General features: G+C 37.8%; 181 protein-coding genes, 7 tRNA genes, 4 riboswitches and 2 other annotated features (1 of these 194 cut by a window edge). Of the genes, 60 read left to right on the top strand and 128 right to left on the bottom strand.

Annotated features, from left to right (window positions below; translation table 11 throughout):
• Positions 1 to 460, top strand: the end of a protein-coding gene (locus H8Z77_RS00940; RefSeq protein WP_186995875.1) for an AraC family transcriptional regulator. The gene continues 572 nt to the left of window position 1, outside the view; only the last 460 of its 1032 coding nucleotides appear in the window; the start codon falls outside the window, past its left edge; it ends in the stop codon at positions 458 to 460.
• A gap of 320 nt (positions 461 to 780) precedes the next feature.
• Here H8Z77_RS00940 and H8Z77_RS00935 read toward each other — a convergent pair whose 3' ends face one another.
• The 5 genes from H8Z77_RS00935 to H8Z77_RS00915 form a co-directional block, all read right to left on the bottom strand.
• Positions 781 to 4698: a glycosyl hydrolase gene (locus H8Z77_RS00935; protein ID WP_186995874.1), complete on the bottom strand. Its 3918-nt coding sequence runs from the start codon at positions 4696 to 4698 to the stop codon at positions 781 to 783.
• Positions 4699 to 4984: 286 nt separating this feature from the next.
• Positions 4985 to 6058, bottom strand: a complete 1074-nt coding sequence (locus tag H8Z77_RS00930) for an AraC family transcriptional regulator (protein WP_186995873.1) — start codon at positions 6056 to 6058, stop codon at positions 4985 to 4987.
• 296 nt (positions 6059 to 6354) lie between these two features.
• A tRNA-Met gene (locus H8Z77_RS00925) sits at positions 6355 to 6431 on the bottom strand.
• Between the two features lie 139 nt (positions 6432 to 6570).
• Positions 6571 to 6873 carry a hypothetical protein gene (locus H8Z77_RS00920; protein ID WP_186995872.1) on the bottom strand — a complete coding sequence of 101 codons (303 nt, stop codon included), beginning with the start codon at positions 6871 to 6873 and terminating at the stop codon, positions 6571 to 6573.
• A gap of 116 nt (positions 6874 to 6989) precedes the next feature.
• Positions 6990 to 7709: a 16S rRNA (uracil(1498)-N(3))-methyltransferase gene (locus H8Z77_RS00915; RefSeq protein ID WP_069988214.1), complete on the bottom strand. Its 720-nt coding sequence runs from the start codon at positions 7707 to 7709 to the stop codon at positions 6990 to 6992.
• Positions 7710 to 7854: 145 nt separating this feature from the next.
• Here H8Z77_RS00915 and H8Z77_RS00910 point away from each other — a divergent pair, with 145 nt between their 5' ends.
• The 4 genes from H8Z77_RS00910 (at position 7855) to galE (ending at position 11296) form a co-directional block, all read left to right on the top strand.
• Positions 7855 to 8484, top strand: a complete 630-nt coding sequence (locus H8Z77_RS00910; protein WP_069988213.1) for a potassium channel family protein — start codon at positions 7855 to 7857, stop codon at positions 8482 to 8484.
• 12 nt (positions 8485 to 8496) lie between these two features.
• Positions 8497 to 9156 carry an NAD-binding protein gene (locus H8Z77_RS00905; protein ID WP_069988212.1) on the top strand — a complete coding sequence of 220 codons (660 nt, stop codon included), beginning with the start codon at positions 8497 to 8499 and terminating at the stop codon, positions 9154 to 9156.
• Positions 9157 to 9220: 64 nt separating this feature from the next.
• Positions 9221 to 10042 carry an alpha/beta hydrolase gene (locus H8Z77_RS00900; protein ID WP_186995871.1) on the top strand — a complete coding sequence of 274 codons (822 nt, stop codon included), beginning with the start codon at positions 9221 to 9223 and terminating at the stop codon, positions 10040 to 10042.
• A 240-nt stretch (positions 10043 to 10282) separates the two neighbouring features.
• Positions 10283 to 11296, top strand: a complete 1014-nt coding sequence (galE, locus tag H8Z77_RS00895) for a UDP-glucose 4-epimerase GalE (protein WP_186995870.1) — start codon at positions 10283 to 10285, stop codon at positions 11294 to 11296.
• A 90-nt stretch (positions 11297 to 11386) separates the two neighbouring features.
• Here the strand turns inward: galE and H8Z77_RS00890 are convergent, their stop codons facing one another.
• From H8Z77_RS00890 to H8Z77_RS00805, 18 genes are all read right to left on the bottom strand, one after another.
• On the bottom strand, positions 11387 to 12070 hold the full coding sequence (locus H8Z77_RS00890) for a YfjL-like protein (protein WP_186995869.1): 684 nt from the start codon (positions 12068 to 12070) through the stop codon (positions 11387 to 11389).
• Positions 12067 to 12603, bottom strand: coding sequence for a zf-HC2 domain-containing protein (locus tag H8Z77_RS00885; RefSeq protein WP_186995868.1), 537 nt, complete (start codon positions 12601 to 12603; stop codon positions 12067 to 12069). Before H8Z77_RS00885 ends, H8Z77_RS00890 begins: the two co-directional genes overlap by 4 nt.
• On the bottom strand, positions 12590 to 13066 hold the full coding sequence (locus tag H8Z77_RS00880) for an RNA polymerase sigma factor (RefSeq protein ID WP_186995867.1): 477 nt from the start codon (positions 13064 to 13066) through the stop codon (positions 12590 to 12592). Before H8Z77_RS00880 ends, H8Z77_RS00885 begins: the two co-directional genes overlap by 14 nt.
• 1061 nt (positions 13067 to 14127) lie before the next feature.
• Positions 14128 to 19839, bottom strand: coding sequence for a family 78 glycoside hydrolase catalytic domain (locus H8Z77_RS00875; RefSeq protein ID WP_186995866.1), 5712 nt, complete (start codon positions 19837 to 19839; stop codon positions 14128 to 14130).
• Between the two features lie 279 nt (positions 19840 to 20118).
• Positions 20119 to 20661, bottom strand: coding sequence for a SpoIIIAH-like family protein (locus tag H8Z77_RS00870; RefSeq protein ID WP_069988205.1), 543 nt, complete (start codon positions 20659 to 20661; stop codon positions 20119 to 20121).
• A gap of 12 nt (positions 20662 to 20673) precedes the next feature.
• Positions 20674 to 21255, bottom strand: coding sequence for a SpoIIIAG-related protein (locus H8Z77_RS00865; RefSeq protein ID WP_186995865.1), 582 nt, complete (start codon positions 21253 to 21255; stop codon positions 20674 to 20676).
• A 15-nt stretch (positions 21256 to 21270) separates the two neighbouring features.
• Entirely contained in the window at positions 21271 to 21735 is a 465-nt protein-coding gene (locus H8Z77_RS00860) for a stage III sporulation protein AF (protein ID WP_186995864.1), read from the bottom strand.
• On the bottom strand, positions 21732 to 22874 hold the full coding sequence (locus H8Z77_RS00855; protein WP_186995863.1) for a stage III sporulation protein AE: 1143 nt from the start codon (positions 22872 to 22874) through the stop codon (positions 21732 to 21734). The genes H8Z77_RS00860 and H8Z77_RS00855 overlap by 4 nt, the downstream gene beginning before the upstream one ends.
• 27 nt (positions 22875 to 22901) lie before the next feature.
• A complete protein-coding gene (locus H8Z77_RS00850) occupies positions 22902 to 23294 on the bottom strand; it encodes a SpoIIIAC/SpoIIIAD family protein (protein WP_069988201.1) in 393 nt (130 codons plus the stop codon).
• 9 nt (positions 23295 to 23303) lie between these two features.
• The gene (gene spoIIIAC, locus H8Z77_RS00845; protein ID WP_069988200.1) at positions 23304 to 23501 is read right to left on the bottom strand and encodes a stage III sporulation protein AC; all 198 of its coding nucleotides are present in this window, start codon (positions 23499 to 23501) and stop codon (positions 23304 to 23306) included.
• A 12-nt stretch (positions 23502 to 23513) separates the two neighbouring features.
• Positions 23514 to 24017 carry a stage III sporulation protein AB gene (locus H8Z77_RS00840; protein ID WP_186995862.1) on the bottom strand — a complete coding sequence of 168 codons (504 nt, stop codon included), beginning with the start codon at positions 24015 to 24017 and terminating at the stop codon, positions 23514 to 23516.
• Positions 23965 to 24894 (bottom strand): ATPase, T2SS/T4P/T4SS family, encoded by a 930-nt coding sequence (locus tag H8Z77_RS00835; protein WP_186995861.1) that lies wholly within the window; start codon positions 24892 to 24894, stop codon positions 23965 to 23967. The genes H8Z77_RS00840 and H8Z77_RS00835 overlap by 53 nt, the downstream gene beginning before the upstream one ends.
• Before the next feature lie 181 nt (positions 24895 to 25075).
• On the bottom strand, positions 25076 to 25414 hold the full coding sequence (locus H8Z77_RS00830) for an ASCH domain-containing protein (RefSeq protein WP_186995860.1): 339 nt from the start codon (positions 25412 to 25414) through the stop codon (positions 25076 to 25078).
• A gap of 68 nt (positions 25415 to 25482) precedes the next feature.
• On the bottom strand, positions 25483 to 26496 hold the full coding sequence (locus H8Z77_RS00825; RefSeq protein ID WP_186995859.1) for a rod shape-determining protein: 1014 nt from the start codon (positions 26494 to 26496) through the stop codon (positions 25483 to 25485).
• A 63-nt stretch (positions 26497 to 26559) separates the two neighbouring features.
• Entirely contained in the window at positions 26560 to 27219 is a 660-nt protein-coding gene (locus tag H8Z77_RS00820; RefSeq protein WP_069988195.1) for a ComF family protein, read from the bottom strand.
• Positions 27216 to 29432, bottom strand: a complete 2217-nt coding sequence (gene recD2 / locus H8Z77_RS00815; protein ID WP_069988194.1) for an SF1B family DNA helicase RecD2 — start codon at positions 29430 to 29432, stop codon at positions 27216 to 27218. The genes H8Z77_RS00820 and recD2 overlap by 4 nt, the downstream gene beginning before the upstream one ends.
• A gap of 61 nt (positions 29433 to 29493) precedes the next feature.
• Complete coding sequence (locus H8Z77_RS00810) at positions 29494 to 29856, bottom strand: hypothetical protein (protein ID WP_186995858.1); 363 nt, start codon at positions 29854 to 29856, stop codon at positions 29494 to 29496.
• Positions 29857 to 29914: 58 nt separating this feature from the next.
• Positions 29915 to 31282 (bottom strand): MATE family efflux transporter, encoded by a 1368-nt coding sequence (locus H8Z77_RS00805; protein ID WP_186995857.1) that lies wholly within the window; start codon positions 31280 to 31282, stop codon positions 29915 to 29917.
• Between the two features lie 118 nt (positions 31283 to 31400).
• On the opposite strand from H8Z77_RS00805, the gene H8Z77_RS00800 reads away from it, so the two are divergent.
• Entirely contained in the window at positions 31401 to 32303 is a 903-nt protein-coding gene (locus H8Z77_RS00800; protein WP_186995856.1) for a LysR family transcriptional regulator, read from the top strand.
• Positions 32304 to 32485: 182 nt separating this feature from the next.
• On the opposite strand, the gene metK is transcribed toward H8Z77_RS00800, so the two are convergent.
• The 4 genes from metK to H8Z77_RS00780 all read right to left on the bottom strand — a co-directional run bounded on the left by metK (position 32486) and on the right by H8Z77_RS00780 (position 40651).
• Complete coding sequence (metK, locus tag H8Z77_RS00795) at positions 32486 to 33676, bottom strand: methionine adenosyltransferase (protein WP_069988190.1); 1191 nt, start codon at positions 33674 to 33676, stop codon at positions 32486 to 32488.
• Between the two features lie 110 nt (positions 33677 to 33786).
• Positions 33787 to 33883, bottom strand: a riboswitch (SAM riboswitch).
• Positions 33884 to 34034: 151 nt separating this feature from the next.
• The gene (locus H8Z77_RS00790) at positions 34035 to 34253 is read right to left on the bottom strand and encodes a hypothetical protein (protein ID WP_069988189.1); all 219 of its coding nucleotides are present in this window, start codon (positions 34251 to 34253) and stop codon (positions 34035 to 34037) included.
• Positions 34254 to 34615: 362 nt separating this feature from the next.
• Positions 34616 to 35320 (bottom strand): ECF transporter S component, encoded by a 705-nt coding sequence (locus tag H8Z77_RS00785; protein WP_069988188.1) that lies wholly within the window; start codon positions 35318 to 35320, stop codon positions 34616 to 34618.
• 132 nt (positions 35321 to 35452) lie between these two features.
• Positions 35453 to 35572, bottom strand: a riboswitch (FMN riboswitch).
• A 399-nt stretch (positions 35573 to 35971) separates the two neighbouring features.
• Entirely contained in the window at positions 35972 to 40651 is a 4680-nt protein-coding gene (locus H8Z77_RS00780; protein ID WP_186995855.1) for a family 78 glycoside hydrolase catalytic domain, read from the bottom strand.
• Positions 40652 to 41414: 763 nt separating this feature from the next.
• Between H8Z77_RS00780 and H8Z77_RS00775 the strand changes: the two genes are divergently transcribed.
• The gene (locus H8Z77_RS00775; RefSeq protein WP_186995854.1) at positions 41415 to 41744 is read left to right on the top strand and encodes a hypothetical protein; all 330 of its coding nucleotides are present in this window, start codon (positions 41415 to 41417) and stop codon (positions 41742 to 41744) included.
• 161 nt (positions 41745 to 41905) lie between these two features.
• Here H8Z77_RS00775 and H8Z77_RS00770 read toward each other — a convergent pair whose 3' ends face one another.
• From H8Z77_RS00770 to asnB, 7 genes are all read right to left on the bottom strand, one after another.
• Positions 41906 to 42139 carry a KH domain-containing protein gene (locus H8Z77_RS00770; RefSeq protein ID WP_069988184.1) on the bottom strand — a complete coding sequence of 78 codons (234 nt, stop codon included), beginning with the start codon at positions 42137 to 42139 and terminating at the stop codon, positions 41906 to 41908.
• Positions 42140 to 42233: 94 nt separating this feature from the next.
• Positions 42234 to 42476: a 30S ribosomal protein S16 gene (rpsP, locus tag H8Z77_RS00765; RefSeq protein ID WP_069988183.1), complete on the bottom strand. Its 243-nt coding sequence runs from the start codon at positions 42474 to 42476 to the stop codon at positions 42234 to 42236.
• A gap of 86 nt (positions 42477 to 42562) precedes the next feature.
• Positions 42563 to 43906, bottom strand: coding sequence for a signal recognition particle protein (ffh, locus tag H8Z77_RS00760; protein WP_069988182.1), 1344 nt, complete (start codon positions 43904 to 43906; stop codon positions 42563 to 42565).
• A 15-nt stretch (positions 43907 to 43921) separates the two neighbouring features.
• Positions 43922 to 44293 (bottom strand): putative DNA-binding protein, encoded by a 372-nt coding sequence (locus H8Z77_RS00755; RefSeq protein ID WP_186995853.1) that lies wholly within the window; start codon positions 44291 to 44293, stop codon positions 43922 to 43924.
• A 391-nt stretch (positions 44294 to 44684) separates the two neighbouring features.
• Complete coding sequence (locus H8Z77_RS00750) at positions 44685 to 44972, bottom strand: GNAT family N-acetyltransferase (protein WP_069988180.1); 288 nt, start codon at positions 44970 to 44972, stop codon at positions 44685 to 44687.
• 64 nt (positions 44973 to 45036) lie between these two features.
• Positions 45037 to 45606: a tRNA 5-(aminomethyl)-2-thiouridylate-methyltransferase MnmM gene (gene mnmM / locus H8Z77_RS00745; protein ID WP_186995852.1), complete on the bottom strand. Its 570-nt coding sequence runs from the start codon at positions 45604 to 45606 to the stop codon at positions 45037 to 45039.
• Between the two features lie 79 nt (positions 45607 to 45685).
• Positions 45686 to 47518 (bottom strand): asparagine synthase (glutamine-hydrolyzing), encoded by a 1833-nt coding sequence (gene asnB, locus H8Z77_RS00740; protein WP_186995851.1) that lies wholly within the window; start codon positions 47516 to 47518, stop codon positions 45686 to 45688.
• Between the two features lie 282 nt (positions 47519 to 47800).
• On the opposite strand from asnB, the gene H8Z77_RS00735 reads away from it, so the two are divergent.
• From H8Z77_RS00735 to H8Z77_RS00725, 3 genes are all read left to right on the top strand, one after another.
• Complete coding sequence (locus H8Z77_RS00735; protein WP_069988177.1) at positions 47801 to 48511, top strand: ABC transporter ATP-binding protein; 711 nt, start codon at positions 47801 to 47803, stop codon at positions 48509 to 48511.
• Positions 48508 to 50082 carry a putative ABC exporter domain-containing protein gene (locus tag H8Z77_RS00730; RefSeq protein WP_186995850.1) on the top strand — a complete coding sequence of 525 codons (1575 nt, stop codon included), beginning with the start codon at positions 48508 to 48510 and terminating at the stop codon, positions 50080 to 50082. The genes H8Z77_RS00735 and H8Z77_RS00730 overlap by 4 nt, the downstream gene beginning before the upstream one ends.
• 63 nt (positions 50083 to 50145) lie before the next feature.
• Positions 50146 to 50310, top strand: a complete 165-nt coding sequence (locus H8Z77_RS00725) for a DUF3006 domain-containing protein (protein ID WP_141720191.1) — start codon at positions 50146 to 50148, stop codon at positions 50308 to 50310.
• Positions 50311 to 50783: 473 nt separating this feature from the next.
• On the opposite strand, the gene H8Z77_RS00720 is transcribed toward H8Z77_RS00725, so the two are convergent.
• The 5 genes from H8Z77_RS00720 to H8Z77_RS00700 all read right to left on the bottom strand — a co-directional run bounded on the left by H8Z77_RS00720 (position 50784) and on the right by H8Z77_RS00700 (position 55210).
• Positions 50784 to 51167, bottom strand: coding sequence for a RidA family protein (locus tag H8Z77_RS00720; protein WP_186995849.1), 384 nt, complete (start codon positions 51165 to 51167; stop codon positions 50784 to 50786).
• 39 nt (positions 51168 to 51206) lie between these two features.
• Positions 51207 to 51857, bottom strand: a complete 651-nt coding sequence (trhA, locus tag H8Z77_RS00715; protein ID WP_069988174.1) for a PAQR family membrane homeostasis protein TrhA — start codon at positions 51855 to 51857, stop codon at positions 51207 to 51209.
• A 115-nt stretch (positions 51858 to 51972) separates the two neighbouring features.
• Positions 51973 to 52128: a DUF6019 family protein gene (locus tag H8Z77_RS00710; RefSeq protein ID WP_159427359.1), complete on the bottom strand. Its 156-nt coding sequence runs from the start codon at positions 52126 to 52128 to the stop codon at positions 51973 to 51975.
• 17 nt (positions 52129 to 52145) lie between these two features.
• Positions 52146 to 53627, bottom strand: coding sequence for a glycerol kinase GlpK (glpK, locus tag H8Z77_RS00705; RefSeq protein WP_207725986.1), 1482 nt, complete (start codon positions 53625 to 53627; stop codon positions 52146 to 52148).
• A 329-nt stretch (positions 53628 to 53956) separates the two neighbouring features.
• Positions 53957 to 55210 carry a chloride channel protein gene (locus H8Z77_RS00700; protein WP_186995847.1) on the bottom strand — a complete coding sequence of 418 codons (1254 nt, stop codon included), beginning with the start codon at positions 55208 to 55210 and terminating at the stop codon, positions 53957 to 53959.
• A gap of 174 nt (positions 55211 to 55384) precedes the next feature.
• Here H8Z77_RS00700 and H8Z77_RS00695 point away from each other — a divergent pair, with 174 nt between their 5' ends.
• Entirely contained in the window at positions 55385 to 56899 is a 1515-nt protein-coding gene (locus H8Z77_RS00695) for a DUF3794 domain-containing protein (RefSeq protein ID WP_186995846.1), read from the top strand.
• A 13-nt stretch (positions 56900 to 56912) separates the two neighbouring features.
• Positions 56913 to 58391: a stage IV sporulation protein A gene (spoIVA, locus tag H8Z77_RS00690; protein ID WP_186995845.1), complete on the top strand. Its 1479-nt coding sequence runs from the start codon at positions 56913 to 56915 to the stop codon at positions 58389 to 58391.
• 109 nt (positions 58392 to 58500) lie between these two features.
• Here spoIVA and H8Z77_RS00685 read toward each other — a convergent pair whose 3' ends face one another.
• On the bottom strand, positions 58501 to 59304 hold the full coding sequence (locus H8Z77_RS00685; RefSeq protein ID WP_186995844.1) for a MerR family transcriptional regulator: 804 nt from the start codon (positions 59302 to 59304) through the stop codon (positions 58501 to 58503).
• A gap of 298 nt (positions 59305 to 59602) precedes the next feature.
• On the opposite strand from H8Z77_RS00685, the gene H8Z77_RS00680 reads away from it, so the two are divergent.
• Positions 59603 to 60367, top strand: coding sequence for a MerR family transcriptional regulator (locus tag H8Z77_RS00680; protein ID WP_186995843.1), 765 nt, complete (start codon positions 59603 to 59605; stop codon positions 60365 to 60367).
• 306 nt (positions 60368 to 60673) lie between these two features.
• Here the strand turns inward: H8Z77_RS00680 and H8Z77_RS00675 are convergent, their stop codons facing one another.
• From H8Z77_RS00675 to H8Z77_RS00635, 9 genes are all read right to left on the bottom strand, one after another.
• Positions 60674 to 61387, bottom strand: coding sequence for an alpha/beta hydrolase (locus H8Z77_RS00675; protein WP_186995842.1), 714 nt, complete (start codon positions 61385 to 61387; stop codon positions 60674 to 60676).
• Positions 61388 to 61417: 30 nt separating this feature from the next.
• Positions 61418 to 62098, bottom strand: a complete 681-nt coding sequence (gene sfsA / locus H8Z77_RS00670; RefSeq protein ID WP_186995841.1) for a DNA/RNA nuclease SfsA — start codon at positions 62096 to 62098, stop codon at positions 61418 to 61420.
• 44 nt (positions 62099 to 62142) lie between these two features.
• The gene (locus H8Z77_RS00665; RefSeq protein WP_186995840.1) at positions 62143 to 62850 is read right to left on the bottom strand and encodes a hypothetical protein; all 708 of its coding nucleotides are present in this window, start codon (positions 62848 to 62850) and stop codon (positions 62143 to 62145) included.
• 11 nt (positions 62851 to 62861) lie between these two features.
• A complete protein-coding gene (locus H8Z77_RS00660) occupies positions 62862 to 63293 on the bottom strand; it encodes a EutP/PduV family microcompartment system protein (RefSeq protein WP_069989462.1) in 432 nt (143 codons plus the stop codon).
• Positions 63294 to 63298: 5 nt separating this feature from the next.
• Entirely contained in the window at positions 63299 to 63649 is a 351-nt protein-coding gene (locus H8Z77_RS00655) for a BMC domain-containing protein (protein WP_069988164.1), read from the bottom strand.
• A 105-nt stretch (positions 63650 to 63754) separates the two neighbouring features.
• On the bottom strand, positions 63755 to 64036 hold the full coding sequence (locus tag H8Z77_RS00650) for a DUF6506 family protein (RefSeq protein ID WP_186995839.1): 282 nt from the start codon (positions 64034 to 64036) through the stop codon (positions 63755 to 63757).
• A 151-nt stretch (positions 64037 to 64187) separates the two neighbouring features.
• Positions 64188 to 65741, bottom strand: coding sequence for an ABC-F family ATP-binding cassette domain-containing protein (locus H8Z77_RS00645; RefSeq protein WP_186995838.1), 1554 nt, complete (start codon positions 65739 to 65741; stop codon positions 64188 to 64190).
• Between the two features lie 455 nt (positions 65742 to 66196).
• A complete protein-coding gene (locus tag H8Z77_RS00640) occupies positions 66197 to 67459 on the bottom strand; it encodes an L-rhamnose isomerase (protein WP_069988161.1) in 1263 nt (420 codons plus the stop codon).
• 108 nt (positions 67460 to 67567) lie between these two features.
• Complete coding sequence (locus tag H8Z77_RS00635; RefSeq protein WP_069988160.1) at positions 67568 to 68554, bottom strand: AraC family transcriptional regulator; 987 nt, start codon at positions 68552 to 68554, stop codon at positions 67568 to 67570.
• 214 nt (positions 68555 to 68768) lie between these two features.
• Between H8Z77_RS00635 and H8Z77_RS00630 the strand changes: the two genes are divergently transcribed.
• Positions 68769 to 69188 (top strand): acyl-CoA thioesterase, encoded by a 420-nt coding sequence (locus H8Z77_RS00630; RefSeq protein WP_186995837.1) that lies wholly within the window; start codon positions 68769 to 68771, stop codon positions 69186 to 69188.
• 307 nt (positions 69189 to 69495) lie between these two features.
• Here H8Z77_RS00630 and rplS read toward each other — a convergent pair whose 3' ends face one another.
• The 7 genes from rplS to H8Z77_RS00595 form a co-directional block, all read right to left on the bottom strand.
• Positions 69496 to 69837, bottom strand: a complete 342-nt coding sequence (gene rplS, locus H8Z77_RS00625) for a 50S ribosomal protein L19 (RefSeq protein WP_069988158.1) — start codon at positions 69835 to 69837, stop codon at positions 69496 to 69498.
• A gap of 166 nt (positions 69838 to 70003) precedes the next feature.
• The gene (locus tag H8Z77_RS00620; protein WP_186995836.1) at positions 70004 to 71272 is read right to left on the bottom strand and encodes a methionine gamma-lyase family protein; all 1269 of its coding nucleotides are present in this window, start codon (positions 71270 to 71272) and stop codon (positions 70004 to 70006) included.
• Between the two features lie 19 nt (positions 71273 to 71291).
• Positions 71292 to 72020, bottom strand: a complete 729-nt coding sequence (locus H8Z77_RS00615; protein WP_186995835.1) for a GNAT family N-acetyltransferase — start codon at positions 72018 to 72020, stop codon at positions 71292 to 71294.
• Positions 72017 to 73036, bottom strand: coding sequence for a M42 family metallopeptidase (locus H8Z77_RS00610; protein ID WP_186995834.1), 1020 nt, complete (start codon positions 73034 to 73036; stop codon positions 72017 to 72019). Before H8Z77_RS00610 ends, H8Z77_RS00615 begins: the two co-directional genes overlap by 4 nt.
• 5 nt (positions 73037 to 73041) lie before the next feature.
• Entirely contained in the window at positions 73042 to 74067 is a 1026-nt protein-coding gene (locus H8Z77_RS00605) for a M20/M25/M40 family metallo-hydrolase (RefSeq protein WP_186995833.1), read from the bottom strand.
• A gap of 15 nt (positions 74068 to 74082) precedes the next feature.
• Positions 74083 to 75477 carry a UDP-N-acetylmuramoyl-L-alanine--D-glutamate ligase gene (gene murD / locus H8Z77_RS00600; protein WP_186995832.1) on the bottom strand — a complete coding sequence of 465 codons (1395 nt, stop codon included), beginning with the start codon at positions 75475 to 75477 and terminating at the stop codon, positions 74083 to 74085.
• A 428-nt stretch (positions 75478 to 75905) separates the two neighbouring features.
• A complete protein-coding gene (locus H8Z77_RS00595; protein WP_186995831.1) occupies positions 75906 to 76886 on the bottom strand; it encodes a DUF3089 domain-containing protein in 981 nt (326 codons plus the stop codon).
• Between the two features lie 356 nt (positions 76887 to 77242).
• On the opposite strand from H8Z77_RS00595, the gene asnA reads away from it, so the two are divergent.
• Positions 77243 to 78253 (top strand): aspartate--ammonia ligase, encoded by a 1011-nt coding sequence (gene asnA / locus H8Z77_RS00590; protein WP_270740047.1) that lies wholly within the window; start codon positions 77243 to 77245, stop codon positions 78251 to 78253.
• Between the two features lie 21 nt (positions 78254 to 78274).
• Positions 78275 to 80356 (top strand): glutamine synthetase III family protein, encoded by a 2082-nt coding sequence (locus tag H8Z77_RS00585; protein WP_069988151.1) that lies wholly within the window; start codon positions 78275 to 78277, stop codon positions 80354 to 80356.
• A 287-nt stretch (positions 80357 to 80643) separates the two neighbouring features.
• On the opposite strand, the gene H8Z77_RS11660 is transcribed toward H8Z77_RS00585, so the two are convergent.
• From H8Z77_RS11660 to H8Z77_RS00545, 8 genes are all read right to left on the bottom strand, one after another.
• Entirely contained in the window at positions 80644 to 81477 is an 834-nt protein-coding gene (locus H8Z77_RS11660) for a GIY-YIG nuclease family protein (protein WP_069988150.1), read from the bottom strand.
• Positions 81478 to 81757: 280 nt separating this feature from the next.
• Positions 81758 to 81833 (bottom strand) — tRNA-Gly (locus H8Z77_RS00575).
• A gap of 81 nt (positions 81834 to 81914) precedes the next feature.
• Positions 81915 to 81990, bottom strand: a tRNA-Gly gene (locus tag H8Z77_RS00570).
• A 32-nt stretch (positions 81991 to 82022) separates the two neighbouring features.
• Positions 82023 to 82098, bottom strand: a tRNA-Phe gene (locus H8Z77_RS00565).
• Between the two features lie 42 nt (positions 82099 to 82140).
• Positions 82141 to 82217 (bottom strand) — tRNA-Asp (locus H8Z77_RS00560).
• A gap of 3 nt (positions 82218 to 82220) precedes the next feature.
• Positions 82221 to 82296: transfer RNA gene (locus H8Z77_RS00555), tRNA-Val, on the bottom strand.
• A 150-nt stretch (positions 82297 to 82446) separates the two neighbouring features.
• Positions 82447 to 83160: an RNA polymerase sporulation sigma factor SigE gene (gene sigE / locus H8Z77_RS00550; protein ID WP_069988149.1), complete on the bottom strand. Its 714-nt coding sequence runs from the start codon at positions 83158 to 83160 to the stop codon at positions 82447 to 82449.
• Between the two features lie 13 nt (positions 83161 to 83173).
• Positions 83174 to 84025 carry a sigma-E processing peptidase SpoIIGA gene (locus tag H8Z77_RS00545; RefSeq protein WP_186995829.1) on the bottom strand — a complete coding sequence of 284 codons (852 nt, stop codon included), beginning with the start codon at positions 84023 to 84025 and terminating at the stop codon, positions 83174 to 83176.
• 140 nt (positions 84026 to 84165) lie between these two features.
• Positions 84166 to 84413, top strand: a binding site (T-box leader).
• A 78-nt stretch (positions 84414 to 84491) separates the two neighbouring features.
• Between H8Z77_RS00545 and tyrS the strand changes: the two genes are divergently transcribed.
• The 5 genes from tyrS to H8Z77_RS00520 all read left to right on the top strand — a co-directional run bounded on the left by tyrS (position 84492) and on the right by H8Z77_RS00520 (position 90050).
• Complete coding sequence (gene tyrS, locus H8Z77_RS00540) at positions 84492 to 85718, top strand: tyrosine--tRNA ligase (protein ID WP_069988147.1); 1227 nt, start codon at positions 84492 to 84494, stop codon at positions 85716 to 85718.
• Between the two features lie 132 nt (positions 85719 to 85850).
• Positions 85851 to 86849, top strand: coding sequence for a leucine-rich repeat domain-containing protein (locus tag H8Z77_RS00535; protein WP_069988146.1), 999 nt, complete (start codon positions 85851 to 85853; stop codon positions 86847 to 86849).
• A 30-nt stretch (positions 86850 to 86879) separates the two neighbouring features.
• Complete coding sequence (locus H8Z77_RS00530) at positions 86880 to 88193, top strand: vWA domain-containing protein (protein ID WP_186995828.1); 1314 nt, start codon at positions 86880 to 86882, stop codon at positions 88191 to 88193.
• Positions 88183 to 89706 (top strand): ATP-binding protein, encoded by a 1524-nt coding sequence (locus H8Z77_RS00525; protein WP_186995827.1) that lies wholly within the window; start codon positions 88183 to 88185, stop codon positions 89704 to 89706. Before H8Z77_RS00530 ends, H8Z77_RS00525 begins: the two co-directional genes overlap by 11 nt.
• An 11-nt stretch (positions 89707 to 89717) precedes the next feature.
• The gene (locus H8Z77_RS00520; RefSeq protein WP_186995826.1) at positions 89718 to 90050 is read left to right on the top strand and encodes a DUF3784 domain-containing protein; all 333 of its coding nucleotides are present in this window, start codon (positions 89718 to 89720) and stop codon (positions 90048 to 90050) included.
• A 223-nt stretch (positions 90051 to 90273) separates the two neighbouring features.
• On the opposite strand, the gene H8Z77_RS00515 is transcribed toward H8Z77_RS00520, so the two are convergent.
• From H8Z77_RS00515 to H8Z77_RS00505, 3 genes are all read right to left on the bottom strand, one after another.
• Positions 90274 to 90942, bottom strand: a complete 669-nt coding sequence (locus tag H8Z77_RS00515; RefSeq protein ID WP_186995825.1) for a nucleotidyltransferase domain-containing protein — start codon at positions 90940 to 90942, stop codon at positions 90274 to 90276.
• Positions 90943 to 91174: 232 nt separating this feature from the next.
• Complete coding sequence (locus H8Z77_RS00510) at positions 91175 to 91531, bottom strand: arsenate reductase family protein (RefSeq protein ID WP_186995824.1); 357 nt, start codon at positions 91529 to 91531, stop codon at positions 91175 to 91177.
• A 20-nt stretch (positions 91532 to 91551) separates the two neighbouring features.
• The gene (locus tag H8Z77_RS00505) at positions 91552 to 92259 is read right to left on the bottom strand and encodes an NAD-dependent protein deacylase (RefSeq protein WP_186995823.1); all 708 of its coding nucleotides are present in this window, start codon (positions 92257 to 92259) and stop codon (positions 91552 to 91554) included.
• Positions 92260 to 92480: 221 nt separating this feature from the next.
• On the opposite strand from H8Z77_RS00505, the gene H8Z77_RS00500 reads away from it, so the two are divergent.
• Together H8Z77_RS00500 and H8Z77_RS00495 are read left to right on the top strand one after the other, a co-directional pair.
• Positions 92481 to 93161 carry a TIGR00266 family protein gene (locus tag H8Z77_RS00500; RefSeq protein ID WP_069988139.1) on the top strand — a complete coding sequence of 227 codons (681 nt, stop codon included), beginning with the start codon at positions 92481 to 92483 and terminating at the stop codon, positions 93159 to 93161.
• A 119-nt stretch (positions 93162 to 93280) separates the two neighbouring features.
• Positions 93281 to 94393, top strand: coding sequence for an SLC13 family permease (locus H8Z77_RS00495; protein ID WP_069988138.1), 1113 nt, complete (start codon positions 93281 to 93283; stop codon positions 94391 to 94393).
• A gap of 136 nt (positions 94394 to 94529) precedes the next feature.
• Here H8Z77_RS00495 and H8Z77_RS00490 read toward each other — a convergent pair whose 3' ends face one another.
• On the bottom strand, positions 94530 to 94775 hold the full coding sequence (locus H8Z77_RS00490) for an AbrB/MazE/SpoVT family DNA-binding domain-containing protein (protein ID WP_069988137.1): 246 nt from the start codon (positions 94773 to 94775) through the stop codon (positions 94530 to 94532).
• A 186-nt stretch (positions 94776 to 94961) separates the two neighbouring features.
• On the opposite strand from H8Z77_RS00490, the gene H8Z77_RS00485 reads away from it, so the two are divergent.
• The 3 genes from H8Z77_RS00485 to H8Z77_RS00475 all read left to right on the top strand — a co-directional run bounded on the left by H8Z77_RS00485 (position 94962) and on the right by H8Z77_RS00475 (position 96965).
• Positions 94962 to 95546 carry a nucleoside recognition domain-containing protein gene (locus H8Z77_RS00485; RefSeq protein ID WP_366471690.1) on the top strand — a complete coding sequence of 195 codons (585 nt, stop codon included), beginning with the start codon at positions 94962 to 94964 and terminating at the stop codon, positions 95544 to 95546.
• The gene (locus tag H8Z77_RS00480) at positions 95536 to 96060 is read left to right on the top strand and encodes a spore maturation protein (protein ID WP_186995822.1); all 525 of its coding nucleotides are present in this window, start codon (positions 95536 to 95538) and stop codon (positions 96058 to 96060) included. The genes H8Z77_RS00485 and H8Z77_RS00480 overlap by 11 nt, the downstream gene beginning before the upstream one ends.
• A 263-nt stretch (positions 96061 to 96323) precedes the next feature.
• Positions 96324 to 96965 (top strand): lactate utilization protein, encoded by a 642-nt coding sequence (locus tag H8Z77_RS00475; RefSeq protein ID WP_186995821.1) that lies wholly within the window; start codon positions 96324 to 96326, stop codon positions 96963 to 96965.
• Between the two features lie 261 nt (positions 96966 to 97226).
• Here H8Z77_RS00475 and H8Z77_RS00470 read toward each other — a convergent pair whose 3' ends face one another.
• The 5 genes from H8Z77_RS00470 to H8Z77_RS00450 form a co-directional block, all read right to left on the bottom strand.
• The gene (locus H8Z77_RS00470; RefSeq protein ID WP_186995820.1) at positions 97227 to 97613 is read right to left on the bottom strand and encodes a MerR family transcriptional regulator; all 387 of its coding nucleotides are present in this window, start codon (positions 97611 to 97613) and stop codon (positions 97227 to 97229) included.
• 158 nt (positions 97614 to 97771) lie between these two features.
• Positions 97772 to 100045, bottom strand: a complete 2274-nt coding sequence (locus H8Z77_RS00465; RefSeq protein WP_186995819.1) for a sensor histidine kinase — start codon at positions 100043 to 100045, stop codon at positions 97772 to 97774.
• A 9-nt stretch (positions 100046 to 100054) separates the two neighbouring features.
• A complete protein-coding gene (locus H8Z77_RS00460; RefSeq protein WP_069988132.1) occupies positions 100055 to 100756 on the bottom strand; it encodes a response regulator transcription factor in 702 nt (233 codons plus the stop codon).
• Between the two features lie 666 nt (positions 100757 to 101422).
• On the bottom strand, positions 101423 to 106795 hold the full coding sequence (locus H8Z77_RS00455; RefSeq protein WP_186995818.1) for a family 78 glycoside hydrolase catalytic domain: 5373 nt from the start codon (positions 106793 to 106795) through the stop codon (positions 101423 to 101425).
• Between the two features lie 471 nt (positions 106796 to 107266).
• On the bottom strand, positions 107267 to 108130 hold the full coding sequence (locus tag H8Z77_RS00450) for a pyridoxamine kinase (RefSeq protein ID WP_186995817.1): 864 nt from the start codon (positions 108128 to 108130) through the stop codon (positions 107267 to 107269).
• Positions 108131 to 108349: 219 nt separating this feature from the next.
• Between H8Z77_RS00450 and H8Z77_RS00445 the strand changes: the two genes are divergently transcribed.
• Both H8Z77_RS00445 and H8Z77_RS00440 read left to right on the top strand, forming a co-directional pair.
• The gene (locus tag H8Z77_RS00445; RefSeq protein ID WP_186995816.1) at positions 108350 to 108601 is read left to right on the top strand and encodes a hypothetical protein; all 252 of its coding nucleotides are present in this window, start codon (positions 108350 to 108352) and stop codon (positions 108599 to 108601) included.
• 247 nt (positions 108602 to 108848) lie between these two features.
• A complete protein-coding gene (locus H8Z77_RS00440) occupies positions 108849 to 109907 on the top strand; it encodes a lysylphosphatidylglycerol synthase transmembrane domain-containing protein (RefSeq protein WP_186995815.1) in 1059 nt (352 codons plus the stop codon).
• 207 nt (positions 109908 to 110114) lie between these two features.
• Here H8Z77_RS00440 and hpf read toward each other — a convergent pair whose 3' ends face one another.
• The 5 genes from hpf to H8Z77_RS00415 all read right to left on the bottom strand — a co-directional run bounded on the left by hpf (position 110115) and on the right by H8Z77_RS00415 (position 114245).
• Complete coding sequence (gene hpf, locus H8Z77_RS00435; RefSeq protein ID WP_069988127.1) at positions 110115 to 110660, bottom strand: ribosome hibernation-promoting factor, HPF/YfiA family; 546 nt, start codon at positions 110658 to 110660, stop codon at positions 110115 to 110117.
• A 345-nt stretch (positions 110661 to 111005) separates the two neighbouring features.
• A complete protein-coding gene (locus H8Z77_RS00430) occupies positions 111006 to 111197 on the bottom strand; it encodes a FeoB-associated Cys-rich membrane protein (RefSeq protein WP_207725985.1) in 192 nt (63 codons plus the stop codon).
• A 36-nt stretch (positions 111198 to 111233) separates the two neighbouring features.
• Entirely contained in the window at positions 111234 to 113699 is a 2466-nt protein-coding gene (feoB, locus tag H8Z77_RS00425; RefSeq protein WP_186995814.1) for a ferrous iron transport protein B, read from the bottom strand.
• Positions 113700 to 113785: 86 nt separating this feature from the next.
• Complete coding sequence (locus H8Z77_RS00420) at positions 113786 to 114007, bottom strand: FeoA family protein (protein WP_069988125.1); 222 nt, start codon at positions 114005 to 114007, stop codon at positions 113786 to 113788.
• 25 nt (positions 114008 to 114032) lie between these two features.
• Positions 114033 to 114245: a FeoA family protein gene (locus H8Z77_RS00415; protein WP_069988124.1), complete on the bottom strand. Its 213-nt coding sequence runs from the start codon at positions 114243 to 114245 to the stop codon at positions 114033 to 114035.
• A 201-nt stretch (positions 114246 to 114446) separates the two neighbouring features.
• On the opposite strand from H8Z77_RS00415, the gene H8Z77_RS00410 reads away from it, so the two are divergent.
• From H8Z77_RS00410 to H8Z77_RS00385, 6 genes are all read left to right on the top strand, one after another.
• Positions 114447 to 114836: a metal-dependent transcriptional regulator gene (locus H8Z77_RS00410; RefSeq protein WP_069988123.1), complete on the top strand. Its 390-nt coding sequence runs from the start codon at positions 114447 to 114449 to the stop codon at positions 114834 to 114836.
• 338 nt (positions 114837 to 115174) lie between these two features.
• Positions 115175 to 115351 carry a hypothetical protein gene (locus tag H8Z77_RS00405; protein ID WP_159427358.1) on the top strand — a complete coding sequence of 59 codons (177 nt, stop codon included), beginning with the start codon at positions 115175 to 115177 and terminating at the stop codon, positions 115349 to 115351.
• 349 nt (positions 115352 to 115700) lie between these two features.
• Entirely contained in the window at positions 115701 to 116732 is a 1032-nt protein-coding gene (gene argC / locus H8Z77_RS00400; protein ID WP_186997070.1) for an N-acetyl-gamma-glutamyl-phosphate reductase, read from the top strand.
• Positions 116733 to 116747: 15 nt separating this feature from the next.
• Entirely contained in the window at positions 116748 to 117983 is a 1236-nt protein-coding gene (argJ, locus tag H8Z77_RS00395; RefSeq protein ID WP_186995813.1) for a bifunctional ornithine acetyltransferase/N-acetylglutamate synthase, read from the top strand.
• Between the two features lie 3 nt (positions 117984 to 117986).
• Complete coding sequence (gene argB, locus H8Z77_RS00390; protein WP_069988121.1) at positions 117987 to 118859, top strand: acetylglutamate kinase; 873 nt, start codon at positions 117987 to 117989, stop codon at positions 118857 to 118859.
• A gap of 16 nt (positions 118860 to 118875) precedes the next feature.
• Positions 118876 to 120051, top strand: coding sequence for an aspartate aminotransferase family protein (locus H8Z77_RS00385; protein ID WP_186995812.1), 1176 nt, complete (start codon positions 118876 to 118878; stop codon positions 120049 to 120051).
• A 127-nt stretch (positions 120052 to 120178) separates the two neighbouring features.
• On the opposite strand, the gene H8Z77_RS00380 is transcribed toward H8Z77_RS00385, so the two are convergent.
• Positions 120179 to 121123, bottom strand: coding sequence for a polysaccharide deacetylase family protein (locus H8Z77_RS00380; RefSeq protein ID WP_186995811.1), 945 nt, complete (start codon positions 121121 to 121123; stop codon positions 120179 to 120181).
• 243 nt (positions 121124 to 121366) lie between these two features.
• Between H8Z77_RS00380 and araB the strand changes: the two genes are divergently transcribed.
• The 4 genes from araB to H8Z77_RS00360 all read left to right on the top strand — a co-directional run bounded on the left by araB (position 121367) and on the right by H8Z77_RS00360 (position 125568).
• Positions 121367 to 123031 (top strand): ribulokinase, encoded by a 1665-nt coding sequence (gene araB, locus H8Z77_RS00375; protein ID WP_186995810.1) that lies wholly within the window; start codon positions 121367 to 121369, stop codon positions 123029 to 123031.
• Positions 123032 to 123297: 266 nt separating this feature from the next.
• Positions 123298 to 124599: a phenylacetate--CoA ligase family protein gene (locus H8Z77_RS00370; protein WP_069988118.1), complete on the top strand. Its 1302-nt coding sequence runs from the start codon at positions 123298 to 123300 to the stop codon at positions 124597 to 124599.
• Positions 124600 to 124622: 23 nt separating this feature from the next.
• Positions 124623 to 125057 carry an ACT domain-containing protein gene (locus H8Z77_RS00365; protein WP_069988117.1) on the top strand — a complete coding sequence of 145 codons (435 nt, stop codon included), beginning with the start codon at positions 124623 to 124625 and terminating at the stop codon, positions 125055 to 125057.
• Positions 125058 to 125331: 274 nt separating this feature from the next.
• Positions 125332 to 125568 (top strand): hypothetical protein, encoded by a 237-nt coding sequence (locus tag H8Z77_RS00360; protein WP_069988116.1) that lies wholly within the window; start codon positions 125332 to 125334, stop codon positions 125566 to 125568.
• A 57-nt stretch (positions 125569 to 125625) separates the two neighbouring features.
• On the opposite strand, the gene H8Z77_RS00355 is transcribed toward H8Z77_RS00360, so the two are convergent.
• The 5 genes from H8Z77_RS00355 to H8Z77_RS00335 all read right to left on the bottom strand — a co-directional run bounded on the left by H8Z77_RS00355 (position 125626) and on the right by H8Z77_RS00335 (position 134945).
• Positions 125626 to 126096 carry a low molecular weight protein-tyrosine-phosphatase gene (locus H8Z77_RS00355; RefSeq protein ID WP_186995809.1) on the bottom strand — a complete coding sequence of 157 codons (471 nt, stop codon included), beginning with the start codon at positions 126094 to 126096 and terminating at the stop codon, positions 125626 to 125628.
• Positions 126097 to 126333: 237 nt separating this feature from the next.
• Positions 126334 to 127539 carry a cation:proton antiporter gene (locus tag H8Z77_RS00350; RefSeq protein ID WP_186995808.1) on the bottom strand — a complete coding sequence of 402 codons (1206 nt, stop codon included), beginning with the start codon at positions 127537 to 127539 and terminating at the stop codon, positions 126334 to 126336.
• A 49-nt stretch (positions 127540 to 127588) separates the two neighbouring features.
• Positions 127589 to 127660: riboswitch (Fluoride riboswitch) on the bottom strand.
• Between the two features lie 112 nt (positions 127661 to 127772).
• The gene (gene bcp / locus H8Z77_RS00345) at positions 127773 to 128237 is read right to left on the bottom strand and encodes a thioredoxin-dependent thiol peroxidase (protein ID WP_069988113.1); all 465 of its coding nucleotides are present in this window, start codon (positions 128235 to 128237) and stop codon (positions 127773 to 127775) included.
• A gap of 11 nt (positions 128238 to 128248) precedes the next feature.
• Complete coding sequence (yaaA, locus tag H8Z77_RS00340; RefSeq protein ID WP_186995807.1) at positions 128249 to 128989, bottom strand: peroxide stress protein YaaA; 741 nt, start codon at positions 128987 to 128989, stop codon at positions 128249 to 128251.
• Positions 128990 to 129299: 310 nt separating this feature from the next.
• Positions 129300 to 134945, bottom strand: a complete 5646-nt coding sequence (locus H8Z77_RS00335; RefSeq protein ID WP_186995806.1) for a family 78 glycoside hydrolase catalytic domain — start codon at positions 134943 to 134945, stop codon at positions 129300 to 129302.
• A gap of 336 nt (positions 134946 to 135281) precedes the next feature.
• Here H8Z77_RS00335 and H8Z77_RS00330 point away from each other — a divergent pair, with 336 nt between their 5' ends.
• A complete protein-coding gene (locus H8Z77_RS00330) occupies positions 135282 to 140495 on the top strand; it encodes a discoidin domain-containing protein (protein ID WP_186995805.1) in 5214 nt (1737 codons plus the stop codon).
• Positions 140496 to 141066: 571 nt separating this feature from the next.
• On the opposite strand, the gene H8Z77_RS00325 is transcribed toward H8Z77_RS00330, so the two are convergent.
• The 5 genes from H8Z77_RS00325 to murC form a co-directional block, all read right to left on the bottom strand.
• Positions 141067 to 141142, bottom strand: a tRNA-Thr gene (locus H8Z77_RS00325).
• A gap of 57 nt (positions 141143 to 141199) precedes the next feature.
• Positions 141200 to 141973 (bottom strand): TIGR03915 family putative DNA repair protein, encoded by a 774-nt coding sequence (locus tag H8Z77_RS00320; RefSeq protein WP_186995804.1) that lies wholly within the window; start codon positions 141971 to 141973, stop codon positions 141200 to 141202.
• Positions 141952 to 143271: a putative DNA modification/repair radical SAM protein gene (locus tag H8Z77_RS00315; RefSeq protein WP_186995803.1), complete on the bottom strand. Its 1320-nt coding sequence runs from the start codon at positions 143269 to 143271 to the stop codon at positions 141952 to 141954. The genes H8Z77_RS00320 and H8Z77_RS00315 overlap by 22 nt, the downstream gene beginning before the upstream one ends.
• A gap of 355 nt (positions 143272 to 143626) precedes the next feature.
• Positions 143627 to 144490, bottom strand: coding sequence for an NAD(P)/FAD-dependent oxidoreductase (locus H8Z77_RS00310; RefSeq protein ID WP_186995802.1), 864 nt, complete (start codon positions 144488 to 144490; stop codon positions 143627 to 143629).
• A 127-nt stretch (positions 144491 to 144617) separates the two neighbouring features.
• Positions 144618 to 145994, bottom strand: a complete 1377-nt coding sequence (gene murC, locus H8Z77_RS00305; protein WP_186995801.1) for a UDP-N-acetylmuramate--L-alanine ligase — start codon at positions 145992 to 145994, stop codon at positions 144618 to 144620.
• 242 nt (positions 145995 to 146236) lie between these two features.
• Here murC and H8Z77_RS00300 point away from each other — a divergent pair, with 242 nt between their 5' ends.
• Positions 146237 to 146530, top strand: coding sequence for a SpoVG family protein (locus H8Z77_RS00300; RefSeq protein WP_069988106.1), 294 nt, complete (start codon positions 146237 to 146239; stop codon positions 146528 to 146530).
• A 423-nt stretch (positions 146531 to 146953) separates the two neighbouring features.
• Here the strand turns inward: H8Z77_RS00300 and nrdG are convergent, their stop codons facing one another.
• From nrdG to H8Z77_RS00270, 6 genes are all read right to left on the bottom strand, one after another.
• Positions 146954 to 147433 (bottom strand): anaerobic ribonucleoside-triphosphate reductase activating protein, encoded by a 480-nt coding sequence (nrdG, locus tag H8Z77_RS00295; protein ID WP_338061271.1) that lies wholly within the window; start codon positions 147431 to 147433, stop codon positions 146954 to 146956.
• Between the two features lie 38 nt (positions 147434 to 147471).
• Positions 147472 to 149601, bottom strand: a complete 2130-nt coding sequence (nrdD, locus tag H8Z77_RS00290; RefSeq protein ID WP_186995800.1) for an anaerobic ribonucleoside-triphosphate reductase — start codon at positions 149599 to 149601, stop codon at positions 147472 to 147474.
• Positions 149602 to 149769: 168 nt separating this feature from the next.
• Positions 149770 to 149947, bottom strand: a riboswitch (cobalamin riboswitch).
• 422 nt (positions 149948 to 150369) lie between these two features.
• A complete protein-coding gene (locus H8Z77_RS00285) occupies positions 150370 to 155448 on the bottom strand; it encodes a family 78 glycoside hydrolase catalytic domain (protein WP_186995799.1) in 5079 nt (1692 codons plus the stop codon).
• Between the two features lie 496 nt (positions 155449 to 155944).
• The gene (locus H8Z77_RS00280; RefSeq protein ID WP_186995798.1) at positions 155945 to 156787 is read right to left on the bottom strand and encodes a hypothetical protein; all 843 of its coding nucleotides are present in this window, start codon (positions 156785 to 156787) and stop codon (positions 155945 to 155947) included.
• Positions 156788 to 157412: 625 nt separating this feature from the next.
• Positions 157413 to 157952, bottom strand: coding sequence for a stage V sporulation T C-terminal domain-containing protein (locus H8Z77_RS00275; RefSeq protein ID WP_069988096.1), 540 nt, complete (start codon positions 157950 to 157952; stop codon positions 157413 to 157415).
• 219 nt (positions 157953 to 158171) lie between these two features.
• On the bottom strand, positions 158172 to 161963 hold the full coding sequence (locus tag H8Z77_RS00270; RefSeq protein WP_186995797.1) for a glycosyl hydrolase: 3792 nt from the start codon (positions 161961 to 161963) through the stop codon (positions 158172 to 158174).
• A 269-nt stretch (positions 161964 to 162232) separates the two neighbouring features.
• Here H8Z77_RS00270 and H8Z77_RS00265 point away from each other — a divergent pair, with 269 nt between their 5' ends.
• The 3 genes from H8Z77_RS00265 to H8Z77_RS00255 all read left to right on the top strand — a co-directional run bounded on the left by H8Z77_RS00265 (position 162233) and on the right by H8Z77_RS00255 (position 166172).
• Positions 162233 to 163240 (top strand): AraC family transcriptional regulator, encoded by a 1008-nt coding sequence (locus H8Z77_RS00265; RefSeq protein ID WP_069988098.1) that lies wholly within the window; start codon positions 162233 to 162235, stop codon positions 163238 to 163240.
• A gap of 259 nt (positions 163241 to 163499) precedes the next feature.
• Positions 163500 to 165488, top strand: coding sequence for a fructose-1,6-bisphosphatase (locus tag H8Z77_RS00260; protein ID WP_186995796.1), 1989 nt, complete (start codon positions 163500 to 163502; stop codon positions 165486 to 165488).
• 39 nt (positions 165489 to 165527) lie between these two features.
• Complete coding sequence (locus tag H8Z77_RS00255) at positions 165528 to 166172, top strand: DUF3267 domain-containing protein (RefSeq protein ID WP_069988100.1); 645 nt, start codon at positions 165528 to 165530, stop codon at positions 166170 to 166172.
• A gap of 243 nt (positions 166173 to 166415) precedes the next feature.
• On the opposite strand, the gene H8Z77_RS00250 is transcribed toward H8Z77_RS00255, so the two are convergent.
• The 10 genes from H8Z77_RS00250 to nifJ all read right to left on the bottom strand — a co-directional run bounded on the left by H8Z77_RS00250 (position 166416) and on the right by nifJ (position 181928).
• Positions 166416 to 167084, bottom strand: a complete 669-nt coding sequence (locus H8Z77_RS00250) for a DUF3592 domain-containing protein (RefSeq protein ID WP_186995795.1) — start codon at positions 167082 to 167084, stop codon at positions 166416 to 166418.
• Between the two features lie 42 nt (positions 167085 to 167126).
• The gene (locus H8Z77_RS00245) at positions 167127 to 167885 is read right to left on the bottom strand and encodes an exodeoxyribonuclease III (protein WP_186995794.1); all 759 of its coding nucleotides are present in this window, start codon (positions 167883 to 167885) and stop codon (positions 167127 to 167129) included.
• 4 nt (positions 167886 to 167889) lie between these two features.
• Complete coding sequence (locus tag H8Z77_RS00240) at positions 167890 to 169485, bottom strand: NAD(P)/FAD-dependent oxidoreductase (RefSeq protein ID WP_186995793.1); 1596 nt, start codon at positions 169483 to 169485, stop codon at positions 167890 to 167892.
• A 16-nt stretch (positions 169486 to 169501) separates the two neighbouring features.
• Positions 169502 to 170761: a CdaR family protein gene (locus H8Z77_RS00235; RefSeq protein ID WP_069988092.1), complete on the bottom strand. Its 1260-nt coding sequence runs from the start codon at positions 170759 to 170761 to the stop codon at positions 169502 to 169504.
• The gene (cdaA, locus tag H8Z77_RS00230) at positions 170758 to 171654 is read right to left on the bottom strand and encodes a diadenylate cyclase CdaA (protein WP_069988091.1); all 897 of its coding nucleotides are present in this window, start codon (positions 171652 to 171654) and stop codon (positions 170758 to 170760) included. Before cdaA ends, H8Z77_RS00235 begins: the two co-directional genes overlap by 4 nt.
• A 267-nt stretch (positions 171655 to 171921) precedes the next feature.
• Positions 171922 to 173061 carry an aminotransferase class V-fold PLP-dependent enzyme gene (locus H8Z77_RS00225; protein WP_186995792.1) on the bottom strand — a complete coding sequence of 380 codons (1140 nt, stop codon included), beginning with the start codon at positions 173059 to 173061 and terminating at the stop codon, positions 171922 to 171924.
• A gap of 99 nt (positions 173062 to 173160) precedes the next feature.
• Positions 173161 to 173367 (bottom strand): putative Se/S carrier protein, encoded by a 207-nt coding sequence (locus H8Z77_RS00220; protein ID WP_069988089.1) that lies wholly within the window; start codon positions 173365 to 173367, stop codon positions 173161 to 173163.
• 720 nt (positions 173368 to 174087) lie between these two features.
• Entirely contained in the window at positions 174088 to 175815 is a 1728-nt protein-coding gene (locus H8Z77_RS00215) for a C69 family dipeptidase (protein WP_186995791.1), read from the bottom strand.
• A 396-nt stretch (positions 175816 to 176211) separates the two neighbouring features.
• Entirely contained in the window at positions 176212 to 177981 is a 1770-nt protein-coding gene (locus tag H8Z77_RS00210; RefSeq protein ID WP_069988087.1) for a phosphoenolpyruvate carboxykinase (GTP), read from the bottom strand.
• A gap of 413 nt (positions 177982 to 178394) precedes the next feature.
• Positions 178395 to 181928 carry a pyruvate:ferredoxin (flavodoxin) oxidoreductase gene (gene nifJ / locus H8Z77_RS00205; protein WP_069988086.1) on the bottom strand — a complete coding sequence of 1178 codons (3534 nt, stop codon included), beginning with the start codon at positions 181926 to 181928 and terminating at the stop codon, positions 178395 to 178397.
• A gap of 451 nt (positions 181929 to 182379) precedes the next feature.
• Here nifJ and H8Z77_RS00200 point away from each other — a divergent pair, with 451 nt between their 5' ends.
• Positions 182380 to 183261, top strand: a complete 882-nt coding sequence (locus H8Z77_RS00200; RefSeq protein ID WP_069988085.1) for a hemolysin family protein — start codon at positions 182380 to 182382, stop codon at positions 183259 to 183261.
• A gap of 588 nt (positions 183262 to 183849) precedes the next feature.
• Here the strand turns inward: H8Z77_RS00200 and ppk1 are convergent.
• The 6 genes from ppk1 to H8Z77_RS00170 form a co-directional block, all read right to left on the bottom strand.
• Positions 183850 to 185976, bottom strand: coding sequence for a polyphosphate kinase 1 (gene ppk1 / locus H8Z77_RS00195; RefSeq protein ID WP_186995790.1), 2127 nt, complete (start codon positions 185974 to 185976; stop codon positions 183850 to 183852).
• Positions 185969 to 186886 (bottom strand): Ppx/GppA phosphatase family protein, encoded by a 918-nt coding sequence (locus tag H8Z77_RS00190; protein WP_186995789.1) that lies wholly within the window; start codon positions 186884 to 186886, stop codon positions 185969 to 185971. Before H8Z77_RS00190 ends, ppk1 begins: the two co-directional genes overlap by 8 nt.
• A 183-nt stretch (positions 186887 to 187069) precedes the next feature.
• A complete protein-coding gene (gene argS, locus H8Z77_RS00185) occupies positions 187070 to 188764 on the bottom strand; it encodes an arginine--tRNA ligase (RefSeq protein WP_186995788.1) in 1695 nt (564 codons plus the stop codon).
• A 21-nt stretch (positions 188765 to 188785) separates the two neighbouring features.
• A complete protein-coding gene (locus tag H8Z77_RS00180; protein ID WP_069988081.1) occupies positions 188786 to 189211 on the bottom strand; it encodes a YwiB family protein in 426 nt (141 codons plus the stop codon).
• Between the two features lie 25 nt (positions 189212 to 189236).
• Entirely contained in the window at positions 189237 to 190043 is an 807-nt protein-coding gene (gene murI / locus H8Z77_RS00175; protein ID WP_069988080.1) for a glutamate racemase, read from the bottom strand.
• 40 nt (positions 190044 to 190083) lie between these two features.
• Positions 190084 to 191148 (bottom strand): D-alanine--D-alanine ligase family protein, encoded by a 1065-nt coding sequence (locus H8Z77_RS00170; protein WP_186995787.1) that lies wholly within the window; start codon positions 191146 to 191148, stop codon positions 190084 to 190086.
• A gap of 564 nt (positions 191149 to 191712) precedes the next feature.
• On the opposite strand from H8Z77_RS00170, the gene rpmG reads away from it, so the two are divergent.
• From rpmG to H8Z77_RS00095, 15 genes are all read left to right on the top strand, one after another.
• A complete protein-coding gene (gene rpmG, locus H8Z77_RS00165) occupies positions 191713 to 191862 on the top strand; it encodes a 50S ribosomal protein L33 (RefSeq protein WP_069988078.1) in 150 nt (49 codons plus the stop codon).
• A gap of 18 nt (positions 191863 to 191880) precedes the next feature.
• On the top strand, positions 191881 to 192105 hold the full coding sequence (gene secE / locus H8Z77_RS00160) for a preprotein translocase subunit SecE (RefSeq protein WP_069988077.1): 225 nt from the start codon (positions 191881 to 191883) through the stop codon (positions 192103 to 192105).
• Positions 192106 to 192249: 144 nt separating this feature from the next.
• Complete coding sequence (gene nusG, locus H8Z77_RS00155; protein WP_069988076.1) at positions 192250 to 192774, top strand: transcription termination/antitermination protein NusG; 525 nt, start codon at positions 192250 to 192252, stop codon at positions 192772 to 192774.
• Between the two features lie 227 nt (positions 192775 to 193001).
• Positions 193002 to 193427: a 50S ribosomal protein L11 gene (gene rplK / locus H8Z77_RS00150; protein ID WP_069989450.1), complete on the top strand. Its 426-nt coding sequence runs from the start codon at positions 193002 to 193004 to the stop codon at positions 193425 to 193427.
• A 60-nt stretch (positions 193428 to 193487) separates the two neighbouring features.
• Positions 193488 to 194183 carry a 50S ribosomal protein L1 gene (rplA, locus tag H8Z77_RS00145; protein WP_069988075.1) on the top strand — a complete coding sequence of 232 codons (696 nt, stop codon included), beginning with the start codon at positions 193488 to 193490 and terminating at the stop codon, positions 194181 to 194183.
• 57 nt (positions 194184 to 194240) lie between these two features.
• Positions 194241 to 194386, top strand: a sequence feature (ribosomal protein L10 leader region).
• A gap of 23 nt (positions 194387 to 194409) precedes the next feature.
• A complete protein-coding gene (gene rplJ / locus H8Z77_RS00140; protein WP_333724067.1) occupies positions 194410 to 194925 on the top strand; it encodes a 50S ribosomal protein L10 in 516 nt (171 codons plus the stop codon).
• Between the two features lie 71 nt (positions 194926 to 194996).
• Entirely contained in the window at positions 194997 to 195365 is a 369-nt protein-coding gene (gene rplL, locus H8Z77_RS00135; RefSeq protein ID WP_069988073.1) for a 50S ribosomal protein L7/L12, read from the top strand.
• A 489-nt stretch (positions 195366 to 195854) separates the two neighbouring features.
• Entirely contained in the window at positions 195855 to 197168 is a 1314-nt protein-coding gene (locus tag H8Z77_RS00130; protein WP_186995786.1) for an aminotransferase class I/II-fold pyridoxal phosphate-dependent enzyme, read from the top strand.
• Between the two features lie 50 nt (positions 197169 to 197218).
• Positions 197219 to 197542, top strand: coding sequence for a cyclic-di-AMP receptor (locus tag H8Z77_RS00125; RefSeq protein WP_069988071.1), 324 nt, complete (start codon positions 197219 to 197221; stop codon positions 197540 to 197542).
• Positions 197543 to 197545: 3 nt separating this feature from the next.
• Positions 197546 to 198508 carry a DNA polymerase III subunit gene (locus tag H8Z77_RS00120; RefSeq protein WP_186995785.1) on the top strand — a complete coding sequence of 321 codons (963 nt, stop codon included), beginning with the start codon at positions 197546 to 197548 and terminating at the stop codon, positions 198506 to 198508.
• A gap of 22 nt (positions 198509 to 198530) precedes the next feature.
• A complete protein-coding gene (locus H8Z77_RS00115) occupies positions 198531 to 199400 on the top strand; it encodes a PSP1 domain-containing protein (RefSeq protein ID WP_069988069.1) in 870 nt (289 codons plus the stop codon).
• Positions 199401 to 199564: 164 nt separating this feature from the next.
• On the top strand, positions 199565 to 199735 hold the full coding sequence (gene fdxA / locus H8Z77_RS00110) for a 4Fe-4S ferredoxin (RefSeq protein WP_069988068.1): 171 nt from the start codon (positions 199565 to 199567) through the stop codon (positions 199733 to 199735).
• Between the two features lie 198 nt (positions 199736 to 199933).
• Positions 199934 to 200566, top strand: a complete 633-nt coding sequence (locus tag H8Z77_RS00105; protein ID WP_069988067.1) for a cytidylate kinase-like family protein — start codon at positions 199934 to 199936, stop codon at positions 200564 to 200566.
• 416 nt (positions 200567 to 200982) lie between these two features.
• Positions 200983 to 202401, top strand: coding sequence for an arabinose isomerase (locus H8Z77_RS00100; RefSeq protein WP_069988066.1), 1419 nt, complete (start codon positions 200983 to 200985; stop codon positions 202399 to 202401).
• Positions 202402 to 202792: 391 nt separating this feature from the next.
• The gene (locus tag H8Z77_RS00095) at positions 202793 to 207901 is read left to right on the top strand and encodes a family 78 glycoside hydrolase catalytic domain (protein ID WP_186995784.1); all 5109 of its coding nucleotides are present in this window, start codon (positions 202793 to 202795) and stop codon (positions 207899 to 207901) included.
• 403 nt (positions 207902 to 208304) lie between these two features.
• Here the strand turns inward: H8Z77_RS00095 and H8Z77_RS00090 are convergent, their stop codons facing one another.
• From H8Z77_RS00090 to H8Z77_RS00020, 15 genes are all read right to left on the bottom strand, one after another.
• Complete coding sequence (locus tag H8Z77_RS00090) at positions 208305 to 208856, bottom strand: 2-oxoacid:ferredoxin oxidoreductase subunit gamma family protein (RefSeq protein ID WP_069988064.1); 552 nt, start codon at positions 208854 to 208856, stop codon at positions 208305 to 208307.
• Positions 208853 to 209614, bottom strand: a complete 762-nt coding sequence (locus H8Z77_RS00085; protein WP_186995783.1) for a thiamine pyrophosphate-dependent enzyme — start codon at positions 209612 to 209614, stop codon at positions 208853 to 208855. The genes H8Z77_RS00090 and H8Z77_RS00085 overlap by 4 nt, the downstream gene beginning before the upstream one ends.
• A 2-nt stretch (positions 209615 to 209616) precedes the next feature.
• The gene (locus H8Z77_RS00080; RefSeq protein WP_186995782.1) at positions 209617 to 210672 is read right to left on the bottom strand and encodes a 3-methyl-2-oxobutanoate dehydrogenase subunit VorB; all 1056 of its coding nucleotides are present in this window, start codon (positions 210670 to 210672) and stop codon (positions 209617 to 209619) included.
• A 9-nt stretch (positions 210673 to 210681) separates the two neighbouring features.
• Positions 210682 to 210906: a 4Fe-4S dicluster domain-containing protein gene (locus H8Z77_RS00075; protein ID WP_069988061.1), complete on the bottom strand. Its 225-nt coding sequence runs from the start codon at positions 210904 to 210906 to the stop codon at positions 210682 to 210684.
• A 167-nt stretch (positions 210907 to 211073) separates the two neighbouring features.
• Positions 211074 to 211709, bottom strand: coding sequence for a nucleotide-binding protein (locus H8Z77_RS00070; protein ID WP_069988060.1), 636 nt, complete (start codon positions 211707 to 211709; stop codon positions 211074 to 211076).
• Positions 211710 to 212190: 481 nt separating this feature from the next.
• Positions 212191 to 213390: a S41 family peptidase gene (locus H8Z77_RS00065; protein WP_186995781.1), complete on the bottom strand. Its 1200-nt coding sequence runs from the start codon at positions 213388 to 213390 to the stop codon at positions 212191 to 212193.
• Positions 213391 to 213462: 72 nt separating this feature from the next.
• Entirely contained in the window at positions 213463 to 214734 is a 1272-nt protein-coding gene (locus H8Z77_RS00060) for a murein hydrolase activator EnvC family protein (RefSeq protein ID WP_186995780.1), read from the bottom strand.
• A gap of 109 nt (positions 214735 to 214843) precedes the next feature.
• On the bottom strand, positions 214844 to 216163 hold the full coding sequence (locus tag H8Z77_RS00055) for a murein hydrolase activator EnvC family protein (protein WP_069988057.1): 1320 nt from the start codon (positions 216161 to 216163) through the stop codon (positions 214844 to 214846).
• A 21-nt stretch (positions 216164 to 216184) separates the two neighbouring features.
• Positions 216185 to 217087: a permease-like cell division protein FtsX gene (gene ftsX, locus H8Z77_RS00050; protein WP_069988056.1), complete on the bottom strand. Its 903-nt coding sequence runs from the start codon at positions 217085 to 217087 to the stop codon at positions 216185 to 216187.
• Positions 217084 to 217764: a cell division ATP-binding protein FtsE gene (gene ftsE / locus H8Z77_RS00045; RefSeq protein ID WP_069988055.1), complete on the bottom strand. Its 681-nt coding sequence runs from the start codon at positions 217762 to 217764 to the stop codon at positions 217084 to 217086. Before ftsE ends, ftsX begins: the two co-directional genes overlap by 4 nt.
• A 164-nt stretch (positions 217765 to 217928) precedes the next feature.
• Positions 217929 to 219014, bottom strand: a complete 1086-nt coding sequence (locus tag H8Z77_RS00040; RefSeq protein WP_069988054.1) for a PucR family transcriptional regulator — start codon at positions 219012 to 219014, stop codon at positions 217929 to 217931.
• A gap of 611 nt (positions 219015 to 219625) precedes the next feature.
• Positions 219626 to 220345: a pseudouridine synthase gene (locus tag H8Z77_RS00035; RefSeq protein ID WP_186997069.1), complete on the bottom strand. Its 720-nt coding sequence runs from the start codon at positions 220343 to 220345 to the stop codon at positions 219626 to 219628.
• Between the two features lie 56 nt (positions 220346 to 220401).
• On the bottom strand, positions 220402 to 220866 hold the full coding sequence (locus tag H8Z77_RS00030; RefSeq protein WP_186995779.1) for a DUF4830 domain-containing protein: 465 nt from the start codon (positions 220864 to 220866) through the stop codon (positions 220402 to 220404).
• Positions 220867 to 221048: 182 nt separating this feature from the next.
• Positions 221049 to 223085 carry an elongation factor G gene (locus H8Z77_RS00025; RefSeq protein ID WP_069988051.1) on the bottom strand — a complete coding sequence of 679 codons (2037 nt, stop codon included), beginning with the start codon at positions 223083 to 223085 and terminating at the stop codon, positions 221049 to 221051.
• 442 nt (positions 223086 to 223527) lie between these two features.
• Positions 223528 to 224421 (bottom strand): LysR family transcriptional regulator, encoded by an 894-nt coding sequence (locus tag H8Z77_RS00020; RefSeq protein ID WP_069988049.1) that lies wholly within the window; start codon positions 224419 to 224421, stop codon positions 223528 to 223530.
• Positions 224422 to 224570: 149 nt separating this feature from the next.
• Between H8Z77_RS00020 and H8Z77_RS00015 the strand changes: the two genes are divergently transcribed.
• Positions 224571 to 225578, top strand: coding sequence for a YeiH family protein (locus H8Z77_RS00015; RefSeq protein ID WP_186995778.1), 1008 nt, complete (start codon positions 224571 to 224573; stop codon positions 225576 to 225578).
• A gap of 409 nt (positions 225579 to 225987) precedes the next feature.
• Here the strand turns inward: H8Z77_RS00015 and H8Z77_RS00010 are convergent, their stop codons facing one another.
• Positions 225988 to 227316, bottom strand: coding sequence for an LCP family protein (locus H8Z77_RS00010; protein WP_069988044.1), 1329 nt, complete (start codon positions 227314 to 227316; stop codon positions 225988 to 225990).
• A gap of 406 nt (positions 227317 to 227722) precedes the next feature.
• The coding region (locus H8Z77_RS00005) for a CotH kinase family protein (protein ID WP_186995777.1) at positions 227723 to 230686 on the bottom strand (2964 nt) is incomplete at its 5' end.

The following is a 230686-nucleotide window of genomic DNA, read 5'->3' as shown; positions in this document are numbered from 1 at the left end:
TTTACAACAAATGATATTAGAGTATTACCAAGGACAGCAGTATTCCCAACAGGTTTTATATGCAAAATTAATTGAGCTATGGTCATTATTCGCACGGCAGCAAACAGAAAAATTCGCACAGAATGAACATAACATACCAGAAGATGTCACAAAAATTTTGTCCTATCTATGTACTCATTATGCTACTACTAACTTATCAGAAACCGCAAAACAGTTTGGCTATTCCTCCAACTATTTATCCCAATACCTCCAACGGTATACAGGTTATTGCTATAGCGATTTGATTTACAATTTAAAAATGCAGAATGCAACCAGTTATTTAATTCATTCCAATTTTTCTTTGGAGGAGATATCAGAACGGCTTGGATATAGTGATGTAAATTATTTCCGAAAAATTTTTAAAAAGAAGTTTGGAATTTCTCCACGGGCGTATCGGAACCAGCATAAATCAAATGCTTGAAAATACCCACTACAGCCAAATCTACCAGTTCGATTGGTGGCTTACACAGCCCTCGACTTTTATGCACATATAAGGGATACTGAATTATATTATTATATTACACACACTGCCACCCGTAAGCGAATAAAATTAGTATTATTTTATTTCGCTATTTTTCTGCACAGCCTTTTCTTTTTTAACTCATATAAAACTCACTGATATAATTGTCGCACGATTCTTTTTCTTCCTCGGTAAAACTAGAGGATTTTTAATACCAAAATGTACTATTAAAATAACCCCAACTTCAATAGTTGGGGTTATTTTTTATAAAGGAAAAATCACTATTTTCTTTTATAAGTGAGTAATAATGCTGCACCTGCTAATGCCAATGCCATTACTCCTGCGATTGGAGTAAAGTCACCGGTTCTTGCTGCGTTCGCTTTAGTTGTAGTGATTTCCTGTCCTGCTTGTGTACCATCCGCGTTGTTATCTGCTGGTGTTTCGGTAGTTGGCCTTTCTACTGCTACTAACCCTTTCATTGCTTCTTGTACACTTGATACTGCTGCATCTACTTGTTCTTGAGTAGCGTTTTCATCCGCTATTACTTCTTTTGCTTTTTCTACTACTGATTGTAATACCGCATAACTTTCTTCTGTATATGCATTTGCGTCCACTTTTTCTGCTTCTTGTACTACTTCTTCTAAAATGGATTTGTCTGCTTTAAACCTTAGGTTCAGCATTGCATTTAACAGGTTATCTGCTACTTCGTTGATTTCCACCTGCATAGCGTCTCCATCTTGATAGATTTTTTGTGCTGCTTCCAATGCTGCAGTAAATTCCGCTTGACCGGCTTCTATATATTTGCTCAGATCGATTTCTTCCGCCGCTGCGATTAAGCTTGCTAACTCTGTTTTATCACCAGCTACAAAACCTAATTTGTGAATTTCATTCAGCAATATTTTCCATGCTTCATCAATTACTTCTTGACTTGCATTTTTATCTGCTGCTACTGTTTTAGCGTTTTCTAGTGCTTCATCAAAAGATTTTTGCACCGATTCAATAGCATCATCATATTCCCCGCTTTCTTTTGCAGCATCTGCATATGCAATGACAGAGTTTAAGATCGATTTATTTGTTTCCACTGTATTTACTTCTGTTTGGATATATGGTGTCAAGGTAACTTCTCCAATAATGCCAAACGCATAAGTTTGACTATCCGTTGTACCAAACTTATAGTTTGCCAAACTGGAGTTTACTTCTACTTTAATGGTGTTGGTTCCAGATACTAGATATGGACCTATATCTGCCTGGTTGGAAAATTGATTAATCCACACTTTTGCACCATTTACATAAAGTTTCATTCCATCAGAAACCTGGGTAAATTTTAGGATAGCACCCTGACCTTCTTTCCAGCCTTTTTCCAGTTCAAATGAAGTATTGTATTCCCCTATTCCTCCAGAACGTGCTAAATCTTCTGAAATTTCGTACCAAGGTACTAACTCTGTTAATGTATATGGACCTTTATCAATAATTTGGGTTTTTAAATAATCGTCTGGTTCTACCCAATCTTCTTCCTCTAATAGTGGAGCCCATTCGTGGAGAGTCATTTCCCAATGATTTAAGTTGATTGGATTTTCTGCCGCATCCACTATAACATTTATTGCGTTACCATCCGATAGTGTTACTGTATAATTTCCTGCCAATGTTGTATGCATCACAAGATTTCCATCCTGGTCATAACTTAGGCTATCCGCATCTGTTTGGATAGCAGATTGTTCTGGCTGTTTGCTACTCCAACCTGGTTTTGCAATGGCAATAAACTTAGTATCTCCAGGTTCCAGCTCTATTTCCATAGTTACTTGATCATCTTGTTTTGTATATTCCGCTATTGGTGTGATTTCTCCACTCCATGGATCAAGCAAATAAGGGAAGCCTTCTCCTTGAAATGTTATGGTCTGTTGTGTTGCTTCTGTTAAACTATTGTTATAAATATAATACAGTTCTGCTTCTTCTGTAGTTCGATGGTAGAATAAATTGCTAGATGGTTCTTCTGGAGCTGCATCAGGAAGAATATTAAAATCTTCCAATGCTGATATTAGCTCTGTACGGTCGGATACCGTTTTTACATTGGTCATAGTTTGCAATGTTTCCATGATTGCCTGTAACTCTTGATTCGCGGATTCCAATGCATCAATGGCTCCAACCTCTTCATCAGAACCTGGATAAGAATCCGTTCTAGTTGGCGCTTTCCCTACAATAAAAATAGGTAAACCTGATTTTGCATATTCTAAAATTTGTCTTGCGGTATCCAAAGGCATGTCAGAGGCCTGTTTTTCACCACTTATCTGATTCATCCTTTGGTCTAACACCAAAGCTTTATAGGATGGTCCTTCCGAAGAAGTATCCAAAGTACCATCATCATTTAAACTATATGGAGCCAAAACAGTTTGCCCTTCGTTTATTCCAACAGTGGCATTTGGAAGTTCCAACAAAGCAGGGGTGATATAATCATAAGAATATCCTGCATATTCTAAATCTGTAACCTCTGGCTCAACACCAGTATAATTATCCCGATAGTATAACCTGTACATAGCCAAGTCAATATCCCCTTGCCCTTGCTGTAATACCATTTGGGCACGTGACATATAATCTGTCATTTCTTTAACAACTTCCCATAATGGTGTTTTATCATCCCATTCATTGGAATATCCCATACCACACATGGTTCCATAACCTGGCCATGATTTTTTTTCTGGGTAATATAGTCCATCAAGATCATAAACTTTACCAGAAAAACCATGTAATATGTTCTTATTTACCCCTGTTACAAATAATCTGTTTATATAGTGGAATAAACCTGGATCGTTTTGGGTATAGGGATCATTATTATTTTTTTGATCAGAACCAGTCCATGTCTGCCTCCATGAAGTAGTGTTTGTTTCAGCAGATTCAGACGAATAGATCTGATCTCCTTTCATATGTGCTACACCACTTTGTAAGCGGTAAGCATCAATTGTATCTTTATGTCCCCAAGCTTCTGTTTCAGTAATATCAGATGCCAAAGAACTTTCTGTAATTTCAAACTGTGCATTATATGAGCCCTGATAGCGTAAGGTCATATTATGGGAATGAGCCCAATCTCGAAAGACAGATACATGATTTTCTGTATATAACTCTGTCATAGTTTTGTAAACATCTAGTCGGATTTGATAACCAACCCCTTCAAATTCATAATTTGAAGTTTCGTCAATATCAGCAGCCCCACGCCAATAACTAGGCATAGAAATAGTAGGCAAATATGGAGTTAAATCATATCCTCTACGTTCTTTAAATTCAGAAAGCATGTCTGTTGTCCACAACAGATTATCGCCTAATTCTAAAGAATCGCCAAAGATACTACCACCATTTTCTTCATACATATTTGTTAGTTCTGGGTCATCGTTCATAGCATCTTCCCAATTTTTAATGACTGCTTTTGTTGCTTCTATATCCATATGATTAATTACAACTTCTTCAAATCCAGAGCCAACAGTTTTACCTGTTGATTGTTGGTACATATAGAATATGCTCCAATTTCCCTCTGTTGGAGCTGTCCATTTTACTGCTCCAGTTTCAGTATCTACGATAGCACCACTAGAAATATCCATTAAATTAACTGCAGAAGCAGGGTCATAATTTCCAGTATCTAGTTTTTTTGCTGCTGTTATAGCTGTCAATTTAAATGTACGGTTTTGATCAAATCCTTCATCTGGAAATTGAAATTGATTGGATTGATAAACCATATTGGATGAATTTATATTAAAATCCACATCTTTAAAGTACAGTGCCTGTTCTGCTCTTTCATCATTGATATCTATAATATCTGGTGTTGCAATTGGCCAAAGTTGCCCAAGAGTGAAATCAACTTGAATGCCACAATCTTTTGCTTCTTCTAATATCCATTTTATATACTCGTTCCATTCTGGTGTATTAATTTTTACTTTAGGATCCAGAGAAACCAATTCAACTCCGCCAATACCACTATCTGCCATAAGGCGAACCAAACGACGGACTTCTTCTTCTGGCATTCTGCCTGGATTAATCCACCAACGACTATACGCTTTGGCATCGTTGTCTGGATTTTTAAATTCTTGTTCAAATTGGGTAAGATTTTGTTCTGGATTATTTTCTATTGCCAAAACAGTTGTGCTAGATAGCATTGTTGTAGCACATATGGCGCCTGCCAACAATAAAGATAATATCCTTTTTTTCATACTCATGTTTCTTCCTCCTAAATGGTTTAAATTAAAATTGTTGATAAAATGGTTCTGTTCTAGTTATAAAAACAAAACACCCAAAGCTATAAGGAATATCTTATAGCTTTGGGTGTATGGATTCTTGATTAAAATAAAAAACGCCAGTTTTCATAACATCACAGAATCGTCCCATTGTACTATAAATACAATAGGAATATTTTCTTGACCTCCTTTCAGAGATCAATACAATTACTGGCATATTTATTATAATCTTTTTTTATTCAAATTGTAATACCTTTATTCCACAAACTTAACCATCTATTTTTGTGCTTTTTGACATTTTATTTTGATACCGTTTCCGGTATTCTACTGGAGATATTCTATATTTTTGCTTAAAAGCCCGTTCAAAACTGGAGCGCTCTGAATACCCCACAATTTCCGCTATCTCCTGTATAGTCTTTATACTATCCTGTAAATAGCTGCATGCCTGATGGAAACGGAAATGCTGTACTATTTCTTTAAAAGATGTGTTACTATACCTTTGGAAATACCGTGCCATAGAACGAGTTGTATAACCAAAATGTGCAGACAATTCTTCTAATGTAATACTCTCATAATGCTCATTAATATAGGAAATCACATCAGAAAGTTTTAGCCTATTTGAATCTGTATCTCCTAGCATATCAAAATGGCTCCGATATTGTTTTGTCATTTCTCCTAGAAGTAGAACCAATAATGCTTTCATCATACTGTGGCTCATAGGTTCATCACGATAAAAAACTTCTATCATGGACTGAATAATTTTTTCACAATGATAATTTGGATCAGGATGTAATACAATTTGACCTGCACGGTTGTTGATGGTATAAATCGACTGAATAAAAAAGTCAGTAATCATATCATTTTCCGCAAGCATATCCAAAAAGGAACGTTGAAATAGATCTTGTCGTATTAATATATTAAATACAGTGTCTTCTGGCTGAAATCTTTGCAACCTGTGGATTGCCTGTAGATTATAAAGACAAATATCCCCTGAATATAACATTTGTTCTTTTCCGGATATTAAACTCATACATTTTCCAGAATATACATATACAATTTCAAAAAAATCGTGGTTATGGAGCTTTGTTCCAAATTTTTGTTTATCTTTTAATTTTGATGATAAATAATAGTCAGTAGAAATATCAATCTCTATATTTGGTGGAACATTCCCTGTTTTCCAATGAAAAGTATAGTATTGTTGTTTTGTAACAGGATCAATGTTAATTGAAAGCATTTCTGGAGAGGGAACATAATTTTTCCGATGAATTTTATGTGTAATAATCTCTCTATTCTCCATTTTTAAAATAGAGGAAAGGTATTCATTTGGACGATGGATTCCCACTATATCCCCCCTAACTAGTTTTAGATAAATTTATTATATATAAAATCATAATTTTTATCAACCAAATGTCTTTTTTTGTCGTATTTTTTAATTTAATCTGTCTTTCTGTGCAATATCCATTTTACTAAAATATCAGTATAATAAATGTATGAAATTAAGAAGATCGATACGATGCTGGCGCTTGTTCGATAACCCCTAATTTATTCTTTTGGTATCCCTATCCATATGGACAGGGATACACTTTTTTGTTACACAAAAAAGCTACATTTCAATTTCTTGAAATGTAGCTTTTAATTTGGTTGCGGGAGCAGGATTTGAACCTACGACCTTCGGGTTATGAGCCCGACGAGCTACCGAACTGCTCCATCCCGCGATATATAAAAGCACTTTAAAACTTCTTTCTGAATCAGAGTGCTTTTATATTATACTATACTTTCTCAAAAAAAGCAAGCATTTTTTTGAGAAAATAAAAAATTTTTTAATAAAAAAATTTTCAACCTGTTTTATGGTGATTATTCTTTCTCTTCTTCAGGCTCTGTTAAAGATTCTACATCAAAACCATCTGTTATAGTAGTATCTTCTTCTGGTTCTTCTGTAGATTGTTCATTTTCAGTTTCATCTTGGTTTTCTGATGTTTCTGCTAAATCCACTTCGTCTCCACCAGTGTAGTCTTCATCGCCTAAATAATTTTCATCGTAATCTAAATCTTCACTAATTTTTTTACTGCCACGTTTCACAAATTTTGCAATTGCCCAAGCACCAGCTGCCAATGCAGCAAATACAGCAACGATTGAAACAATAATCTTTTTTTTCATCTAAATCGTCCTCCTTTATATCCATTATATCAGGAATCAACTTATTTTCTTACGATTTTATAATTCTATTATATACGCAATTAAACAGAATTACAACAACATAAATGTTACAAATGTTAAATATTTTCGGTTTGGTACATAATAATAGATAATGCACATAATGGAGCTGTCTCACAACGTAAAATTCGTTTTCCCATAGATCCTATCTGAATCCCTTTTTGTTTTGCCAATTCTACTTCAGATGGTTCAAATCCACCTTCGCTTCCAATCCAAACAGAGATTTTTTTCATAGAATTTGAAATAATTTCTGGCAATCGTTTTCCTCCACATTCGTAGAATAAAATCCCTTGCTCTTTTGCTGAAAATCCATCTATTGATTGCTGAAATGTCATCAAATCTTTTACCTGTGGGATAATCCCTCTCCCGCTTTGTTTTGCTGCTTCCAAGGCAATCTTATTGTACCGAATACATTTTTTTGCCATTGACTTTTGATCCGGTCTCGATATACATCGAGATGTTAGTACCGGAACAATCTCTGTTACTCCAAGTTCCACTGATTTTTGAATAATTTGCTCAAATTTATCTCCCTTTGGCAAAGCTTGATATAATGTTACCTGAATATCTGGTTCTGTTTGGCTTGGCTGTTTCTCTACAATAGAAACTACTACTTCTTCCCCAACCGATTCTATTTTACAATGGTAGTCAAACCCCTTTGTATCACAAAGGGTTATCATCTCGCCTGGCTGCATACGCAAAGAACGAGAAATATGGTGGGCACTTTCTCCAGTAATGGTTGTAAACTGGTCATTTAATTCTGGAATAAAAAATCTGGGCACCGTTATCCCTCCTCTTCATTTACTTTTATTATAACATACACAAAAACAAAATCAATAATAGAATGATTTCTCACTCTTTTGTTATTGACAAATAGTTGGCAACATATTACTATTAAATTATATACCTTTTGGAAAGGATCTTTTTATGAATATTCTAATTATCGGTTGTGGTAGGTTAGGCAGTCGGCTTGCCAGCGTACTAGATGCGGAAGGTCATTATATTGCTATTATCGACAATGACAAAGACCGTTTTGACATGTTGGATGATGAGTTTACTGGCCTTACAGTAGAAGGAACACCAATTGATATTGATGTAATGAAATCTGCCGGGATTGAGGGCTGCGACTATGTAGTATGTGTGACAGAACAAGATAATACGAATATCATGGCCGCACAAATCGCTCATGAAATATTTAAATTAGATAATATTATCTGCCGTGTATTAGACCCTGTAAAAGCACATGCGTTTGAAAGTTTAGGAATCCCTACAATTTGCCCTACTTCATTGGCATTTGAATCCATTTGTTCAGGGCTATTTGGTAACAAATCAAATAGTAAGCTCGTCCATTATGGAGGTACTTCCATTGAATTCAACACGATTCCTTATCAAAGGCATATGAAGGGAAAATTGCTATCAGAACTCAACAAAAAGTCAGAAGAGCATCGCTTATTTGCGGTGATTGATAGCCATAATATTATTACACTTTATTCCCCATCAGCAGACCGGGTTGTAACAGAAACTGACCGCTTGATTTTTGCTCATGTAGTACTGTAGGAGGATACCATCATGAATATTTTAATTATAGGTGGAGGTAATGTTGGATATTATTTAGCCAAATCCTTATTACATGCAGGTACACATGAAATTAAAATTATTGAAAAAGAGAGATGTAAATGCGCCTATGTAGCTGATCGTCTTGATATTTCTGTTTTTCGAGGAGATGGGACAGACATCCGTACTTTAAAAAAAGCAGAAGCACATAAGGCGGATATTATGGTAGCAATTACAGGGAGAGATGAAGATAATTTTATTGCCGCACAACTGGCTCGTAATTACTTTCATGTAAAAACAACCATTGTAAAAGCAAATAATCCTAAAAATATTGATATTATGAAAACGATTGGGGCTGACATCGTAGTATCTAGTATTAATATTATTACAAATTTGATTGAACGGGAAGTAGACGCTGTAAGTATGCGGTTTATTACCCGTATGAACATGGGCAATTCTTCTATTTGTGAATTTATTGTAAAAGATACCGATTCAATCAACGGACAACCACTTAGTGAGATCCATTTCCCACCAAATACATTGGTAATAACGATCCTACGTAAAGGAAAAAGTATTATTCCTCAAGGGGATACATTGCTCATTGAAGGGGATGATGTCATGATTATGACGGATGATAAAAACAAAAAAGAACTGCAACGTATGTTCAGCAAATAAAAATTCAGCCAAAGCCGTTTTGATAAAATTGCTTTGGCTGAAATTATAAATAAGGAGACAAAACATGATTTATCAGGAATATTTTATCAACACCAACTGCCCAGTAATTGGACTGGAACAGCCAGTTTTACAAGCTTATTTATTAAATCCTCCAATCGCACAAGGAAAATTAAGACCAGCCGTGATTATCTGTCCTGGTGGTGGATATAGCAGACGTTCGGTACGAGAAGGGGAACCTGTTGCAATGCGTTTTTTATCACAAGGAATTAACGCATTTGTATTACAATATAGCATTGTTCCCAACCGTTTTCCAACCGCATTAACCCAGTTAGCGGAATCCATACGTTTTATCCGTTCTCATGCGGAAGAATGGTCGATTGACACCAATCAGATTTTTCTAAATGGTTTTTCTGCTGGAGGGCATTTAGCAGCTTGTCTGGGAACTATGTGGAACCAGGAATGGTTACAGAAAATAATGGGTTCTTCTCCATCAGAATATCAGCCAAATGGAATGATCTTATGCTACCCTGTTATTACAACTGGACCCTTTACCCATCAGGAATCTTGCGAACATCTTATGGGAAGCCAGCCAGATGAAACATTATTGCAGCATCTTTCTTTGGAAAATCAGGTTTCTTCCAATACACCTCCTACCTTTTTGTGGCATACCCAACAAGATACCAGTGTTCCAGTAGAAAACTCACTGCTGTTCAGTATCGCTTTGCGCCAGCATAAAATTCCATTTGAACTACATATCTATGAACGTGGTATCCATGGTTTGGCTTTAGCGGATGAGGTTACAATGAGGACACCAGAGCAATGGGAACCAAACTGCCAGGATTGGATTGATAAAGCTATTAGCTGGTTAAAACGTCAGATTATTTGATTGATGTTGAGAGTATCTTTTTTATTTAATAGATCGTTCCCTTTCATTACGAATTATTATATTATAGTTCAAAAAACACTAAACGCTATATAATATTTTTATATTATAAATGATATATCAACCTGTTTTATAGACGATATTCCGATACACCACAATAAAAATTGGATTTAGTGGAATAGTAATAGATAGCTAAAAATGAGGTTTATAAAACATGAATAACAGATAATAGGAGTAACGATTATGTCAACAATTTTAGTAACAGGTGCAACCGGATTTATTGGAAGCCATACCTGTGTTGAATTAATCCAGTCCGGATACCATGTAGTTGGAACAGATAACTTTTGTAATTCAAAACCAGCTGTTTTAGACCGAATTCAAACGATTACTGAAAAGAAGATGGATTTTATAAAAGCTGACTTATGCCATCCAGAAGAATTAGACCAGATCTTCCAGCAATACCAAATTGATGCAGTAATCCATTTTGCCGGCTTAAAAGCAGTTGGTGAATCGGTAGAAAAACCATTGGAATATTATTCAAATAATATTACTGGTACTTTATACCTTTTGGAATGTATGCGAAAATACCACTGTTACCGTATTGTATTTTCTTCTTCCGCGACTGTATATGGTATGAACAACCCCGTTCCATATCAGGAAAATATGCCAACTTCTGCAACAAATCCATATGGGTACACGAAAGTGATGATTGAACAAATATTACGTGATCTTTGTGTATCCGATCCAAAATGGAGCATAGTTCTATTGCGTTACTTTAATCCGATTGGGGCACATCATAGCGGTTTGCTTGGTGAAGACCCAAATGGTATTCCAAACAACCTAATGCCATATATTTGTCAGGTTGCAATTGGAAAACTAGAATATTTAAGAGTTTTTGGCGATGATTACGATACTCCAGATGGCACTGGTGTACGGGACTATATTCATGTAGTGGATTTGGCGAAAGGACATTTAGATGCTGTAAAATATGCACTAGAACATAATGGAGCTCAAGAAATTAACTTAGGAACAGGAAAAGGTACCAGTGTATTAGAACTTTTCCACTCATTTGAGAAAGCCTGTGGAAAAAAACTGCCTTACCAAATTATCGAACGGCGGGCAGGAGATATTGCTACCTGTTATGCAGATACTTCTAAAGCCAAAGAGTTGTTGGGATGGTCAGCCAAAAAAACAATTGAAGATATGTGCCAGGATAGTTGGAATTTTATCTGTAAAAATCCAAATGGAATTGAATAAATAATTGGTTGAGAATACCTCCCATAATATATGGGAGGTATTTTTTCATCTGCTTCTTCAGCCATCAAAAGCAGAACATAACAGTTGCGTTTATTTTTTGATTGTGACAATTTTGGTATGTGATACCATTTCTTCTTCCGTTGCTTCAAAACTAGTTAATTCTGTCTGGTAACAACTGTTTCCATCTTCAGGAAGATAAGAATACAGTTTCGCATTTTCTATTGGTATCCCTAAAATCTGAAGTTTTTGTATCAGAGGAATTGCAGTTGCGATATAATCTTCTTTGGAAGAAAATTCTTGATTCAATTCTATTTGAATGGTAACAGGTATATTTGGGTCATAGGAAGAGTCCAACTGATATTGGAAGGGAGGTAGTTCTAATAACGTATTTATGGTAATATCTTCCTGTGTTAATTGCATTTGTGTATTGAGGAAAGTATAAATCATACTAGAAACCTCTTCTTCCATACGGGATTGAATATCAAACTGATAATAGTCTCCAATCTCTCCAGTTGGATAATATACAATACTGGAATGGTTCCTGGAATCGTCCGCTTCTGTAACAGATGCATAAAAAGTATTGGTCTTTGATGTATAAGATAATTCCCCCATCACAATTTCTTTTCCGTAATGTTTTTCAATATAAGTTTGAATTTCTCTTTTTGCTTGAAAATATCGGATTGGATTTCCCTTAGCCATCAGATAACAACCGGTGGAACTGATGACCCATATAACAGAAATTACTAATAATACAATGCGTTTTGTTTTTTTCATTCTAATCCCTTCTTTCTCCACAACTGGATTTGTTTCGCCAGCATGATCCCGCTTCCTGTACAAAAAAAGAAAAATGGCAGCCCTATTAAGCCCAATATCAAGTGAGTTTGCACCATACTTACCATTAAAAACTCAAGAGCTCCAAAAATTAAAATTGCTTTGTAACGATGGAACAATAGTGTTAGTAGAAATGGTATAAGAATTAAGCAAGGAACAAATCCAATCCATCCTTGATAAAGCAAGGAAAGATAGTCTGCTACTAACATAGAAAGAATCACAGTAAAATACCAGGTACTATTTTGGGATTTTTGGATTTTCTTCAATAGAACTAACGCAGATTTTTCTTTGGAATTTGTATTGGAGAGCAAATCAGTCTGATGAAACAATTCCTGTTGGTTTTTCTCTTGAACCGCACGGCATTGAGGGCATCTTTGCAGATGCTCATCTATTTCTTTTTTGGTTTGTCCAGAAACCAAGCCTTCCTGATACAATGGAAGTAAATCTTGTATCATGTTACAATTAATCTGCTTCATTTTGCAATACCTCCATTAATTTTTGTTTCGTCCGAAAAAATGAAACCCTACAATAATTCTCTGTTTTACCAATGATGATAGAAATCTCAGCGAAAGTTAGTTCATTAAATAGCCGCAAAACCGCAATTTCCTTTTGTAATTCAGATAATTTCGATAATTCCTGAAGGATTATCCAACTAAGTTCATGCTCGGATGGATCAATATCTCCTGGTTCAACAGTAAGCTCATATAGTCCAAGTTCCATTGGATTTTTCCTTAAATAAGAAAAATATTCATGCCTTGCAATACCAATAAGCCAAGTTTTAATGGTAGACCTTCGTTGAAAAGAAGAAAGGGATTGCAGAGCGGATAAAAAAGTGGATTGAAGAATATCTTCTGTTTGATGCTGATTTTTTGTTAATGAAAAAATATAACGGTATAAATCATCATGATACAAATCATATAATTCTTTTATTTCTTCCACAATTTTTCCTCCCTTCTTCTCCAATCTATTATGTATCCATTGTTTTTATCGATAATTTTCTTTTTCCTATTATATAAGTGTTTTTAAATCAACATTTCGTTACAAAATACAACCATTATTTCAAAATTAATAACTTATAAGGCATCTTTATTATACCATATTTCTGTTTTCAAACCATTTTTTGTTAAATAATGGTATTATAGAGTAAACACAATTGACTTACCAAACATGAAAGAGACCTTATGCTCAAATAAGCAGAAATCTAAATTAATAGAACTAATAATCTCTTTCTCTAATTTTTCAGTTATTTTTCTTATCTGTCCTACAAAATCAATCAATACGTCACTCTAGTTTTTTCAACTATAGATGTATTTCTTTTTCCACAGCTGCTTAATTACAAACTATATTCTTCAATGAAACCAAACATTTTTCAATTTAAATCACTAATAAATGGATGGTTTGCTCAGAGACCTGGAAAAAGTATTAAAAAATACCATGGCATCATACATTCTGCTATTCGTAAACAATTTCCATCAGATATCGGCAGCCGTATGAGATTAACTGATGACTGCTATTCTATATACTTTTATCCTACAAAAGCCATCTATTAGAAAGTTATTCCCTTAAAACTTCTCTTTCTATCTCTGGTAAAACCAGGTATTTTATTTTGCTTAGACAGGCAGTCAAAATCACTAGTAAACTAGTGGTTTACTCAGACCTCAGAGAGGGCTGAAAGAAATATCGAAGAACTACTATCGCATCGCTTGCTCCTCTACTGATAAACCAGTATGGTTTTTCTTTCCATACCCTTTTCTGGAAAGAAAACTGTATGCAAAAATTCCTGAATTGCTTTTCTAAAATCTTCTACTCCATTCTCAAGTATAAAGCATTTTTCATCTATTAGAGTTTCTCATTTTGCCAAGTTTTTTATTCACCTCTGGTTCTACTAATTTTTTTAAACTATGGGCAGCAATCATAACAAAACGGGAGACACAATTGTGTCTCCCGTTTATTCAATTACTTCTCATTTAGAAGCAATTTAGCGTAATCAGTTATTGAACTTATTTACGTCTTTTTTTAGCAACAATAATACCAGCACCTGCTAACATTGTAGCTGCTAACGCAAATACAATAGAGCTATCACCAGTTTTAACTGGTTGATTTGTAGTCGTGGTAGATCCTGTTTGAGTAGAAGAACCTGTGCTATTATTTACAGCAGAGTTATCTTTTACTTCCAAGTTATTGATTGCTTGTGCCAATTTTTCAACTTGAGCATCTACAGCTGGCTGATCATCCTTGCTTAAGTTTTCATTGCCTAACATTGCTTTGGATTCACCTAAAACTGCTTTCAATGCTGCAACGCTAGCATCTGTATATTGGCTTAAGTCCATACCTTCTACTTGTTGTACCAATCCTTCTAAGATAGAAGTATCAGCTTTAAATCTCAGCTGTAACATACCACCTAACAGTTCATCTACTGCTGCATTAACTTCTTCCTGAGTAGCGTCTACATTGTCATAAACACCTTGTGCTTTTTCCAAAATTGGTGCAAATACTTCCCATGTTGCTGGGGTGTAATTTTCCTCTTTGAATTCTGCACATTCATCTAACAATGCTTTTAACTGGCTCTTATCTGCTAGTTTTTCCAACGCATCAAATGCTGCTTTCAGGTCGTTATATGCTTTGTCAATTTCATTCTGCATTGCATCTCTATCTGCCAATACAGTTTCTGCATTCTTTAATGCTGTTTTGAAATTGTCTTTTGCTGCTCCATCTTTATATTGGCTCAGGTCAGTATCCTTTACTTCATCATACAGATTTTGCAGTGCTGTCTTATCCCCTGCCTGGAAGCCCAGTTTATGGATTTCATCCATTAAGGTCATCCATGCATTGGTTACTTCTTTGTCTGTCGCCGCTGGATTATCATAAACAGTTTGTGCATCTGCTAATGCTTTATCAAAGCTTTCTTTTACAGATGGAATAGCATTTGTGTATTCCTCTGTACCTTTTAATTCTGTTGCTTTTGCAATTACTTTTTCCAGGATTGTTTTATCAACATCACCTGGTGTTGGTTCTTCTGTGGAAGAAGATTTAAAGTTAAAGGTACCGGAAACAACTTCAAATACAGCTTTACCATCTGTGGTTTCGATGTATTTGATACCATCGGTTGCTTCATCCAAATCGGCAACATCTTTACCGTTTACTGTAACAGTCTGACCTTCTGTAGTTGGCAAGTATACAGTAGCGGTAGTATTTGCTGGTACTGTTGCAGTGTAGTTAAATTCGTCTTCAGACCAGTTCCATTCTGCACTGATTGTACCATATGTAGAATCATAAGAACCTTTTACAGATGTAATTCTCTGTTCATTTGCAGGAATTTCAGAATCTTCACGAGTATCTGGTTGTGGTTGTAAAATGATGTGTTTGAAGCCTGGATCATCAATGTCCGCTTCAATACCCAGCATATCACTATACATCCATTCTAATACCGCACCATAAGAATAATGGTTAAAGGAGTTCATACTAACATCGCCAAAACCGTTTTCTTTGGTATAAGAGTTCCATCTTTCCCAAATAGTTGTTGCACCCTGGTCTACAGAATAGAGCCAAGAAGGATCTTCTCTCTGTAACAACAGAGTATAAGCCATATTGGTTTCACCAACATCACTTAAAGTCTGGTTTAATGCACCAGTACCTACGAAACCAGTACCCAATTTATTGCCATTGTCTTTAATTTTCTGAACTAAAGTATCAACAGCAGCTTGTTTTTGTTCTTCTGTTTCAAACATGTCGGATTTCAAAGCCATCAGATAACATGTTTGAGTAGAGTTTTCAGTTTTTAATGTTCCATCAGCATTCAAGAATGTTGCCTGGAAGTAATCTTTAATTTCTTCATATCTTTGACGGTAAGAAGCAGCTTCATCTGTTTTGCCGATAGCATCACACATTTCTGCCATCATCAAAGTATCGTTTGCATAGTATGCACATGCGATTACATTTCTTACTGGACCTTCATTGGATTCATATGCCAACCAGTCACCATAACCTGTGCCAGCACCAATGTATCCTCTTGCTTCCAGCCACTGCATGTATTCTGTCATAGAATCATACATTTTTTCAATCATCAAAGTATCGCCGTACATTTTGTACATAGTATAAGGTACAATAATACCAGCGTCGCCCCAAGCAGCGTTACCAGCTCCTACTGCTGCAGAACGTGGAATGGTATCTGTATAAGCGCCACCTTGTTGGCTATCCTGAGCATCATAAGCCCATTTATGGAAGAAACCTGCAACGTTTGCATTGTAAGAAGCTGCTCCAACAAAGATCTGAGTATCGCCGGACCAACCAAGTTTTTCATCACGTTGTGGACAGTCTGTTGGAACGCTGAGATAGTTACTTCTCTGTCCCCAAAGAACATTACTGATTAATTGGTTAACAGAAGCATCAGAAGTTTCCAAAGTACCTGTTTCAGGAATTGCAGAACCTACTACTTCTGCTACAAAGCTATTAATTGTAATATCTTGTGTTGCTGTAACGGATACATAGCGGAATCCGTAGAAAGTAAAGGTAGAACGGTAACTTTCATTTGTATCACCTTTTGCAATGTAAGTACCAGTTGCTTTTGCAGAACGGTAGTTTGCTGTATATAAACCGCCTTCTGGGCCATCATTACCTCTGGATTTTTCACCACTGTCATTCAGCATTTCAGCAAAATGCATCACAACTTCGGTTCCTTGAGGAGCTGTAATATTGATATTTGGCCAACCTACCATATTTTGACCTAAATCAAAAATAGCGGTCTGACCTTTTTTCAGTTCAATTTTATCATTTGCAGCGTAATCGTCTTTTACAACGTTAATTTTGCCATAATCACTGCCATTATCTACTGTACCTTCATATACAGTTGTTTTTGCAGAGGTGCGTTCTAATTCTTTCCGAACCTGAATTGTTTGTCCGGTTTGAGCAGAAATAATACCTCTAAAGTCTGTGCTGTAGCTTGGTTTCTGCCAGGATTCGTCTTCTACATAATCGCTGGTGGAAATTTCAGCTGGACTTGGATAATTTGCGTCATAAGTTTCGCCATCCCAGATATCAGCTTCACGGATTACACCGTTTTTGCTTGTTTTCCAGGAACTATCTGTGTTAATTACTTCTTGGGAACCATCGCTATAAGTGATAATGGTTTTTGCCATAAACGCCATATCTTTATAGCCATAAGTACCATAGGAAACCCTACCAGTCCACCAGCCACTACCCATTGTTGCCAAAATAACATTGGAACCATGTTGTTTTACTAAATCAGTAATATCATGGCTATAGTACAGAATACGTTCATTGTAGTCGGTCCAGCCTGGTTTCATTTCATCATACATTTTTTCGCCGTCAGCATTGGTATAACCAACACGTTCGCCGTTTACATATAAATCATATACACCTAAAGAAGATGCATAAACTTTTGCGCTAACTACTTCTTTTTCAGCAGCAGTGTCAAAAGATTTACGGAACATTGGCATACCCAGTTTAGACAAATCTTTTGTCATCAGTACGCCAGCGTTTTCTGCTACAACAAATTGGCCATCTACAATCTGGCTGCTGCTAGCCTGTCCAGCGGAACCGCCAAATGGGTTAATGCCATCGTCGAAGTTATAATCGTATTTTACGGTTTCAGTTCCTTCGGCATCATAGGAAACCACTTTCAGGTTATCTGCTTTAAATGTTTCTCCTTTTGCACCGGATCTGAATCCAACACAACCGTCAACCATTGTACCTGGTTTTCCGGTTAAATCAAATGTATTTACTTTTACATCGTTAATGTAAGTAACTACTGCATCATTTGTAACATCCAATTTCACATGGATTTGTTTATTTTGAATTTCGGTTGCGAAATCAAAATATTGGCTGATATCTACTTCATAACCATTGTAGTTTGGTGTACCATTTGCCCAAATATGTGGACGCAGGTATAATTGACCATCATGGTCAACACCATTTAACTGCCACATATAGAAGTTATTACTATCAGTACCAGAAAATACCAAGCCAGCAGCATCACCAGTAATAGTTAAATCCGCTTCATAGGTAAAGTGAACTGGTTCAGCTGGTTCTGGTTCTACAGGTTCTGTCCCTGTCAATGTACCAGTTAAGAAAGCGTTGGTAGCGCCAGCTACATTCAAGGTTCCATCTTTAACAGTACCATTATCAAAGATATTTTCTTCTGTGCTAAAGTCTGTCAAAACTTGAGGCTGTCCATCAATTTTTACACAAACATTATCATAGGTAACATCATCATCTGCATCACTTGTAAAACCGATTTTTCCGTCAAAAGAGAAATCTTCCAAGCGGTCATGGTATTTTGCTTCTACACCATCTACATAAATCCAAACCTGTTTACCATAGTTTGCAATAACAGTTACATGATGTTGTTTTCCAATAAAATCATCCTGAGCTACATTGGTAATTTTACCACCATCAAAACCATAAGCAGCAGCACTTCCATCTTTAAAGTTTTGTACAACTGCTGGTTCATTATTGTAATTAACACCATTTAAGGTTCCAGTGTAAGATGGATTTATTTGAGAATAATAATAAACGCTGCCTGCCGCATTAGAACCATACATAATGCCAGCTTTACCAGAATTAATGGTAAAATCTACATCAAAACGGTAATAGTTTTCTGTATCTTTTTCAAAGAAAACTTTGTCGGATTGCACATTGTCATCTTCACATTTAACGTGCAGCTGACCGTCTACTACTTCACCACCGTCAAACTGTGTATCAGAAGCCAAACTAAAGTCTTGGTAAAACAAAATTGTTCCATCTTTAGCAGTTGCCTTTAAATCGTCAATCCAAGCTTCTTCCACAAAGCCCTGAGCAGGATTAGTAGCTTGACGGAAGCCCAATTTACCATAAGATAAATTAGCATCTCCAGTGTTCATTTTATTTACTTCTTGTCCATCTAAATAAGTAGTAACTGTTTTATTTTCAGTATCTACTACTAATTTAAAGTTGTAGGTTTGACCATTTACTAAATCCTGATCTAATTTGTAACCATTAAAATTGCCAACATTTTCAGGATTAAACAGTGCGCCGCCGCCATTCCAAACATGAGGTCTGATATAAGAGCCTTCCACACCGTTTTCCATATTATTATTCAACTGCCACATATAGAAATGTGTTTTGTCTGTTCCAGCAAACACAAATCCTACTGCGTCGTTGAATTTAAAGTTGGATTCAATGGTGTACACGCTTGTATCCGCAACTTGTTCTGGAGCGTCTGGATCAGGGTCGCCAGCTTTTGGCATACGGATCCAATGTACATCATCAAAAGCATTTTCTTCTAATAATCCCATTTCAAATGTTGCTGCGTCAGAAACAACAGATTTATCATCTTTGTCCCAAACAGTAACATGCCAATGGTAAGTAGAAGAAGATTGCAAAGCCTCACCAGCATAAGCGATATCAATCGAAACATCGCTTGAAACTTTGCCGGTGTCCCAAACAGTTTTTTCAGCTTTGTCGTTTACTGTATTCCATTTTTCAACAACAATCTGGTAAGCTGTTTGTTTTTGACCTACAACAGAGGACTGCATATTCCAAGAAAAATATGGGGTCTTGTTGTCGATACCAATTGGATTGGTAACGTTGTCTACCATCAGATTTTGTATTGTTGTATCTGGTTCTGCTGCGCTTACTGCCAAAGAAGGTACCATCATGGTTACCAGTAAAGCCAACGCAACAATCCATGCAACAACACGGTTTCTTTTTCTCATGGCCATTTCTCCTTATAAAAATAAATTTAGCAAACATCATGTGAACTATTACAAAAAGAAATAAATTCCTTTTCATAATCTTACACATAATGCTTCGCCATATACCATATTTTAGTCGTTAATATAATAAAAGTCAATTGTTAAAGTTGTTTTTCCACGATTAGTACAGATATAACAAAAAAATATTGGTTAAAACTAATAATAGATTATTTTATTTATATAAAATGTAAAAATAGCCTTAATCTTCCGATCAAATTTAAGAAAGATTAAGGCTCTTTTTTATTGTACTGGTGTAACTGTAATATTGGAAACATCTACATTGGTCTCAGATAAAATAATATCTTTGATTTGCGCCGCTTGTTCCGCAGTCATATCGGTTATTTTTACTACTACATTCGCTTTTTCATTATCTACATAAGCGATGCAGTCTTCAAATCCCTTCGCTTTTACTAAATTTTCTATCGTAGTCTCACTTTCCATTAACTTCGCAATACTTAGTGCTTCATTAGTAGCAGTTGCTTTTTCCTCACTGGACAAATCATCTTTTTCCAATAATTTTTTTAAATTTTCGGAAGCTTCATCTCTGGTTTTTTGTTTTTCTAAGCGTGCCTTCTCAAAATAATTGCTATCTGATGTTTTGGCATCTACCAGTTCCGCTTCCCCATAATTTGTTTGTGAAGTATTTCCATTTAATACATCTGTTACGGTAAGTGATTGGTCGCTATTAGCAAACTGCCAGTTTAAATAGACCGCAATCCCTAATATTAAAACCAGCGATGCCAGAACAATCTGTTTTTTCCCAATAATTGCATGTAATTTCATGATTTTTCCCCCTTAAGATATTGTTGCTGATTGTATCACCGAAACCCGTGTGGAGCTAATATTCAGTGCAGTTGTTACAGCATTTGTAAGATTCTCAACTACTTTGATATCCCCTCCGCCTTCACATACTACCACAACTCCTTTCACTGTAGGTTCTAACTCGGTTACGACCAGTGCCTGTTTCCCATCTTTTCCATCTATCACAGTTACATCTTGTTCTAATGTATTTTTATCGGTTGATTTTTTGTTTGCCCCTTCGTCAAAATCCTGAGTATTGTCGTTGGATTTTTTCTGGGAGTTCGCATATACATATTCAATGCCATTTTCCAGCGTTACCATTACCTTTGCTTTTCCAACCCCATTAATCCCCTCCGCCAACTCTGTTAATTTGGTTTCCAAATTAGAAGTATATTCTTCTGAGGTAATTGTCTCCTGAGTGGAAGTTGCCGAAGAATTATTTGTTTTATGTGGGATTACACTGGAAAGGAATATCAATAAAATTCCAATAATTCCAATAATAAATATTATTTTTGAAGTTTTTTTCCCCTGAAGCAAACGGTCAACCATTTGTTTCAAATTTATTTTTTGTTCCATCGAAAGAATCTCCCATTAGTCAGTATAAATAATCTGTGGAACCACACCAAGCTGATTTTGTATCAATTGTTCCATCTCCATCCGCTTCGATTGTAATGAACTGTCTGCCCAAACGGAAACCTCTACTGACGGTATTTCCTCTGTCCTATTTATACTTATTTTTATCTGGTCAATTTTAGTACCATTTTCCTCAAAAAGTTGTTTACAGTTTTGTTCTAGCATGATTTCTGCTTGCCGGTCCACATGTTGATCAATGAGCTGATTTAATTCCTCATTTTCTTCTGGCTGTTCCGAAATTACTGAAAAATTAAACTCAGGGGGGCTTGTAATAATTGGAGAAATCAAGCTGGTTAGTAAAAAAAGGTTAATGGAAAAGGTAGCTACCTTTTTCATACCGGAATTCGGAGCCAGCATAGAAAAAAGTGCCGCACCTGCCAGTGTAATACAAATTGTCATTGCCCATTCCTGTAATCCATTCATGAGGTAACACCTCCATTCCCCATCACCACCATTAAAGCGGTACACACAATGGTTAATACAGAAAAACTGATTAACAATGCAAGGACAATGCTCAACGTATCATAAACTGCCTGAAAAATCCCCTCTAAATTTTTTAATTGTAATACCTGCCCTGCTGCTGAGGAAACCTTTACCGCTGCCATATAAAATAAAACGGTTAAAATAGGGGGCAAAAAAGTTAAAATACAAGCAATTACTCCAAAAGACCCTACAGAGGATTTTACCAGCCCCAAGCAACCTTTCACGGAAATCAAAGCGTCACTTAAAGCGCTCCCTACAACAGGAACAAAGCTGCTCACCATAAATTTAGCTGTCTTCGCTGTTACACCATCCGCCGCAGAAGATACCATTGCCTGAGCGGAAAAGATTGCTGTAAATATAGTAAGGAGCAATGTAATCCCCCAAATCACTAGCTTTTTGACTGAGCTAGTTAATTTGGTAAAATACGTATGCCCGCTTAAGGATGACATGACTGACAGCGCCAAAAAAATTCCTAAAAACGGTACCACAATATAGGATACTGCTGCAGAAATAAATTGAATTGCACTGAATAATGCGGTATGGTATCCCAAGCCAGAAATTGGCGCGCCAGCCGCAGTAACAATACCGGTAAACACAGGGATAAAACAAAGCAGGAAATTACTTGCTCCCTTAATGGTTTCTACCCCATACTGGATACAGTTTGCCATTGGTACCATCAATACTCCAGAAATAGCCAAAATAGACACCATAGTGAACACCTGAGAAACCGAGCTTTCCACAGTACTTTGCATGGTTTGCAAAAGGGCACACAACAACATAATCCCAAAGCATAATGCCAGAAGATGAAGTGGCTTTGTCACTGTGTCTACAACGGTATCCCATAAATTTTTAAAAAAATCTCCAATATTAAAATTAAAAAGGTTTTCGGAAGACGGAGAATCAATTCCATTTTCTTCTAGTTGTTCTTCTACCCCTTCGGGAAGGTGATCCATCAATTCCTGTGTTTGCGCCGCATCATACTGCTCCTGTAATAGTTCCTCTGTTTCCGCCGATGCTGGAACGGTCAAAATAAAACAGCACATCACTACCATTATCATAATTTGAATGATCTTTTTCATTTTTTGTCCTTATCCTTACTGATTCCGTTATGACCCCAATTGAATCAATCCAACAGAAAGCTGTACTAAATTTGTAAATAACGGCATTGCAATTACGATAACCGAAACTTTTCCTGCAAGCTCTACTTTGGAAGCAATCGAACTATAGCCACTATCACGGCAGGTATCGGCAGCCAATTGGGTCACATAGCAAATTCCCAACGATTTTAATACTACGGATAAATACCCGCTATCAAACTCAACCCCCGCAACCAGTTTTCCTATGGTATCCAAAACTGGTGTTAAATTCACTAGGATAATCCCAAAAATTAAAATGCCACATAATAAAGCAGCCATCATAGAAATCTCCGGGTTCCATTGTTTTAATAATACGCAAATACAGGTTGTTACCAACGCAATCCCCACTACTGAAAAAAGCATAAGCTTCTCCTAATATAATCCAAATAGGGATTTTACCGTATCAAACAGGTTGCTTACTTCATTAATAATCATCATCAACACTACAATTAGTCCCGCTAATGTTGTCATCATCCCTTGTTCTTCCCTTCCCGAGCGGATGAGCACCTGGTTTAATACAGCCACAATAATCCCAATTGCCGCAATTTTAAAGATTAAATCCACATCCATGATTTTCCCCCGTTACACAACCAAAATCGCAACCGCAATTCCCGTTAAAATTCCTAGTGAACGGTATAATTTCCCTTTAGAATGGGCAAATTCTTCAGATTGCTGTAAATAATGTTGTAAATTTTGGCTGATTAATTCTAACGAACTCAATTGCCCTTCTACATCGGAAGCACCAAGTATTCTCCCCAATGAAGCTATTTGTTCCAAATCCTGCTGTTGAAAATGCTGGTTCGATTGTTCTAACGCTGTTTTCCAAGCAGATGGAAATGGTTCCCCTTGATCCATCTTTTGGTCACATTCTTTTAAAAAGGGAAGCTGTTGAAATTGGGAAGATTTGCCGAATTCATGGATCATCTGCTGAATTTCTTTTCCAGAATATCGGATTTCCGCTTTCATACATTCCACCAGTTCTACTGATTGCGCTAAAGCAATCCTTCGGTAAGAAAGTAGCTTTGCAAAATAATTACCAATTAGCGCTGGGCAGATTGCAATCAATAACACTCCGATAAGATGCATTAAATTCACCTGCTTTCACAATTGCATGAATATTACATGGAGATTGTTTCCCTTCTAACAAAACAATCTGGTCAAACGCATTTAAAGATAACATGTCCATGATATGTTTTCTCTTAGATAACTCCTCTAAGCTTCCTGCATGGGCGGTTGCAATAACAGATACCCCTGCATTCAAACAGGCCTCCACCGCAACTGCGTCCTGTTGGTCCCCAATTTCGTCACATACGATAATTTCTGGGCCCATTGTACGGATAGCATTCATCATACCATCTGATTTTTTCCATCCATCTAATATATCCGCATACCCCAAATCATTTTGTGGCACCCCATTGGAACAAGCAGCAATTTCTCCCCGGCTATCCACAACAACTACTTTTTTTGTTTTAGATACTTGGCGTACTAAATCTTTTAATAGTGTAGTTTTTCCACTGCCTGGAGCTCCCACTATTATGCTCCGTTCAGGTTGTCCATGTAATTGTTTTATGAATTGGTCCGCTACTCCAAAGACTTGGCGGGCAATCCTTAAATTAATGGAACTGATATTGCGGATGTTCACTACTTCTCCCTTAGCGTACACAGCTGTCCCACACAATCCTGCCCGGTGTCCTCCTCGGATAGTCAAATATCCTTGCCGTATTTCCTCCTCATGGCTATGTACAGAATATCCACACAAAGCGCGGAAACATTCAAACAACTCTCCTTGCCAAATGGTATGCTTTAAAAAATAATCACCTTCCGATGTCACCAAACAGATTGGTCTTCCAGAACGCAGGCGAATTTCCCGGATGGAATCCCTTAAACGTTCTGGCGTTTCCCGTAGGATGACCGAAGCAGTCTCCCTGCTTAAACCGTCTAAAGCCTGTTGAAATTCTTGCATTTTTTACCTCCTTTACCTGTTTGTCCTATTTGTATGCTGGTTGTCCATCAAATAGAACTAAAAATCTGATATACATGTAGTTGTAGTATTTTTTCGGTACACTCCTATAAACGATATCTGTAATTTTCACAACAAAAAAGCTTGTACAACCTATTGTTGTACAAGCTAACTGACATTAAATTCAAAGGGGTTGAATTCGTATTCCCAAAACTCCCTGCTTTTCTTGTTCTTCTGTATAAATCTCCCTAATTTCTCTTAACATCTGTTCTAGTGTTTGACCTTCACATCCAAACTCAACAGGATTAAATTTTTGGTATAATTCCTGAAATGTATTACATAAATACAATTCCGTTACCTTTACTGTAATGGATTCTTTTTGATCTGGAAGCTTTAAAAACTGAATTTCGTCCCCTGGTTTTAATTGTTTCCTTTTTTCATCATAACACCGTACTTCAATTGTTTTTCTTCCCTGTACAATGGTGTCAAATGGTTCAGAAAATAGTTTCATTTGATATCGCATTAAAATTTCCTCCATCGCTCTATTAAAACAAAAAACGGACAGGTACTCCCCATCCGTTTTTATTATGATTAATGCTTATGGGTAACCGCTGTTACAAAGCCATCCTGGAACTCATCCATCATTTTAAATGCCATAGTAGTCCCTTTTGCCACACACTCTAAAGGTTCTTCCGCTAAACTTGTGTGAATTCCCGTTTCCGCTTCTAATAGCTCGGACATATTTGCCATCAAAGCACCACCGCCTGCCAAAATGATGCCATTGGTATGCACATCCCCAATGAGTTCAGGAGGGGTTTGTTCTAGTACATCTTTTACAGCTTGGACAATTCTATCCAAATTATCATGAATTGCCTCATAAATTTCTTCTTGTGTTACAGTCACCATTTGTGGAAGGCCATTATAGGCATTCCTTCCTTTTACAGTAGCAGAAATACCTGGTTGTGGATCGAGTGCAGTACCAATTTCTATTTTGATCTGTTCCGCCATCCTCTGCCCAATATGAAGTTTATGCTTCATTAAAATATACTTGATAATGCCTTCATCCATATTGGAACCACCTGTTTTGATGGATTCACTTTTTACAATACCATTTAAAGAGATTACAGCAGCATCCGTAGTCCCACCACCAATATCCACAATCATCCATCCATTTGGTTGGGAGATGTCAATCCCTGCCCCTAATGCAGCGGCAATTGGTTCATCAATTAAATGCACCTGGCGGGCACCTGCCGCAACAGCAGCATCCACTACTGCACGGCGTTCTACATCCGTAATTAAAGAGTGGACACTGATGACAACACGAGGCTTCATCAACATAGCGTTGCTTACTTTTTTTAAAAATTCCTGAATCATAATTTCGTTTAAACGGTAATCCGAAATGACTCCATTCACAATAGGATGGGTTGCAATAATATTTTCTGGTGTCCTACCAATCATATCAAAGGCATATCTGCCCACTGCCTTAAGTTCATCCGTATCCATATTCACAGCTACTACAGCTGGCTCGTCCAATACAATTTTTCCATTAATCGCAATAATAACCGAAGAAGTCCCTAAGTCAATACCAATATCACAAGTTGCCATTTAATTTCTCTCCTCTGAGCAGTATACTACTTATTATTATAACAAATACCAGCATTTTTTCAACTATTCTTCCAATAAGTTCATGATATTGTAATTTTTCGGTGGAGTGGCAGCAAATACTGCTGAAAAAACAGAGCTTGCGCCACTTTGGTATAATACTTTGGCGCACTCCGCTAAAGTAGAACCTGTTGTAATGATATCATCTACCAATAAAATATGTTTTCCTTGTACCATCTGCTGATCTGCCTGAAAACAGTTCAACAAATTACGCCGCCTTTGTTCATAGGGAAGATCATGCTGTTTTTGAGTTTGTTTTACTTTTATCAAAGCTTTTGACAAATAGGGTATTTTTAATTGGCGTGATATCCCTTTCGCCAATAAGTGAGATAAGTTCACATCATTATGATTCCCACGATAGGAAGGAATAGCCAGGATACCATCAAAATTTTTATTTGTAAATTTCAACTTTTGTACGATACATTCTATAAACTGGCGTTTATGGTAGAGTTGGTCGTGGAATTTGCAATCCAATACCGCTTTTCGAATTGGACCAACATACCAGTAAACAGCAGTATATTGCTGAATCCATTTACAATCCATTATCTCATACTGGAATTGCAATATCTTTTGTTTTTCACCGCATTGTATACAGCATGTCCCTTCTGGAATCACCTTGTCACATAGGATACATCTACGGGGATAAATCCATTCCATCCAGCTCATTCTTGTTCACCAAATACTTTCTGTTGTAAAAAATACTTTAACCCTGTATAACGGTAATTAATTTTTACCTGATTAGTCATATTAGCGACACTGCGGGAGGACCCAACCAAAATCAACATCTCTTTCGCTCTGGTAATCCCGGTATATAACAGGTTGCGATTATAAAACTCGCTTTGTCCACCCATAATTGGCATAATAACTGCACGGAATTCATTCCCCTGGCTTTTGTGGATGGTAATGGCATACGCCAGTTCCAATTCCCTTGCCATTTCAAAGGTATAGGTTGCCAATCGTCCATCAAAATCAATGGTCAACGTACCTGTTCCACGCTGTATCTTCACAATTCGTCCAATGTCACCATTAAAGATGCCTTGCCCTTCTTCTCCATCTTTTTTCCATCGAATATCATAATTGTTTCGGACTTGCATCACCTTGTCATATTCCCGGAAGGTATACAATCCAAACGAAAACTCCTGTTTTCCTTTTTCCGCTGGATTAATCCTGCTTTGTATCAGCTTATTTAACTCCACAGTACCAATGATTGTTTTTCTGGAAGGGCAGATGACCTGGATGTCATCAAACGGGGAATACTGATAGCTTTTTGGCAGCCGTACCGCACATAAATCCCCAATGGTTTTCGCTGTTGTTTCCAAATTAGGACGCCCCAAAAAGAAAAAATCATTATCTGTATGTTCTAACTCCGGAAGTTCCCCATGGACAATGGCATGGGCGTTGGTAATAATCAAGCTTTGGGCAGACTGGCGGAAAATATCCTTTAATTCCACAACAGGAATACAATCGCTAGAAATCAAATCCTTTAGCACATTGCCGGCAGAAACAGAGGGAAGCTGGTTTCCATCCCCAGTTAAAATGACCTTACATCCCCGTTTTGCTGCCTTGAGCAAGGAACAAAACAATAGGCTATCCACCATGGACATCTCATCCACAATAATAGCGTCATATTTTAAAGGGTTATGTTCATGATGGACAAACTCCTGCTGTTCCCCCCGCTGCATCTGAACTCCCAACATACGGTGGATTGTAGTTGCGTTTTGTCCTGTCACCTCGGAAAGCCGTTTGGCTGCCCTCCCTGTAGGGGCACAAATTCCCACATGATATCCCTGCTGCTCCAAAATGGAAATAACCGCGTTTAAAATCGTCGTTTTTCCTGTACCAGGACCACCAGTTAAAATAAAAATATCATTGGCAATTGCTTCCCGTATTGCTTTCCGCTGTAAAGGGGCATATTGTAACCCACAAGCCTCTTCTTCCAAGTCAATCACCGCTTCCAGAGATTCCACATCTTCTGGTTCCTTTTCCAGCATTTCATAGATGCGGGTAGCAATATATTGTTCTGCCAAATAAAATACCGGCAAAAACACAAATGTTTTACCCCGTTCCATAGTAAAATACCGGTGCAGCTCAATCTGCTGATCCAAAGTGTCTTCTATTTCGTATCGGTCCAATCCCAACAGATTGGCACAAACACCAATCAAACTTTCCTTGGGTACACAAGTGTGCCCATTTTCCCTGGCATTGTGGCGGAGTACATAATCTATCCCTGATTTAATCCTGTTAGCGTCATTTTGTGGAATAGATAATTGTTGCGCGATCTGGTCTACTGACCCAAAAGGCAGCCCAATTTCCTCCAGACAGAGGTTATAAGGGTTATTTTGCAGTACTTCAATGGCCATAGGTCCCCATTTGCTCCATACCCGCACACTCTCAGAAGGTTTCATGCCAAACCGCTCCAAAAACAGCATTACCTTCCGTACGCCAAAAAGTTGTTCAAACTCGCCGGATAATTCCTTTGCTTTTTTTGGAGAAATTCCCTTTACTTCCGTCAATCGTTCTGGTGTCGCCTCAATAATCTGAAGGGTATCTTCCCCAAACTGGTCTACGATCCTTTGGGCAATAGCAGGACCAATCCCTTTGATAGCTCCGGAACCCAAAAACTTTTTAATTGCCCGTACAGTAGTAGGTAACTTCCGTTCAAATAGTTGAACTTTAAATTGCAAACCAAAATTAGGGTGAGTTGTATACCATCCGGTCAACAGAAGCTCTTCCCCCTGTTCCACCGATGCCAACTCACCCACCACTGTGATTAATTCGGTATCTGTACTAGCTTCCAACACACAAAAACCAGTATCCTCATTTTTAAAAATAATCTCTTCTACACATACATGCAGTTGAATAACCTGCGGTTGATCCATATATGCCTTCCACTCTTCTACATAAAATTACAATGTTCTTTCCTTATCTAGTATACTGAATCTACTTCACAAATGCAAGCTGTTCAAACATTTCTGGTATCTCCCGTTGAAATTCGTCCTGGGTATATAGCTGCGCATGGTTCATATCCTGGCAGATCATCTGGCAAATTTGTTCTGTTTCTACATCCATTCCCATATTTAACAGGATAATCTGGCTATTCTTGCTGTTTTTGTTCCAACGTGCCTGATTGATTACATTCCGTACCACTAGTTCGACATTGTCAATTTTTCCGCTTAGTGGAAGGATCCAAACCATATTTAATTTTTGCTTTCCAAACACAATTTTTTGCTCAATCCATCCAAAAATTTCTACCAGCCCAATGACTGCTGCAATTAAAATAACTGTATATAATATGTAACTCATCACCGACTCCTCCTTTTTCCTATACTATGATAGCAAGAAAGATTTGGTGAACATATTGTTAGTTTCGTTCCTTTTTGTGGTTCAGTTCTGGCATAATGGTAATGAGCATAGTGATAAAGCAAGCACATCCTCCAACTAAATTAGAGATGGGTTCCGCCCAAAAGACACCGTCAACTCCCCATCTGTTTATCATTGGCAAGAAAATAGTAAGTGGAACGACAATAATAGCCTTGCGAAATAATGAAAAAAAAGTCGCTTTTTTTGCTTTTCCCAATGCTACAAAGACACACTGTCCCGCAAACTGCAACGCCATAAAACAAAAACCAAAAAAATAAATATGTAATGCGGGAACCCCTTCAGACAACAGTTCCCCGCTACCATCGAAAATACGAATAAACGGCTCCGGCCATAGCCGTAATACACCCCATGCTACCAACGTATAGGCGACACAAACACCAGTTACAAAGAAAATCGCTTTTTTCACCCTATGATATGTGGATTCCCCATAATTGTAGCTCATTACTGGAGAAGCTCCATTGGTAAGCCCCATCACTGGCATGGTGAAGATTTCACGGATGGAATTCAATACCGTCATTACCCCTACATAAATATCCCCACCATAATTCTGTAAGGTAGCATTGCATACAATTTGTACTAAGCTATTAGTAAACGCCATAATAAAACCGGAAACACCCAATCCCATAATGGAACAAATCCGTTTCCATTTTAACTTCATTGCCTGTTTTTTTAGGTGCAGTTCAGCCTTTTTCCCAGTTAAAAATTTGAGTACCCACAGTGCGGAACACATCTGAGAAATAACAGTAGCAATAGCTGCTCCACGTACTCCCATATGGAACACAAAAATAAACAATGGGTCCAAGATAATATTTAACACTGCACCAATCAGTACTGTAAGCATCCCCATATTTCCAAATCCTTGACTATTAATAAACGGGTTCATCCCTAAAGAAATCATTACAAAAATAGTTCCTAACAGATAAATCTGGATATAGGATTCCGCATAAGGGAAAGTGGTGTCGCTGGCACCAAACGCATACAAAATTGGCTTATAAAATAGCAGTCCGATGATCATCAGGGCAATCCCTGTGCCAACCAGCATGACAAAGGTATTCCCCATAATATATTCCGCTTCTTTTGTATTTCCTTTTCCTCGTTCCATCGCGCATAAGGGACCACCGCCATTGCCAAATAAATAGGTGAATGCGGTAATTAACGTAATGATTGGAAAGCAGAGCCCTACCCCTGTTAAAGCAATACTTCCAATCCCTTCAATCCTTCCAATATACATACGGTCCACAATGTTATATAGTAAATTTAAAAATTGCGCTACTGTCATCGGAACCGCAACTTCCAAAATATTTTTATATACACTTCCTTTGGAAAAATCCGTTTGATGGGTATGCATTCTGTTTCCTCCAAACCGCTCATTTTCTATATATTTTATTATACTACACTCTTTCTATATTTTATAATATATGTTATCATATAGAATAATAGATTTTAACCTATAGAAAGGAATAAAAATGAAATTACTACAATTATATTATTTTAATTGTGTGGCAGAATCCCAGTGTATATCAAAAACCGCAAAGGCATTACACATTGCACAGCCCTCTTTGACCCAAACCATCAAGCGATTGGAACGGGAAATTGGTGCTCCATTATTTGACCATGTGGGCAGGCAGATTGTATTAAATACATATGGAAAAATCCTATATGATCGGACAAGAACCATCTTCGCATCTTTAAATCAGGCAAAATCGGAAATTTTATACCAAACAAACCAGAAAAAACGAACTATTACTCTATCTGTCCACTGCGCATCTCCAATTCTGCCTGGACTGGTCCAGTCTTTTAAAATGAAATATCCTGATATTCTGCTTCGGGTTTATCAATCCAGTGATTTGGAACACGATAAAAAAGATGTGGATTTAAAAATATCCGCTTACACTTCTATAGAAAATCTTTCTCCGGAATCTTCTACCTTGTTGTTAGAGGAAAATCTAGTAATTGCCAAACCCTTCAATTATATTCCTAATGATCCAGCCAAATTCGATACCTCTGTTTTATCCCTCAAAAACTTTTGTAACGAATCGTTTATTAGTTTGACAGAAAAATCCAATTTATATGAAATCCTACAGTCCTGCTGTCAGCAATATGGATTTACTCCCAATATTTCTTTATTCTGTGATAATCCTCAAGTATTCCGTGAAATGTTGAAATTAGGTATGGGAGTATCCCTCATACCCGAACAGAGCTGGGCGGAAATTATTAAAACCTTACCTGATTTATTGACGATTATTCCAATCCATTCCCCAGCCAGCAAACGTTATATCTACCTAACATGGGAAAAAGAAAAATACCAATCCGAAGCGGTATTGGCCATGAAACAGCATATTATTGACTATTTTTCCAAACTCATATAAAGATCAGTCCAGCCCTATTGATTACATCAAAAAAGGAGGTATTTAATATACCTCCTTTTTTACAATTGCTTTCCTGCAAAATTTCTTGAAAAGAACCATGCCAAATAAAACAATTAATGTAATATTCTATTGCAGTTTACCGGCAACCATCAAGCGAAGCTTGCACATACCACCGACCATAATTAAATGGATTGGATTGCTGCCTTTAAGGCATCAATACGGTCTGTTTTCTCCCAAGCAACTCCTAAGTCTTCACGGCCAATGTGTCCATAAGCAGCTAGCTGGCGGTAAATTGGTTTTCTCAAATCCAAATCTCGAATGATAGCAGCTGGACGAAGGTCAAACACCTTTGTTACAGCCTGAGAAAGTTGTTCATTGGTGTATTCACTAGTTCCAAAAGTATCCACCATTATTGAGACAGGATGGGCTACCCCAATGGCATAAGCAAGTTCTACTTCGCATTTACGAGCCAAACCTGCTGCTACAATATTTTTCGCAACATATCTTGCGGCATAAGCAGCACTGCGGTCTACCTTAGTTGGGTCTTTTCCAGAAAAGGCACCGCCTCCATGGCGCGCATACCCACCATATGTATCCACAATAATCTTTCTACCAGTTAATCCACTATCCCCTTGTGGTCCACCAATTACAAAACGACCTGTTGGATTGATAAAATACTTGGTATTTTCGTCCAATAAGCTAGGATCAATCACTGGCTTTACTACATATTCCACTAAATCTGTCCGGATTTGCTCCAAAGTTACATCATCGCTGTGCTGAGTAGAAATAACAATAGTGTCAATCCTTACAGGACGATCGTCTTCATATTCTACAGTAACTTGGGTCTTTCCATCAGGACGTAGGTAGTTTAAGGTACCGTTTTTCCGGACTTCCGTCAAACGTTTTGCTAGTTTATGTGCATAGGCAATTGGCATTGGCATCAATTCAGGAGTTTCATCACAAGCAAAACCAAACATCATTCCCTGGTCTCCAGCACCAGTTGCATTTTCTTCATCTTGAACAGACTGTCCACGGTTTTCTAACGCAAAATCCACTCCCATAGCAATATCAGCGGATTGCTCATCTATGCTGGATAATACAGCGCAGGTTTGTCCATCAAAACCATATTTCGCTCGGTCATAGCCAATATCCAACACTACTTCCCTTGCAATTTTCGGAAAATCCACATAACAATTAGTAGAAATTTCTCCCATTAACATTACCATACCAGTGGTACAAACAGTTTCGCAAGCAACTCTAGCATTTGGATCTTTGGCAATAATCGCATCTAACACAGCATCCGAAATCTGGTCACAAATTTTATCTGGATGTCCTTCTGTAACAGACTCAGAAGTAAATAAAAATTTTGCCATTTTAATTCCTCCTCGTACAAAAACTATAAAATATTACAAATATGATACAAATAAATACAATAAAAAAATACCCAGTTATAAAACCGGGCATAATTATTGGCAACATTAAAAACTTATCTCTCGGAAAAAACCGCAGGAATTGGCACCTTACTGAAAAGGTTGCCGTGGCTTCATAGGTCCCGGTACCTCCACCACTCTTGATAAGTTTACATGATTATATCAAGTTAAGAACATTTTTTATTATACACGAATCTTTTTATTTGTCAATACAAAACTATAGATTTGCCATAAATAGGAATGGTCCTTTGTTGAGGGGGAACAAAGGACCATTTCATGTTATTCTTTTTTCAATTCACTATTAAACAATCTGGTTTACTTGACGTTCTACCCAATCGGATTCTGTTACAACATATACATCCTGGCTAAAATCAAGAGCAAACAACCCGATAAAAGATTTTGCGTCTACTTTTACAGAACCATCTAAAGAATGTAAGAAAACAGGTTCTTCTACTTCACAAGCAATTTGTTGTAATTTTTGGATGTCACTAATTGAATGAAAATGTTTTTTGATCATCATAATCGATCATTCCTTTCTATTTCCTCACAAAATTTGTATGCGATTGACTCTTTCTAATTCTTCTGGTATTCAGAAGGCATCCTCTTTTTGAATGCACCTTTATTATAATACTTCAGCTCAACTATTTCAATAGTTTTTTCCAAAAAAACTATGCAAGATTACCATTTTTAGCAGTATTTTGAAATTCGCCTTAGTTCCTATTCCGTTATTGGTTAGTATGACTATTTTTATTCACATTGGCTCTTTTAGCTTGTATACTCCAAGATTCAATTTGTATGATTGCATAAATAAATGAAAATAATTTTATACAAATCAACTAATTAATTATTTGAATGTTTTTACAAATAAACAAGCTCATTTTCTTATATAACATGATTCATTACCAATAAAATTAATGCGACTGTTGCTAGCACAAAAACAGATATAATAATAGACCATATCTGTTTCGAATGATTAGAAGATGTTTTAGACATACTAGCCGATTCCCCTACAAGTCCAGTTTTTCTCAATGCAGTGACAATTGGTTTATATAAAATCATAGTAAAGGCCGCATTGATTGCTCCCTTAATTAAATTAAATGGGAGAAAAGCAGGCATTAACATCTGCACAACTGTTTCTCTTGGAACCCCCATATAAAGTGGAGTAATCAAATAGTTCCACAACAACATTAAAATTGTCATTGATGCAACGCCGCAGATTAATCCTGCCACTGCACCTTTCATAGTATGGTTCTTCCGGTAAATCAAGCCAGCAATTGTAGCAAAACCAACAGTAGAAACGATATTCATTATCATACCAATTGGGCCTGTGGTGCTAATGGTCACCATTTCAATAAAAGACACAACAACAGACATCAATATGGATTCCAATGGACCAAATAAGAATGCTCCTATTGTAATAATAACATCCTTTGGCTCATACTTTAAAAATTCTACCCCAGGTACAATTGGAATATTTACCACAAGCACTAAAATAAACGCCATAGCGCTAAATACGGCTAACAGTACCAATTTACGTACATTTAACTTACTGCTTGAATGATTTTGAATGGATGATTTGGTTGACATAATAATATTACCTCCTTTATATCAGAGGTCTGCTCAGCACCTGTTGAACATTGCAAAACAAAAAACGCCTATGGATACATTCGTTCCATAGGCGCTACGATCTGTTTTATTCCTATTATTTTACAACAGGCAATATCGTTTCTTTCATCCGGACTATAACCGTTGGTTTTGGAATTACACCAAATCAACCTTATCAAAAGGCTCGCGGACTTTACCGCCAGTGGAGAATTTCACTCCGCCCTGAAACAGACTTCCTGCTTTTGAGTATAATACAAAAACAGCTATCTGTCAAGAGAAACAGTGACTGATATCTGATAATTGTTCAATCTTAAACAATAGATATTATAGTACTTAATCAAATTTTTGATTTATCACTATCGGCTTATACAGTAGATTATACTAGCTCTATAAGAGACTGTTGCTGATAATCAGTCCAAGATTTGTTTGTATTATTTGCCCTGTAATCCATAAACAGATGATTTTCATTCTAAATAGAATCTGCCTAGTTAGCGACTTGCTTTACTTGATAAGAAAAAATTATTTATGCTGATTTTCTATCAGAAGAGTTAGTGATTTCTATAACTAATAAGATTCCATAAAAAACTAGGGGAACCAAATGGTTTCCCTAGTTTTTAATTTAAAATATGAAGTTTACTTTTTCTTGCGGAAAATTAGCAATGCTGCGCTAGATAAGCCAAGTGCAGCTAAACTTACAATTGGAGCAAAATCCCCTGTTTTCGCTGCGTTTGATTTGGTTGTGGTACTTTCCTGCCCTGTTTGGACAGCGTTATTATCAGTAGATGGTGTTTCTGTTGCCGTCTCTTCTATTGCTACTAAACCATCCATTGCACTCTGTACATTGGCTACTGCTGTATCTACTTCTTCCTGGGTTGCGTTTTCATTTTCCAGTACTGCTTTTGCTTCATTTACTGCTGCTGTCAGTACTGCGTAGCTTTCTGCTGTGTAGCTGCTTGCATCTACTTTTCCTGCTTCCGCTACCACTTCTTCCAGAATGGTTTTATCCGCTTTGTATCTCAGGTTCAGTATTGCGTTTAGCAGATTATCTGCTGCTTCATTGATTTCTGACTGCATTGCATCACCATTTTGGTAAACTGCTTGTGCTGTTTCCAATGCTGCGGTGAAATCCGCTTTACCTGCTTCTATATAACGGTCTAGTTCAGCATTAATTCCGTTTGCTGCTTCGATTAAGCTTGCTAGTTCTGCTTTATCCCCTGCGATAAATCCTAATTTATGGATTTCGTTCAACAAGGTCTGCCATGCAACATCCACTTCTTTCTGTGTTGCTACCGCATTGTCTGCCACTGCTTTCGCATTTTCCAATGCTTTATCAAAGGATTTTTGTACCGATTCAATGGCGTTATCATATTCTTCACTAGCTTTGGCGTTTTCTGCATACTTAATGACCGTTTTTAAAATTGATTTGTTAGTTGTTTGTTCGGATACAGGAACATTGTATACCTCAATTTCTGTAAACTGCAAACGATATGGTGTTGGGTTATCTGGAATACTTTCACCAGCCGCATATTCTCCCAATTTGGTGACATGAATCCGGATATATTGGGCAGTCGTAGAATCAAATTGCCAGGTAACTGGCTGTTGCATTGGATCAGGTTGATTTTGGACGGAAACGACAGTCTGAAAATTGGTTCCATCATTACTAACCTGAATTTCATAATCCGTTGGGAAATTGGCTGTTTTTCCTTCCCAGGAACCAACACTCAAACGAGGATATAAAACAACTTGATTTACCTGTTGTTGCTGCCCAAGATTAAGGGTAATATCAATTGGATTTTCTAATACTTGGCTATGATAAGCATCTGTCGTGTATCCAATTCTTCCAGCATCATCTTTTGCTTTATAACCATCGGTTAAGTATTCAGTCCCCCACATACCTGGTGACTGGACAGATTCTGAAGCGGAAACAGATTGATTGAGGGCCAGGTTTACTTTTTTGTTTGCCATCATTTGGTCGTAAGCTGTTTGGAGATCGGTGATTGTTTTCGTAATTTCCGTTTCATCTTGGCTTTGGGTATCGCATAATTCCTGTGCATGTGCTAAAACCTGTTTAAATTGTTCCGCATAAATTTCGTCAATACAATTGCTGGTATCCGCTAATTCCATTTGATAGACCAGCAGTTGCAGTTGTTGCAATGGAGTAAATGTATCGTCAGCATCCTGATGTGGAGCGATTCTTACCGCATCGGCAATCACATATTCATCTGCATCATTTGTGATAACGATAGAAATGGTATCTCCTGCTTTTGCGGTGTATGTTCCTAATAGATTCCACTGTCCTCCGTTAATTTCTTGATTCTTTCGGATAGTTTCAGTTACATTTCCACAATGAATGGTATATGGAGTGTTAGTGGCTCTGTTGGAATGGACACCCCACCAAGCAAATACATCGTATTCGCCATCCTCTTCAATGGTAGTGGTGTAGGTTGCGGAAGCAGTTGGTTCACCAGAAACCCAACCAATATAATGGAATCCATCTCCATACCGGTCATTGTGGTTGGAAGCTGTTTCGTGAACCCATTCGTTTGTATAAGTTGCCTGATCATCATCAATGACAATTCCTGTTTCTTCTTCCTCTCCAATATCAGGAGTATGAAGTGGTTCTCCAGTAACCTGAAAGGAATAGGTACCACTGCCTGCTGTAAATATAATATAACCATCCTGCTTTTCTGCCTGTTGCAATCCATCTACTCCGGAAATAAAATGGTTATTTTCAAATACAGAAACACCGGATTCGCTTACCACAAGCTGATCCATATCATTATCTGGCACATAAATTTTAGCTGTTACATTAGCTGGAATAGTAACTTCCATAGTAAACTGATTTTCGCTGACAACATTCCAGTTAGTAGTGATTGTTCCCTTTATAGTTGGAATAGAAGTTCTTGCCCATTCCAGTCCTCCAGTAACAGGTTTGATGTCCACAGTTTCAAATCCTCCACTACTTGGATGAATTCCACCTACATATCTAGGTAGAATGTAAGAAGGATAGGCTGTCCAAGCATGGTTACCCATATTATCAATACTCAGTTCTCCAAAAGATTCCCAGTTTGTGTTATTAGTGGAAAGCATGGTATCATAACGTGCAAAATCCTGGGTGGCGATTTTGCCTAAACCTGCGGTATACAAACCATTATATAAAGCATCGCCGCCATATCCGCCAACATCATAGTTGTTTTTTTGTTTTGCCAGCCAGGTGACAACACGGTCATAAAATGCTTCTGGTACAACGCCGCTTCTCAACGCCCATGCGGTTCCTAGTGGATGGGTTTGTCCGCTTCCAGAACTGGTCTTGTATTTTTCACCGTTTACCAATAGATTGCGGTTGATTGCTTGTTTTAATTCTTCTGCTTGTTTCGCATAATGGTCTGCATCAGAATCGTTTCCAATTGTTTTTGCGATATTGGAAGCAATATTAAAATTCATATACAATTGGCTATTGGTTGCAATATTATCCCCGCCGTTCTCCAAACTTCCTCCAGCGTAGTCAGAAGCCCGCCAGCCTGGAGGATTATACAGACCAGTCCCAGTGGATTTATATTGTTCCATATAATCCATAAACTGGATTAAATTTGAATAATAGTCTTGTAGCAAGTTTACATTGCCACTAAACAGATACTGTTCCCATAGCATCATTGGCCAATACATTGACCATTCCGCCATTTCGGAATAATAATCTCTAGCTGGGCTACAGGTTAAAAAGTTACCACTGTCCAATTGTTCACCAGCATAATCCTTAATGATTTTATCCATTACCATGGTGTTTGCATGATTGTAGAGATAACCAATTCCAATGTTCCAGGAGTCCGCAGTCCAAGGGCTTTGTTCACGGTTGGCGTCTACGCTGATAATCCCTTGTTGGATATTCTGCCTACCAGAGCGTTCACACATTTCGAATACTGCATTTAAACGTTCATTCGAGGTTTGAAAACTGCCCTGTAAATCAACATCGGAATATGCTACAATCCCTTTTACATCGTCAGCGGTAAGTGTCCCTTGATATCCGGAAATTTCTAGTAACCGGAAACTGGTGTGCCGCACATAGGGTGTTTTGAAAGTTTCTTCACCGCCGGAGCAGACATAGGTGTCATACCCAGCGTCTCCCCAGCCTTGTTCCACTTCCCAATACTGTATTTTTACCTGAGAACCAGCCGTATTGTTATGGAGTTTCAATTCTGGCCATCCAGTCAAACATTTGCCAAAATCGACTAGCCATTTATCTCCCTGTTGGGTGATTGAAACAGGTTCCATCCACTCTTTTTCTTTTTCTTCGCTTACCAATTGGGCATAAAGCTGGTAGTTGCTCCGGTCCACTACCGTTGCGTTTTGCCAGGATTGGTCATCAAATCCGACTGTATTCCAACCATCCATCTCTTTCTGGGAATCATAATAGATAGAAGCACGATTGTTTACTCCGCCATAATGTCCAAAATAAACAGGATCTTCCTCTTTGTATGGAGTAGTTGGGGATACCTTCCAGGTATCATCTGTTTTGATGATATCGGTAGAACCATCTTCATAAGTAATATGGGCTTCCAGGATATAAGCCGGTGAAGCGTTTACTCCAGAGTCAGACCAGGCACCATGCCAATGGGCTAAAGAGGCAAATACATTTTCCCCTTCCTGCAATTGTCCTGTAATATCATATGCACAATATTGGCCATATGTATATGGGTCGCTTCTAGCGGGACCTACCCCAACAAAGTTTCCATTTACATAGAGTTGGTAATCGTTATGTGCAGAAGTATAAACAACCGCTTGTTTGATTGGCTGGTTAACCTGGAATGATTTACGGAAATAAGCAAAGTTGTTTTGATTTTCGGTGCCATCCCAAATATAATCTGCCTGCCACTCTGTTGTATTTAAACCAATCCGGAAAGAAGAGGGACTACTGTATTCACTGACATTATTAAAATTATCCCATGTGCGAACTTTCCAATCATATTCTGTGTCAGAAGCCAGTGCTGGTCCATTGTAAGAAACATAGGAAGACTGGTTGGAGTTCACTTTTCCACTATCCCAAACCTGTTTTCCAGAAAGATTTTCTGTCACAATAATCTGGTAGGCTGTTTGATAGCAACCCCTCTTATTACTCTGCATTTCCCAAGAGAATAAAGGGGAGCCGGGATCAATTGCTTCTGGAGAATCCACTCCGTTCGTCAATAACTCCTGAACTACAAGAGGGCTTTGATGCTCCTCAGCATAGCTAAATACTATGTTTGTGCTGCCCAATAAGCAGGCAGCTAATAACCCAGCCGCAAGCCGTTTGGCTAAAATAAAATTTTTCTTTCTCATTTTTTCCTCCTAAACTTTATGGTTGATATTAGTGAATTAAAATAAAAGCGAGCACCTCCTTTTATTAGATAAATTAAACAAAAAATATAAACGAATATTAATTTTATTATAATTATATAAAAATAAATTGTCAATTAGGATTGAGCAAAATTTATAACTCATTATATAGGTTTGGAATTTGTATCCTCCTATCTGAAATCTTGCATTTCTATAACAAAGGCTATTTTTTATTTCCTTATACTAATATACTAAAAATTTTTTTGAATGAAATCTATAAGCTGGACTTTCAAGCAGAGAATAAAACAAAACTGCAAGCGTTGTATAATAAAATGAGTAAAGTAGATCTGGATGGTTACAAGGATGGTACATTCAAAAAAACTTTATAAAAGCATTGGAACAGTCAGCAACAGTATTGGCAGATCCAGATGCAATGCAAAAAATTAACAGAGCATACGACGAACTGGGAACAGTATATAAAAACCAGCAGATAAAAAATCTTAATCCAAGCGACAAAAGAATATCAACAGGAAACATATACAGAAATCACCTGGGGAATCTATGCAGAAACGAAAGCAAAAACAGAAGAAGCCTATATCAACGCAGACACAACACAGGAAGAAATCAACAAAACAGTAGATACCCTGTTAGCAGGAAGGCTGTAACTGAGGTTTAAAGCAGACAAGAGCGAAAGGAATCGACTTAGACCAATACACAGCAGAAAGCGCGACAAGGTTCCAAGTATTGTTAGCAGAACACGCAGACAATGTTAAACAACAATGATCTAAGCAAAGAAGAAGGAACAATCAACACAAAAGCAATGGAAGTGAAGGCGGCACAAAGCAAACTGGAACTAATAGGGACAACAGGAAGTGAAGCAAACCAAAATCGTGCAAGAAACACAATACCAAAAGCAAATGTCACTAAAACAGAGAATGTTGCCCCACTTGCAGGATTAGCGGTATTGGTAGTAGCTGGCGCAATAGTCATTGAAATGAAGAAAATAGAATTCAGCTATAATAACAGATTTCCAATGACATTATTGATTTACGAAATAACAGACTATGATTTTATAACACTATCTTTTTCAAAATAGGCATAACTAATTTCCAAAAATATATAAGTTTGTGAAATCATCTATTCTTATAAGGTTCTTATTAGCAGATCACTTTCCTAGTATTGAAAAGAAAAAACGAGTTTATTGATAGACAAAATAAAAAAGGAACTGAAAAGTCCAGTTCCTTTTTGGTTTCTTTATTAATCAATTTCTACAGAAATTTTTTGTCCTAAACGGTTTGCACCAGCCCTTGCAATAGTACGCAACGCTTTTGCAATGCGGCCTTGTTTTCCAATGACACGGCCCATATCGTCAGCAGCTACATGCAGATGGTATACAATAACGCCTTCTTGGTCTGGTTCATCAGCAGTAACAGTAACTGCATCTTTATCTTCTACCAGACCTTTTGCAATAATTACCAATAATTCTTCCATTGTGTAAACTCCCTTCGTCGGAAAAAGTGGTTTTTGAAGGTACACGGAAGCCCGGAGAGAAAGCTCCCCGGGCAATTCCGCAACTAAAACAAAATTACATAACGCCGTTTTGTTTCAGCAATCTTTTTACAGTATCAGTTGGTTGTGCACCAGTGCTAATCCAAGATTTTACTTTATCTGCATCTACGGATACAGAGTTGTTTTTGTTGTTTGGATCATAAGTACCCAATTCTTCAATAAATCTTCCGTCTCTTGGGTATCTGGAATCAGCTACAACAATACGGTAGAATGGAGCTTTTTTCGCACCCATACGGCGCAATCTAATTTTAACAGCCATTTCTGTCACCTCCTGCATGATTTCTATCTTTTTTAGCGTATTTCACGCTGATCTATTACAGCTTTTTTCACAAAGCGGTAACTCCATTAAAATCCCATTCCTGGGGGCATCATTAATTTGCGACGTTTTCCTTTTTTTGTACCGCCAAATTGCTTCATCATTTTTTGCATATTCTCAAACTGTTTTAACAGCTGATTTACATCCTGCACTTGAGTCCCACTTCCTGCTGCAATACGGCGTTTTCGGGAGGGACTGATGATAGACGGTTTCTTACGTTCTTCTGGGGTCATAGAATAAATAATAGCTTCTGTAACCTTCATTTTCTTATCGCCTGCATCCAGGTCTTCTTCTTTTACTTTGTTACCCAAACCTGGAATCATGGAAATAATCTGTTGGATACTACCCATTTTTTTCATCTGTTGCATTTGGGATAACAAATCATTTAAATCAAAAGAATTCTCTTTTAATTTGCGGGCCATCTTTTCGGATTCTTTTAAATCCATGCTGGACTCTGCTTTCTCAATCAAGGTTAAAACATCGCCCATACCAAGGATTCGGGAAGCCATACGCTCTGGATGGAATTCTTCCAAATCATCTAATTTTTCGCCAATCCCATTAAATTTGATTGGTTTTCCAGTAACAGCCAGCACAGAGAGCGCAGCACCACCACGGGTATCACCATCCAATTTGGTCAAAATAACGCCGCTTACATCCAACAATTCATTAAATGATTTTGCTACATTAACAGCGTCCTGACCTGTCATGGCATCTACAACCAACAAAATTTCATTAGGTTCTACTGCAGATTTAATATTTTTCAATTCATCCATCAATGCTTCATCAATATGCAGACGGCCGGCGGTATCCAAAATAACCAAATCATTGCCGTGATCTTTCGCATGACGGATTGCCTGTTTTGAGATTTTAACGGGATCGTCCTGACCCATTTCAAATACCGGAACCCCAGCTTGTTCCCCTACTACCTTCAACTGTTGGATCGCCGCCGGGCGGTATACGTCACAAGCAACCAACAAAGGACGGTGCCCTTTGGAACGGTAGTATTTTGCCAGTTTAGCGGAATGGGTTGTTTTACCACTTCCTTGTAAGCCACACATCATCACAACACAAGGCGGCTTTGAAGGAAATTTAATCGAAACACCTGTATTCCCCATTAAAGCACAAAGTTCTTCATTTACAATTTTAATTACCTGCTGGGCAGGAGTTAAACTGGTGAGCACATCGGAACCAACACAACGTTCGCTGATTTTGGCAACAAAATCTTTTACTACTTTGTAATTTACATCCGCTTCCAACAAAGCCAGCTTTACTTCCCGCATTGCTGTTTTGACATCGCTCTCAGTCAATTTTCCTTTAGACCGAAGCTTTTTAAACGCCGCGGATAGTTTATCTGTCAAGCCTTCAAAAGCCATTGGTGCTCATCCTCCTTATTCGTAGTCTTTTAAGCAGTTGGTTACTAGTTTTTCTAATTTTACCAACTCATCCATGATCAAACTGGAACCATTTGTTTTTTGGCAAGTATCCTGTAACCGCTGGATGCGTTTGTTTACCTTTTCCAATAAACCAATTATATCATCCGTTTTTTGCTGTAACCCTATTTTTTCTTCATATTCTAACAGCACAGCTTCGGTTCGTTTGATACTGTCATGTACCCCTTGACGGGTTATATTCGTAATCTCGGCAATTTCGCCTAACGATAAATCATCATTATAGTAAAGTTCTGCCAGATCCCGCTGTTTTTCGGTTAACAAGTTCCCATAATAATCCAACAATACGGATACATGCAAATTTTTGCTCATGGGCTCGCCTCCTGGGTTTCTGACCAGATTTGTAAAGCTCAAAACTTTACAAACGATATTGTACCTGATTTCCAACAAAATGTCAAGAGTTTTTCTTTACAATTAAAATTATTTTTTATATCAAACAAGCAGATTACTAATTTTTAATTTCATCATAACACTACCAGTGAACAGAATATAAGTATTGGGATTATCTATTTGTGAAACCATAGCTGTTCCAAACTTTCAAAATAAACTTGTAAATCAAACCTTAATTTTAATCATATGACAAAGTATTAAAGTATTTTTATTATAGCATCCTCCCCATAACTGTTGTAAATTGATAGATTTACTTAAATAATAAAGGCATTTAACTACAAAAAATCCCCTGGTTTTTCCAGGGGATTCTAGATTATTCTAAAAAACTGGTTGTGTAAACATCCTGAGCTTCTGGATGGCGTTCAAACCATTTGGTTGCATAAGGGCAAGTGGTACGGGCTTTCTTTCCAGTTTCCCTCAGTTCATATACAACGGCTTTCATTAACTTATCCGCTATTCCTTGCCCTTTTAGGCTTTCATCCACAAAAGTGTGGTTAATATTCACTACTTTGGTAGAAACACTAGGAAATGTTACCTCCGCAATCAGCCTGCCTGACTCATCCAATTTATAAATGCGGTTGGATTCCATGCTAAAATTCATATTGTTCCCTCGCTTTCTTCCTCAAATCTAATACTATTATGTACGGAAATCAGTAGTTTAAACCTCAGGTTCGCTTATAGATCATAACAGGAATTGGTGGACAGTTAGGGCGGTTGGCAAAACTGTTAATGATAACCGTATATTTTTGGCTATCAATTGTAGGAAGAAATTCAAGTAGTGCATCCTTTTCCGCAAATCCGGTATCCTTTCCATAGTAAATGCACAGGCTCATGATTCCATCCGGCTTTAACAATTCCAGCCCCTGATTGATTGCCGCAATACTGGTTTCCGGCTGAGTAAAAATCTTATGGTCTCCACCAGGTAGCCACCCAAAATTAAAGGTAATGCAGCTTACTGTTTCTGGTTGTAGATAATTTGCCATATTACTATGACTATCAAGATGAAGTTCCGCACGTTTGGATAACCCCTTTTGTTCTAACAACAATTTGGTGCTTTCCACCGCATCCTGCTGTACATCAAAAGCAACTACTTTTCCGGTTTCCCCCACCAGTTCACACAAAAAAGCGGTGTCGTTTCCACGTCCCATCGTTGCGTCAACGCATAAATCCCCTGGTTTTATATGCTCTGTAATAAATTGATGAGCAATCCCCAAAGCGTTTAATCGTGTTTTCATAAAATAGAACCTTTCTATTAAGAAAGGCCCCAAAATAGGGCCCTTTCGTCTATGATCATCCAATGAATTTTTTTACATTTTATTTTGTTTCCGCAAAATATTGGTCATACCATACCAGGAAAGTATAAACTGTCCAGATTTTACGGCTGTTGTCTGCTTTTCCTTCCTTATGTTGGTCTAGCAATTTTACCAGGCGGTCAGTATCAAAATAGGTATTGGCAACTTCTCCAGTAAATTTCTCTTTTACCAGTTGATAATATTTATCCTGTTTTAGCCAAACACGGGTTGGTACTGGGAATCCCAGTTTCTTTTTACCAGCCCATTTTTTTGGCATGCGGCGAAGCGCTGCCAAACGCATAGCGTATTTAGTGTTGGTTTCATTGACACGGTATTTGGTAGGTATCCGCTGCGCTAGCTTCATTACTTCTTTATCCAAAAATGGTACACGTAATTCCAAGCTGTTTGCCATGCTCATTTTATCTGCTTTTAGTAGGATATCCCCCACCATCCACATGTTCAGGTCTAAGAACTGCATTTTTGTTACTTCATCCTTATCCTTGACAATATTATAAAATGGACGGCAAACTTCCGCTGGGGAAGGGGCATCCGTATGGATTTTTAACAGCTTTTTCCGTTCTTTTTCGGTAAACATATAAGCGTTACCAATAAAGCGCTCTTCCAGGTATTTGCCACGGCGCACCAAAAAGTTCAAACCACGGTGTGCTGGGAGCAGCTCTGCTACTTTACTAATAGCACGGCGAATCCAGAATGGCAGTTTATCATAGGAGCGTTTATCAATGGGTTCCTTATATACATTATACCCGCCAAAAATTTCATCCGCACCTTCACCGGACAACACTACTTTTAAGTATTTAGAAGCCTCTTTACAAACAAAGAACAGTGCCGCAGCAGCTGGGTCAGCCAAAGGCTCATCCATATGATACTGGATTTTTGGGAAAGTTCCCCAAAACTCTTCTTCTGTGATCACATGGCTGATGTTTTTTACTGGAATTTGTTCGGATAATTCCTGAGCATAGCTGATCTCATTGTATTTTTCTCCATTATCAAAGCCTACTGTAAAGGTCTTGTCCACATTGGCGGAACAAGCGACATAGCTGGAGTCCACCCCGCTGGATAAAAATGATCCTACTTCTACATCGCTAATTTTATGGGCTTCTACCGAATTATCAAATGTCTTTTCAATTTCATCCACCCAGTAGTCCAAATCCTTATCTTCTTCCGCCTGGAAATCCGGAATCCAATAACGGGTCATTTCCATCTTTCCATCTTTATAAAGGAAATAATGGGCTGGTGGCATTTTATAAACCCCTTTAAAAAAGGTTTCTGCACAAGGGGAATACTGGAAAGAAAGGTAATTTTCCAATGCTGTGGTGTTCAATTCTTTTTGAAAATGGGGATGGTCTAAAAAGCTTTTGATTTCGGAACCAAACAAAAAACTTTCTCCCATTTGAGAATAGTATAAAGGCTTAATGCCAAAGAAATCCCTAGCGCCAAACAATTCTTGCTTTTCACGGTCCCAAATAACAAAGGCAAACATCCCTCTTAGTTCTTTTACAAATGAACTACCATATTCTTCATAGGAATGGAGCAAAACTTCACTGTCGGTGTGGGTAGTAAACTGATGTCCTGCTGCCACCAATTTTTCACGGAGTATCTGATAATTATAAATCTCCCCGTTAAAAAGCAATACTTTTGTTTTATCCTCATTAAAGATTGGCTGACTGCCTCCCTCTAGGTCGATAATACTCAATCGGCGGAATCCCAACGCAATTCCATCATCAATAAAGCTACCACCAGAATCTGGTCCACGATGGACAATCCGATCCATCATTTTATTCAATGTCTCTTGTGCATTGTCAATCCGGTTTGTAAAACCTACAAAGCCACACATCGGCAAATCCTCCTATATCACTTCAGCCAGAATCTGGCTACAAAACTAAATTAATTCTTATTATACTATTTTTACTAATTAAATACAAGTTATCCACAAACAGTATCCGTAAAAAAGCTATGAACTTTATTCTCCTTACTATTATTTTTTATTTTACAAGCTACTAGATAAAATTTATTGTTTTAACCTATTGACAAACTACCTTCCCTATTGTATATTTGTACTAGAATCATAATACAATAATACAAACCTCAATAATAGAGGTTTTGGGAGGTTATCTCTGTGTTTGAAGTAAAAAACGTAACAAAAACTTATGGAAAAACAATCGCTAACAACCAAATCCATTTTTCGGTAAACGACGGAGAAATTGCGGTTTTACTGGGACCAAATGGCGCTGGTAAATCCACTATTATTAAATGTATTACTGGATTGTTGCGGTTTCATGGGGAAATCAATATTTGTGGTTACCCAAATAAATCATTACAAGCAAAAAAACTACTAGGCTATGTTCCAGAAATGCCAGCTGTATATGACTTGCTTACCGTAGAGGAGCATTTGGAATTTATCGCCCGTGCCTACCAGTTGGAAAACTACCAACAAGATATAGAGCAGTTGTTACAGCGGTTTGAATTGACTGATAAACGCCAAAAGTTAGGAAAAGAGCTCTCCAAAGGGATGCAGCAAAAACTAAGCATCTGCTGTGCCTTGCTGCATAAACCAAAGGTGATTATTTTTGACGAACCTATGGTTGGGCTTGACCCTCACGCAATCAAAGAATTAAAAGAAGTATTCTGGGAATTAAAACGTCAAGGAAGCTCTGTTTTAATTAGCACCCATATGATTGACAGCGTAGAGGATTACTGGGATGTGGCACACATTATGATGAATGGAAGCTTTGCTGCAACTAAATACAATACCCCAACAGAAGAAGGGGATCAATCCTTGGAAGACCTGTTCTTCTCGATTACGGAAGGAAGAGGTGCACATCAATGACCAGCCTCAGATACTTACTATTTACCACAATTAAAAACTGGATTAAAGAATTACGAAAAAAGCCGGGGCAATTGGTTCTTGTCTTGTTTGTAGTAGCTATGTTTGCCCTTATGGTAGTTTCTACTATGGTCTCTGACCCTACAGAAATCCTTGACCACCGTAATATTACGGAACTATACGCCATTATATTTTTGGTATACCTGTTTATTTTCTTATTTACAGCTATGCATGGATTCAGTTCTGGAGGAAGTTTTTATTCTATGGCCGACGTCCATTTATTGTTTTCCACTCCAATTTCCAGCAAAAAGATTTTGCTGTATGGGCTGGTAAAACAGATGGGAACTTCCCTATTTGTAGGGTTTTTTATTCTATTTCAGTATTCCTGGCTGAATCAGATTTATGGTATTACACTACCAGGAGTATTGCTGATTTTATTGGGATACGCCATTATTATGTTCTGTGGCCAGCTCTGTGCTATGATCCTTTATTCGTTTACCAGTGGAAATGAAACCCTGAAACGCATCCTGAAAACCATCTTTATTGTCGTTGGCGTCCTGGCAATTGCTTATATTGGTTACCCACTTCTCAGCGAATCAGACGATATTTTAGGTGTTGCCGTTGCACAAGTTAATTCTCCTGTACTGGCATTTTTCCCAGTAGGTGGCTGGATCAAAGCTGCGATTGTAGGCTGTTTATCCGGTGACTTTATCAGTGTTTTATGTGGATTTGGTGGAACTCTCCTTTTTGTTGCCTTGCTAATATTCATCCTAACAAAAACTCATTCTGATTTTTATGAGGATGTGCTACAGGCAACCGAGGTTTCTTTTAGCGCGATTACTGCAAAAAAAGAGAACAAAACAATGGATGTGGTTCCGAAAAATGTAAAGGTAGGAAAGTCCGGTTTAACAAAAGGTTGGGGAGCCAGCGCATTTTATTTCAAACATAAAATCGAAAAACGCCGTGGCCGTGTTTTTTTATTTGACACCATGACAACTATCTTCTTTATCATTACTATTGTTTTCTCATTCTTTATGAAGGAGATTATTGCCATATTTATATTTTCAGTTTATATGCAGTTCTTTTCCGCCCATACAGGGCGTTGGGTGCGAGAATTGACGCTGCCCTATGTTTATATGGTCCCTCAAAGTCCATTTAAAAAACTATTCTATGTATGTTTGGAAGGGATTGAAAAAATTATTATTGAGGCAGTCCTCCTGTTCGCAATCATTGGTGTTGTTGTACAACTCCCTGTTATCGAAGTGATTGTGTGTATCTTTGCCAGAATTGGCTTTGGATTACTGTTTATTGCGGGAAATTTCCTGACAGAACGTTTATTGGGCAGCACCGGAAACAAATTTATTATCTTGGGATTCTACTTCCTTGCTCTGTTAATTATTATCGCTCCTGGCCTTGCTATAGGAGGGGTTGTTGGATTTTTCCTAGCAAATACCGGCATCTCTGTTTTTGCTGTTGTCTTGGGAATCTCAACTGTATGGAATATTTTAATGGCAGGATTAATCGCATTCCTTTGCCGTAATGTTCTGGACTGTGCTGAGATTAACAACCAGTAACATTGCTTTTTTTACTACCCCATGTTATACTATATTAAAAATCAAGGATAAGGTGGGGCTAATATGGGACCTGTTTATTATACCGTACAAAAAATCAATGGTGATTATGCTGTTTTGCTTTCAGATGATGGGGTAGAAAATACCGTTGCTATGGCTCTGCTCCCTTTTGGAGTAGATGAAGGTAACCGATTGTTATGGGAAAACTTTGTATATACCATCATAGAATAGACAAACGGGTATCTACGAAATAAATAGTAGATACCCGTTTTTATTTCCAAAAATCTGCAAACTATATGAATTAGAAATATTCTGTAAAGTACCTTTGCTTAGAACAGCAAATAAAATAGTTACTAACAACAATTTTTTATTACCAGAAAATTGACCTTGGAACAATGGCCTACCCATTTGTAGACAATTATACAAATAGGTATTTAAAAAACTCCTTATCATGCTGGCATATACAAGTATGATAAGGAGAATAAAATAGTTATTATACTAATGGTATATATAGCTTGCAAAATGAATTTGCTGTTAAATAAATCATAAATGGAGTAAATCTGTTTCCCATAAAAGCAAGTTCTCTTTTCTTTATGTTCGAGAATTTTATCAGAAAATTTCTTCTGTCCAATCTCCGATAAAACTGGAAACCATGCTACCATGATATAAAAAACCTCAGTAAATCACTACTGAGGTTTTTTATTTTATTTTGCCAAAGCTACAATTTCAATTTCCACCAAAACATCTTTTGGAAGACGAGCTACTTCTACACAGGAACGTGCTGGATATGGCTCGGTAAAGAAACTGCCGTATACTTCATTTAACTTTGCAAAATCATCCATATTTTTTACAAACACCGTTACTTTCACCGCATCAGATAAAGAACTTCCGGCTTCTGTTAATACTGCCTGTAGATTCCGCAAAGATTGGGTAGCCTGTTCGACTATTCCTCCGGAAACCAGTGTATTGGTGGCTGGGTCAATTGGAATTTGACCCGAAGTAAAAATCAAATCCCCTATCCGGATTGCCTGGGAATATGGTCCCAATGCTTCTGGTGCGTTTTTTGTGTTAATCTCTGTACGGTTCATTCCGTCCCACTCCTTTTATACTATTGTAATTTTATCATATTATTGCATAACGTTTAACACACAAAAATAGTGGAAAATAGCCCCTGCCAATACAAACAGATGCCAAATAGAATGCATATATTGGATGGATTTTAAACGGTAAAATAAAATCCCCACCGTATAGGCAACACCACCAGCCAATAAAAAGACCAGGTCAACCAAGTCCAGATGCTGTACCAAAGGAACAATCGCTACAATAATGCACCAACCTGTTACCAGATAGCACACCATAGAAAATTTTTTAAACCGTTCCATATTGATGGAGTTGAGTACAATCCCCAAAATAGTAGCTGCCCATACTACTCCAAAGATGGTCCATCCAAGCCATCCTCGTAACGCAACTAACGTCAAAGGAGTATAAGTACCAGCAATTAATAGGAATATGGCATTGTGGTCAAAAATACGAAAAACAGCCTTAGCCTTTTGGTTGCTAAGTGCGTGATACATCGTAGACATGCCAAACATAAGGATTAAGCTGGCGCCAAAAATACTGGAAGTAACCACTTTTAAAGGGCTATGGTTTAATGCAGAAAACACAATCAGCACAACACAGCCCGCAATGGCAAGTAACGCCCCTAATCCATGGGAAACCGCATTGGCGATTTCTTCCCCTAATGTATAGTGTTTCATTGGTTTACAGCTAGCAGACATGATCATTTACCTCGATGGAATATTAGGATTATTTTTAATTACTTCTAGTGTACCATAAGAAACTAGACGAAACTAAAAACAATTTATTAATTTTTTTATCTTATATTAAAATAATTCAGTCATCTTCATTGTCAAATTGATGGGGGTTTAACCGGTGTATTTTACAATATCCTGCTACAAATCCATCTTTTACCGCCTTGCGTATCACAAAATACAATAAAGCGCAAACAACTAAAACAATAATAGCAATCACTGCAATTAAAAAAGGCATATGTTATTCTCCTGTTCTTAAACAATAAAATTTCTAGTACATTCTACTGCCTTATGCCAATGTGCGACCAGCTTACGGGATTGATGCTGGTCCATTTGCGGAGCATAGGAATTTCCCAACGACCAGCAGTCCCGAATTTCATCGAAGTCATGCCAAAATCCTGTGGAAAGCCCTGCCAAATAAGCAGCTCCCAATGCCGTCGTTTCGCTAATCGCTGGACGATATAATGGAACGCCTAAAATATCGGATTGGAACTGCATCAAAAACTGGTTAGCACTTGCCCCGCCATCCACCTTTAAGGAAGTTACTGGAATCCCTGTATCTGCTGCCATAGCATCAATCACATCTTTTGTCTGGTACGCAATACTTTCCAAACAAGCACGGACTAAATGGTTTTGATTGGCTCCCCTTGTCAAGCCAAAAATACTTCCCCTGGCATACATATCCCAATAAGGGGCACCCATTCCAGTAAATGCTGGAACTATATAGACACCACCGTTATCAGAAACTTTGGCTGCCATTTCCTCGGATTGGGCGGAATTTTGTAGTAATTTTAATTCATCCCGTAGCCATTGGATAACCGCACCACCTACAAAGACACTACCTTCCATGGCGTAAGTAATATGATTTCCTACACTAGCTGCCAAAGTAGTAATCAGCCCTTGCTTGCTCACCGCCATGGTTTCACCAATGTTCATTAAGGCAAAACACCCTGTACCATAGGTGTTTTTTGCCTCTCCTTTTTGAAAACAAGCCTGTCCGAATAAAGCAGCCTGCTGGTCTCCGGCCATTCCACTGATGGGGACTTGTACACCGTTAATATTGGTTGTGCCATAAACCTGGCTGCTGCTGGCAACCTCAGGCAGCATACAAGCTGGAATATCCAGCGCCTGCAATAAAGTTTCATCCCATTCTAAATTTTTAATATTGTACAGCATGGTTCTGGAAGCATTGGTATGGTCGGTCACATGTACCCTTCCGTTGGTTAGTTTCCACACTAGCCAGGTATCCACTGTACCAAACAGTAATTTTCCCTGCCTGGCTTTTTCCCTCGCACCTTCCACATGGTCTAAAATCCATTTTATTTTGGTTCCAGAAAAATAGGCGTCGATAATCAAACCAGTATTTTGTTGGATGTAGCCTTCCAATCCCCTTTGCTTTAAAACTTCACAGATTTCGGATGTCCTTCTGCATTGCCAAACAATCGCATTATAAATGGGCTTTCCCGTTTCTTTATCCCATACAATTGTAGTTTCCCGCTGATTTGTAATCCCTATTCCGGCAATTTCTTCCGCAGAAATCCCACTTTTTAAAATTGCTTCCATCATCACATTATATTGAGAAATATAAATATCGGTTGGATCCTGTTCCACCCAACCTGGTTTTGGATAGATCTGTGGGAACTCCTTCTGTGCCATTGCAACAACATGTAACTGTTTGTCAAAAATAATACAGCGTGAGCTGGTTGTCCCCTGGTCTAGCGCTACAATATAATTCAAATTTAACACCTCATTCCTGTTTTATTTGGCTTTTCACTTTAAATATACCGGAACCTTTTGTATTTGTAAAGGAGAAATACTTCAATTTTTATTATGTTGTATCGATAAAGATCAATAAAACATTATTGATATAAATTTTTATCCCAATTACCAAACAAAATATCATCTTGTAAATACTTTTACATAATAATTGTTTTATAATCTTCTTACACTCTATATCTTATTTTTGACACATGGATAGGTTATTAATTCTATTTTTCTATCGTAACTCCTTTTCCAAATCATAAAGCGAAAGAATGCTGTACCATAGGGTACAGCATTTGAATCCATTACTTTGTATCCTGGTTGATGTATTTTGTCTTTAATTTGGAGTACATAATTTTTTGAGAAGAATACAGCCCATAATACCCAGAGAGCATATAGCTTACCGCAGCAGTAATAGCATATAATCCAATCCCCTGTATTCCAAACAATTCAATACTCATTAATAGTGCGGATAAAGGGCAGTTGACAACACCACAGAATAACCCGATCATGCCAATACTGGAACTAAAGGAAGCAGATAATCCAATCAAAGGTCCTACTGTTCCTCCAAAAGTAGCGCCGGTAAACAATGCAGGAACAATCTCGCCCCCCTTAAATCCAGCACCTAACGTAACTGCTGTAAACAAAATTTTTAATAGAAACGCCTCTGGTTTTACCTCCCCTTGGGTCGCTCTCAAAATTACATCCGTTCCAATTCCATTATAATCATAGGTTTGAAAAATCAAAGTCAATACAACTACCAAAACACCGCCTACAATTGCTTGTAACAGACGATTTGGCAATACTTTATCATACAATTTCCCCGCACTGTGCATGGCAACACAAAATAGGATACTAACTCCTCCGCAGAGGGCAGCGAGTAAAATTACCTGCCCAGCAGAAATCAAGTTTAACGATGGAATCCCCGTAATGTCAAACCCCACTGGCGCAGCGCCAAAAGCAAGGGCAATTTGATTGCCAATTAAAGAAGCAATTACACAGGGAACAATTGCGGCATAATACATGACTCCAACACTGACGACTTCCATCGAAAAAATCGCAGCAGTCAATGGCGTCCCAAATAAAGCAGCAAAAGCGGCACTCATTCCACACATAGTAATCATGTGCTGGTCATTTTGATCAAGGTGAAATAATTTCCCAATATTAGAAGCAACACTACCTCCCAACTGGATTGCTGCTCCTTCCCTGCCTGCGGAACCCCCACACAAATGCGTAAAAATGGTTCCAATAAAAATCAACGGTGCTAGTCGCAAAGGAGGGTTTTCTGTCGTTCTTACCGATGTAATTACTAAGTTAGTTCCACGGTCGTTTTTCATGCCACACATTACATACATTACTGCAATAAGCACTCCTGCTACTGGTAAAAAAGAAAGTAACCAGCTATTTTCTTCCCGCAGTTCAGTAGCCCTTTCAATACAAAAGCGGAATGCAGAACCAATGCCTCCCATTAACGTTCCAACTAAAGCCGCCAACGCCATCCATTTGAAAAAAACAAAAATATGGATGGAGAACGATTTTACTCGATGTTTCATATTCATAATTTCAAACCCTTTTTCTTTTATATCCTTTTTGATTGGAAATGCAAATTACCCTTATTATACAACATTTTACTACAATACGCAAAACCTTTGTTTTTTGGAATAAGCTGTACAACTTGTTCATATATATGCCATAGAAAATAATAATACCGTATCAGATAAGGGGAGAAATCAATGGAACTGAATCTTTCTCATGAAAACATTCGTATCAACGAATCAGTATACGATGGTACTTTAGAACAATCAATCGAACAGGATTACAGTTTACCAGACTATTATCCTGGTATTTTTAAGGTACTAAAAACTACAATTACACCATGCGTATACAATTGCCGGACCTCCGGAGACAAATTAGTGGTAGATGGGGTTATTTTTGTGGATATCCTCTATTTAGGGGAAGAAAACAATCAACTACATTCCATCCAACAAAAATACCCATTTTCCAAAACAGCGGATATCAAAGGGGAATGTAATACCCCTATTATCTGCTATTCTACCAGTGGGGATTACATCAATTGCAGGGTAATCAATCCCAGAAGGGTTGACCTGAGAGGAGCAATTACCATCCAAATCAAGGTATATTGCCCAAAAGAAGAGATGGTACTATCCGATGCCGAAGGGAACGGTATCCAATTAAACCGGGGAAGCATCCATACCGGAAGCAGTCACCTATGGGGGACAAAACAATTTAGCGCAGAAGAACAATTCACACTGGAACCTCCTGCAGAAGAAATTATCTCTTACTATGCCTCCGCTGTTGCAGGGGAATGTAAATTAATCGCGAATAAAATGGTTACCAAAGGAGATATCATCTTACATGTGATTTACCGTATCTCAGATGAAAACCAACAACTGCAAACCGCAACCAAAACCATTCCGATCAGCCAAATTTTGGATCTTCCCGGCGTAGATGAAGACTATAGCTGCAATGTTTGTTACTTTGTTACGGGGGTTGACCTTCACAAAGAAGAAGACTCCAATATGATTAACGCCCAGTTCGATCTGACCCTTTGTGGGGATGCTTATATCCAAAAAGATATTGCCTGTGTCACTGACGCTTTTTCTACTTTATATGAATCACAGACAGACACCAAAGAAATTGCAACAGACCGCCTGATAAGGATACTAGATGACAGCATGGTGTCCAAACAGCAGGTAGAACTACAAAATATTCAACAAGTAATTGATGTCTGGGGAAAAGTACGTAATCTATCCGCAAAGTCAATGGAAGATCACCTGGATTTTACAGGGGAATTGGAAGCAGATATTTTGGCAGTTGATTCGGAAAACAACCCTGTCTTTCTAACAAAAGAGATTCCAATTGAATTTCAATTATCCAGCGACCAGCTCTGTGAAAACCCAATTGTACAAACAAAAGGCGATATTGTAAATATGGAGTACTCTTTTAATGGAACCATATTGGATTTAGAAGCAGAAATCAAACTATGCGGCACTGTTTCCTGCCGAGACTGGATTCGGATTGTAACTGATTTTTCAATTGATGAAACCGCGCCAAAAGAAACAAAAAACCGCCCTGCCTTGACGATTTATTATGCGGATGGCGGCGAAAGTTTATGGGACATTGCCCGGCATTATAACACCTCAATGGACGCTATTATGGAAGAAAACGCGATGGAACGCCCCATCATTGAGGAACGCCGTATGATGCTCATTCCAATTGTAGAATAAGGAGGCTGTAAAGATGGAGAAAAACAGCATTTATCAAGATATTGCCAAGCGGACTAACGGTGATATTTATGTTGGGGTTGTAGGTCCAGTGCGTACAGGGAAATCCACATTTATTAAAAAGTTTATGGAAACGCTGGTTATCCCCAACATCAATAGTAAATTCCAAAAGGAACGGGCAGTGGATGAGCTTCCTCAGTCAGCTGCCGGAAAAACAATTATGACCACCGAGCCAAAGTTTATTCCAGAAGAAGCGGTAAAAATTGTATTGGAAGACAACGCTGTCATGAATGTCCGTCTAATTGATTGTGTTGGCTATATTGTTCCCAGCTCCTTGGGGTACATTGAAAACGAAATGCCTCGTATGGTAATGACTCCTTGGTTTGACAGTGAAGTACCTTTTAATATGGCGGCTGAGGTGGGAACCCAAAAAGTAATTACGGAACATTCCACCATTGGGCTGGTAATTACCACAGATGGAAGTATCAGTGATATTCCAAGGGAAGAATATGAGGAAGCAGAAGAACGGGTTATCCAGGAATTGCAGGAAATCAATAAGCCGTTTGTCATATTATTAAACTGTGAAAATCCCTATTCCCCATCTTCTCAAGAACTTGCCCAAGAGATGCAGGAAAAATATCAGGTGGCTGTTATGCCAGTAAACTGCCTGGAATTGACAGAAGAAAATATTCGGGAAATTCTAAGGCAAATCCTCTTCCAGTTCCCAGTAAAAGAAGTCAATATTGATATGCCAAAATGGATTACCATGCTACAAAAGGACCATTGGCTCAAGTCCTCTTTGTTCCAGACCATACGGGATACCTATCAAGACCTTTCCCATATTTTCCAGGTATCCAAAACATTGGACCAATTAAAGGATTGTGAGTATATCACTGGCTGCATGGTGGATCAAATTGATTTGGGAAGTGGTACAGCAAATATCCAAGTCAACCTGAAAAATGATTTATTCTATCAAATTCTCGGGGAAACTACAGGTTTAGAAATTTCAGGAGAAGCGGATTTGATGCCTTGTATGATTGAATTGGCAGAGATTAAAAAGAAGTATGATAAAGTTTCCAGCGCTTTGGAAGAAGTGGAAGCAACGGGATATGGTATTGTCATGCCAACGATGGATGAATTAACTTTAGAAGAACCGGAAATTGTCAAACAAGGTGGAAAATATGGGGTACGTCTAAAAGCGGAAGCTCCTTCCATCCATATGATGAAAGCTAATATCAAAACAGAAGTCAGCCCAATCGTAGGGACAGAAAAACAATCAGAAGAACTGGTTATGTACTTATTAAATGATTTTGAGGAAAGTCCTGAAAAGCTATGGGAATCCAATATATTTGGCAAATCACTGCATGAACTGGTAAATGAAGGGCTGCACAATAAGCTGTACCATATGCCAAGTGACGCCCGCTTAAAAATGCAGGAAACCATTGAACGCATTATCAACGAAGGCTGCAGCGGATTAATCTGTATTATTTTATAAAAATCGGAAACGTTTCTTTTATTTTTCCCGTTATCATGGAAATACAACCCATACCTTCCTTTTTATTGGAAAGTATGGGTTGTTTGTTATGTTAAGCTATAATAAACCTTTATTTTTTGCGGATGGGAAAATAAATTTTAGTTTCCCAATCTTCCACTGTATGGCAGTCGTATTGTGTCTTTACATAAATTTCATATGGGCTATTGATTAATTCATATCCATTTTCTTTAATCCACTGCATCATTTTGCCATAGGCTTCCGGCAAATTGGAATAAGCCCCATAATGGATTGTGGTTGCGCATAAGCCTCCTTTCAACACACGGGTAGCTGCGGATGGGTCAAATACTTCTAATGCAACCTCAATGTCATTACAGGTAGGATCAAACTCCTCATCATGATAAATTGCCATACCTTTTCCATCTGCTGGGATTTGTTTGCGGAATATCGTTTCATACAGTTTGCCAAAATAAATTCCAAATTCGTCTACACTCATATTTTGTCTGCTGCTTAAAATCATACGGTCATTGGTTTGTTCCAATTGAACATCATAGTTTCCTTGATAATTCATAATTTCGCCTGTCCTTTCAAAATCAGATAAATGTTGTTCCAACTCCTGAATAACGGTTTTTGTATGAACCATCTGTTGTTCCAGGATTTGTTTTTGTTGGTAGAGTTTTGAATAAAGCGCTTTTTGGTTCGATTCACAAAGTATTTGCTGGATTTCCTGTAAGGAAAACCCGTACCGTTTTAACTTAGCAATCAGCAACATGGTGGAAAGCTGAGATTCCTCATAATAACGGTAGCCGGTATCAGGGTCAATTTTAGCAGGATGTAGCAATCCAATTTTATCATAATAATGGAGTGTCTTTATGGTCACCAAACATGTTTTTGAAAATTGCCCTATACTAATCATAATGTCCTCCTTTGGTTGTTCCGATCCGGATCTGTTTCTAGTATAGCCTATCCTCTAAGGGGAGAGTCAATAGTAAAATGAAAAAAACTTTTTTATGTGGTAGAATAATTAAAAATATTGTGTAGCAGCGATTTACCATTTCTAGTAACTAAAATATCTGATGATGCTGACATTGTATCATTAATAGAACTATTTCAGTATAGTTGATATTCTTTTTACAATAAAAATTTTTAATTTGCTATTGACTTTGACGTTACGGAAAGTGGTATGCTTGTATTCATCCAGAGGAGGAATCAAAATGAATTATAGTATTAAAGAATTATCCAATATCGCTGGGGTGAGTGCACGCACCCTACGCTATTATGATGAGATTGGATTATTAAAACCGTTATACACTACAGATTCAGGATACCGCTATTACGGTGAACAGGAACTGGATTTGTTACAGCAAATTCTTTTTTATAAAGAACGTGGATTTGATCTAAAACGGATTCAAAAAATACTATACCAAGAGCAATTCCATCTAATGGACGCATTGGAAGAACATCTTCTGGAATTAAAAAAACAGCAAGCACACATTGCTTCCCTGATACAGACAGTGGAACAGACTATTTTATCCATGAAAGGAGAATACCAAATGAACGATACCGAAAAATTTAAAGCATTTAAACAAAGAGCAGTACAACAAAATGAAACCTTATATGGTGAAGAAGCGCGGAAACAATATGGGAACCATGAAGTGGATACGACAAATCAAAAAATAATGCAGATGTCCCAACAAAAATATGAACAATTCCATTCCTTAGAATCCGACATAAAACAGTTGCTAGAAAATGCCGTTGTCTCCGGTAACAAACCCAATAGTGAACAAGCCAAACAGATTGTGGTGCTCCATAAAAAATGGCTTTGCATGGTGTGGAAACAGTATACTCCACAAGCGCACAAAGGCTTGTCTGCAATGTATGTTTCTGATGAACGTTTCCGAACCTATTATGATGAACGCCAACCAGGATGTGCGGAATTTTTGCATCAAGCAATTTTACACTGGGCAGACCAATGTTAACGTCATCATCTCTATTCCAATCAAAAAACGTCGTTTTGTAGGCTATCAGTTTATCCTCTATGTATAATAGCATAATTTCATTAAAAAAATAAAATAAAAAATACAAGGGAACCATTTTTTTAATGGTTCCCCTTACACTTTTATTATAAAAAATCAACCGTTGCTTTTACAAATAGTCATTTTTCTTTATAATGAATCCCATATCTTTGATTGTATCATCATTGTTCATCAAAAACCATGTCTTTGTAAACTGTTATATAATTTATGGAGAAACCTTATCACAAATTCCTTTAATTTATCCTAATTTTAAAAATCTACCGATAAGGTATCTTCTAGCCAAGAAGAAAAAATGTCCAGTTGTTCTGGAGTATGAAAATAATGTTCTGCTTCTGGTACTAGTTTCAATTGACAGGAAAATCGTTTCGCGAACGTAGATACTGTATCTGGTTCACAAACGGTATCCTGTCCCCCACATAAAATATAAGTAGGAGTTTTCCAATAACAAATTGGATGCTCTTTTACAAAACAATAATATGTCCAATCCAATGTTTCTCCAATAGGAGTAGAAATCTCCTGCTTTTGTTTTAACTGTTCTGGCGTAATGTGAAACCACAGCATCATATTCTCAATCATACGCTGCATATCTACCAGTGGAGAGAGGAACCATGCCTGTTTTAGGTTTTCATGCTGATAAGCCAAAAGGCTAAAATAAGCCCCGATGCTATTCGCAAACAAACTGATTTCATTCCAGTTTTTCTTGGCGTACTGCATTACTGTTGTAAGGTCCTCAACACAAAATGGTACTTTACAAGGTGGTGTTTTATTTTTTCTCTCTCCATGTTGGGGTAAATCAAAGCTTAAAATTTGATATCCTTTTGTAGTAACGGCTTGTGCCAGATACTCAATCGGTAAATCGGTTTTATTCGAGTGGTTTCCATGAACCGCAATGATTAGTTTTTCAGTTCGCTTTCCCCACAATACCGCAGGAATTTGATTGATTGAAAAAAATTCTTTTTGCATCCCATCCTCCTATTGTTTCCTTCCTCAATGCTACAATTGAATTAGAACCTGCTGGTCAATTTCGATACTATCCGGCATTACCATACAATCCACCGCTAAAATATTTACCCCTGCTTTCTCGGCTTGGAGCAACACATCCGCAAATTCAGGATGGGTCAAACGGTTTGGGGTGAAATATCGAGCACCTTTCATCTGGATGACAAAAATCAGATATGCGTCGTATCCCTGCTGTTTCGCTAAAATCAATTCCTGAATATGTTTTACTCCCCTCTGGGTTGGAGCATCTGGAAACATCATAACTCCATTCTGTTCTAACGTACAACCCTTTACTTCCATAAAAATCTTTTTTTGGGAAGTTTCCAGATAAAAATCAAAACGGGATGATCCAAATACTGTTTCTGGTTTGACCAGTTTTAAATCGGGGAATAATTTTCCTGTTTTTAACCATTCTGCAACAATCTGATTGGGAACTTGGGAGTCCATGTTAATCAACAGTTCCCCTTTTTGTACGGCAATTAAAGAATATTTTGTTTTCCGGTTGGGATTATCATGATGCTGCACATAAATTGTAGTATTTGGTATTAGTAGTTCTTTACATCGTCCTGTATTTTTCACATGGCAGAGCTGTTCTTTTCCTTCCACTAAAATATGGGCAATAAACCGGTTGGGACGTTCCAAAAAAACAGCCTGTTGAATATTTGGGTAATACATAAATTTCTCCTTATAGCAAAAAACACCGCATAGCGGTGTTAGGATTATTGAATCGCATCAGGGATAGAAGATTGATTTTTATTAATTAATTTTGTTTCTGTTGTTACCGTTAAGGTATCTTCTTTCCCATTTTGATTCACGACATACTGGTTTTCCGTTTTTATTTGGATTAGCATCCCTTCAGAATCCACAGTATAGGTTTTTATATAGCTGATATCTTGATATCCACCTATGGTATCTGATAAGGAGGATGGCTGTATTTTAACTTGATATACTGTATTTCCATCCTTTTTCACAACAGAAAGTTTGTTAACATTTTGTTGTTCCAATGTGGATAACATTTCAGCCAACACAGATGGAACCTGATTAGAAAAGTCCTCTTCTTCCCAAATACCTTGATCGTTTTGATAAAACATTTTTCCGGAAACAGATTTATAGCAAAATGAAGTCGTTTCCTGCTGTTGTGTGGATTCCTGTTCTAACAAATAATCCAACTGATTTTCCTGCTGAGAAAACAACAGATGTATTTGATCTATATACTCCATCTCAGCATCCTGATTAGCCGAAGAACGGCTGGATACCGATTGCAATTCCCCATTTTCCAACCCAGAAAATGCTGTAATTGCCTGGTTTAAACAAAGAAGATCTGTTTCCATATTCTGTTTTGACCATAGAAAACAAAAGCCTATCGCCAAAATGACGACAAGCACAACTGCTATGATAGAAACCAGCAATTTTTTTGTTTTATCCATTTTATTAACACCTATTGTTCCATAAATTCTCGGAACTCTTTAATCCCTTCCTGGGTTACACTACTTAAACGGAAAATTTTTGTACATCCGGCATGGCGCAACTTTTTCTCCGCATTGATCAGCTCTTTTTCATCTTCTGCCAAATCAATCTTCGTTACAACACCAATACAGGGACGGTTAAACATGCTGCAAAATCCAGGTGCGTAAATATTCCTTTTATCGCTGACCGATTGCAGCAACACTACCACATCGGCATTGGCCGCAGTAATCGCCAACACCCGGTAATCAATACGGAATTCCGCATATTCCCCTGGTGTATCAATAATATTATTTAAAAATTCTACCTGCTGGGTTTTTTTATATTTTAACTCCCAATTGTGTACAGCTTGGCAAAGGGTGGTCTTTCCAGCACTGACTGCCCCAACAAACATCATCTTTTTCATCGGCATCAGGTCCTTGTAATTGGCACTGTATCAAAATGCATTTTATTACCCAATACATCCAACACAGCGTCTACAGAAGATTCCACCGCATCCACATCCCCAGACACTACCAAAGAGCCATTAAAACGGTCTACAAACGCAATAGAAACACCACCTGCTTTGGAAGCCACATCCGCACCAATAATAACAGCTTCGGTTGGTGTAATCGTCATAACGCCAATTGCCTCATTGTCCATATCAATCATACCAAGCTTTTCGCACAATTCCTGTACAGGGTTCGCAATAATATGGGCAAGAGTAATTTGTTTACCAGGAACAAATTCCTGGATAATCCTTTGTTTCTGTTGGTTATCCATATATCAAACATTCTCCTGTTCTGTTCATCTTGTATCATAATATTATTGTAGAACTTTCTCCGTCCGATGTCAAGGCATAACTTCGATAAAGGGTTGTTAGCAATTTTATTTTGAAAAAGCGGATTGATAAATGGTATCCTGTTCTGGTAAATGTGTGATATAACCAATGGGAATTTTATTTTTGGTAGCATGGATAATCTCTTTCGCCCCAGATTCACCAAAAGCCCCACACAACTCAATACAAGCAACCCCATTTTCATATAGCTGCTTTGCCACTTCACACGCCTCTGTTAAATTGGTTACCCCTATTATCTGGGCTGCCCCGTTGTGGATAGCAGCCCGATCTTTTGGCTGAAAATCGCCCATAATTAAGAACGCAAACTTCATGACAATTCCTCCAAACGGATTTTTATGATATTAGGATAGCAATCAATTTTATCCCAGATATGGAAGAATCATAAAGAAAAAGTAAAACCTGAAACATAAACGAATCTATATTTCAGGTTTTTATCATTGTTGTAATAAATTTTCGATGGCACTAAACGATTTTTGTGGTCCAGTCTTCTACATTCCAGATTTCGGTTGCAACATCCTGGTAAAATTCTGGTTCATGGCTTACTAATAATACTGTCCCTTTAAACTCACGGATTGCTTTTTTCAATTCTTCTTTGGCGTCTACATCCAAGTGGTTGGTTGGTTCGTCCAATACCAACAGATTGCATTCTTTTAACATCAATGAACAAAGACGTACTTTCGCATTTTCACCACCAGATAATACTTTCATTTGGCTGGTAATATGTTCCGTGGTCAACCCACATCTCGCTAAGGCTGCCCGTACCTCCGCATTGGTCATGCTGGGATATTCCTCCCAAATGATATCCAATGCTGTCTTTGAAGAATCGGGCACTTCCTGTTCAAAATACCCCACTTCTACAAATTGGTCTAGCTCTACTTTTCCAGAAATTGCAGGCTGTATACCCAGCAGGGTTTTTAATAAGGTGGTTTTCCCCAAACCATTTACCCCTTTTACCGCAACTTTTTGGTTACGTTCCAAGATAAAGTTCAGTGGTTTTGTCAATGGGGAATCATATCCAATTACTAAATTTTCCGCTGTTATGACGCAACGTCCTGGCGTTCTAGCAGTACGGAAGGAAAAACTGGGTTTTATTTTTTCTTTTGCCAATTCAATCAATTCCATTTTGTCCAGCTTTTTCTGCCGGCTTTTTGCCATGTTGGTTGTGGCAACTCGGGCTTTGTTCCTTGCGATAAAGTCTTCTAAATGGGCGATTTCTTTTTGCTGTTTTTCATATGCTTGTTCCAGCTGGCGTTTTTTCAGCTCATACATTTCCTTAAACTGTTCATAGTTTCCAGTATAGCGGGTTAAAACAGCATTTTCTACATGGTAAATCACATTGACTACATCGTTTAAAAAAGGAATATCATGGGAAACCAAAATAAAGGCATTCTTATAGTTCTTTAAAAAGTTTTTCAGCCAAGCGATATGGTTTTCATCCAAAAAGTTAGTAGGTTCGTCCAAAATCAAAATCATTGGGTTTTGCAATAACAATTTTGTTAATAGCACTTTGGCTCGCTGTCCACCACTGAGTTCGGTTACATCCCGGTCCAGTCCGATTTCTCCTAAGCCTAAACCATTGGCGTATTCCTCAATTTTGGAATCTATGATATAAAACCCATTGTGTTCCAATGTTTCTTGGATTTCCCCGACGTCTTCCATCATAGCATCCATTTCTTCCGGAGGACAGTCCCCCATTTTATCATACAGTTCCATCATTTCCTGTTCCAAATCAAACAGGTATTGGAACGCTTCCCGTAATACTTCACGGATTGTTTTTCCAGGAGTTAAAGTGCTATACTGGTCTAAATAGCCGGTGGTAATCCGTTTGCACCAGCTAATATTCCCTTCATCCGGCATCAATTTTCCTGTAATAATATTTAAAAAGGTGGTTTTTCCTTCCCCATTGGCTCCAACTAGCCCAATATGCTCCCCTTTTAATAAACGGAACGAAGCGTCTTCTAAAATTTTTCTAGCCCCAAAACCATGGCTTACATGTTCTACCGTTAAAATACTCATTTATTCCTCCAAAAATCAGAAAAAATCTTTCTTCACTATAGCATAAAATTTGCTGATATTCAAGGATTTTTCTGTTCTCTCCATTTAACATTTTCAAGGGGTATGCCGTTATGAAAGATGAACAGTAATTTTTCAGGAAATCTCTTTGCTATTTCACCAATTCCTTATTTTATAAAGAAAAATAGATGCTATTTCTTTTCCAATATCCAAAAATTTTTGGTATTGCTACTATAAATATATCAGCTATTTTTTGATGGATAAACTACCAATATAAAAATATCCTCATTGATAAGTTTATTCCTGGAACAGATGTAAAGATATATTTACGAAATAAGTGATAAAGGGGTTATGGACTGAGCTAATACACCCATAAAAAAACAGGCGGTAATCCAACCGCCTGTTTTTATAATACGTTTTTGACGAAAAAGCCATACGAAAATAAAATTCTAAATCAATTAGCCTCTCTTAGATTGAACATTTTTTTCGTATTCTTTTACTTCTTCCAACCATTCCAGACCTACGCCTGCATTTTCTTTTGCACAGTAATAATCCCAAACCAGATTGAAAGGAGCAGCTTTAAATTCTTGTGTAACAGCCAATCTAGAGCTGTTATCGCCTTTTGCTTCCAAATCTTTCATCATAGCTACTGGCTGTAACAGAGCTGCTAAGATTGCTTTTCTAACGTTTCTCAAACCGTTAACCCAAGCAACAACACGGTTGATAGAAGCATCAAAGAAGTCTGTTGCAATATAAGTTTTATCCAATTTGCCCAAGCGAACCAGTTCTTCCATAATCGCTCTTGTTTCATCATCAAAGTTTACTACATGGTCAGAGTCCCAACGAACTGGACGGGAAACGTGCAGTAATACATTATCAGAAAATGCGTAAACAGCACCTAATTTCGCAGAAACAACTTCGGTTGGATGATAGTGGCCGGTATCCAGAGTCATGATAATATGGTCAATACCTTTGCTCATTACATAGCCCATGCAAAATTCATGGGAACCTACTGTATAGCTTTCAGCACCAATACCAAATACTTTAGATTCAATACCATCAATAACACCTGTTACATCTTTCGTTGCTTCAAAAATTTGGTCATAGCTGTCTTTCATACGCAGTCTAGGGCTAATTGTATCAACTGGGAATTCTTTGTCCCCATCTGGTGTCCAGTGATTGATAACACATGGTTTACCAGTTCTTTTTGCGAAATAATCGCCAATTCTACGGCAACGGATACCGTGTTCAATCCAGAATTTACGGATATCTTCATCAGCGGAAGATAAAGTAGCTACTTCACTCTTTGGATGAGAGAAATATGTAGGGTTGAAATCCAAGCCAATACCTTTTTCTACAGCCCAATCAGCCCATTTTTCAAAGTGTTTTGGTTCAATTTCATTACGGTCTACAAAAGTATCCGCTTCCAGATAATTCGCATGCAGGTTTACTTTTTTCACACCTGGAATAAATTTCATAGCCATTTCCATGTCAGCGCGCAGTTCTTCTGGAGTTCTAGCTTTACCAGGATAGTTACCTGTTGTTTGAATACCACCGGTTAATCCGCCCTCTTTTTTTTCAAAACCGATAACATCATCGCCTTGCCAGCAGTGCATAGAAATTGGTGTTTCATTACAAATTTTAATTGCTTCATCAACATCAATGCCGTACTGAGCGTAAAATTCTTTCGCTACTTCGTAGCCTTTGTTCACATCGTACATAATTTTTATTCCTCCATTAGTTATTTTGACTTTTTCGTCTGTTAGTACTTGTATTATACGAGTTTTTTCGCGATAAAACAAGGACGTAATTTTATCAAATTTACGTCCTTATTTTCCTTGATGATAGCGGCGATAATCTTTTGGGCTCATATGATATTTTTCACGGAAAATCCGGTAAAAATAACTGGTATTATCGTATCCTACAGCCCCAATAATATCTGTAATTGGTATTCTTGTGTTATTAAGCAGCCGTTCTGCCTGGTGTAACCGTTTAGTTTGTAGCAGTTCTTTAAAAGTAGAATGGGTCTGTTCTTTAATTAGTTTACTTAAATTAGAAACAGACTGGTTTAATTTAGCAGCCAATTCTGTCAAACTGGCCTCTTTATAATTTTCCTCAATATATTTTAAGGATTTCATCACAATAGAATTTTTATATTGGTTTGGGTTTACCTGCTCAATAGTATCTGTATAATTTAATAGCTGCATAAACAGCAGACCCATTGTAGTTTGGTTAATTTCCTGGTCATTTTCCTGTGGATAAACAATCGACCATACCAGGTTTTCCACCAAATTCTGTATTGGTAAAACATCTGCCACTTTAAAGTGCAAATAGTTAGAATCATTAACGTTATGGCATAAAGTGCTAATAATAAAATTGCTTAATACATTTTCTTTTTCCAACATTCCAAATGTCACATCAAAAAATTCCGGCAATACAATAAAATTAATTCCAATATCATCAATACTGGCAGGCAACACCTCATGGGTAGAATATTGGTTTAAAAACAGCAAATCCCCTGTATTTAAAGTAACCTCTATATTGCCATTGATAATATGCTTGGTCCTACCAGAACACATATACAGAATTTCTATATAGTTATGGCTATGCTTTGGAAAAGAAATAAAACGGGTATGGGGACGGATATCAATTAAAACTCCTGTTTTTTGCATCATTTTTTTACTTTCCACCGTAAATCCTTTTGTAGAGGTATATAAATCTTTCTCTATCCGCTTTACCCCATGTTTCATCCGTTCCAAAATATGCTGTTCTTCCGCTGTTACCGGCTCAAAGTGACGAACCAATTCCCGGTTCATATAAAGCCCCCTTTCCATTCAAATAGCAGGTGATCTATTGTTTTCAGTATACCATATTTTACGCTAAAAAGGTAGGAACGCAATGTAAAATTCTTTTTTCCAATGATACTGATTTGACAAATAAAAAGAAAGGAGATATGATGAAAAATAAAGGATTTCAAACCTTCCAATTCAACTTTTCTATTTATTTTTTGTCATAAATGAGGTGTAGCAAATGGTTTCAAAAACAAAAATTATTGCCCGCTATGCGGAAACAGACCAGATGGGGATTATCCATCATTCTGTTTACCCAGTATGGTATGAGGCAGCAAGGACAGATTTTATCAAACAGGCAGGTATGACCTACTCTGAAATGGAACAAGCCGGTGTAATGCTCCCATTGTTGGAATTAGGATGTACTTATAAAAGTTCCGCCTATTACGAAGATGAACTAACCATCTGTACCAGGGTCACAAAATTAACCCCTTCCCGCATTGAATTTGGATATGAAGTGTACCGCAACGGGGAAGAGAAACCAATTAATTTTGGATTTACCAAACATGCCTGGACAACAACCAGCTTGAAACCGATTAATATGAAAAAACATTTTCCAGAAATTTTAGCAATTGCTCAAAAAGCAGCTGAACAAGAATAAAGTATCCTGATCTTTTAAAAATCAACAAATGTATTTTCAAGAAATTTTATTTAATTTTTTCGTCAAAGGTCTATATAAAATTTTGGTTTTTAAGCAGCACTACATTCTAATAATGAGAACATTTTCTAATTATCATCACAAAAATAGGATTCTCTAAATGGAACTAGAGCGATTGGGTATAGGAATGTGCCCTAATTACATATCCAACAAATCACACATAATCAAAATGATATGCTTCTGTTTAAAAAAGCTCCCGATAAAACAAAAACACCCTGTATTTTTACAGGGTGTTTTCTGTTTAGTAAAATTAGATTTTTTCTTTAACTTTAGCAGCTTTACCAACTCTGTCACGCAGGTAGTACAGTTTACCACGGCGAACTTTACCAGAGCGAACTAATTCTACTTTTGCAACATGAGGTGAGTGAATTGGGAATACCCTTTCAACGCCTACGCCGTAAGCGATACGACGAACTGTGAAGGTTTCGGAAACACCGCCATGTTTTTTAGCGATAACGGTTCCTTCAAATACCTGAATTCTCTCTTTGTCGCCCTCTTTGATGAGAACGTGAACTCTTACTGTGTCACCAACGTTAACAACAGGCAGTTCTTTTTTCATGCTTGATTCATGGATCAATTTTAAAGCGTCCATAATTTCCTCCTAATTTTTAGGGACATTCTTGCCCGATTGGCAGAGGACTGTCCGGTTTCATGCTTATTTGATTCGGCATAAACTCTCGTCCTTACGGCAAGCCGCACGACGGTAGGATAAATGCTTTATCAGTATACCATAGATTATTTGAAAAAGCAAGGAAATTTTACAATTTCAACAAGCCTTTTTCCAACATGGATTGGGCTGCCAACAAAATCCCCGTTTTACCGGAGGCATAGGTCAATCCTCCTTGTAGCCAAACAGCGTAAGGTTCCTTTAATGGAGCATCAGCGGAGAGTTCAATGGAAGCACCCAGTGTAAATGCACCCGCTGCCATAATAACCTCCGAATCATATCCTGGCATATCCCAAGGTTCCGGCGCAACAAAAGCATCCACAGGGGAGCCCTTTTGGATTCCCTGGCAGAACGCAACCAACCCTTCCGGCGTTCCCAGCTGGATTGCCGCAATAATATCAGTACGTGGATCCCCACATTTGGGATACACTTCAAATCCTAACAATTCAAATAGCTTTAAAGCGAAACAGGAAGTTTTCAAAGCGTTTGCCACTACACTTGGCGCAAAAAACAGCCCCATAAACATGGAACGGCTCTGTCCTAAGGTACAGCCAACCTCTTTTCCCATTCCCGGACAGGTTAAACGATAGGAACACAACTCTACCAAATCTTTTCTGCCCGCAATATAGCCACCAGTTTCTGCAATACCGCCACCTGGATTTTTAATCAACGACCCGATGATTAAATCCGCACCAACTGCTAAAGGTTCCTTCTTTTCCACAAATTCGCCATAACAGTTGTCCACAACCACAATAGCGTCTGGATTCGTGGAACGTGCTGCCGCAATCATTTTTCCAATCACTTCAATTGTAAAAGATGGGCGCAAAGAATATCCACGGGACCGCTGCAAATAAACCACTTTCGCCCCTTTTACTACTTCTGGAATCCGATCATAATCAGGTTCCCCATTTTCCAACAGGTCTACCTGGCGATAAGAAACCCCAAAATCCTTTAAGGAACCATTTCCTTCCCCACGGATACCAATCACTTCTTCCATGGTATCATAAGGCTTTCCAGTAATGGATACCATAGTATCCCCTGCACGCAGTACGCCAAACAACGCAGTGGTCAGCGCATGGGTTCCAGAAACAAAATTATGGCGCACTAAAGCGTCCTCCGCACCCAATGCCTGGGCAAATACAGCATCCAACGCCTCTCGCCCTCTGTCTCCATAGCCATATCCTGTACTGCCGGCAAAATGGCTTTCACTTACCCGATTATCAATAAATGCTTTTAGCACTTTCGCTTCGTTATAAGCGGAATTTTCTTCAATCTGGGCAAATGCCTCCTGTGCCTCTACTTCTGCCTGCTGTGCAAGCTTCAATAATTTTCCATCAATGGAAAAAAAGTTCTCAATCATAAATATCTCCTTTATGTAGTTATCTGTATTCACACCATTGCTCTACGGTTACGAAACCGAGCCGTTGATAAAAACGGTCTGTCCGCTGATTGCGGCTGTATACCCAAACTGATTTTTTTTCGTGTAATAAATGGTTTACCAAACTCCCCACAAACTGGCTGCCTATCCCATTTCCATGTAAACTGGGGCAAACAGCAATCTGGTTGAGAACCGCCAGCTTGGAATTTTCACAAAACAACGTTACTGTCGCTTGTCCCGGAGTTACAAACAATTTACTCACCCCATGGCGAATATAATGGGACATCTCACAATACCAACTGTCATGGGATTGTTGGGAATATTCTTCTGGAAACGTCTGTTGCAAGATTTGGAATGCCTGCTCAATCGTTCCGTTAGACAAGGAAATTCCAGAGGTGGAAACAGGATTACTGCAAACCATCAGGCTGCCTGTTTTGCGTTCCGCCAAAGGAAGGCGAACCCCTTCCACTGGATTCATGCTAATGGAACCCGCTCCACACCACTGGAAAAACTCATTGTATTCTGGCTGAAATTCTTTTGCATAAACTAGCAAGACTCCATGGATTAACGCCATTACAGCATCTTGTTCGGCCACAAAAAAACTGCAAAAGGGGTATTGTAAACCATATGCCTGATAATGCGCCTGTATTTTTAATAGCTGCGGATGGTCTACCTGCTGGAAAAACGCCTCCAACAGTCCTTTATTTTCTTGATGAATCTGTACAATCATTCGTTTGCGAATCTTTCCAGCATTGCCTGAACCAAAGCAAGGCTATTTTCCGCATCCTCCCAGTTGATGACACAACAAGGGGAATGTAGGTAACGGCAAGGGACAGAAACTGATACAGTTTTGATCCCTCCGCAGGAAACCGAAAACGCCCCTGCATCATTTCCACCAGCTACTGCTGTTTTGGTCTGGCATGGAATATGATGTTGCTTTGCTGTTTCCATCGCAAATTGATACAAGTCATAATCATAAATGGTGGCACGGTCCATAAATGGAATGACAGGACCTTTTCCCAAGCTACATACCTGCTTTAATTCTTCTACTCCGGCCAAATCGCCAGCAGTTGTCGCTTCCAGCACAATCGCAATATCCGGACAAATGTCATGGGCAGCTACTTTTGCGCCTCGCAGACCCACTTCTTCCTGTACCACAAAACTGCAATATAAATCACAGGGAAGTTCTGATTGCAATAGCTGTATCATTAACGCGCAGCCAAAACGGTCATCAATGGCTTTTGCTTTCAAGCAATTGTTTCCAAATTCTACAGGTTCACTTTGGAAACAAACACTTTCTCCCAAAGAAACATACTGTAACGCATCCTCTTTGTCTTTGGCGCCAATATCGATATATAATTGGTCTACTGGGGTTGCTTTTGCCTTTTCCTCAGCGGACTGCATATGCACTGCTTTGGTCCCGATAACACCAGGGATAGAATTCCCAACCAGCACAGAACGCCCTACCAACACTCTGGCGTCAATGCCTCCTACCATGGCAAACCGCAGCATACCGTCCGAGGTAATTCCGGTCACAATCAGTCCAACCTCATCCATATGAGCGGAGATTAAAAGCTTTTGTTTTGGTGTCTTTTTTCCTTTTTTAAACGCGATAATATTGCCCAATGGGTCCACATGCAGGTCATCACAATAGGAGGAAATCTGAGATAAGATTTCTTCCCTTACCTTGTGTTCCCTTCCAGAAATCCCATTGATCTGGCATAATTTTCTCAATTGTTCTTTCATCACAATCAGCCCCCCATCTTCAAAACATAGGCAGCCAACAGGTCTGCTACACTTTGCACATCCTGTGGGTCGATTACTTCAATCGGCGTGTGCATATAACGGAGCGGAATCGAGCAAAGCCCGCATCGGATTCCCGCTCCAGTTAAGGCCAAGGAATCCGCATTGGTAGAAGTGGCTCCCCCCATCACTTCCAATTGATAAGGGATTTGATATTGTTTTGCCAGTTCTTCTAGTTCCTGGCTAATTCCAACATCCAAAGTAGGGGAAATACCAATCATCACCCCTTGGCTCAGTTTACCACATTTATGTTCCGGAGCATCACTGGTATATGCAAAGCTGACATCCACTGCAATACAATGGGTCACACCTAAACCAAAAGCGCCTGTTTTTGCTCCCCGTTCCCCAGTTTCTTCCTGGGAACTGAACAGCACGGACAAACCACAGGAAAGTTCCTTTTCCTTTAACTGCTCTAACGCCATGAAGATAGAAGCGACACCAGAACGGTCATCCATAGATTTGCAGGAAACCCTTCCGTTTAACAGCTGTTGTGGTCGGGCACAGAAAGACACCCGGCTTCCCAATGGAATCCATTCTTTTGCCTGTTGCTCTGTCAATCCAGTGTCCAATAAAATCTGGTCAATTTCAGGGGATTTTTTTTGGTCATCTGCTGTTTCTAAGTGAGGTGGTTTCGAAGCAACTACTGCGTATACATCTCGATTTCCATGTACAATTACTTCTTGCGCCAATAGTAGTTTTCGGTCTACTCCTCCACAGGCTGCTACACGTAAAAATCCACCGGATGTAACTCCAGTTACAATCAACCCGATTTCGTCAATATGTGCATCCAACAAAATGTGTGGCTTTCCTTCTTTTGGCTCTACAATTGTTGCCAGTAAGCTGCCACCTCGATCAACCACAACTTTTTTGGCGTAAGGCTTGATTAATTCTTTTGCGAATTGTATTGCAGAGGTTTCTAAGCCGGATACGCCAACCTGGCTCCCCAACTGAAATAATAATTCTGTTCTTTCCATTCCAATTCCTCCTGCTTATTGCAGTTCATTTACCAACTGTTTAAAGTGGTTTCCTCTCACCTCAAAGTTTTTATATAAATCAAAGCTGGCGGATGCAGGAGAAAGGGAAACAATATCCCCAGGTTGGGCAATCTCTTTTGCCTTCTGAACTGCCTGTTCCATATTCTCTGCATGGTAAATCGGAAGCTGTTCTGAATCATAACCAGGACAAGCCAGCAAAGCAGCTTCAATTTTTGGAGCAGTTGCTCCCATCAGCACCAAAGCTTTTACTTTTTCCACTAATTTTGGAGCCAGTGGTTCATATGCCAAATGTTTGTCATAACCACCTGCAATGACAATAATTTTTTGCTGGAAAGAATTTAAACCAGCAATTGTCCTAGTTGGACTAGTAGCGATAGAATCATTATACCATTTTACACCATCCAGTTCCCGTACTAACTCAATACGGTGTTCTACCCCGCCAAAAGTAGTGGCAACCTGGTGCATGGTTTCAGGGGTTACCACATCGCACACAGCGGCGATTGCCGCAAGATAATTTTCTACATTGTGGATACCTGGAATTTTAATCTCATCTTTATGGAATAATTTTGTTTTGACACCATTGTTGACTAAATATAAATAGCCCTGTTCGTCCAACCAGGTTCCAGTGGTTGGGCATTCCTTCCTGCTAAATTTACACAGTTTTCCTCTTACATAACGGTCCAGTCCATCGGTAATTTCGTTATCATGGTTTAATACAGCCTTAGAAAATGCGTTTTGATGCCATAATAAATTACATTTTGCTTGAATGTATTCTTCCATGTTTTTATGGACATCCAAATGGTTTGGAGAAATATTGGTAATCACTGCCACATCTGGGGACTGTCGCATAGAAATAATCTGGAAACTGGATAGTTCCACTACAGCAATATCTTCTGGCTGGATGGTTTCAATTTCTGGAAGCAGTGCCTTGCCGATATTTCCGCCTACATGGACTTTAAATCCCTGTTGTTCCAACATTTTCCCAATCAAAGTAGTGGTGGTGGTTTTTCCGTCAGAACCTGTAACCGCATAAATTTTACAGGGGCACAAATCAAAGAATACTTCCATCTCAGTGGTCACAACACAGCCATGCTCCCTTGCTTTCTGCAAGGCTGGATGGTAAAAATAAATTCCTGGGGAACGGAAAATAACATCATAATCACAAAGGGTTTCTAGATAATCTTCCCCCAACACAAATTTGGCGCCCAACGCCAGCAATTCATCATAGTTTTTTCCCAATTTTTCTTTTGTTTGCCGATCACAGACAGTAACATCCAGCTGTTTGGATAAAAACAGTTTAATAATATTCAGGTTGGTAACACCCATCCCGATAAACGCAATCTTCTTGCTGTTCATTTCTTGAAAAAATAACTCCGCTTTTGTTGACATACCAAAATCCTCCAGACCCTTATAAATTAACCTTTAACTAAATTATTATACTTCTGTTATCATAAAAAATCAAATCTTTTTGCTGTAAAATCCTTGTTTAATCAAGCCCAGCTTTACAATAAAATAATCTTAATCAATTCAAAAAATTATAATTCTTTCGCAACAACGAATCCTGTTCCCCATACATATCAAAATGATATTCACACAATTCCTGGAAAGATATAGTACCGTTTTTCCTTGATAGAATAATCAAAACATATTGATTATTCTGTATGCTATAATGTTTTTAATTCTTTGAGTAGATTTTCTCGTGCATCTTTGTTCTATTTTCATATAGTAAATGATATTAAGTCTTTTCAGCAGAAACAGATCCATAAATACTCCTCTAGGATACGAATATATATCTATATATCAATAATAGAAAATTTTCAATCAGATCCGTATGTAGCAACCCGTTTTCCGACATTTTCCTGAAGGTTCCGATAAAAAAATTGATAGTCATATAAATGGTAAATCCCATCTTCAAATAGTTCTAAAACTGGCGGATATTCCTCCGGCGTTACATCTATTACCTTTAAGGTACCACGTACATCATCAATATAAGCGCCTGTAAGATGCGGAATTTCTGTTTCAATCTCTCCACTATAGTTGGTAAAACAAGCTCCTTGGTTTAAACTTTGGTCCGCAAATGTACTATCTGTTTTCCAATTTAGAGGGTTGATCGCAAGAGTTTTCATATTTTCAGGAACAATAAGGGAATCGGCTATATTTTCCGCCTCACTGTTAAAAGAAATAATTACCCCTGTATCCGTTTCACTGGTAGCGAATTTCATATGAGGATATTCCTCCAATTCTTCTTGTGTCACATTCCACCCGATCGCATAACAAGCCACCAATTTTTCTGATAGTTCTTTATTATCAAATTGATCTTTCAAAAGCCTCAAACTCATATCTGCTCCTTGTGAGAACCCAGCAAGCACAATTGGCCTTCCTTTATTATAGTGTTTATAATAATATTCAAAAGCCTGTTTCACATCCTTGTAAGCGGATTGAAGATAAGGCTCCCTTTCCTCGTCGGGAAGTTCATATACATTAAGTCCTGCTTGTCGATAATAAGGCGCAAAAACACGACAAGAACCATCATAGATCCCTTTTTCCATATTAATCGCTCCTAAAAACGATTCTTTTGCATCCTCATCTTCCAAAGACATATTCGTTTCATTTCCATCGAATACTGTCGGACAGATAAAAAATACATCTGCTTTCCTACTATCTGTTTGTGTTTCACAATAAGCCCAATTCTCTTGTTTCGCATAACAAATTTCCGTCTTTATCTCTTCGTTTGAGCATCCGCTTGTAAAAACAAGTATAAAAACCAAACAAAAACAGATAGATAAATATTTTTTCATAACATTCCCTTCTTACTTATAACATTTTATTCAAATTATAACATGAATTTTTTTCTTTTGAAATGATTTCCACCACAAAATTAGATCTATTTTTCTAGTATTCGTCTATGTACAATGATAAAATAGAAAATAAAGCTGTTGCTCTCTATAAGAATAAAATAAAAAATTTCCTACAATAAATGAAGGGATTGCTTCTTACTTCTTGCAAAAAGATGGATATAATGTTAAAATAAAACATACATAAAATTTGTTATGGTTTTTATTGCATAAAATAAAATGAAAACAGATGCACTGTTTAGATTATTTTTTAATTTCCGCTTTGGCAACTAAAATATGGCGGATGGATGGAGGAAAATATGGAACACACACTGGTTTTGCCGGAAGGCTATTGGTCTAAGCTAAACATTATCGAAACAGAAAAAGCGATTAAACTGGTAAAAGATACTTTTCAACAAACACTTGCCAATCGGTTGAATTTAACAAGAGTATCTGCACCTTTATTTGTACAGCCACATACCGGTTTAAATGATGACCTGAATGGTGTGGAACGTCCGGTCGAATTTGATATTAAAGAACTCGGGGCAAATGTACAAATTGTACATTCCTTGGCAAAATGGAAACGCCTTGCTTTAAAACGTTATGGTTTTGCCCCTGGTTCTGGTTTATACACAGATATGAATGCTATCCGCCGGGATGAAGAACTAGACAACTGCCACTCTGTATACGTGGATCAGTGGGACTGGGAGAAAATTATTACTCCTGAAACTCGAAATATTGAAACTTTAAAACAAACCGTACGAGATATTGTCCACGCTTTGAAAGAAACCCAAAATAAATTACATCAGCAATTTTCTCAAATCAGTTCCTATATTGAGGAAGAAATCTTTTTTATTACCACTTCAGAACTGGAAGCCCTTTATCCTAACCTTTCTAGAAAAGAACGGGAAAATCAGATCTGTAAAGAACACAAAACAGTATTTTTAATGCAGATTGGCGGTCCTTTAAAAGATGGAAAACCTCATGACGGCCGTGCCCCTGACTATGATGACTGGAATTTAAACGGAGATTTGCTCATTTGGTATCCAGTATTGGAACGTGCCATGGAATTATCCTCTATGGGAATCCGTGTTGACCAGCATGCACTGGAAAACCAGCTCAAAGCTGCTGGATGCGAGGAACGTAAGAACTTTACATTCCATCAAATGTTACTAAACGGCGAACTTCCTCTTACCATGGGTGGCGGTATCGGACAATCCCGCTTATGTATGGTATTATTGGAAAAAGCCCATATTGGTGAAGTACAGGCTTCTGTTTGGCCAGAAAGTATGATTTCAGTTTGTGACAGCCATGGAATTCACCTGCTGTAATGGAAAATGGAGGATTACACTATGAAAAGTTTCGCACAAAAGTTTGGATGTAAGGTGTTCGACCAACGTGTGATGAAAGAACGCCTGCCAAAAGAAACCTATAAAAGCTTAAAAGCGTCCATGGATCACGGACGTTCCCTTGATCCAGAAATCGCAAGTATTGTGGCGTCTGCCATGAAAGATTGGGCAGTGGAAAATGGGGCAACCCATTTTACCCATTGGTTCCAGCCAATGACTGGGATTACTGCCGGTAAGCATGATAGCTTTTTATCTCCTCAAGGAGATGGTTCAATTATTTTAGAGTTTTCCGGAAAAGAACTGATTAAAGGAGAACCTGACGCTTCCTCCTTTCCAAACGGAGGGTTAAGGAATACCTTTGAAGCAAGAGGATATACCATTTGGGATTGCAGTTCCCCTGCTTTTATCAAAGAAGGTACTTTATATATTCCAACCGCGTTCTGTTCTTATACTGGAGAGGCATTGGATACCAAAACCCCATTGCTTCGTTCCATGGAAGTAGTAAATACCCAAGCATTGCGTGTTTTAAAACTTTTTGGCAACCATACTTCTACCCGTGTTATCCCAACCGTAGGGGCAGAACAGGAATATTTTTTAGTTGACCGAAAAAATTATGAAGATCGTTTGGATTTAAAAATCTGTGGACGCACCTTGTTTGGTGCAAAACCGCCAAAAGGCCAAGAGATGGATGACCACTACTGTGGCCGTATCCGTTTACGGATTGCGGATTATATGCGCCAGTTGGATGACCAGCTTTGGCAATATGGGATTAACTCCAAAACAAAACACAATGAAGTAGCGCCGGCACAACATGAAATGGCGCCTGTATTTGATTCTGCCAATGTGGCAACCGACCATAACCAGTTAACCATGGAATTAATGCGTTCTGTCGCAAAACAGAACGGTCTAGCATGCTTGCTGCATGAAAAACCGTTTGAACACATCAATGGCTCTGGTAAACACAACAACTGGTCTTTATCCACCGATGATGGCATCAACTTGTTGGATCCAGGAAAAACCCCATATGAAAACATGCAGTTTTTGATTTTTCTGTGTGCTGTTATCCGTTCGATTGATAAATATCCAGAATTGCTCCGTTTAACCGCTGCCTCTCCTGGAAACGACCACCGTTTGGGGGCAAACGAAGCTCCACCAGCAATTATATCCATATTTTTAGGAGAACATTTAACCGCAACATTACAGCATATTGCGGATGGTGTAGCAGAAGAAAAATCTTCTAATGGAGTACTCAACACAAAAGTAACCATCCTGCCAAACTTGCCAAAAGATGATAGTGACCGGAACAGAACTTCCCCATTTGCGTTTACTGGAAACAAATTTGAATTCCGTATGGTTGGTTCCTCTGCCTCTATTGCTTCTTCTAACTGGGTATTGAATACCATTATGGCAGAATCCTTGGAAACCTTTGCCGATATTTTGGAAAGCACCGATGATTTTGACCGTGATGTCCGCCTGATTGTGCATGAAACTATGTACCACCATGGCAAAGTAATCTTTAACGGGAACGGTTATTCTGAGAAATGGGTGGAAGAAGCAGAACGCCGTGGCTTACCAAACATTTCAAATTCTGTAGATGCAGCAAAGGCGTTTATCATGGATAAAAGTATCGAACTGTTCCAACGTTATGGTATTTTTACTCCAAAGGAATGTGAATCCCGTTATGAAATCATGCTGGAAAACTATATCAAAACAATCAGCATCGAAGCAAATACCATGTTAGAGATGACAAAACGTCAGATTCTTCCTGCCGCTATAAAATATGTCGGTGATATTTCCGCTTCTTATAATGAAGTGACCAGCAGTGGCGTAGAGAATAAAGCAATGTTAAAACTGGTTAACCAATTATCCTCTATGATTGACTGTGTCCATGATATTATGGAAATCCTGGAACAAGAAGTAAACGCTGCTCATACAAACGATTTATGGCAGACAGCAGTAAACTATCGTGATAAGGTCATTCCACAAATGGAGAGCTTGCGGAATTGTGTTGATGCAATGGAAACGATTACTTCTTCTGAATACTGGCCAATGCCAACCTATACCGATTTATTGTATCGAGTATAACAAAATGTAAAATGCAGCAAAAAGAAAAGCTGATTCTTATCTAAGAATCAGCTTTTTTTCAATGGTATCTAATCTCCCTGTTTTATCAAGGGAAGAAAAAGAGTCGTGCAACAATCATAACAGCGAGCTTTATAGGAACTAAAAAAGTAAAAGGTTATATAAATAAAATAGTACTATTTTAAACCCGTTTACAGGTGACAGTGCATAATATAATTCAATCCCCATAGGAATTAAGCCGATAATATCCTCTTTTAGGGGCTGTGTATCAACCAAGCGGTCTTGAGCATTTAAAGTATTTCTTTTAGTGTTTTTCCATCCTCTGTTTTCCAATACAATTTTCCATTAGAGGCACGTCCTAAAACAACCGCAGAGGCAGCGGATGGGGCATTAAACTCATAATCCTGCTCAAAAACACCATTGATAATAATCCCATCAGCTATCAATTGATTCCTCAGATTATAATAACTTTTCGCCCCTGTTGGAAAGGATGGAGCCATACGGTCGGAAATTGTGGACCCTTTTAATACAGTAAATCCACCAATACTAATAAAACCTTTTGCCGAGGCATCTGAGCTTTTACAATATAAATATGTAGTTGTACTAGTGGCTTGCGGTACTGGTGTTAATACTTTATATCCCAATGCGTTCAGCAAAATCTTTATGTTATCCATAAATTCTTCCATTGATGCGCGTTGAGATTCCTTAATGGTTGTATTATAAGTTGCCTTTGTAAGTATTTTATAGCGATTGCATTTTTTCGCAATGTGAAACAATTGATCCTCTAAATAACGCCCTAATGCTTTGTTTAAATCCCTACCGAGGAATGCAACAGCTGTATTCCAATAATATTTTTCTTTTCCCGCCTTAAAATCACTCAAATGCTGTTTTAATCTTATTAAAACATTTTCAGCTTCCCCAATATAAACAGAATCTGTCCCATCATCTTCTTGGCAGAACAAAAAATATACCCCTACTCCTTGAATATCCTCCCGTTCACATTCTGCTACTTCAGTTCTTGGGATTTTAATTGCTTTTCCATTCCAGTTGGACAATTCCGCTGTTGTTAAACTATCCGCTGTTCCATTGACAAGGAATAATTCTATTGTCTTTCCATAAGCCACAATATACTCCCCCAGTGCATTCATTCTATTCTACAAATATTATAACAGATATTCCAATAAAATCATAGAGAAGGAAATTTATCTTTATCAGATTGAACTTCCTATAGAATTACAACATCTGTAAAATATTTATCTATACTTTTCTTTACATAGATAAATTTTAATAGCAGATATTTTATGATCAATCATCTTAAAAATTGGTATCTTATCATATCCTTCTATAAAAGTTTCCTAATGAAAAAGCCTTACCCTTTATTTAAAAAGGATAAGGCAAACCATTTGGAGCGGGTTACGAGGCTCGAACTCGCTACCTCCACCTTGGCAAGGTGGCGCTCTACCAGATGAGCTAAACCCGCAAATGCTATCTTATACTACATGAAAATCGATCATAACAAATAAAAAATCCAAAGTTAAACCTTTTAACTTCGGATAAAAAATGGAGCGGGTTACGAGGCTCGAACTCGCTACCTCCACCTTGGCAAGGTGGCGCTCTACCAGATGAGCTAAACCCGCATGTTTGCCTTCTCTTTTCAGAAAAGGTCTTTTGGTGCCTCCGGACGGAATCGAACCATCGACACGAGGATTTTCAGTCCTCTGCTCTACCGACTGAGCTACAGAGGCATTTCAGTCGCCCTTGTAATCAATCTCTTTCAGACAACTGGTTGGCGACCCGTATCAGACTCGAACTGACGACCTCTTGCGTGACAGGCAAGCGTTCTAACCAACTGAACTAACGGGCCGTATGGTGGGAACAATAGGGCTCGAACCTATGACCCTCTGCTTGTAAGGCAGATGCTCTCCCAGCTGAGCTATGCTCCCATTTATCCGCCGTCCGGGGTGTTCCCTCAAGCGACGAATATTATTATACCAGACCACTTTTTATTTGTCAACACTTTTTTTCATTTTATTTTTATTTTTTTCGATTTTTTTAAACAGCAATTTTTCATCCAAAACGACAAAGCAATTTTATTAGATATTAACCCGTTCTATCTCTTTTTTCAACCTTGTGATAATCTTTTTCTCCAGCCTGGAAATATAGGATTGGGAAATTCCAATTTTATCTGCCACTTCCTTTTGGGTATATTCGTTTCCATCCACCATGCCAAACCTCAGCTGCATAATTTCCCGTTCCCTATCTCCTAACTTATTAATACAATCTACTACTAAATCCCGCTCTACCCGTTCTTCAATTCCTTTATTCACACAATCATTTTCTGTCCCCAACACATCGGACAACAACAGTTCGTTTCCATCCCAATCAATTTTTAATGGCTCGTCAATCGAAACTTCATTTTTTAAAGGATTGGTTTTCCTTAAATACATCAAAATTTCATTTTCAATGCAGCGAGAAGCATAGGTAGCTAGCTTAATATTTTTTTCAGGGGAAAATGTGTTCACCGCTTTGATTAACCCAATGGTCCCAATCGAAATTAAATCCTCAATGCCAATTCCAGTGGATTCAAATTTTTTTGCGATATAAACAACCAGCCTTAAATTATGTACAATCAACTGTTCCCTTGCCCAAGGGTCATTTTCCGATAATTTTCGAAACACAATCTGTTCCTGTTCCTTATCTAAAGGGGGCGGTAAGGTATCCGCACCATTGATGTAATGGACAGGATCCACTAGCCCTAAATATCGTAATAATTGATTCCGTTTTTTCCATAGCCATTTTAAAAACATAACCTTTCACTCCTTAATTGAATTTTGCTGGGAGGACTGCTTGAAACTCTCCATGGGAAAGATGATTCACAGTAATCCCTATCATAAAACCGCTCACCGGTTTTTCTTCTAAATAAAACTGGTCGGGGGCAAACCCTACAATAAAGCTTTCTCCTCCTACTGTCTGGAATGGAATCAGATGGAATTTTACCGCCTGCAAAAGCTCAGTGGATTGTATGTATTGACCAGATTCCAAAACCTGCTGAATGGAAGCGGGTAATAAATTTTTAACTGCCTGATATTCACAGATTACGACAGGATGTCCTGTAAATGGGTCGATTAACCGATTTCCTGTATCATAAAAAGCAGATAAATTGGCTTCTTTTTGATTCCATATAATTTTAATTTGGTATAACTCCTTGGCATGTACCCGTTTGTTCCATAAAAAACAGATTACACGTACTACAATATAAGCGACAATTGTTCCAATGACCAATGCTAATGCGGAAATGTGAAAATACGCCACACCGTTGTTCCAATACATCCCTACAGGACAGACAAATATCCAGAGTGCCATCATTACACCAGCATACAAAAAATTAACTCCAAAAAAGCCTAAGACTGTTTTAATAAAAATTCCCCTTTGTTGGTAACCAAAACAGAGCCATACCAATAATACACCAAGAATCCCTTTGATGAGGAATGTTAGCAACAATCCTGGATCGGGCAGAAAAATCATCAAGGAAAACAGGCTGCCAATCACAGCCGCCAAAATCATCCTCCAACGTTTCACCTTGCTGTGGAAAAATAATTTTACGGATAACAGTAAAAAGTAATTCACAAATAAGTTTACCGCTAAAAGTACGTCTAAATATATCACCTGCATTTTGTTCACCTCGTCCAATTTCCAGTATACCCCCAGGACAAGCCTTAATTTTGTCAAACGCTCGTGGCTCATTCTGACGAATAAAACAAGATTTTTTCCGTCAACGGTTGACAACGAAAAAACTTTGTGTTAGGATACAAATAATAACTGAGAAAAGAACAAGTAAGCAAAGTTTTCCAGATTCACAGAGAGCGTTTGGGTGGTGAAAAAACGCAGCTGGCCTTATGCTGAATACATCTTGGAGTTGTGTAGCCGAACTTGTTAGTAGGCTGCATCGGGTACGCCCGTTATTGCGTAGCAGATCAGTCCTTTGACCTGCCGAGGCAGTAATCCGTGAGGGTTCTGTAAATAGAGGTGGTAACACGAAAATCGTATTTTCGTCCTCTGTATCTGTAACAGGATACGGAGGGCTTTTTTGTTTTTGACTATTCCCCTTCCGTATCAAATTGATAAAAGGAGAATTCATATGACTGTATTTGAAGAATTAAAACGCCGTGGGTTAATCGCCCAAATGACCAATGAAGAAAAAATCAAAGAATTACTGGAAAACGAAAAAGTTACCTTTTATATCGGTTTTGACGCTACTGCGGACAGCCTGCATGTTGGGCACTTTTTGCAGTTGATTGTAATGCGCCATCTGCAACAGGCTGGCCATCGTCCAATTGCTTTGCTTGGTACTGGTACTACTATGATTGGCGACCCAACTGGACGTACTGATATGAGAAAAATGTTAACAGTAGAAGAAATCAATCACAATGCGGAATGCTTTAAAAAGCAGATGTCCAAATTCATTGATTTTTCTGATGGGAAAGCATTGATGCTGAAAAATGGCGATTGGCTCTTAAACCTAAATTATATTGACTTTTTACGCGATGTTGGACGGCATTTCTCCGTTAACAAAATGTTGACAGCGGAATGTGTAAAAAGCCGTTTGGCAGTGGGATTAAGCTTTTTAGAATTCAACTACATGTTGATGCAAAGCTATGACTTCCTTCATCTGTATAACACAACCGGATGTAAAATGGAATTGGGCGGCGACGACCAATGGTCCAATATCCTAGGTGGTATCGATTTGGTGCGCCGTGTTAAAGGGGAAGAAGTATACGGGATGACCTTTACCCTGTTAACCACAAAAGAAGGCAAAAAAATGGGCAAAACCCAAAAAGGCGCCTTATGGCTTGACCCTGAAAAATGTCCACCATACGAATTCTTCCAGTATTGGAGAAACGTCAGCGACGACGATGTGATTAACTGCCTGAAGCTGATTACTTTCCTTCCAATCGAAGAAATTGAGGCAATGGAAAGCTGGGAAGGTAGCCAGTTAAATAAAGCAAAAGAAATTCTGGCTTACGAAGTAACCAAACTGGTTCACGGGGAAGAAGAAGCTACCAAAGCACTGGAAACTTCCCGCAACTTGTTTAGTGCAAATGCACAGGATGAAAATATGCCAAGCACAGAATTAAGTGCGGACGCGTTCCAAGATGGCACCATTGGTTTATTGGATTTATTGGTTGCTACAAAACTTTGCCCTTCCAAAGGGGAAGCGCGCCGGCTCACACAACAAGGCGGTATTTCCATTGACGATGAAAAAATTACCGACCCAACTGCAAAATTGGATGCTTCCAACTTTGAAAAAGGTTATGTCATCATCAAAAAAGGGAAAAAAGTATTCCATAAAGCAATCAAAGCTTAATGTTTAAAAACGTCTGCGTTTTACTTGCAGGCGTTTTTGCTGTTTTGTATTTTAAATTTTTATTTGTAATTCATACATTTTTATTGAGAAAAGAGAAATCTTATTGTAAATGGTAGTAGAAGGAGTGCATTTATGAAACAAAGCTCTATGGGAATGACAATTTATTATTCTGTTCAACAAGGAACAGTAACCATCCACCAATGTTTAACAGACCAAACGGATATTGTTTTACCAAATCAAATCCAAGGGATGCCAGTAACCAAAATCGGCGCTTATGCTTTTTCCTCTCCGGAAGGGCTTTCCAAAGCAACTGGGGAACTCCAGTTAATTCAACTATCTGGGGAATTAGGATTTCAAGAATCCGCCCTTCCTCTATGCGGAAAAAACCTTACCTCAATCCAATTGCCTGAAACCATTACCCAAATTGGAGACTATGCTTTTTTTAACTGTATCAATTTACAGTATGTTTCCATGCCAGGAAATATGCAGGAAATTGGAGGGGGTGCCTTCCAAAATTGTGAATCCCTCACTACCATTGAACTGACCAACATCAACGGGCAGGAAACCTGCCTAAAAAGTATTATCACAGATATCCAACATGAAGTGGATGTCCTTCTCCATTATAACAATGGAATGTATGGTGTACCGCGGCAGGCAAAACTCACCTTTCCTCAATATTTTGAGGAAACCATTGAAAACGCTCCAGCCAGGATTTTTGAGTGGTTCGCAAGAGGTTCCGGATATCGTTATCGTCAATGCTTTTTGGATGGAAGTATCAACTACCGGGAATATGACAGCCTGTTGCCTGTAGCAAAGGCTGAGGACAACGAAAAAACGGTAGCAAAAATTGCGATGGAACGTATCCGTTATCCTTATCAGCTCAGCGAATCCGCACAGGAACAATATATGCAATATTTAAAAGAGCACAACCGTTTTATTTGCCAGCTTGCCATCCAAAACGATTGGGCAGAATGTATTGAATTTATGGTACAGAATCATCTAATGGGGCCAGAGGATGTTGATTATGCCATCACCCTTGCAAACAAATCCCAACGAGGAGAAATCCTTAGCTTTTTAATGGATTACCGACACACCCATTTTCAAAAACAGGAAAAATCATTTGAACTATAAGCAAAATTTTATTGCGGGAAGGAGGATATGATGTCAGAAGAGATTACCCAGCGGTATGAACAGGTATGCGGTCAAATTCTCAACACTTCCCGGAATGAACTTTATTTAGCCATGCGTTTTTTTGATCTGGCATTGAGCAGTTTTGGATATCAAATCAGCCTAAAAACTGATTTTATTGGGACGGATGGATATTCCCTTTATTACAACCCATTTTTCCTCACCGAACAATTCCAGAAAAGTAGGATTTGGATCAATCGAGCTTATCTACACAGTATGCTCCACTGTCTGTTTCGCCATCTGACCAAGACTCCAAAAACCGATTTGACCCTATGGCATCTTTCCTGTGATATCGCCATTGAATCGGTAATTGATAGCATGTATCATCGCTGTATTCGAATGGCTTCTTCCGCTCTGAAAAAGGAGATCTATCGGCAGCTAAACCAGCAGTTAAAGGTGTTGACTGCGGAAGGGATTTACCGTGCGTTGTTGCGGATGTCCCTTTCCCAAACAGCGTTGCAGCGGCTGGTAACAGAATTTACAGTGGATGACCATACCTTATGGCCTTCTCCAAAAGAAAACCAACCACAAATAGAGAGCTTAGAACAAAAGTGGAAGGACATCAGCGAAAAAACACAAACCAATATGGAAACCTTTTCCCGGGACGCCGCTTCACAGTCTGGTGAACTTTTGGAGCAGGTCAAGGTAGAAAACCGTCAAAAGTATGATTATCGGGAATTTTTGCGAAAATTCGCTGTACTGGGGGAAGAAGTCCAACTGGACCCAGATACGTTTGACTATACTTTCTACACTTATGGGTTAGAACTTTATGGTAACATGCCATTGATTGAATCACAGGAAGTAAAAGAAGTGAAAAAAGTAGAGGATTTTGTCATCGCGATTGATACATCTATGTCCTGTTCTGGGGAGTTGGTTCAGGCATTTTTAAAGGAAACTTACTCTATTTTAAAATCCAATGACAGCTTCTTCAAAAAGGTAAATATCCATATTATCCAATGTGATGAGCAGATCCAATCCGACCAATTGATTGAAAATGAGCGGCAGTTGGTGGAATATATGGACCATTTTCAGCTCATTGGAAATGGTGGGACCGATTTCCGCCCGGTATTTACTTATGTGGACCAGCTCTTATCAGAAGGGAAATTTCATCATTTGCGGGGATTATTATACTTTACCGATGGATGTGGTATTTTTCCCACCAAAGCTCCCCGCTACCAAACAGCTTTTTTGTTTATGGAACAGGAAGGAAACCAATTTGATTTGCCGCCTTGGGCGATTCAATTGGTATTACAACCAGAAGATTTGGAGGAACAGAATGAACATTAAACAAGCCAAACAGGAAATCAAACGGTCTATCCAGGCATATCTGGCAAAAGATGAACTGGGAAATTACCGTATCCCTTCGATCCGGCAGCGTCCTGTTCTCATAATGGGTCCTCCTGGTATTGGAAAAACACAGATTATGGAACAAGTGGCAAGGGAATGTGGTGTGGCTCTGGTCGCCTATACCATCACCCACCACACCCGCCAAAGCGCTGTAGGATTGCCTTTTATTCAGCATAAAAATTATGGTGGAACAGAGTATGCTGTTACAGAATATACCATGAGTGAAATTATTGCTTCGATTTATGAGAAAATGGAACAGACAGGGCTGAAAGAAGGTATCTTGTTTATTGATGAGATCAACTGTGTATCCGAAACATTAGCTCCTACCATGCTGCAATTCTTACAGCAAAAGACTTTTGGCAGCCATCGTATTCCGGAAGGATGGATCATAGCGGCAGCTTGTAACCCTCCTGAATACAATAAATCGGTGAAAGAATTCGATATTGTTACTCTAGACCGCGTTAAAAAGATTGATGTACAGGAAGATTTTTCTGTTTGGAAAGAATATGCCTATCAGAATAATCTACATGGTGCCATTATTTCTTATCTGGAAATTAAAAAGGAAAACTTTTATCGGATTCAAACCACGGTAGATGGAAAATTATTTGCCACAGCCCGTGGGTGGGAAGACTTATCCCAAATCATCCAGACATACGAAATTTTGGGGATGCCAGTTGACCAAGATTTAATTATTCAGTATATTCAGTTCCCTGCTATCGCAAAAGACTTTGCCAACTATCTAGAACTTTATTACAAATATCAAACCGACTATCAAATTGAGGCGATTTTATCCGGTATGATTTCAGAACAGGCGATCTCCAAACTAAAATCATCCCAGTTCGATGAACGTCTTAGTGTTATTGGTTTATTGCTCAGCAAATTATCCCAACAATTCCAACAAGTAGAATTACAAGATTTATTGACCACTCAGCTGTTTGAACAGTTAAAATCCTGGAAGACTAAATTACAAACCTATCCTGCTATCCAAAGCCTAGTTGAACTTATTCAAGGATATCGGGATACTTTAGAACAGAAAAAACAAGCAGGGCAATTGGATCAACTACAGCTGCAAACCGGACAAAAGGTTCTCCAAATATTGGAGAAATATGTTTTACAGTTAAAACAAGAATCCTTGGAAGGGCAAGATGCGTTTGAACTAGTGAAAAATCAATTCCAGCAACAGCCGGAAAAACGGAAACAGCTTATTCAAGATACGGCAGCTTCGTTGGATTATGCATTTGATTTTATGGAAGCTGCGTTTGGAAACAGCCAGGAAATGGTTATTTTTATTACAGAGTTGAACGCAAACTATTTTAGCATGAAGTTTATCAACGAACATGGCTGCGACCGATACTATATGTATAATAAAGGATTGTTATTCCAAGAACGGCAAAAAGAAGTTCTGGAAGAAATCCAAGAACTTACCCAGCTGACAAGGAAAGATTTCGATTAAAAAGGGTTATTATGGAATTACAAGAAATTATTACGGAAATCATTTTAGGATTACTTTTGATTTTCATCTCCTATCAAGTGGGCTGTAAAGGAAATATTTCATTCATTCACAGTTATCATTATGGAAACCTTGATCCAAAAGATGCAAAAGTTTATACTAAAAGAATTGGTACAGGTGGTATGTTTGTTGGGATAGGTGTTTTTCTAATACCCATACTCAATTTAATCTTCCGCCCTGATATTGGATATTACATTGGCGTTGCTATGATTGTGGTTGGAGTAGTTCTCATTTTATTTTTTATTATCAAATACAATAGCAAGCTAATTCGTTTTAAAAGAAAATAATTATTCTATCAGGCTAAATTAACAAAAGATAGTAAAATAAAAAAGTTCGTACAAATAGTTGTACGAGCTTTTTTGTATTTTATTCTATTATTTCGTTGCCAACATTAATCCTGCAAATATTTGGATGTTTTCGTTTACATGTCAGATTGTTTTCCTGCCATTGTTATGTTGATTCCCCAATATTGAAGAAAAATGTACCATTTAGAACTACAAAATTTTCATATTAACAATCAATTGTATGTAATACTTGTTGGCACCAACCAAACAGCAATTGAAAAGCATGTTGGCCATTAAACTCTTTGGTTTTCACCGATTCTGCTGTTTGCAAAACCTGTAGATCCAATCCTTCCAAATAGGAAGCCAAATCCTGTTTTTTTAAGATAAATTTTCCAGTCCGGATAAAATGTAGGTTTTGTAAAAGATAAAAAATAGATTTATACGCAAATTGCAACTGTTCTTTTTCTATCCCTTGGGAGGAGTGGATGAATTCATGACAGAGCCCATGGTACAGGTTCCCCACATTTACTTTGATATGGTTTTTCACATCCTGTAAGGTATATTCTGGCACAAAGTCCTTTAAATTTCCGTAATAATCTTTGGTTTCGTGGATCAACTGGCAGATTTCTCCTGGATTCCAGTGGAGCAATTCCTGTTTTCCACAGATAAACCCACAAGTTTGTTCCTCTGGAGTTAAATTGGTAACAGTCTTTCGATACAGATCCATGTCCTGTATCGTAAAATAATCCAATATTACCATAGCATCAATATCGCTTGTTGGCGTTTCTTCCCCTCTACGATAACTTCCTTGTAGCCCTAAATACAATAACCGATTGCCAAATACCTGTTGTAGCACTAGCTGTAGCCTCTGCATATAATCATCAATGTTTACCATGTTATTTCCTCCTATATTCATAATTTGAAAAACAATTCTCTTAGAATTTTTTATCAAGTATCTCATGATGTATTCACTTTATTTCACTGGTCTTACATCACATAAAATGAAAGCCTATAACGAGATATCCTACCGAAAATACCACTAATTTTCCTAACCAATCAAAAAAGGCTATTTTTGTCTGTTCCAATTCTGACAAACAAAAATAGCCAATTGTGTATTTCTAAATCCATTAATCTTTCAACTGTTCCCAAACATCCTGTTTAAACCCTGGACAAATTACAGTATCAGAGATAACCAACGGGCGCTTTACCAACATCCCATTGGTGGCTAATAATTCTAATTGTTCCTGTTCTGTCATAGTAGGCAGTTTATCTTTTAATTTTAATTCTTTATATAGCATCCCGCTGGTATTAAAAAACCGTTTTAATGGCAATCCGCTTTTTTGATACCATTGGGTTAATTCCTCCACTGTAGGGTTCTGTTCTACAATATGGCGGTCCTGATATTGTATTCCGTTTTCATCTAGCCATTTTTTCGCTTTTTGGCAGGTAGAACACTTCGGATATTCCAAAAATAAAATTGACATAATATACATTCCTTTCAAACTTATAATTGGGAGAGTACTTCCCCTATTTTCCCCTGAATTAATAAATCTGCATTGGCATCATAAGGGGTTGGCGTTTTATTGATTAATACTAGATGATTTCCAGTATAATACTGCAATAAACCCGCTGCTGGATAAACAGCCAATGAAGTTCCAGCGACAATCAATACATCCGCATGGCGGATATAATTTAAAGAACGGCTTAAAATATTGCTATCCAGCCCTTCCTCGTACAGTACAACATCCGGTTTAATCCGTCCCCCACAAGAACATGTTGGGATACCGTCACAATCCATAATTTCTTGTAAACGATAAAATTTTCCGCAAGACTCACAATAATTCCGATGGATGGAACCATGCAGCTCCAACACTTCTTTACTGCCTGCCATCTGATGCAGACCGTCAATATTTTGGGTAATAACCGCTTTTAATTTTCCTTGTTTTTCCCACTCCGACAGTTTATTATGGGCTGCGTTTGGTTTGGCATCTGGATAGATTAATTTATTGCGGTAAAACCGAAAAAATTCCAATGGATTTTCCTCATAAAACGTATGGCTTAAAATCGTTTCTGGAGGATATTGATATTCTTGATAGTATAAACCATCGGTACTGCGAAAATCCGGTATTCCACTTTCGGTAGAAACTCCAGCACCTCCAAAAAACACGATATTGTCGCTTTGTTGTACCCACTGCTTTAATTGGTCAATCATTGATACCCCTTCTTTGCATGATATTATAACCATTTTTATTGTATCATGATTCCAAATAATTCGCAAATCTTTTCCATGTTTAACATCATTAATCAACCCAATCTATCTGTTTTTCATAAAAATATAAATTATATTTATGGAATTCGTAAAACAATATGAAAATCAATTGACCTACAATCAAATAACCTCTATAATAACAAATAAAAAAGGAGGATTACATCATGCAATATAAAATTGAAGGCACCCCCATGCCAGTTGTTGTTTGTACTCTGGAAAACGGGGAAACCATGATTACCGAAAGCGGCGCTATGTCTTGGATGACACCAAATATGAAAATGGAAACCACATCTGGAGGAGGAGTAGGAAAAGTATTTAGCCGTATGATGTCCGGAGAATCACTGTTTTTAAACCGTTATACCGCACAAAATGGCCAAGGAATGATCGCGTTCGCATCCAGTTTTCCTGGTTCTATGCGCGCAATCAATATTTCTGCCAATCAAGGAATGATTGTACAAAAATCCGCATTTTTGGCAGCAGAATCAGGCGTACAGCTTTCTATTGCTTTCCAAAAAAAAATTGGTGGAGGATTCTTTGGTGGAGAAGGTTTTATTATGCAACGTTTATCAGGTCAGGGCACAGCATTTATTGAAATTGACGGATACGCCATGGAATACCTATTACAACCTGGGCAAAGTATGATTGTAGACACCGGATATCTAGCCGCAATGAGTGAAACCTGTACCATTGATGTACAAAAAGTTCCTGGTGTAAAAAATATGCTGTTTGGTGGGGAAGGTATCTTTAACACTGTTGTAACCGGACCTGGTACAATTATTTTACAAACAATGCCTATCAATCAAATGGCTGCTGTTTTACGTCCATTTTTCCCATCCAACAGTTAAAACTATTGGAACCAGTAGTTAATATGCCCTATTTGGTATTATAGCCCAAATAGGGCATTCCTTTTTTGTCTAAATTATGGTATGATAAAGAATATTGCTTTTATATTGAGGGAAATAAAATGGAAAAAATAAAAAATTGGGTAAAAAAAGAAACAATCCTAGTGGTTTCTTGGGGCTTAGCCATTATTTCTTGCTGCTTCATTTTTCCTGATCAAAAATATGTTGAATATATCGATTTTAATACATTAGGTATTTTATTCTGCTTAATGGCAATTATGGAAGGTTTTCAAGCATTGGGAATTTTTCGTCATACAGGAGAATTATTGTTAAAGAAGGTCAAAAACACTCGCCAATTAGAGGCGATCTTAATTTTTTTATGCTATATATCCAGTATGTTTATCACAAACGATGTAGCATTAATTACTTTTGTCCCTTTTACATTGGAAATTTTACATATGATACAGCAAGAAAATAGGATTCTTCCTGTTGTTGTAATGCAAACCATTGCTGCTAACTTGGGAAGTATGCTAACTCCAATTGGTAATCCCCAAAACTTATACCTTTTTTCAAAATTCAATATCTCTATTCAAAATTTTATTTTCACCATTTTGCCATATGCAATCTTATCGTTTGTTTTGATTGCCCTTTTTGTCTTTTTTCAAAAGCCTTATCCTATCTCTACTTCTTTTTTGAAACAGGAAAAATTAGGGAAAAATAAAAAATTATTTTCTATTTATTGTATTCTATTTATTTTAAGCTTGGCAACGGTAGTTCATTTCATCCCTACTATAGCGTTATTCGTTGTTGTGTTAACAACGATAGTAATAGCAGACCGAAAAATTTTAAAAAAAGTAGATTATTCTTTGTTATTCACCTTTATTGGATTTTTTATTTTTGTTGGCAATATAGGTCGGATTTCAATAATACATCATTTTTTAGAGACAGTATTACAAGGAAATGAAGTTCTAGTATCTGTCGGCATCAGTCAGTTTATCAGTAATGTTCCTGCGGCGTTATTACTGGCCGGTTTTACAAACTCTTGGAATCTGTTGTTGATTGGTACGAATATAGGAGGACTTGGTACATTAATTGCTTCAATGGCAAGCCTTATCTCTTTTAAATTTATATGCAAGGATTCCCCTCAGAAAAAAAACACATATTTAGGGTATTTTACTATTTTTAATCTTGTTTTTTTAACCGCATCCCTTATACTATATTTTTTAATGGGATAAAATCCAGTACCTATTATCAATATAAATCCGGACTTTTTTATCGAACAAAACATAATTTTCTAAAGTACTGCCATACATTTATAATAGTAAAAAAGAAAAAGCCGTTTGATATATGATCAAACAGCTTTTTATCCCTTTATTCTTTGTCCATCAGTTCTTTTTTACATTCAGCGCAGATGTATTTTCCTTTATAGGATAACATTTCTTCTGTGCTTCCGCAGAAAATACAGGATGGATTATATTTTTTCAAAATAATTTTATCCTCTTCTGTATAAATCTCTAATGGATCCCCTTCTGCGATGTACAAAGTCTGACGCAACTCAATTGGAAGAACAATTCTACCAACTTTATCTGTGTTTCTTACAATACCTGTGGATTTCATTATAATTCCTCCCTTTTTACTAAAAATAAACTAAGATATGTCGAACACATTTATATCATACACCATTTTGTCAAAAATTTCTACTGTTTTAGCAAAAAAAGTTGCATTTTAAATTGTAAAAAATGTATGAAATAGAAAAATATATCATATATATGTAATATATGATAGTTTTTTGGGGGGATTTTTGTGAAAAAATTATTTCCTTGGATGATTTTATTGGCAATTGGATGTGGATTTTTAACAGGAAGATTAGAAGAAGTCAACAAATCTGTGTTAACTGGCACAAGCCAGGCAGTTCAGTTATTAATTGGCTTAATGGGTGGTATCTGTTTTTGGAACGGTATTATGACAATAGCAAAAGACGCTGGGCTCACAAAAAAATTAGCTAATTTATTTTCTCCCCTGTTAAGGCTATTATTTCATGGAATAAACAAAGGGGATCAAGTCTTAGAAAATATATCAATGAATATTACCGCAAATTTAATGGGACTAGGGAATGCAGCAACCCCTTCTGGAATACAAGCAATGAAACTATTGCAGCAAGCAAATCCAGATAAAAAAACCGCTTCTCAAAATATGATTTTATTTGTAGTCATGAATACAGCAGCTATCCAACTCATCCCTACCACAATTGCAGTATTAAGAAGTTCTCATGGGGCGGCAAATCCATTTGATTTAATCCTCGCTACCCTATTGTGTTCCATTACCTCTTTATTTGGTGCAATTTTAATGGCAAAACTGTTGGGAAGAAGGAAACGCCATGCGGATTGATTTGTTCTTTATTCCTACTATTCTGGCTGGTATTATTATATATGCTATGTTTCATCATGTAAACCTGTTCGAAAGCTTTTTAAAAGGGGCAAAAGAAGGGGTTTCTATTGCGGTTGGACTTATCCCTACTATGGTAGGTCTATTGGCAGCAATCGCGATGTTACAAGCCTCTGGAGCGATTGATTTACTCACTTCATTTTTGGCGCCATTGGCGAAAGCATTGGGAATTCCACAAGAAATTCTCCCTTTAGCAATTTTAAAACCAGTGTCTGGAAGTGGAAGCTTAGCAGTATGTGAAACGATTTTTACTCAATTTCATCCGGATAGTTATATTGGCAGGGTAGCAGCAGTGTTACAAGGCTCAACAGAAACTACCTTTTATACCATTGCGGTTTATTATAGTTCCGTTGGTGTATCCAATATCCGTTATACCCTCCCCGCTGCCTTATTTGGTGATTTGATTGGTATTGTCTGTAGCAGTTTATTTGTACGGATACTATTTGGCGTTCATTAAAATTTCATTTTCCTATTTTATAATATAGTAAAGTTATCATTTTAGTTTTATGCCTGATAAATTTGGGTATCTATTTTGTGTTCGACAAATTATAAAGTTTTACGATAAAAAATAACATTTTGTATGTAATATCGTATTTCGAAATTAACATTCGTTTTTTTACGTATGTTGATTCAATTAATCTCGTATTGAATGTTATGCTGTGATTATATAATGTAAGTGAATAAATTTTAAACTGCCAGTCAAAAAAGGAGTGGAATTTTATGAATCAATGGGTAGAAAATCTGAAACAACTTCGGATTGAAAAAACAATTCGTAACCTAGAAAAAAATCGGATGAAAGCATACCACATCACCAATAAAGAGCAATTATTCAATACGTTAGACGAATTGGTTCAAGATGGTGAAAAAGTTTGCTTTGGTGGTTCCTGTACATTAGAGGAAACAGGGGTATTGGATTACTTAAAGAGTCGCAATATTGAGTTAAAAGATAGAAATGTACCCGGACTTACACCAGAGCAGGTACAAAGTGTTATGGCAGAAGCCTTTACTGCAGATACCTATTTTGCAAGTTCGAATGCCGTGACAGAGGATGGTATTTTATATAATGTAGATGGACGGGGTAACCGTGTAGCCGCTATGATCTATGGTCCAAAAAGTGTTATTTTAATTGTTGGATATAATAAAATTGTACCAACGATGCAGGATGCAATCAACAGAATGGAAAAAATAGCAGCACCAGCCAATACAATGCGCTTATCTTGCAACACCCCTTGTGTAAAAACAGGGGAATGTATGCACTGCCATAGTGAGGATAGAGTCTGTTGTGCTTATGTTGCCTTAGCGCACCAACGAATCAAAGACAGAATTAAGGTATTGATTCTAGATGATTCTTATGGTTTTTAAATGATAACCATATATCCTCTGAAATGAATTCACCTTTCCAGGATATTTCATGATATACATGTTACAATCTACGATATTTCCTTTGGAAACAAACTATTTTGCCAATGTTTATTCTAACTTTCTATGAAAATGCAAGATAAGGCGGACAGTTAAGATAGTCCTGATACGATCTGTTTTTCTGCTTACAATTCTTGCTTGCTATAAAATCAGAAATAAAAACCGGATTATGAGAGTCCGGTTTTTATTTTTTAATATCAGGTTTTAGTCCTTCCACTTTTTCAGCTGTTTTTCCGCAACCATCAACCCTTGTTCATACCGCTTGATTTTTTCATTTAAACGGTTCAACGATTGCTGCATATCTTCCATCCGATCCATCAATTGGTTGCGCTGTTCAATCAGGATATTTTTTCTAGCGTCAGCCGTAGCATCCCCTTTTTGAAACAAATCAACGTATTCAATCAGAGCCTCTATCTGGACTCCTGCTTTCCGCATACACTTCATCAATTCAATCCAACGGCAAGAGTCCTCGTCATAATTCCGGATACCGCTTTTATTTCTGGGTACAGGGGGAATTAAACCGATCCGTTCATAATAACGGAGCGTATCAGGTGAAAGATCATACTTTTTACTTACTTCTGCTATTGTCATAGAAATCTCCTCCTTTTTTATTTTAGTATAACACTTGGAGTAAACTCCATGTCAAATAATTTTTATGGTATTTATAATATCATAGATTTTAAGATGATATAAAATATATATTACCTTTATAAGTGAATAACGGATGTAAAAATACATCCGTTATTCTATCAACTATTATAAAAAGGGGGTTGTTGTTCAAAAGGATAGACTGATTTTTGTTCCATATTATTGATTGCTACTTGGGTTTCTGGCTGCTTATGAGGATGATATGCTGGAAAACGGACAATTGCTTTAAATAAATCTCCATCAATTTCCACATGGAAATCCCCACCTTGTAATCCAACAAAGCTTTTTACAATCGAAAGCCCTAAACCAGAACCCTCTATACTTCTGGATTCATCCCCACGTTTAAATCTACCATAAATTTCTTCTGGATCAAAATTCATTTCATAGTTGGCTACATTTTTTACGATAAAGGTAGCAATATTATCTTGCTCAAAAATATGGATATAAACACGGGTTCCGTGCATAGCATACTTTACTGTATTATTGATGATATTACTGAAAATACGGTACATCTTCGCTCCATCTGCTTCAATATACACCTTACCCGATGTTTGAATTCGGAAATCCAGTTGGCTAGCATCAATTTCTTTCTGGTTTTCTCCCATTGTCTGCTCCAACAGTTCTCCTAATTCAATGACCTCTTTCCGTACTTCCATATTTCCGCTATTTGCCTTTGCTACATCAAATAAATCTTCTGTCATGGTTTTGAGCCGATCAATTTTATTCCGCAAAATTTTTACGTAATCATTCGCAAATTCTGGTTGCAACTCTTCTTTTTCCAAAAGATTAATATAATTCACCATAGATGTCAATGGAGTTTTTAAATCATGGGATACATTTGTAATCAGCTCCACCTTCATCCGCTCGCTTTTCATCCTATTTTTTACTTCTTCGTCGATATTTTCTTGCAAATGATCTAGATTGGTAATCACAGATGATAATTCAGAGGATGGCAGTACAGATAATTCATTAGTTAAATTCCCCATACTAATTTGTTCAATCTTATCGCTTACTACATCCATGTCATGAGCAATCTGGGATAATTTATTTCCTAAATAAACAGAAGATACAATTAGCGCCACAATCGAAACAAAATAAAGGAAAGCGGAACGTGTAAAAAGTCCTATTACATTAAATAAAATTGCAATTCCCCAAATAAGCATATTGATAAAAATACGCATATGCATTTGTTTTTGGTAAGGTTTTTTCCGTGCAAACTTCCGATAGGATTTTAAAATACGGTTAATAATATTATTGCATATCACATTGTTATGGTTATAATATAAATCAGAAATCAGGGCGCTTAATAAGAGCAGTGTAATTGCGGCAGGCAAAAAGGTAATAAAAATATGGAACAGAAAATCATACGTTGTAATGCCAGTATCATAATAGACCTCAAATAGGACAATAAAGAAGCAACTAACTGCAATGACAGTAGCACCCCAAAAAAGAAGCTTAAATTCCAGGAAAATATGCTTCATTAATTTTGCTAATCCTCGGTATACTTTGCGCAAAAGCCCTGTTAAATTAAAAATCAGGGTAACACAAATCAACAATACTGCCGCAAGCAAATATCCCCAAAACATCAATATAAATTGGTCTTCCCTACTTACCTGTACATCATTCATTAAATTTTGACATGCAGTTGTATACATTGGAGTAGTATTTAAGGTAGAAATGCTAAACCCAAATGAATATTGTGCAGGATTTTGTTGGTATAAAAGGATCATATTGATGGCGTCCAGCATACCGTTAGCTTCATACTGCTGTTCATTCGCTAGTATATTGGATAACTCAGAAAGTTCATTTAAAATTTCTTGATATCCATTTGGATAAACTTCAATTTGGTTTTCTTGAAGATAATAGGTAAAATAATAATTATCCATTTCAAAATAATGGACTTCCAAATCTTGATAACTTCCATTGGATGCCCAGGATAAAGCGCTGACATTTTCACTAGTATACATTTGAAAGGAATCAAAATCCTGAAAAGAATTTGTACTTCTAGAATATCCATTATAGTTTCCAAAATATTCTACATTATTCTCCAATAACTGATTTTCTGCCTGTTGATATAGTTCGATTGCTTTTTGATAACTGCCATTGGTATCCAATTCTGGAATATAAGAATCCATCAGCTTAGAACCTAAAAAACTGGTTACAACAGATTCCTGTAATTCTGAAGTAGGGGATTCAAAATACTCTTGATAATTTTCTTGCCGGTCTATATTTGTGGAACGGATGACGTGGCTCATTGCCTCCTGTACTCTGGCATAGCTATACATACTCGCCATCCATCCGCCTAAACATCCAGTAATAACTAAAAATAAAACGGACACAACGGTAATCCATAGATATTGCCGCTTTTTTTTCATAATAACCTCCTATTCCGATTGGATTTTGTAGCCAATCCCCCAAACTACTTTTAAGTAGCGAGGTTCTTTCGGGTTAATTTCAATTTTTTCTCGAATTCTTCTAATATGTACGGCTACAATATTATCCGCATTATAATAAGGCTCTTCCCAAACACGCTCATAAATTTCCTGGATGGAAAATACACGATTGGGGTTCCGCATTAATAGTTCTAAAATGCGGTATTCAATTGGGGTTAGTTTCACTTCTTCCCCTTCTACCCATACCTGTTTGGTTTCCAAATCCATTATGATTCCACCAACATTCAACTGTACTACAGGCGCTTGTGTTGGCATTTGGCCAAAATTTGTATAACGTCTTAACTGGGATTTGACTCTTGCAACTAATTCCAAAGGGTTATAAGGCTTTGTAATATAATCATCAGCACCCATATTTAACCCAATAATTTTATCAGTATCCTCCGTTTTAGCAGAAACCAAAATAATTGGAATGTTTTTCTGCTCCCGTATTCTCATCATTGCCTTCATACCATCTAATTTTGGCATCATAATGTCCATTAAAATCAGATGTATCGTATTTTCAGAAATTTTCTCCAATGCATCCATTCCATCATATGCTTTCATTACATGCAATCCTTCATTTCTTAAAAAAATTGCAACCGATTCTACAATCTCCTTGTCGTCATCTACTACCAAAACGGTCCATTGATTCATTTTTCTATACTCTCCTTATTGCTGCTAAAATATAATTCCATGGAAAATAGCAATCAAAAAATTTAGTTGAAATAATGATTCCATCTAAATTCTAATTATATCATAACTTAGATTATTTACAAACCTGCCATCATTTTTCTTACAAATTTATGACGAACTTTTATCGTGTTCTATTGGAAAAGCAGATCCATTTAAAAACGAATCTTTTTATCATAAAATGTAAAACATAGTTCTACAAAATAGCCTTTTTTCTATATCAACTTATAAAATTCTATTTGCTCTATCAAATAATACTTATGTCCTTATTTTATAAGCTGCAAGCTTTATATCAGATTAAGATTTTCTATTTATCGTTTGTCAAACAGACATATATCACCACAAAACATTGTATCCAATTAAGAAAAAACATAAATGTTCTTTTTAGATAAAAACTAGTGTTTCGCCTGATCTAAAAAAGTATCCAATACAATTGGATACTTTGAATTTTCAAGATCTTACTACTTAAAGCATATCAAAATCGTATGTTATGGTTATAAATGAAATACGATGATAAAATTCAAACAACATCTAAGCTATTTTACATAAGTAATGATATTTTTTCTGTACAAAAAAAGCAGCAGACAAATGCCTACTGCTTTTTTAATATTATAAGGGGGATTTCATCAATTACTGATTTTTATTTTTTCTTTTGGAAATAACAACAGCTGCAATAATTGCGATTGCTGCTACAATAGCGATTACTACCAGAATAATTGGCATCGCTACATCACCTGTTGTTGCCGCATTTACAGTATTATTTGCAAGTTTATCACCATTATTTGTGCTGGAATTATTTTGTCCATTAGAAGATGTATTGCCAGCGTTGGATTCATCCGATTTTGTCTGTAAGCCATCCATAGCAGCTTTTACTGCATCTACAGCATCATTTACAACATTTTGTTGATCTTCTGTTAATGTTTCATCCGCTAATACAGCGTTTGCTTTTTCCAATGCTGCGTTTAATACTGCTACACTTTCATCGGTATATTGGCTTAAATCCATTCCTGTTGCCTGATTCACAACTTCTTCTAAGATAGATTTATCAGCTTTTAATCTCAGATTCATCATTGCGTTTAGCAGGTTGTCAGTTGCTTCTGTTACGTCATCCTGTAAAGCATTGTCACCATCTGCAACGACTGCTTTTGCTGCTTCTAATGCCGCAATAAATTCAGCCTGTCCTGCTTCCACATATTTTGTTAAATCATAATCATCCGCTACTTCAATCAATTTCTTTAAGTTAGTCAGGTCGCCTTTTACAAAGCCTAGTTTATGGATTTCCTTCATCAATGTCTGCCATGCTTCATCTACAGTTTCCTGGCTTGCTGCTGGATCTGCTGCAACTGCTTTTGCATTATCCAGTGCTGCGTTGAAGGATTTTTGTACATCTGCAATCACATTGTTGAAATCATCAGAATTTTTCTGGTCTTCCGCATAATCAATTACTTTATTCAAAATATTTTTGTTTGCTGGTTCATTTACAGTAAGATCCAGAGTAGTAACTAATTGAGTATCACCAACAAATAAATCGTCCATCAGGAAGCTTTCACTGCTACCATTACGAACACCTACACTACCATGTGTTAATTCATCATTATAAGTAGCATTTACAAACTCACCATTTACATAAGTAGTAAATTTATTGCCTTCTACCCGGATAGTGATATCGTTATATTCCCCTGCTTTTAAGTTGGAGATTGGATATTCACCCAACAACTGGAACCCTTGGCTAGAAGCATGGGCGGAACTAAATACATGGGTTTTTAACATATTAGTATCAGCTCTAAACTGCCACAGATAGAATGTATTGGAATCTGTTGCACGGAAAGTAATATTTGCCGCATTAGAGGTAACTTTTACCTTAGCGGAAACAGTATAATCTGTCCACTGTTTTGCTTCTTCATTATCATAGAATACTTTGTTACCTTTGTTTACAACAACTGCCCCATCCTGTACTTGTAAGCCATCGAATGTATTGTTTCCATTATCAAAGTTATCGCTATACATTTCGTTATAAGCGAAGTAATCCAAATCGAAATCATCTACCAGGTCGTTCAAACCTTCGGTCATGCTGACAATCACAGTTCCTTCACCAGGAGCAACCCCGGTTAATACACCATTTTCATCCACTGTAAACGCTTCTGGATTATCTACTGTAAAGGAAGCTGCTTTCAAGTCAACCTCTTCTCCAGATTCCAGAACACCTTTTAGGGTAGCCTGAACAGTTGCGTTTGGATATAAATCTCCATCAACGGAGATGTATACACGTTCTACCTTTGCATTGGTACAGGAAACAGTAAAGCTGGTAGATGTTGTATAAGATACTGGAGTACCTTGCATATCAACATCTTTCAATTCTGCTGTTACCGTAATTGTTGCACTGCCTTCTGCATTGTATGTAATAGTACCTTGTGCATCTACAGAAGCAACTTCTGGATTGCTGGATTCGTAGCTTAATGTGCCAACTGTTGCTGCATCCATTTCTTCCCCATCTGCTGTAGTAAAGATGGTACTGATTTTATCAGTCTGACCAACATAAACTTTGGAAGAATCCGATGTCATAGCGGACAATTTACCTGCGTTTGGAACAGCAATTGTATGGTTGCCAGAACCTAATTCTACACTGTAGTAGCCATCTACAATTTCAACTTGTGTAATCGTACCATCCACAGATACATAGCCATGGTCCTGCCCCATTGTTGGAACCATTACATTTGCCTTTGTATTTGCTGGGATTGTTACTGTTGTGCTAATTGCGTTTGCGGTATCCCTTGTATCAAAGGATGCTTGTACGCTGCCTTTTAAGGTTGGAACTTTAATAGAAGCATATTCCAAACCTTCTGGCTGTAATTTTACTTGGAATTCACTGTAACCAGCTTTAGTTGGCTGGATACCAAATAAGCCACGGATAATCTGGCTACCTGGAGCAGAACCCCATGGATGGGAATAAGTCATATTGCCCTTATTAGTTTCATTCCAAGCTTCTGTGGTAATAGTAGCGCCTAATGTATCAATCATGTAAGCCCATGTTCTGTCGCCATTGTTTGCGCTACGATCCATCATCATTGCATTTGCAACATCGCCTGCGCCTGCACGGTATAAACCATCTAATACAAAATAAGAGCCATATACGCTTGTTTTAATTTTGCCTTGACTGCGGATATAATCAGCCATTTTGTCTGCCATTGCCTGGTCTTCATAAACACCATATGCCAAAGCAAATGCTGTTGCATGCTGTGCATAATGGTCAATTGGCTGTTTATCTTTGGTTAAACCATCTCTTACTGCACCAGTTTCAGAGTTATACAGGTATTTGATCATACCAGCTTTTAATTTATCCGCTTTTTCCTGGTATGCTTTTGCGTCATCTGTTTTGCCTAATTCAGTAGCAATTTTTGCCATATCTACAAAACCACCATAGGTTACAGCGTTCATAACGGTATTATACCATGCGCTGCTGAAATTGTACCCATCGTGTTCGGATACTGGCCAGTCAACCAAAACGGAGTTCCATTGGTTTACATTGGTATGGTTTACAGTAACCAAAGTAGTTTCATCACCCATATCTACAATGTTTTTATCCGCACCACAATCTACCAGATTGGTTTTTAGTTTTTCATAAGATTCCATCATAGAATCTTTATTGCCAGTATACAGATAATCGTACCAAGTAGAGTTTACCATATACAATACATATTCTACTGGCCAAGTTCTATGGGTTTCCAAATATTCCATAGAAAAGCGTGCTAAACTATAATCATCTTCAAAAGAGTAGGAAGACATTTGGTTAATTAAAACGTCCCCTTCATAAGCACCACGTTCACGGGACTGGGAGTCTACCATCAAATCCTGGTTGGTTGCTTTAATGGTGTATTTCATGGTGTCATAAATACGATTTAACAAATCATCGGAAGAATTGAAGCTGGATTCATCTTCACTGAACTCCTGATGCATTGCCAACCCTTTGAAGTTATCTGTTGTTAAGGTAACACCTTCTGGAACATTTAAAATTTCCACATAGCGGAAGGTTTTCATACCAATATTTTCAATGGTCTGTTCCCCTTCTTTTAATGTCCATTTTTCTTCATACTTATTACCAGTATTCATCTGCCATTGAACATCACCAGTTTCGGCATTGCCTTCTTCCCCGTAATGAAGGGTGATTTCCTGAGATACAGGGCTGTTTAGTTCCAGATGTAAACCACCAACAATTTCTTTGCCTAAGTCTACAAACCAGCGGCCATTACCCATATCTTTTACAACAGCGGAATCATACAAATAACGGTTTACGTTGTCAGCATCATATGGATTTAATTCATAGCTACCTACAATTGCACCTTTGTCAACAGGTGTTGTCCAAGCGGAATCATCATAGCCTGGTTCATTCCATCCATATGGGAATAAGTTTGCATTGATATTTTCAGCTGCTGCATTAAAGTAGCCTGTACCAATGCTCTTTCCGTTATCGCCAAAAATATTAGTGCCATCCAATGCTTTCCATGTACCATCAGCAGAATTTACCAATACATCACTGCTGCCATCTTTATAAAAGACAGTCATTTGGCACAAGAAGGATTTTTCATCTTGTGTATAGTTGATTGCACCGATTACATTTTCGCCATTCTGTAACAAATTAGTTACATCATAAGTATTGTAATACAAAACGCCTTTTCCATTAGTCAGGTTCGTCCCAAAACGAGCTGGACCTAAACCAACAAACTGACCATTCATGTACAGATTAAATACAAATTGACGAGTTTTTTCTGGAGATTTTGCGGTTACATTCACAACTGCTTTTTCAATCTGATCTTTATTGTCTACATTGAACTCATTACGCAGGAATGCAAAATTTCCTTTTGGTGCAATTGTGGTATCAGAACCTTCTCCAGGGTATACTGAATTAGAATTCAAGCGTACCATGGTTTTAATTGTTCCATTTTCATTGCCAGTTGGAACATATAAAGCACCATTTTCTACTTTGAATTTGTTGCCTGTGTTAAAGTCATTTGGCGTCTGTCCATCATCAAAGTTTACGCTATATAAGCTATCCCCTGATTTTGTGCCAGCTTCATCAGAGATTGGATATACATCAATATTATCCACATAACCATTTTCGGTGCTTCCATTACGGAAACCGATAGAACCATAGGTTAAGCCGCCATCAAAGGTAACTTTTCCAGCTTCTTTAAATCCATCACCAGTGTTAATATATACGGTAGCAACTTCCCCATAAACCGCAATTTTTACACGGAAGTATTCGTTATTTGGCAATTCAATTCCCTTATCTGCCAGTTTAATAGAGTTGCCATAAGCTTTTACGCCACCATTGATAATGGTATGTGGGTTCATGGTATTACCACCCTGATCAATACCGCCACCATAACGGAATTGGATCATATATCCATTGCTATTATCCTGAGCGCGGAACACAACACCCAATGCAACAGAAGTTTTCATATCCATCTCAACTGCATAGTTTGTCCAACCATGTTTTTGGAATGGGTCTTCTACAGCAGCGGCAGCATTTGGGTCAACCCAAATACCATTGATGCTTTCCCATCCATCGCCTACAGCAGTTGTAAACGCCTGTGGCTCAGATAATGGGCTTTCTTTTCCATCTTTATCTTTTAATTGGACACTCCAATAATACAAGCTGTTATCTTTTAATACATCAGATAAACCAGCTTTTATATAACTGGATTCTGAAGAAGATACCCAATCTGTATCTTTAATATAGTTTTGGTTCTGCATATTTTCTTGTGAAGTACCAACCACAATGCGGTATGCGGTTTGTACCTCATCCTTGTCAGCATCTACCATAGCCCAAGAAAAAGATGGGTCTTTGGTATTAATACCATAAGGATTTTCCAACAGCTCTACTTTTGTATTTGTTGGAGCTTCTGGAGCAGTATTGCCATCTGCGGCAAACGCGGTAATTCCAGAGCTAAGCACAGTAGAAGCCATCATAACAGTTGCAACTAAAGTTGCAATTAGCTTTTTCAAACTTCTCATCCTCCCTATTCAATATTTTAGTCTTATTTGTAATTATAGTAAGAAGGATTTTACTGTCATTACTGGATTCAAACAGAAAACCCCACTTTATAAATACAATGTCAGTATAGTATGATATAAAGAAAGAAACAATATCATTTTACACGATTCGACTATCAAATCTTGCTTTTTAAAAGATTGTTTATAATATTTAACCAAAATCAAATAGATAATTTTGGATGATTTATTTTTCACTAACGATTTGATAAAATATTTATTCGTGATTATAGAAAATAGTTCATGAACTATGTAATATCCATCCTACAAACTTCAAATAAATCCTGTAATTTTTCGTATTATTTGTAATAAACACACGATAAAATACACTAGTTTCCTTTTGATATATCATTATACTACAACAGGGGATGTTCTTTTTCTGGCTCACTTTTTATGATATATCCCCTATGGAAAAGATATTGTTTTTTATAATTTTTCGTATCCCTTTAAATAGTGATGTTCCATCAACCATGGTAGGGAACGTTCTAGCATAACGCCATATCTGCTATCTGTTCCATAACTGTAAGTAGTTTTAATGGCAAGTTCTAAAAACCTAGTAGCACGTTCCATTGCAATAGGCAAACTATCGCCATTCAGCAAAGAGCCCACCACCACACTAGCATAAATATCCCCTGTACCAGGATAATCTACTGGAACATAGTCGCAGTTAACCCGCCAAAAAGCTCCTCTATTCCTATCATATCCCACGTTAGAAAGATGACCATCCGCCATGGCTACCCCAGTAATTAAGACATATTCTGGCCCCAGTTCACTTTGACGTACTAGCCAACTCTTTAACCTGCTTACTGTCATTGGAGCGTTTGGGTATTCCTCTTTTAATAAAATAGCTGCCTCTGTCAAATTTGGTGTAATAACATCGGCTACTTTTACCAACTCCTGCATCCTAGCCACTAATTGAGGTGTATAAGTACGGTATGTTTTTCCATGGTCCCCCATAACGGGGTCCACAACTTTCAATGCCCCCCTATAAGCTGAAAAAAATTCCAAACAATGGTCGATTTGATCAATAGAACCTAAAAATCCACTATAAATACAATTAAAATCCAATTTCAAAGATTGATAATGCTGTAATGTTGGCTGGATATAATCCGTTAAATCGCATAAAACAGGGTCGCCTAATCCACCTGTGTGGGTAGATAATACTGCTGTTGGAATTGCACAGGCTTGTATCCCCATTGCGGATAAAGTTGGTAAAATCACCGATAAAGAGCACCGTCCAAAACCGGATAAATCGTGGATTGCCGCCACCCGAATGGTCTGTTTCGACATAAAAATCCCCTTACCTTTTACAAAATAGAATACTATTATTATACCTGATTTATCCCAAACAAACAATTATTATCTTTTATTCTAGTCTAGTATCTAGGATTCAATGACCAAATTGTAACAATTTTTTTATAATGGCCTGGAATCCACTATTTTTATTGATGATACATAACTACTGTGATATAATAATAAAAAAGCAAATTACAGGAAGAGGTGAACAGCATGAGTGACGGCTTGTATTTTTCGATTAATGATTTAGTATACGCCATGGGAATTAATAAAGCGGTTGTATTAACAGATATCCGTACAGGTATATTAAAAACAGTAGATGACCGTATTGAATATATGGAGGCAATCAACTATACCCATAAAAAATATGCAGAAGGGATTGAAATGTATCCCCCAAATGGATTTGAAAGCCGTCTGCTGGCTGTAATCAATGGCCATATTGCAAAATTTGGTTATTATGAATAAAGAAATCGGACTGTATAACTCCAGAGATCAACAGTAAATTGGTAGCTGGAGTTTTTTATTTATACTTGGCTATCCAATATGGAAGCCATAAATTGTACTCTCTGAACCTTATATTTCACAGCTTATCCCTAAACTGTTTTTTACGAATGAATTCTGTCATTTTCATTACAATTTCTAAAAATGATTGCATTTTTTTTATTTTTTCTTTATACTGAGTGTTGGCAAAATACGATGAAAAAGGTGTATTATGAAAAAAACTAAAAATAATAAAGGAAATATTATTAATGGTATTATTATTGCAATTACTGTAATTATCTTACTATGTTATATGTTTTTTGTCGATGGAATTGATAATATTATCGCTGTATTCCAAAACGCAAAATTGTTATGGCTGGTTGCTGGGGCACTTTGCATGGTTTTGTACTGGGCAATCGAAGCTGCCATAGTACATTGTGCAACCAAGTGTTTCCCGCAAAAATTGCCTTATCGCCAGGTATTCCAGACAACCATGATTGGACAGTTTTTTAATTGTGTTACCCCTTCCGCTACTGGTGGCCAACCTATGCAGATTTATCATATGAATAAAATTGGGTTTGGTGCTGGTTACGCAACAAGTTCTTTATTGGTACGGTTTATTGTTTACCAATTAGGGCTTACTGTTTATTCCATTGTCGTTTTGTGCTTTCAATACAAAGAATTCGCCTCCCAAATAAAAGGTTTTAAATACCTGATTATTTTTGGGTTTATCTTAAACACCGCAGTAGCCATTGGATTATTGTTGATAGGGTTTACCAAAAATTTTGCAAAAAAAGCAATGCATGGTATTTGTAGATTATTAGCAAAGTTACATTTGCTAAAAAATTTAGAGAAAAAATTAGAAATAGTAGACCGAGAAGTAGATTCTTTTCATGATGGATTTCGTATTATCCGAAAAAATATTACAAGATTATGCATTATGTTTATTATGACTATTCTGCAATTATCATTTTTCTTTTTTGTTCCGGTTACCATTGCGTTTAGTTTTGGTGTCCCATCTATTCCAATCTTTACAATGATGGCTGCTGCCTCCTGTGTGCAGATGGCAAGCTCTTTCATTCCTTTACCTGGAGCAGCTGGTGGAGCGGAATTGAGCTTTTTTATGTTATTTGGAATGTTCTTCCCAGCGGCTAAATTAAGTTCTGCTGTATTAGTATGGCGCTTATTTACCTTTTATTTTCCAATTTTATGTGGAATGTTTTTCTCCAGAAATTTGTTTGGAAAACGAAAAGAAATCCTCGCATCTACGTCCCAATCTATACAGGATTAACGTAATATTTTTCTATTTTATGCCTATAAAACAGAAATCTTAACCACAGTGTCAAACTAATTACTATGTTATCTCTGGGTTTTTATGGTAAAAAATGGTGTAGTAAATTATTTTACGAACACATGTAAGTACAAAATAGAATTATTCGTTATCTCATCAAAAAAGGCCGCTAGTTTTAGCGGCCTTTTTTATTATTAATAGATACTATTATTGGTCACAAATCAATAAACCATATCCTTTTTTCCTCGCATAGACAATCTTGGTTTCTCCTTCTTCTCCCATGTATACAAAGAAAGAGTGCCCCAGCATTTCCATTTGTACAATCGCCTCGTCATCTGTCATCATATGCAAAGTAAAATGTTTTGTACGCTTGATATCAGCGGATGGATAATCTTCATTTTCAAAATCTTCTTCGCTGTCTTCCAATGTATCCATTGCGGTTGCTAAGATATCAATCCCAGACTTCCTCTTTTTATCTACAAGGCTGGTTTTTAATTTTCTCAGTTTGCGTTTTAAATCATCAACAGCGTAATCAATGCTAGGTTCAATTTTTTCTGCAACAGCTTCACCTCGGATAAAGCTTCCTGTGTTTTTGACGGTAATATCACATTGGTAGCCCTCTACTGTTTTAGAGAGAGTTACATCAAAGGATGCGGTATCTGGGAGCATCTTCTCTACTCGCTTGAGTTCTTTGTCAATTCCGTCTTTGGTACCTTGTTTTAGTTCGAATCCTCTTGCTGTAATGTTGATCATAAATCAAAACCTCCCTGATTTTTGGAATACATGGAATTAACTAATTCCATGTTTTTATTATACTATATTTCAAATTAAAAATCACTATATTTTTGAAAATATTTATATATTATTCATAAACAAAATGCAAATTTTTTGCTACTATCTTATCTATAGGCAATTATCCTTTCTTACTATTGCTTGTACCCGTTTATTCTTTTTTATCATTTTTTTAATTATGGATTATTTATTGTAAAAATTACAATTTATTTTAAAAGGAAATCAAACAATTTTAAGCTGATGATCTTCAATATAAAATTATAGAAAAACCTGCTAAAGGAATTGCCTTTAGCAGGTTTTTTAGAGCTAATCTTTATGGTTATGAGAATGATGGCACATAGAAGCGCCTGGGCAACCTCCACAACTTCCACCACAACTACTGCAGGATTTTCCTTTTTTCTTATCCCTCACCAATTTTACCACAATAAAAACTACAACTGCCAATAAAACCAAGGAGATTATAATGGTAGACCAATTATTTATGATAAATGTAATCAATGGACTTCCTCCTTTTTGTATTAATCCTTATTCTTATTATACACGAACTTTTGCTTTTAAGGAATTACTTTCTTTGTAAGGACGGAACAAGAGATACAGGAATACTGCAACCACAATAAAGGAAACAATAACACCAACAATATTAAAGTTTCCAGTAAATAGGCTACCAATCTGATAAATGCACATGGATACTAGGTAAGCGAAGATACATTGATATCCAATTGCGAACCAAGTCCATTTTGCGCTGTTCATTTCACGTTTGATTGCACCGATTGCCGCAAAGCAAGGAGCGCATAACAGGTTGAATACCAAGAAGGAATATGCGGACAGTGCAGTGAAGGAAGCCTGCATATTCATCCAAATTTGCCAACCATTTTCTGCTACCTCATCAAATCCGCCATACAATACACCAAAGGTACCTACTACATTCTCTTTTGCAATTAAGCCAGTGATTGCTGCCACTGCTGCCTGCCAATTTCCCCAACCAAGAGGAGCAAAAATCCAGGCAATCGCGCTACCGATTGCAGCCAGGATGCTATCATCCATGGATACCATACCAAATCCGCCATCTGTAAAACCAAAGTTAGAAGTAAACCAAACTAAAATAGTTGCTAACAGGATAATTGTTCCAGCCTTTTTGATAAAGGACCAGCCACGTTCCCACATACTACGTAAAACATTACCTACTGTTGGAAGATGGTAAGCTGGAAGTTCCATTACAAATGGAGCCGGATCTCCAGCAAACATCTTTGTTTTCTTCAAAATAATACCAGAGACGATAATAGCGGCAATCCCTACAAAGTAGGCACTTGGTGCTACCCACCATGCCCCACCAAATAAAGCACCTGCGATTAATGCGATGATGGGAAGTTTTGCACCACATGGAATGAATGTAGTTGTCATAACAGTCATTTTACGGTCACGGTCATTTTCTATTGTCCTAGATGCCATAATACCTGGAACACCACATCCTGTACCAATTAGCATTGGGATAAAAGATTTTCCAGATAAACCAAATTTCCGGAAAATACGGTCCATGATAAATGCAATACGTGCCATATATCCACAAGCTTCCAAAAATGCCAAGAAAATGAACAACACTAACATCTGAGGCACAAATCCCAATACAGCACCGACACCGGCTACAATGCCATCTAAGATCAAGCCTTCCAGCCAGTCAGCACAATGGATTGCATCTAATCCGGATTGTACTAACACAGGAATACCTGGCACCCATACTCCGTAATCGGCTGGGTCTGGTTCCGCAACTTCTACTGCTGTAGCAAAATCGGAGGCAGTTACTTCTTGTACTTCCTCGATTTCACCATCGTCATTCCTGATTTCGTTTTCCCCAATAATATTTGCTTGTTCTGCCTCTGTTGCAAAAGCAGTAATAATGGACTGATCTGGTTCCTCGGATTCCAATGTTTCCTGAAGAGGCTCTACATCAATGCCAGCTTCTTCCGCAGCAGTGATATAAGCATCTACTTGCGCACTGGCTGCATCATATTCTTCCGACACCTCAGAATAAGAAGAACTTCCAATCCCAAACAGATGGAATCCATCTCCAAACAATCCATCATTTGCCCAGTCTGTTGCCCATGTTCCCACTGTAGAAACAGAGATATAGTAAACAATAAACATAACTACCGCAAAAATAGGCAATGCAAGCCAACGGTTGGTAACAACCTTATCAATTTTATCGGAAGTAGATAGTTTCGCATCGCTCTTTTTGTGATAACAATGTTTGATCATAGAAGAAATGTATTGATAACGCTCATTGGTAATAATACTTTCCGCATCATCATCCATTTTTTCTTCTACCGTTTTAATAATGGATTCCACATCAGGCACTTTTGAAATTAACTCAACGATTTTTTCATCCCGTTCAAACAGTTTAATTGCATAAAAACGTTTTTGTTCTTCTGCCACGCCAGTTAAGAACGATTCAATTTCATTTAAAGCATCTTCTACTATAGGATCAAATCTATGTACAGGAACAGCTCTTTTTTTACTTTCCGCTAATTTCACAGCTTGGTCCGCAGCTTCTTTAATTCCCGTCCCTTTTAACGCAGAGATTTCTACTACTTCGCAACCAAGGTCTTTTTTCAGTTGCTGGATATTGATTTTATCTCCTCTTTTTTTGACAACATCCATCATGTTAACAGCCAGGACTACTGGAATTCCCATTTCCATTAATTGAGTAGATAAATAAAGGTTGCGCTCAATATTGGTACCATCTACAATATTCAAAATAGCATTTGGTCGTTCATGAATTAAATAATTCCTTGCGACAACCTCTTCCAATGTATAGGGAGAAATGGAATAGATACCGGGAAGGTCGGTAATAATGACATCACGATACCCTTTTAATTTCCCTTCCTTTTTTTCTACTGTAACACCTGGCCAGTTTCCAACAAACTGGTTTGCACCGGTTAACGCATTAAATAATGTTGTTTTACCACTGTTTGGATTACCAGCAAGCGCAATTTTAATTGACATTTATGCTCCTCCTTATCATTTCTAATTAGTTAGAAACCGCTAACTTAAATCACTGAAAAAAGCAGAAACAGCTGTTTCTGCCAGAGTTATCTTACCTCTATCATCTCTGCGTCAGATTTCCTTAAAGATAATTCATAACCACGGACATTTACTTCTACAGGGTCTCCTAGTGGAGCAACTTTACGAATTAAAATCTCTACCCCTTTCGTAATCCCCATATCCATAATACGACGTTTTACAGCACCTTCCCCATGTAGCTTTACTACAGTAACAGTATCGCCACATTTGGCATCACGCAATGTTTGCATTATTATTTTCTCCTTTCGGGATGGATTATACCATAATTTTATTAGCCATTTCTTTACTAATTGCTACGCGGGAATTCTTAATATTTACTATTACATTGCCACCAATTTTGGATATAATGGTAACATCACTCCCTACTACAAACCCTAGGTTTTCTAAAAAACGTTTTATTTCCTCTTTTCCGCCAATCCTTTGAATCGAAATTGGTTTTCCAGGCTCCACCATAGTCAACGGCATCATGGTATCCTCCTTTATATTTTTAACTGGTTACTTACCAGCTATAAGGTAAAACATAAGTTAGATAAATCTAACCAACACTATGTTAGCACCAGCTAACTGAAATGTCAAGAGATTTTTTTAATTCTTGAAAAATTATGAAAGAAAATGTTATAATAGTAATATAAAACTGTTAAAAACATACGGACTAAGGAGGTGATTTCAGTGATAATTAAAGAATCCGCAGAAAATTATTTGGAAACAATCTTAATCTTACACCAGCGCAATGGTTCTGTCCGATCAATTGATATTGCAAACGAACTTGATTTTTCCAAACCAAGTGTTAGTGTTGCTATGAAAAACCTCCGAGAAAATGGGTATTTAGTAATGGATGGAAATGGTGCCATTACTTTAACCGAAAAAGGGATGAAAATAGCAGAAACCATGTACGAGCGCCACCAGTTGCTTTCTGATTGGCTTGTTCGTCTTGGAGTGGATAAAACAACTGCTGTGACAGATGCTTGTCGGATGGAGCATGTTATCAGTGCCAAAAGTTTTGACGCCATTAAAAATCATGTAAAAACAAGAGAAAAAGGTTCTCCCTCACAAGAATAAACAAACTTTCATATAAATCTCCTGTAATAAGTAAGCAGGAGATTTTTCTATTGTATCAAGAAGAATTTTTACATAAATTTTCTATTGGTTTTCAAAATGTTCCAATCTAAAACATTCGTTGGATTTATTGCTTACACTCCAATTCCATACTAATTTCAAAAATATTGGTATAGTCGATTAATTGAAAAGCTTAACATAATCGATTTACATTTAAAACCAGTTCTGTTTTTGAAAAAAACGGTTATACTAATGGAGAAGAAATCAAATTCTTCATCAGCTTATGGCTGAAACCTCCTCCTTAAATGATATCATAATTATAGAAAGGAAGCTAAAAACCCATGATGAAAATGAACGCGGCAGTAACAGGTGCTTGTGTTGGTTTGGCTGCTGGTGCGGCAGCTTATATGATGACAAATAAAAAGCGCCACAAAACAAAACAGATAAAGAAAAAAGCAGAACACGCTATGCGTGCAGTTGGAACTGCTGTAAACGACATTTCCTCCCTTATCAAATAACCTCATTCTCCCTTTTAAAATGGTGCGGTAATTCCGCACCATTTTTTCTTTCTTTTTGTTTTCTCTTTTTATTAAATCAAATAAAAACCATAAAAGCATCTTTTGTTATCGGATTGTTTTCCTTTTTTACAATGTATATTAATGCATAAAATTTTTGTTTAAACCAGTATCATCCCGAATATATTGCATAAATATTCATAAATATCCACTATTTATGCAAAAAAACCTTGTATTTTCTTTTTCAGTTCTATATAATAAGGATATTCAATTAACAAATTACAGAATATCCATTTATCATTGTGGATATTCTCTTCAATAGAAACTAAAGGAGTTGGAACAAGTGGACAAAATGAAAGTTGGAATTATTGGAGCAACCGGATATGCAGGAGCAGAGTTGTTGAGATTGCTGCTCACCCATCCAAATGTTACTGTAAGTGCTATTAGCTCTGTTAGCTTTGAGCATCAAAATATACAAGATGTTTATCCAAACTTTGCACAAACATGCAATATGGTATTATGTGATGAAGATACCGCCATCCAAAAAAGTGACGTTATTTTTGCTTCCCTTCCCCATGGACTAAGCGAGTTAATCGCAGAAAAATGTGTGGAACAAAATAAATATTTGATTGATTTAGGGGCTGACTTTCGTTTAACAGACCCTAAGGACTATGAAGAATGGTATCAACTTAGTTATCAAAAACCAGAATTACATGAATTATCCGCCTATATTATTCCCGAACTTCACCGAAAATTAGCGGACAACATTAAAATAATAGCAAATCCAGGATGTTACCCAACCAGTATTAGCTTGGGGTTAGCTCCTATTATCCAAACAGGAAAAGTGGATTGTAATTCCATTATTATTGACAGCAAATCTGGTGTGACTGGTGCAGGTAGAGGATTGAGCCAAACAACCCATTATCCTGACTGCAATGAAGCATTTTCCCCTTATAAGGTGGCTTCTCACCGTCATACCCCTGAAATTGAGCAAACTTTATCCGGTCTGGCTGGACAAAATTGTACGGTTACTTTTGTCCCTCATCTATTACCGGTCAATCGTGGGATTGTCTCCACGATGTATCTCAATTTAACTGAACCAATGGCATTGGAAGAGATCCACAGCCTATATAGAAAATTTTATCAAACCGAAAAATTTGTTCGTGTCCTGCCAAAAGGTACTACTGCAAATTTAAAAAATGTGAAATACTCCAATTACTGTGATATTTCACTCCATTTGGATCCCCGTACTAATCGCCTGATTGTAGTTTCTACCATTGACAATATGGTAAAAGGTGCAGCGGGCCAAGCAATCCAAAATATGAACTTATTGATGGGGATACCAGAAGATACTGGATTAGACTTTATCCCACCAGCATTTTAAGAATAGGAGAAAATTATGGATATTAAATTTAGCAACTATCAAGTAATAGAAGGCGGCATTTGTGCTGTAAAAGGATTTCAAGCTGCAGGTGTCCACTGTGGAATCCGGAAAAACAAATCAAAATTAGACCTTGGTGCTGTATTGTCCGATGTCCCATGTCACGCTGCTGGATGTTATACCCAAAATAAAGTAAAAGGCGCCCCAATTATCATTGACCAAAAAAACTTGGAAAACGGGATTGCACAAGCAATTATTGTGAATAGCGGCAATGCCAACACCTGTAATGTAGATGGGGAAGAAAAAGCATGGAAAATGTGTGAACTAGCAGCAGAAGCTATGAAAGTAAAACCAGAAGATGTGATTGTTTCCTCCACTGGTGTCATTGGGGAGATCCTTCCGATCGAACCAATCCAAGAGCATATTCCTGAACTAGTCGATCAATTAGAGGAATCAGGCCATTTAAATGCAGCTAAAGCGATTATGACAACCGATACCATCCCAAAAGAATTTGCTATCGAATTTATGGTTCACGGCGTACCATGCCATATTGGTGGTATGGCAAAAGGAAGCGGTATGATCCATCCTAACATGGCGACCCTTTTATGTTTTCTCTCATCTGATGTCAACATCAGTGTGCCCATGTTGCAAAAAGCACTAAAATATGTAGTAGACCGTACCTATAATATGATTAGTGTTGATGGTGATACTTCCACCAATGATACTTTGACCATTATGACCAACTGCAAAGCTGGTAATCCAGAAATTACAGAGGAAAATGAGGACTACGAAGCGTTTTTAAACGGTTTATACGTTGTATTGCAGCATTTTTCCAAAGTGTTGGCAGCGGATGGAGAAGGCGCTACCAAATTAATAGAATGTGTTGTTACCCATGCCCCTACCGAATCTTTGGCACAAGCAGTAGCAAAATCTGTGATTACATCTAGCCTGTTTAAAGCAGCTGTGTTTGGAGAAGATGCCAACTGGGGACGTATCCTCTGTGCGATCGGCTATACGGAAGGCGATTTTGACATCAATAAAATCAGTGTAAAACTCGCCAACCATACCAAAGATATCCTGGTCTGTAAAAATGGACGTGGGGTAGAATTTATAGAAGAACAAGCAAACTTTATCCTGTCTGGGGATGAAGTGCGGATTATTGTCAACATGCACGATGGCGATCAACAGGCTACTGCTTGGGGATGCGACTTAACCTATGAATATGTAAAAATCAATGGAGAATACAGGAGCTAAAACATGGAACGGATTAAAGATATTTCAAACAGTGCAAAGGCGCAGGTATTAACTGACGCCTTGCCCTATATTCAAAAATATTACAATAAAACCATTGTCATCAAATACGGTGGGAATGCCATGATTGACGAACAGTTAAAAGATTCTGTTATGCGGGACATTGTACTGCTCTCATTAGTTGGTATTCGAGTAGTTGTCGTGCATGGTGGTGGTCCAGAAATCAGCGGTATGTTAAAAAGAGTGGGAAAGGAATCCCGCTTTGTCAATGGTTTAAGGTATACAGATAAAGAAACAGCTGAAATCGTCCAGATGGTTTTGGCAGGCAAAGTAAATAAGGATTTAGTAAGCCTGCTTTCTCAACATGGAGGGAAAGCAATTGGACTATGTGGAATTGATGGTAAAATGTTAGTTGCCAGAAAAGCGGATACGGAAGAGGATTTAGGATACGTAGGTGATATTGTAGAGGTAAATACCGATATTATCAATGATACCTTAAACTGTGGCTATATCCCAATTATTTCTACTGTTGCCACAGATAACGAAGGGAATGTTTATAATGTCAATGCAGATACTGCCGCTTCTAAAATCGCTTCTGCCCTTCATGCTAAAAATCTGATTTTAATGACTGATATTCGTGGCTTATTGCGGGATAAAGATGATGATTCTACCTTAATTCCTGTTGTAAAAGCAAGTGAAGTCCCTTCTTTAACCAAGCAAGGGATTATTTCGGGTGGTATGATTCCAAAAGTGGATTGCTGTGTGGAGGCTGTCCGTCGTGGAGTTGATCGAGTTTTTATTATTGATGGTCGTGTACAACATTCCGCTTTGATAGAAATATTCTCCAATGAAGGAATTGGAACCATGTTAATCGGATAACAAAAGGGGGATTATGATGAATCCAATTGACTTAAAACAAAAAGACAAACAATATATCGCAAACACCTATGGACGGTTTGATCTCTGCATTGAAAAAGGGGCAAACGCAACCTGTAAAGATTATCAAGATAAATTTTATATTGATTTTACCAGTGGAATTGGGGTAAATTCTTTAGGATTCAGCAATCAAAAATGGTATACAGCTGTTGCAAAACAGGCGGAAAATTTAAACCATGTATCCAATTTATACTATTCTGAGCCCTGTATCACATTAGCTGAAAAATTAATCAACCGCACTGGTTTCTCCAAAGTCTTTTTCGGCAATTCTGGAGCGGAGGCAAATGAAGGCGCTATTAAAATAGCAAGAAAATATAGCTATGACAAATATGGATCCGGACGTTCTACCATTATTACATTGGTGAATTCCTTTCATGGTCGTACCATTGCTACTCTAGAAGCAACAGGGCAGGAACATTTCCACCAATATTTCTTCCCTTTTACCGAAGGATTCCGGTACGCAAAAGCAAATGATCTTACAGATTTACAGGAAAAGTTAGATGGTTCTGTTTGTGGGATTATGTGCGAATTGATCCAAGGGGAAGGCGGCGTCAACCCAATGGAAAAGGATTATATCAAAGCCGTAGAAAAACTCTGCAAACAAAACGATATTGCTTTTATTGTAGATGAAGTGCAAACCGGAATGGGACGTACTGGCAGTTTATTATGCTGTGAACAATATGATATACATCCCAATATTGTAACTCTGGCAAAGGGTCTTGGTGGAGGTTTACCAATTGGAGCAATTCTCATGGACGAGGCTTATTCTTCTGTTCTAAAACCAGGAGACCATGGCTCCACATTTGGGGGAAACCCGATTGTATGCGCCGGGGCAAATGTAGTAATGGACTATATGACAGATTCCTTATTCCAGCAGGTAAAAGAAAAAGGACATCTTATCCGAAAATCCTTGCAGGATATTCCAGAAGTTGTTGGTATTACAGGAATGGGGTTGATGTTGGGTATTAGCCTGAAAAACAAAAAAGCTGGAGAAGTTGCAGTAGAATGTATGCAAAATGGATTGATGGTATTAACCGCAAAGGAAAAAATCCGTCTGCTTCCCCCATTGACTATAACTGAATCTGAGCTGGAACAAGGTCTAGAAATCTTAATAAAAGTATTAACTGTATCATAAATATCTTCGTATTGCTATCTCAAAACACTTTTATTTTCTACAATACACAAAACAGGTATTCCAACTAGGGATACCTGTTTTGTGTTAAATACCATTAATATTTCTCTAAAGTAATCTTTCCAAGTTGTTATTCTGGGTCTGTAAAATGGAATGGTTTTACGGTATCATCAAGTGCCCGGAACTCATATCCAGCAGCTTGTAAATCCACAATAATACTCTCCAAAGCCTGAGCTGTGTTTCCTTTTGTATCACTGTCATGAAGCAGTACCACAGATTTATTATTCTGCATTACAGCGGAAACTACATTGTCATGGATGGATTGAGGGGTTGCATTTTTCTTAGTATCCCCTGAGTCCACATTCCAATCGTGATAGGTAAAGCCACGGCGCTGCATCTCGGCAATTAACTGGCGATAAATCGTCGTATTATATGAGTTAATACTACCGCCTGGAAAGCGGAATAATGTAGGTTCTTGTCCAGTAACTGTTTTTAAATGTTGGTAAATCGTATTAAAATCCTCTAAATAATCATCGACTGACGCATAAATGGTTTTATATTCATGGGTTGCTGTATGGATTCCCAAACTATGACCACGTTGCACAATATCTTTGTAAAGTTGGGTTGATTGATCCGAATCATAATTGACGACAAAAAAAGTAGCTTTTACATTGTAACGGTCCAGCAAATCCAACGTTTGGGTGGTATATTTCGATGGCCCATCATCAAAAGTCAGATATACGACTTTTTGATCCGCATCTTTCTTCTCTTGAACATCCTTCACATAAAGGTCAGGATATTTTGTTTGATAAGGGAAGCCTTCTGACAAATTGGCTTTTGAATACTTTTCCAACTCCTTTTGAGTATCCGATAAATCCACCTGCAATCCAGCTAATTGTTTTGATAAAGACTTGCTATGTAAATTTGACACACAAGAAGTACAAGCCAGTGTAACCACAAGTATAATTAAAATCAAAAATAAAATTAATCTTGTCAAAGCGTACCAGGATATTTTTGTATGTTTTAAATGGATTCCCTGCTTCATTTTATTTTGCAGATTTGTTAATAATTTCATTCTATCTTCACTCCTATTTGGATTGACAATTTTATTATATCATAAATTAGTCGATAAAAAAAGAAATTATTCTCATTTTTTCCAATGAAATTCCTATAATTTTTTTATATGAAATAAAATATTATAACAAATACACAATATTATTATAAAAACAAAAACAAAATCGGTTTGTTTTTCGTTGACGATTATTTCAAAGACTGTTATAATAAAATGAAAAAGAGCCGAAAAAGGAGGTCAAAAGCCATGGCAAAATATGCAATTGGTTTAGACTATGGTTCCCTATCTGTACGCACCTTATTGATTGATATCCACACAGGCGAAGAGCTGGCAACCAGTATTTATGATTATGACCATCAAGTAATGGAAACAGAACTTCCATGTGGGGTAAAATTAGGGGAAAGTTGGGCATTACAACATCCCCAGGACTATTTAAACGGTTTGTATGCTACGATTCGGGAAGTAATCACGATTTCCCAGGTCAATCCAAAAGATATTGTAGGGATTGGTGTCGATTTTACTTCTTGTACCATTCTTCCTACTACAGCAGATGGAACCCCTCTATGTTTCCTTCCAGAATTTGCACAAAATCCTCACGCATATGTAAAGTTATGGAAACACCATGCAGCGCAACCCTATGCTGACCAATTAAATCAAACTGCAGAGAAAATGGAAGAACCATGGCTTCCCCTTTATGGTGGAAAAATTTCCAGTGAATGGATGATTCCAAAAATTATGCAAATTGTCAAAGAGGCGCCAGAAGTGTATGATACCTGTGACCGTATCTTAGAAGCTGGAGACTGGATTGTATGGCAGTTAACTGGCGTAGAAGCCAGAAGTGCTTGCAACGCAGGATACAAAGGGTTATATCATCATACAAATGGATACCCTTCCCATGACTTTTTCAAATCCCTTGACCCTAAAATGGAATTTGTGGTAGAGGAAAAGCTGAGTACCGATATTCATCCTTTAGGAGGCTGCGCGGGAACAATTACATCAGAAGTTGCTGAAAAGACTGGACTTTCCCCAGATACAGCAGTAGCAATTGGCATTATTGATGCCCACGCATCCGTCCCAGCGTGTAAAATTGATGGACCTGGAACAATGTTAATGATTATGGGCACTTCCACCTGTCATATGTTGCTATCTGAGAAAGAAATGGGGGTACCGGGTACTTGTGGTATTGTAAAAAATGGAATTCTTCCTGGATATTTCGGATATGAAGCTGGCCAAAGCTGTGTAGGTGACCATTTTTCTTGGTTTGTTAAGAATTGCTTGCCTGCTTCTTACTATGAACAGGCAAATAAGCAAGGAATAAATATCCATCAATTTCTGCGTTCTAAGGCAGAAAAATTACGGGTTGGAGAAAGCGGATTAATTGCTCTTGACTGGTGGAACGGCGTCCGTTCTGTATTGATGGACTTTGATTTAAGTGGCCTTATTGTAGGAATGACACTGCTCACCAAACCGGAAGAAATCTATCGCGCCTTAATTGAGGCAACCGCTTATGGAACACGGCAAATTATAGAAGCATTTGAATCCGCTGGCGTTCCAGTGAATCATCTGATTGCAGCTGGTGGTATTGCGGAAAAAGACCCTATGACTATGCAAATATATGCGGATGTCTGTAAGCGTCCTATCCATATTTCTGGCAGCCCACAATCTGGTGCATTGGGTAGTGCTATTTTTGGAATTGCAGCTGCTGATCCAAAACGAACTGGATATGATAATGTTCACCAAATTGCCCATAAACTGGGGAAACTAAAAGATGTTGTTTACCAGCCAATCCTCAAAAATTCTACTATATATGATTCCCTTTTTGCTGAATATCAACAACTTCATGATTATTTCGGCAAAGATGGAAACCAAGTAATGAAACGGCTTAAAAAAATAAAAATGCAATACAAATAACCTCTTCTAACAGGCAGTTTTTTCTGCCTGTTTTTTATTATAAATCTATACTATCTGTTAATGTTTGATGTTTATCCCCCTCCTTTCTCCATAATCTATGGATATGGTATCTTGTCCCATTTGATTCCCATCAAAATAAACAAAATTTTAATGTCGATTTTTACTGTAAAATGATTTACCTTTTTCACATAAAATGCTATAATACAACTAGTCGAATGGACCGATTGGTCAAAACATAAAATATTGAAATGAAAGGAATGATTACCATGCCAAATTATTACCAACCTGAGATTGAATGCGCCTCTCGGGAACAAATTACTGCATGGCAAAATGAGCGTTTGGTTCAAACCGTTCAACACGTTTATAAAAACGTCCCTTATTACCGGAATTTAATGGAACAAAAAGGAATTACTCCTGATGATATTCAATCAATTAAAGATCTACACAAACTTCCATTTATTACAAAACAAGATTTGCGGGATGCCTATCCATATGGTTTGCTGGCAACCCCATTGGAGGATTGTGTCAGAATTCAATCTACCAGTGGTACTACTGGTAGAAGAGTAGTTGCTTTTTACACACAACATGATATTGACCTTTGGGAAGACTGCTGTGCCCGTGCCATTATGGCTGCCGGAGGCACAAAAGAGGATGTTGTCCATGTATGTTACGGATATGGGTTATTTACAGGTGGCCCTGGATTAAATGGAGGTTCCCATAAAGTAGGTTCCTTAACTCTACCAATGTCTTCTGGCAATACCGAACGCCAGATTCAGTTTATGTGTGATTTGGGTTCTACTATTTTGTGTTGTACTCCATCTTATGCCGCTTATCTGGCAGAAAGCATCTGTGAAAGGGGCTTACAGGATCAAATTAAATTAAAAGCAGGTATTTTTGGCGCGGAAGCATGGACAGAAGAAATGCGCCGTGATATTGAGCAAAAATTACATATTAAAGCATATGATATTTATGGTTTAACAGAAATTTCTGGACCTGGAGTTTCATTTGAATGTGAAGCCCAAACCGGTATGCATATTAATGAGGACCATTTTATCGCAGAAGTAATTGATCCTAATACAGGAGAAGTCCTGCCAGATGGTGAAAAAGGGGAACTTGTATTTACCAGTATTACCAAACAAGCATTTCCATTGATCCGTTACCGCACTCGTGATATTTGTGTATTGTCCCATGAAAAATGTCCTTGCGGCAGAACCCATGTAAAAATGACCAAGCCAATGGGCCGCAGCGATGATATGTTGATTGTAAAAGGCGTGAATGTATTCCCATCCCAGATCGAAACTGTATTGTTGAATAGAGGATATCCAGCAAACTACCAAATTATAGTAAGCCGGGAAAATAACAGCGATAAACTGGAAGTCTTGGTGGAAATGACACCAGAAATGTTCTCCGATGCCCTTTCAGAAGTATCCGCAAGGGAAAAAGAATTGATAGATGCATTAAAAGCAATGTTAGGCATTTACGCCATCGTAAAACTGGTTGCTCCAAAAACAATTACCCGTAGTGAGGGAAAAGCGGTACGTGTAATTGACAAACGTAACTTATATTAAAATGAAAAAGGAGAGAGACCGTTATGACAGCGAAACAAATCTCTGTATTTTTGGAAAATAAACCTGGACAGCTTTCCGAATTTACCAAGTTATTAAATGAAAATAATATTAATATGTGTGCCCTATCTCTGGCAGATGCAGAGGACTTTGGGATCTTGCGTATTATTGTTGATGATATGCACAAAACAGCCTGTGTTTTAAAAGAATCCGGCTATGTATTCTCCATCACTCCAGTATTGGCAGTTGAAATGTCCAACAAACCGGGAAGTCTGATGAAAATACTCGAAATTTTAGGAGAAAACCAAATTAATTTGGAATATTCCTATTCCTTTACTATCAAAAAAGCGGATAAAGCTTATATGATCTTCCGCGTTAACGATACCGACGGGGCCGCTAAAATTTTAACCCAAAATGGCGTCAAATTAATCTGCCAACATGAACTAGCTGAATTGGTATAATTTTTCAGCTATTATTAAATAGAATCACAAAACGAGAACTGTGGCTCCACAGTTCTCGTTTCCTATAAACTACAACTTTATAATAATACACCAAAATAACTTCTTTTAAAGAATATAGCAAGATATATGAATAACTTCTCGCAATTGTAAAAGGATTAATATTTATCGAATTGAAAGCTCGGATAAGTATGGGCAAAAAGTTTATCAACTATATCTTTTACACCACCAGCACCATTGTCCGTTCCATCTAACAACAAATAACTTGGTTGCTGATTTGGCTTGTTTTGCCCAAGAAAACCATAAAGTAGTTTCAATTGAACTATTGGAAAGTGGGAATTATGATATCCAAGGCTTTATCTCAGAAATAAAGGATACTATTATTACAGTGGAACAATTAGATGATTACGGAAAAAAGGATGGAATAAGCATAATATCATTCAGTGATATCACTAGCATTTCTTGTGACTCTAATGAAGAAATCGCTTTAACATTATTAGCTGAAAAACAATAATATCCCTTACGATGCAAAAAAGATGAAGAAGGAGACTCCTTCTTCATCTTTTATTTCTTAAAGTAATGCGGCATCATGGTGTAAAATATGTTCTAGCAAGCAAGTACACCCTTCATACACATCATCATAGGTAACATCAAAATTTCCTGTGTACCAAGGGTCTGCAATATTTCCACCCCGCTGTGTAAAATCCAGTAATTTGTGGATTTTTTGTTGTGGATCGGATGGAATAATACGGGTAATATTAATCATGTTGTATTCATCCATCACAATTAGGTAATCATAATTTTGATAATCACTATACCGCAGCTGAACAGCATATTTTCCACTGGTGTCAATCCCATATTCTCGTAATTTTTTCCTGGTGCCAGGATGCACTGGGTTTCCGATTTCTTCTGTACTGGTTGCGGAAGACGCTATGAAAAAAGAAGATGCTAACCCTTTTTTCTCCACCATATCACGGAACACAAACTCGGCCATCGGGGAACGACAAATATTGCCGTGACAAATAAACATTACCCTTACCACTTTTATTCCTCCTTAATTGACTGTATTTTTAGTCATCCTGTTTTTTTATTTGAATACTTCTTTTCAATGATTCATGTGAACAAAAATAAATTTGTTTATAAACTTAATTATCTTATCTTCAAGTAACACGAATTATTATTGTAATTTCGTTTTATTATAGCATATTTTACGCTCTGTTTCTACTATACAATTAGATTCAATTTCGATTACTGATATAGCTGTTCAATAAATCCTGCTTTAAAATTTTTCTTCTTTGAGAAGCAATCTTTGATAAGTAAAGTCCATCCCCAACGCTCCAAGTGGCGCTGTAATCAAAATTGCCAAAACAGCCACAGAAAGAACTATCTTCCCACAAGGCAATCCCATCGCAAGCGGAACAGAACCAATTGCAGCCTGTACCGTTGCTTTTGGCAAATACGCAATTATGCAGAAAAGGCGTTCTTTTCCATTTAACTGTGTTTTTAACAGGCAGATAAATACTCCGATCGACCGAAAAACAAGCGCAATCAATATCATTCCAATAGCAACAACACCTGCTTCCATGGTATAACGGATGTCAACCGCAGCCCCTACCAACACAAATAATATCACTTCTGCTGCAATCCACAGTTTTCCAAATTTTTCAGACAACCTATTGGAAACAGAAGCAATACTCTTTATTTTCACTACGCATGCCATACTGACGATTGCCAGTAATCCAGAAATAGAAACAATCCCTTTTGTCCAGGTTTCAATCGCCATCAATAAAAACGATATCCCTAATACAATGATAACTTTCATGCTGTTCCTCACACAATGTTTATGGGCATATGCGGTTTCAAAAAACAAGCTAAGAAGAAATCCAACGATAGCACCTAAGATAATACCGAGTACAATCGAAATTGGAATACTCAAAAAATCCATTAGGTGCGCACTTCCCCCTTGTGCCATACTCACAAATGTTGAAAACAATACAATTACAAAAATATCATCGCAAGACGCACCGGCCATCACTAGTTGAGGAATACTTTTTGAAGTACCGTACTTCGTATCCATAAGCTGGACCATACGTGGTACAACCACCGCTGGGGATACCGCGGCAAGGACAGAGCCCATAACAGCAGCTTCCATCCTTGTAACTCCAAGGAGATATGGAGCAAACAAGAAAAAAGCGAGTATCTCAAAACTAGCTGGTACAAACGACATCATAACAGCAGGACGCCCCACTTTTTTAAGGTCTGCCAAATCCAAAGAAAGCCCTGCTTTCAGCAAAATAATGATAAGTGCCATTTGCCGCAGTTCTGATGATATAGAGAGAATAGATGGGTCCAGTAAATCCAAAACATATGGTCCCAAAACAATACCAGTAACCAACATCCCGATGATACGGGGCAATTTTATTTTTTGGCAGATCGCAGCCATCGATAAGCCTACCAGAAAAATAAGTGCGAGTGATGTTAACATAATCATTTCCTCCTTTAGGCGCAAAAAGCTGATGCCTCCTGCGACCAATAAAATCACAGAAGTCATCAGCCTGATCAACGGTTTTGGTTTCCCAAGGGAGAACTTCATTCCCGAAGTTTATTATACAGGATCACTAAAAATTTGTAAACCTTTTTTGGTTGATCAAAATTTATTGTAGAAAAGGCATGATTTAAATAGATTCTAACTCTATAAAAACCGATTACTTTTAATGATTATTTTTCAGCATCCAGATAGGATAAAATCTCAGTGGCATTTTGGTCAGGTTTTACCTTATTCCATACCTGTTGAATCATTCCCTGCTCATCAATCAAATAGGTAGTACGGACAACCCCCATACTTACTTTACCATACAATTTCTTTTCCTGCCACACATCATAATCTTGAATCGCCTTTAAATCTGGGTCGGACAACAAAATAAATGGAAGCTGGTATTTTTCTATAAAACGGACATGGGACTTTTGGCTATCCTTACTGATTCCAATCAGGACAATATCACGTTTTCGGTATTCCTCAAATTGTTCCGCAAAAGCTACCGCCTGTTTGGAACATCCAGGGGTATTGTCTTTTGGATAAAAATATACCACTACTTTTTTCCCTAAAAAATCAGATAACTTTACTTCTATCCCATTTTGATCTGGTAAAACAATTTCTGGGGCTTTCACACCTGTATTTAACATCCTTATTCCTCCTATTTCAAAAATATAAAATGGTCTTTTTGAGATAAATCAGGCTGATATTGGTACCCTAAGCGGTCAAATTTCTGGATACCTTCTACATCTTCCAGATTGTGTTCCGCCATAAAACGCACCATCTGCCCTCTTGCCATCTTTACATAAACACCCTTCTCCTTAATTTTTCCATCAACCCACTCTCCAAACGTGCAGTCAATCCATCTTATTCTAGGGGAAAGGTATTTTTTAACAATTTTACTGTATTCTTTCGATGCCAAGTTTAATATGGTATCATCTTTGTGGGCTAAAGTTTGATACAAAGAATCTCCCCAATATTCATATAAGTTATGATAGCCATCTATTTTTAGCTTAGCCTGCATCTCCAACCGATAAGGTACTACCCCATCAAACGGTTTTAGAATCCCATAAAATCCAGATAAAATACGTAGGTGCTCCTGGATATACTGAAAATAATCCGTTTCAAACACTTGAGGCGCCATATATTGATATTGAATCCCCTCATAGGCCAGGATTGCCGGCGTCAATTGATGAAACAAATCCATATTTTGATAACGCTGAAAATTCTGCTGCGCTATTTGATCATTACAACTTAAAAGCTGTTTTAAATCTTGGTAGGATAGGGATTGTAAATATTCCTTTAACCGTTCTGTTTTTTCCAAATATTTTGGCAATCTGTTAGGAGGTAAAAAATCCAAATCCCGCTTCATTTTTTTGGCTGGAGAAATTATAATCTTCATTGATCCGCCCCCTATTCTGGAATCAGTATAACACAAATAAGAGCGGAATGACAAGTACATAAAAACAAGTATCCTATTAGGAACCGTCGGCAATACCAGTATCTGAAAAATTATCCAGTATCTTTGATATCACTTGCACTACAAACTCCTATTCTTTACCTTTTTCACGTTGCAAATATATCGTTCTTTCTTCTCTCAACATGCGCAACAAAAAGTTTTTGCTTTCCTTGATAAAAGCAGGCATTTTGTTTTATGAAAGTAGATAAAAATGGCAGTAGTAAACACTACTGCCATTTTTGATTCAATTAGTTTATTTTCGTTTTTGGAAAGCTGCTACTGTAATTCCAGCTAACCCCAACAGAATCAGTCCAGCAATTGGGGATACATCCCCTGTATTCGCCGCTTCTATTGGTTTTGTTTCTTGACTATTTTCGTTGGATGGGGTAATATCTACAAATTCCGTAGAATCTGTTTGTTTACCAATTAATCCTTTGTAAGCGGATTTTAAATTGGATACTTGCTGATCCACAATCTGCTGATCCACAATCTGCTGATCCTCTATACTGATATTGTCATCAGACAGTATTGTTTTTGCCTCCGCTAAAACAATTTGGAATGCCGCTACACTTTCTTCTGTATATTGGCTGAAATCCATTTCTTCTAATTCAGCAATTAAATTCTGTAGCAGAGATTTATCTGCTTTAAACCGCAATTGCAGCATGCCGCTTAAAAGTTCATCCACTGCTGCATTGATTTCTTCCTGAGTTGTATTGGCATTGTCATAGACTTCCTGAGCTTTCTTCTGGATTCCTTCGAATACTTCCCACGTTACCGGGGTGTATTCTTCTTTTTGGTATCCTGCACATTCGTCCAGCAGAGCTTTTAGCTGGCTCTTGTCGGCCAATTTTTCCAATGCTTCATACGCTGCTTTCAGGTCGTTGTACGCTTTATCAATTTCATTTTGTAACGCGTTTTCATCCGCTAATACAGTTTCGGCGTTGGTCAGCGCTGTTTTGAAATTCTCTTTGGCCACGCCATCACGGTACTGGCTCAGATCAATATCTTTTACTTGATCATACAGTGCCTGTAAGGCCGTTTTGTCACCTTTCTGGAATCCCAGTTTATGAATTTCTTCCATCAGGTTCATCCACGCGGTATCCACTTCTTTCTGGGTCGCGGATGGATTGTCATACACAGCCTGCGCATCTGCCAATACCTTATCAAAGCTTTCTTTTACTGCTGGGATAGCATTGGTATATTCCTCTGTCCCTTTCAGACGGTTTGCTTCTGTAATTACTTTATCCAAGATGGTTTTATTAGCATCGCCAACTGGTGGTTCTGGTGTTCCTTCGGTTACATAGCCATCATTAAGAGCTACTGTCAATCCATTATTGTCAACTGAAAATTGGTATCCACCAGCTACTAATTGGAATACCGCTACAGAATTTCCATATCTGGTATCCCATCCAGTAAAGGAAACACCTTCTGGAAGATCTCCAATCACAGTGTTCTGATCCATTGGCAGATACAGAGTTGCTGTAGTATTTGCTGGAACTTCCGCTTCATATGCAGTTAATTTACCTTGATCTGCTTTCCAATTAGAAGTAATATGCCCATAAATGGAATCATATCCACCATTGACATAGGTGAAATCCCCTCCCGGTGTTGGCTGTAAAATGAACTGCTGGAATCCAGGATGTTCTTCATCACTAGTAATTCCCACATGGTCGTTTATCATCCATGCGCCAACCGCACCGGCTGCATAGTGGTTAAAGGAATTCATATAGTTTAATCCACTAAATCCATTTTCAATGGTATAGCCGTTCCAACGTTCCCAAATAGAGGTTGCTCCTTGGGTAACTGGATACAACCAGGAAGCAAATTCTGTTTGTTCAAACATTTTATAGGCAGTGTCCACTTTACCCACATCAGTTAATGCTGGCAACAATGGTGCTGTTCCAATAAATCCGGTTGTAATGGTATATGGAACATTATTGTAACCACGTTCACAAGCCTGATCCAATAATTCTGCTGCTTGATCACGGTTTTCATCGCTGATTACGTTGTATTCAATCGCTAAAGCATAAGAAGCCTGGGTATCCTGGATACCTCCACTGGAATTCTGAGTTTGCCCAGTTGCGGCATTAATAAATACCTGATTCCATTCTTCTTTTACTTTTACGCTTAAATCACTATAATGCTGTGCAAGTTCATCTTCTCCAATTGCCGCAGCCATTTTGGAGAAAAGCCCTAACATATAGGCGTAGAGCACGTTGGAGCATAGAGGGGAATCTGTTCCAACTAAGGCCAGATGTTCGGTTAATGCGGTGCCCTTGGTTAAATAACTATCTGGCGCGAATTTATCATTTCCAATAGAATCCAAAAATGCTTTCATCGCATCCAAATTGCTTTCAATTACACGGGTGTTGCCATATTGTTTATAGATTTCCCAGGTTGGGATAACAATTGCTGCTGGCCAGGCTACCTCCACACTTGCTCCCCAACCAAGGTTTGGAGCTGTTTGAGGAATTGTACCAGATGCTGTTTGAGCATCACGGATGGTACCTTCCCATCCTTCATACAACAGATTCATATCGCCATAATAGGTAGCTGTTCTGGAAAACACTTGAGCGTCCCCTGTCCATCCCATACGTTCATCACGCTGTGGGCAGTCTGTTGGAATGCTGACATGGTTCCCCAGCAAAGAACGTTGGATATTTTTGTGTAGTTGGTTGGTTAACTCATTGGAAGATTCGTAGGTAGAAGTTGTGCCTTCAATCGAGCTTAATACAATCCCTTTGATATTTTCTTCCGGTAATGGTTCCTCTAACCCACTGATTTCAATATAGCGATAACCATGGAAAGTAAAGCTTGGACGATAGGTTTCCCCGCCTTTTGTTCCCTTCGCAATATAGGTATCAGTACACAAGGCAGCTCTCAGGTTTTCTGTCAACAGTTTACCTGACATTTCCCCATAGTAATAAGGATTGCTTGGATCCAGTTCAGGATAATAAATTTCCGAATACCGGATGGTAATTTCGGTACCTGCCGGCATTTCTGGGAAGGTGATTTCAGGAACACCTACCATGTTGGTTCCCATATCATATACATAAATATTGGGGTCAGGTTCTTTATCAAATTTTGCGGAGAGTGTTTCCACATGGCGTACCGGTTCATCTACCCGGGCAATGATATGAGGATTTGCGTTTTCTGGCAATGGAACGATAACGGAAGCATTATACCAGTTTTCCCCTGTATATCCTGGCTGGTTCCATCCTTCAATCGTTGCTTCTTTCCGTGCGTCATATACTTCACCATTGAAGAATCCTGCATAGATAATTGGACTATCCGTATTGTTATAGCTCCAACTTTCATCCGTTACAATTGTATCTTTGGTACCATCGGCATAGGTAACAACTACTTTTGCCAACAAGGATGGTTTGTTGCCCCAATAATTGTATTTGGACAAATCAAATGTCATTTCATCATGCCACCAGCCAGATGCCAGGCGTACACCAATCGCGTTGGTTCCCTGTTGTAATTGGTCTGTAATATCATAAGTAGAATAGGTAATGGTTTTATTGTATTGGGTAAAACCAGGGTTAAACCAATCTTCCCCAATCCTTTCGCCATTGACATATGGTTCATAAATGCCACGAGAAGTAATGTATAAACGTGCTGACTGTATTGGTTGGTCCGCATTAAATTCTTTCCGTAATAACTGATTGGATTTATAATCAGGCTCTGCTAAAATTTTTACCTGTTTTGCCTGGTCCCCTACCATAATAGAATGATCTTGTACCGAAACACCATCCTGCCCTTCAAAAATAGAATAGGTTGCCCCTGTTGTTTTATCAAACATCACGGCATGAGCAGTGTCCCAAGTACGGATTTCATAATTTTGGAATTCCGCCTGCTGGCCTGGCTCTGTCAAAAATCCAATGGAATTCAGGTAGGTATAGCAAGGCTGGTCCTGTGTCCCACCGGTAGGATTGATGACAACTTCACCATAATTTTGGTCGTTGACATAAATCCGGAAACCGCCGCCATAGCAGGTTAAAGAAAACCGGATTGGTGTTGTATAAAGGTTCTCTGCAGTTACCCCGATATTATCCAGGGAAAAACTTCTCATTAATGTAGTAGCGTCTGGATTCTTATAATCGTCAGAACAGAACCCTTTCCGGTACAAGTTTAAAACTGGTGAACCTCCAGCAGATACATTAGAAGCGTCCAGCTCAAAGGAAAGGTAGCTTTCCCCTTCCACACGATAGTTATTTTTTGTTTTGTCCATTAAGCGATAGTCGTTTCCGCAAACCAAAGCAGCCGCTTTGGTGCTTCCTTCTACTAACTGCAAATCATAATACAGGTTATAGACAGGGATTTTTCCGGAATCTACCGAGATTTCCGGGGAGCCAATCCATTGTGCTCCACTCCATCCCAACACTTCTTCAGTTTCATTTTGGAAAAACAGCCCATTTTCCGCACAGAACCAGCCATCTTCTGTAATGGAACCGGAAGGAAATGTAGTGTTATATGGGGAAGAAAAATCATCCTCCAATAAGATACTGCCATCTTCTCCAACGATTTTTAGATTGTCAATCAGTCCAACCTCATTGGATACATGGTCTTTCATCTGACGGAATCCAAATTTCCCCACACTAAAAGGGGATAATTGGATGGTATCAATCAATTGTGGTTGTTCGCCAATTTTATTCAAATACGTTTTTACCTCGCCATTATTGGCTTGGATTGTCATATGAAATGGTACACCTTCAATTGGCTGTCCTTCCCCGAACACAGGGTCAAGGCTTACTTGTTTTAAAGTAGTAATATTTCCACCACTCCATTGATGTGGTTTAAAAACACGTTCTGCAGCGTTAATCTGCCACATATAAAAGTTGCTGTTATCCTGCCCGCCAATCAATGGCCCCAAAGCAGTATTTACTACCTGGCCATCAAAATCAATGGTAAATGTTGTATTTTCCAGTTCGGTGTCTTTCTGGAACACTAAATTGGTGCTATTCATTTTCAACTGTCCATTTTCAACGGTACCACCATCAAATGGATTCGAAGTTTGATCAGAGAAATCCTCCTCAAACGCAACCTGTCCGTCCTGATCTTTTACAGTAATCTGGTCAATATCAGCGCTTTCATTGACAGCTTGACGGAAACCAATCCGCCCCAATTTTACTTGACCAATGGAAAGGGGTTCCCCAATCTGGACATCATTAATCCAACTAGTCACAGTTCCTTCTTCCATTTTCATGGTTAAATGCAGCGGAGTTTCCAAAATGGAATCCACTCCTAAAGCATCTTTGATGCTGGGATGTGGAAAGTTCGTATTAATTCCCCCATTGCTCCATTGATGAGGATTAATAGAAAGATCTCCGGCATTGATCTGCCACATATAAAAATTATTGCTATCCTGTACACCGAACAATAGCCCCATACATCCGCTGTGAATGACAAAGTCGGTATCAATCGTATAGCTGGTTAAATCTTGAATGGATGGTTGTTCTTCCGGAATCAAACGGTCAGCCATTAATCCGGTAGTAAAGGTTGCTGTATCGGACAAATAGGCTTTTCCATTGCTGTCATACACGGTTACATTCCAATTATAATCCGATTCCGGGCTTAATTCTTTTCCAGCATATTCAATATACTGGGAAACATTGCCTTCTACTTTACCGCTGTCCCACATTGTTTCGCCGGAAAATTTTTCTGTTACTATAACATGGTATGCAGTTTGTTTTTGCCCAACTAAATTAGAATCCATCCTCCAGCCAAAAGATGGAGTGTCATCATCCAATCCCTGTGGATTGGTACGATTGTTTACAGTAAGGTCCAAAATCTCCATGGTATAAAGGGTTTGATCCGTTGCTGATACTGTAAACGCCATCGTAAACAACATACATACTGCCAAAATAGCAGCAATCGATCGGTTAAATTTCTTCATACTTTCCTCCTGTTTTTCTTTTACCATAAAACAAACTTGTATAAAATAATAAAGACTGTTTCCCCCTTCCTAAACAAAGATAGCAAATTCATTATAACACCAAAACTATATAAAAACTATTCTCATTGTTGACAAAATTTAGATTATATTTTTTGTTTACCATAAAATTGGAAATCCAATTTTGCCCATCTCACAAAGAAAATATAGAAATTATGTATGAAATCATTATACATTATTATAAATATTCAGAATAATAATTGATTTTATGGAAGAAATCACCTATAATGAAAAAAGCAGGGATACTGCAAATAAATTTGTAAAGGAGAAAAACAGAGAATGAAGAAAATCTTCCGTTCCGCGTTGTCAGTAGTGCTGTCCGCTACGATGCTGATGTCCTCAATGTCGGTATCTGCCGTAGCAGGGCAGACGTCTGGCGAACTACCAAACAACGCACAGGCAATTGTGGCGCGTGGTGATGCTGCGTTCCAAAAAAGTGATTACCAATTTTCCGCCAACTGGATTTGGGATCCTTCCGATGACGGACAAAGTAACCGTTGGATGACATTCCGTAAAGATGTTACCCTGGATTCTGTTCCAGAAAAAGTAACCGCAAAAATCGCTGCTGACACCAAATATTGGCTTTATATCAACGGCGAATTAGCGGTATTTGAGGGACAGCTAAAACGTGGCGCTGCTTTGCTGGACAAAGATATTTACCCACAAGGGGATTCTTCCCAACCGGATTTAGACCATATGATCCAGGAAGTTGCCACTTATTACGATGAAGTTGACCTGACCCCTTACTTAAAAGAAGGAAATAACACAATTGTAGCTTTGGTATGGTATTTTGGCAATGAGGGCCATTCCCATGTTGGAAGTGGACAGGGAGGATTCCTGTTTGAATCCCAAATGGGAGATCAAATGGTAATTTCCGACGATACATGGAAAGTCAGCCGTCAAATGGGTTATCAACCAAGCAATCCAATGGGTGGCTATACCCAGGAATACAACATCAATTATGATGCTCGGGAAGGATTTAACAACTTTTACGATCCTGATTTTGATACTTCCTCCTGGAATAACGCTAAAATCGTTGGAAAAGCCGGAGATAAACCATGGAATGAACTGTGGCCAAGGACAATCCCTGAATGGAAAGTTTGGGATTTAGCAACCTATTCTCCAGATGATGCTGAATATGTTACAAAAATAGACGCAACCCACTACCGTTTAAAACTGCCAACCAACATCCAGTTTACCCCTTATTTAAAAGTGGAAGCACCAGCTGGAAAAGTAATTAAAATCAGCTGTCCAAACTCTGTAAACAGCAACTTAACTTATACTACAATGGGTGGGAATAATGGTGAAGCTGTTGTACAGGAATATGAATCCCCTTCTTGGATTAACTGGTGGTATATCGACTTTGAAATTCCTGAGGATGTCAAGGTTTTGGAACTGGGATACCGTCAAAGTGGATACAACACAGAATTTGAAGGCTATTTTAACAGTGATGATGAATTTTTTAACACCCTTTGGACAAAAGCACGGGATACCGCTTATGTCAATATGAGAGATACCTTTATGGATTGTCCAGACCGTGAACGTGCTCCATGGTTAGGGGATGCGGTAAACGAAATGGAAATTGCCTACTACTCCATGTCCACCAGCGTGTATGATATGGTAAGGAAGGATATTTCTACCCGTGTTAACTGGCAGAACGCAGAAGGCGTTATTCCATCCACAGCGCCAACTACATTCCGTTATAACGAATACGCGGAATTAACAGGGCAATCTTTGGCAGGGGTAATGTCCTGGTTCCAATATTATCTGTGGTCAGGCGACCGGGATACCCTGGAAAACTCCTATGAAGCATTGCAAAAATACATGGAAATGTTTGATTTGGATGTTCAGAACTACACCGATCCATTTGTCCGTGGAAGTGGAACCAACACCATGCACACCAACTGGATCGACTGGGGTCCTAATATGGACCAAAACCTGAGTTTAAACATCTGGGCATATATTGGTGTAAAAACACTTTGCAATTACGCGGAAGCTTTAAATGACACCGAAAACCTGGCAACCTATGAAGCATTGCGGGATGCGATGCATGCGAAATTTGATGCTACCTTCTGGAATGGCCAGGAATACCGCTCTCAAACTTATACCGGGCCAGCGGATGACCGTGGACAAGCATTGGCAGTATATGCAGGACTGGTTTCCCCGGATAAATATCCACAAATTCGGGATATTTTGTTAAACAACCAGTTTGCTAGCCCATACATGGTAAAATACTCCATCGAAGCCTTATATATGATGGGTTATACCGCAGAGGCGGAACAAAGGATGAAAGAAAGCTATGCCAACGATGTTGCGCTAGATGATCCAACCTTCTCGGAAAACTGGAATGGCGGTGGTAGTAAAAACCATGGCTGGTCTGGCGGTGGATTAATCTCCTTATCCGGTTATGCTGCTGGTGTACGTCCACTGGAAGCAGGCTATGATAAATTTATTGTGGCGCCTCAAATGGATTCCATTCAAAATATCAGCGCTGGGATTCCAACCGTAAAAGGATTAATCGAAGTGAAAGCAAACAATGCGACGGAACAGTTTGATTTATCCGTCAATGTACCAGGCTCCAGCACAGCTGTAATTGGTGTTCCAAGATTAAAAGAAGGTAACACCATGGTAGTATGTGATGGTAAAGTCATCTGGAACAACGGAACCGTTCATGATGCTGTAGACGGATTGACCTATGCGTATTCCGATGAAAACCACATCTTCTTTAACGCGCAGCCTGGTAACTGGTCATTGAGCGCGTTTCCCGCACAGGCAGAATCCAAAACAGAATATACTTTAACCATTCCCGCTTTGGAAAATGGAACAATTTTAGTGAATGGAGAACAGGTTGCACTTCCTTATACCAATACTTTCGCAGCTGATTCCCAAGTTACTTTAACTGCGCAACCAAATGAAAATTATTTATTTGATATTTTCAATGGTTCTGTTGGAAAACGGGATACCAACGAAATCTCCATCACAATGAATGCGGATTATACCATTGGGGCTGAATTTGTCCCAGAATGGAAATTTGATGGAAAGACAGTAAAAATCTCCAGCAACTCTCAGGATATCAAGCTTTATATCAACGGTGCTGAAGTAAGTAATCCATTTAGTGGTTTATACGAAACAAATGGCCAGGTTACTGTCAAAGCTGTTCCAGGAGAAGACGTTGCCTTTTTAGGTTGGCGAAATGAAAACGGCGAAACCGTTTCTACAGACCCAGAATACACTTTCACACTGGAAGAGGATACCCAGCTTACCGCGATGGGAATGTCCATGTTAGGGGAAAACCTGGCTTTGCATAAACCTGCTACCGCTTCTACAAACATCGTAAACGGTATGTTTGATGTCAGCAAAGTAACCGATGGTGTTTATACCATTACCGGACAAAACGAAGGCTGGACTTCGGATGAATTGCGGGAAGAACAATGGGTTTATATTGACTTAGGAGAATCCAAAGAATTTGATACCATTAAAGTTTATCCAAGGCATAACGGCGTGGATAATGGTTACGGGATTCCAATCAATATGGAAATTTTGGTTTCCGACGATGCCCAAAACTGGACTACTGTAAAGGAGATCAAAGATATCCCACGAATTGCCTCCGGTGCGCATTCTTTTAAAATTGATACACAAAATGCCCGTTATATTAAATTAAATGGTTCTAAATTACGTGTAAATCCAAATGACGGAAACCGCACCAGATTCCAGGTTTCTGAAATTGAAGTATACAATAGCACAGCAAAAACCCCTCCTGTAATTGACCAGCAGCCAAAAACAGTGGAAACCAAGCCTGGTACCACCATTACCTTTACTGTTGGTGCGTTGAGCGTTACCCCAATGTCCTATCAATGGTATGTTTCCACGGATAACGGAAACTCCTGGTCTGCAATTTCAGATGCTACTAACTTCTCCTATTCCATTCTTGGTAGCACAGAAAATTCTGGATACCAATACTACTGTGCTGTTTCCAACGAATATGGTACAACCAATTCCAATATTGTTTCCTACTCAATCGCTTCGGATAACTATGCTTTAAAACAGCCATTTGAAGTTTCCTCTAACCAAGTAGTAGACCCTTATTTTATGGCAAAATATATTAATGATGGTATCACTGATACATTAGTTTTACAAAATGAAGGATGGACCTCTGCGGAAAATCACGGTGGCAGCGAATGGGTTACCATTGATATGGAATCGGTAAAACAGGTTTCCCGTGTGAAACTCTATCCACGCTATGACGGAACCAACAATGGTTATGGTATTCCAATTGATTATAACGTACAGGTTTCCAAAGATGGTGAAACTTGGACTACCGTTTATTCTGCAACCGATGTAGAACGTCCAACTTCTGGGGCTATTTATTTGGATTTTGATCCGGTAGATGCCAGATATGTAAAATTTGAAGGAACAAAACTCCGCGCAAACCCAATGGATGATAACCGTGTTAGAATGCAGATTGCGGAATTTGAAATTTACAATACCAATATCGCAGATACAAACAAACATTTGTTAAACACTACTATTCAGAGAGCAGAAGTATTATTAAACTCTGAGGAGTTTGCTAACGCAATCCCAAGCGTACAAGAATCTTTCCAAAAAACATTGGAACAAGCAAAAGAAATCTCCCAAGATATTTTTGCTAGCCAGGAATCGATTGATACTATTTGGAAAGAACTATTAAATGAAATCCATAAACTAGGATTCCAAAAGGGAGATAAAACAGCGCTGCAAGCTTTCTATGATGAGGTAAAGGATACCGACTTGAGCCAATACCGAGACGGTGCGGCAAAAGAGAATTTCAAAACAGCGTTGGCCAATGCCGAAGCTGTTTTGGCAGATGAAAACGCATTGCAAAATGAAATTGACAAAGCGTACAACGATCTGAAGGCAGCATATGACGCATTGGAAAAATTAGCAGACAAGAGCCAACTGGAAGCATTGTTGGGTGAATGCGCAACATACCAGGAAGCAGACTATACCCCAGCAACATGGAAAGTATTCGCGGACAGCTTTAAAAATGCACAAGATGTATACAATAATGTAAACGCAAGCCAAGAAGAAGTTAATACAGCAGTGGATGATCTTTTAAGTGGCATGTTGCAATTAAGGTTTCAAGCGGATAAATCCATTCTGGAAGAATTGGTAAATCAATTAGAATCTATGGACCTATCTGGATACACCGATGAAAGCGTTGCTGCATTGAACGTGGCTCTTTCTCAAGCAAAAGCGATCCTGGATAATCCAGAAATTTCTGTTGATCAACAAGATGTAGTGGATCTAGCTGTGGATTCTTTGACTAACGCAGTAAGTGGATTGGAAAAATCCAATGTAGCAAAAAATATTGCTTCTTCCACTGAAAATGAAAACAATGATAATACTGTAAATTCAAATACTCCTGTAAAAACCGGAGATGCTATCCCTATGGCAGGTGCAGCTATCTTGTTTGTAGCCAGTGCCACAATTCTATTCTCTCGTAAAAAGAAATAAAAAAAGTAGAATTACTTTGAGTTTGCACCTCAATCAAAAACTCCTCAGCTATTCATATAGTTGGGGAGTTTTTGATATTTTATCCTTTGATTATACTAGGGATGGGAAAACAAAATATTCACAACAATCTATAAAATGGGTAGAAATTCCATAACTACCAACAATGTTGTCTGATACAGATATGTAAGAAATCATAGAGTCCAACCCACTTTAAAAATTAACTAGTAACTCTTCCAAAACCTATGCATACCTGTTTATTGGTAATTTTGGATATTATATCAAAAATATTGGTAAACTAGTGGCTTGCGCAGATCCTAAAAGGGTCAAGCTCTTGCTATCTTCTCGAAGTGATACTGAATTTTATCAATACATCACTATTCCTGCAACCCATAATAGGTACTAACCATAGATGCTAGTGATTGGTATAATAGAAATTAGCGATTTTTTGTACTTTTGAAAATCCATAATCAAGTTTTTTTGCTTACCCTTGATAGAAACCATGAAGTTTTTGTTTTTATGCCAAAAGGCAACAAAAAAACGAGCCTGAACACAAGGATGTTCAGGCTCGTTTTGGAGCTGGAAGTGGGACTCGAACCCATGACCTGCTCATTACGAATGAGCTGCTCTACCGACTGAGCTATACCAGCATTGATTGTTTGATAAACAAACATTATTTAATAGTATAACAAAAATCTCCAGATAAGTCAATCACCATTCTGACTATCCAAAATGATTTGAAATTCCGCCATATATTTCCAATAACGTTTTGGCATATGATTACGGCGGCAAACTGGATTATACCGTTCTTCGATTCCAATCGTATTATAGTATTGTTTCCATAGTTTCTGATATTGTTTTTCCTCAGAAGCTGTAGAAAATAATTTCAAGGAGTCCAAAGGGAAAATATTGGTCCGATTTGGTTTATGCACCAATGCCATATGGTGGGACTCATCAAAAATCAAAAAAGACTCGTTTGGGTAACGGTTACAAAAATGCCGCTGGATCATTGGCAAAACAATATTATTGGGATGTACCTTGCTTACTAGCATGCCATCATAATCTGAAAAACGGATAAACTCTTTCATAAAATGGCTTTCATTTTTTAAATATTTCACCGCCTTATGCAACTCTCCTACAACAGGATGAGTTAGCAAAGACAACACTTTTTCCCGATACTGGAATCCCATTTGCACATAGCACAGCATCAGCCATTCCTTTTTTGGATGGCAGGTTAAAAAACTCATATGGAAAAACGTTTGGCATTTCCTTGTAAAATTTTTTTGTATCCCTTTGGCCACCCGTTTTGCTTTTTCCAAATCAGTCGTAATCCATCTGGAAGGCGTTAAGGACATTTGAAAATTTTCTTCCACCACTATGTCAACTGGGGTTTCTTTCCGCTGAAAACTTTCAAAGATACAGCACAATAGTCCCTCAAAACTGCCATCATATTGATAAATTATGTTGTGGTTGGGAAACATTTTTGCAACTCCTCTATGGTAAGTCGGTTATTTCGGAACAAACTCAACTGTTCGTATTGCTGTACGTCACATTCTTTGGAAAGATAATTTAATCCCTGTTCTGAGATTAAACTGCGTATCATTCCATCCTGAGTAATCCGTAATCCTTCATTCTTTTTTCCACTACAGGTAATAAAATATTGAGCACGTTTTAATACCACTCCTAATTTTTTTAATCCCGCAAAATTTAAAGGTCCCATACGTCGTGCAACAACAATCCGTTTGGCACTTGTCACACCAATACCGGGGACACGTAATAAACTGTTATAATCCGCCCGGTTCACATCTATGGGGAATAAGTCCAAATGGTTTAATGCCCAATTGCATTTGGGGTCTACTAATGGGTTAAAGCTTTGGTGTTGCTCGTCCAATAGCTCACTTGCTTTAAAACCATAAAAACGCAATAACCAATCAGCTTGATACAATCGATGCTCCCGCAGTAAAGGCGGTTTGGTATCCAACGCTGGTAACAAAGAATCCTGTACCACAGGAAGATAAGCGGAAAAATACACCCGTTTTAACCCATAATTCCGATAAAGTCCTTCGGTCAAATTTAAAATTTGGAAATCGCTTTCCGGTGTAGCGCCAATGATCATCTGAGTACTTTGTCCAGCTGGTGCAAATTTGGGAGCATGACGGTATTGAACCAAATCAGTGGCATTCTGCTGAATCCGTTTATGAATTAAGGACATAGGTTTTAAAATGGATACTTTGCTTTTATCCGGCGCTAGTTTTTCCAAACTTTGTTGAGTTGGCATCTCAATATTCACACTCATTCTATCCACCAGCAAGCCCAGTTGTTCAATCAGTTTTCCATCCGCCCCAGGAATTGCTTTAGCATGAATATATCCATAAAATCGATATTCATTCCGCAGTATCTCCACACATTGAATCATTTGTTCGCAGGTATAGTCTGGATTTTTAAATACCCCTGAGCTCAAAAACAGCCCTTCAATATAGTTTCGGCGATAGAATTGTATTGTTAAATCTGCCAGTTCGCGGGGGGTAAATGTAGCCCGCTTGATCTGGTTAGAACGGCGGTTAATGCAATATTTACAATCGTAAATACAAGCGTTACTCATCAATACTTTTAATAAAGAAACACAGCGTCCATCCGAGGCAAACGTATGGCAGATGCCACAGGAAACAGCGCTCCCGATTCCATCCTTTGGCGAATCACGGTCCACCCCGCTGGAAGCGCAGGATACATCATATTTGGCGGAAGCAGCCAATACTTTTAATTTATCAAACAGATCCACAATATCCCCCCTTGTTCTAATCTTATTATATAAAAGAACATATGTTCTTGTCAAGAATAATTTTTTATAAAGCTATAAAACTATACAGAAACAGCACTATTTCTGTTGTATCCATTTACGAAAATACAAAACTAATGATGCCTATTAGTACAAATTCTATCACAGTATTGTACACTTAACTCCTCTTTTTATTGTAGATCTAAGCATAATTTCTAATAAATCAAAATAGTTGGAGTTTCCTTTTGGAAAATCTCATGCTTAACAAGAAGATTTATCTGGTTTTACTAGTGTTATTGCCATTAAAATTATAAAAAAACGGTACTGCTATTGAGAAAACAGTACCGGTATATTTCCTTTATTTTCCTAAATCTCTTAAGTAACGGATGGCAGCAGTACCTGCTAATGCGCCATCACTAACCGCTTTGGAAACTTGTAATAATCCACCAACGCAATCCCCTGCGGCATACAGTCCGGGTATATTGGTTTCCATATTCTCATTAACGATAATCTTATTGCCTTCGGTCATGGCACCAATTTTCCGCGCCAGGTCACTGCTTCCTGCCACCCCTTGTGCAACAAAAAATCCGGATATTGTCAAGGCTGTTCCATCCTCCAACAATACCTGTTCTAAAGCTTCATTACCGATTAACTCGCTGATTTTTGCCTGATTGATCTGCACTTCCTCTGGGAACACAACTTTAGGTTGGCTTCCATTGGTCAGTAAAGTAACAGAACCCACAATAGGAAGCAGTTCTTTTACTTCGTGAAGGGCATACTCCCCATCCCCTAAAACAGCCACATGCTGTCCACGGTAGAAAAAAGCATCACATATGGCACAATAGCTGACGCCCATTCCTTCAAACTCTGTTAAGCCTTTGATTTTAGGCCGTACCCTTTGAGAACCAGTGGATAACAAAACACTATCCGCTTTGTATTCCCCATTTGCAGTTTGTACTACAAATTTGCCATCAAACGAAAGCCCCACTACTTCATCTTCCACAAAATGCGCTCCCAAGCGTTTAGCATGTTCCACTCCGTTCTGAATCAATTGCTTCCCAGAAATAGGCTGTGGAAAGCCATAGAAATTATCAATGGATTCCGCTTTTTCCAATGCGCCGCCATCCTTCGCAATAATGGTAGTTTCAATCCCCGCACGCAAAATATATAACGAAGCTGAAATTCCAGCTGGCCCTTTTCCGATAATAATCATATTTGCCATTTATCATCCCTCCATTTGCTTTTATCATACCATATTTTATAGATACAATCAAACAAGAAAAAAGGCCAACATCACCCTAAAAATGACGTCAACCTTTTCAACAATTCACCTGTAAGCTGTTCAAAAATTATTCGTAATGTCCATTTAACATAATTTTCGCAGCTTTATAAATATCGCCGCATCCTAACGTAATCACCAAATCACCCGCTTTGGCATGCTGTAATACATAATCCGCCACTTCCTGCTGGGTTGGGAACCAAACGCAGCCATCAATTTTATCCGCCAAATCCTTTGCGTAAATATGGTAGGTATTTTTTTCACGGGAACCCATAATCTCGGTTAAAACAGTGTGATCCGCAATCGATAAGGCTTCCGCAAAATCATCCAATAACATTTTGGTTCTGGAATAGGTAAATGGTTGATGTACCGCCCATACCTGGTTAAATTTTAAAGATTTCGCCGCCTTAAGGGTTGCGGCAATCTCGGCAGGATGGTGGGCATAATCATCGACAATGGTAACGCCGTTTACTTTACCCAATAATTCAAACCGTCTGCCAGCACCTTTAAAGGCATCCAATCCTTTTGCCAGTTTTTCTACTGGGGTACCTGCTTCCAAAGCAGCAGCACATGCGGCCACGGAATTTCCAATATTATGGTCTCCTGGTACATGGATGTCCAGTGTAGTTAAAAACTCCCCTTGATGGTATAAATCATACCTAGTATGAAGCCCATCAATATGGGTAATATTTTTTGGATAATATTCATTGGTATCCATAATCCCATAAGAAATTTTCTTTTTTCCCTGGATGCGGTTTGCTACTTCAACTGTATTTTCATTATCCCCATTATAAATAATTGCCTTGGACGCCTTATTGCAGAACTTTTCAAAAGATAATTTTAAATTATCCATGGTTTTAAAATAATCCATATGGTCGCAGTCAATATTAAGTACCACTGCAATATCTGGAGAAAGATGCAAGAAAGTGTCTACGAATTCGCAAGCTTCACAGGTCATAATCTCAGAATCACCAGAACGCCCGTAGCTATTAATGGATTTCAATTTTCCTCCAATCACTGCGGAAGGGTCCATGTCAGCATCTAATAAAATTTGAGTCAGCATAGCGGTTGTAGTGGTTTTCCCGTGGGTACCGCTGACACAAATACAATCTGAATAACGCTCCGTAATGATCCCCAATAATACACTGCGCTCAATGGTAGGAACACCACTGGCCTTTGCGGCAATCAGTTCCGGATTATCCTCCATAATAGCAGCTGTATGAACAATTAAATCTGCGCCTTCAATATTTTCCGCTTTCTGTCCCATGGTAACTGGAATACCTAAGGCGCGAACCATCTTTAAAATGTCGGATTCGTTGTTGTCCGACCCTGTTAAATAGTAGCCCTCTTTGTGCAAAATCTGCGCCAAAGGGAACATTCCAGAACCACCAATCCCAATAAAATGTATATGTTTTTTTCCTTGCAATAAATTGGATTTTTCAGCCATTGTGCTTCACTCCCTATTATGAATACCATTCTACCAATTATGATAACTATAAAAATAGATTTCTATTATAACACATATTTTATATTATATTGCAAATGGACAAAAAAATAAACCTATAAAGCCGAAACTTTTTGTTTTTTTTAAATATTTTTTAGAAAAACGGGAAAACATGGTTAAATTTTCTACTTCTGCCCATACTACTGTTACAAAACACCCTTTTGATAAGACAGGAGGAAATACAAATGACCATAACAGACGTAAAAATTAGAAGAACCTTTACAGAAGGCAGATTAAAAGCGATCGTATCCGTTACCATCGACCAATTGTTGGCAATTCATGAAATTAAGGTGATACAAGGTCCAGAACGGTTGTTTATTGCCATGCCTAGTAAAAAGGATGGAACGGTATTCCGGGATATTGTACACCCAATTTCACCAGAATTCCGTTCTATCTTGGAAACAACTATATTACAGGAATATCAAAAACATATGAATGGCGATTCTTCTGAATCATCCTCCTCCGGAAAAACAGCATAATGCTGGGATTCCTCCATTTGAAACAGCCCAAAGAATGGGCTGTTTTTTTGTTGTAGAACGCATCATTTCTACCAGTAGGGATATCCTATAAAAACTTTCCTTTAAAATATCAAGTATAACAAGCTGCAAATAGCAATCGAATAGCATCGATTCGAACAACAATCCCCAGGCTTATGAGTTGTGAAGTGAGTAATTATAAAAAAGAACATTAAAAAATTGGCAATGAACTTCCAGAAAAACAAGCTTGATACATAAAAAACATATAAATGTTCACAATATAAAACCTGTTTTATGAATCAAAAATTTCTTTCTATGGGGTTACATAGGAAAGATAAAAAATGCTCCCTTTTATCTAAACATTTTTACATTTATTATCTAATAGAAAAATACCGGTAAGATCTTATTCCTACCAGTATCGTATGTTCAACAAGAAGAGTCCCACAACACTAGTTTCCCCTGTTTTCTAGTCTGGTTTAAATCAATAATCCGTTGGTTTTCTGAACCACGAAACTTTAATTTTAAATTCCGCAATTCCAGTACAAATTGGCCGTCCACCAATACATCCACATACTGGATAATTTCTTTTTGGAAAGGATTCAGATCTTCATACCGGTACCCAGTCCACATCCAAATCGTTTTTCCTGTCTCCTGTTTAATTCTTCTTACAAGGTGAAGCATATCCTCATCCTGTTGGAGGGGTTCCCCGCCTAAGATACTGGCGCCAACTATATTTTCGTTTTTTAAATAGGTCAAAAATTCTTCTTCTGCTTGTTCACTCCAAGGCTGACCAGCAGAAAAATCCTGATATTCTTCATTAAAACACCCTTTACAGTGAAAGCGGCATCCTGTTACAAATAGTGTAGAACGGATACCAACTCCGTTTGCCACATCATATTTCCGTATCTGTGCGTAACGAATTTTAAGCTTCCCCCTTTTTTGAATTATAAATGTAGTACCCTTTGTTTCATCTCTTTGGTTTTTCCTTCATTCCAGAAATGAAGTCCTAAATAACCGCAAGTACGACGTACTACTGTCAATTTGTTCTGGTCACGATTTCCGCAGTTTGGACATTCCCACTGGTTATCATCATTGATTTTAATCTCCCCATCATAACCACAAACATGGCAGTAATCTGATTTAGTATTAAATTCAGCATACTGGATATTATCATAAATAAATTTTACCAATTGTTCCAGTGCTTCTAAATTATCCTGCATATTTGGAATCTCAATATAAGAAATGCAGCCACCTGTACTAATTTTCTGGAACTGGCTCTCAAACGCCAATTTAGAAAATGCATCAATTGGTTCCCGTACATCTACATGATAAGAATTGGTATAGTAACCTTTGTCAGTAATATCCTTAATGTTTCCAAACTTTTCTTTATCAATTTTAGCAAAACGGTAGCAAAGATTTTCTGCAGGAGTGCCGTATAGCCCAAAACCAATGCCTGTTTCCGCCTTCCATCTGTCCACAGTATCTTTTAAGTGGTGCATTACTTTTAGCGCAAATTCCTGGCCTTTTTCACTGGTATGGCTTTCTCCAATCATCAGCTTCGTCATTTCATAAACACCAATGTACCCTAGTGACATGGTACAGTATCCATTTTCCAATAATGGGTCAATGGTATCTTCTGCATCCAAACGAGCGATTGCACCATCCTGCCAATGAATTGGAGAAACCGCTGCTTTTGTCCCCTTTAGTAGTTTATGTCGACATAATAAAGCTTCATAGCAAAGGTCTAAACGGCGATCCAATAAACGCCAGAATTTCTTTTCATCTCCATGGGAAATGATAGCAATTTGAGGCAGGTTTAAAGAAACAACACCTGCGTTAAAGCGCCCTTCAAATTTCACATCACCATTTTCGTCCGTCCAAGGAGATAGGAAAGAACGGCACCCCATGCAACTGAATACATTTCCATCATAAATCTGCCGCATTTGTTTCGCGGAAATATAATCAGGATACATCCGTTTTGCACTACATGGAATCGCGTAATCACGGGTAATATAGTCATATTTTCCACCTTGTAAACAGTTGTTTTCATCCAATACATAAACTAACTTTGGAAAAGCTGGGGTTACAACTACTCCCTGACGGTTTTTTATTCCCAGAAGGCGTTGACGGAGAATTTCCTTAATAATCAAAGCAACTTCCCGTTCATATTCATAGCCTTCTTCAATATGCATGAATATCGTTACAAATGGTGCCTGACCATTGGATGTTTGTAATGTATTAATTTGATATTGGATAGTTTGCACCCCAGATTTTAACTCATCCATCATTTTATCTTCCGCCAGCTCTTTACACAAAGCTTCATCATAGCCTTTTTCTTTAAAATGGCGGTATGCTTTATCATGAGTACGGCGAAGATATTTTCCTAAATGTTTGATATTTACCGATTGCCCACCATATTGACAGGATGCAACCTGTGCCATAATCTGCGTCATAACAGTACAAGCAGTTTGAAAACAGGTTGGAGACTCAATCATAGCATCGTTGATAACAGTTCCATTATCCAACATATCCTCAATATTAATTAAACAGCAGTTAAACATTGGGCTCATGGAATAATCCAGATCATGGTAGTGTAAAATACCGTTTTGATGCGCCTGTACAATTTTAGTTGGCAACAAAATCCTTTGTGTAATATCTTTGGAAACCTCACCGGCAATCAAATCACGCAAAGTAGAATTCAGTACAGGATTTTTGTTGGAATTGTCCATTGCTACCAGATAGTTTGTGCCTTTTAATAAACCTAAAATTTCGTCGTCTGTCGTGTTAATAGAACGCTTATATTCCTGGATTGCACGGTAACCTTCGTAGCTTTTCGCAGTTAATTCCTGCCCTTTTTGAATCAACTTGCTATAAACGGCATTTTCAATTTCCCGAATCGTAATATCATCAATCCTATTTGCTGCTTGCAGTTCAATTTCATCTGCAATAATAGCAGCGGAATCCTCATCAATAATACCGCTCCCATAGCTCATAGCTTTCATAATTGCATTATAAATTTTTTGTTTGTCAAACGCAACAACTCTGCCATCCCGTTTAATTACTTGCGTGTTCATGAGTTTAACCCTCCTACTTTGTATTTTTTAATTGTACCCTATATTGCATTGTATTGGCGCTTGATTGCCCAATCGGGTCGCCAATAAATGGCACAAAAAAAGCATACCCTGAAAAAGGCATGCCTACAGAAAATATTTCATACCAGCATACCTGTTGCCATGACCCGTAGCAACTGGATGATACAGACGGATATTCTGACTTAAGGTTTCATACAAATATAACGCCTTCCCAGAAAACCAGTGGCAAATGCTATATTTAACCCTATCACAGCGGCGGCACCGTTCAGGAATTTCACCTGAATTCCCCGTTATACTCTGTATACAGATTTACAACACCACAATATGTAGTTGTTTTATAAAATTATTACAATATATATTGTAACACTATTTTATCTTCTGTCAATAGCAAAAAAGTTTTTCAGCATTTCGCACCATAATAAGTATAAACCTAGGGTAAGATTTGGCCAAAGGTTAGGAATTTATTTTTATATATACAAAAGGCTAAAATTTGACAATCAAAAAAACAAATACTCCTTGTTGATTTATTTATATATACCTTTCTTCCAAACAATTAAATATTTACAAATAATTTGCTGCTAGTTTCACTTATATCATTTTCTATATATAATAAAACAACTAGTGTTGTAAAAATAAAATGTGTAGTTATCCAATGCTATACCCGATTATAAAAAATATAGAAAAAAGGCCCAGTAAATTACTGAGCCTTTTGGTTTTAAAATTCGATTTTCAAATTAAGAAATATCAAATTTATTTGTTGTGTTTTTTGCGCAGTGCAATTACAGATGCACCTGCGATACTTAACAGAGCCAAACCAGCAATTGGAGCAACATCGCCTGTTTTTGCTGCGTTTGCTTTCGTTGTTGTACTTTCTTGACCTGTTTGGGTTGTATTATCAACAGTATTATCTTCTGCTGTGTTGTTATCCACTGCTACCAGTCCGCTCATTGCAGCCTGTACGTTTGCTACTGCTGTATCTACTTCTTCCTGAGTTGCATTTTCATTTGCCAATACATCATTTGCTTCTGCAACTGCTGCTGACAATACTGCATAGCTTTCTGCTGTATATGCGTTTGCATCTACATCATTTGCTTTTGCCACAACTTCTTCCAGGATAGATTTATCCGCTTTGTATCTCAGGTTTAACATTGCGTTCAACAGATTAGTTTCTGCTGTTTCGATTTCTGCTTGCATTGCGTTATCTTTATCCGCAATCAATGCTTCTGCCGCTGCCAATGCTTCTTTAAATTCTGCTTGGCCAGCTTCTACATATTTGCTTAAATCAAATTCTTTTGCTGTAGCTACCAACTGTTCCAAAGAAGTAATATCGCCTTTTACAAAGCCTAATTTATGGATTTCTGTCATCAATGCTTTCCATGCTGCATCTACTTCTTCCTGGGTTGCCGCATTGTTTTCTGCTACTTTCTGTGCTGCTGCCAATGCTTCATTGAAAGATTCCTGTACATCTTTAATCACATTGTTAAATTCTTCACTGTTTGCTGCATTTTCCGCATATGCGATTACTTTATTCAGGATATCTTTATTGGATTCTACTGGTGGTTTTGGAGTTTCTACATTTGGAGAGTTGTAAACTTCCATTTCGGATAATTGCAGGTAGTAATAACCAAAGTCTGTTACTTTTGGATTCAAGTTATATGCGTACAGTTTTACATATTTTGCGTCAACTTCATCAAAACTGAATACGATTGGACCATAACTTGGAACTGGATAATCTTTTTCAGATGCTACAGTTGTCCAGTCTTGTCCATTGGTGGATACCTGGATATCAAATGTTTTTGGGAAACCATAGCAAGTTCCAGGAGTGGATGGGGATTGTGTTGGAGCGTAGAATACAACAGAGTTGATTTTTTGTACTTCGCCTAAATCTACGCTTACCCATTCCTCATGGTCTTTGGTACGAACTTCACCAACATCACTGGAGTAACCAGTATATTCGCCTTTTTCAGTCAGATTTTTACGGTCGCCATCTACTAAGAAGGCTTTACCCCAACCCCAATCTGGGCTTTCATAAGTAGAACGAGCATCTACTGCTCCATTCTGAGCATAGTTTTCATATTTATTGGCATCTAAGTCAGCAATTGCTTTTTCCAAATTCGCTTTTAATTGATCCAACTCTTCATTGGTTTTATTAATATCACCACAAGCTTCTTCTGCTGCTGCCAAAGCGTTATTGAATGCATCAATATATTCTTGTGGGTGAGCAACTGGGTTTGGACTTTCTGCATTTGCTACCAATTCTTTCAAAGCTTGTCTGCTTTGATTAATATGTGTTTTTACTTCTTCAATCGCAGCTAAAACTTTTTCAGTCATAGTATCAATTGCAGTTTGATCTGCTGTTGAGTCGTTTACTAAAGCTTCTGCTTCATCAATAACAGCTCTGAATGTTGCCCAAGCATCTGCATCATAATCAATTTGGTCTAATCCATTTGCCTGGTTGATTGCAATCTTCAAATCCAAAGTATCAACAGCATTTTCATCTTTCACTACAGAAGTAGAGAACTGATAGGAGCCTGAAGTTACTGTCAAATAAGTTTTACCGTCTTTTGCTTCAGAATTCAAAATACCTTCTACACCTTTGCCTACTGCTACTTTATCAACAGAATCAGATGGTAAAATAACAGTTGCTGTAGAACCTACTGGAACTGTGATATCAAAGGTAGCATTGTTGCCATCCCAAGTCCAATTACTAGTGATAGTACCACGAACAGTATCAACAGAAACATTTGCGTAATCTTGTGTACCGCCTACCATTGGTTCAATAGTAAAGGTCTTGTAGCCATCTTTCATATCTTTGATACCACCAATGCCTTTAAACAGCCATTCGTCATAGGTACCTAAGAAATAGTGGCCCAAAGAACGGGAAGTATCTTCCCACATTTCCCACAGGGAAGTTCCGCCTTTATGGTTTGCCATATAACCCCAGCTTGGATAAGAAGTTTGTTCTAAAATCTTGTAAGCTACATCAGCATAGCCGTTTTCGCTTAAGACTGGCAAAATCAGTTCTGTACCAACACAACCGGTATCCAAGTGATAATTTTTATCTCTAATATCTTTTACCAGATTGAGCAATACACCTTCTTTGTATTCTTCTGGAACCAAACCAAATGCCAGAGGAACCAAGTTAGAAGTTTGACGGTATTTGCTTCTGTGTGGACCAATATTGCTCCAAGTTGTTGTCTCATAAATTTGCTGTTCTGGACGATAGAATTTAGCGTTGAATGCTTCATAAATATTAGCCATTGCTTCACGGTATTCAGCAGCATCTTCCGGTTTATTTAGTTTATCTGCCAAGTCAGCCATAACACTTAATAGGCGGTAAGCAAAACCGGTACCAGCGATACCACTACCTTCGTTTGGACTCTCACTATATTGTAAGCCAGAGTTTTCATCGCCTTGACCCATTGGGGATACCCAGTCAGCCAGCTGCCCATCACTCCATGTCCATCCATTGCTCTTGCTATATTCAATATCTTTTAGCGCCAATTCTCTCATTGCTGGATATTGTTCTTCAATGTAGCTTTCAATACCATAAGTATCCCACATTTGGTCTACACCAAACACAAAGATGGAATTCCATACAACAGTATTGTCATTTCCCCATCCCTGTGTTGGAACCATGTTTGGAACATTGCCCAGTTCATCCTGGCAGTCTTCCATGGTTTCAATAAATTGGGTTAACATATTTTCATAGCCATAGTTATAGGACATTGTTTGTAAAGCAACGTTAGCATCACCAAGCCAACCATTTTTCTCCCATACTGGAGTATCAGTTGGTTTGCCCTGCATATTGTTCGACATGGTTGTCATCATCATATCATGCAGATGGTTAATCAGTTCATTAGAACTTTCAAAATGACCTGTGATTTCCATATCATTGCTAGTACGATAGCAAACAATATCTTCTGCTTTTAGTTCTCCTGGATAGTTATCAATCTGAACGTATTGATAGCCCTTATAGCTGAATTTAGGTTCAAAGGTTTCAGTTTCTCCACCTTTACAGATGTAGTTATCCTGTTGGTTGTAAGCTTTTGGCCACCAACCAGAGTTAACACCATCTTTACCACCTAATTTTTGAACAGTACCATCGCTGTTCAATTTTTCACCATAAGTAATGGTTACTTTCTGGCCGGGTTCTGCATTATGCATGTTCAGTTTAATCCAACCAGCCAGCATTTCAGGAACATATAAAACATAGGAGCCATTATCCAGTTTTTTCACTTGATCCTGGGATAATGTAATCGACTTGGTACGACGGATTGGTTCCATTACCTGAGCAGTCAATGCACCTGCTGGGGCTTTCATTTCCTGAGCTGGAGCCCAACCCTCTTCATTATAGTTTGCCTGATCATAACCTGTTAGTTCTTTACGGGCATCATAAGTTTCACCATAGTAAATACTATTTGTTGTAATTGGACCATCTTTGGTAGCTTTCCAGGTCTCATTATCAGTAGTAATTGTTTGATGGGTGCCATCGGTGTATTCAATATCTAATTCCATACGGAGTTTTGGATCATCTCTCCAGGCAGCAGATTGCCAGTTCCATACAGAACAAGTTTCATTATAGAAGCTATTCCCTAACTCAATTCCAATTGCGTTATTACCTTTCTTTAATAGATTAGTTACATCAAATGTACGATACAAAACGGTTTGAGTGTATTGGGTATTTGCTGGATTCATAACAGAATCATCCGGCAATTGGCCATTGATCTTCATTTCAAAGAATCCTAGACCAGCAACATAAGCTCGAGCGTTTTTGATTTCTTTGCCCTCTTCTGTAGCAAATTCTTCACGCAGTACCGTTGCCGCAAAAGCAGCATCTTCAGGGCTTGGTTCTACGCCTTTTCCCCAAGGAGCTTCTCCATATTTTACAACCTGGTCAGGAACTAACCACTGGCTATCATCAAAGTCAGCGGAAGTCCATCCTTCTACTGGTTCGGTCTCGCTTACTTTCCAACTGTCATCCGTTACAAAAGTATCTTTTGTGCCATCGGTATAAGATACTTCTACTTTAGAAAGTGCCCCTGCATAGCCGTTGGTGCTGTTAAATGCGTCAATCGCAATTACGTTGTTACCATCTTTATTAATTTGTTTACCAATCTCAAACAGCTTACCATTTTTCCAGGAGTCAGTACCACCATTTTCACCAACTTTTTCTCCATTTACATATAGAGAATACTCATCATCAGCAGTTACACCAACATATACGCTGCTAATCTCTTTTTCAGTATTCACAGTAAATGTTTTTCTAAAATACTGGTGCCCTGCTGGAACTCCTGAAAAACCGGAACCATTTCTTCTCCAAATCCAGTTCGCCCCATCAAAGGTCATGTCAGTACCGTTAATACCAATCCATTCCCCTTTCCATTCGTCCTGGTTCAGAATACCGGTCTCAAAGGTGGATACATCACTCCAACCAATACTGTTTTTGTCTTCGTCCCAAACTTCTACAGCCCAATAATATTTTGTCTTAGAAGCTAATGCAGGACCAGCGTAAAGGACATCGTAATTATCTTCACTTTGGATTTGTTCAGAGTCCCATACATCCCCTTTGTGGGCTTTTGCATTCTCTTCTGTAGAAGCCACAATAATACGGTAAGCGGATTGTCCTTTACCATATTCATTGGAACCTAACTGCCAACTAAAAGTTGGTGTTTTATCGATTCCTAATGGTTGATTCAAACTGCTTACCTGCAAACTATCAATATCCATTTCTCCATTTGTTGCCGCAAAAGCATTTAGTGGGGTTAATGTAGTTGCAGTAATAGCAGCTGCCAGTAAAACAGCCAGCAAACGTCTGCTTTTTTTCACTGTTTCTCTTCCTCCTTTGTAATAACATCACTGCCACTCTTTCTCTTGAGTGATAGATAAAATGAAATAATGATGTAAATAAAAAAGGAGGCTGTAAAAATGGAAATTTCCTTTCTAATATGTAACAGCATCCTCCCTTGTATCATCGTGAATAATCATAACACTTTGAGTCTTTAAAGTCAATAAAAAAACCGCTATTTTTCACAATTATTATAATAATGAGATGATTTTTATGGAATATTAAACAAAACACGATTACACTTATTGGTGATAGTGCCAAGATATTGCAGTTGTCAACTATAAAAAGCTTTTTATCCCCAATACATACTATATTTTTAAAATAAAACGTTTATTTTTCAATTGTATTTTTGTATATAATATAGTACTATCATAGTCTATCGCTTTTCTATTGGGGTTATCAAAACATTTGTAATTTGGTGTTATACATATAAAAAATCAGCACTAACGCTCAAAGTCAGTGCTGATCAATAGCTTTTTATTCCGTTGCGCCATCAGTAGAAGCCGCGGTATTTGCATCAAGGTAGCTTCTTAAGTCTGGTATTTCTAGCTGAACTTCATCCCCATATTGTTCAATACTGTAGCTTACCCGATATTCCGCATGTAACGTTTCCCCTTCTGCAGTCATGTCAGTTTCCAATTCATAACGGAAAGATTTTGGTTCACCATTTTCTCCTACTGTAACCGTACAAACCAGTGAATCTACATCAAAATCAACCGGTACCTGTTCTGTATCTATATAGGAAATAGATTCCATTAACCATGTTGCGAGATTTACCGCATTTTTTCGATTTAATGTAATTTCATAACTGGTATTTCCTTCATCATTTTTAGTGGATACACTTTTAATATCCTCTGCTTTAAAATCTGTCCCGATTTTACCATAACCAGTCATCTGTTGAAATTGTTCCTGAGTAAGCTCCTGTACAGTGTTCCCTGTACTAGTTCCATCTGCTGAACTAGAACTGCTTCCACTTTCATCAATAACACAATAGTTTGTTCCGTCAGACTCTAAAATCGTGCTAGTAGGTTCTTGAGTAGTGGTACTAAAGGACAAATAACTTTCTACCAACTGTTTTCCATCCTGATTTTTTGTAGTATACCGTGAACTAATTCCCTGCATGGAAGAGTTGTCGTTATATTCAGTTGTTAAAGAACCAAATAGACTAAATACATATCCTGAAGATTCATTAATTGTTTTTGCTGCATCTTGGAATGTTTGATATGCTCCTTGTTTTTCTTCTTCGCTTGTTCCACAGGCAGTACAACACCCTACTAATAATGTACCTGCCAATAATACTGCTAATACTTTTTTAAACATGATTTTTTCCATCCTTTATTTGTGATGATAAAGCATTATAATGCCAAATAAAATAGTTCCCAAATAAGCAATTCAGCTTATAGCTAAAGTCTATTTTTATTAAGGGGTATTTTATTTTTGTAATTTATTATAACATATCAAAACGAGATTGACTATGTTTTTATATGATATTTTTGAATGATTTTTATGACATATTCTATGGATAGAGCCAAAACAATTATATATTTTACACAAAAAATAAGCAAAAATTTTTCTAAGATAAATTTTGTTACTACTTTGATTTATCATTTTTATATCCATTATAAGGAAGAAATGGTCTTTTCACTATATTAAATAATACTCCATTTTATCTAAAATAAAAAAACACCAAAAATTTGCTAATACACAATGATATTATCAAAAATCGTTGGTGTTTTATTAAAATCTGTTTTGTGTTAAAATGAATTTAATACTATAAACCATTTAAATAGAATCAATCTATCCTTATTTTATCTAAAAATACGATTACAATTAAATTATATCATTACGAAAAAAATACTGATAAATAATTAACTGAATTTGATTTTTTATGATATGTATAAAAATGGCTTGAAACTAGGTTTCAAGCCATTTTTGCTATCTTGATTTATGGCTCCATCTGTTTTCCAAAGAATAAAGCAGCGGTAGTAGCCAATTTTAGTAAAGTATCATCCGCTTGATGGCAATGATCATCTTCTAAAAATAAAATACTTCCACTTAAATCTCCATTTGATAAAATAGGAATTCCTATTAAGGCACTCCGACTAACACCGTCTACTGGCTGCATTCCAGTGGACTGGTTTGTTTTTTGGTATGTTTGGCGTTGTGTCAACATTTCTTCCCATTCAGAAGAAATGCGGCGCTCCAAAACTTCTTTTTTCGAAATTCCAGCTGCAGCAATTACCTGTTCGTGGTCACAAATCAGCACAGGAAGCTCTATTGTTTTGTAGAGTACTTCTGCATACTGTGCTGCAGCAATTGAAATTTCTTCCATAGGGGAATATTTTTTAAAAATAATTTCCCCATTTGATCCTGTGTAAATCTCCAATGGTGCACCTTCTCGGATCCGTAAGGTTCTACGGATTTCTTTTGGAATAACAACACGACCTAAGTCATCAATTCTTCTCACAATTCCTGTGGCTTTCATATAATGATTCCTCCATTTAACAGTATTGGTAATTATTCTATATAGTAGATAACTGTAGTGTCTGTTAAAACAAGGAATTTATACGTATGTTTTTATTCTTCTTTTTCAATTTATTTTATTTAATAAAGTAGTTATTAAATATAATAAAAGCTCCTTTAAATTATAAAAACTGGCCTGGATCAATATCCAAGCCAGTTTTTACACACTATGATATTTTAACTATTTTTTCTTACGTAAGGTGAACAATACTGCACCTGCTATCACTGCTGCAACAGCTCCAGCCAGTGGTGTAGTATCCCCTGTTTTCGCTGCGTTTGCTTTTGTTGTAGATTCCTGTCCAGTTTGAGTAGCTGTATCATCAGTGGACGGTGTTGTTTCTTCTGAAACACTTCCATCTACTGCTACTAACTGATCCATTGCAGCTTGTACGTTTGTTACTGCTGCGTCTACTTCTTCCTGGGTTGCGTTTTCATTGTTGTACACATCGTTTGCTTCCGCTACTACCGCTTGTAATGCTGCATAGCTCTCGGCTGTGTATGCGTTTGCGTCCACTTTGCCTGCTTCCGCAAGAACATCTTCTAAAACAGACTTATCTGCTTTGTATCTCAGGTTCAACATTGCGTTTAACAGGTTATCTGCTGATTCGTTAATTTCTGCCTGCATTGCGTCTCCATCATCAAATACAGTTTGTGCTGTTTCCAATGCTGCGGTAAATTCCGCTTTGCCCGCTTCTACATAACGGTCAAGTTCCGCATTGATTCCATTGGCTGCTTCAATCAAAGAAGCTAACGCTGTTTTATCTCCAGCTACAAACCCCAGTTTATGAATTTCGTTCATTAAGGTTTTCCATGCTGCATTTACTTCTTCCTGGGTTGCTGCTGCGTTATTTGCTACTGCCTTGGCATTTTCCAATGCTGCATCAAATGTTTTTTGTACACTTTCAATGGCATTGTCATATTCCCCGCTTGTTTTGGCCTGTTCCGCATAAGCAATCACAGAATTTAAGATACCTTTATCTGCTTTAGAAACAACTATTTCTGTTTGTGTATATGGTGTTAAGGTAACATTTCCAATAATGCCGAAATTATAGGTATTATCAGGTGTTTTGCCAAACATGACATTGGACATATTGCTGGAAACTTCTACGACAATTGTATTTTTCCCAGCAACCAGATATTGACCAATATCGGTATGAAGAGAAATTTGGTTCATTGGCACTTCTGTTCCATTAACGAACAGACGTCCAACGTCAGAAACATCGGTAAAGTCGAGATACGCACCCTGTCCTTGTTCCCATCCTTTTTCCAATTCAAATGAGGTAGTATATTCCGCTACACCTGCTACGTTTTTCAGATTGGAATCAATTTCATACCAAGGTACCAGGCCTGTTTCAGATAAATCATAGGTATCACTCTGAACAATATTTGTATCATGGACGTTTTCCCCTTCTGTCCACTGATTTAATACCATTGTCCAGTTGGTTAAGTCCATTGGATTTTCTGCAGCTTCTGCTGTTACATGAACAGACGTTCCATCATTCAAAACTGCATCCAAATTTCCTCCTTGAGTGGAACGCAATGCCAAACTGTCAGTATCCACATTGTACACTGCATTATCTGCGTTGGTCTGTTGTACTGTATTTTCTAATGTTTTACTGCTCCAACCATCTTTGGCAATGGCAACCATCATTGCGTCCTGGGAATCCAAATCAACATTAATGGTAACCATTCCATTGCTGGAGATAAACTCTGCAATTGGTGTAATTTCACCGCTCCACGGATCAAGTAAATAAGGAGTTCCTTCTCCTTTTAAGGTTACAGTTTCAGCTAATTCATTCTCATCATCATTATACATAAAGTATAATTCCGCATCCTCTGTGGTGCGATGGTTATAATACATGTTAGAAGGTGTTTCCGGCTGAGCATCCGGTGAAACTTCCAGTTGAGAAAGCGCAGTAACTAATTCCGCACGGTCTGCAACTGTTTTTACATTATCAAGACCTTTTAATTCATCCATATATGCAACCAGTTGTGCGTCAGCATCCGCAAGTAGTTCGGAGGAACCTACATTTTCGTTACTTCCTGGATAAGAATTTACTTTGCTTGGCGCTTCCCCTACAATGACAACTGGCAATCCTGCTTTTGCGTAATTTAGGATTTTTTCTGCAACATCCAATGACATTTCAGGTACAGTGCCATCCCCCATTGGCTCAATTACTAACGCTTTATAGGATGGGCCATCTGCTGCAAGAACTGCTTTACCATCTTCAGTTCCAACAACAGCATTGTCCATATTCAAAATTGCTTGGGTCACATAGTCATAGGTATAACCAGCCTGTTCAATTGGTGTAATATCGGATTGGATATTCCCTTTTCCATACATACAGCGGTATACTGCCAAGTCAACATCGCCTTGTCCCTGTTGCAGTACCATTTGAGTACGAGAAAGTGCATCTGTCATAATATCTACATTTTCCCACATTGGAGTTTTATCGTCCCATTCGTTACCATAACTTAAAGCGGACATTGCAGAATATCCTGGCCAAGTCACTTGGACTGGGAAAAACATATTTTCTGTATCGGTAAATTTATAGGTAGAACCATGGAATACCACCTTATTTACACCAGCTGAGAAAAGCCGATAAGCATAGTGCATAAATCCTAAATGACGGTTATCGCTTCCGCTCTGCAATTGAGTATCCGTCCAGGTTTCACGCCAAGAGTCGTTTCCAATCTCCGCTGCTTCTGCGGAAAAGATTTTATCCCCTCTCATGTTTGGTACGGCACTAAGCTGGCGATAAGAATCTGGATTGGTTCCACTCAACGCATAAGATTCTACTTCTACAATATCGGTATAAAGTGCTGGATCAGTCAATTCAAATGGACTACTCCCCTTACTGCTGTATGCCTGATAGCGCAAAGTCATGTTGTGAGAATCCGCCCATTCATTGAAGACGCCCATATGGTTTTCCGCCAAAAGTTCTGTCATAGTAGTATAAAGGTCATCCCGTACACGGTCTCCAATTTCACTAAAATTACTGTTGATCGCAGGTAAATATGGGGTTAAATCATAACCACGTCGGGCTTGGAATTCTTCTAGCATTTTTGGTGTCCACAAATTGCTCTTTAATTCAAAGGAATCACCAAATAAGCTTCCAGCATTTTCTTCATAAAGGCGTTTCAATTCTGGATCGCTGTTCATTGCGTTTTCCCAGTTTTGTGTAACAGCACGGGTAGCATCTGCACTCATGTGGTCGATTACATATTGTTCTACCCCAAACCCAACTGTATGGTTAGCAGACTGGCGATAAAAATAGAATACAGTCCAATCCCCTTCAGAAGGAGCTGTCCAAGACATTTTACCAGTTTCCTGGTTAAAATCTATTTCCTGATTTCCATCCAATAAATTTAATGCTGTAGAAGAATCGTAACTTCCATCCGCTAATTTCTTCGCTGCTGTCACCGCAATCAGTTCATAATCGCGGTTTTGATCTAAATTCTTTGGAAATACATAGCTTTCTGTCGTATAAATCATTGCATCGGCAGTAGCAGTAAAATCAGCACTTGCATTCAGTAATAACTGTTCTGCACGGATATCGTCTACATCTGTAATTTCTGGGGTAGCGATTGGCCACATCTGCCCAATGGTACAGTCAATCTGTACGCCGTAATCTAATCCAGCCTGTAAAATCCACTTCATTGTCTGGTTCCATGTTTCATCATTGATTGAACAATTCTTTGCAAGTTCCAAACATTGTAATTCTACGCCAGAATAACCCCCATCTGCAAATTCCTTTACTTCCCTGCGAATTTCCTCTTCGTTCATACGTCCTGGTGCAATCCACCACCGCATAAATGGTTTCGCATCCTTATCCGGGGAAAGGAATTCCTGCTCAAAAGCAGTTAAATTATTTGTTTCCCCTGTAAATGTTGCAGCGTTTACAACAGCTCCTTGGGATAGAACCATAACAGCTGCCAACAAAGCCGCTGCGTAGCGTTTTGTTTTTTTCATTCCATTGTTCTCCTTTCAATACAGGTATTATTGGCAATCATGCCTGCTATACCTAAAATAACCTACTACCCATTTCCCTCTCTGAAATGGTTTCAATTACACAAAAATAGCATCAATAATATTTCATATCAAGTTACCGAATCTCTTTTTCTGTGTTATAATAATTGTAGCAGAACATCTATTTTGGAAACAAGAGAATAGACAACACGAAAATAGGGAATAAGAATACCAACTATGTGTAATATAGTAAATTAAGAAGGAAAGTTTTTATGTATATTGACCATTTAATTGCATCAGAACGAGAAAAAGTACTCCATTTAAGTTTTAGCGATTCTGTTATAAAAAAGCATAGACAGCAACTGAATGAATATGGATTTTTTACGGTATCCATTGAAAATGAGCAAAATCCCATGAACAATGGGTTATCCATTATTCTGCATGGTCCTCCTATCAAAACAAAACATTCTCCAGTATTCCATAACCATGATTACTACGAAATGGTTTATGTTTACCGTGGAGGATGCGTCAATACCTTCCGTGACCATGAAGTTATTCTGTCACAAGGAGACATCCTTCTATTAAACCCTAATGTATTACATTGTTTACATACTTTACATGAGCAGGATTGTGTCTTTAATATTATGCTTAGCCGTTCCCTTTTTGAAGAATCAATGTTGCTTCTTTTATCAGATAATAAATTATTCAGTAATTTTATTGTCAGCTATATGTATCAAATCAATACCAGCCAGGAATTTTTATATTTTCCCGCTCAACAAGATGGCCAAGTGGATGATATTGTAACAAATTTAATCTATGAAGTCCGTGAACGTTCCTCTTCTGGGAATGGAAATGTAATACAATATCTTCTTGCTGTATTGTTTACCCTATTGGCAAGAATACATGCGGAAGAAAATAATATCAATGCGGAAACGCAGCCTAAAATAGCATCATTACTGGATATTATTAGCTATATCAATCAAAATAGCAACACTGTCAACTTATCTGTTTTAGAGGAAAGATTTTCCTATTCCTCCGGTTATATTTCCAGGATGATTAAGCAACATTGCGGACAAAGCTTTACACAGCTAGTCCAGAATGCTAAACTCCAACACGCCCGGGAAATCCTCAAAACTACGGATACTAGCATTGTAGAGGTGGCGGAAGAATCCGGTTTCCAAGATAGCCAATATTTTTCTAAGTTATTTAAAGAAAAATTTGGCTTAACCCCAAGGCAATACCGGAAGATGTGTCAAGAATCTATCGTTTCATCTTTCTAAGCAGCTTATGATTCTAAATAGGCTGCTATTTCTCTATTATTTTAAGTTACTTTCCTATTTTATATGACAAATTATTTCAATTATCTAAGATACAATAGAATGCGTTGTTTGATTCAGCAACAATATAATGTTATAAAAATAACAATCTTTTTCTTTCATTTTTTAGTCTGAATTGCTAAATAACATCCATCTATTTACATAATATTCATAATTTTATAGTATACTAAACCTAACTTAATCGATTCGCAGGAGGGGAATAATGAGCTATTTAACGGATGAAGTGAAAAAAAACCGCAAATATCTTGATCTTTTGTCCAAAGAATATCCAACAATTCAAAGTGTTTGTACCGAGATCATCAATCTGCGTGCTATCATCAATCTACCAAAAGGTACCGAGCATTTTATGAGTGATTTACATGGGGAACATGAAGCATTTAAGCATATTTTAAATAATTGTTCTGGTGTAATACGCGAAAAAGTAGATATGTTATATGGCGATACTTTGGACGAAGAAACCCGGTCCGAAATTTGTACTTTAATCTATTATCCTGAACAAAAGTTGCAAATGATTAAAAAAGAAAAAGCCAATACTGACAATTGGTATATGATTACATTGCAGCGTTTACTAAAAATTTGTAAAAAAGTAGCATCAAAATACACACGTTCTAAAGTGCGTAAAGCAATGCCGAAAGAGTTCCAATATATTATTGATGAACTTCTTCATGCGGAATATGGCGAAGAAAGCCAAACCATGTATTATACCAAAATTATGGATACCATTATCAATTTACATAATGCGGATGCGTTTATTATTGCGCTATCTTCCTTAATTAAGCGCTTGGCAGTAGACCGCTTACATATTGTAGGGGATATCTTTGACCGTGGTCCCCGCCCTGACCTGATTATGGACATGTTAATGGACCACCACTCTGTGGATATCCAATGGGGTAATCATGATATTTTATGGATGGGGGCAGCAGCAGGAAGTTCTGCCTGTATCGCAACCGTAATCAACAACTGTGCTGCGTTCAATCGTTTAGAAGTATTAGAGCAGGGGTATGGGATTAATCTGCGACCATTAGCATTGTTTGCGGAAAATCACTATTTAAACTGTGAGAACTTTGCCCCCCGTGCAATCCGTTCTGAACATACTGCACAAAAGGATTTAAAGCTAGTTGCTAAAATGCATAAGGCAATTGCGATTATTTTATTTAAATTAGAGGGAGCTGTCATTAAACGCCATCCAGAATATGATATGGAAAATCGTTTGCTTCTGGATAAAATTGATTTCTCAAAAGGTACTGTTACCATTGAGGGAAAATCCTATCCTATGAATGACACCTTCTTCCCTACGATTAATGAGGCTGACCCTTACGCTTTAACATCAGAAGAAAAAGAATTAATGAAAGACCTAAAGCAGTCTTTTCGGGAAAGTACTCATCTAAACGAACACGTGCGCTTTTTATATTCCCATGGGAGCATCTATTCCTGTTTCAACCAAAATTTATTGTTTCATGGCTGTTTGCCTATGGAAGAAAATGGTGATTTCATGGAAGTAAACGTCAACGGCACTGTGGCAAAAGGAAAAGCCCTGATGGACTTAGCAGATTCTACTGCACGCCAGGCATATTTCCACATGGAAGAAACCAAATATAAACGCTCTTGTTGTGATTTTATGTGGTATTTATGGTGTGGAAAACGCTCTCCATTATTTGGACGTTCTAAAATGACTACCTTTGAACGCCTGTTTATTGAAGATAAATCCACTTGGACAGAAGCAAAAAATCCCTATTATGTGGTAAGCAAACAAGAGGAATTCGCTGTTAAAATTATCCGTGAATTTGGCTTAAACGAACGGGTATCCCATATTATCAACGGACATGTCCCTGTCAAAGCGATTGATGGGGAAAATCCAATCCGTGCAAATGGCCGCTTGATTGTAATTGATGGTGGTTTTTGTCGGGCATACCAGCCAACAACTGGGATTGCGGGATATACACTGATTTACAATTCCTATGGAATGCGGCTTATGTCCCATCAGCCTTTTGAAAGCGTAGATAAAGCAATTAAAAATAACCTGGACATTCAATCCAACTCTACAGTTTTTGAAACAATCAAAGAACGCATGAAGGTAATGGATACAGATATTGGTACCGAGTTAAGCGATAAAATATACGATTTATCCCTGTTACTCAATGCTTATCGAGACGGTTTGATTAAACAAAAGACAAATGAAGGGCATTATTAATTTGTTGTTTTGTTTTAAACTACTACAAGAGGTATCTAATTGAAAAACCAATACCAAAAAGAACGCCAAAGGAAACTGACAAAATCTGAACAACAACGAAAAGAAAAATTTCAAGTAGTAAAAGAAGAGTTGGAGTCCAACGGTTATGTTTCTCATAACCTAACAATCGGGCTGGTTTATGCTAATGTTATGGCAATAGTATTAGGGATGCCTATCGCTTTATTATTAACAGCCTGGTTTTTCATAAAACATCCAGTCAGTTCCATTCTATTACAAATTGATAAGGCGTTTTTGGCATTTGTTTTGTTAGTTCTGTTAATTGTCATCCATGAGCTTATTCATGGAATTTTCTGGGGTATATTTGCAAAAAATCATTGGAAATCCATATCATTTGGTTTTATCCTCCAATACCTAACTCCTTACTGTTCTTGTAGCCAACCACTGAATAAAGTAGAATATATCATTGGAGCTATAATGCCTACCATACTTTTAGGAATTTTTCCTTCCATTATTTCAATTTTCATAGGCTCTGCTTTAACATTTATCATTGGTATTGTGATGATATTTGCTGGCGGAGGAGATTTAGCTATTATTTTTAAATTATTGCGCTTTCAGAATAGAGCTGAGGATATCCTTTACCTGGATCATCCATATCAGGCCGGCTTAGTAGCATTTACAAAATAAAAAACAATTAAACTATTTTAAAATACGTTCTTTTTATAAAAAGAAAAAATTGCTAAAAAAAGCAAAACGGAAAATAAAATCCGTTTTGCTTTTTTCCTTATTTTATAAATAATATAAAAAATTTAATATCTTGCTAACTAGACAGCTAATCCACAAAAAGTATCTCCTGAAAGATTTTTCTATAGTATAGCCCTTTCCTTATAGCATTCAATAGAAGCCTATCAAATCAGTTTAGCTTTATTTTTAATTTCTTGAATACTTACCAAAAAACAACCCTCGTATAAGTAAAAAGATACCAGTAATTACAATAAGAAGAGGAACCCCCATTAATATTCCCATTACACGAAATGCTTCTGGGATGGAAAATGAGCCTGTAGCCATATAAAGGAACCCCACCCCTCCGGCACCAAAAGCCAAACCAAGCACAACCTCAATCCAATTGATGTTTCCTATCTTGATATGCCCTTGAATCACCAAAAAAGCGAAGATAAAAAACAATGGAACTACAGTAAAGATCACTCCAACACCAATCATGATACTATTGCTATTTGTCCCTTTAACAACAGCTTCTTCTGGATCATTGGGGTTGTACAAAATCTTCTTGGTACTTCCCTGATTAGGAAGATTCCCTACACCATAATCCGTAGAAACGGTGTATTCTTTTCCATCAACGGTATAGGAATAGGTCAATTGATATGAATTTTGATTGTATATCCTAAAGGTATGTTTACGGACAGGCTTGTATTTGTCAGTAGTATAGACACGATAGTTTGCATAATAGCCTACCGTTTCCTTATAGTTTTTTGTCCTATTATTCCATTCAACTGACCCTTTCACACCAAAAAACAGAAAGAAAACACCGGCTATTAGGCTTATTGCTACTAATACAGAGGTTATAATTTTCTTTACCATTCTTTCTCACATCCCCATTTTAATATACACGGATACTATCTGTTAGTTTTCCTTTAAAATCAATCCAACTGGGCAATGGTCGCTTCCCATAATATCAGAATAAATAACTGCATCTTCTATCCGTTCCTTTAATTCCTCCGAAGCCAGAAAATAATCAATTCTCCATCCCGCGTTTTTTGCCCTAGCTTGGAACATATAGGACCACCAGGAGTATGCCCCTTCCTTATCTGGGTACAGATAACGGAATGTATCAATAAAACCGCTATTTAACAGTTGGCTCATCTTTCCCCGCTCTTCATCTGTAAACCCTGCATTCCCACGGTTTGTTTTAAAGTTTTTCAAGTCAATTTCCTGATGTGCTACATTCATATCACCGCACACGATAACTGGTTTTTTCGATTTCAACTGTAGCAAATAATCGCGGAAAGCATCCTCCCAACTCATACGGTAATCCAAACGGGTCAGTTCTCTTTGCGCATTTGGCGTATACACAGTAACCAAATAAAAGCCCGGATATTCCGCAGTAATAGCACGTCCTTCTCCTGTGTGCTCTTCTATCCCAATATCATAACTCACTGACAAGGGTTCCTCTTTGCTGAACAACGCAGTGCCAGAATAGCCCTTTTTTACCGCACTGTTCCAATATTGGTGGTATCCCTCAAACGGATAATCTGTTTGTCCGGGCTGCATTTTTGTTTCCTGAACACAAAAAACATCCGCATCCTGTTCACGAAAAAATGTATCAAATCCTTTATTTAAGCAGGCACGTAACCCATTTACATTCCAAGAAATTAGTTTCATCTCATTACCCTCCATAAGGTTGATATTTTTGAATAATAGCGGAAGCAATGCGGATTCCATCCACAGCCGCACTCATAATTCCACCAGCATATCCAGCACCTTCTCCACAGGGATATAAACCCGATTTTCCCACAGCGCAAAAATCCTCTCCTCGAGTAATTCGTACTGGAGAACTTGTCCTGGTTTCTGGACCAGTTAATACAGCATCACTTGCATCAAAGCCTGGAATCTTCCTTCCAAACCTCTCTAGTCCTTCCCGCATCATTTGGGTGACGATATTGGGAAATAACCGGTCAAAATCCACTGGATTCACGCCCAGAGCATAAGAAGGATGTACCCGCTTTTCCTGTAACCCTACACGGTGATTTAAAAATTCTCCTACTGTAGCTGCTGGAGCCCGATAATCTTTTCCACCAAGCTGGAACGCCTGTTGTTCCAACCGTTGTTGGAACTTTATCCCATCCAATGGGGAGGAACCGAAATCCTCTGGTCCTACTCCCACAACCAAAGCGGAATTGGCGTTTTTCTGATCCCGTGCAAACTCACTCATCCCATTGGTCACCACAGTCCCTTCACAGGAACTGGAAGGAACTACCATACCACCGGGACACATGCAAAAGGTATATACCCCCCTACCATTCTTCCGATAAGAAAGCTGATATTCCCCTTTCGGTAATAAAGGATGACCAGCATACTTTCCATACAGCCCTTTATCAATTTCCGATTGCAGATGCTCAATACGCGCTCCAACCGAAAAAGCTTTTGGTTCCAAATAAACGCCAGATTCCAACAACATAGAGAAAGTATCCCGTGCACTGTGTCCTATTGCTAAAATCAATATAGAGGCTGGTATTTCTTCCCCATTTACCCGAATGGATTTTAACTGGTTATTTTGAAAAGTAACCCCTTCTAACTGGGAACAAAACCGAATCTCCCCTCCCAGGGACTGAATTTCTTCTCGGATCGATTTAACTACCTGTCGAAGTTTATCTGTACCAATATGTGGTTTTGCCTTTTTTAAAATTTCCTCTGGTGCTCCATGATTCACAAAATCTTTCAATACAAGGTCACAAAAAGGGTCAGAAATACGGGTTGTTAATTTTCCATCAGAAAAAGTGCCTGCTCCACCTTCTCCAAATTGTACATTCGCCTTTGAGTCAAAAACTCCTTGTTTCCAAAACCGGTTTACCCCTATTACCCGTTGATCCACATCGGTACCACGTTCTAACACAATTGGGTGGTATCCCTGTCGGGCTAAGGTTAAGGCAGCAAACATTCCAGCTGGCCCAAACCCCGCAATTACGATGGGGGATTCTAATTTTTCTAATCCAGGTGTAAAACAAATGCTACGTTTTTCCCGATAAACAACCGAAGAGTCGGAAGCTGCCTGCACAGCTTCTAACTCTCCTTCTGTTAATTCAACACATACTGTATTCACAAGGGTAATCTGGTTCTGGCGCCTTGCATCTAAAGATACCTTATTTACATAGGCTTCTTTGACAAGGTTATGGGAAATTTTTAATTTTTTAATTGCTTTCCGGATTGCCTGTTCTTCTGTTTGATCTAAGCCAATCCGGATTCCAGATACAACAATCGGCATTTTGTCCTCCCTTAGCTTATGGATTTTTTTGTGCTACAACAATACAGTCATAGCTGCCTACTACCCAAACATTTTCTTTGGAAACTACCTCAATGGTTACTTGAACTGTTTGGGAACCTTCTTTAATGGGTTGACTGGTATAATCCACGGTTGCCACTAAATCATTTGGCATTAATGTTCCAATTACCGATTGGTCTCCCACAATCTTTACGTTTTGGATGCTGGAATTTTGCACTGTAATGGTATACCCCGAAGGGATATTGCTTTGACGGATATCCGTTACATCAAGTAATTTGGAGCTCCAGTTAGTATCCGTAAATGTAACCGTTACTTGGGTTACGTTACTGATATTTTTAAATCCAGACGGGACAGAAATATTAAACTGAAATGTCTTTCCAACATCCAATTCCCGAATATCAATGTAACCTAAATTAATTTCTGATATGTTTTGCACAGCATCTTCTGAGCCTGCAATATTAATCTGATTAACCGACATTGAATATTCTAATTTACTGGTGTCTAAGTTTGCTGGAACATTTTTGTATTTAAATGTTAAAGGAACTGTAGCTTGTTTGTAGACCGGAATTACAACTTCAAAAGTCTCACGATCAAAGGTAAACCAGCTGTTATCCAATTGGTTTCCATCCACATCATATAACAACAACGTTCCCTTTTTTGTTGTAGTCTGGGTTAAAGTTTCACTGGCATCTGTCATAATAATGCCATGGTCTAGCCGGTCAATATACTGCTCTGGACCTTTTACTTCCAACTTATCTGGTGTTGGCACAGGATTTTCTAAAATAAAGTCATCTTCCACTTTAATATTAGGTGCCTGTGCTGTTAACGTAATGGTTTTACTGGATACTTTATCAAAAGTAACATTAACAGTAGAAGGGGAAATATTTGCTACTTGGAACTCGGAACTGTTCTCTTTCGAAGAAGCACGCAGTTCTAAAGTATAGCTTCCAGCTCCTTGTATTGATACTGCGGAAAATTCCACCTTAAAATCCGCTTGGGTCAATTTACTCACCTGATAACGTTTCCCCTCTACTGTAATAGAAACATTAGCAGGCTCTATCTTAATTACTTCTAAACCCAGTTTATCTGCTTGTGTATCAGCTAAATCATACGTCACAGGAATATCACGGATTACCTTTTTTTGCATTGGATCCAGTTGGATTACAACAACTAGCCACGCAATCACAGCAATTAAAATGGAAAACACCATAGTAAACCGTTTATTTTCAATCAATCGTCCAAAAGAGAATTTTTTCATTGCTTCTTTTCCCTCCTGGTTCTGGATTTTTTATGTTCTACAGGTTGTTCTGGAATTATCCTGCTTGTTAAATAGTCCACTAATTGTTCTTTGGTTAAGTGGCGGATAATCTCACCATTTTCCGCAACAGAAATCGCTCCTGTTTCTTCTGAAACAACCAGAATAACAGCATCGGAATTTTCACTCATCCCAATCGCAGCACGATGACGGGACCCCAGTTCCCTTGCAATTAATTCTTCTTTTTCCGGCTTGGGCAAAAAGCAGGAAGCCGCTAAAATCCTGGCATCCCGAATAATCATTGCCCCATCATGCAATGGGGAATTTTTAAAGAAGATATTACCAATTAATTCTTCACTAATATCTGCATTAATTTCCACACCAGTTGCAATCTGTTCCCCTAATTTACTTTGCCGTTCAAATACAATTAAAGCTCCTGTTTTGGTTTTGGATAGGGATTCTGCAGCGGAAGCAATCGTATTGATCGCTTTCTCCCAACGACGAATATTCTGTTCCTCTTCAGATTTCCCACTAAACAGGTTACTTAGCCTACGTCCGCTTACCTTTGTCCGGCCAACCCGTTCCAACGCACGCCGAAGTTCTGGTTGAAATAGTACCACAATCGCAACCAAACCAAAATTAAAGATATAGTTTAATAAAATATTAATCGTTTTTAAATCTAAAAGATTAGAAACTACCAATACAACACACAGCAATAAAATCCCTTTTAACAGCTGTGCCGCACGGGTTTCCTTTACCAATTGGATACCTTTATAAACCAAAAATGCTACTAATAGAATATCCAGCAAATCATTGATGCGAAAAGAGGCTATTACACCTCCAATTACTTCACCCACTGCACTAAAAAACTGTGCAACAGACTGTAAAAACTGCATACAGCAAAGTCCTTTCCCTCTGAATTATCTATACCTATTCTATTGTACCATACAATGGGTGAATTTCAAGCAATGGAGGTGATTTTTTTCATTATAGAAACAGTATTTTTATGAAAATGAAAATTATATTTTACAAAACAGAATACGTATAAAAATTATAACTATATGATCGTTTTATTAGTTGGTGATGTTTTCTATGATTCAATTGTATTTTTTCCAGTATCCGCATAAATACAATAAAAAAACAGGGAGATATCCCCTGTTTTTTTATTTTGATATTTTTTGCATCGTTGACAGAAACTTTTGGATCTCTTCCCTCTTATTAAAAACGGAAACCGATAACCTTACTCCTCCAATTTCTTCAGTCCCTAGAGCTTGATGAATCAGCGGAGCGCAGTGTAAACCACCTCTTAAAGCAAACCCTGCGTCATTTAATTGATCCACGACTTCCATCGAGGTTCTTCCTTTTACATTAAAAATAAATACAGGGAGATAGCTTCCTTCTGCACAATCAGGGGTATATAACTGAATATTCCGCATCCCTTTTAACCCCAAAAATGCCATTCTGCATAAAGAAATTTCATGTTGATAAATCCGTCGCAATCCTTTTTGCTTTAAAAATTGAATTCCTGCTCCCAATCCACAAATTCCAGCTGTATTTACAGTTCCGGATTCCATTCGTTCTGGATAAAATTCCGGCTGTTCCATACGAAAAGAATTAGTACCAGTCCCACCTTCCATAATTGTTTCTAATAAGATTTTATTTCCCAATACCAATAGACCTGTTCCAGACGGCCCATATAAACCTTTGTGGCCAGCAGTACAAAAAAGGTCAATCCCCATATTGCGCACTTGAACTGGTAATACCCCTGCGGATTGAGCCCCATCAACTGCAAATAAAATGTTATGTTCTTTGCATAGTTTCGCAATCCGTTCAATGGGCAAACGCTGTCCTGTCACATTAGAACCATGGGTACAAATAATCAATTTTGTATCTGACCGGATTGCTTTTTTTATCATAGCTAAAATCGTCTCTTCGCTTTGATTATAAACATCCACAATGGTATAAGAAACGTTATTGTGTTTTGCGAGGGAAGCAATTGGGCGCAGAACAGAATTGTGTTCTAGATTGGTCGTAATCACATGGCCACCATTTAGCAGAATCCCCTTAATCGCAAAATTCAATGCTTGAGTACAATTACAGGTAAAAATTACGTTCTCCACCTCAGCATCAAAAAAATCCGCTGCTAAGTTACGCACTTGGTAGACTTTTTCAGCGGTACGCATGGAAATTGAATGCCCGCTTCTGCCGGGGTTTCCTCCATAACGCAACATTCCTTGTTGTACCGCTTGAATTACCTGATTTGGTTTTGGATAGGTTGTTGCCGCATTATCAAAATATATCATAAACAATCCCCCTCTTTTCTCTATTCCTATGTAGTTCTTCTTTTCGTTATAACTCACAATAGAAAAAAGGCCGTTGCCTTTTGAAACAACGGCCCGGCATTAATCCAACAATTCAAATCCCGCTTGCTGTAGTAAAGAAGCCGCCTGCCCGCCATCTTGGTTCACACGTAGGCTATAACCACAGCCACGTTTTCGCAAGCTTTTTGGCGTCTTAATTACAGTTGATTGAATACCGTATTGTGCAAGATAGGATTTTGCTTTGTTGGCATAGGTGATCGAGGGTAAAGATATTAATTGACTTGGCATTCGTTTCACCTTCCTATCTCTCTCTATTTTATGCATAATTAAAAAAAAGGTGACGAATCCAAATTAGAAATTATAGTAAAACAATTTTTTATTTTAATCTATACTTTTATTCGGGTAACGAACTATTAAATTTACCCTGCTAAACGATTAGAGTTTTTTCATTATTCTTAGACCATAATTTCTAATTAGCCTAAAAGATTAAATGATCATTGAAAGATATAAGGAAAATTTTCTCTACTTACATTTATTGTCCTATTATCCTGAAAAAAGTCTCCAAAAAACACATTTTCATTTTATTCTTGATAGTATTGCTTTTTTAAATCATTTCCTTTACTCAAAATTTGATGTGGAAGTTTTTTATCAGATAGCTCTCTCTTGGTAAAACAGGAAGTTCCCATGACATTCATAACCATTAATTTAACCGACGGATTGATTTGTCCTTATTGTGTCCTATTATCGGCCAACCTATCAAGGATCCTCTGAACGTTATTCCTCTTGCATCACTTGCCTTACAGCACGTAAACGATAAACCACCGTTCTAACAGCAACTTTCTGTTATCACAAGACTATCATTATCGGCTTGCTTCAATCGATATTGGTCACGAAAGCTTTTTTACAAGATACCCAACAGAGCCAATGGTTTTCCCTAATCAATAAAAAAGTTCTGGTAGAAGCATTTCCACCAGAACTTTTAATAAAAGGAGTATTCAATCTATTATTTTATTTATTTTTTCTTTTTTTCAATACCACTGCACAACCAGCTGCAACCAAAGCAACTGTTACGCCAGCCATAGCGGTAACATCACCAGTTTGTGGAGAAGTTTCACTGGAAGTAGAAGAGTTGGAAGAGGTTGTATCAGAAGGGGTAGAGGATGGGGTTTCAGAAGGAGTAGTTGGTTGTTCTGGAACGCCGCCAACACGGTCAACAGAGTAATTTGGCATCACATTGTTTTCCAAAACAGATGGCACAAATTCACCTTCGCCACCTTCCGCAATAAATTGTTCCAATTCAGTTACAATACTAAACGCAACTGCATAAGTATCTTGTGCAATCAATTTTCCAAGTTCAGTTGCTTTTTCCTGTGCCAATGTAGGGTCAATTTCATACAGTTTTGTCATATCTGCATCCACTTGTTCCTGCTGCTCAATCAAAGCTGCCTGATATTGGTCTAAATATTTATGAATATTTTTTCCGTATAATTCCCTATCATCTTCTGCCAGATCATTTAATTTATTAAATACCCAATACATAGAATCTGTCGTGTATTCCAGATCCTCTGGATGATAACCTTCCCAAGTTTCTGTAATCATACCGCCATAGTAAGGGAGATACAGAGAAAATTCTGCACGGGACATTGCCAGCCATTCAACACCTACAATACCACTGTACATACCATCACGCATTTCTAATACATGGCATTCTGCTTGACGATCATTTCCGATTGCTTTAATAGAAGAATCCATATTAGAATCGTATTTTGTTCCTTCACCGCGGTATCCTAAATATTTCATTACTTCTTGGGTAGATAGTTTATGGTCAGGTTCAAAGAACAAGTCAAATGAACCGCCTTCAGCAGATTCAATATCTAAACTATTCCCTTTTTCTACGTTCATATAATAAGTTCCCTGCCATAAACGTGTTAAATTACTTCTGCTAGCAGTGGATGGTCCATAGGTTTTAGCAACATGGATTTGTCCATCTACAGTTTGTAAAAATCCATTTTCTTCTGCCAAACTTACTAAGCCATCAGAAACAATTACATTCTCTGTATCTGTTACATCAATAGTACCCAACATCATCATATTTGGGAATACAGCAACTTTATCTTCTGGCATTTTAACTGCTGCATATTGGTGCCCAGATACAATTTCCATGTACCAAGCTTCATTTGGATCACTAAACATCATGGTATTGCATTCACCAGCCCCATGCTCAGCTACAATTTTACCCAGCAGTTCAACAGCTTCCCGAGCGGTTGTTGCTTGTCCCAAAATAACACTGGTCATAGAAACTTCACGAATACCGCCTTTTCTAACCAGTGGGTCCACTTTTGCAGCATCTCCATTATAACTAGTAGAAACAGTGGCAGTCATGGCAACGTCTTTTTCGTTGATACCCACCTCAGCAAATGCTTCATCACCATCTCCTTCCAAAGGGGAATCCTTTGCCAAAGAATAACGATAAGTATGTGCTGGATATTCTATAGAAAAACCATAACCATCTGTAAACATATCTCCAGCTTGATGATCTTCTGCTGGATGTACGGTAAAGATTTTATTGTGGTTTTTCGCAATATCCTCAGAACGTCCAATGAAAGAGGAACCATTTTGCGATACTCCTTTTCCTACATAAACGCCCATACAAGCGGAAGCACTAATACTGCTTCCCAATGCGATTGCACCGGACAAAGCCAATGCAACAATTACTTTTGTCCATTTTAATTTCATTTTTATTTCTTCCTTCTTACTTAAAATTATTCATAAAATGAATATTTATTCATTTGTGTTGTATATATTATAAGTTAAATAAATTAAAATGTCAATAAAAATGGAAATAAAATTGGATTTTATTAGCAATTTTGTAGTGATATATAAATAAAATATTTATAAAACAAAAAAAAATAAACAATTTTTCTAAATTGATTTCATATTGAACAGCTAAATTCTGATTGAATATGATGTATATTCATCCTTTATTAAGATTTCTTCTATTGTATAAAAACAAATCTTATTTAAAGACAATCTTTTATACTGACATATAATCTATTTTTTAACGAACGCAAAAATGCCCGTGAAAGAAAACTTTCACAGGCATTTTAAAACGATAATAGGAGACCTAAAAAATTAGCCTAATCTTTCTTTTAAAGCTTTCAATTGGTTAGACAATTCTTCTGGCAGTCTATCACCAAACTGTTGATAGAATTCTTCGATGCCAGCAGCTTCTTCTCTCCACAGATCTTTATCAACATCCAGCAGACCTTTCACGGTATCCAAATCGATATCCAAGCCTTCGATATTGATATCTTCTGGTTTTGGTTCATAACCGATTGGAGTTTCAACAGCATCAACTTTATTTTCGCAGCGGTCTAAGATCCACATCAGGACACGCATGTTGTCACCAAATCCAGGCCAAATGAAGTGACCTTCATCGTCTGTTCTGAACCAGTTAACATTGAAGATTTTAGGAGCTTTATCGCCCAATTTTTCGCCCATTTCGATCCAGTGAGCAAAGTAGTCACCCATATGGTAACCGCAGAATGGACGCATAGCCATTGGGTCACGACGAACAACACCAACTGCACCAGTAGCAGCAGCAGTTGTTTCAGAAGCCATCGTAGAACCTACAAATACACCATGGTTCCAGTCAAAAGATTGGTATACCAGTGGAGCTGTTTTTGCACGACGTCCACCGAAGATCATAGCAGAAATTGGAACACCCTGTGGATTGTTAAATTCTGGGCTGATGCAAGGACAGTTTACAGCTGGGGCTGTAAATCTGGAGTTTGGATGAGCACCTTTTTCAGTGGATTCTTTTCCATTCCAAGGATTACCTTTCCAGTCAATTGCATTTTCTGGTGGATTTTTATCTAAGCCTTCCCACCAAACAGTGTTGTCATCCATGTTATGAGCAACGTTTGTAAAGATAGTGTTCTTTTTGGTGGATTCCAAAGCATTAAAGTTAGATTTTGCGTTAGTACCAGGAGCAACGCCAAAGAAGCCGTTTTCTGGGTTGATTGCGTACAATCTACCATCTTCGCCTGGTTTTAACCATGCAATATCGTCACCAACTGTCCATACTTTATAGCCAGCTTTTTTGTATACTTCTGGTGGAATCAACATAGCCAGGTTTGTTTTACCACAAGCGGATGGGAATGCAGCGGAGATATATTTTACTTCGCCTTGTGGGTTTTCAATTCCCAAAATCAGCATATGTTCAGCCATCCAGCCTTCGTTCTTACCTTGGTAAGAAGCAATTCTCAATGCAAAACATTTTTTACCCAGCAATACGTTTCCGCCGTAACCAGAGTTAATAGACCAGATAGTATTATCTTCTGGGAAATGAACAATATAACGTTTTTCAGGGTCAATATCTGCTTTAGAGTGCAAACCACGAACAAAGTCATTAGAGGTTTCGCCCAGGTTTTCAAAAGCATCTTTACCCATTCTTGTCATGATATCCATGTTCAATACAACATAGATGGAGTCTGTCAGCTCAACGCCAACTTTAGCCAAAGGAGAACCGATTGGACCCATAGAATAAGGGATAACGTACATAGTACGGCCTTTCATAACACCATCGTACATAGGTGTTAATTTAGCGTACATTTCTTTTGGATCACACCAGTTGTTGATTGGACCAGCATCTTCTTCTTTTCTAGTACAGATGAAGGTTCTATCTTCTACACGAGCAACGTCAGTTGGATCTGTTCTATGCAGGTAACAACCTGGCAATTTCTCCTGATTTAAAGGAATCATTTCTTTTGTCTCGGTAGCTTGTGCTCTCAATTCATTTAATTGAGCTTCACTGCCGTCAATCCAAACAACTTGGTCAGGTTTACAGAGGGCAACCATTTCGTCAACCCATTTTAACACATTTTGGTTATTTGTTAACATATTAGTTCTCCTTTATCTTATAATTTGTATCTTAGTGAAAACACTAATTTTCTACAATTACAATCTTACCATATATCGGAATATTCTGCAACAGTTAAACGTAAAATAAATGTTAATAAAATGCAGGAATTATATTTTATTTATGCAAATATGCTTAAATTTTGATTGATATGGAATGAATTGTAAAAATTTATGAATGTGAAAGGAATCACACTGCAAAAATATTACCAGAATATTGTAATAAAACTAAATTATTAACAGTTAATCTATAATTTATTTCTTATAAAAACGCCTTATCCAATAGTAGTATTCCCAAAATTATTATAATTCATTGCAAAAACCTGGATAAACCACTTTTATCCTTTCATTAAAAAACCCACGGAAAAATTCCGTGGGTTTTGATTTATCAGTAATTATTCAGCTTCGTTGCCGTATAATTCTTGTAATTTTAACAAATGAGCATATTTGTCAGCAGCTTGTTTTTCAGCTTTTGCAAACATAACTTCTGCTTTTTCAGGGTTAGAACGGGACAGAGCACTGTAGCGAACTTCGTTCATAATAAAGTCTCTGTAAGCAGCAGTTGGAGCTTTGCTATCAACTGTCAATGGGTTTTTGCCTTCTGCTTTTGCTTGTGGGTTAAAGCGGAACATATTCCAGTAACCAGCAGCAACAGCATTCTTTTCTTCTGTCTGAGCTTTGCTCATACCGCCTTTAATACCATGGTTAATACATGGAGCATAAGCGATAATCAAAGAAGGACCGTTATAAGCTTCTGCTTCGGAGATTGCTTTTAAGGTCTGGTTGTAATCAGCACCCATAGCAACCTGAGCAACATATACGTAGCCATAGCTCATAGCAATTTGAGCCAGGTCTTTTTTCTTCACTTCTTTACCGCCAGCAGCGAATTGAGCAATCGCACCTGTTGGAGTAGATTTCGAGGACTGACCACCTGTATTGGAGTAAACTTCGGTATCAAATACCATGATGTTTACATCTTCACCAGAAGCCAGAACGTGGTCAACACCGCCGAAGCCAATATCGTAAGCCCAGCCGTCACCACCAAAGATCCACATGGATTTTTTGCCCAAGTAATCTTTGTCTTTCAGGATATCTTCGCCAACATTTGCTTTTTCCAAAGCAGCTACCAATGCGTCTGTTGCAGCAGCGTTATCTTTGGAGTTGTTTTTGGTTGCTAAATAAGCTTCACAAGCAGCTTTTACATCACCGTCAGCAGTTTCAGCCAAAGCTTCTACTTTTTCGATCAAACGGTTTCTCAAAGCTTTTTGAGCCAGGTGCATACCAAAACCAAATTCAGCGTTATCTTCAAACAAGGAGTTTGCCCAAGCAGGACCTTTGCCTTCTTTATTTGTAGTATAAGGAGTTGCTGGGTAAGAACCACCCCAGATGGAAGAACATCCAGTAGCGTTTGCGATGTACATTCTGTCACCAAACAGCTGAGTAACCGCTTTCGCATATGGTGTTTCACCACAACCAGCACATGCGCCGGAGAATTCCAGCAGAGGCTGTTTGAACTGGCTGCCTTTTACAGTTGTTTCTTTAAATTTATCCACAACTTCTTGTTTTGCTGGCAGTTCTTGGCCATAAGCAAAGGTGTTCTGTTGAGCCAGCTGGCTTTCCAGACCGGACATTGTCAGAGCTTTTTCGCCTTTGAAGCCAGGACATACGTTTGCGCAAGAACCACAACCTGTACAGTCTAATACAGATACAGTCATAGCAAATTTATAGCCAGGCATACCTTTCATATCCACTACTTTTGTTCCTTCTGGAGCGTTAGCAGCTTCTTCTTCTGTCATAGCAACAGGACGGATAACAGCGTGTGGACATACATAAGAACAGAAGTTACATTGGATACAGTTATCTGGATTCCAAACAGGAACGTCAACCGCTACACCACGTTTTTCGTAAGCAGCAGAACCCTGTGGAACTGTACCATCTTCACGGCCTTTAAACGCAGATACTGGCAGTTTGTCACCAATCTGACCATTTACTGGTTCCAGGATGTTGTTTACGAAATCAACCAGGTTTTTGTTTTCACCTTCTACAGTATGGGTCAATACTTCACTTTCAGCATTTGCCCATTCAGCTGGTACTTTTACTTCTTTTACAGCGGTAGCGCCTTTGTCAATCGCGTCGTGGTTCATCTTAACGATTTTTTCACCTTTTTTGCCGTAAGAAGCGGTAGCAGCGTCTTTCATATATTTAATAGCATCTTCTTCTGGAATGATATTAGCCAGTTTGAAGAATGCGGACTGGAGAACGGTATTGATACGTCCGCCTAAGCCAATTTCTTTACCAATTGCTACACCGTCGATGGTATAAAATTTGATGTTGTTTTTCGCAATATATGCTTTTACTTGACCTGGCAGGTGTTTTTCCAAACCTTCCATATCCCAGCTACAGTTCAACAGGAAAGTACCGCCTGGTTTAACATCCTGAACGATTTCATATTTGTTCATGTAGGATGGGTTATGGCATGCAACAAAGTCAGCCTGAGAAATCAAATAAGTGGATTTGATTGGCTGTTTACCAAAACGCAGGTGGGAAACAGTAACACCACCGGATTTTTTGGAGTCATATGCAAAGTAAGCCTGAGCATACATATCAGTGTGGTCACCGATAATTTTGATGGAGTTTTTGTTTGCACCAACTGTACCGTCAGCACCCAAGCCCCAGAATTTACAGCTATGTGTACCTTCAGCGGAAGTATCCAGAGGATCGCCTACTGGCAGGGACAAGTAAGTTACATCGTCGTTGATACCGATTGTGAAACGTGGTTTTTCGGTATTTTCGTATACAGCTTTGATTTGTGCTGGTGTTGTATCTTTGGAAGCCAAACCATAACGACCGCCAAATACAGTAACGTTTTCAAATTTTGTGCCTTTCAGAGCAGCAACTACATCCAGGTACAATGGTTCACCAATAGAACCTGGTTCTTTTGTACGGTCTAATACAGAAATTTGTTTTACAGTTTCTGGAATAACATCTAACAAGTATTTGGTGCTGAATGGACGGTACAGGTGAACTTTTACTACACCGTATTTGTTGCCAGCAGCATTTAATACATTGATGGTTTCTTCGATTGTATCACAAACAGAACCCATAGCAACAATAACATGTTCTGCATCTGGAGCACCATAATAGTTGAATGGTTTGTAGTCTGTACCGATTTTTTCGTTTACTTTGTTCATGTATTTTACAACGATATCTGGCAGAGCGTCATAATAGGTGTTGCCAGCTTCAAAGTTCTGGAAGTAAACGTCGGAGTTTTGAGCAGAACCTTTTAATACAGGGTGGTTTGGATTTAAAGCGTTACGACGGAATTCGTCAACCAAATCCATATCCAGCATGTCTTTCAGGTCTTCATAGTCCCACATTTCGATTTTCTGAAGTTCATGAGAGGTTCTAAAACCATCAAAGAAGTTTACAAAAGGAACTTTACCTTCTAAAGCAGCCAGATGGGCAACAGGGGTTAAGTCCATAACTTCCTGTACAGAACCTTCTGCCAACATAGCATAACCAGTTTGACGGCAAGCATATACGTCAGAGTGGTCGCCGAAGATGGACAGAGCGTGAGTAGAAATACAACGTGCGGAAACGTTGATTACGCCTGGCAATTTTTCACCAGCCATTTTATACATATTTGGAATCATCAGCAGCAAGCCTTGGGAAGCAGTGAAAGTAGTAGTTAAAGCACCAGCAGCCAAAGAACCATGTACTGCACCAGCAGCACCTGCTTCAGATTGCATTTCAGTAATTTTTACTGTTTGTCCAAAAACATTTTTTCTTCCTTCAGTAGCCCATTTATCAGCTACTTCAGCCATTGTGGAAGAAGGGGTAATTGGATAGATAGCAGCTACATCTGTATACGCGTAGGAAACGTGTGCAGCAGCATTGTTACCATCCATGGTTTTCATTTTTCTAGCCATGTTGTATCCTCCTAAAATTAGCCTTTTTATAGTATCCTTGGTCAGAATACCCGTACGTTAGTATTTTATCACTAATCACACCTGCTGTAAATAGCAATAATCAAATATTATTATGGAATTCTCCGTTTTTTTTTAGCGAATTATCGCAAAATACAAAAAACCTTTTGAAAAAACAGTTATTTCATGTAAAATTATCCTTCTTACTAGAAAGTATTCTTTTACAATACTATATTGTATCTCATGAAATTGAAATATAAGGATAAAAATTACAATACAACTTAATGAATCAACTTTTATTACAATCTATTAAGAACAAGTTGATTTTTAAACAATTATTTCATACAAGTTTAACTAAAACAAATTGACTTTTCCACTAAAATAGGGTATGATAATAAACAAATAAATGGATTAAAAATAGCAATTTTAGCAATAAAGGAGTTAAGGAAATACTATGGACGCAGACGGGCGCTCGACAAAATCAAGTGGCAATTCTTTTTTTTCCAAACTATTTGGTGGTTCCAAATCCCAGTATGAAAATGTAACAGAAGAAGAAATTCTAATGATGGTGGATGCTGGCCAGGAGGAAGGGGTCATTGAAAAAAGCCAAAAAGAAATGATTAACAACGTATTGGAGTTTGGTGATACTACAGTAGAAGATGTCATGACCCATCGTGTAGATCTGATAGCACTGGAAGAAAACGATAGTATCCACGATGTGGTGTTCCACGCTTTAAACGACGGTTTTTCCCGTATCCCAATTTATAAAAATGATATTGACAACATCGTTGGTATTATTTATGTAAAAGACCTGTTGGCGCTGGTTGGCTGTGAAGATATTGAACAGTACACCATTAAGCAGTTTATCCGGGAAGTGCTCTATGTACCGGAAACGGCAAAATGCCGGGATTTATTTACCCAATTTACCCAGAAAAAGCAACACCTTGCCGTTGTGGTAGATGAGTATGGCGGTACTGCCGGTATTGTAACCATGGAAGATTTGGTAGAATCTATTTTCGGCGATATTCAGGACGAATATGATGACGAAGAAGAGGAAATCAAAAAAGTAAACGAAACCACCTATATCATTGAAGGCTCCGCTGACCTGGATGATGTGGCAGAAGTGTTAGGCCTTCATGTGGAGGAAAATCCGGATTACGATACATTGGGTGGCTTTATTGTAGACCAGTTGGGACGTATCCCGAATGAAGGGGAGCATCCTGTTTTACAGATAGAACAGGTGGAATTTACAGTACTAGTGGTGGAAGAACGACATATTGCCAAAGTACGTGCAGTAAAATTATCCACATCTTCCGAAAACAATAATTCATTATAATCGCCTATCAACCAGGAAGTATTTTTATAAAGATACTTCCTGGTTTTTTCTATTTCACCGATAACCCCGCTTTAGAGATAAATCCTCTGAAAAATATTCCTTTCCAAGGCAAATGCTGTTCATTTAGTTCATCAGTGGTTTATTAAAAAGAGAGTTCCCCTATTTAGAATCTCAAATATAGTATGTACAATATAGAGAAAACACAGTTTCCTCTTTTTCCAATAAAAGAAATCTCTATTTTCGAATGCTATTTCGGAACAATCTATATCCCTGAAAAATAATTTTATCTAAATTTTGTATGGATACCAAATACAGCTGATACTTTTTGATAAGATAATAAGGTATATAGCAGGCTTTATCTTTTATTTATTACATCTGCTAACCATCCATCGAATTTTATAACATCTATTTTTTATCATACTCATATTTTTTGATTCACTCCTTTTCAGAAATCCTTCTAACCAAAATTTGACTACTTAATAGCAGTAAAATAAACGTCTATAAAACCATATCAAAGTTTCATGTTAATTTTTGATAAATAAAAATTTTGTATAAAAAAGAAGCCGGAAAAATCTCTCCAGCTTCTTTTTACCTATTTTTTCTCCATTTATGCAGCAATTGACCAAAGATAAATCGGCGTTTTTTAGTTTCTTGGGTGATTGGAACCGACACATTCTGTATTGCATAATCCATCAATAATTGTTGGCTATCCACCATTTCTTGCATTGTTGATTTTTTTACGTAATTTCCATCCGCCATTAATACACGTGCTTTCTGGTTATCATACTCTTGCGCCTCTATGATTTCATGGATTTTTGCCCTCACCTTTTCATCATAGATCGGACAAGCAACCTCTACCCTTCTTTCGGTATTCCTTGTCATAAAATCCGCAGAGGAAATATACATTTGTTCTTGTGTACCGTATCCAAAACAATAAATCCTGGCATGTTCCAGATATCTTCCGACAATGCTGCAAACCTGGATATTTTCTGTTTTTCCTGGTATTCCGGGAATAATACAACAAATGCCACGTATTATCATTTTAACCTGCACCCCAGCACAAGAAGCTTCCGCCAATTTTTCAATGATTTGGGCATCTGTCAAGGAATTGATTTTAATAAAAATTCTACCATTCTGCCCTTTGGAAATTTCCTGATCTATAAGCTGAAGCACTGTGGACTTCAAAGAAACTGGCGCAACTAGCAGATCATGGTACTCACCCTGCAAATTGGCAATTGACATATTTTTAAAAAACTCCGCTGCATCCTCTCCTATCTTTTGATTATAAGTTAAAAGGGAAAGGTCAGTATATAATTTGGCTGTTTTTTCATTGTAGTTTCCAGTACCCACCTGTGTAAGATACCGGATTCCATTCCGTCCTTTCTTTGTAATCAGGCATATTTTAGAGTGGACTTTATAAAAATCAAACCCATAAATAATATTACAACCTGCATCCTCTAAACGTTCCGACCAGTCAATATTATTCTGTTCATCAAACCTTGCTCGCAATTCGATTAAAACAGTAACACTTTTACCATTCTCCGCTGCCGCACAAAGATACTCCACCAATTTAGCTTTGCTTGCCAAACGATATATTGTAATTTTAATGGATATTACAGAAGGGTCATTTGCCGCTTCTTTTAATAGTTTTAAAAATGGTTCCATGCTTTCGTATGGATAAGACAATAACAAATCTGACTTTTCTACTTGCTGAATCATACTTTCTGTCTGTTTGATATTGCCTGGCCACACAGGCGTAAACTCTTGATAAACAAGAGGCTTTCTTTTTGATTCTGGTAATTTTGAAATTAACTCATATACATAAGCCATTTTTAATGGAGATGTTGTAGTATAAATTTGTTTTTCACTGATTTTGAGTTTTTCCATCAAATAGGCAGAAATTTTTTCGCTCTCAAAATTGGATAGTTCCAGCCTTACAGGCGCCAACCTTCTACGCTGCCCTAATACTTTTTGCATTCTTTTTCGGAAATCTGGTTCATCTGCGAACACTTCATCATCTGGATTGACATCCGCGTTCCGGGTAACACAAAATACAGTCTTTTCTACTACGATATATGGCTCAAAAATTTTATCGGCAAATTCTAATATTATATTTTCTACCCCAATATATCTGGTGTCACTGCCAGGCAGGTAAAAAATATCTGGTAAAATGCTGGGAACAGGAATCACTCCAAACACTTCTTTTTTCTTGTGTCGGAGCATTACACCGATATAGATAATATTATTTGCTAAATGAGGAAATGGGTGGTGGGTATCAATGATTTGAGGGGAAAGGATAGGGGCAATGGAGAGTTTAAAGGATTGTTTTATCTGTTTCTTTTCATTTTCTTCTAATTCTTTATATTTCAAGTAAAAAACCCCATGTAGACGGAGTTGGCTTTCTACTTCATAAAAAAGTTGTTCCCGTTTTTGGTAGAGTGGCTTCACATCTTCAAAAATCCTGCTCAATTGTTCCTTTGGCGTTAACCCGGATTTATTATCTATATTTTTCTTTTCTAGATTTGCCAAATCAAACAAACTGCCAACACGGATCATAAAAAACTCATCTAAATTACTGGTAAAAATAGAGATAAACTTTAGACGTTCCAAAATTGGGACTGTTTCATCCATTGCTTCGCTTAATACCCTGTCATTAAACTTTAACCAGGAAAGTTCCCTATTTTGAGTAAATCCTCTTTCATATAATTTACCCAACTAAAATACCCCTTTCTTTTAACATAGAAAGCATATAGCCCTCCCGAACACCGCATTTGCTGGTAACAAATTGTGTGCTGCCATAGTATTTTGCGATTGTATCAAAAATAACAATTCCTGGAATTAAAGTATGGATTCGTTCTGGGGCAACAGCAAGAATATTTTTTACCATATAAGATGGATTATCCAACAAATTGGAAAGTACATGCCGTAGCTCTTTTTTGGAGTATTCCATTGTTTTTATCTGATTATTTTCTGTTCTGCGAATTAATTTTAACGCAGCACGAGCAGTGCCACCTACACTGTATATGGTAGGACTTTCGATATTGCCCTGTGGGTTTTCTAATGTTTTTAGTTGTCTTTTTACTTCTTTCCTTATCTGTTTCATTTCCTTTTCTGTTGGAAGAACCTGCTCCACAAAACGGCTGTACAGACTTAACGAACCAATTGGCAGAGATTGTGCCGAAACCACCTGTTTGTTTTGAAAAAATGTCAATTCTGTACTTCCACCTCCAACATCAACTAAAAGCCCTTCCTCTTTAATGCCACTATGTAAAATACTATTATAATCAAAAATCGCTTCTTCTTCCCCTGTTAAAATACGGACATCAAACCCGCTCTGTTCTTTTATCTTACAAAGGATTTCATTTACGTTGTTGCGTCCACGTAAAGACGCTGTTGCAAATGGGAAAATTTCTTCTATTTCAATTTGGGAAAGGATTTCTTTTAATTCTCCTAAAATCCGAAGCAGTTTTGTAATGCCCTCTTCGTTCATATTGGAATTATCATCAATATATCCAGCTAGTCCTGCTGTGTATTTTTTGTTAATCATAGGATAAAGCTGATTATTTTTAATCGAATATAAGACCATCCGGATGGTATTGGAACCGATATCAATTGTTCCGTACATAGTAAAGTTTCCTCCATTGTACTATAATTATACATCGTTAGTTTTATCATAACACTTTTTCTGCCACGCTCTACCTTATTCAGGTTAAATGTTTGTAAAGTGCAACTTTTTTATGGATACTTATTAAAAATAAAAAACGCTTTACGATGGCTAATAAAATATCCATCGTAAAGCGTTAATAAATTACATGCTTTCTGGAGCATCAATTTTTAACATTGTCAATACATTTTCCAATACAATATTTACCGCAGCACACAAATTTAACCTCGCCTGGGTTAAATCAGGGTTTTCATTTCCCCTTACCTTGCATGCGTTATAGAATTTATGGAATAAAGTAGCCAGATCCAATACATACCGGGTAATACGGGCTGGATCATATGCTTTTGCAGCTTCCACAATATCTCCTGGCAGTTTTGCCAGATGGCGGATCAATTCAATTTCTTCTGGAGCGACCAAAAGGCTATAACCCTCTGTATTTGAAGTTGGTACAAATCCATCCTCTTTTAAATTTGCTAAAATCGAACAGATTCTTGCATGGGCATACTGTACATAATAAACTGGGTTACTGGAATTTTGTGCCACAGCCAAATCCAAGTCAAAGTCCAAGTGGGAGTTGCTCTCTCTCAAATTAAAGAAGAAACGAGCTGCGTCAATTGGAATTTCATCCAACAGGTTCACTAAAGTAATGGATTTTCCAGTACGTTTGCTGACCTTAACCGGTTCTCCATCCCGCATCAAACGTACCATCTGCATCAACACAACATCTAGCTTATTTCCATCCAGACCAACAGCATTCATTGCACCTTTCAACCGGGCTACGTGTCCGTGATGATCAGCCCCCCAAATATTGATAACTTTATCAAAATGGCGGATCGCAAATTTATTATAATGGTAAGCAATATCAGCGGCAAAATAAGTCGGGATCCCATTGGCACGAACCAGCACATCATCTTTTTCTGCACCAAATTCAGTTGCCTTGTACCACAAAGCCCCATCTTTTTCATAGGTTAAACCATTATCTTTTAAAATAGTAATAACTTTATCTACTAAGCCGTCTGCATATAAACTGCTTTCTTTAAACCAAACATCATATTCGATCCGGTATTTTCCTAAATCTGTTTTCAGGTTCGCAATATTAAGAGGTAGCGCATAATCTACCAATGCTTTCTTACGGGTTTCCTCATCTACATCCATGAATTTATTGCCATATATGCCAGCAAAATTCTTTGCGTGTTCGATGATGTCAACGCCATGATAAGCGTTTTCTGGAAGTTCTACAGCATCTTCCCCTTTATAAATCTGCTGGTAGCGGACACTTAATGACATCCCAAATTTTTCAATCTGATTTCCTGCATCGTTGATATAGAATTCTTTTGTGACATCATAGCCAGCCCAATCCAGTACAGCTGCTAGACAATCCCCAATTGCGCCACCACGAGCGTTCCCAATGTGCATTGGCCCTGTTGGATTGGCAGAAACAAATTCCACCATCACCTTTTTATGGTTTCCAAAATCACTTTTTCCATATTGTTCTTTTTCTTCCAAAATAGACTGGACTACAGTTCCAAACCAATTCTGGTTTAAGAAAAAGTTAATAAAACCAGGACCCGCTATTTCAAACCGTTCAAAACAGGTTCCAGTTAAATCAATCTGTCCACAAATAATCTCCGCAATTTTTCGTGGCGCCATCTTAAAACTACGAGCGGATACCATTGCTACATTGGTGGCAAAATCACCATGTGAGGTATCCCCCGGAATTTCAATCTGGAATGCTGGGATTGGCTCCGCAGGCAGTTCTCCCTCTGCCACTGCCTGTCCTATCGCTTTTAAAAGCACTTCATGCAAACTATCGCTTGCAGATTTCATTGGATTTGACATAGTTACCTCCGTTTTACTGTCCTAATTTTTTGGGCGCACCTGAATCTGAATCGTATTTTCAGATAGGATTTCCCCCTCGTTCAAAATATAGTATTTCATCAATATACTGCCATGGCCATTCTCGGCAAGCTCACAGCAAATTCGGTTGGGCTGAACCCCTAACATCATTTCCAGCCCACCAAAAGAAACCAAATTGGTAGAACGAACATTCTCCTCCAAAGATAAGGAGTAGGATGTATCTCCACTGTTCTTTAATGTAATTTTATTGGTATGATGAGCAATTAAAGTAGTTTTTATGGTGTTGCCGTCATCATAAACAGTATCATAAATCAAATAGTATTTTCCATTTTTTAATGCAAGAATCCCCTCGGTAAAAAATTCGGAGGAATCATCTCCTTCATCGGTATGGAAACTGCTATTGACTGTAATCAGTACTGGTTGTTTCATCTTAAATCATTTCCCTTTATTTTTGTTACCAGACATGATGTTCCACAGAACCTGTTATTTCTTCATTTAAAAAGATAGTCGCATTTTCAGTAAATGTTTCTATGCTATCGCTGACATAAAAAGAACGGTTTCCTGGTTGTTCTGAGTTCAGCAGCATATTCTCCCGGCTCAACATCGCGGCAGCTGTCCTGGCTGTTTCATACCCTGAATCAATTAATTTAACGCCTTTTCCTAAAATATCGCCAATAATTTCTTTGATAATCGGAAAATGGGTACACCCTAAAATCAAGGTATCCAAATCCGTCCCGATAATCGGCTTTAAATAATCTTCCGCTACCATACGGGTTACCTGATTATCACGGTTGATATATCCATTTTCTACAAGTGGCACAAACAGTGGGCAAGCAATACCAGTTACCACTGCTTTTGGCAAAATAGTACGGATCGCCTTTCCATATGCCCCGCTGCGAATTGTGGCTGAAGTCCCTAAAACACCGATATGCCCTGTCTTTGTTTTGGCACAGGCTGCCTGGGCAGAAGGAATAACAACTCCTGTATAAGGCTGCTGCAAATGGGAAGAATATTCCTTAGGAAGTACAGCACTTACCGTACCACAGGCTGCAATAATCATTTTTACCTGATGATGCTGCAAAAACTGGATATCCTGTTTGGCATATTCGATAATGGTTTCCTTTCCACGGGTTCCATAAGGTACTCTACCGGTATCCCCAAAATACACAATATTTTCATGAGGCAGTATTTTCATTAGTTCTTTTACTACCGTCAGGCCACCAAGACCTGAATCAAAAACACCTATTGGTTGTTGGTTCATAGCAATAACCCCCTTTTTTGAATTGATTTTTCACCGAGGATTAAGCGCGTTCTATGGCCAATTCAATTAACTGGCTCAATAATTCCCCATAAGGTAAACCAGTTGCTTCCCACATTTTTGGGTACATACTAATCGAAGTAAATCCTGGCAATGTATTGGGTTCGTTCAAATAAATTTCGTTTTGATCAGTGACAAAGAAGTCCACTCTTGCCATCCCGCTGCAACCCCAAGCTTTATATGCTTTTACAGCGATCTCCCGTAATCTATTCGTGGTATCTTCATCTAAATCCGCTGGAATCTGTAGTTTAGAATCCGCAATATACTTTGCCTCATAATCATAAAAATCATTGCAGGAGATAATTTCTCCAGGGATAGAGGCTTGCGGGGTTTCATTTCCCAGCACAGCACATTCCACCTCTTTTCCCACTATCATTTCTTCTACTACAATTTTTTTATCATGGGTAAATGCCAGTTTAATTCCATCCCTTAAAGACTGATAATCTGTTGCTTTGGTAATCCCAACAGAAGATCCTGCGTTTGCCGGCTTCACAAAAATAGGAAATCCTAATTGATCGATTACCCTTGTACAAAATTCATCTAATTGAGGAAGTTGGAATGCTAACATATAATTCCATTTGGCATTTTTAATCCCTGCGTTATCCATAATAGTATGGGTCATCGCTTTATCCATACAAACAGCGGAACTTAATGTATCACATCCTACAAAAGGGATTCCGGACAAAGCAAATAGCCCCTGAATAGTACCATCCTCTCCATTTTTTCCATGTAAAACAGGAAATACACAGTCCAACTTCAATAAGCTGGTAGACCCATCCTGCATGATTTTAATAATTCCATGGTGCATGCGGTCAGGGCTAATGATCGCAGGACAACAATCCGGATGGTCTTTCCATTTTCCTGTGGCGATTTCCTCTACTGGTCCTGGATAAAAAAGCCAACGCCCGCTTTTGGTAATACCGATACAAACTACCTCATAACGGTCCTGAGGAATATTTTGAATCACAGAGGTAGCGGACATCAGGGATACTTCATATTCCGAAGAAACCCCGCCAAAAACAACAGCTACTCGCAATTTTTTTGACATTTTCATAAACTCCTATCGTTACGCCTTCCCAAATAAAAAGGCTTTTTCACTTTTCATTCACATATCCAATTTGGTTCTATTTATAACAGTTTAATACTATGATATCATAACATATTCAAAACACAAAAACAATATCCATCCTATTTTTTATTATCAAAAGAACCTCTCCCTTGTGTTGCGAACATATACTGCAAATTTTCTAACTTACTTACGAAATAAACTATAATTTTCTTTCTTCCTTTTAATATGGGAATGTTTTTTCTCTTTTTACAAAAAGTGTTGCTAACAAATAGTGATTCTAACACAAAATAGGAAAAAAGCTTTGTTTTTCTTAGAAAACGCTTGCAACATTTACAAAAAAGCGGTATGATAAATCTGTATCCATTGGTGATAGTGATAATATTGTAAGAATACAAAAAAACCGCCGGAATACGGTTGACGGTTTGCGTTTTCTGTGGTATTATAGTAATCACCTCTAAAAGGGTTTATTTTTTTGTGCAAAAATTTATGGACGTTCCTTTTAGAGGGAGGCAGAAATTGTCCGATTATCCAGGAGGTGCCGATATGAGAGTAAAAATTACCTTAGCTTGCACAGAGTGCAAACAACGTAATTACAACACAATGAAGAACAAGAAAAACGACCCAGACAGACTTGAAATGAACAAGTATTGCCGTTTTTGTCGTAAACACACTCTTCATAAGGAAACAAAGTAAGCGAAAGGCGGATGTACCATGGCAAAAGCTGAGACAAAGAAAAAGCCAAACTTTTTCAAACGCATTATCGCATACTTTAAAGATCTGAAGAGTGAGATCAAAAAAGTTGTATGGCCAACTAAACAAGCTACACTTCGCAATACAATTGTTGTATTAGTTACAATTGTTGTATTAGGCTTATTTATTGTATTGCTGGACTTAGGGTTTACCAGTCTGCTTGGTTTATTGCTTGGCAACGCATAATTTGATTTTGATCGTAAAACCACAGAGGGGCTGATGATCCGCTTGTAAACGGACTTGACCTTTTTAAAGGTGCCGCGCAGTGGAAAAAACCGCATTGCCTTTTTATTGAGGCAGCACGGTGCTGAAAAAAATGGAGGGTTATTCATGTCAGATGCCGCAAAATGGTATGTAATCCACACCTATTCTGGCTACGAAAACAAAGTAGCGCAAAACATTGAGAAAGCGGTGGAGAACCGCCAGCTCCATGACCTGATTCACGAGGTAAAAATCCCAACTGAAACAGTTGTTGAATTAAAAGACAACAAAAAACGGGAAGTAGAACGCAAGCTGTTTCCAAGCTATGTGTTGGTGAAAATGGTTATGACGGATGATTCATGGTATGTTGTACGCAATATCCGTGGAGTTACCGGATTTGTGGGGCCGTCCTCAAAGCCAATTCCTCTCAGTAAAGCAGAAGTAGAGAAATTAGGCGTGGAAGAGAAAAAGGTGGAAGTAGATTACAAAGTCGGTGATACTGTTAAAGTAATCGACGGTGCAATGGAAGGTTTTGTTGGAATCGTACAAGAACTTGATATCGATAACAATCAGGTAAAAGTGGCGGTTTCAATGTTCGGCCGTGAAACACCAGTTGAGCTGGAGCTCAGTCAGGTTGTTTTGATGGACGAGTAGTCCTGTATTTTTTTGAAACAGGAAAAATGTAAAATTTATATTTAAAAATTGACGTTGCTGTATTTTACAGCTCGTAACCGCTTTCTGTTTTAGAAAGTGGGGCGTTTGGAATACAAAATAGGAAAAACGCTTGTGGGAGGAACAACCACAAAACCGTGGGCACAAACACGGCAAATTGTGAAAAATCATTGTTCCGCCTTACCACAATTTTTGGAGGTGCAATTTTAATGGCTCAAAAGGTAGTAGGCTTAATTAAGCTTCAAATCCCAGCAGGAAAGGCAACACCGGCTCCACCGGTAGGTCCTGCATTAGGTCAGCATGGTGTTAACATCATGTCCTTTACAAAAGAATTCAACGAGCGCACAAAGAATGATGCAGGTATGATTATTCCTGTTGTCATTACTGTTTATGCCGATCGTTCCTTTACCTTTATTACAAAAACACCACCAGCTGCTGTGCTGATTAAAAAAGCTTGTAATATTCAAAGCGGTTCTGGTGTACCAAACAAAACAAAGGTAGCAAACATCACTAAGGAGCAGGTTAAACAAATCGCCGAAACAAAAATGCCAGATTTAAATGCTGCTAACCTGGAATCTGCTATGAGCATGATTGCTGGTACCGCACGTTCTATGGGCATTGTAGTAGTAGATTAGTTGCCCGCTGGTGGGAGGAAAATTCCGCTAATTACCACTCATGAGGGAGGATAATAAGTAATGAAACATGGTAAAAAGTATGTAGATAGCTTAAAAGCTTTTGACCGCAATGTAAACTATGACGGAAAAGAAGCTCTTGAGCTGGTTGCAAAAAATGCAAAAGCAAAATTTGATGAAACAGTTGAACTGCATGTAAGATTGGGCGTTGACTCCCGTCACGCTGATCAACAGGTTCGTGGCGCTGTTGTTTTACCAAACGGAACCGGTAGAAGCGTTCGTGTATTGGTATTTACAAAAGGCGATAAAGTACAGGCTGCTTTGGATGCTGGTGCGGAATACATCGGTGACGAAGAAATGGTAGCGAAAATCACAAAAGAAAACTTCATGGATTTTGATGTAGTAATCGCTTCCCCAGATATGATGGGTGTTGTTGGTCGTCTTGGTAAAATCCTGGGGCCTCGTGGTTTAATGCCAAACCCAAAAGCTGGTACAGTTACTCCTGATGTTGCAAAAGCTGTTACCGAAGCAAAAGCTGGTAAAATTGAGTACAGATTGGATAAAACTAATATCATCCACTGCCCTATTGGTAAAGTTTCTTTTGGTGCTGATAAACTCAGCGAAAACTTTGAAACTTTAATGGATGCTATTGTAAAAGCAAGACCATCTGCATTAAAAGGTCAGTACATCAAATCCTGCGTAGTTTCTTCTACAATGGGCCCTGGTGTAAGAATCAACATTGGTAGATTCGGTGGCTAAGTTTTAGCTTGACTTTTGACCCAAAATAAGATATAATAAAATAGTTGTTGAAATCCAATAACTTTAGCTGTTTTTCTTAAGACAGCAGGTACGCAAGTGTAAAAGGGAGTTCCCTTGCCTGCCGAGGAGAAGTGCTTATTAATACTTGTGTATTATGCCCTTTCTTCGCGGTAGTGCGTAGAAAGGGCTTTTTGTTTACAAAATGCAAAGATGTGAAATCTGGGAGGTGAATCACTTGCCAAGCGAAAAGATTCTTCAAACAAAACAACAACTGGTTGCTGAATTAACTGAAAAAATCAAAGGCGCAGTTGCTGGTGTTATCGTGGACTACAAAGGTATCAATGTAGAACAGGATACTAAAATGAGAAAAGAGCTGAGAGAGGCTGGCGTTGAATATTTCGTTGTAAAAAATACAATGTTACGTTTTGCTATCAATGCTTGTGGCTACGAAGCTTTAGACGAACACTTAGAAGGTACTACTGCGATTGCAATTAGCACAGAAGATGTTGTTGCACCTGCAAAAGTAATTTCTAAATACGTGAAAGAATTAGGTGACACAACTGATTTTGCTGTAAAAGGCGGCTTCATGGAAGGTAATGTTATTGATGCTGCTACTGTAAAAGAGTTGGGCAACCTGCCAACAAAAGAACAACTGGTTGGTCAGTTACTGTCCGTTCTGGTTGCACCTGTACGTGGTTTGGCTGTTGCGCTTAACGCAATCGCTGAAAAAGAACCTGCATAATCTAAGCAGGAATCATTTTAAAAAATTCATTCCCATTACGGGAAAAATAAAATCTTAGGAGGATTTATATCATGGCTGATATCGCAAAATTTATTGAAGATATTAAAGCTCTGTCTGTTCTTGAGCTGAATGAATTAGTAAAAGCAATTGAAGAAGAATTTGGTGTTTCTGCTGCTGCTCCAGTAATGATGGCTGGCGCTGCTGCTGGTGGCGAAGCTGCTGCTGAAAAAACTGAATTTGACGTTGTTCTGGTTGACGCTGGTTCTTCCAAAATGGGCGTTATCAAAGCAGTAAAAGAAATTACTGGTTTAGGCCTGAAAGAAGCAAAAGAAATCGTTGACAATGCTCCAAAAGCAATCAAAGAAGGTATTGCAAAAGCGGAAGCTGACGAAATCGCTGCTAAACTGGGCGACGCTGGCGCTAAAGTTGAAGTTAAATAATTTCAGTTTTGCTGATAAAAACCGTGGTAACTTTTTACCACGGTTTTTTTATTGCAGCGGAAGCAAAAATAGAGGTAAAAATAAAAGCTTTCACCTTCCGCTTAGCACAGTTGTAGTGTATTTTTTAGTATCTTTTAAGAGGCGAGCTAGTATGATTTCCTTCTGTGGTTGGTCATACTATATTGAATTATGATATGATAAGCCAGAGCCTTCCTATTGGTGATATCATCCTATTCCTTACTCATAGTTGGACCCTACCCTTTTGAAACGATCCATATAACTTTTCTAGCTTATTTAACTAAAAAGATTTCTTAAAAAATAGTTTGTATCATTTTTTACACCATTTTATATCATCCCCTTCCGTTAATCAACTTGATTGAAATAATAAAATCAATATCTTGATATAAACACAGAATAATCCTGATTTTTTCTTTCTTTTTTCATAATTCTATTATATAATCAAAACAGACTTATTCATAGGAGGACTGTATGGGTGAACTAACAAAACTAATTGAAACTTATTGCAAGAATAAAATAACTCGTTTTCATATGCCTGGACATAAAGGAAATGCCCCTATATTGAAAAAGCTGGGGGCACCTTATGATATTACAGAAATCAAAGACGCTGATGTATTATTTTATGCGGATAGTGTTTTAGCGAGATTGGAAGACCGTTATTCTGATTTATACCAATCCACTACTGTATTATCCGCGGGAGGTTCTACTCTCTGCATCCAAGCTATGCTGGCTTTGGCAAAACATCAGGGAGATTCCATTTTAGCGGCACGGAATTCCCATGTGGCATTCATCAATACTTGCGCCTTATTAGATTTAAAGCCAATTTGGATTACACCAGATTACGATTCATCCACAGGGCTACTACAACAGCCAACCGCAAACCAGATTGAACTGGCCTTACAGCAAAATCCACAGGTACATACTGTTTATATTACTTCCCCAGATTATATGGGGTTGATGGCAGATATTTCAGCTATATCAAAGGTTTGCCATCAGCACCAAGCCAAACTAATTGTGGATTCCGCTCACGGTGCCCATTTAAAATTTACTTCGGAGGATTTACATCCCATTACATTAGGGGCTGACCTTTGTTGTTGCAGTGCTCACAAGACATTACCCGTCCTGACAGGAGGAGCATTATTACACGCAAAAGGATATTCTTCTACAGAACTTAAAAGCAAAATGGCTTTATTTGGTTCTACTAGCCCTTCCTATCTCATCTTACAATCTTTAGATTATTGTGCGGATTATTTGGAACAACAGGCAAAAGAAGATTTTCAACAATTAGAGGAAGAACGAGAATATATCGTGTCAATTTGTCAACAAAACAATCTGAAATTGTTGGGACAAGATCCTACAAAATGGACCGTGGACGGTTTTACTGTGGGACAAACTGGTGGACAGTTGACAGAACATTTTAGAGAATACAAAATAGAGCCAGAATATACCAACTATGACCACACAGTATTCATGGTATCCCCTTTCAATTCTTCCACAGATTTTGCAAGGTTGGACGCTGCGATAAATAGTGTAACAAAAAAAACACCATTACAACATGCTACTTTTTCTTTTCCAGAATCCATACAGTTACTCACCCCACGGGAAGCGGTCTTTTCCGCAACAGAATCCCTTTCTATTTTTGATGCAATAGGAAAGGTTTGTGCCGAAAATAAAATTACCTGCCCTCCTGGAATCCCGATTATTACTGCTGGAGAACAGCTAACCTACCAGCATTGCGATCTTTTAAAAAATAGTGGCATTCTCACGATAAACGTGGTAAAATAAAAATGATCCCTTGACTGATAAGCAAGGCTTGACGAAGGAGTGAATCTATTATGAAACTGATTTATGCGATTATCAGCAGTGATGATAGCTCAATTGTATCTTCTGCCCTATCAAAAGCAGGGTTCTTTTCTACAAAATTAGCTTCTACGGGCGGTTTTTTAATGTCTGGCAACACCACTTTTATCTGTGCTACAGAGGACGAAAAGGTGCAGGAAGCAATCGACATTATCAAAAAACACAGTAAAAAAAGAAAACAGATGGTTCCATCTTCCGCTGCTTATGGAGCTGGTATGTATGCGCCATTCCCTGTAGAAGTAACAATAGGCGGCGCTACCATCTTTGTTACCAATATTGAACATTTTGAAAAAGCATAGCCTATGAGTTTTCATTTTTACGGAAATACAAAAGCATTGCAGGTGTTACAACAGTCTATTCAAACAGGGCATTTATCCCACGCCTATCTTTTTTATGGCCCTGCTGGAGTTGGAAAACAAACATTGGCCAAGCAATTTGCCCAAGCGATCTTTTGCCAGGGAGAAAATATTCCTTGTGGTCATTGTATTCCCTGCCAAAAAATGCTCAAAAATATCCATCCAGATTTTCAGGAACTGGGTGGACAAAATACCAAAAACAGTTTTCATGTTAAAGAGGTTCGGGCAATCCGTTCAGATGCTTACATCCGGCCAAATGACGGCGAAGCAAAGGTGTATTTATTAAATGGTGTGGATAATATGTCCAAAGAGGCAGCAAACAGTTTGTTAAAAGTACTAGAAGAACCTCCGGACAACGTGGTTTTTCTTTTAACTTGCCCTTCCCGTTCCGCTGTCCTCCCTACTTTAGTTTCCCGCTGTGTTCCAATTGAAATTTTTCCTGTTACACAACCGGAATGTATCCAGGCTTTACAGGAACTTTCACCAGACACAACATTGGAGGAAATCACAAGGGCTTCTCAGCTTTGTGACGGCATTATTGGAAAAGGGCTAGAACTGCTATCCGATCCAGAGGAAATCAAAGCATCTCAAACCGCTTTTCAGATTTTAGAAAGTCTTTCCAAAGGCAATGAACTCGCTGTTGTAGTAGCCCTTTCCCCTTTGGAAAACAGCCGCCCGTTCACTAAAAAAGTATTACTTTTTTTAAGTAACTTATTGCGTTTGGCATTACAGGCAAAAATTAAGAAAATATCAATTTGGGGATTGGATGATTTTATCCAAAAACAATCTATCCAATCCATTTTAAAAATGGCTGACACAGTAGAAACTTGTATTGGTATGTTAGAACAAAACGCCAATCTAAAATTGTGTGTAACATGGCTGTCAGCAAATTTACCTTATTCTATCTAATCATCCATATAAGGAGGTATCCATGGCTGAAATTATCGGTGTACGTTTTAAAACGGTAGGAAAAGTATATTATTTTGACCCAAACGGGCTTGAATTGAAAACAGGGGAAAAAGTAATTGTAGAAACCGCCCGAGGAGTTGAGTGCGGTGAAGTAGCCCTTTCTAATCGGGAAGTAGATGACTCTGAACTAGTTTCCCCATTAAAGCCTATTATACGAACAGCTACCCAAGAGGATTTGGCAATTGTTGCGCAAAACCGCAAAAAGGAAAAAGAAGCATTCCAAATCTGTGAAGAAAAAATTGCGAAACATCAACTGGAAATGAAACTGGTAGATGTGGAATATACCTTTGATAACAATAAAATCCTGTTCTATTTTACGGCCGATGGGAGAGTGGATTTCCGTGAGCTGGTAAAAGACCTGGCCTCTGTTTTCCGCACCAGAATTGAATTAAGGCAGATTGGTGTACGGGATGAATCCAAACTATTGGGTGGATTAGGCATTTGTGGTAGACCATTTTGCTGTTCTTCCTTTTTAGGGGATTTCCAACCTGTTTCCATCAAAATGGCAAAGGAACAAGGACTCTCTTTAAATCCAACCAAAATTTCAGGTACCTGTGGCCGATTAATGTGCTGTTTAAAATACGAACAAAATGTATATGAACAGCTCTTAAAAAATTCCCCTAAAATGGGTGCTTTTGTAAAAACACCGGACGGCACTGGTCATGTAATCGACTTAAACCTGCTGACAGATAGTTATACTGTCCGATTGAAAGATAACCCGGACGCTGCCCCACGCACTTATTCGAAAAAAGACCTTGTTATTATTAAAGATAATCAAATCCGTGTCAATAAACAGGAAATTGAAGAGTTAAAACAATTAGAGGATAAATAATTTTTTCGGATATTTTCCTCTCGATTTTATCAGATAATATTCACAGAATTTCCACTATTTTTTCTGTAGATTTTCTTGCTCAGAACTTGATATTTTTGCAGAATATGATAAAATATAGGTGTTATAACTTTTAGTTATAAAAATCAATAAGGAGGTAACGATCCATGGCTTATAAAATTTCTGACGAATGCATTAGCTGCGGCGCTTGCGAAGCTGAATGCCCTGTAAGTGCAATCTCTGCTGGTGATGGCAAATACTGCATCGATGCTGATACTTGTATCGATTGCGGTTCCTGCGCATCTGTATGTCCAGTAGGCGCTCCACAAGCTGAATAGTGGAATCGTTTTATTACATGAAAGCAGTCCAATTAAATTGGACTGCTTTTTTCTACTTATAAATACAACTTTTTATCTATTATTTTTTTAATTTTTACAAAAAATTAGTATCATTTGCCAAACAAATGTGTTATAATAATAAAAACAATGGTATTTGTCCACTGTTTTAATCCAAAAGTATAGAAAGGATGCAGCAACATGAAACATACAATTATTACAATAGGAAGACAATTTGGAAGTGGTGGCCGAGAAATCGCACAAAAATTATCCCGCTTGCTGGAGATTCCTTTTTATGATAAAGAATTGATCGAAGTGGCAGCAAAGGAGAGCGGGATGCACCAGGATGTGGTCAAAAATATTGACGAAACCGCTTCCCACAGCTTGCTTTATTCGCTATCAACCGGTTCCTTTATTTTGGGAGGCCGCTATTCTCCATTAACAGATGCACCAATTAATGATAAACTGTATTTTATCCAATCCGACATCATTCGTCACATTGCAGATGAAGGAAGCTGTATTATTGTAGGACGTTGTGCGGATTATATCCTTCGGGAACGTCCAGAGCTATTAAGCCTATTTATTTACGCGCCACTGGAAGAACGGATAAAACGTATCTCTGACCTTTACGATCTCACTCCAAACAAAGCAAAAGAGAGAATCATGAAAACAGACAAACGCCGTAATACCTATTATCATTATTACTCTGACCGGAAATGGGGAGATCTAGAGAATTATCACTGTTCTGTAGATAGCAGTATGCTGGGTGTTGACGGCACCGTAAAATTTTTGGCGGAACTGGCAAAACAAAAAGAGGCATCACTGGAAAAATAATAGATTCTATTTTATTCAACTATAATATTTCCCCTACTATTTATTATAAAAAGGAACTCTTATCATGATAAGGGTTCCTTTTTATACATATTCTAAGTAATCTTCTCTAGAACATAAAAAATATTGGTTATATTATGCATTTTACTGCTTTTATCTTGAAATAGTGTAGGTTATTAGGATATAATGATAGATAGGTTTTTGTACCTAAAACAATTATCGGTACTGTAAAATAAATTTCAATAGTTAGGAATCTAAATCAGCCAATCTTACAAAACAGCGAGTAAAACTTTCTTATCTATATTTTTGGCATCGCCAAAAGAACTATAATGCGGTAGTAAGGTTATTCATAATAAAATGAGGATTGATTTATTTTCCATAGAATTTACAGTCCAAAAACAAACACTGGGAGGTTTTTTATGTTAGTTAATACAAAAGCAAAAGTTGGGGTATTTTCCATTGCGTTAGGTGCATATCTTCCTCAATTCCCATCACTGGTACCAGAATTTGAAGCACAATATGATGCATTCAAAAAGACTATTCCGGATTCAGTAGAAATTATTGATGGTGGAATGGTGACAACAAAAGAACAGTCACAGGCTGCTGGAGACCTGTTCCGTGCAGCAGATGTTGATTTAGTATTTTTACAGCTTTTAACTTATGCTACATCTTACAACATGTTACCTGCTGTAAAAGATCTGGATGTACCTGTTGTTCTTGTAAATGTTCAAAAGTTGAAAGCATTGGATTATGACCACACAGATATTGCTTCATGGCTTGGTGAAGGTTATGCATGTGGAGCTGTTGGTGAAATGGTAGCTGACCTGGAACGTTTTGGCAAGAGACATGCTGTAATTACAGGTGTTGTAGAAGGTGGAGATTCTTCCGTTCAATCAGAAATCGAAGAATGGTGCCAAGCAGCTCAGGTGCGTAGAAGATTCCGTGATACAAATATCGCACAAATCGGAAGACCATACCCTGGCATGATGGACCTCTATATTGATGAATCCAACCTGTACAGAAGAATGGACTTATACACCAAACAGTTTGACTGGGAAAAAATGTGGGTTATTGCGGATAATATTACAGATGAAGATGCCATCCGCGCTAAAGCACAAGATATTCTGGATACCTTTGATATTGAAGGTGGCGGAAGTATTGAAGAAGTATGGGAAATGGCAAAATACGTTGTTGCGTTTGAACAATGGGTAAAAGACGAAAAACTCGGCTTGATCGCATCCCATTATGATGGTTTTGCTCAGGGAAAAGCAGGCGTACTGGATAGTATGCTGATTCCAGCTTTCTCTATGCTGATCAAACAAGGAGTTGCCTGTGCCGTTGAAGGTGATATGAAAGTTGCGATGGCAATGAGCATTTTGAAAACAATTTCAGGTACTGGACAACTTGCTGAAATGTATTCTGTTGACTTTAACGATGATATTGTAATTATTGGCCATAGTGGTTCCGGTGATGCGGATATCTCCAGCAAAAAACCAACCATGAAAATTGTAAAAGTATTCCATGGTAAAACAGGTGGCGGATACCTCACACAATTCTATCCACATCTTGGCCCAGTTACTTATTTGGCAATCACACAGGATGGAAATGGCAACTTTAAATTTATTGTTGCAGAAGGTATAAATGAAGAAGGAAAAATCCTCTCCTTCGGTGATACAAATATGAGAACCCGTTTTGAATGTGGGGCAAGAGAATTTATTAACCGTTGGAGCGAATGTGGCCCTACACATCACTTTGCTGCAGCTTCTGGCAGACATATTGAAAAAATCCTGAAAGTTGCAAAAATATTCAACGTGCCTGTTGAAATTGTAACCAGATAAAAATCGGAAAATTTTAGTGTATCTTTCCGCTAAATAGAAGTATGAGACTATAACTTCTATGAGCTACTATGAAGCAATATCGAGTTAATACACTCTTTACGCTTTTTCGTTATCTTTCAGTTCAGGGATAGATTCTATTCTGAGAGAAATAAGGTAATCGGTCTAATATGGATATCTAATATTTTCTATTATAGTTATGAAAAGAACCTTTGCATAATGCAAAGGTTCTTTTTTATAAAACAGCATAGGCATTATGCACTATAATATATAAAAATAATTAGTTATAATATATATTTTACCGATTTAAACTTGAAATAATGCACGAATTTGATATATAATGGTAAATAGGTTTTTATGCCTAAAATTATATAATCTGAAAGGAGAAAAGAACATGAAGACCAAAAGCAAAATCAGGTCCATACTTGCTGCGGTATTAGCAGTATGCCTGATGTTACAGATGGTTGTTGGATTAAATATTACTGCGTTTGCGGCAGATCCAGCTCTTTCTGTAACCAATCTGGAGGTAGAGTCCTCCGTCAACCCATTAGGGATTGACAACACTACACCAAATTTCAGTTGGAAAATTGATTCTTCTGAGCGCGGTGTAACGCAAAAATCCTATCATATTCAGGTCGCAACCAGCCAAGAAAACCTGAAAAATGGCCCTTATGTATGGGATTCCAATGTAGTAGAATCCGATCAATCCGTTAATATTGTTTATAATGGTGAGGCATTACAGCCTACTACCCGCTATTTCTGGCAGGTAACTGTTACAGACAATAAAGGTAACACCGCAACCTCTAGTGAGGAAGCTTACTGGGAAACTGGTTTAATGGAGACAAATTGGTCTGCAAAATGGATTGAACTAGATGAGGGAGCACAACCATCTCCAGCAAATTATTCTGTTGAAATGGATTTCCGTATCCTCAAAGATGATATTGGTATTATCTTTGCGGCAAAAGACACTTCCAATTTCTTAATGTGGCAGGTAAACACATTTGAAAAGAAATTTAATGGAAAAACTAGCTTCCGCCCACACCAATGGGTTAACAATGCAGCAAGCTGTATTGATGAAAAATCTATTGATGATGTTATTCCAGTAGAAGACCAACAAAAACAGCATCATATCAAAATTCAAGTGGAAGGCAACCAAATCACTACTTGGATTGATGACACACAAGTTGACCAACGCACCAGTGATTTAGCTGCTTATGGAAAAATTGGTTTCCGTCAAGTAACCAATGCAGGTGACTGTGATGAACACGGAAGCTTTGACAATATCGTTGTAAAGGACACAGATACAGATGATGTTCTGTTCTCTGAAAATTTTGATAACGGCAATAGAAGCTTCAATTTTGGTACTGTAAATAATGGAGAATTAGAAGTTTATAATACTTTGGGATTACAAAAAGATTCCATGAGCTCCGCTCCAATGTACCGTAAAGAATTTGATGTCAACAAAGAAATCAAAAAAGCAACTATTCATGCTTCCGCCTTGGGTATTTACGAATTGGAAGTAAATGGCCAAAAAGTAAGCGACGATTACTTTAACCCAGGCTGGACAAACTATGAACTGAACCAGGACGACAACAACTATGTCATGTATCAAACATTTGATGTAACAGATTTGTTGCAACAAGGCAAAAACGTCATTGGTGCAATGACTGGACACGGTTGGTATTCTGGTAAATTGTTTGTAGGCGGTAATAACCGTTACGGTACAGGCTCCAAACTGCTCTGCCAAGTAGAAGTAGAATATGCAGATGGAGAAAAGGCAATTGTTGCCGCAACTGATTCTTCTTGGAAAATCAACGGAAATGGACCAATTATTGAGGATGACTTCCAGGGCGGTGAAAGCTATGATGCTAATCTGGAAATCCCAGGCTGGTCCACAACAGCATACACGGAGGATTCTTCCTGGTATTCTGCAAAAGAATCCAGCTATAATGGTGACATTGTTGCTCAAATGGGACCAACCGTAAAAGCAATCCAAGAATTTAAACCAATTGAAGTAACCAATCCTTCCGAAGGTACTTATATCTTTGACCTTGGACAAAACATTGCTGGTTTTGCCCGCTTACATGTAAAAGGTGAAGCTGGAACAACAGTAAAACTCCGTTTTGGTGAAATGCTGAACCAGGATGGTACTCTATATACAGACAACCTCCGTTCCGCAAAAGCCACCGACTACTACACCTTAAAAGGTGATGAAAACGGTGAAACTTATGAACCACGTTTTACCTTCCATGGTTTCCGTTACATTGAAGTAACCGGTTATCCTGGAGTTCCTACTGCAGAAGATATTACAGGGATTGCATTAAGCTCCTTGCAAGAAACAACTGGTACATTTACTACTTCTAACGAATGGGTAAACCAGTTACAAAGCAATATTACTTGGGGCCAGAGAGATAACTTTATCAGCGTTCCTACCGATTGCCCACAGCGTGATGAACGTTTAGGCTATACTGGTGACGGACAGGTATTTGTTCGCACCGCTTCCATGAACATGGATGTAAACCAATTCTTTGTAAAATTTATGGAAGATGTTATTTCCAACCAACGTGCAGATGGTGCAGTTGCTGACTGGACTCCAAACTATGTAACACCTGGTGATGGCATGAGTGGTTCCTTTGGTAACTCCGGTTGGGGCGATGCCGTTGTAATCATCCCATGGACCATGTACACCACTTATGGTAATACAGATATTATCAGACAATCCTATGACGGAATGAAAAAATGGGTAGACCGTTACAACACTATGGGCGGAGATTCTCATATCTTACCTTCCAGCTGTAGTGCTTATGGGGACTGGTTATCCATTAACGCCGATACACCAAAAGAGGTTATTGGTACTGGTTATTTCGCATACTGTGCTAACCTGTTATCCAAAATGGCAGAAGTTATTGGAGAAACAGAAGACGCAGCATATTATCACAACTTATTCCTTGAAGTACGCGACGCATTCAATAAAGAATTCGTTGATGCAGAAGGCCATGTGAAAGGTCAAACACAAACCAGCTATCTGGTTGCCTTAAAATTTGACTTATTACCAACAGAAGAAGCGAGACAAAAAGCAGCTGACTACTTAGTAGCAGATATCAAAGCAAAAGATTGGCATCTGTCCACAGGCTTTATCGGCGTTGCTTACCTCTGCCCAATGCTGACAGAAATGGGTTACTCCGATGTTGCTTATCGTCTGTTATTACAGGATACTTACCCATCTTGGCTGTACAGCGTAAAAGCTGGTGCAACAACTATTTGGGAACGTTGGAACTCTTATAATTCAGAAACCGGACAATTCGGTGATGTTGGCATGAACTCCTTCAACCACTACTCTTTAGGTTCTGTTGGTGAATGGTTCTACAACTACGTAGGCGGTATTAAGTATGACGAAACAAACCCTGGCTACAAAAACGTAACCATCAACCCATATCAGGGTGGGGACTTAGAATTTGCGAATACTTCTTATGAAACTCCATATGGTACAATTATCAGTAATTGGAAATATGTAGACAACAATACCTTACAAATGGATGTACAGGTTCCTGCAAACTCCACAGCTACTATCTATGTTCCAACAGAAGATGGCGGTATCGATAATATTACAGAAAACGGTGCAGCAATTGCCGAATCCGAAGGCGTAGAATTTGTTGGCATGGATGACAATAAAGCAATGTTTAAAGTAGGTTCCGGTAATTACACCATTCAAACAAAAGTAACCCGTGAATACTTATTAAACATCGCCGATTCCAACACAGCGGCTGCTAGCTATGTGTCCATCAATGGTGGTGAAATGCAGAAACTACCAATCTCTGAACCCGTAAAAGCAGGCGATGAAATCACATTAAAAGTAACACCTGTAAACGATGTTGACTATCAATTCTCCAGCATCTCCGGTGCAGTAGAATCTGATAAAAATGAAGTAACCTTTACCATCGAAGGTACTACAAACGTAACAGTTACCAACTCAGAAATTGAGCGTGTAGACCTAGCATTAAATAAAACCGTTAATTCCAGTCCATCTATCAATAACACAGATTGGAATAACAAATATTTAACAGATGGCAATAAAATTTCTACCACAGGTAGTATGGGATACACCTCAACTTCTACCACTACTCCAGATGTAAACCACTGGGTAGAAATTGATTTGGGTGCTAACACCGAATTTAACCGCATTCATATCTATCCAAGAACTGATGTGAAAACAGCGGATGGAAAAACACCATCCTTCCCAAAAGACTTTACCATACAGGTAAAAGCGGATGGCGCTTCTGAATACACTACAATCGGAACCTATAACGATTATACTGCTCCAGAAGGAAAACCAGCTGTATTGACATTTGATGAACTGCAAAATGCACGTTATATACGCTTAAATGTTACACGTGTAGGAGATCCTCCAGCAGGAGAACCTTACTATCTACAGTTGGCTGAAATGGGCATTTACAATGAAGTTGAAACCCCAGAACCACCAGAAGTAGATAAAACAGCATTAGAAACCCTCTACAACCAGGTAAAAGACACCGATCTGAGCCAGTATGTAGACGGCGATGCAAAAGATACCTTTGTAGCAGAACTGGAAAAAGCGAAAAACCTGATTGCGAATGAAGAAGCAACCCAGGAACAAGTTAACGAAGCAGTGACAGCACTGCAGAATGCTTATGACGCACTGGAAAAGAAACCAGTAGAACCAGTGGAAACCAATAAAGATATCCTAAACAAAGTAATCGTATACGCAGAAGAACAAAAAGCATCTGATGACTTTAACAATGTCATCGCAGATGTACAGGAATCCTTCAACGCAGCATTGGATGCAGCAAAAGAAATTGCGGCAGATCCAGCAGCAACTCAGGATGCAGTAGATGCAGCATGGAAAGCATTGATGACAGAAATCCATAAATTAGGCTTTGTCAAAGGAGATATTACTTCCTTAGAAGCTCTGGTATCCTTGGCAGAAGGCTATGACATGAATGACTATGTAGAAGCAGGTCAGGCAGAATTCTTAGAAGCATTGAAAGCAGCGCAAGATTTATTAGCGGATAAAGACAATGCAATGCAGGCAGAAATCGAAACAGCAGAAAGCAATCTGTTGAACGCGATGCTGAACCTGAGATACAAAGCAGATAAATCCATCCTGGAAAAAGTAATTGCGGAAGCCAACGGCAAAGATGCGAACGCATATACAGCGGAAAGCTATGCAGTACTGCAAGCAGCAGTAGCAGAAGCAAACGCAGTGATGGCAAATGAAAACGCAACCCAGGAAGAAGTAGACGCAGCAGTAACAGGTGTACAAGAAGCAATGAAAGGTCTAGTAGCAGTAGAAAAACCATCTACCGAAACACCAGATGAGAACAAAGCGGATGGTACACAAACAGGACAAGAATCTACCATAACAAAAGCAAACGCAGCCAAAACAGGCGACGTTGCTCCAATTGCTGGTATTATGGTTCTTGCATTGGCTGGTACAGCTGTAACCTTACTGAAAAAACGGAAATAATTCTGTTTTATCGTAACAAAAAGGGTAGTAGAAAATTTCTACTACCCTTTTTCTATTATCTACTATAGAAAATATCGAAAACAAATGTTATTTATCTACTTTACAGACGATGAGAATGGAATTCCTCTATCTTTTTCCATTCTATACAGAAATAAGATGTTTTCTTATCTTAAATAAACCACTAATTCCATTGAAAACAACATCTTTTATAGGTAAATAATATCGTACCATAAACTTCGTGATTTCATGTCTCACTCTTATTGACTCATAACAATCCCAAATCAATGTTAAATCCATTCTATTGTTCTTTCTTTTTATAAAATATCTATTTATCATTGGATAAAACAGTTATAAGATTTTTGCAAGAAACATGTGGTTTACGGACACATTTATTATTTCTATCCTATTTCGATAGTTCCTTTCCCTGATAATTGTATCCTAACAAAAATGCCTGTTTATTCTTCTCCAATAAATGTGCTTTTTTGGGTGGAACAGTATGTTCAATGGCATTTTCCAACGATTCTTTGGAAGTAAAGCCAGTTAATTGCAATACATAACCTAAGCAGATCATATTTGCAAGACCCTTTAATTGATTATCATCAGCCATCTTAGTAGCCGGAATCCCATATTGGTGGATTCCCTTTTGATATACAGCATCTGTAATCAAACTACTATCAAATACGGTAATTCCATCCATCTGCACTGTCTGTATAAACCGATGATAGGAAGGTCCATTCATTGCTAGTAACAGGTTTGGATTTACCACCAAGGGACTCCCAATAGTTTCCTCACTCAAACAAACCGAACAGTTGGCTGTACCGCCTCTCATCTCTGGACCATAAGAAGGTAACCAGGTAACCTGTTTTTCATCCAACAAACCAGTATATGCAGCCACTTTTCCTGCAAACAGTATTCCCTGCCCACCAAAACCTGCAAATAACATATTCATTGTCATGGAGTAAACACCCCTTTCTCTGTACGGTCTTGATAGACGCCCAAAGGATAGTAAGGTATCATTTCCGTTTCTACCCTTTTTAATGCTTCTATTGGCGTTTGTCCCCAGTTCGTTGGACAGGTAGAAAGAACCTCAACAATCGAAAATCCTTTTCCTTCTTTTTGGGTTTGAAATGCTTTTTGAATCGCCTTTTTGGTTTGAAGAATATGTTTTACATCATGAACAGATACACGTTCCGCATAGGCAACCCCATCTAATGTGGACAACATTTCACACATACGGATTGGGAAGCCTGCTTGTTCTACGTGACGTCCTGTAGGAGTTGTTTGTGTCACCTGACCCGGTAGCGTAGTAGGAGCCATTTGCCCTCCTGTCATACCATAAATGGTATTATTTACAAATATAATAGTAATATTTTCACCTCGAGTTGCTGCATGTACTGTTTCAGCAGTCCCAATCGCCGCTAAATCTCCATCTCCTTGATAGGTAAAAATAATGCTGTCTTTTCCTAAAACACGCTTCAAACCAGTCGCAACAGCTGGAGCGCGTCCATGAGGAGCCTGTACCATATCGCAGCTAAAATAATCATAGGCCATAACAGAGCATCCGACGGAAGCCACACCTACTGTCTGTCCCAATACATCCATACCTTCTAATACTTCCGCAACCAATCGATGGATAATTCCATGGGTACACCCAGGACAATAATGGGTTGTAACCTCTGTTAAACCTTTTGGTCTTTCCATTACTCCAGCCATTGTTATCCCTCCTTCGCCATTTTTTGCAGTTGTTCTAGTATTTCAGCTGGTTTTGGAATAATTCCTCCCACACGTCCATAAAATTCCACTGGGCAACGGCATTCAATCGCTAAGCGGACATCATCCACCATCTGACCCATATTCATTTCAACTGTTAAAAATTTTTTTGCATGACACCGTTTTAATGCTTGGACCGGGAATGGCCATAGTGTAATTGGCCGGATTAATCCAGCTTTTATTCCCTGCTCTCGAGCAGCGCGTACTGCGGATTTTACAATACGGGATGTCGCTCCAAAAGCTACCACTACAATATCTGCATCTTCAGTTAGGTATTCTTCTGCCATCTGCTCCTTTTGTTTCACCATTTCATAGCGTTGAAAACGCTCTAAATTGGATTTTTCTAATTCAGAAGGCTGTAAAAATAAGGAATTGATAATATTATGTTCCCTTTGATTTTGATGACCATTAGCAGCCCAAGGTTTTTCTGGTAAATCTGTCCGAATATCATGACGGAATTCAATTGGCTCCATCATCTGCCCTAAGGTACCATCTCCTAAAATCATGGCTGGCATACGATATTGGTCTGCTTTATCAAAAGCATGTTCCACTAAGTCCACCATTTCCTGCACGCTATTTGGAGCAAATACTAATAAATGAAAATCTCCATGTCCGTTATGGGTAGCCTGCCAATAATCGGATTGGGAAGGTTGGATTCCTCCTAATCCTGGACCAGCACGCTGAATATTCACAATTAGGCATGGTAAATCACTTGCCGCTAAATAAGAAATTGCCTCACTTTTTAAGCTAATTCCTGGAGAAGAAGAGGAAGTCATCGCCCGAAAGCCAGCAGAAGCAGCTCCTAGCACCATGTTTGCCGCCGCAATTTCAGATTCTGCTTGTAAATATACTCCACCATCAATCTGTGGCATCCGTTTTGCCATATAAGCGGCAATTTCTGTTTGAGGGGTAATAGGATAGCCAAAAAAACATTTGCATCCAGAACGGATTGCGGATTCTGCTAGAGCCTCATTCCCTTTCATTAAATATCTTTGTCCCATATGTCCCTCCTAATTGTTTGTTTGTACTACTTCTTTTAATAAAATGGCACAATCTGGACAGATAATCGTACACATCCCACAATGAATGCAAGCGTCATCATCAATCAATTCCACTGTATGATAGCCTTTTTGGTTAAACCGATGATTAGATAATTTTAAAATTTGCTTTGGACAGGCAGTTGTACATAAACCGCATCCTTTACATTGTTCGTGGTCAATCCAAATTTTAGTCATAGAATTCCTCCTATCAAAATAATTTGTTCTATTAAAATGATAATTTTATCAAGTAAATGTTATTTTAATAATCATTGTTAGAATAACATTATTCTATTTAACCACAATCCTATTGCGATTTTATTATGATATTATGAACAAAAAAACCTTCCATTTATACTGCAATATTACCAAAGAAATGGATGTTTTACCAATGGAAAAATATTATGTTGTTGAAAACTTGGCATTGCTGTAGTACCCCAAAATGTAATACCAAGCTGTTTTGCCATTTCTTTTGCTGGTAAGATACTATTCTCAATCTCCTGCCAGGTTGTTTCTTCCCCTAAATTAGAATTGTTTACAAAATGAGTGATATTTAGTCTGCTTTCTCTTTCAATCTGATGAACTTGTTCCAGATAATCTGGAATCAGACGGTATTGATTAAATAGCACAAATGCCATATGAGGACGGCTTCTGATAAACTCCGCATATCCTCCAATTGGCTTTGCTCCAACATCATCTCCTCCCATATCAATCACAATGTATCGCTCTATATCCTGTAAACAGGATACTAATCCACCAGAAATAGATGGGATATCCAAATTTGTCCCTGCAAAATTGGTAGATATCAACTGAATATTATTATCTTCCAACCAGCTTTTATAATCGTGACTTCTAAAATAAGGATTTACTGTATCAAAGTCAACCAATGTAACGTTTTTTTCCCGCTTCGCAATTTCTAAAGCTAAGCTGACAGCAAAAGTGGTCTTTCCAGAGCCATACGGTCCCATTACTAGATTAATCGGTTGATATTGTATCATCATAAATGATTCCCCCTCACTAAGATTTTACCTTACTGTATTTTTCTGAAACAATATTGAAAACAAATTGCAGAGCATGCCTTTTCCTTATTTCCGTATCATTCATTTTTTCCTTACTAATAATGAAAATTTTTCTACCACACTATCATAAATCCCTCTCTATTAAACTGTCAAGTTTAAAGTGAAAATAGTTTCTTATTCGTAACGTAGAATAGTGCAAAAGTCTTTCTTCCCTAAAAGTAACATATGATACGATAAATTTTGCAAAATTACAAGTAAATCTATATCCTAATCATCTTAGGCCTTTTTTTATAAAAATAAATAACGTATTATTGTGTTATTTTTATATCAAAAATTTAATCTCCTCTACTTTCTATTGATTAACCTTATATAAAATAAAAGATTGTTTCATTTGAAACCGATACAAAAAATAAGTGGCACAAAATTTTGTACCACTTATTTTTATGATTGTTATTTTAATTTACTACTTAGTTTCTGTCTCTAATACTTCAATTGCTTTTTGAAGTTGAGTATCACTCTCGTCTGTCAGGCTACCAGAAGCATAAAGTTTTTGACTCTCTTCGGACAATTTTACTTCAAAATCTGGAGTGATTCCCACGCCATTAAAGTTTTCCGTTTTAGCTGGGTCAAAATAGCAAGAAGTAATATTAACAGCACTCCCATCCTGTAATGTATATAAGGTTTGGCAAACCCCTTTACCATATGTAGTTGTTCCCACCAATTTTGCTTTATCATAGTCTTTTAAATCTGCAATAAACAACTCAGAAGCACTGGCTGTTTCATTGTTTGCAATCATTACCATTGGGAGGTCAATACTAGTGGCATCAGAATACCCTAATTCCTCTGTACTTCCATCTTTATAACGGTAGTTTCCTAAAGTTCCTTCTGGCAAAATCTGATCCAAAATTTTGGTTACACTATCAATTGTACCACCTGTGTTATCCCGTAGGTCAAAAATCACTCCTTGGGCTCCTTGTGCCTGTAAATCTTCTATCGCTGTTTTAAATTGATCCACTGTGTTCCCCTTAAAGGAAGATATTTTAATATATCCTTTATCGTCAATCATGCGATAAGAAACAGTAGGAATAGACATTTTCTGTCGGGTTAATTCCAATTCATTATCCTGTCCATTATGACGCACAGTCAATTTTACAACAGTACCTGCTTCCCCTTGTAGCTGTTTCATTGCTACACTATAACCGGAAGTTTTTACATCGTTCCCCTCAATTGCAACAATCAAATCGCCGGATTCTATTCCAGCTGCACTAGCAGGAGAACCCTCATAAATCGTCAATACTTTAATATATCCGCTTTCATCTTGGCTACCGGTAATGCCAATGCCGGTAACATAACCTTGTTGATCCTGCTGTAATGTTTTCAGGTCTTCTGCAGAATAATAAGTAGCATAATCATCCCCCGTGCCTGCTACATAGCCACGGGCAATATAGTTTTGCAAGGTTGTTTCATCTAAGTCCCCAATATAATGGGTACGTACTGTTTTATCAATTTCATCTAATTTCTGGTAAATTGCATCCCTTTGAGATACATTTGACATTAACCCATCAAATACATTGCTGGACGCAATCCAAGTAATGATAAAGGTAATTGCAGCAACAATGGCTGAGAACGCAATTGCCCCACCTAATGAAATTTTTTTATTCATACCTTAAACACCTTTCCGATTTCGGGTTTGCAGATTAATGAGAACAGTTCAATCTGATTTTTTATGATAAACTCAAGAAGGAGAAACAAAATTAAGCGGATTTAATTTCCTTGCAGTCTTAGGCTCTTTTGTTCTATCCCGTACTTCAAAATGCAAATGGTTTCCATAAGCCTGACCTGAATGTCCTACTTTAGCAATTACCTGACCTTGTTCTACTCTTTGGCCTTCATATGCTAAAAGTGCAGAGGCATGTGCATATAAAGTATAATAGCCGTCGTCATGTTGAATAACAACAACACTACCATATCCACCATATCCTGATCCTTGTTTATTGAACTCTTCATCTAAACTTACTACAACGGTACCACTTTTAGCAGCGCAAATATTGGTACCAAGTGGAGCTGGAATATCTATACCCCAATGATTTACCACTTTCCCGTTCAATACACGAGAACCATATCCATCTCCCATAGCTCTGCCAGGAACTGGCCACATATAACCACTGCCACTGATTGTTCCAGTTTCTATTTGGTTGGTTCCATTGGGTTGACCAGCATTTTCATATTGTTCTTCTATTTCTTGGATTTCTTGTTGAATATCCCCTTGGTATTGAATGCTTTGCTGTTTTTTTGCGTTTAAATCAGCCTGAGCCGCTTCTTTGCTCGCACGGACAGAAGATGCTTCATCATATTGGATACGTACTTCATCCAACTGAGCTTCTAAATCAGATTTTTGTGTTTCCAATTCTGATAATTTTGTTTCTACTTCTTTTTTATTCTGATTAATCTCCTCTACTTGTTGAGTTAAAGTTTCAATTAAATCCTGGTCATGTTTGGCAATACGTTTGATATATTCCATACTTGCCATAAATTCACCAAAATCATCGGCAGTCAACAGTAAATCCAAAGTAGTAGTTTGTCCTGCTTTATAGTCCGCAACCATTCTTTCTTTTAATTGATCGATTGTTTTCTGTTTTTCCTGTTCCTTCTGCTCAATCTCAGCATTTTTTTCATCAACTTCTCTCTGAGTATCCAATAGCTGAGAATTTAATTGACTAATTTGAGCTTCTTTTGCTGAAATTTCTGAGTTCAAATTGTCTTCTTGGGATTGATAGATATCAATCTCTTGCTGCATGACAACAATTTGCTCATCCAAAGCAGCCTGGTATTCAGCAGACTCTTTATTTTTTCCCTGCAAATTATCTAACTTTTCTGCTAACTGCTGTTTTTTGTTTTGAACCTGATCCAAAGAACTTGTTGCAGAAACAGTAATCGGTAAAACACCAACTGACATAGTAGCTGCTAAAACAATCGCAAGCAGCTTTGTCAAATGACGTTTTTTCATATTGTAATTCCTCCTTGATCATTGCCTTTTATTCTATATCTTTTGACCTTCCATTTTGATGGTAGAACAATGACTGCCAAGCGCAAAACAGAATGGCAGCCATATTTTATTAGGATGGGGATACAAAATTTAACGGATTTAATTTGTTTGCATTCCGATCGCGGACTTCAAAGTGTAAGTGGTTTCCTGTAGAATCCCCTGTAGATCCAACTTTTGCAATAACCTGTCCTTGTTCTACTCTCTGTCCTACTGATACTAAACGGGAAGAAGCGTGCGCATATAAGGTGAGATATCCATCATCATGCTGAATGACAACTACATTTCCATAGCCGCCAAATCCGCTTCCAGAATAACCCATCATAGAAACAATAACTGTCCCAGATTTTGCCGCCCGGATATCAGTTCCATATGGTGCTGGGATATCAATGCCCCAATGATATCCAGAACCATAATCACGCGGACCATAACCGTCTCCCATTGCTCTACCTGGAATTGGCCACATATAACCACTAGAACTTACAGAACCACTGTTGTTGCTTCCAGTATTCCCTGTATTTCCATTTGTATCCGTATTCCCACTACTATTGTTGGAATTATTGGCATTATTATTTTTTTCTGCTTCTTTTTGGGCCTCTAAGATTGCTTGTGTCGCATCTTCCAGCTCCTCACGTGTCTCTTGGATTTGCTGCTGCACTTCATTGCTATGCTTTATACTTTTCTGTTTATCGGAATTTAACTCATCCTGTTTAGCCTGTTTGTTCGCACGGATAGCAGTAATTTCGTCTCGTTCATTTTGTGCTTCCGTCAACTTTGTTTCCATATCGGATTTTTGGGTTTGTAAGCTAGAAAGTTTTGTTTCCCTTTCCTGCTTGCTCCCCTGAATTTCATTTACTTGTTGTTCCAATGTATCGGTTAATTCTTTATCATGTTTAGCAATCCGTTGTATGTACTCCATACCTGCCATAAATTCACCAAAATCACTGGCACTTAACAGCAAATCTAAGGAAGAAGTTTGTCCTGTTTTATAATCAGCAATCATTCTCTCCTTTAGCTGATCAATCGTTTTCTGCTTCTCCTGTTCTTTCTGTTCAATCTCAGCATTTAATTGATCAATTTCCGTTTGGGTTTGTAAAACCTGATCGTTGATTTTACCAATTTCAACTTCTTTTGCTGTAATATCTGCATTTTTGGCGTCTTCTTTTGCCTGAGCATCATCAATTTCTTGTTGAAGCAAGGATATTTTTTGATCTAAAGCGGCTTGGTATTCGCTGGTATTTACTTGGTCATCCCCCAAATACGCCAGCTTCCGATTTAAATCATCAATTGTGCTTTGATCCGTTTTTGCAAAAACAGAAGTTGGTAATATACACGCTGACATTGTAACTGCCAGTGCTAGAGAAATAAATTTTGTTAAACGGTGTTTTTTCATGTCACTTCTCCTCTCAAACAACTATACTTTTAAGTGGGTACGCAAACTAATAACACTGCCCAATGCGCCTGTTGCACAACCTGCAAGGAAAAACGCAATGGCAATTTTCCAACCAATATTACCAAATGGAATAATGCTATCATACATAGATTGTAAAAATGCTGATGAGTTATCCTTTATAATATGGATAATTGCTTCATAACCGCCCCAAATTAGCAGGAATGCAACAATAGCGGAAACAATCCCTAAACAGATCCCTTCAAATAAAAATGGAACCCGAATAAAGTTGTTGGTTGCACCCACCTGCTTCATAATGCCAATCTCTTTTCTTCTGGCAAAAACAGTGGCACGGATGGTATTTGAAATAATCACCAGCGATACAACTACCAGAGCAGCAACGATCACTACTCCAAACCAGGTAACTGTTTGTTTTAAATCGGTAATTGTTTTGGCAACATTAGTAGGAATTTTATAGCTGTCATATGCAGGAGATTGTTCTGCCAGTTTCGTAATATCCTCCATATGAGTTAAATCAGAAACCGAAACCCTTAAAGAGGCTGGCAAAAAATTATCATTTACAATGCTGTCATATAACTCTTTATTGTTCAAGCGGTCCGCGTAATCCCGAAGCGCCTGTTCTTTTGATATATATGTAGTACTTTCCACAAACTCAAGGCTATCCAACTCATTTGTTAGCTGATCGACATCTTCTTGAGTAGCATCATCTTTTAAAAAGATTTCGATGGTACTTTGTTCTTCCACAAATCCAATCATACTGTCCATATTTGCTGTAAGTAGTACAGCTAGTCCAACCAGCATTAAACAAGCGGTTAGCACACCAATGGAAGCGAAAGACATCAAACGGTTAATCCATACATTTCGGATGCCTTCTTTGGCTAAATATTTAATACTGCTTCCTCTCATTCGTTACCTCCTATGAATTCATCGAAGGCAATCTGACCATCTTCAATGCTTACTACCCGACCGCCAAAATGACGCACTAATTCATGTTCGTGGGTTACCATCATAATGGTAGTGCCACAATATTTATTAATATCCATTAACAATTCTACAATTTGCAAAGAAAGCCCTGGGTCAACATTACCAGTGGGCTCGTCCGCTATAATAAACGGAGGATCGCTTGCCAAAGCACGAGCAATTGCTACCCTTTGTTGTTCCCCACCAGATAATTCATTTGGGTAAGATTTCATTTTATCTGCCAAATCCACTAGGTTCAGCACATAAGGTACCCTTTTACGGATGTAACGGTTCGAGTGGTTGGTAACACGCAGCACAAACGCTACATTGTCAAACACTGTCATATTAGGAATCAACCGGAAATCCTGGAATACCATCCCCAGCGAACGGCGAAAATATGGCACTTGTTTTTTTGTTAATGCACTTAAATCATAACCATTTACAACTACTTTTCCCGATGTTGCTACATTTTCCCTTGTCAGCAACTTTAGTAAGGAACTTTTTCCTGCTCCGGAATGACCAACTACAAACACAAATTCACCTTTATCTATGTTTAAGTTGATGCCATTTAAAGCAGGATTTCCATTTGAATATTCAAAATAGACATCTTGCAATTCTATCATGAAAAATACTCCTTCTCTCACAATACAAATCAATTGACAGGATGTCTCTTTCCCTTATAAAATGGAACAAAGCAAAATCCACCATTCTAAAAAATGGCGCAATTCTGCTTTGCTGGTAGTATCACATCAAAACAGGAAAACAAACGCTATCCTGCTCATTTGTTTTACAGTTTAGCTGGGTTAGAAATCAAGTATTTCTTTACCATCAGAGCAATTTTAAAGACAATTGCATGATCAAATTCCCGAAGGTCAAGACCTGTCAATTTTTTAATTTTTTCAAGGCGATATACTAATGTGTTACGGTGTACAAATAATTTACGGGATGTTTCAGATACATTCAGGTTATTTTCAAAGAATTTTTGGATCGTAAACAAAGTTTCTTGATCCAAAGATTCAATCGAACCGCGTTTAAATACCTCTCTTAAAAAGGTTTCACACAAAGTTGTTGGCAATTGGTAAATTAAACGCGCAATACCCAAATTATCATAGCTTACAATTACTTTGTCGGTATCAAAAACTTTTCCAACTTCCAAAGCAACCTGAGCTTCTTTAAAAGAACGGGCCAAATCTTTTACCCCAACAACAGCAGTACCAATCCCTACTGTGGCACGGGTATAAAATTCGCCACTTAACGTATCAACAATAGAACGGGCCAATTTTTCCAGGTCTTTTGAGTCAATGCCGCTACGGATTTCTTTAATTAATACAATATCATTTTCGCTGATATTAAATACAAAATCTTTTTGCTTATCCGGGAACAGGTTTTGAATGACATCGTACGCAGACACATCATTCGAAGATAAAATACGGATTAATAATGCAACACGGCTAACATCTGTATTAAAGTGAAGTTCACGTGCTTTAATATAAATATCCCCTGGTAAAATATTATCCAGTACTACATTTTTAATAAAATTATTGCGGTCATACTTTTCATCGTAGTATTGTTTGATACTGGAAAGGGTAATCGCCAAAATTTGTGTGTATTTAGAGGCTGTTTCATCTACCCCTTCTACAAACACAGCATACTCTGGCTTCATTGCGGAACCAAATGGTTTGTAAGTAAATCCATCACGTACAAATACCTCATGAGAATCCGCAAGGTCTAATGAGATAAACTCATTGTATGTTCCAATTTTAGACAACTCACTACAAGCAATAATGGTAGCAGAATCATCTACTACACCAATCACCCGGTCAATTGTATCTCTCATTTGATGAACTACACCCTGGAAAAGCCGATTTGACATAAGTATTCTCCTTTGTTTTAAAATGATCTCTGTTGGATGGTAAAAATAGTTTTGCCCAAACGACAGCTACAATTTTATTACAATTGGTATAGCATCAAACTATTACAAATTGTAACATATTCTGCAGCTTCTATTGTTAAGAAAATATGAAATGACATGAGGAAAAAAATAGAATTTTTATGTTGCGCTAAAATTTGTCAGTTATTGTGTTTTATCTGATACTAGCATCTTATCATACAAAACAGCAAAAACAAGCTATTTTTTTCGTATTATTTGAATGTTTTTTTCTACTCATCTTGTCAATATCATCAAATTTTTATTAACAAATCTGTGTAACAGTCACATAATACCACGTTTTCGACGATTTGTCAACTATTTGATGTGTCTTTTGTCTATCAAATTTATATTTTAAGCAGTTTTTTTGGTATAAACGCTATAGATACCAAAAAAACAAGAGATTATCACCTATTTTTTTGGTAACTCATTTATCTAATTTCGCCAAAAAAAATGCACCTTTTTCTTATTTTCAGAAAACAAGAAAAAGGTACACGCTTCGTAATTTGAATTGTATTTGGATATCTTTTATTTTAAAAAATATTTACAATTTTATTTTAATATCTGTTACAATTTGTAATTCTTTCAAGTTCTTCCACAGATATTTCTCGACATTGCCCTTCTGGTAAATTTGGATCTAACGCTAAACCTCCAATCTTTATTCTTTTCAGTTCCAAAACTTTTTTTCCAACAGCGCCAAACATCCGTTTAATTTGATGGTAACGCCCTTCTTGGATGATTACTTCTAATGTTGGCGTCTCTCCTGGAAAAATCACTGTGAACTTTGCCTTCATACATTGTGTACCATCTTTTAATACTATTCCATTTTCCAGCTGTTTGATTTCTAATTCTGCAATTGGTTGGTCAATTACCGCATGATAGGTTTTTGGCACGTGGTGGCGAGGAGACAATATATTATGGGCAAACTCTCCATCTTCCGTTAATAATACAAATCCTGTTGTATCTTTATCCAAACGTCCTGCCGGAAACATGCCCTGCCGGAAAAGTTCTTTTGGCACGAGATCCAATACTGTAGTATGGCGTGTATCATCCGTTGCGCTGACAACACCTTTAGGTTTATTTAGCATTAAATAAATATGTTCTTGATAGTTCTGCAATGCTCCATCTATTTCAATCCGGTCTACTTGTGGGTCAATCTTAATATCCCCTTTTAACACTGGTATCCCATTTACAGAAACTCGTCCTGCTTTCAAAAAAGATTTGGATTCTTTTCTGCTGGCAATCCCTTGGTTCGATAAAAACTTATCAATTCGCATTTTCAAAATGAAATCCCCTCCTATAGGTCTATTGTAGCCTATAGGAGGGGAATCCGTCAACTATCCCCTTTTTTCAATAAAGGCTGTGTGAAGCCACCTTCTCTTGTAGAAGATAAATCGCCACCTATAATAATACCATCGCAAACCAACAAGGTTGCTTGCACCGTCGAATCTGCTTCATAATTGGTTACTTGATAGCAAAACTGCTGGCAGGTTTTCCCCTTATATGGAGCAAGGTCAAATCCCTGCTGTTTTTGTACAGCATTGTATAATTCAAACACTTGATCAAATTCATTTGGAATAATAACCTCTTTGGTCGAAATTGGTTCTTGCTGTACTTCCCATCCCAACGAATTGAGATATGCTACCCTCTCTTCATTTGTCCCCCCTGGTACGGAGGCAGAAACTGGCTCTACATTCCGTCCTAACGCGATAATCACTGCTAAAATAGCAATTATTACAATGACGCAGCAAACCGCTAGCACTTTCTTTTTGGATGTCCGAACGGAAACTACAAACATCATTTCACCCCCGTATGAAATTATTTTCTTTACTACCATACATATGAAATAATCGTTCTATTTTATGCACAGATGGAATAAAAAGAAAAATTTTTCTTGATGTAATCAAGTAAAAAGGGCAGCAAAATATGCTGCCCTTTTTACTGAAAGAAAGTGAAATGAGATTAACTAGTTATCAAATATTAAGCTTCCTCCATTACAGCTTTCGCCTTGCTAATTACCTCAACATGGAGCTGTTCTGGAAGCTGTTCATAACGCGCAAATTCCATACTAAAAGAACCCGCTCCCTGGGTCATCTGGCGAAGCAGCATTGCAAAATCCTGCATTTCAGCCTCTGGAACTTCGGCTTCAATCATTGTCATATTATCTTCTTCTGGATTCATTCCCAATACGCGGCCACGACGTTTATTTAATTCACCCATCATATCGCCTGTATTAGCATCTGGAACCAAAACTTTTAATGTATCAATTGGTTCTAACAACACTGGGGAAGCTTGTGGAATTCCTTCACGATAAGCAATAGATGCCGCCATTTTAAACGCCATTTCGGAGGAATCCACTGGATGATAAGAACCATCTACTAAACGTGCTTTTAAACCAACCATTGGATAGCCTGCCAGAATACCCTTTTGGGCACTTTCCCGCAACCCTTTTTCAACTGCTGGGAAAAATCCTTTTGGAACAGCACCACCAAAAATTTTCTCTTCAAATACTAGGTCTTCACTGACACATGGTTCAAATTCAATCCATACATGGCCAAATTGTCCATGCCCACCTGTTTGTTTTTTGTGTTTTCCTTCTACTTTTACTTTTTTACGGATTGTTTCACGATAAGGTACACGCACTTCACCTAAGGTAACATCTACACCAAATTTGGATTTTAGTTTTGCCAAAGCAACATCCAAATGTTGTTCTCCTAAACCACTAATGATCTGTTGTTTTGTCTCTGTATTTACATTAAATCCTAAGGTTGGATCTTCCTGCAATAATTTTGTTACCGCACCCGAGACTTTGCTTTCATCTCCTTTTGCTGAGGTAATCATAGCACGGCTATAGCATGGTGCAGGGTATGTAATCGGTTCTACTATAACGTCGGTGCCATCACATAAAGTATCCCCTGTATTAACAGTCAACTTTGTAGCCGCACCAATATCCCCGGCTGTTAATTCTTTGGTATCTTCCTGTTTTTTCCCACAGAGGAACATCAATTTACCAATGCGTTCCAATTCTCCAGTAGTCCTGTTTTTTGGTGTAACATCCGCGGATAATTTACCGGATAACACTTTAAAGAAAGATAATTTTCCAAAGAATGGATCCGCAATCGTCTTAAAGACATAGGCACACAATGGCCCATTTGGATCGCATGGGATAATAGAATCTACTTCAGAAGCACTTGGCAACAATTTCGTCATACCTTCCATCAAAACGGTAATCCCTTCCAAAGTAGTAGCGGATCCTGCAAATACTGGAATAATACCACCAGATTTAATTCCATTGTGGATTCCTTCCGAAATCTCTTCCATTGTAAACTGTTCCCCAGAAAAGAACTTTTCAAATAATGCTTCATCTGTTTCGGCTACTGCTTCACTAATCGCTGCCAATAACCCTTCCAATCTATGTGCCATATCTGGCATCTCTACTTCTTTACGGCTTCCGCTCCCATCATAAGAATATGCTTTTAGATGGATTAAGTCCACATAACAATCTACTTTATCATCTTTATAAACAGGAACCATCAATGGGCAGATTGCAGGTCCAAAATTTGCCTTTAAGTCCTCTAATACTTTATAAAAATCAGCGTGTTCTGTATCCAGTTTGCTGACAAATACCATAACAGGTTTATTTTGTTGTTTCGCAAGTTTATATGCTTTTTTTGTTCCTACGTTTACCCCTGATTTACCTGAAACGCAAATCAAAACACTATCCGCTGCGGAAATACCTTCATACATTCCAACAGCAAAATCGAATAATCCAGGGGTATCCAATAAATTTACTTTATACCCACTATATTCTAATGGGAGAACAGAGAGTGTTAATGAAGCTTTCCGTTTAATCTCCTCAGGGTCACAATCGCTAACAGTTGTTCCATCAGCAATTTTTCCTAAACGGTCGGTCGCACCAGAACGAAATAGCAAAGCCTCTGCTAAAGAAGTTTTACCACAGCCGCCGTGCCCAACGATAGCAATGTTTTTAATTTTATCCGGTGAATAGCTTTTCATTTGTTTTCTCTCCATTCTGTGTAAAATTTTTTAATAAGATTTAGTATAATATATGTTGCTGACATGATGTCAATCCCAGAAAATATTATCTCTATCTCCTGTTCTCAGTATGATTTTACTATAGCCAATCTTTAATTGGTTAATTATTATAGTATCATCTATCTGTTACTTAAAAATTATATCATTTTTAACGATTATTTTCAAGATTTTTCTGATATATCAAGCGTAAAAAATTCCAATCTATCTTTGTATCTATTCACGATAAAATCGATTTGTTTTGTGAGATTCTTATATTTTTCGAGAAAATTTTGATGATTTTAACAAACACAAAATAAAAATCTGTTCCAACAGCTATAACAACTTGCCAAAGCGAGTTTTGTATTTTTTCATTTTATTAGCCAAACTATTTTCAGGGATACCATTATGAACCATTATGGTATTGTCATATTCCAGCGGAAAACTGTTTTAACTCTTGAAAAATCTCCTGGTAATGTTCTGTAAAAATACTGTTTTTTCGCCAGATAACGTTAAACTCATGAGAAAGTGGAAAATCAGGTAGATAAATCTGTTGCAACTGCCCTTGAAGTAATTCTTGCTGTACTGTAATTTGATACAAAAAAGTAATTCCTTGTCCTTCCATTACAAAATGTTTGATTGCCTGAATATTATTGGTTTGTAACAGTAAGCGAAAATCTTTAAAAGAAAAATTTTTACTCTCCAAATACCGTTCTAAAATTTCCCTTGTTCCAGAACCTTGTTCCCGTAAAATTAATTTTTCATTAAATAACTGTTCTAAACTTTGTTCTTTATCCGAAAAAGGATATTTTGGGCTGCATACCGCAATATAATTCTCTTTGGAAAACATCCGGGAATCATATTCCCTTTTATCAAAATATCCCTCTACTAAAGCAAAATCAATTTCTCCACGATCAATTTTCTCCAACAATTGTTGGGTGTTGGCAATTTGCAAATCAATTGATACGGTTGGATATTTTTGCAGATATCGGGATAACAGTTGGGGCATCATAAATTCCCCAATTGTTAATGTAGCACCCAAAACCATATGCCTTGCTTCTCCATGTTGCTGCCTCATATTTTTTCTTAAAAAAATCTCATCGTGTTTCATTGTAGTTGCTGCATTTAATAGTAATTTTCCAGAAGGGGTCAAAAATAATTTTTTCCCTTTATATTCAAATAATTTTGTCTGGTATTCTCGCTCTAAATAGTGGATATGTTGGGAAACAGCTGGTTGTGTAATATTTAATTCTTCCGATGCTTTTGTAAAGTTCATATACTTACATACTGCCAAAAAACTATCTATACGAAAATCTAACATATCAATCCCTCCTGTATTTTATCATAACATATTCTTATTGATTAATAAATAATTATATATTTATTTTATTAATAGATTATGGTATGATTATCCATGTAAAGAAACAGTGCGCAAAAATATAACTTTAAGTATAAAAAGGAGGATTTTTCATGGAATTTATCAAAAAAAGCTGGAAAGGATTTCTGCTTTGCTTATGTATTGCAATTCCAGCTTGGTTTTTAGGTCAATTACTTCCCGTGATTGGTGGACCTGTTTTTGCCATCCTAGCTGGTATGGTGATTACTTTATTCTGGAAAAATAAAGATAATGTACAGCCAGGTATTACTTTTACCTCGAAAAAGATTTTGCAATACGCAGTTATTTTGCTTGGTTTTGGCATGAATTTAACCGATATTTTAATGAAAGGGAAACAATCACTTCCAATTATTATATCCACCATCTCTACATCTTTAATTATTGCGTTTATTTTACATAAAGTAATGAGAGTTCCATCCAAAATTTCTACTTTGGTAGGGGTTGGGTCTTCTATTTGTGGAGGCTCTGCTATTGCAGCCACTGCACCTGTAATTGATGCAGATGACGAGGAAATTGCCCAATCTATCTCTGTTATCTTTTTATTTAATGTGATTGCTGCCTTAATCTTCCCTGCTTTAGGTAGTTTGTTGGGATTGAGCAATGAAGGATTCGGTTTATTTGCAGGTACAGCAATCAATGATACTTCTTCTGTTACAGCGGCAGCAGCAGCTTGGGATGGTATGCACGGAAGCAACACATTGGATGCAGCTACCATCGTAAAATTAACCCGTACTTTGGCTATCATCCCAATTACTCTGGTATTGGCGTTTGTACGCACAAAAAAAGAAAAAAGTTCTTCTGGTACTAAGGTAGACTTTAAAAAAATCTTTCCATTTTTTATCTTGTTCTTTGTACTGGCTTCTGTAATTACAACAGTATTTAATCTACCCGCTGTTGTAACTTCCCCAATCAAAGAATTAAGCAAGTTTTTAATTGTAATGGCAATGGCAGCAATCGGTTTAAATACCAACATTGCAAAGCTGGTAAAAACCGGTGGAAAACCAATCTTTATGGGATTGTGCTGCTGGATTGGCATCGCAGCAGTAAGCCTCGGTATGCAACATGTTTTGGGAATTTGGTAAACAATATAAGATTAATAAAATACCTCCTGTGATAAGATAAAATCACAGGAGGTATTTTTTCGACTAAACCCTTAGCAAAGGATTGGTATATATTTTAGTAATACTCCTCACAATAAACTAACTTTAAGAGAATAGGTTGGTAGCTCAAAATGCAGATATTCAAACTAATGTAGGGTTTACACCGATTTACACTACTAATCATTTTCAAAAAACAGATCCATTTATTTTTTGAAACATAAAAAAGTGATGCCATAAATTATTTGTGTTGGCAGAAAAAATAAGAACACAAAAATAGATAAAAACTTTGGTAAAATTTATGCCCAAATTTTTTTCGATTAGCACTCTATTATTTAACAAAAAATAGCTCTATTACTAAGAATAGAGCTATTCACGTATTTTACTAGTACAATTAAGCTGCATTTCCTTGCATAGTTTCTGCTGATGGCTGAGAAGAAGGTTCTTCTGGTTGGCTGGATTCAGGAACAGAAGGAGTTTCTGGTTCACTGGAAACTGGCGGTTCAGAAGAAACAGGCGGCTGGGAAGATTCTACTGGAGCAGAAGAAGTTGGAGCCTGTGTTGTGCTAGAAGAGTTATTGGAATAAGATGGCTTAGATGTGTTGCGGTCTGTGCTATAATTGCTGTCATCCTCAGAATCATCAGAACCACTATTTTTAGAATCATCATCAGAAACATCAATTCCACCTAAAAGGTCTGCAGTCATAACTGGAGGATATTGTTCCATATAAGATTCAGGGGAAATATCATCATAGATAAACGCTTTTAGCAAATCAGAAGCATACCCTAAATTGAATAAAACAGTGGATTTTGAATGGTAGTAATAATCAGCATTAATCACATATTCCTCTAATGGGAGGCGGGTTTGTACAAACTCTATATTTGGCTTTGTAAAAATACCAGCTAAATTTAAAATTTGATTGATATCTAAAGACGTTTCTACATAAGGAAGCAACTCTTTTGCAAACTTTGGATACTGGCTAACATCCATTGTCAATGCTTTTTGGAACAATTGTTCCATAACAGCACGCTGACGGTCAGTACGACCAAAATCACCATAAGTCCCATTTGGATTACTTACTTTACGAATTCTGGCATAGCCAACTGCCTGCATTCCATTTAATGTTTGCAGCCCTGCATGCTCAATAAAAGTTGGCTCAATCCCCAACACGAATGCCTGCTCATTAATACTGCCATTTGCATTGATTACTTCATCTTCTGAGACATCTATTTCAACGCCTCCTACAGCGTCTACTATTTTTGCCATCCCTTCAAAATTTACAGTTGCATAGTCACGAATATTCAAATTAAAATTCTGGTTCAATGTCTTAATTGCCAACACAGCACCGCCCATACCATAGGCTTCTGTAATTTTTGTAATGCCATGGTCTGGAACCTTTACCAAAGTATCCCGCATAATAGAAATTACCTTTATTTTGCTGTGCAGTTTATCAATACTAATAATCATCATCGCATCGGAATTGCCTGCATTTCCAGTATTTCGTCCATCTACACCAAATAAAGCAATATTTGTAATATCCTGACCATTATCTACAGGAATTTCCTCTGAAATACCCAGGTCCTCATCGCTATCTGTAATATCTACATGGTTATAGTCTTTTAAAAAATCTGCTACATAAATTCCACAAGAAGAAACAACGGATAATACAGTAGCTAAAATTACCACAAGAATTTTTTTTAATTTTGTGAGCTCTGAAAGCACAGCGTCATCAACCTTTCAAACATCTTTTCCTATTTTACATCTTACAAAAGAATACTCCTGCTTTTCTTCCTTTTAATTAAAAAAACAGGAATATTTTGTATCCATTCAATTTTATCTAAAAATCAACTTTTTTAAAAGATATGTGATTATTATATCATAAAATAGCGAAAAAATATCTAAATAATTCCTGAACGATTACAAATTAAATGATAAATATCATACTTATATTTTGCTATATTTTATGAACTAATACAAAAATAAAAAAATATTAACTTATTATTTCTATATATAAACATTTTTCTTTATTTTTGCAAAAACAATGTTTTTAATCCGGAAAAAATTTTACTAAATATACCAAAAGAATGCCTCTATCTAATTGATAAAGGCATTCTTTTTTATAGAACTATTATTTTTTCTTTTTTAAGACAATTGCTGTTCCCGCTGCAATTGCCAATGCTACAGCCCCAGCAATTGGAGTAGTGTCACCTGTTTTGGCTGCGTTTGCTTTTGTTGTGGTAGATTCTTGTCCTGTTTGTGTACCATCTGCTTTGTTGTCATCTGGTGTTTCGGTAGATGGTTTTTCTACTGCTACCAGACCTTTCATTGCTTCTTGTACACTTACTACTGCTGCGTCTACTTCTTCCTGAGTTGCATCTTCGTTCGCCATCACTGCGTTTGCTTCTGCTACTGCTGCTTCCAGTACTGCATAGCTTTCCGCTGTATATGCACTAGCATCTTTGTCGTTGGCTTCCGCAATTACTTTTTCCAGGATAGATTTATCCGCTTTGTATCTCAGGTTCAACATCGCATTCAACAGATTAGTTTCTGCTGTTTCGATTTCTGTTTGCATTGCATTGTCTTTATTCGCTAATAAATCTTGCGCTGCTTTCAATGCTTCTAAGAATTCTGCCTGACCTGCTTCTATATAGTCATTCATGTCATAGCCTTCTGCCAAGGATACCAGAGCTTCTAAGGAAGTAATATCTCCTTTGACAAAGCCTAGTTTATGAATTTCTGTCATTAATGCTTTCCATGCTGCATCTACTGCATCCTGAGTTGCTGCTGGATCAGCCGCAATTTCTTTTGCTGCATCCAATGCTGCGTTGAAGGATTCCTGTACATCTGCGATGACATTGTTAAAGTCATCAGATGCTTTTTGTTCTTCTGCGTATTTAATTACTTTGTTTAGGATATCTTTATTGGTTTCCACTGGTTCTACTGGTTTCTTTTCCAGTGCGTCATAAGCATTCTGCAGTGCTGTTACTGCTTCGTTAACTTGTTCCTGGGTTGCTTCTTCATTCGCAATCAGGTTTTTCGCTTTTTCCAGTTCTGCTACAAAGGTATCTTTTGCTTCTCCATCTACATACTGGTTCAAATCAGTATCTTTTACCTGGTTGTAGAGGGTTTCCAGTGCCGTTTTATCTACAGATGGAATCGGTTTTAAGTTATCTATTGCTTGCTGTAAATTCTCCTTTGCTAGATTGATAGAATCAACTGTAGCAGCAGGATCATTTAAAGCTACATTGGCCTGTGCTAAAGCTGATTGGAATTCTTCTTGTCCCTCAGGTAAACATTGACTTAAATCAATATTTTCCGCCTGTTTGATCAGATTGGATAATTCTTGTTTTGCCTGCCCTAATTCAGGATTCGTTGTTTCATTAAAACTAGGTAGACCGTTATCTCCCTGTTTCCAAACCGCCACTTCCTCAACTGCAATTCCTAAAGCTTGTGCTGCTTCAGCTTGTTTACTGTTCATCAGTATAGTAAAATCAGCCTGTTGCATTTCAGCAAGCGTTTTACCAGCTGCTTGGAAATCAGTTCCTTCTCCAGAATTGGATTCTCTTTGTACACCTTTCCCCTGTGTGATACCATTCTCCCCATCTGTTACCCAATAACAGTTGTGAATACTGGATTTTACACTGGAATGTTCACCGATAATACCACCAATATAACTTCCTGTTGTTCCAAAACCAGCAGTTACTTTCCCGGTATTATAACAGCTAATCATTTGGCTTTCCCCAGAAATATGCCCTCCAATACCACCGATTCCACGATTTGTGGCGGCATCCGCATTTGGAGCGGAAACTGTTCCAGCATTATAACAGTTAGCGATTACTTCTGTAGACTGATCCACTGCATGGCCAAATATACCACCTGTCATTTGATAATGATTATTTGCCAAATTAGTAACATTAGCGAAGTTGACACAATTATATAATTTACTGTTAGTCATTCTTCCCACAATTGCACCGACCTCTTGGGCTGTTACTGTAATATCCCCGTCAGCAATGGTTAAATTTTTTATAGTAGCGTCTTTTACTACACCAAAAAAGCCTGCCCCTTCACCGGTAGAATTTACTTGATTTGTTGTTATTTTTAATCCAGAAATAGTATGGTTTCCACCATTATAATTTCCTGTAAACGGATTCGAAGTATTTCCAATTGGAACCCATTCTTGATTCTTCAGATCAATATCCGCAGTTTGTAAGAAATATGCACTACTATTGGAATAATTTGACGCAAACAACTGTAAATCTTCCACTGTTTGAATTAAATAAGGACTTTCTGCAGTACCTTCCCCCTGCAGTTCCCGATCCAACTTCATGGTTTTGTCAATCCATTCGTATCGTTTTTGTAGATAATTTTTTATAAAATCTATTTCTCCTTGGAAGGTTGTTGCCGTATTAGGAGTATCCCATTGATGAGGTGTATTTAAAATATCCCAACGGATAAAGTTCATGTCGGCAGACTCTTTTATTTCATCTGCATACTGTTGAGATAAATCAGGTAATCTTTCCAGATATGGCCCAACCTCTTCATCATAAATTTGTTTGGACAGTTTACGATAATCTTCATGTTTGAATAAAGCATATTGGAAGCCGCGTCCACCATTTGGATTGCGCAGCCACCATCCTTCTGGTACACGCAAATTATTTTGCTGTTCAATTCCTGGTGAACCAGCATTTACACAAGCATTAGCAATGGCAATATCAAAGTCCCAAACAGGTCCTCCATACATAAGGCTAGTACCATCAGAGGGATCTTTATCCTTATACATGTAGGTGCTTCCCATACCATAATCGCCATTTTTAAATATTTCATTGATCCAATATAATTTATTAAAAGAAGCTAAATCCATATAGTCAGTATAGTGTTTTCCCTTGCTATTGATGCCATTGGAACTATAAATCGCTTCTTCCATTTCATTCACATAATTGGATATATATTCTTTTTGTTTTGCTGTTGCTTCTTCCGGACTTTTAATAGTTACATCCAAATTTGTATGATTGGCATGGAACCAAGAAGGTTCTCCCTGTGCTAAACGATCATATTCCAGTAAATAGCCACCTGTTACATCATGATCTGCTTC

It is taken from the genome of Clostridium facile (assembly GCF_014297275.1).
In the GTDB taxonomy this organism is placed as follows: Bacteria; Bacillota; Clostridia; order Oscillospirales; family Ruminococcaceae; genus Massilioclostridium; species Massilioclostridium facile.
This window is presented reverse-complemented; position numbering and strand designations above follow the sequence as displayed.

Coding starts and splice junctions, on each gene's coding strand:
- H8Z77_RS00935 (WP_186995874.1), bottom strand. CDS start 4,698: ATGAGTATGAAAAAAAGGATATTATCTTTATTGTTGGCAGGCGCCATA.
- H8Z77_RS00920 (WP_186995872.1), bottom strand. CDS start 6,873: ATGAAAAAAAAGATTATTGTTTCAATCGTTGCTGTATTTGCTGCATTG.
- H8Z77_RS00910 (WP_069988213.1), top strand. CDS start 7,855: ATGAATATTCTAATTATCGGTTGTGGTAGGTTAGGCAGTCGGCTTGCC.
- H8Z77_RS00905 (WP_069988212.1), top strand. CDS start 8,497: ATGAATATTTTAATTATAGGTGGAGGTAATGTTGGATATTATTTAGCC.
- H8Z77_RS00900 (WP_186995871.1), top strand. CDS start 9,221: ATGATTTATCAGGAATATTTTATCAACACCAACTGCCCAGTAATTGGA.
- galE (WP_186995870.1), top strand. CDS start 10,283: ATGTCAACAATTTTAGTAACAGGTGCAACCGGATTTATTGGAAGCCAT.
- H8Z77_RS00890 (WP_186995869.1), bottom strand. CDS start 12,070: ATGAAAAAAACAAAACGCATTGTATTATTAGTAATTTCTGTTATATGG.
- H8Z77_RS00885 (WP_186995868.1), bottom strand. CDS start 12,603: ATGAAGCAGATTAATTGTAACATGATACAAGATTTACTTCCATTGTAT.
- H8Z77_RS00875 (WP_186995866.1), bottom strand. CDS start 19,839: ATGAGAAAAAGAAACCGTGTTGTTGCATGGATTGTTGCGTTGGCTTTA.
- H8Z77_RS00870 (WP_069988205.1), bottom strand. CDS start 20,661: ATGAAATTACATGCAATTATTGGGAAAAAACAGATTGTTCTGGCATCG.
- H8Z77_RS00865 (WP_186995865.1), bottom strand. CDS start 21,255: ATGGAACAAAAAATAAATTTGAAACAAATGGTTGACCGTTTGCTTCAG.
- H8Z77_RS00860 (WP_186995864.1), bottom strand. CDS start 21,735: ATGAATGGATTACAGGAATGGGCAATGACAATTTGTATTACACTGGCA.
- H8Z77_RS00855 (WP_186995863.1), bottom strand. CDS start 22,874: ATGAAAAAGATCATTCAAATTATGATAATGGTAGTGATGTGCTGTTTT.
- H8Z77_RS00850 (WP_069988201.1), bottom strand. CDS start 23,294: ATGCTTTTTTCAGTAGTGGGGATTGCGTTGGTAACAACCTGTATTTGC.
- spoIIIAC (WP_069988200.1), bottom strand. CDS start 23,501: ATGGATGTGGATTTAATCTTTAAAATTGCGGCAATTGGGATTATTGTG.
- H8Z77_RS00840 (WP_186995862.1), bottom strand. CDS start 24,017: ATGCATCTTATCGGAGTGTTATTGATTGCAATCTGCCCAGCGCTAATT.
- H8Z77_RS00835 (WP_186995861.1), bottom strand. CDS start 24,894: ATGCAAGAATTTCAACAGGCTTTAGACGGTTTAAGCAGGGAGACTGCT.
- H8Z77_RS00830 (WP_186995860.1), bottom strand. CDS start 25,414: ATGCGATATCAAATGAAACTATTTTCTGAACCATTTGACACCATTGTA.
- H8Z77_RS00825 (WP_186995859.1), bottom strand. CDS start 26,496: ATGGCAACTTGTGATATTGGTATTGACTTAGGGACTTCTTCGGTTATT.
- H8Z77_RS00820 (WP_069988195.1), bottom strand. CDS start 27,219: ATGAGCTGGATGGAATGGATTTATCCCCGTAGATGTATCCTATGTGAC.
- recD2 (WP_069988194.1), bottom strand. CDS start 29,432: ATGGATCAACCGCAGGTTATTCAACTGCATGTATGTGTAGAAGAGATT.
- H8Z77_RS00810 (WP_186995858.1), bottom strand. CDS start 29,856: ATGAGTTACATATTATATACAGTTATTTTAATTGCAGCAGTCATTGGG.
- H8Z77_RS00805 (WP_186995857.1), bottom strand. CDS start 31,282: ATGCATACCCATCAAACGGATTTTTCCAAAGGAAGTGTATATAAAAAT.
- H8Z77_RS00800 (WP_186995856.1), top strand. CDS start 31,401: ATGAAATTACTACAATTATATTATTTTAATTGTGTGGCAGAATCCCAG.
- metK (WP_069988190.1), bottom strand. CDS start 33,676: ATGGCAAAATTTTTATTTACTTCTGAGTCTGTTACAGAAGGACATCCA.
- H8Z77_RS00790 (WP_069988189.1), bottom strand. CDS start 34,253: ATGATGATCAAAAAACATTTTCATTCAATTAGTGACATCCAAAAATTA.
- H8Z77_RS00785 (WP_069988188.1), bottom strand. CDS start 35,320: ATGTCAACCAAATCATCCATTCAAAATCATTCAAGCAGTAAGTTAAAT.
- H8Z77_RS00780 (WP_186995855.1), bottom strand. CDS start 40,651: ATGAGAAAGAAAAATTTTATTTTAGCCAAACGGCTTGCGGCTGGGTTA.
- H8Z77_RS00775 (WP_186995854.1), top strand. CDS start 41,415: ATGTTAAACAACAATGATCTAAGCAAAGAAGAAGGAACAATCAACACA.
- H8Z77_RS00770 (WP_069988184.1), bottom strand. CDS start 42,139: ATGGAAGAATTATTGGTAATTATTGCAAAAGGTCTGGTAGAAGATAAA.
- rpsP (WP_069988183.1), bottom strand. CDS start 42,476: ATGGCTGTTAAAATTAGATTGCGCCGTATGGGTGCGAAAAAAGCTCCA.
- ffh (WP_069988182.1), bottom strand. CDS start 43,906: ATGGCTTTTGAAGGCTTGACAGATAAACTATCCGCGGCGTTTAAAAAG.
- H8Z77_RS00755 (WP_186995853.1), bottom strand. CDS start 44,293: ATGAGCAAAAATTTGCATGTATCCGTATTGTTGGATTATTATGGGAAC.
- H8Z77_RS00750 (WP_069988180.1), bottom strand. CDS start 44,972: ATGAATTTTAGCATGGAATCCAACCGCATTTATAAATTGGATGAGTCA.
- mnmM (WP_186995852.1), bottom strand. CDS start 45,606: ATGAAAACACGATTAAACGCTTTGGGGATTGCTCATCAATTTATTACA.
- asnB (WP_186995851.1), bottom strand. CDS start 47,518: ATGTGTGGCTTTGTAGGTTTTACAAACCGGATTGACAATGCACAAGAG.
- H8Z77_RS00730 (WP_186995850.1), top strand. CDS start 48,508: ATGACCAGCCTCAGATACTTACTATTTACCACAATTAAAAACTGGATT.
- H8Z77_RS00725 (WP_141720191.1), top strand. CDS start 50,146: ATGGGACCTGTTTATTATACCGTACAAAAAATCAATGGTGATTATGCT.
- H8Z77_RS00720 (WP_186995849.1), bottom strand. CDS start 51,167: ATGAACCGTACAGAGATTAACACAAAAAACGCACCAGAAGCATTGGGA.
- trhA (WP_069988174.1), bottom strand. CDS start 51,857: ATGTCTGCTAGCTGTAAACCAATGAAACACTATACATTAGGGGAAGAA.
- H8Z77_RS00710 (WP_159427359.1), bottom strand. CDS start 52,128: ATGCCTTTTTTAATTGCAGTGATTGCTATTATTGTTTTAGTTGTTTGC.
- H8Z77_RS00700 (WP_186995847.1), bottom strand. CDS start 55,210: ATGAATATGAAACATCGAGTAAAATCGTTCTCCATCCATATTTTTGTT.
- H8Z77_RS00695 (WP_186995846.1), top strand. CDS start 55,385: ATGGAACTGAATCTTTCTCATGAAAACATTCGTATCAACGAATCAGTA.
- spoIVA (WP_186995845.1), top strand. CDS start 56,913: ATGGAGAAAAACAGCATTTATCAAGATATTGCCAAGCGGACTAACGGT.
- H8Z77_RS00685 (WP_186995844.1), bottom strand. CDS start 59,304: ATGATTAGTATAGGGCAATTTTCAAAAACATGTTTGGTGACCATAAAG.
- H8Z77_RS00680 (WP_186995843.1), top strand. CDS start 59,603: ATGAATTATAGTATTAAAGAATTATCCAATATCGCTGGGGTGAGTGCA.
- H8Z77_RS00675 (WP_186995842.1), bottom strand. CDS start 61,387: ATGCAAAAAGAATTTTTTTCAATCAATCAAATTCCTGCGGTATTGTGG.
- sfsA (WP_186995841.1), bottom strand. CDS start 62,098: ATGTATTACCCAAATATTCAACAGGCTGTTTTTTTGGAACGTCCCAAC.
- H8Z77_RS00665 (WP_186995840.1), bottom strand. CDS start 62,850: ATGGATAAAACAAAAAAATTGCTGGTTTCTATCATAGCAGTTGTGCTT.
- H8Z77_RS00660 (WP_069989462.1), bottom strand. CDS start 63,293: ATGAAAAAGATGATGTTTGTTGGGGCAGTCAGTGCTGGAAAGACCACC.
- H8Z77_RS00655 (WP_069988164.1), bottom strand. CDS start 63,649: ATGGATAACCAACAGAAACAAAGGATTATCCAGGAATTTGTTCCTGGT.
- H8Z77_RS00650 (WP_186995839.1), bottom strand. CDS start 64,036: ATGAAGTTTGCGTTCTTAATTATGGGCGATTTTCAGCCAAAAGATCGG.
- H8Z77_RS00645 (WP_186995838.1), bottom strand. CDS start 65,741: ATGAGTATTTTAACGGTAGAACATGTAAGCCATGGTTTTGGGGCTAGA.
- H8Z77_RS00640 (WP_069988161.1), bottom strand. CDS start 67,459: ATGTACGATGTGAACAAAGGCTACGAAGTAGCGAAAGAATTTTACGCT.
- H8Z77_RS00635 (WP_069988160.1), bottom strand. CDS start 68,554: ATGAACCGGGAATTGGTTCGTCACTTTGAGCCGGTAACAGCGGAAGAA.
- H8Z77_RS00630 (WP_186995837.1), top strand. CDS start 68,769: ATGGTTTCAAAAACAAAAATTATTGCCCGCTATGCGGAAACAGACCAG.
- rplS (WP_069988158.1), bottom strand. CDS start 69,837: ATGGACGCTTTAAAATTGATCCATGAATCAAGCATGAAAAAAGAACTG.
- H8Z77_RS00620 (WP_186995836.1), bottom strand. CDS start 71,272: ATGATTGAGAACTTTTTTTCCATTGATGGAAAATTATTGAAGCTTGCA.
- H8Z77_RS00615 (WP_186995835.1), bottom strand. CDS start 72,020: ATGATTGTACAGATTCATCAAGAAAATAAAGGACTGTTGGAGGCGTTT.
- H8Z77_RS00610 (WP_186995834.1), bottom strand. CDS start 73,036: ATGAAAGAACAATTGAGAAAATTATGCCAGATCAATGGGATTTCTGGA.
- H8Z77_RS00605 (WP_186995833.1), bottom strand. CDS start 74,067: ATGGAAAGAACAGAATTATTATTTCAGTTGGGGAGCCAGGTTGGCGTA.
- murD (WP_186995832.1), bottom strand. CDS start 75,477: ATGTCAACAAAAGCGGAGTTATTTTTTCAAGAAATGAACAGCAAGAAG.
- H8Z77_RS00595 (WP_186995831.1), bottom strand. CDS start 76,886: ATGAAAAAATATTTATCTATCTGTTTTTGTTTGGTTTTTATACTTGTT.
- asnA (WP_270740047.1), top strand. CDS start 77,243: ATGGAACACACACTGGTTTTGCCGGAAGGCTATTGGTCTAAGCTAAAC.
- H8Z77_RS00585 (WP_069988151.1), top strand. CDS start 78,275: ATGAAAAGTTTCGCACAAAAGTTTGGATGTAAGGTGTTCGACCAACGT.
- sigE (WP_069988149.1), bottom strand. CDS start 83,160: ATGTTTTTAAAATGGCTATGGAAAAAACGGAATCAATTATTACGATAT.
- H8Z77_RS00545 (WP_186995829.1), bottom strand. CDS start 84,025: ATGCAGGTGATATATTTAGACGTACTTTTAGCGGTAAACTTATTTGTG.
- tyrS (WP_069988147.1), top strand. CDS start 84,492: ATGACTGTATTTGAAGAATTAAAACGCCGTGGGTTAATCGCCCAAATG.
- H8Z77_RS00535 (WP_069988146.1), top strand. CDS start 85,851: ATGAAACAAAGCTCTATGGGAATGACAATTTATTATTCTGTTCAACAA.
- H8Z77_RS00530 (WP_186995828.1), top strand. CDS start 86,880: ATGTCAGAAGAGATTACCCAGCGGTATGAACAGGTATGCGGTCAAATT.
- H8Z77_RS00525 (WP_186995827.1), top strand. CDS start 88,183: ATGAACATTAAACAAGCCAAACAGGAAATCAAACGGTCTATCCAGGCA.
- H8Z77_RS00520 (WP_186995826.1), top strand. CDS start 89,718: ATGGAATTACAAGAAATTATTACGGAAATCATTTTAGGATTACTTTTG.
- H8Z77_RS00515 (WP_186995825.1), bottom strand. CDS start 90,942: ATGGTAAACATTGATGATTATATGCAGAGGCTACAGCTAGTGCTACAA.
- H8Z77_RS00510 (WP_186995824.1), bottom strand. CDS start 91,531: ATGTCAATTTTATTTTTGGAATATCCGAAGTGTTCTACCTGCCAAAAA.
- H8Z77_RS00505 (WP_186995823.1), bottom strand. CDS start 92,259: ATGATTGACCAATTAAAGCAGTGGGTACAACAAAGCGACAATATCGTG.
- H8Z77_RS00500 (WP_069988139.1), top strand. CDS start 92,481: ATGCAATATAAAATTGAAGGCACCCCCATGCCAGTTGTTGTTTGTACT.
- H8Z77_RS00495 (WP_069988138.1), top strand. CDS start 93,281: ATGGAAAAAATAAAAAATTGGGTAAAAAAAGAAACAATCCTAGTGGTT.
- H8Z77_RS00490 (WP_069988137.1), bottom strand. CDS start 94,775: ATGAAATCCACAGGTATTGTAAGAAACACAGATAAAGTTGGTAGAATT.
- H8Z77_RS00480 (WP_186995822.1), top strand. CDS start 95,536: ATGCGGATTGATTTGTTCTTTATTCCTACTATTCTGGCTGGTATTATT.
- H8Z77_RS00475 (WP_186995821.1), top strand. CDS start 96,324: ATGAATCAATGGGTAGAAAATCTGAAACAACTTCGGATTGAAAAAACA.
- H8Z77_RS00470 (WP_186995820.1), bottom strand. CDS start 97,613: ATGACAATAGCAGAAGTAAGTAAAAAGTATGATCTTTCACCTGATACG.
- H8Z77_RS00465 (WP_186995819.1), bottom strand. CDS start 100,045: ATGAAAAAAAAGCGGCAATATCTATGGATTACCGTTGTGTCCGTTTTA.
- H8Z77_RS00460 (WP_069988132.1), bottom strand. CDS start 100,756: ATGAATCAATGGACCGTTTTGGTAGTAGATGACGACAAGGAGATTGTA.
- H8Z77_RS00450 (WP_186995817.1), bottom strand. CDS start 108,130: ATGTCGAAACAGACCATTCGGGTGGCGGCAATCCACGATTTATCCGGT.
- H8Z77_RS00445 (WP_186995816.1), top strand. CDS start 108,350: ATGAGTGACGGCTTGTATTTTTCGATTAATGATTTAGTATACGCCATG.
- H8Z77_RS00440 (WP_186995815.1), top strand. CDS start 108,849: ATGAAAAAAACTAAAAATAATAAAGGAAATATTATTAATGGTATTATT.
- hpf (WP_069988127.1), bottom strand. CDS start 110,660: ATGATCAACATTACAGCAAGAGGATTCGAACTAAAACAAGGTACCAAA.
- feoB (WP_186995814.1), bottom strand. CDS start 113,699: ATGTCAATTAAAATTGCGCTTGCTGGTAATCCAAACAGTGGTAAAACA.
- H8Z77_RS00420 (WP_069988125.1), bottom strand. CDS start 114,007: ATGCAAACATTGCGTGATGCCAAATGTGGCGATACTGTTACTGTAGTA.
- H8Z77_RS00415 (WP_069988124.1), bottom strand. CDS start 114,245: ATGATGCCGTTGACTATGGTGGAGCCTGGAAAACCAATTTCGATTCAA.
- H8Z77_RS00405 (WP_159427358.1), top strand. CDS start 115,175: ATGATGAAAATGAACGCGGCAGTAACAGGTGCTTGTGTTGGTTTGGCT.
- argC (WP_186997070.1), top strand. CDS start 115,701: ATGAAAGTTGGAATTATTGGAGCAACCGGATATGCAGGAGCAGAGTTG.
- argJ (WP_186995813.1), top strand. CDS start 116,748: ATGGATATTAAATTTAGCAACTATCAAGTAATAGAAGGCGGCATTTGT.
- argB (WP_069988121.1), top strand. CDS start 117,987: ATGGAACGGATTAAAGATATTTCAAACAGTGCAAAGGCGCAGGTATTA.
- H8Z77_RS00385 (WP_186995812.1), top strand. CDS start 118,876: ATGAATCCAATTGACTTAAAACAAAAAGACAAACAATATATCGCAAAC.
- H8Z77_RS00380 (WP_186995811.1), bottom strand. CDS start 121,123: ATGAAATTATTAACAAATCTGCAAAATAAAATGAAGCAGGGAATCCAT.
- araB (WP_186995810.1), top strand. CDS start 121,367: ATGGCAAAATATGCAATTGGTTTAGACTATGGTTCCCTATCTGTACGC.
- H8Z77_RS00370 (WP_069988118.1), top strand. CDS start 123,298: ATGCCAAATTATTACCAACCTGAGATTGAATGCGCCTCTCGGGAACAA.
- H8Z77_RS00365 (WP_069988117.1), top strand. CDS start 124,623: ATGACAGCGAAACAAATCTCTGTATTTTTGGAAAATAAACCTGGACAG.
- H8Z77_RS00350 (WP_186995808.1), bottom strand. CDS start 127,539: ATGTTAACATCACTCGCACTTATTTTTCTGGTAGGCTTATCGATGGCT.
- bcp (WP_069988113.1), bottom strand. CDS start 128,237: ATGTTAAATACAGGTGTGAAAGCCCCAGAAATTGTTTTACCAGATCAA.
- yaaA (WP_186995807.1), bottom strand. CDS start 128,989: ATGAAGATTATAATTTCTCCAGCCAAAAAAATGAAGCGGGATTTGGAT.
- H8Z77_RS00335 (WP_186995806.1), bottom strand. CDS start 134,945: ATGAAGAAATTTAACCGATCGATTGCTGCTATTTTGGCAGTATGTATG.
- H8Z77_RS00330 (WP_186995805.1), top strand. CDS start 135,282: ATGAAGAAAATCTTCCGTTCCGCGTTGTCAGTAGTGCTGTCCGCTACG.
- H8Z77_RS00320 (WP_186995804.1), bottom strand. CDS start 141,973: ATGTTTCCCAACCACAACATAATTTATCAATATGATGGCAGTTTTGAG.
- H8Z77_RS00310 (WP_186995802.1), bottom strand. CDS start 144,490: ATGGCAAATATGATTATTATCGGAAAAGGGCCAGCTGGAATTTCAGCT.
- murC (WP_186995801.1), bottom strand. CDS start 145,994: ATGGCTGAAAAATCCAATTTATTGCAAGGAAAAAAACATATACATTTT.
- H8Z77_RS00300 (WP_069988106.1), top strand. CDS start 146,237: ATGACCATAACAGACGTAAAAATTAGAAGAACCTTTACAGAAGGCAGA.
- nrdD (WP_186995800.1), bottom strand. CDS start 149,601: ATGAACACGCAAGTAATTAAACGGGATGGCAGAGTTGTTGCGTTTGAC.
- H8Z77_RS00280 (WP_186995798.1), bottom strand. CDS start 156,787: ATGTTTAAAAAAGTATTAGCAGTATTATTGGCAGGTACATTATTAGTA.
- H8Z77_RS00275 (WP_069988096.1), bottom strand. CDS start 157,952: ATGAAAGCCACAGGAATTGTGAGAAGAATTGATGACTTAGGTCGTGTT.
- H8Z77_RS00270 (WP_186995797.1), bottom strand. CDS start 161,963: ATGAAAAAAACAAAACGCTACGCAGCGGCTTTGTTGGCAGCTGTTATG.
- H8Z77_RS00265 (WP_069988098.1), top strand. CDS start 162,233: ATGTATATTGACCATTTAATTGCATCAGAACGAGAAAAAGTACTCCAT.
- H8Z77_RS00260 (WP_186995796.1), top strand. CDS start 163,500: ATGAGCTATTTAACGGATGAAGTGAAAAAAAACCGCAAATATCTTGAT.
- H8Z77_RS00250 (WP_186995795.1), bottom strand. CDS start 167,084: ATGGTAAAGAAAATTATAACCTCTGTATTAGTAGCAATAAGCCTAATA.
- H8Z77_RS00245 (WP_186995794.1), bottom strand. CDS start 167,885: ATGAAACTAATTTCTTGGAATGTAAATGGGTTACGTGCCTGCTTAAAT.
- H8Z77_RS00240 (WP_186995793.1), bottom strand. CDS start 169,485: ATGCCGATTGTTGTATCTGGAATCCGGATTGGCTTAGATCAAACAGAA.
- H8Z77_RS00235 (WP_069988092.1), bottom strand. CDS start 170,761: ATGAAAAAATTCTCTTTTGGACGATTGATTGAAAATAAACGGTTTACT.
- cdaA (WP_069988091.1), bottom strand. CDS start 171,654: ATGCAGTTTTTACAGTCTGTTGCACAGTTTTTTAGTGCAGTGGGTGAA.
- H8Z77_RS00225 (WP_186995792.1), bottom strand. CDS start 173,061: ATGATATATTTTGATAATGCGGCAACAACCTATCCAAAACCAAATCAG.
- H8Z77_RS00220 (WP_069988089.1), bottom strand. CDS start 173,367: ATGCCAAGTCAATTAATATCTTTACCCTCGATCACCTATGCCAACAAA.
- H8Z77_RS00215 (WP_186995791.1), bottom strand. CDS start 175,815: ATGAAATTAAAATGGACAAAAGTAATTGTTGCATTGGCTTTGTCCGGT.
- H8Z77_RS00210 (WP_069988087.1), bottom strand. CDS start 177,981: ATGTTAACAAATAACCAAAATGTGTTAAAATGGGTTGACGAAATGGTT.
- nifJ (WP_069988086.1), bottom strand. CDS start 181,928: ATGGCTAGAAAAATGAAAACCATGGATGGTAACAATGCTGCTGCACAC.
- H8Z77_RS00200 (WP_069988085.1), top strand. CDS start 182,380: ATGGACGCAGACGGGCGCTCGACAAAATCAAGTGGCAATTCTTTTTTT.
- H8Z77_RS00190 (WP_186995789.1), bottom strand. CDS start 186,886: ATGTACGGAACAATTGATATCGGTTCCAATACCATCCGGATGGTCTTA.
- argS (WP_186995788.1), bottom strand. CDS start 188,764: ATGTCAAATCCAATGAAATCTGCAAGCGATAGTTTGCATGAAGTGCTT.
- H8Z77_RS00180 (WP_069988081.1), bottom strand. CDS start 189,211: ATGAAACAACCAGTACTGATTACAGTCAATAGCAGTTTCCATACCGAT.
- murI (WP_069988080.1), bottom strand. CDS start 190,043: ATGAACCAACAACCAATAGGTGTTTTTGATTCAGGTCTTGGTGGCCTG.
- H8Z77_RS00170 (WP_186995787.1), bottom strand. CDS start 191,148: ATGTCAAAAAAATTGCGAGTAGCTGTTGTTTTTGGCGGGGTTTCTTCG.
- rpmG (WP_069988078.1), top strand. CDS start 191,713: ATGAGAGTAAAAATTACCTTAGCTTGCACAGAGTGCAAACAACGTAAT.
- secE (WP_069988077.1), top strand. CDS start 191,881: ATGGCAAAAGCTGAGACAAAGAAAAAGCCAAACTTTTTCAAACGCATT.
- nusG (WP_069988076.1), top strand. CDS start 192,250: ATGTCAGATGCCGCAAAATGGTATGTAATCCACACCTATTCTGGCTAC.
- rplK (WP_069989450.1), top strand. CDS start 193,002: ATGGCTCAAAAGGTAGTAGGCTTAATTAAGCTTCAAATCCCAGCAGGA.
- rplA (WP_069988075.1), top strand. CDS start 193,488: ATGAAACATGGTAAAAAGTATGTAGATAGCTTAAAAGCTTTTGACCGC.
- rplL (WP_069988073.1), top strand. CDS start 194,997: ATGGCTGATATCGCAAAATTTATTGAAGATATTAAAGCTCTGTCTGTT.
- H8Z77_RS00130 (WP_186995786.1), top strand. CDS start 195,855: ATGGGTGAACTAACAAAACTAATTGAAACTTATTGCAAGAATAAAATA.
- H8Z77_RS00125 (WP_069988071.1), top strand. CDS start 197,219: ATGAAACTGATTTATGCGATTATCAGCAGTGATGATAGCTCAATTGTA.
- H8Z77_RS00120 (WP_186995785.1), top strand. CDS start 197,546: ATGAGTTTTCATTTTTACGGAAATACAAAAGCATTGCAGGTGTTACAA.
- H8Z77_RS00115 (WP_069988069.1), top strand. CDS start 198,531: ATGGCTGAAATTATCGGTGTACGTTTTAAAACGGTAGGAAAAGTATAT.
- fdxA (WP_069988068.1), top strand. CDS start 199,565: ATGGCTTATAAAATTTCTGACGAATGCATTAGCTGCGGCGCTTGCGAA.
- H8Z77_RS00105 (WP_069988067.1), top strand. CDS start 199,934: ATGAAACATACAATTATTACAATAGGAAGACAATTTGGAAGTGGTGGC.
- H8Z77_RS00100 (WP_069988066.1), top strand. CDS start 200,983: ATGTTAGTTAATACAAAAGCAAAAGTTGGGGTATTTTCCATTGCGTTA.
- H8Z77_RS00095 (WP_186995784.1), top strand. CDS start 202,793: ATGAAGACCAAAAGCAAAATCAGGTCCATACTTGCTGCGGTATTAGCA.
- H8Z77_RS00090 (WP_069988064.1), bottom strand. CDS start 208,856: ATGACAATGAATATGTTATTTGCAGGTTTTGGTGGGCAGGGAATACTG.
- H8Z77_RS00085 (WP_186995783.1), bottom strand. CDS start 209,614: ATGGCTGGAGTAATGGAAAGACCAAAAGGTTTAACAGAGGTTACAACC.
- H8Z77_RS00080 (WP_186995782.1), bottom strand. CDS start 210,672: ATGGGACAAAGATATTTAATGAAAGGGAATGAGGCTCTAGCAGAATCC.
- H8Z77_RS00075 (WP_069988061.1), bottom strand. CDS start 210,906: ATGACTAAAATTTGGATTGACCACGAACAATGTAAAGGATGCGGTTTA.
- H8Z77_RS00070 (WP_069988060.1), bottom strand. CDS start 211,709: ATGATGATACAATATCAACCGATTAATCTAGTAATGGGACCGTATGGC.
- H8Z77_RS00065 (WP_186995781.1), bottom strand. CDS start 213,390: ATGAATAAAAAAATTTCATTAGGTGGGGCAATTGCGTTCTCAGCCATT.
- H8Z77_RS00060 (WP_186995780.1), bottom strand. CDS start 214,734: ATGAAAAAACGTCATTTGACAAAGCTGCTTGCGATTGTTTTAGCAGCT.
- H8Z77_RS00055 (WP_069988057.1), bottom strand. CDS start 216,163: ATGAAAAAACACCGTTTAACAAAATTTATTTCTCTAGCACTGGCAGTT.
- ftsX (WP_069988056.1), bottom strand. CDS start 217,087: ATGAGAGGAAGCAGTATTAAATATTTAGCCAAAGAAGGCATCCGAAAT.
- ftsE (WP_069988055.1), bottom strand. CDS start 217,764: ATGATAGAATTGCAAGATGTCTATTTTGAATATTCAAATGGAAATCCT.
- H8Z77_RS00040 (WP_069988054.1), bottom strand. CDS start 219,014: ATGTCAAATCGGCTTTTCCAGGGTGTAGTTCATCAAATGAGAGATACA.
- H8Z77_RS00035 (WP_186997069.1), bottom strand. CDS start 220,345: ATGCGAATTGATAAGTTTTTATCGAACCAAGGGATTGCCAGCAGAAAA.
- H8Z77_RS00030 (WP_186995779.1), bottom strand. CDS start 220,866: ATGTTTGTAGTTTCCGTTCGGACATCCAAAAAGAAAGTGCTAGCGGTT.
- H8Z77_RS00025 (WP_069988051.1), bottom strand. CDS start 223,085: ATGAAAAGCTATTCACCGGATAAAATTAAAAACATTGCTATCGTTGGG.
- H8Z77_RS00020 (WP_069988049.1), bottom strand. CDS start 224,421: ATGTTAGATTTTCGTATAGATAGTTTTTTGGCAGTATGTAAGTATATG.
- H8Z77_RS00015 (WP_186995778.1), top strand. CDS start 224,571: ATGGAATTTATCAAAAAAAGCTGGAAAGGATTTCTGCTTTGCTTATGT.